Origin of the sequence: Streptomyces sp. SID13726 (assembly GCF_010548375.1) — a bacterium.
GTDB lineage: Bacteria > Actinomycetota > Actinomycetes > Streptomycetales > Streptomycetaceae > Streptomyces.
On record NZ_JAAGLY010000001.1, the window covers coordinates 456,807 to 687,492 of the forward strand.

Annotated in this window: 177 protein-coding genes and 2 pseudogenes (2 of these 179 only partly in view); 82 read left to right on the plus strand and 97 right to left on the minus strand. The window is 71.6% G+C overall.

What is annotated here, in order from left to right:
- The 3 genes in view from G3I78_RS01890 to G3I78_RS01900 are tightly spaced (at most 10 nt apart) and all read left to right on the plus strand, a layout consistent with a single transcriptional unit that may run on beyond the window.
- On the plus strand, window positions 1-340 hold the 3' end of the coding sequence (locus tag G3I78_RS01890) for a ferredoxin reductase family protein (RefSeq protein WP_164420937.1). The gene continues 1,001 nt to the left of window position 1, outside the view; 340 of the gene's 1,341 nt are visible here — the last part of the coding sequence; the start codon falls outside the window, past its left edge; the stop codon is at window positions 338-340.
- 10 nt (window positions 341-350) lie between these two features.
- Entirely contained in the window at window positions 351-1,073 is a 723-nt protein-coding gene (locus G3I78_RS01895) for an FMN-binding protein (protein WP_164420938.1), read from the plus strand.
- 7 nt (window positions 1,074-1,080) lie between these two features.
- On the plus strand, window positions 1,081-1,812 hold the full coding sequence (locus G3I78_RS01900) for an FAD:protein FMN transferase (protein ID WP_164420939.1): 732 nt from the start codon (window positions 1,081-1,083) through the stop codon (window positions 1,810-1,812).
- Between the two features lie 67 nt (window positions 1,813-1,879).
- Here G3I78_RS01900 and G3I78_RS01905 read toward each other — a convergent pair whose 3' ends face one another.
- Together G3I78_RS01905 and G3I78_RS01910 are read right to left on the minus strand one after the other, a co-directional pair.
- Window positions 1,880-3,949, minus strand: coding sequence for a glycosyltransferase family 39 protein (locus G3I78_RS01905; RefSeq protein WP_164420940.1), 2,070 nt, complete (start codon window positions 3,947-3,949; stop codon window positions 1,880-1,882).
- A complete protein-coding gene (locus tag G3I78_RS01910) occupies window positions 3,946-4,806 on the minus strand; it encodes a dolichyl-phosphate beta-glucosyltransferase (protein WP_164420941.1) in 861 nt (286 codons plus the stop codon). The genes G3I78_RS01905 and G3I78_RS01910 overlap by 4 nt, the downstream gene beginning before the upstream one ends.
- 190 nt (window positions 4,807-4,996) lie before the next feature.
- On the opposite strand from G3I78_RS01910, the gene G3I78_RS01915 reads away from it, so the two are divergent.
- The 3 genes from G3I78_RS01915 to G3I78_RS01925 are packed head-to-tail and all read left to right on the plus strand — an operon-like array spanning window position 4,997 to window position 7,541.
- Window positions 4,997-6,172 (plus strand): ABC transporter ATP-binding protein, encoded by a 1,176-nt coding sequence (locus G3I78_RS01915; RefSeq protein WP_164420942.1) that lies wholly within the window; start codon window positions 4,997-4,999, stop codon window positions 6,170-6,172.
- Window positions 6,169-6,876 carry an ABC transporter permease subunit gene (locus tag G3I78_RS01920; RefSeq protein ID WP_164420943.1) on the plus strand — a complete coding sequence of 236 codons (708 nt, stop codon included), beginning with the start codon at window positions 6,169-6,171 and terminating at the stop codon, window positions 6,874-6,876. The genes G3I78_RS01915 and G3I78_RS01920 overlap by 4 nt, the downstream gene beginning before the upstream one ends.
- Window positions 6,873-7,541 (plus strand): ABC transporter permease, encoded by a 669-nt coding sequence (locus tag G3I78_RS01925; RefSeq protein ID WP_164420944.1) that lies wholly within the window; start codon window positions 6,873-6,875, stop codon window positions 7,539-7,541. Before G3I78_RS01920 ends, G3I78_RS01925 begins: the two co-directional genes overlap by 4 nt.
- Window positions 7,542-7,608: 67 nt before the next feature.
- Here the strand turns inward: G3I78_RS01925 and G3I78_RS01930 are convergent, their stop codons facing one another.
- The 4 genes from G3I78_RS01930 to G3I78_RS01945 are packed head-to-tail and all read right to left on the minus strand — an operon-like array spanning window position 7,609 to window position 11,692.
- Window positions 7,609-8,211, minus strand: coding sequence for an ATP/GTP-binding protein (locus G3I78_RS01930; RefSeq protein ID WP_164420945.1), 603 nt, complete (start codon window positions 8,209-8,211; stop codon window positions 7,609-7,611).
- A complete protein-coding gene (locus G3I78_RS01935; RefSeq protein WP_164420946.1) occupies window positions 8,198-8,614 on the minus strand; it encodes a DUF742 domain-containing protein in 417 nt (138 codons plus the stop codon). Before G3I78_RS01935 ends, G3I78_RS01930 begins: the two co-directional genes overlap by 14 nt.
- Before the next feature lie 19 nt (window positions 8,615-8,633).
- Window positions 8,634-9,110, minus strand: coding sequence for a roadblock/LC7 domain-containing protein (locus G3I78_RS01940; RefSeq protein ID WP_164420947.1), 477 nt, complete (start codon window positions 9,108-9,110; stop codon window positions 8,634-8,636).
- Entirely contained in the window at window positions 9,107-11,692 is a 2,586-nt protein-coding gene (locus tag G3I78_RS01945; protein ID WP_164420948.1) for an ATP-binding protein, read from the minus strand. Before G3I78_RS01945 ends, G3I78_RS01940 begins: the two co-directional genes overlap by 4 nt.
- A 356-nt stretch (window positions 11,693-12,048) precedes the next feature.
- On the opposite strand from G3I78_RS01945, the gene G3I78_RS01950 reads away from it, so the two are divergent.
- The gene (locus G3I78_RS01950) at window positions 12,049-13,011 is read left to right on the plus strand and encodes an ABC transporter substrate-binding protein (RefSeq protein ID WP_164420949.1); all 963 of its coding nucleotides are present in this window, start codon (window positions 12,049-12,051) and stop codon (window positions 13,009-13,011) included.
- A gap of 245 nt (window positions 13,012-13,256) precedes the next feature.
- Window positions 13,257-13,764 (plus strand): annotated as a pseudogene (locus tag G3I78_RS01955) (MlrC C-terminal domain-containing protein); the annotation flags it as partial.
- Window positions 13,765-13,775: 11 nt separating this feature from the next.
- Here G3I78_RS01955 and G3I78_RS01960 read toward each other — a convergent pair.
- The 8 genes from G3I78_RS01960 to G3I78_RS01995 all read right to left on the minus strand — a co-directional run bounded on the left by G3I78_RS01960 (window position 13,776) and on the right by G3I78_RS01995 (window position 21,779).
- Window positions 13,776-14,372 (minus strand): ATP/GTP-binding protein, encoded by a 597-nt coding sequence (locus tag G3I78_RS01960; protein ID WP_164420950.1) that lies wholly within the window; start codon window positions 14,370-14,372, stop codon window positions 13,776-13,778.
- Window positions 14,359-14,718, minus strand: coding sequence for a DUF742 domain-containing protein (locus tag G3I78_RS01965; RefSeq protein ID WP_164420951.1), 360 nt, complete (start codon window positions 14,716-14,718; stop codon window positions 14,359-14,361). The genes G3I78_RS01960 and G3I78_RS01965 overlap by 14 nt, the downstream gene beginning before the upstream one ends.
- Before the next feature lies 1 nt (window position 14,719).
- Window positions 14,720-15,142, minus strand: a complete 423-nt coding sequence (locus G3I78_RS01970) for a roadblock/LC7 domain-containing protein (protein WP_007385469.1) — start codon at window positions 15,140-15,142, stop codon at window positions 14,720-14,722.
- 11 nt (window positions 15,143-15,153) lie between these two features.
- A complete protein-coding gene (locus G3I78_RS01975) occupies window positions 15,154-17,913 on the minus strand; it encodes a nitrate- and nitrite sensing domain-containing protein (RefSeq protein ID WP_164420952.1) in 2,760 nt (919 codons plus the stop codon).
- 44 nt (window positions 17,914-17,957) lie between these two features.
- The gene (locus G3I78_RS01980) at window positions 17,958-18,974 is read right to left on the minus strand and encodes a substrate-binding domain-containing protein (RefSeq protein WP_164420953.1); all 1,017 of its coding nucleotides are present in this window, start codon (window positions 18,972-18,974) and stop codon (window positions 17,958-17,960) included.
- Window positions 18,975-19,216: 242 nt separating this feature from the next.
- A complete protein-coding gene (locus G3I78_RS01985) occupies window positions 19,217-20,014 on the minus strand; it encodes an SAM-dependent methyltransferase (RefSeq protein ID WP_164420954.1) in 798 nt (265 codons plus the stop codon).
- Window positions 20,015-20,496: 482 nt separating this feature from the next.
- Window positions 20,497-21,024 (minus strand): DUF6114 domain-containing protein, encoded by a 528-nt coding sequence (locus G3I78_RS01990; RefSeq protein ID WP_164421342.1) that lies wholly within the window; start codon window positions 21,022-21,024, stop codon window positions 20,497-20,499.
- A gap of 89 nt (window positions 21,025-21,113) precedes the next feature.
- On the minus strand, window positions 21,114-21,779 hold the full coding sequence (locus G3I78_RS01995) for a DUF6230 family protein (RefSeq protein ID WP_164420955.1): 666 nt from the start codon (window positions 21,777-21,779) through the stop codon (window positions 21,114-21,116).
- Window positions 21,780-22,440: 661 nt separating this feature from the next.
- Between G3I78_RS01995 and G3I78_RS02000 the strand changes: the two genes are divergently transcribed.
- Window positions 22,441-23,112: a Tat pathway signal sequence domain protein gene (locus G3I78_RS02000; protein WP_164420956.1), complete on the plus strand. Its 672-nt coding sequence runs from the start codon at window positions 22,441-22,443 to the stop codon at window positions 23,110-23,112.
- 18 nt (window positions 23,113-23,130) lie between these two features.
- Here the strand turns inward: G3I78_RS02000 and G3I78_RS02005 are convergent, their stop codons facing one another.
- Window positions 23,131-24,069 (minus strand): lytic polysaccharide monooxygenase, encoded by a 939-nt coding sequence (locus tag G3I78_RS02005; RefSeq protein WP_203614072.1) that lies wholly within the window; start codon window positions 24,067-24,069, stop codon window positions 23,131-23,133.
- 431 nt (window positions 24,070-24,500) lie between these two features.
- On the opposite strand from G3I78_RS02005, the gene G3I78_RS02010 reads away from it, so the two are divergent.
- Complete coding sequence (locus G3I78_RS02010; RefSeq protein WP_164420958.1) at window positions 24,501-26,285, plus strand: S8 family serine peptidase; 1,785 nt, start codon at window positions 24,501-24,503, stop codon at window positions 26,283-26,285.
- An 86-nt stretch (window positions 26,286-26,371) separates the two neighbouring features.
- Here the strand turns inward: G3I78_RS02010 and G3I78_RS02015 are convergent, their stop codons facing one another.
- Window positions 26,372-27,034, minus strand: coding sequence for a ScbR family autoregulator-binding transcription factor (locus G3I78_RS02015; protein WP_164420959.1), 663 nt, complete (start codon window positions 27,032-27,034; stop codon window positions 26,372-26,374).
- Window positions 27,035-27,180: 146 nt separating this feature from the next.
- Between G3I78_RS02015 and G3I78_RS02020 the strand changes: the two genes are divergently transcribed.
- The 4 genes from G3I78_RS02020 to G3I78_RS02035 all read left to right on the plus strand — a co-directional run bounded on the left by G3I78_RS02020 (window position 27,181) and on the right by G3I78_RS02035 (window position 30,900).
- Complete coding sequence (locus G3I78_RS02020) at window positions 27,181-28,098, plus strand: ScbA/BarX family gamma-butyrolactone biosynthesis protein (RefSeq protein ID WP_164420960.1); 918 nt, start codon at window positions 27,181-27,183, stop codon at window positions 28,096-28,098.
- A gap of 69 nt (window positions 28,099-28,167) precedes the next feature.
- Window positions 28,168-28,821, plus strand: coding sequence for a ScbR family autoregulator-binding transcription factor (locus G3I78_RS02025; RefSeq protein WP_164420961.1), 654 nt, complete (start codon window positions 28,168-28,170; stop codon window positions 28,819-28,821).
- A gap of 83 nt (window positions 28,822-28,904) precedes the next feature.
- Entirely contained in the window at window positions 28,905-30,074 is a 1,170-nt protein-coding gene (locus G3I78_RS02030; RefSeq protein WP_164420962.1) for a damage-control phosphatase ARMT1 family protein, read from the plus strand.
- A gap of 73 nt (window positions 30,075-30,147) precedes the next feature.
- Complete coding sequence (locus G3I78_RS02035) at window positions 30,148-30,900, plus strand: class I SAM-dependent methyltransferase (RefSeq protein WP_164420963.1); 753 nt, start codon at window positions 30,148-30,150, stop codon at window positions 30,898-30,900.
- Here the strand turns inward: G3I78_RS02035 and fxsT are convergent.
- Together fxsT and G3I78_RS02045 are read right to left on the minus strand one after the other, a co-directional pair.
- Window positions 30,858-34,124 (minus strand): FxSxx-COOH system tetratricopeptide repeat protein, encoded by a 3,267-nt coding sequence (fxsT, locus tag G3I78_RS02040; protein WP_164420964.1) that lies wholly within the window; start codon window positions 34,122-34,124, stop codon window positions 30,858-30,860. The genes G3I78_RS02035 and fxsT overlap by 43 nt on opposite strands.
- Before the next feature lie 65 nt (window positions 34,125-34,189).
- Complete coding sequence (locus G3I78_RS02045) at window positions 34,190-35,446, minus strand: cytochrome P450 (protein WP_164420965.1); 1,257 nt, start codon at window positions 35,444-35,446, stop codon at window positions 34,190-34,192.
- A 154-nt stretch (window positions 35,447-35,600) separates the two neighbouring features.
- Here G3I78_RS02045 and G3I78_RS02050 point away from each other — a divergent pair, with 154 nt between their 5' ends.
- From G3I78_RS02050 to G3I78_RS02070, 5 genes are all read left to right on the plus strand, one after another.
- A complete protein-coding gene (locus G3I78_RS02050; RefSeq protein WP_164420966.1) occupies window positions 35,601-36,467 on the plus strand; it encodes a TIGR03619 family F420-dependent LLM class oxidoreductase in 867 nt (288 codons plus the stop codon).
- 56 nt (window positions 36,468-36,523) lie between these two features.
- The gene (locus G3I78_RS02055; RefSeq protein ID WP_164420967.1) at window positions 36,524-37,507 is read left to right on the plus strand and encodes an ABC transporter substrate-binding protein; all 984 of its coding nucleotides are present in this window, start codon (window positions 36,524-36,526) and stop codon (window positions 37,505-37,507) included.
- Window positions 37,508-37,574: 67 nt separating this feature from the next.
- A complete protein-coding gene (locus G3I78_RS02060; protein WP_343243629.1) occupies window positions 37,575-38,378 on the plus strand; it encodes an ABC transporter permease subunit in 804 nt (267 codons plus the stop codon).
- Window positions 38,379-38,572: 194 nt separating this feature from the next.
- A complete protein-coding gene (locus G3I78_RS02065) occupies window positions 38,573-39,733 on the plus strand; it encodes an ABC transporter permease subunit (RefSeq protein ID WP_343243630.1) in 1,161 nt (386 codons plus the stop codon).
- A gap of 79 nt (window positions 39,734-39,812) precedes the next feature.
- The gene (locus G3I78_RS02070; protein ID WP_164421345.1) at window positions 39,813-40,619 is read left to right on the plus strand and encodes an ABC transporter ATP-binding protein; all 807 of its coding nucleotides are present in this window, start codon (window positions 39,813-39,815) and stop codon (window positions 40,617-40,619) included.
- On the opposite strand, the gene G3I78_RS02075 is transcribed toward G3I78_RS02070, so the two are convergent.
- Window positions 40,607-41,863: an endonuclease/exonuclease/phosphatase family protein gene (locus G3I78_RS02075; protein ID WP_164420968.1), complete on the minus strand. Its 1,257-nt coding sequence runs from the start codon at window positions 41,861-41,863 to the stop codon at window positions 40,607-40,609. The two genes, G3I78_RS02070 and G3I78_RS02075, sit on opposite strands and share 13 nt — an antisense overlap.
- A 172-nt stretch (window positions 41,864-42,035) precedes the next feature.
- Here G3I78_RS02075 and cyc2 point away from each other — a divergent pair, with 172 nt between their 5' ends.
- On the plus strand, window positions 42,036-44,195 hold the full coding sequence (gene cyc2, locus G3I78_RS02080) for a germacradienol/geosmin synthase Cyc2 (protein ID WP_164420969.1): 2,160 nt from the start codon (window positions 42,036-42,038) through the stop codon (window positions 44,193-44,195).
- Between the two features lie 144 nt (window positions 44,196-44,339).
- Here the strand turns inward: cyc2 and G3I78_RS02085 are convergent, their stop codons facing one another.
- On the minus strand, window positions 44,340-45,539 hold the full coding sequence (locus tag G3I78_RS02085) for a hypothetical protein (RefSeq protein WP_239157575.1): 1,200 nt from the start codon (window positions 45,537-45,539) through the stop codon (window positions 44,340-44,342).
- Window positions 45,540-45,705: 166 nt separating this feature from the next.
- On the opposite strand from G3I78_RS02085, the gene phsA reads away from it, so the two are divergent.
- The 6 genes from phsA to G3I78_RS02115 all read left to right on the plus strand — a co-directional run bounded on the left by phsA (window position 45,706) and on the right by G3I78_RS02115 (window position 52,225).
- Window positions 45,706-47,565: an O-aminophenol oxidase PhsA gene (phsA, locus tag G3I78_RS02090; RefSeq protein WP_164420970.1), complete on the plus strand. Its 1,860-nt coding sequence runs from the start codon at window positions 45,706-45,708 to the stop codon at window positions 47,563-47,565.
- Between the two features lie 373 nt (window positions 47,566-47,938).
- Window positions 47,939-48,547 carry a PDZ domain-containing protein gene (locus G3I78_RS02095; protein WP_164420971.1) on the plus strand — a complete coding sequence of 203 codons (609 nt, stop codon included), beginning with the start codon at window positions 47,939-47,941 and terminating at the stop codon, window positions 48,545-48,547.
- Window positions 48,548-48,673: 126 nt separating this feature from the next.
- Entirely contained in the window at window positions 48,674-49,297 is a 624-nt protein-coding gene (locus tag G3I78_RS02100) for a LysE family translocator (RefSeq protein ID WP_164420972.1), read from the plus strand.
- Between the two features lie 125 nt (window positions 49,298-49,422).
- The gene (locus G3I78_RS02105; protein WP_164420973.1) at window positions 49,423-50,547 is read left to right on the plus strand and encodes an aminopeptidase P family protein; all 1,125 of its coding nucleotides are present in this window, start codon (window positions 49,423-49,425) and stop codon (window positions 50,545-50,547) included.
- Between the two features lie 49 nt (window positions 50,548-50,596).
- Entirely contained in the window at window positions 50,597-51,616 is a 1,020-nt protein-coding gene (locus tag G3I78_RS02110) for an aminoglycoside phosphotransferase family protein (protein WP_164420974.1), read from the plus strand.
- Between the two features lie 81 nt (window positions 51,617-51,697).
- On the plus strand, window positions 51,698-52,225 hold the full coding sequence (locus G3I78_RS02115; RefSeq protein ID WP_164420975.1) for a hypothetical protein: 528 nt from the start codon (window positions 51,698-51,700) through the stop codon (window positions 52,223-52,225).
- 61 nt (window positions 52,226-52,286) lie between these two features.
- Here the strand turns inward: G3I78_RS02115 and treZ are convergent, their stop codons facing one another.
- Entirely contained in the window at window positions 52,287-54,032 is a 1,746-nt protein-coding gene (treZ, locus tag G3I78_RS02120; RefSeq protein WP_164420976.1) for a malto-oligosyltrehalose trehalohydrolase, read from the minus strand.
- A 173-nt stretch (window positions 54,033-54,205) separates the two neighbouring features.
- Here treZ and G3I78_RS02125 point away from each other — a divergent pair, with 173 nt between their 5' ends.
- The 3 genes from G3I78_RS02125 (at window position 54,206) to G3I78_RS02135 (ending at window position 56,685) form a co-directional block, all read left to right on the plus strand.
- On the plus strand, window positions 54,206-54,757 hold the full coding sequence (locus G3I78_RS02125; protein WP_164420977.1) for an FHA domain-containing protein: 552 nt from the start codon (window positions 54,206-54,208) through the stop codon (window positions 54,755-54,757).
- Window positions 54,758-54,895: 138 nt separating this feature from the next.
- Window positions 54,896-56,260, plus strand: coding sequence for a M14 family zinc carboxypeptidase (locus G3I78_RS02130; protein ID WP_164420978.1), 1,365 nt, complete (start codon window positions 54,896-54,898; stop codon window positions 56,258-56,260).
- Entirely contained in the window at window positions 56,257-56,685 is a 429-nt protein-coding gene (locus tag G3I78_RS02135; RefSeq protein ID WP_164420979.1) for a subtilase-type protease inhibitor, read from the plus strand. Before G3I78_RS02130 ends, G3I78_RS02135 begins: the two co-directional genes overlap by 4 nt.
- A 99-nt stretch (window positions 56,686-56,784) precedes the next feature.
- Here the strand turns inward: G3I78_RS02135 and G3I78_RS02140 are convergent, their stop codons facing one another.
- The 3 genes from G3I78_RS02140 to glgX all read right to left on the minus strand — a co-directional run bounded on the left by G3I78_RS02140 (window position 56,785) and on the right by glgX (window position 63,003).
- On the minus strand, window positions 56,785-58,044 hold the full coding sequence (locus tag G3I78_RS02140; RefSeq protein ID WP_164420980.1) for a M14 family zinc carboxypeptidase: 1,260 nt from the start codon (window positions 58,042-58,044) through the stop codon (window positions 56,785-56,787).
- A 411-nt stretch (window positions 58,045-58,455) separates the two neighbouring features.
- A complete protein-coding gene (treY, locus tag G3I78_RS02145; RefSeq protein WP_164420981.1) occupies window positions 58,456-60,819 on the minus strand; it encodes a malto-oligosyltrehalose synthase in 2,364 nt (787 codons plus the stop codon).
- A 57-nt stretch (window positions 60,820-60,876) separates the two neighbouring features.
- Window positions 60,877-63,003, minus strand: coding sequence for a glycogen debranching protein GlgX (gene glgX / locus G3I78_RS02150; RefSeq protein WP_164420982.1), 2,127 nt, complete (start codon window positions 63,001-63,003; stop codon window positions 60,877-60,879).
- A gap of 196 nt (window positions 63,004-63,199) precedes the next feature.
- On the opposite strand from glgX, the gene G3I78_RS02155 reads away from it, so the two are divergent.
- The 4 genes from G3I78_RS02155 (at window position 63,200) to G3I78_RS02170 (ending at window position 67,589) form a co-directional block, all read left to right on the plus strand.
- Window positions 63,200-64,021 carry a Tat pathway signal sequence domain protein gene (locus G3I78_RS02155; RefSeq protein WP_164420983.1) on the plus strand — a complete coding sequence of 274 codons (822 nt, stop codon included), beginning with the start codon at window positions 63,200-63,202 and terminating at the stop codon, window positions 64,019-64,021.
- 57 nt (window positions 64,022-64,078) lie between these two features.
- Complete coding sequence (locus G3I78_RS02160) at window positions 64,079-65,395, plus strand: copper amine oxidase (protein ID WP_164420984.1); 1,317 nt, start codon at window positions 64,079-64,081, stop codon at window positions 65,393-65,395.
- A gap of 85 nt (window positions 65,396-65,480) precedes the next feature.
- Window positions 65,481-66,755, plus strand: a complete 1,275-nt coding sequence (locus G3I78_RS02165) for an SAV2148 family HEPN domain-containing protein (RefSeq protein ID WP_164421346.1) — start codon at window positions 65,481-65,483, stop codon at window positions 66,753-66,755.
- A gap of 111 nt (window positions 66,756-66,866) precedes the next feature.
- The gene (locus G3I78_RS02170) at window positions 66,867-67,589 is read left to right on the plus strand and encodes a 3'-5' exonuclease (protein ID WP_164420985.1); all 723 of its coding nucleotides are present in this window, start codon (window positions 66,867-66,869) and stop codon (window positions 67,587-67,589) included.
- 24 nt (window positions 67,590-67,613) lie between these two features.
- Here the strand turns inward: G3I78_RS02170 and G3I78_RS02175 are convergent, their stop codons facing one another.
- Entirely contained in the window at window positions 67,614-68,684 is a 1,071-nt protein-coding gene (locus tag G3I78_RS02175) for a DMT family transporter (protein ID WP_343243631.1), read from the minus strand.
- Window positions 68,685-68,764: 80 nt separating this feature from the next.
- Here G3I78_RS02175 and G3I78_RS02180 point away from each other — a divergent pair, with 80 nt between their 5' ends.
- Window positions 68,765-69,676, plus strand: a complete 912-nt coding sequence (locus G3I78_RS02180; protein ID WP_164420986.1) for a LysR family transcriptional regulator — start codon at window positions 68,765-68,767, stop codon at window positions 69,674-69,676.
- Window positions 69,677-69,726: 50 nt separating this feature from the next.
- On the opposite strand, the gene G3I78_RS02185 is transcribed toward G3I78_RS02180, so the two are convergent.
- On the minus strand, window positions 69,727-70,581 hold the full coding sequence (locus G3I78_RS02185) for an aminoglycoside phosphotransferase family protein (protein WP_164420987.1): 855 nt from the start codon (window positions 70,579-70,581) through the stop codon (window positions 69,727-69,729).
- Window positions 70,582-70,827: 246 nt separating this feature from the next.
- Here G3I78_RS02185 and G3I78_RS02190 point away from each other — a divergent pair, with 246 nt between their 5' ends.
- From G3I78_RS02190 to mgt, 5 genes and pseudogenes are all read left to right on the plus strand, one after another.
- Complete coding sequence (locus G3I78_RS02190; RefSeq protein WP_164420988.1) at window positions 70,828-71,763, plus strand: sugar ABC transporter permease; 936 nt, start codon at window positions 70,828-70,830, stop codon at window positions 71,761-71,763.
- Window positions 71,760-72,593, plus strand: coding sequence for a carbohydrate ABC transporter permease (locus tag G3I78_RS02195; protein WP_164420989.1), 834 nt, complete (start codon window positions 71,760-71,762; stop codon window positions 72,591-72,593). The genes G3I78_RS02190 and G3I78_RS02195 overlap by 4 nt, the downstream gene beginning before the upstream one ends.
- The gene (locus G3I78_RS02200) at window positions 72,593-73,864 is read left to right on the plus strand and encodes a sugar ABC transporter substrate-binding protein (RefSeq protein ID WP_164420990.1); all 1,272 of its coding nucleotides are present in this window, start codon (window positions 72,593-72,595) and stop codon (window positions 73,862-73,864) included. The genes G3I78_RS02195 and G3I78_RS02200 overlap by 1 nt, the downstream gene beginning before the upstream one ends.
- 328 nt (window positions 73,865-74,192) lie before the next feature.
- Window positions 74,193-74,972 carry an ErmE/ErmH/ErmO/ErmR family 23S rRNA (adenine(2058)-N(6))-methyltransferase gene (gene erm / locus G3I78_RS02205; protein WP_164420991.1) on the plus strand — a complete coding sequence of 260 codons (780 nt, stop codon included), beginning with the start codon at window positions 74,193-74,195 and terminating at the stop codon, window positions 74,970-74,972.
- 28 nt (window positions 74,973-75,000) lie between these two features.
- Window positions 75,001-76,261 (plus strand): annotated as a pseudogene (gene mgt / locus G3I78_RS02210) (macrolide-inactivating glycosyltransferase).
- Window positions 76,262-76,323: 62 nt separating this feature from the next.
- Here the strand turns inward: mgt and G3I78_RS02215 are convergent.
- Entirely contained in the window at window positions 76,324-78,591 is a 2,268-nt protein-coding gene (locus G3I78_RS02215) for an MMPL family transporter (protein WP_164420993.1), read from the minus strand.
- A 247-nt stretch (window positions 78,592-78,838) separates the two neighbouring features.
- Between G3I78_RS02215 and G3I78_RS02220 the strand changes: the two genes are divergently transcribed.
- Together G3I78_RS02220 and G3I78_RS02225 are read left to right on the plus strand one after the other, a co-directional pair.
- Complete coding sequence (locus G3I78_RS02220) at window positions 78,839-79,387, plus strand: DUF1697 domain-containing protein (protein WP_164420994.1); 549 nt, start codon at window positions 78,839-78,841, stop codon at window positions 79,385-79,387.
- Window positions 79,388-79,504: 117 nt separating this feature from the next.
- Window positions 79,505-80,536: a 2-dehydropantoate 2-reductase N-terminal domain-containing protein gene (locus G3I78_RS02225; RefSeq protein WP_164420995.1), complete on the plus strand. Its 1,032-nt coding sequence runs from the start codon at window positions 79,505-79,507 to the stop codon at window positions 80,534-80,536.
- Between the two features lie 29 nt (window positions 80,537-80,565).
- On the opposite strand, the gene G3I78_RS02230 is transcribed toward G3I78_RS02225, so the two are convergent.
- From G3I78_RS02230 to G3I78_RS02330, 20 genes are all read right to left on the minus strand, one after another.
- Window positions 80,566-81,300: a sirohydrochlorin chelatase gene (locus G3I78_RS02230; RefSeq protein WP_164420996.1), complete on the minus strand. Its 735-nt coding sequence runs from the start codon at window positions 81,298-81,300 to the stop codon at window positions 80,566-80,568.
- 5 nt (window positions 81,301-81,305) lie between these two features.
- Window positions 81,306-82,184, minus strand: coding sequence for an ABC transporter permease (locus tag G3I78_RS02235; RefSeq protein ID WP_164420997.1), 879 nt, complete (start codon window positions 82,182-82,184; stop codon window positions 81,306-81,308).
- Window positions 82,171-82,950 carry an ABC transporter ATP-binding protein gene (locus G3I78_RS02240; protein WP_164420998.1) on the minus strand — a complete coding sequence of 260 codons (780 nt, stop codon included), beginning with the start codon at window positions 82,948-82,950 and terminating at the stop codon, window positions 82,171-82,173. The genes G3I78_RS02235 and G3I78_RS02240 overlap by 14 nt, the downstream gene beginning before the upstream one ends.
- A 34-nt stretch (window positions 82,951-82,984) precedes the next feature.
- Window positions 82,985-84,091 carry an aliphatic sulfonate ABC transporter substrate-binding protein gene (locus G3I78_RS02245; RefSeq protein WP_164420999.1) on the minus strand — a complete coding sequence of 369 codons (1,107 nt, stop codon included), beginning with the start codon at window positions 84,089-84,091 and terminating at the stop codon, window positions 82,985-82,987.
- Window positions 84,092-84,313: 222 nt separating this feature from the next.
- Window positions 84,314-85,648, minus strand: a complete 1,335-nt coding sequence (locus tag G3I78_RS02255; protein ID WP_164421000.1) for a GTP-binding protein — start codon at window positions 85,646-85,648, stop codon at window positions 84,314-84,316.
- A gap of 2 nt (window positions 85,649-85,650) precedes the next feature.
- The gene (gene cysD / locus G3I78_RS02260; RefSeq protein WP_164421001.1) at window positions 85,651-86,589 is read right to left on the minus strand and encodes a sulfate adenylyltransferase subunit CysD; all 939 of its coding nucleotides are present in this window, start codon (window positions 86,587-86,589) and stop codon (window positions 85,651-85,653) included.
- Window positions 86,586-87,164, minus strand: coding sequence for an adenylyl-sulfate kinase (gene cysC, locus G3I78_RS02265; protein WP_164421002.1), 579 nt, complete (start codon window positions 87,162-87,164; stop codon window positions 86,586-86,588). The genes cysD and cysC overlap by 4 nt, the downstream gene beginning before the upstream one ends.
- A complete protein-coding gene (locus G3I78_RS02270) occupies window positions 87,164-87,871 on the minus strand; it encodes a phosphoadenylyl-sulfate reductase (RefSeq protein WP_164421003.1) in 708 nt (235 codons plus the stop codon). The genes cysC and G3I78_RS02270 overlap by 1 nt, the downstream gene beginning before the upstream one ends.
- Window positions 87,868-88,047, minus strand: a complete 180-nt coding sequence (locus G3I78_RS02275) for a hypothetical protein (RefSeq protein WP_164421004.1) — start codon at window positions 88,045-88,047, stop codon at window positions 87,868-87,870. The genes G3I78_RS02270 and G3I78_RS02275 overlap by 4 nt, the downstream gene beginning before the upstream one ends.
- Window positions 88,044-89,741: a nitrite/sulfite reductase gene (locus G3I78_RS02280; protein WP_164421005.1), complete on the minus strand. Its 1,698-nt coding sequence runs from the start codon at window positions 89,739-89,741 to the stop codon at window positions 88,044-88,046. Before G3I78_RS02280 ends, G3I78_RS02275 begins: the two co-directional genes overlap by 4 nt.
- Window positions 89,742-90,077: 336 nt before the next feature.
- Window positions 90,078-90,650, minus strand: a complete 573-nt coding sequence (locus tag G3I78_RS02285; RefSeq protein WP_164421006.1) for a GNAT family N-acetyltransferase — start codon at window positions 90,648-90,650, stop codon at window positions 90,078-90,080.
- Between the two features lie 115 nt (window positions 90,651-90,765).
- Window positions 90,766-92,061 (minus strand): hypothetical protein, encoded by a 1,296-nt coding sequence (locus G3I78_RS02290; protein WP_164421007.1) that lies wholly within the window; start codon window positions 92,059-92,061, stop codon window positions 90,766-90,768.
- A gap of 149 nt (window positions 92,062-92,210) precedes the next feature.
- Window positions 92,211-93,500: a helix-turn-helix domain-containing protein gene (locus G3I78_RS02295; RefSeq protein WP_164421008.1), complete on the minus strand. Its 1,290-nt coding sequence runs from the start codon at window positions 93,498-93,500 to the stop codon at window positions 92,211-92,213.
- Between the two features lie 251 nt (window positions 93,501-93,751).
- Window positions 93,752-95,386 (minus strand): acyl-CoA dehydrogenase family protein, encoded by a 1,635-nt coding sequence (locus G3I78_RS02300; protein ID WP_164421009.1) that lies wholly within the window; start codon window positions 95,384-95,386, stop codon window positions 93,752-93,754.
- 184 nt (window positions 95,387-95,570) lie between these two features.
- The gene (sbnA, locus tag G3I78_RS02305) at window positions 95,571-96,566 is read right to left on the minus strand and encodes a 2,3-diaminopropionate biosynthesis protein SbnA (protein ID WP_239157576.1); all 996 of its coding nucleotides are present in this window, start codon (window positions 96,564-96,566) and stop codon (window positions 95,571-95,573) included.
- Between the two features lie 32 nt (window positions 96,567-96,598).
- On the minus strand, window positions 96,599-97,630 hold the full coding sequence (gene sbnB / locus G3I78_RS02310) for a 2,3-diaminopropionate biosynthesis protein SbnB (RefSeq protein ID WP_164421010.1): 1,032 nt from the start codon (window positions 97,628-97,630) through the stop codon (window positions 96,599-96,601).
- Window positions 97,627-98,613 (minus strand): TauD/TfdA family dioxygenase, encoded by a 987-nt coding sequence (locus G3I78_RS02315; protein WP_164421011.1) that lies wholly within the window; start codon window positions 98,611-98,613, stop codon window positions 97,627-97,629. The genes sbnB and G3I78_RS02315 overlap by 4 nt, the downstream gene beginning before the upstream one ends.
- A gap of 12 nt (window positions 98,614-98,625) precedes the next feature.
- Complete coding sequence (locus G3I78_RS02320; RefSeq protein ID WP_164421012.1) at window positions 98,626-100,710, minus strand: non-ribosomal peptide synthetase; 2,085 nt, start codon at window positions 100,708-100,710, stop codon at window positions 98,626-98,628.
- Window positions 100,711-100,739: 29 nt separating this feature from the next.
- A complete protein-coding gene (locus G3I78_RS02325; RefSeq protein WP_164421013.1) occupies window positions 100,740-103,217 on the minus strand; it encodes a Pls/PosA family non-ribosomal peptide synthetase in 2,478 nt (825 codons plus the stop codon).
- A gap of 35 nt (window positions 103,218-103,252) precedes the next feature.
- Complete coding sequence (locus tag G3I78_RS02330) at window positions 103,253-104,464, minus strand: heparan-alpha-glucosaminide N-acetyltransferase domain-containing protein (RefSeq protein ID WP_164421014.1); 1,212 nt, start codon at window positions 104,462-104,464, stop codon at window positions 103,253-103,255.
- A 586-nt stretch (window positions 104,465-105,050) separates the two neighbouring features.
- On the opposite strand from G3I78_RS02330, the gene G3I78_RS02335 reads away from it, so the two are divergent.
- Window positions 105,051-106,205 (plus strand): YihY/virulence factor BrkB family protein, encoded by a 1,155-nt coding sequence (locus G3I78_RS02335; RefSeq protein WP_164421015.1) that lies wholly within the window; start codon window positions 105,051-105,053, stop codon window positions 106,203-106,205.
- A 50-nt stretch (window positions 106,206-106,255) separates the two neighbouring features.
- On the opposite strand, the gene G3I78_RS02340 is transcribed toward G3I78_RS02335, so the two are convergent.
- Window positions 106,256-107,092, minus strand: coding sequence for an NmrA family NAD(P)-binding protein (locus tag G3I78_RS02340; RefSeq protein ID WP_164421016.1), 837 nt, complete (start codon window positions 107,090-107,092; stop codon window positions 106,256-106,258).
- Window positions 107,093-107,173: 81 nt separating this feature from the next.
- On the opposite strand from G3I78_RS02340, the gene G3I78_RS02345 reads away from it, so the two are divergent.
- Both G3I78_RS02345 and G3I78_RS02350 read left to right on the plus strand, forming a co-directional pair.
- Window positions 107,174-108,115, plus strand: coding sequence for an AraC family transcriptional regulator (locus tag G3I78_RS02345; RefSeq protein WP_164421017.1), 942 nt, complete (start codon window positions 107,174-107,176; stop codon window positions 108,113-108,115).
- Between the two features lie 47 nt (window positions 108,116-108,162).
- A complete protein-coding gene (locus G3I78_RS02350; RefSeq protein ID WP_164421018.1) occupies window positions 108,163-108,828 on the plus strand; it encodes a helix-turn-helix domain-containing protein in 666 nt (221 codons plus the stop codon).
- Here the strand turns inward: G3I78_RS02350 and G3I78_RS02355 are convergent.
- Both G3I78_RS02355 and G3I78_RS02360 read right to left on the minus strand, forming a co-directional pair.
- On the minus strand, window positions 108,811-109,212 hold the full coding sequence (locus G3I78_RS02355) for a VOC family protein (RefSeq protein ID WP_203614074.1): 402 nt from the start codon (window positions 109,210-109,212) through the stop codon (window positions 108,811-108,813). The two genes, G3I78_RS02350 and G3I78_RS02355, sit on opposite strands and share 18 nt — an antisense overlap.
- Window positions 109,213-109,505: 293 nt before the next feature.
- The gene (locus tag G3I78_RS02360) at window positions 109,506-110,522 is read right to left on the minus strand and encodes a DUF5954 family protein (RefSeq protein WP_164421020.1); all 1,017 of its coding nucleotides are present in this window, start codon (window positions 110,520-110,522) and stop codon (window positions 109,506-109,508) included.
- A 174-nt stretch (window positions 110,523-110,696) separates the two neighbouring features.
- On the opposite strand from G3I78_RS02360, the gene G3I78_RS02365 reads away from it, so the two are divergent.
- Window positions 110,697-111,347, plus strand: coding sequence for a ThuA domain-containing protein (locus tag G3I78_RS02365; RefSeq protein ID WP_164421021.1), 651 nt, complete (start codon window positions 110,697-110,699; stop codon window positions 111,345-111,347).
- Between the two features lie 29 nt (window positions 111,348-111,376).
- Here G3I78_RS02365 and G3I78_RS02370 read toward each other — a convergent pair whose 3' ends face one another.
- From G3I78_RS02370 to G3I78_RS02400, 7 genes are all read right to left on the minus strand, one after another.
- A complete protein-coding gene (locus G3I78_RS02370) occupies window positions 111,377-112,420 on the minus strand; it encodes a substrate-binding domain-containing protein (RefSeq protein WP_164421022.1) in 1,044 nt (347 codons plus the stop codon).
- Between the two features lie 177 nt (window positions 112,421-112,597).
- Complete coding sequence (locus G3I78_RS02375) at window positions 112,598-114,232, minus strand: family 43 glycosylhydrolase (protein ID WP_164421023.1); 1,635 nt, start codon at window positions 114,230-114,232, stop codon at window positions 112,598-112,600.
- Window positions 114,229-115,134, minus strand: coding sequence for a carbohydrate ABC transporter permease (locus tag G3I78_RS02380; protein ID WP_164421024.1), 906 nt, complete (start codon window positions 115,132-115,134; stop codon window positions 114,229-114,231). Before G3I78_RS02380 ends, G3I78_RS02375 begins: the two co-directional genes overlap by 4 nt.
- Complete coding sequence (locus tag G3I78_RS02385; RefSeq protein ID WP_164421025.1) at window positions 115,134-116,018, minus strand: sugar ABC transporter permease; 885 nt, start codon at window positions 116,016-116,018, stop codon at window positions 115,134-115,136. Before G3I78_RS02385 ends, G3I78_RS02380 begins: the two co-directional genes overlap by 1 nt.
- Window positions 116,019-116,056: 38 nt before the next feature.
- Window positions 116,057-117,388, minus strand: a complete 1,332-nt coding sequence (locus G3I78_RS02390) for an extracellular solute-binding protein (protein ID WP_164421026.1) — start codon at window positions 117,386-117,388, stop codon at window positions 116,057-116,059.
- Between the two features lie 387 nt (window positions 117,389-117,775).
- Window positions 117,776-118,864: a LacI family DNA-binding transcriptional regulator gene (locus G3I78_RS02395; protein ID WP_164421027.1), complete on the minus strand. Its 1,089-nt coding sequence runs from the start codon at window positions 118,862-118,864 to the stop codon at window positions 117,776-117,778.
- Between the two features lie 279 nt (window positions 118,865-119,143).
- Window positions 119,144-120,157, minus strand: a complete 1,014-nt coding sequence (locus G3I78_RS02400) for a hydroxyacid dehydrogenase (RefSeq protein WP_203614075.1) — start codon at window positions 120,155-120,157, stop codon at window positions 119,144-119,146.
- 281 nt (window positions 120,158-120,438) lie between these two features.
- On the opposite strand from G3I78_RS02400, the gene G3I78_RS02405 reads away from it, so the two are divergent.
- From G3I78_RS02405 to G3I78_RS02435, 7 genes are all read left to right on the plus strand, one after another.
- Window positions 120,439-121,788: an extracellular solute-binding protein gene (locus G3I78_RS02405; protein WP_164421028.1), complete on the plus strand. Its 1,350-nt coding sequence runs from the start codon at window positions 120,439-120,441 to the stop codon at window positions 121,786-121,788.
- Entirely contained in the window at window positions 121,785-122,777 is a 993-nt protein-coding gene (locus G3I78_RS02410; RefSeq protein ID WP_164421029.1) for a sugar ABC transporter permease, read from the plus strand. Before G3I78_RS02405 ends, G3I78_RS02410 begins: the two co-directional genes overlap by 4 nt.
- Window positions 122,778-122,827: 50 nt before the next feature.
- A complete protein-coding gene (locus tag G3I78_RS02415; RefSeq protein ID WP_164421348.1) occupies window positions 122,828-123,676 on the plus strand; it encodes a carbohydrate ABC transporter permease in 849 nt (282 codons plus the stop codon).
- 142 nt (window positions 123,677-123,818) lie between these two features.
- Entirely contained in the window at window positions 123,819-125,345 is a 1,527-nt protein-coding gene (locus G3I78_RS02420; protein WP_164421030.1) for a glycosyl hydrolase family 28 protein, read from the plus strand.
- A complete protein-coding gene (locus tag G3I78_RS02425) occupies window positions 125,342-128,692 on the plus strand; it encodes an alginate lyase family protein (protein WP_164421031.1) in 3,351 nt (1,116 codons plus the stop codon). The genes G3I78_RS02420 and G3I78_RS02425 overlap by 4 nt, the downstream gene beginning before the upstream one ends.
- A gap of 29 nt (window positions 128,693-128,721) precedes the next feature.
- Complete coding sequence (locus G3I78_RS02430; protein ID WP_164421032.1) at window positions 128,722-129,978, plus strand: alginate lyase family protein; 1,257 nt, start codon at window positions 128,722-128,724, stop codon at window positions 129,976-129,978.
- Between the two features lie 93 nt (window positions 129,979-130,071).
- A complete protein-coding gene (locus G3I78_RS02435) occupies window positions 130,072-131,646 on the plus strand; it encodes a carboxylesterase family protein (RefSeq protein ID WP_164421033.1) in 1,575 nt (524 codons plus the stop codon).
- Window positions 131,647-131,680: 34 nt separating this feature from the next.
- Here the strand turns inward: G3I78_RS02435 and G3I78_RS02440 are convergent, their stop codons facing one another.
- On the minus strand, window positions 131,681-132,736 hold the full coding sequence (locus G3I78_RS02440) for a LacI family DNA-binding transcriptional regulator (protein ID WP_164421034.1): 1,056 nt from the start codon (window positions 132,734-132,736) through the stop codon (window positions 131,681-131,683).
- A gap of 93 nt (window positions 132,737-132,829) precedes the next feature.
- On the minus strand, window positions 132,830-133,792 hold the full coding sequence (locus G3I78_RS02445) for a WYL domain-containing protein (protein WP_164421035.1): 963 nt from the start codon (window positions 133,790-133,792) through the stop codon (window positions 132,830-132,832).
- Between the two features lie 98 nt (window positions 133,793-133,890).
- Here G3I78_RS02445 and G3I78_RS02450 point away from each other — a divergent pair, with 98 nt between their 5' ends.
- A complete protein-coding gene (locus G3I78_RS02450; RefSeq protein ID WP_164421036.1) occupies window positions 133,891-134,580 on the plus strand; it encodes an alpha/beta hydrolase in 690 nt (229 codons plus the stop codon).
- Between the two features lie 69 nt (window positions 134,581-134,649).
- Here G3I78_RS02450 and mmuM read toward each other — a convergent pair whose 3' ends face one another.
- A complete protein-coding gene (gene mmuM / locus G3I78_RS02455; protein ID WP_164421037.1) occupies window positions 134,650-135,591 on the minus strand; it encodes a homocysteine S-methyltransferase in 942 nt (313 codons plus the stop codon).
- A 195-nt stretch (window positions 135,592-135,786) separates the two neighbouring features.
- Here mmuM and G3I78_RS02460 point away from each other — a divergent pair, with 195 nt between their 5' ends.
- Complete coding sequence (locus G3I78_RS02460) at window positions 135,787-136,065, plus strand: hypothetical protein (RefSeq protein WP_164421038.1); 279 nt, start codon at window positions 135,787-135,789, stop codon at window positions 136,063-136,065.
- 33 nt (window positions 136,066-136,098) lie between these two features.
- Here G3I78_RS02460 and G3I78_RS02465 read toward each other — a convergent pair whose 3' ends face one another.
- Window positions 136,099-138,180 (minus strand): autotransporter, encoded by a 2,082-nt coding sequence (locus tag G3I78_RS02465; protein ID WP_164421349.1) that lies wholly within the window; start codon window positions 138,178-138,180, stop codon window positions 136,099-136,101.
- 194 nt (window positions 138,181-138,374) lie between these two features.
- Here G3I78_RS02465 and G3I78_RS02470 point away from each other — a divergent pair, with 194 nt between their 5' ends.
- The gene (locus G3I78_RS02470; protein ID WP_164421039.1) at window positions 138,375-139,463 is read left to right on the plus strand and encodes a glycoside hydrolase family 43 protein; all 1,089 of its coding nucleotides are present in this window, start codon (window positions 138,375-138,377) and stop codon (window positions 139,461-139,463) included.
- Window positions 139,460-140,872: an RICIN domain-containing protein gene (locus G3I78_RS02475; RefSeq protein WP_164421040.1), complete on the plus strand. Its 1,413-nt coding sequence runs from the start codon at window positions 139,460-139,462 to the stop codon at window positions 140,870-140,872. Before G3I78_RS02470 ends, G3I78_RS02475 begins: the two co-directional genes overlap by 4 nt.
- Before the next feature lie 15 nt (window positions 140,873-140,887).
- Here the strand turns inward: G3I78_RS02475 and G3I78_RS02480 are convergent, their stop codons facing one another.
- Window positions 140,888-142,567: a rhamnogalacturonan lyase B N-terminal domain-containing protein gene (locus G3I78_RS02480; RefSeq protein ID WP_164421041.1), complete on the minus strand. Its 1,680-nt coding sequence runs from the start codon at window positions 142,565-142,567 to the stop codon at window positions 140,888-140,890.
- Between the two features lie 193 nt (window positions 142,568-142,760).
- On the opposite strand from G3I78_RS02480, the gene G3I78_RS02485 reads away from it, so the two are divergent.
- The 3 genes from G3I78_RS02485 to G3I78_RS02495 all read left to right on the plus strand — a co-directional run bounded on the left by G3I78_RS02485 (window position 142,761) and on the right by G3I78_RS02495 (window position 145,846).
- Window positions 142,761-143,804: a rhamnogalacturonan acetylesterase gene (locus G3I78_RS02485; RefSeq protein WP_164421042.1), complete on the plus strand. Its 1,044-nt coding sequence runs from the start codon at window positions 142,761-142,763 to the stop codon at window positions 143,802-143,804.
- Between the two features lie 71 nt (window positions 143,805-143,875).
- Complete coding sequence (locus tag G3I78_RS02490) at window positions 143,876-145,567, plus strand: DUF2264 domain-containing protein (RefSeq protein WP_164421043.1); 1,692 nt, start codon at window positions 143,876-143,878, stop codon at window positions 145,565-145,567.
- Window positions 145,568-145,582: 15 nt separating this feature from the next.
- Window positions 145,583-145,846, plus strand: a complete 264-nt coding sequence (locus tag G3I78_RS02495; RefSeq protein ID WP_164420613.1) for a hypothetical protein — start codon at window positions 145,583-145,585, stop codon at window positions 145,844-145,846.
- Window positions 145,847-145,863: 17 nt separating this feature from the next.
- Here G3I78_RS02495 and G3I78_RS02500 read toward each other — a convergent pair whose 3' ends face one another.
- Window positions 145,864-147,189 (minus strand): hypothetical protein, encoded by a 1,326-nt coding sequence (locus G3I78_RS02500; RefSeq protein ID WP_343243643.1) that lies wholly within the window; start codon window positions 147,187-147,189, stop codon window positions 145,864-145,866.
- Window positions 147,190-147,383: 194 nt separating this feature from the next.
- On the opposite strand from G3I78_RS02500, the gene G3I78_RS02505 reads away from it, so the two are divergent.
- Complete coding sequence (locus tag G3I78_RS02505) at window positions 147,384-147,755, plus strand: VOC family protein (RefSeq protein ID WP_164421044.1); 372 nt, start codon at window positions 147,384-147,386, stop codon at window positions 147,753-147,755.
- A gap of 15 nt (window positions 147,756-147,770) precedes the next feature.
- Here the strand turns inward: G3I78_RS02505 and G3I78_RS02510 are convergent, their stop codons facing one another.
- The 3 genes from G3I78_RS02510 to G3I78_RS02520 all read right to left on the minus strand — a co-directional run bounded on the left by G3I78_RS02510 (window position 147,771) and on the right by G3I78_RS02520 (window position 150,209).
- The gene (locus G3I78_RS02510) at window positions 147,771-148,550 is read right to left on the minus strand and encodes an alpha/beta fold hydrolase (RefSeq protein ID WP_164421045.1); all 780 of its coding nucleotides are present in this window, start codon (window positions 148,548-148,550) and stop codon (window positions 147,771-147,773) included.
- Window positions 148,547-149,140 (minus strand): TetR/AcrR family transcriptional regulator, encoded by a 594-nt coding sequence (locus G3I78_RS02515; RefSeq protein ID WP_164421046.1) that lies wholly within the window; start codon window positions 149,138-149,140, stop codon window positions 148,547-148,549. The genes G3I78_RS02510 and G3I78_RS02515 overlap by 4 nt, the downstream gene beginning before the upstream one ends.
- 103 nt (window positions 149,141-149,243) lie before the next feature.
- Window positions 149,244-150,209: an alpha/beta hydrolase gene (locus G3I78_RS02520; RefSeq protein WP_164421047.1), complete on the minus strand. Its 966-nt coding sequence runs from the start codon at window positions 150,207-150,209 to the stop codon at window positions 149,244-149,246.
- A 172-nt stretch (window positions 150,210-150,381) separates the two neighbouring features.
- Here G3I78_RS02520 and G3I78_RS02525 point away from each other — a divergent pair, with 172 nt between their 5' ends.
- Window positions 150,382-150,837 (plus strand): MarR family transcriptional regulator, encoded by a 456-nt coding sequence (locus G3I78_RS02525; RefSeq protein ID WP_343243632.1) that lies wholly within the window; start codon window positions 150,382-150,384, stop codon window positions 150,835-150,837.
- Window positions 150,838-150,941: 104 nt separating this feature from the next.
- Entirely contained in the window at window positions 150,942-152,192 is a 1,251-nt protein-coding gene (locus G3I78_RS02530) for an MFS transporter (protein ID WP_164421048.1), read from the plus strand.
- A gap of 525 nt (window positions 152,193-152,717) precedes the next feature.
- Here the strand turns inward: G3I78_RS02530 and G3I78_RS02535 are convergent.
- The 9 genes from G3I78_RS02535 to G3I78_RS02575 form a co-directional block, all read right to left on the minus strand.
- The gene (locus G3I78_RS02535; protein WP_164421049.1) at window positions 152,718-153,518 is read right to left on the minus strand and encodes an ABC-2 family transporter protein; all 801 of its coding nucleotides are present in this window, start codon (window positions 153,516-153,518) and stop codon (window positions 152,718-152,720) included.
- Between the two features lie 5 nt (window positions 153,519-153,523).
- On the minus strand, window positions 153,524-154,327 hold the full coding sequence (locus tag G3I78_RS02540; RefSeq protein ID WP_164421050.1) for an ABC-2 family transporter protein: 804 nt from the start codon (window positions 154,325-154,327) through the stop codon (window positions 153,524-153,526).
- Window position 154,328: 1 nt separating this feature from the next.
- A complete protein-coding gene (locus G3I78_RS02545) occupies window positions 154,329-155,324 on the minus strand; it encodes an ATP-binding cassette domain-containing protein (RefSeq protein WP_164421051.1) in 996 nt (331 codons plus the stop codon).
- Window positions 155,325-155,465: 141 nt separating this feature from the next.
- Window positions 155,466-158,327 (minus strand): glycoside hydrolase family 2 TIM barrel-domain containing protein, encoded by a 2,862-nt coding sequence (locus G3I78_RS02550; RefSeq protein ID WP_164421052.1) that lies wholly within the window; start codon window positions 158,325-158,327, stop codon window positions 155,466-155,468.
- A 27-nt stretch (window positions 158,328-158,354) separates the two neighbouring features.
- The gene (locus tag G3I78_RS02555) at window positions 158,355-159,224 is read right to left on the minus strand and encodes a carbohydrate ABC transporter permease (protein ID WP_164421053.1); all 870 of its coding nucleotides are present in this window, start codon (window positions 159,222-159,224) and stop codon (window positions 158,355-158,357) included.
- Complete coding sequence (locus G3I78_RS02560; protein WP_164421054.1) at window positions 159,221-160,189, minus strand: sugar ABC transporter permease; 969 nt, start codon at window positions 160,187-160,189, stop codon at window positions 159,221-159,223. Before G3I78_RS02560 ends, G3I78_RS02555 begins: the two co-directional genes overlap by 4 nt.
- Window positions 160,190-160,209: 20 nt before the next feature.
- On the minus strand, window positions 160,210-161,475 hold the full coding sequence (locus tag G3I78_RS02565; protein WP_164421055.1) for a sugar ABC transporter substrate-binding protein: 1,266 nt from the start codon (window positions 161,473-161,475) through the stop codon (window positions 160,210-160,212).
- A gap of 456 nt (window positions 161,476-161,931) precedes the next feature.
- Window positions 161,932-163,179: an ROK family transcriptional regulator gene (locus G3I78_RS02570; RefSeq protein WP_164421056.1), complete on the minus strand. Its 1,248-nt coding sequence runs from the start codon at window positions 163,177-163,179 to the stop codon at window positions 161,932-161,934.
- Window positions 163,180-163,295: 116 nt separating this feature from the next.
- Window positions 163,296-164,549 carry an FAD-binding protein gene (locus G3I78_RS02575; RefSeq protein WP_164421057.1) on the minus strand — a complete coding sequence of 418 codons (1,254 nt, stop codon included), beginning with the start codon at window positions 164,547-164,549 and terminating at the stop codon, window positions 163,296-163,298.
- 109 nt (window positions 164,550-164,658) lie between these two features.
- On the opposite strand from G3I78_RS02575, the gene G3I78_RS02580 reads away from it, so the two are divergent.
- The 3 genes from G3I78_RS02580 to G3I78_RS02590 all read left to right on the plus strand — a co-directional run bounded on the left by G3I78_RS02580 (window position 164,659) and on the right by G3I78_RS02590 (window position 167,823).
- Window positions 164,659-165,666 (plus strand): hydroxyacid dehydrogenase, encoded by a 1,008-nt coding sequence (locus G3I78_RS02580; protein ID WP_164421058.1) that lies wholly within the window; start codon window positions 164,659-164,661, stop codon window positions 165,664-165,666.
- Between the two features lie 100 nt (window positions 165,667-165,766).
- Window positions 165,767-166,441, plus strand: a complete 675-nt coding sequence (locus tag G3I78_RS02585) for a pyridoxamine 5'-phosphate oxidase family protein (protein ID WP_164421059.1) — start codon at window positions 165,767-165,769, stop codon at window positions 166,439-166,441.
- Between the two features lie 59 nt (window positions 166,442-166,500).
- Window positions 166,501-167,823, plus strand: coding sequence for a radical SAM protein (locus G3I78_RS02590; protein WP_164421060.1), 1,323 nt, complete (start codon window positions 166,501-166,503; stop codon window positions 167,821-167,823).
- A gap of 142 nt (window positions 167,824-167,965) precedes the next feature.
- Here the strand turns inward: G3I78_RS02590 and G3I78_RS02595 are convergent, their stop codons facing one another.
- On the minus strand, window positions 167,966-168,493 hold the full coding sequence (locus G3I78_RS02595; protein ID WP_164421061.1) for a hypothetical protein: 528 nt from the start codon (window positions 168,491-168,493) through the stop codon (window positions 167,966-167,968).
- Between the two features lie 297 nt (window positions 168,494-168,790).
- On the opposite strand from G3I78_RS02595, the gene G3I78_RS02600 reads away from it, so the two are divergent.
- A complete protein-coding gene (locus G3I78_RS02600; protein WP_164421062.1) occupies window positions 168,791-170,281 on the plus strand; it encodes a cellulose-binding domain-containing protein in 1,491 nt (496 codons plus the stop codon).
- Window positions 170,282-170,375: 94 nt separating this feature from the next.
- Here the strand turns inward: G3I78_RS02600 and G3I78_RS02605 are convergent, their stop codons facing one another.
- The 7 genes from G3I78_RS02605 to G3I78_RS02635 form a co-directional block, all read right to left on the minus strand.
- A complete protein-coding gene (locus tag G3I78_RS02605) occupies window positions 170,376-171,089 on the minus strand; it encodes a GntR family transcriptional regulator (RefSeq protein WP_164421063.1) in 714 nt (237 codons plus the stop codon).
- A 75-nt stretch (window positions 171,090-171,164) separates the two neighbouring features.
- Window positions 171,165-172,166, minus strand: coding sequence for a proline racemase family protein (locus tag G3I78_RS02610; protein ID WP_164421064.1), 1,002 nt, complete (start codon window positions 172,164-172,166; stop codon window positions 171,165-171,167).
- Between the two features lie 72 nt (window positions 172,167-172,238).
- Window positions 172,239-173,135 (minus strand): dihydrodipicolinate synthase family protein, encoded by an 897-nt coding sequence (locus tag G3I78_RS02615; protein WP_164421065.1) that lies wholly within the window; start codon window positions 173,133-173,135, stop codon window positions 172,239-172,241.
- 30 nt (window positions 173,136-173,165) lie between these two features.
- Window positions 173,166-174,644: an NAD(P)/FAD-dependent oxidoreductase gene (locus G3I78_RS02620; RefSeq protein ID WP_164421066.1), complete on the minus strand. Its 1,479-nt coding sequence runs from the start codon at window positions 174,642-174,644 to the stop codon at window positions 173,166-173,168.
- Window positions 174,637-174,936: a (2Fe-2S)-binding protein gene (locus G3I78_RS02625; RefSeq protein ID WP_164421067.1), complete on the minus strand. Its 300-nt coding sequence runs from the start codon at window positions 174,934-174,936 to the stop codon at window positions 174,637-174,639. The genes G3I78_RS02620 and G3I78_RS02625 overlap by 8 nt, the downstream gene beginning before the upstream one ends.
- A complete protein-coding gene (locus G3I78_RS02630; protein WP_164421068.1) occupies window positions 174,933-176,102 on the minus strand; it encodes an FAD-binding oxidoreductase in 1,170 nt (389 codons plus the stop codon). Before G3I78_RS02630 ends, G3I78_RS02625 begins: the two co-directional genes overlap by 4 nt.
- Window positions 176,103-176,243: 141 nt before the next feature.
- Window positions 176,244-177,056 carry a hypothetical protein gene (locus tag G3I78_RS02635; RefSeq protein ID WP_164421069.1) on the minus strand — a complete coding sequence of 271 codons (813 nt, stop codon included), beginning with the start codon at window positions 177,054-177,056 and terminating at the stop codon, window positions 176,244-176,246.
- Window positions 177,057-177,297: 241 nt separating this feature from the next.
- On the opposite strand from G3I78_RS02635, the gene G3I78_RS02640 reads away from it, so the two are divergent.
- Together G3I78_RS02640 and G3I78_RS02645 are read left to right on the plus strand one after the other, a co-directional pair.
- Window positions 177,298-178,836, plus strand: a complete 1,539-nt coding sequence (locus G3I78_RS02640; protein ID WP_164421070.1) for an amidohydrolase family protein — start codon at window positions 177,298-177,300, stop codon at window positions 178,834-178,836.
- 35 nt (window positions 178,837-178,871) lie between these two features.
- Window positions 178,872-179,558, plus strand: a complete 687-nt coding sequence (locus G3I78_RS02645) for an isochorismatase family protein (protein ID WP_239157578.1) — start codon at window positions 178,872-178,874, stop codon at window positions 179,556-179,558.
- An 86-nt stretch (window positions 179,559-179,644) separates the two neighbouring features.
- On the opposite strand, the gene G3I78_RS02650 is transcribed toward G3I78_RS02645, so the two are convergent.
- On the minus strand, window positions 179,645-180,967 hold the full coding sequence (locus G3I78_RS02650; protein ID WP_164421071.1) for a lysine N(6)-hydroxylase/L-ornithine N(5)-oxygenase family protein: 1,323 nt from the start codon (window positions 180,965-180,967) through the stop codon (window positions 179,645-179,647).
- A gap of 84 nt (window positions 180,968-181,051) precedes the next feature.
- On the opposite strand from G3I78_RS02650, the gene G3I78_RS02655 reads away from it, so the two are divergent.
- A complete protein-coding gene (locus G3I78_RS02655) occupies window positions 181,052-182,005 on the plus strand; it encodes a methionyl-tRNA formyltransferase (protein ID WP_164421072.1) in 954 nt (317 codons plus the stop codon).
- A gap of 57 nt (window positions 182,006-182,062) precedes the next feature.
- On the opposite strand, the gene G3I78_RS02660 is transcribed toward G3I78_RS02655, so the two are convergent.
- Genes G3I78_RS02660 through G3I78_RS02670 form a run of 3 tightly spaced genes read right to left on the minus strand, consistent with a single transcriptional unit; the run spans window position 182,063 to window position 185,071 of the window.
- Entirely contained in the window at window positions 182,063-182,965 is a 903-nt protein-coding gene (locus G3I78_RS02660; RefSeq protein ID WP_203614076.1) for an ABC transporter ATP-binding protein, read from the minus strand.
- 4 nt (window positions 182,966-182,969) lie between these two features.
- The gene (locus G3I78_RS02665; protein WP_164421073.1) at window positions 182,970-184,043 is read right to left on the minus strand and encodes an iron chelate uptake ABC transporter family permease subunit; all 1,074 of its coding nucleotides are present in this window, start codon (window positions 184,041-184,043) and stop codon (window positions 182,970-182,972) included.
- Window positions 184,044-184,045: 2 nt separating this feature from the next.
- Window positions 184,046-185,071: an iron ABC transporter permease gene (locus tag G3I78_RS02670; protein WP_343243633.1), complete on the minus strand. Its 1,026-nt coding sequence runs from the start codon at window positions 185,069-185,071 to the stop codon at window positions 184,046-184,048.
- A 309-nt stretch (window positions 185,072-185,380) separates the two neighbouring features.
- Here G3I78_RS02670 and G3I78_RS02675 point away from each other — a divergent pair, with 309 nt between their 5' ends.
- Both G3I78_RS02675 and G3I78_RS02680 read left to right on the plus strand, forming a co-directional pair.
- Window positions 185,381-207,262, plus strand: coding sequence for a non-ribosomal peptide synthase/polyketide synthase (locus G3I78_RS02675; RefSeq protein ID WP_343243644.1), 21,882 nt, complete (start codon window positions 185,381-185,383; stop codon window positions 207,260-207,262).
- A 38-nt stretch (window positions 207,263-207,300) separates the two neighbouring features.
- Entirely contained in the window at window positions 207,301-207,504 is a 204-nt protein-coding gene (locus G3I78_RS02680; RefSeq protein WP_164421075.1) for an MbtH family protein, read from the plus strand.
- Window positions 207,505-207,560: 56 nt separating this feature from the next.
- Here G3I78_RS02680 and G3I78_RS02685 read toward each other — a convergent pair whose 3' ends face one another.
- The 3 genes from G3I78_RS02685 to G3I78_RS02695 all read right to left on the minus strand — a co-directional run bounded on the left by G3I78_RS02685 (window position 207,561) and on the right by G3I78_RS02695 (window position 212,387).
- Window positions 207,561-208,631 (minus strand): iron-siderophore ABC transporter substrate-binding protein, encoded by a 1,071-nt coding sequence (locus G3I78_RS02685; RefSeq protein WP_164421076.1) that lies wholly within the window; start codon window positions 208,629-208,631, stop codon window positions 207,561-207,563.
- Window positions 208,632-208,740: 109 nt separating this feature from the next.
- Window positions 208,741-210,648 carry an ABC transporter ATP-binding protein gene (locus G3I78_RS02690; RefSeq protein WP_164421077.1) on the minus strand — a complete coding sequence of 636 codons (1,908 nt, stop codon included), beginning with the start codon at window positions 210,646-210,648 and terminating at the stop codon, window positions 208,741-208,743.
- The gene (locus G3I78_RS02695; protein WP_164421355.1) at window positions 210,645-212,387 is read right to left on the minus strand and encodes an ABC transporter ATP-binding protein; all 1,743 of its coding nucleotides are present in this window, start codon (window positions 212,385-212,387) and stop codon (window positions 210,645-210,647) included. Before G3I78_RS02695 ends, G3I78_RS02690 begins: the two co-directional genes overlap by 4 nt.
- Window positions 212,388-212,709: 322 nt before the next feature.
- On the opposite strand from G3I78_RS02695, the gene rsgA reads away from it, so the two are divergent.
- Window positions 212,710-213,801 (plus strand): ribosome small subunit-dependent GTPase A, encoded by a 1,092-nt coding sequence (rsgA, locus tag G3I78_RS02700; protein WP_164421078.1) that lies wholly within the window; start codon window positions 212,710-212,712, stop codon window positions 213,799-213,801.
- 130 nt (window positions 213,802-213,931) lie between these two features.
- On the plus strand, window positions 213,932-214,483 hold the full coding sequence (locus tag G3I78_RS02705) for a GtrA family protein (protein WP_239157579.1): 552 nt from the start codon (window positions 213,932-213,934) through the stop codon (window positions 214,481-214,483).
- Between the two features lie 9 nt (window positions 214,484-214,492).
- On the opposite strand, the gene G3I78_RS02710 is transcribed toward G3I78_RS02705, so the two are convergent.
- Window positions 214,493-215,458 carry a hypothetical protein gene (locus G3I78_RS02710; protein ID WP_164421079.1) on the minus strand — a complete coding sequence of 322 codons (966 nt, stop codon included), beginning with the start codon at window positions 215,456-215,458 and terminating at the stop codon, window positions 214,493-214,495.
- A 24-nt stretch (window positions 215,459-215,482) separates the two neighbouring features.
- Window positions 215,483-216,238, minus strand: a complete 756-nt coding sequence (locus G3I78_RS02715) for a hypothetical protein (protein ID WP_164421080.1) — start codon at window positions 216,236-216,238, stop codon at window positions 215,483-215,485.
- A gap of 176 nt (window positions 216,239-216,414) precedes the next feature.
- On the opposite strand from G3I78_RS02715, the gene G3I78_RS02720 reads away from it, so the two are divergent.
- Together G3I78_RS02720 and G3I78_RS02725 are read left to right on the plus strand one after the other, a co-directional pair.
- A complete protein-coding gene (locus G3I78_RS02720; RefSeq protein WP_164421081.1) occupies window positions 216,415-217,800 on the plus strand; it encodes a DNA-3-methyladenine glycosylase 2 family protein in 1,386 nt (461 codons plus the stop codon).
- Window positions 217,800-218,282 carry a methylated-DNA--[protein]-cysteine S-methyltransferase gene (locus G3I78_RS02725; RefSeq protein ID WP_164421082.1) on the plus strand — a complete coding sequence of 161 codons (483 nt, stop codon included), beginning with the start codon at window positions 217,800-217,802 and terminating at the stop codon, window positions 218,280-218,282. Before G3I78_RS02720 ends, G3I78_RS02725 begins: the two co-directional genes overlap by 1 nt.
- Here the strand turns inward: G3I78_RS02725 and G3I78_RS02730 are convergent.
- Both G3I78_RS02730 and G3I78_RS02735 read right to left on the minus strand, forming a co-directional pair.
- Complete coding sequence (locus G3I78_RS02730) at window positions 218,279-218,650, minus strand: PPOX class F420-dependent oxidoreductase (protein ID WP_164421083.1); 372 nt, start codon at window positions 218,648-218,650, stop codon at window positions 218,279-218,281. The genes G3I78_RS02725 and G3I78_RS02730 overlap by 4 nt on opposite strands.
- 77 nt (window positions 218,651-218,727) lie before the next feature.
- Window positions 218,728-219,210, minus strand: coding sequence for a DUF456 domain-containing protein (locus G3I78_RS02735; RefSeq protein WP_164421084.1), 483 nt, complete (start codon window positions 219,208-219,210; stop codon window positions 218,728-218,730).
- A gap of 294 nt (window positions 219,211-219,504) precedes the next feature.
- Between G3I78_RS02735 and G3I78_RS51030 the strand changes: the two genes are divergently transcribed.
- The 3 genes from G3I78_RS51030 to G3I78_RS02750 are packed head-to-tail and all read left to right on the plus strand — an operon-like array spanning window position 219,505 to window position 223,491.
- Window positions 219,505-221,289 (plus strand): protein phosphatase 2C domain-containing protein, encoded by a 1,785-nt coding sequence (locus G3I78_RS51030; protein WP_203614078.1) that lies wholly within the window; start codon window positions 219,505-219,507, stop codon window positions 221,287-221,289.
- Window positions 221,290-221,343: 54 nt separating this feature from the next.
- Window positions 221,344-223,086, plus strand: coding sequence for a pyruvate dehydrogenase (locus tag G3I78_RS02745; protein ID WP_164421085.1), 1,743 nt, complete (start codon window positions 221,344-221,346; stop codon window positions 223,084-223,086).
- Between the two features lie 27 nt (window positions 223,087-223,113).
- Window positions 223,114-223,491 carry a VOC family protein gene (locus G3I78_RS02750; RefSeq protein WP_164421086.1) on the plus strand — a complete coding sequence of 126 codons (378 nt, stop codon included), beginning with the start codon at window positions 223,114-223,116 and terminating at the stop codon, window positions 223,489-223,491.
- On the opposite strand, the gene G3I78_RS02755 is transcribed toward G3I78_RS02750, so the two are convergent.
- A complete protein-coding gene (locus G3I78_RS02755) occupies window positions 223,479-224,921 on the minus strand; it encodes a helix-turn-helix transcriptional regulator (protein ID WP_164421087.1) in 1,443 nt (480 codons plus the stop codon). The two genes, G3I78_RS02750 and G3I78_RS02755, sit on opposite strands and share 13 nt — an antisense overlap.
- Window positions 224,922-225,132: 211 nt before the next feature.
- On the opposite strand from G3I78_RS02755, the gene G3I78_RS02760 reads away from it, so the two are divergent.
- From G3I78_RS02760 to G3I78_RS02770, 3 genes are all read left to right on the plus strand, one after another.
- Window positions 225,133-225,744, plus strand: a complete 612-nt coding sequence (locus G3I78_RS02760) for a hypothetical protein (RefSeq protein WP_164421088.1) — start codon at window positions 225,133-225,135, stop codon at window positions 225,742-225,744.
- A 102-nt stretch (window positions 225,745-225,846) separates the two neighbouring features.
- The gene (locus G3I78_RS02765) at window positions 225,847-226,311 is read left to right on the plus strand and encodes a hypothetical protein (protein ID WP_164421089.1); all 465 of its coding nucleotides are present in this window, start codon (window positions 225,847-225,849) and stop codon (window positions 226,309-226,311) included.
- A gap of 817 nt (window positions 226,312-227,128) precedes the next feature.
- Entirely contained in the window at window positions 227,129-227,551 is a 423-nt protein-coding gene (locus G3I78_RS02770) for an ATP-binding protein (protein ID WP_164421090.1), read from the plus strand.
- Window positions 227,552-227,632: 81 nt separating this feature from the next.
- Here G3I78_RS02770 and G3I78_RS02775 read toward each other — a convergent pair whose 3' ends face one another.
- Window positions 227,633-228,673, minus strand: a complete 1,041-nt coding sequence (locus tag G3I78_RS02775) for a DUF2637 domain-containing protein (RefSeq protein ID WP_164421091.1) — start codon at window positions 228,671-228,673, stop codon at window positions 227,633-227,635.
- A gap of 316 nt (window positions 228,674-228,989) precedes the next feature.
- A complete protein-coding gene (locus tag G3I78_RS02780) occupies window positions 228,990-229,871 on the minus strand; it encodes a (2Fe-2S)-binding protein (RefSeq protein WP_164421092.1) in 882 nt (293 codons plus the stop codon).
- Between the two features lie 113 nt (window positions 229,872-229,984).
- Here G3I78_RS02780 and G3I78_RS02785 point away from each other — a divergent pair, with 113 nt between their 5' ends.
- A protein-coding gene (locus G3I78_RS02785; RefSeq protein ID WP_164421093.1) for a GntR family transcriptional regulator crosses the window boundary here: on the plus strand, window positions 229,985-230,686 show its 5' portion. It continues 162 nt past the right edge of the window; 702 of the gene's 864 nt are visible here — the first part of the coding sequence; it begins with the start codon at window positions 229,985-229,987; its stop codon lies off the right edge, out of view.

Sequence of the window (230,686 nt, forward strand, 5' to 3'; positions counted from 1 at the left end):
CGGCGGTGTCGGCGTCACCCCGATCCGGGCGCTCCTGGAGGAGATCGAGGGGCACACCGTCGTCATCTACCGGGTCGGCTCCGACCGGGACGCCGTCCTCTACGACGAGCTGCGCGACCTCGCGATCACCAAGGGCGCCGAGCTCCACCTGGTCACCGGACCGCCGGTGCCCGACAAGCTGGCGGCGGGCGAGCTGGCCCGGCTGGTGCCGGACATCGCCGAGCGGGACGTCTTCCTGTGCGGACCGCCCCCGATGATGAACGCCGTGCTGGGCAGCCTGCGCGAGCTGGACGTGCCCAAGGCGCAGACCCACTTCGAGCGCTTCAGCCTGGCTGGATGAGGAAGACACCGTGAAACGAGCCATACCTGTCGTCGTCCTGAGCATCGCGGGCCTGGTGCCCGTGTGGCTGTACCAGCCCTCGGCCGGCTCCTCCACCGTCCAGACGACCACCCCGGCGTCTACGTCGACGTCCTCCTCTTCCTCGTCCTCCGGGTCCTCCGGCTCGAACGTCGTCACGAGTTCGACGATCGACACGGAGAAGGGCCCGGTCCAGCTCCAGGTGACCTTCGACGGCACGAAGATCACCGCCGTGAAGATGCTCCAGCAGCCGAACCACCCGCAGACGACGGCCGCCGTGCCGAAGCTGATCGCGGAGACGCTTGAGGCGCAGAGCGCGGACATCGACACGGTGTCCGGCGCGACCATCACCAGCGAGGCCTACAAGAAGTCCCTCCAGGCCACGATCGACGAGAACGCGAAGGCGGCGGCGGCATCGCCTTCGGCATCGGCGTCGGCGTCGGCCACCGAGGAGTCGTCCAAGACCGTCGACGGCACCGCGATCGACACCGAGAAGGGCACCGTCCAGGTCCAGGTGACCTTCGAGGGCGACAAGATCAGCGCCGTCCAGATGCTCCAGCAGCCGAACCACCCGCAGACGACCGCGGCCGTGCCGAAGCTGATCGCGGAGACGCTTGAGGCGCAGAGCGCGGACATCGACACCGTGTCCGGCGCGACGATCACCAGCGAGGCCTACAAGGAGTCCCTCCAGGCCGCGATCGACGCGAAGGGCTGACCCCCGGATGCACCGCGTCGAACACGTCATGAGCTTCCCGGTCTCGCTCCGGGTCGACGACGAGCACGTCCCCGAGTCCGCGGCGGACGCGGTCTTCGCGTGGCTGCGCGAGGCCGACGCCCGGTTCAGCCCGTTCAAGGAGGACAGCGAGGTCTCGCGGTACGACCGCGGCGAGCTGTCCGCCGAGGAGCTGAGCGCGGACCTGCGCGAGATCCTCGCCCTGTGCGAGCACTACCGGCAGGCCACCGGCGGCGCCTTCGACGTACGGCCGCCCGGGCGCCGTCTCGACCCCTGCGCGGTGGTCAAGGGCTGGTCGGTGCAGCGCGCGGCGGAACTGCTCGCCTCGGCGGGCGCGACGCGGTTCGTCCTCAACGCCGGCGGTGACGTGGTCACCGCCGGCGGCCCCTGGCGGGTGGGCGTACGCCACCCCGAGCACGCCGACAAGCTGTGCACGGTGCTCTCCCTCACCGACGGCGCGGTGGCGACCTCCGCCCGCTACGAACGCGGCGACCACATCCTCGACGCCCGCACCGGCCGCCCGGCTACCGGCCTGCTGAGCCTGACGGTCGTGGCCCCCACCCTCACCGAGGCCGACTCGGTCGCCACCGCGGCCTTCGCGCTCGGCCCCGAGGGCGTCGACTGGGCCGCCTCCCTGGACGGCTGCGAGGTCTTCGCGGTGGACGCCGAGCGGCGGGTGCTGCGTACGCCGGGCTTTCCCGCGGCTCCCGCGGCCGCCTGACCGGACGACGACGAGGGCGGGCCGCCGGTGTGTTCACCGGCGGCCCGCCCTCTGTGCCGCGTGGGTGTCAGCTGACGTCGGAGGCGTCCAGGCGGTAGAGACCGCTGTAGGCGCTCACCGCGGTGCCGTTCTTCTTGACCCAGGTGGAGATCTCGGAGTTCGTGCTCTGGCCGCCGTCGCTGCTGACGACGATGTAGTGCAGCTTGCCGGACTTCACGAGGGCCTTCAGCTTGGCGAGGGTCATGGCGTTGTCGGAGCCGGACCAGCCGCCCATGGAGATCACCGGCTGACCGGACTCCAGGATGATCGAGGAGGCGGTCTGGTCGGTGGCGACCGCGACGAGCCAGGTGGCGCCGTCCTGGTTCTTCTTCAGGTACGTGATCATCGCGGAGGAGACCTGGGAGCCGCCGCCCATGCCTCCGGCGGTACGCCCGGACCTCGACTCACCGGTGCTTCCCGTACCCGACGGGGGCTCACCCGTCGACTGCGTACCGGAGTCGGTGGAACCGCTCGTGGAGCCCTTCGTCCCGCTGGTGCTGCTGGTGCCGCCCGGCCCACCGCTGCCGCTCGGACGCTGGCCCCCGCCGCCGCCCATGCCCCCGCCCATCCCACCGGTGCTCGGACCGGCCGTCGGGTTGGTGCCGTTCGTGCTGGAGGTCGCCGCCGAGGCCGAGTACGCGGCCGGACCGGCGAGCAGGGCGACGACCGCGGCGAGTGCCGCGATGCCCGTGAGCCGCTGCCGCTTGGTGAACCGGCCGAGCAGCAGCCCGGTCACCGCGACGGCACCGGCGACCCCGGCCACCACCTCGGCGACCGTGTACACCGTGCCCGAGCCGGAGACCCGCTGGAGCAGGACGACCGCCCACACCGTGCTCACGGCGATCGCGGCCGGCAGCACCCAGGCCCACTTCGCCGCCGCGCCTTCCTTGAAGGCCTGGTACAGCTGCACCCCGCCGATACCGGCCAGGGCCGCGATGCCCGGGGCCATGGCGGTGACGTAGTACGGGTGGAACGTGCCCTCGGCGAGTGCGAAGGTCAGGTAGTGCAGGACGAACCAGCCGCCCCACAGCAGCAGCGCCGCCCGCTTGGCGTCCGTGCGGGGAGCCCGGCCGCGCAGCACCAGGCCGCCGATCAGCGCGACGAGCGCGAAGGGGATCAGCCAGGAGATCTGGCCGCCCATGATGCTGTTGAACATCCGGTACAGGCCCGCCTCGCCGCCGAAGCTCGCGCCGTTGCCCTGCGAGCCCACCGAGGAACTCGCCCCGAAGATCCGGCCGAAGCCGTTGTAGCCGATGACGAGGTCCCACACCGTGTTGTCGGTGGAGCCGCCGATGTAGGGGCGGGAGGAGGCCGGGATCAGGTCGACGACCACCATCCACCAGGCGCTGGAGACGACCAGCGCGACGGTGGCGACCGCGAGGTTGCGGATCCGCCGGCCCAGCCCGGTCCGCGCGGCCCAGAGGTAGACCAGGAAGAACGCGGGCAGGACGACGTACGCCTGCATCATCTTCGTGTTGAACGCGAAGCCGATCGCGACCCCCGACCACACCAGCGGCATCAGCCGCCCGGTGCGCACGGCCTTCATCAGCGTGGCCGCGCCGAGCAGCATCAGGAAGACCAGGACCGGGTCGGGGTTGGTGTCCCGGGTGATGGCGACCGTGATCGGCGTCAGCGTGAGCGCCAGCGCGGCGATGGTGCCCGCCACCGCGCCGAAGTCCCGCTTCACCATGCGGTACAGCAGGGCCACCGAACCGGTGCCGACCGCGACCATCGGCAGCAGCAACTGCCAGGTGCCGTAGCCGAATACGCGCGCCGACAGGCCCATCACCCAGAGCGCGAAGGGCGGTTTGTCGACGGTGATGAAGCTGCCGGAGTCCAGCGCGCCGAAGAAGAACGCCTTCCAGCTCTTGGTGCCGGAGTACACGGCCGCGTCGTAGAAGGTGTTGCCGGTGACGGAGGACAGATTCCAGGCGTACAGGGCGACGGCCAGCACCAGGATCGCCCAGAGCGCGGGACGGGCCCAGCGGGGGTCGTCGGAGGAACCGGTCAGCAGCCTCCTGGCCCGGGAGACCGGCGGGGCCGAGGCCCGGTGCCGGCCCTCCTGGACCGGTGCGGGAGGCGGGGCGAGGGTCGTCATGACGCGTACTCCAGGTGCTTGAGGGAGGCGTTCGCCCCGGTGGCGGGGACTGCGGGGGACGTGCGGGCGGCCGGCACCCGTGAGGTGCGGATCCGCCGGGGTACGGCGACCCGGGTACGGCCGGTCACGGTGGCGCGGAGCATCCGGCGCATGCCCCTCAGGTCGTCGAGGGCGGTGCGGACGATGTCGACCCGGCTGTCGGGGTCGTCGACCCAGTCGACCGGCACCTCGTGGATGCGCAGCCCGTTGCGCTGGGCCAGGACGAGCAGTTCGGTGTCGAAGAACCAGGCGGTGTCCTCGATGTGCGGGGCCAGCGCCCGGAACACCTCGGTGCGCACGGCCTTGAAGCCGCACTGCGCGTCCGAGAAGCGGGCCGCGAGCCCGAGTTTCAGCAGCCGGTTGTAGGAGCGCGAGACGAACTCCCGCTTGGGGCCCCGGACCACGTCGGCCTGCCGGTGCAGCCGGCTGCCGATCGCGAGGTCGCTGTGGCCGGAAAGCAGCGGTGCGACCAGGGGCAGGAAGCCCTCAAGACCGGTGGACAGATCGACGTCCATATAGGCGACGACATCCGCCGTGGAGGCGCTCCACACCTCCTTGAGCGCGCGGCCCCGGCCCTTGGCCGGCAGGTGCACCGCGTGCACATGGGGCAGCCGGAGCGTCAGCTCCGTCGCCTCGTGCCAGGTGGCGTCGGTGCTCGCGTTGTCCGCGACCGTGATGCGGAACGGGAACGGGAAGGACTCTTCGAAGTATGCGTGGAGACGGCCGACACTGCCGGCGAGGACGTGCGCCTCGTTGTACACCGGCACCACGATCTCGACCGACCGGCGCCGGACGCCTCCCGCGTTCGTTTCGTTCATGGCAGCGACGATCCGGGCCCTGTCTGGGGGATCCCTGAGCGGCTTCTGAGGGAGGAGTGAGAATCAGCGGACTCACAGGAAGCGCACAGTGGAGCCCTGTCGGAATGCCAGGAAGCGGCCGGTGAAGAGCCGTAATACAAGCGGTCTAGACTCTGCCGGACAGCCCCACACCCGAAGGGTATTCGGCGCTTTGATACGGATAGATTCAGTCACCAAGCGGTACCCGGACGGCACGGTGGCGGTGGACCGGCTCTCGCTGGAGATACCCGACCGCTCGATCACCGTCCTCGTCGGGCCCTCGGGCTGCGGCAAGACGACGACCCTGCGCATGATCAACCGGATGGTCGAGCCCAGCGAGGGCACCATCCTCATCGACGGCAAGGACAGCAGGCAGCAGTCGGTCAACACCCTGCGCCGGTCCATGGGTTACGTCATCCAGAACGCCGGGCTCTTCCAGCACCGCACGATCGTCGACAACATCGCGACCGTGCCCCGGATGCTGGGCTGGGGCAAGGACAAGGCCCGTGCCCGGGCACGGGAGTTGATGGACCGGGTCGGGCTCGACGGCTCGCTCGCCAAGCGGTACCCCTATCAGCTCTCCGGCGGCCAGCAGCAGCGCGTCGGGGTCGCGCGGGCGCTCGCCGCCGACCCGCCGGTGCTGCTGATGGACGAGCCCTTCTCGGCCGTAGACCCGGTCGTGCGCAAGGGGCTTCAAGACGAACTCCTGCGCATCCAGGAGGAGTTGGGCAAGACCATCGTCTTCGTCACGCATGACATCGACGAGGCCGTCAAGCTCGGCACCATGGTCGCCGTGATGCGCACCGGCGGCAAGCTCGCCCAGTACGCCCCGCCCGCCGAGCTGCTGTCCGACCCCGCCGACGCGTTCGTCGAGGACTTCCTCGGCACCGACCGGGGCATCCGGCGGCTCTCCTTCTTCTCCTCCGCCGGACTCAGGCTGCTCACCGCACCGGTGGTCGCGGTCGACGCCACCGCCGAGCAGATCGCGGGCCGGGCCACCGCCGACGCCCCCTACCTCCTGGTGACCGACGTGGCGGGCCGGCCCCTCGGGTGGAGCGAACCGGGGCACCTGACCGCCGGAAGCGTCGACACCGGACAACTCCTGCCGTACGGAAGGCCGTTCACCGCCGGTACCGACTCGCTGCGGGCCGCGCTCGACTGCGCGGTACTCTCGCCCACCGGGTGGGCCGTCGGGGTCGACGCCGACGGGCGGGTGGCCGGGGTGGTCTCCCAGCAGGCCATCGGCGAGGCGATCCGCGGGGCCCACGCGGAGGGCCGCACGGACTCGACGGCAAAGGAGTCGACAGCCACGGACTCCCCGGCCACCGACTCCAAGGCCGCCGGATGAACGGCTTCTTCGACATCCCCAGCGACCTCCAGCACAGCTGGCTGGGCCTGGTCGGCCTGCACCTGAGGGAGGCCCTGCTGCCGGTCCTCGCCGGGCTGGTGATCGCCCTGCCGCTGTCCCAGCTGTGCGTGCGCTTCCGGTGGCTGTACCCGCCGGTGCTGTGGGTGACGACCGTGCTGTACGCCATCCCGTCGCTGGCCTTCTTCGTGGTCCTCATCGACTACACCGGCCAGACCGAACTCACGGTGATGATCCCGCTCACCGTCTACACCCTGGTCATCCTGGTCCCGGCGATCGTCGACGGCGTCCGCTCGGTGCCGCAGGAGACCCTCGCGGCGGCCACCGCGATGGGCTTCGGGGCCGTACGCCGTTACGTCCAGGTCCAGTTGCCGATCGCCGTGCCCGCCATCATCGCGGGGCTCCGGGTCGCCACCGTGTCCAGCATCAGCCTGGTCAGCGTCGGCGCCCTCATCGGCAACCAGGGCGCGCTGGGCAACCTGCTCAACGACGCCACCGTCTACAACCGGCCCGAACTCGCCTGGAACGCCGTGCTCACCATGGCCGTCCTGGCGCTCCTCGTCGACGGTCTGCTGGTCGCCCTGCGGCTGCTGCTGACGCCCTGGATGCCGCGCCGGGCGCAGTCGAAACCGAAGGCGGGCCGGCCCGACCCGGCCGCCCTCGCCCTGGAGGACACGGCCCGGTGAACATCCTCAACTTCATCAACAACTTCTTCAGCGACAGCGCCCACTGGCAGGGCTACGACGGCATCCCCACGCGCGTCGGCGAGCACATCCAGTACACCCTGGAGGCGCTCGCCCTGGCCGCCGTGATCGGGCTGCCGGTCGGCCTGGTCACCGGGCACTACGGGCGCGGCGGCAACGCGCTCTCCCTGATCGCGACCGCGGGGCGGGCGCTGCCCACCTTCGGTCTGCTGGTGCTGATGACCCTGTCCCTCGGGTTCGGGCTCGTGAACGTGATGATCCCGCTGGTCGTCCTCGCCGTGCCGCCGATCCTCGTCACCACCTACGAGGCGATGCGCTCGGTCGACCCGTCCCCGGTGGACGCCGCGCGGGGCATGGGGATGCACGAGGCGGAGATCCTGCTCAGGGTCGAACTCCCGGTGGCCCTGCCGCTGATCCTCGGCGGGCTGCGCTCGGCGGCCATCCAGATCGTCTCCACCGCGACCATCGCGGCGTACGTCTCGCTCGGCGGACTCGGCCGGTACATCGTCGACGGCCTCTACCAGCGCAACTACGAGAAGGTCGTCGGCGGCGCCACCCTGGTCGCCCTGATGGCGCTCGCGACGCTCGCGGTGTTCTGGGGGATCACCCGGCTCACCGTGTCGCGCGGGGTGCTCAGGAGCAACTAGCCGAAGGGCCGGGGGAGTTCCCCCGGCCCTTCGGTCCCGCCTCTGATTCTCGGCTCGCGGTCCGCCGTCAGCCCTGGGTGCGGGCCAGCGCCTGTTCCAGCACCACCAGCAGCGCGTCGCGCACCGAACCCCGCTCCCGCGCGTCGAAGACGAGCACCGGCACGCGTTCGTTGACGTCGAGCGCCCAGCGGACCTCGTCCATGGTGTGCTCGACCTTGCCGTCGAAGGCGTTCACGGCCACCGCGAACGGGATCTGCTTGTGCTCGAAGTAGTCGACCGCGGCGTAGCAGTCGTCGAGGCGCCGGGTGTCGACGATGACCAGGCCGCCGAGCGCGCCCTCGACGATGTCGTCCCACATGAACCCGAACCGCTCCTGCCCGGGCGTGCCGAACAGGTAGAGCTTCAGGGTCGGATCGACGGTGATGCAGCCGAAGTCCATCGCGACCGTGGTCGTGGTCTTGCGCGGGGTGTGGCTGAGGTCGTCCACACCGGCGGCGACCTCGGTGATGGCGGCCTCGGTGGTCAGCGGCTCGATCTCGGAGATCGAGCCGACCGCGGTGGTCTTGCCCACCCCGAAACCGCCCGCGATCACCATCTTGACCGGCAGCGGCGGTCGTACGGCGGCGGACTGCGCGGCCGAGGGCCGGGTGGCCGGTTCAGTCGGTGTCACGGAGTACCCCTCGGGAGTCGGGGATGGCGCGCAGGCCGTCGATCAGCCTGCGCAGGACGGAGGCGTCGTGGGTGACGCCGGAGTCGGGCACGTGCACCGTCAGCTGCCCCGCCGTGCGCAGGTCCTCGGCGAGGATGCGCACCACGTTCAGATGCAGCCGCAGCCGGGCCGCGAGCTCCGCGATGGACTGCGGGATCCGGCAGGCGGCGACGATGTCGTGCTGTTCGAAGGCGAGCCGGTCGAGCACCGCGAGCCCGGCGGCGGTGGCCACCACCTGGGTCTCGACGGGCATCGTCCGGCCCGAGGGGTCGGGCGCCACCCGGCCGGCGGTGACCAGGAACGGCCGTACGGCGGGCACGGGACCACCCGGATCGGCGCCCGGGGGCGTACTGCCGTCGGCCATGACTGCGCTTCCTCCTCGGTCAGCGCTTCGACGTGGCGCCGACGCTGTTCTTCAGTTCGAGCACGAGCTGCGGGCTGAGCGCGGTCCCTGCCCGGTTCGCGAACAGCGTCATCTCGTAGGCGATGTTGCCCAGCTTGGCCTCCTTGTCGGTGACGACACCGAGGACGGCGCCGCTGCCGATCGCGGAGACCAGCACATGGCCGCCCTCCAGGTCGATGATGACCTTGTTGAGGCCGCCCAGGCCGTAGTTGCCGGAGGCGCCGGCGGCCAGGCTGGTGATGCCGGAGACGATCGCGGCGAGGCGTTCGGAGTCCGCGTGCTCGCGCAGCTCCGACACCGCGATGAGCAGTCCGTCGGAGGACACCGCGATGGCGTCGACGACGCCCGCGGTCTCCGTCGCGAAACGGTTCAGCAGCCATGTGAAGTCGGCTGCGGCGGCCTGGAGATCGGCCGGCGTGGCGCCTCCCGCCGGAGTGTCACCTGTGGACGTGCTCACTGCTCCGCTCCTTCCGGGGAGTGGTTCTGGTCGTGCGGGGGGTTGGATGCGGTCTGGTGGGTTTCCACGGCGTCCCTGAGGGCCGGTCGGGTGTGGCTGCCGGTGTCGCTGTCCCGGTGGGCGCGCTCCACGGCCGCCTCGAACTCGTCGAGGGCGTCCCGCACGGCCTCCGCGTCCGCGGGGCGCGACGGGGCCGCCTTCTGCACGGCGTCGGGGCCGAGGGTGGTGCGCAGCGTGGCACCCCGGACGCGGCGCCGCAGCGGACGGGGGCCGTCGCCGTCGTCCCCGGCGCCGGAGGCCTCACCGGCGCGGGCCTTCGGGATGAACGGCGTGGTGGCGGACGGGACTTCGGGCTCCGGGGCGTCCGCGTCGCGCTGCGGGACCCGGCGCGGGAGCGGGGCGGGATCGGCGCCCGCGGTCCCCGGGACGCCGGGCTCGGCGGCGTCGGTGTGCCGGGCCGGTTCGTCTACGGCTGCCTCCTGGCCGGACTCGGGCTGTACGGCCGTAACCCTCGGGGTGGGGGCCGGAGCCGGGGTGCGGGGTGTCTCCGGGGCCGCGAGGGTACGGGGCTGGGCGGCCGCGACCGTCACCGGGCTCATCGTCAGGAGCAGGGAGGTGGGGATGGTGACCTCGGCCGTCACGCCGCCGCCGGGGGTGCGGGAGAGGACCACGGCCACGTCCCAGCGGCGGGCCAGGGTGCCGACCACGAACAGGCCGAGGACCTTGGTCGGTACGACGTCGAGGCGCTCGCGGCGGATGAGGCGGGCGTTCTCCTCCTCCAGGCGCTCCGGGCTCATGCCGAGGCCGTGGTCGGAGATGACCACCAGGGCGCCCTCGTGGCTGTCCTTGACCGTGACCTCGACGGGGCTGCCGGCGGGCGAGAACGACACGGCGTTCTCGACGAGTTCGGCCACCATCAGCGTGAGGTCGCCGATGATGTCGGGCTCGACCATGACCTCGGTGCCGGCGTGCAGCGCGACCCGCTGGAAGCCCTCGATCTGGCCGAGCGCGGCCCGCACGACGTTGGTGAGGGCCAGCGGACCGGAGTCGAGGACGGTCTCGCGGATGCCGGCGAGCAGCATCAGGCTGTCGGCGTTGCGGCGCAGGCGGACCGCGATGTGGTCGATGGAGTAGAGGCGTTCGAGGAGCGCCGGGTCGGTCTCGCCGCGCTCCACCGCGTCGATGAGCGCGAGCTGGCGGGTGGTGAGGTTGCTGACCCGGCGGCCGACGTTGCCGAACATCTCGGCGACGTTGCGGCGGCTGAGCACCTGGCGTTCGAGGAGCGCGACCGCGGTGGTCTGCACCTGGTTGAACACGTCGGCCAGGTCGCCGATCTCGTCCTTCGCGGTGACCGGCATCGCCTGAAGTCGCGGCGGACCGGCGTCCTCGGTGTCGTCGTCGGCCACCCGGGCGAGCTCACGGCCCGCCACCTCGGCGACCTCCCGGGCGGCACCGGTCAGGGCCTGCACCGGGCGCACCACCGAGCGTCGTACGGCGACCGAGAAGGCGAGCCAGAGCAGGAAGCCGAGGGCGGCGCCGTTGAGCAGCCAGACGGCGTTCCACTTGGCGTCCTCGGAGGCGGTGTCGGCCCGGTCGGCGATCTGGTCGATGAGCGAGGTGGTGGTCTTCAGCCGGGTCTGCGCCTGGGTGCGGTAGTCCGGGTAGGAGTTGAGCGCCGCCTCGAACGCCGTCTTGATCTCGGCGTTCGTGTCCGCCTGGAGCGAGCTGGGGTCGATCTGGAGCTCGGCGTACTGCCGGGCGATCGTCGCCTGAGCGCTGTTGTGCTCGATGTCGCCGAGCTCCTCGGCCTGCGCCGGGGTGGCGAACCGGCCGAAGCGCTCGACCTGGTGGGTGTACTCGTCGTAGGAGCCGATCGCGCCGATCAGCTCGATGAGCGCGTTCGAGTCGCCGGTCGTCGCGGAGAACACACCGGTCTCGAAGGAGCCGTGCGCGGCGTCGGCGCGCAGCAGCGAGTCGAGGAGGTTGCCGGTGAAGGTGGCGGCGAGGGCCGGGTTGCGGTCCAGGCCGAGGCCGTCGATCAGGCCCTTGGCGGCGTCGCCGTAGGCCGGGTCGATGTTGTCGGCCGGCAGATAGGCCTTCTCGATGGTGTTGCGCAGGTCCTCCAGGCCGTTGACCTCGCGGAGGGCCTGGGCCTCCTCGGCCGGCAGCCGGCCGCCGAAGGTCGCGCGCACCTTCTCGACCTGGTCGTCGACGGCGAGCTGGGCCTCGCGGTAGGCGGTCTGCGAGGGGGTGCCGCCGTCCCAGCTGGACTGGTGGCGCACCGAGAGCAGCACGGCCTGCTGGTGCTCGGCCTCCAACTGCCCCACGAGCCGGGCGACCTGGGCGCTGTCCCGCACCAGCTGGGCGGCCTGCGAGGCGTCCCGGGACTGGCCGACCTGGTCGGCGAAGAGGTAGGCCAGCAGCACGGCGACCACCGCGAGCGGTACGCCCACCAGGATGTTGAGCTTGCGCCGGAAGGGCCAGCGCTCGGCGAAGTCCCGGATGCCCCGTATGCCGCGTTTGCTGCCCGCAGTCGGCGACGATGCCGACGGGGTGGACGCGCCCACCTCGTTCGTGGACACCAGCCCTCCTTCGTGGGTGTCTCGGCCGGCGCGCGAGGACGCGCATGACCGATTCTGATCGCTACGGGACGGTGCATTGGACACCTGAGTGGCTCCTGCACGCCTGTGTGACCGGCGCCAACTTCGGCGAGACTACAGCCTCTTCGGACAGCGCTTCCCGCCGCCCTCAGTCAAGAATCCGTTACAACCTGTCGGCGCCCGGCGCGCCGGTTTCGCGCTTCCTTCACAACAGACCACGGATTGAAGCCAATTGTGACCAGGCCGGTCTTGACTGCGCCAGAACAGGCTGGATTGGATCAGTGCAAGGGCTTCCCCCCTTGAACACCTCTGAATCCCCTGAGTCCGGAACGGGAATCGTGACTTCTACCGCCGCACACCGCAGGTCCATCAGGAACAACCCCGGCGTGGCCGCCGTCGCGCTCGCCGCCGCCACGGTCCTGCTTGCGGGATGCGGGTCCTCCGACGACACCTCCGACCCGCTGTCCGAGGACACGGCGGCCGCGAGCGGCGACACCGTCGTCGTCGGCTCCAACAACTTCGCCGAGAGCACCCTGATCGCCGACATCTACGGCGAGGCGCTGAAGGCCAAGGGCATCAAGGTCACCTACAAGCCCAACATAGGCAGCCGCGAGACCACCTACGGTCTGCTGAAGAACGGCTCCATCACGGTGCTGCCCGAGTACAACGGCTCGCTGCTGGCCTACCTCGACAAGGACGCGCCGCAGGAGTCGACCGAGGCGGTGAACACCGCGGTCAAGACCAAGCTCGACGCCAAGCTCACGCTCCTCGACTCGGCGCCCGCGGAGGACAAGGACTCGGTCACGATCAACGCGGACACCGCGAAGAAGTACAGCCTGACCGCCGAGTCCACCCTCGCGGACCTCAAGGACATCGCGCCCGAGATGGTCATCGGCGGCTCGCCCGAGTTCCAGACCCGGCAGCAGGGTCTGCTCGGCCTGGAGTCGGAGTACGGCCTGAAGTTCAAGTCCTTCAAGGCGCTCGACGCGGGCGGCGCGCTGACGCAGGCGGCGCTCACGAAGAACACCGTGCAGGCCGCGGACATCTTCACGACCGACCCCACCATCACCAAGGAGAAGTTCGTCGTCCTCAAGGACCCGAAGAACCTCTTCGGCTTCGCCAATGTGACCCCGCTGGTCTACAAGTCGGGCCTCTCCTCGGAGGGCGTCGCCGCCCTCAACGCGGTCTCCGCCAAGCTCGACACGGCGGCCCTCCTCGACATGGACTCCAAGGTCCAGCTGGAGAACAAGGACCCGCTGGACGTGGCGAAGGCCTGGCTGAAGGCGAACGGGCTCGGCTGAACCTGACCGACGACCGGCGCGGGTGCGTCCGCGCCGGTCATCCGGTCGGTCACCGCGGGGCCGTCCTCAGTTCCCGGGTCACGGCGGTCTCGTAGACCGTGCGGGCGGGTGGGCCGGCTGTTGCGGCGATCTCCCGGGCTGTGGCCGTGCGGCCGGTCGGTTCGGCGTACCGGCCCGGTCGATGTGGCCATGGGCCTGGTGACGCTGCCCGCGCGGATGCCGGGCTGGAACCGTCTCCCAGTACGGCACCGGATGTCATGCGGGGGCTCCAACAGGTGCTGGCCCGAACGGAGTTCAAGGGCCTGGGCGGTCCCGTGGTCGTCCTACGCCTCACTGCCGGGCCCGGCCGCCGTGGACACGGCCGTGCGGGCCGGTGCGGACGCCGTGGTCGACGACCGGCACGCCGGGACCGAGGTGGTGCTGCGGGTCGGGACCGTGCACGTGATCCTGACGCGGCCGAGGAAGCCGTATCACTGTGAACACGACGTCACCGACCTGGAGTTGGAGCCGCGCGCGGCGGACGTCGTGATCGTGAGGACCGGTTGTCTGGAGCCCGGGCTGTTCGCGATGGCCGCCGACTGGAAGACGGCGCTCACCCCGGGCGGCGTCGACCAGGACCTGCCACGGCTCGGTCATCACCGTATCCGCAGGCCGATGTTCCCCTTCGACGACGCTTCCGGCGGGGAGACACCGGACCTCAGGGCCCGGCTGATCCCTTCCTCGGACAGGGAGTTGACCGGACCCGACGAGTGAGCACCGGCGTCCTAGTCCTCGACCGCCGCGGCGATCAGCAGGTCCAGGAGGGCGATCAGCACGTCCCGGGACGACTCGCGCCTGCGGGCGTCGCACAGGACCACCGGCACGCCCTCAGGGAGGGCCAGGGACTCCCTGATCTCCTCGGGCGGGTAGGGGTGTTGGCCGTCGAAGCCGTTCACCGCGACCACGAAGGGGATGCGCCGGCGTTCGAAGAAGTCCACGGCGGCGAAGCTGGCCTCCGGGCGGCGGACGTCGATGAGGACGGCGGTGCCGAGGGCGCCGACGGCGAGGTCGTTCCACATGAACCAGAAACGCTGCTGGCCCGGGGTGCCGAACAGATAGAGCACCAGCTCGTCGCTGATCGTGATCCGGCCGAAGTCCATGGCCACCGTGGTGGCGCGCTTCTGCTCGATCCCCGCGAGGTCGTCGATGCCCAGGCCCGCCATCGAGAGCGGTTCCTCGGTGCGCAGCGGGGCGATCTCGCTGACCGATCCGACCATGGTGGTCTTGCCGACGCCGAAGCCCCCGGCGATCAGGATCTTCACGGTGTCGGGCGGGGCGGGAGTCTCAGCAGTCTCGGTGACGAGCGTTTCAGAGCCGGCCAAGGCCTTCCCTCACTTTCTGCAACAGGTCCAGGTCCGGGGAGCGGGGCGAGACGGGGCGCGGGGGATGCGCGGTGATCAGCCCGGCCTCCAGGAGGTCGCACAGCATGATCACGACCACGCTGACCGGCAGGTCGAGCAGGGCGGCCAGCTCCGCCACGGCGACCGGGCGGGCGCACCGGCGCAGGATGCGGGTCTGTTCGGGCTGTGGCCTCGGGGCCCGGTCCGGGGGCGGGTCCACCGCGGTCACCGTGGTGATGAGGGTGAAGTCGGCACGGCTGGGCCGGGTCCGTCCGCCGGTCAGGGCGAACGGTCGTACCAGGCGGCCCGCCGCGTCGCTGTCGGTCACCTCATCCGCCGGTGGGGCCGATGCCGGCCCGTGGCGCCGCGCTGAGGTGCTCGCCGATCTTCTTCACCAGCATGTTCATCTGGTACGCCACCACGCCGACGTCGGCGTTCGGTCCCGTGAGGACGACGAGGTGGGCGCCGGGTCCGGCCGAGGTGAGGACCAGGAAGCTGTTGGCCATCTCGATGAGCGCCTGGCGCACCGGGCCGCCGCGGAAGTCCATGCTGACGCCCTTGCTCAGGCTCATCAGCCCGGACGCGGTCGCCGCCAGCCGCTCGGCGTCGTCGCGCAGGAACCCGGTGGACTTGCTGACGACCAGCCCGTCCTCGGAGAGCACGACAGCCTGCGTCACGTCGGCGACCCGCTCCACGAGTCCGGTGAGCAGCTGGTCCAGCTGGGTGTGCGTGGCGGGGGTGGGGCGTGTCATGGCGGTGTCCTTCATGAGCGGTCGGGGTGGGGAGTCCGGGCGGCGACAGCGCGGGACCGGGGGGTTCCGGGGGTCCCGTCGGTGCCGGGGGAGGCGGTGCCGGCGGCGTCCGGGTCGGGCCGGCCGTCCTCGTCGGCGGGTGCCGTTCCTCCTGGGGGGCTGAGGGGGTTCTCCGGCGCTTGGGGCAGACCGTCCTTGTCGGTGAGGGGCGCTGCCGCGGTGCTCTTCGGTTCTTCGAGCCCGTCGGACTCCTCGCCCGGGCACTCCCGTACGTCGACGAGGTCCTCCTCGTCCCGGGCCCGGAGGGTGCCGCGCTGGAAGCCGGCCAGCGAGGAGGCCGCGTGGTCCGCCGTGAACTCGTCGACGTCCTCCGCCTCACCGACCGCCGAAGCCTCCTCACGCAGCTCCACGGCCAGACTGGTCTGCGGCACGCGCCGGGGGAGGGGGGTGAGTCCGCCGGGGCGGGGGGTGGTGGTGCTTTGGCGTTGTGGGAGGGGGCGAGGGCGGGGGGTGGCGGGTGTGGTCGGTGGGGAGGCCTGATCTGCGGGATCTGCGGGATCTGCGGGATCTGCGGGATCTGCGGGATCTGCGGGATCTGCGGGATCTGCGGGATCTGCCGGGTCTGGCGTGCTGGGCGCGTCGGCTGCGGAGGCGTCGGCCGCTGCCGGGTCGCCCTTCGCCACGGGCTCCGCCGGGCCCGTCGTACCTGTCGATCCGCGTGCTCCGGCTCTGAGTCCCGTGCCTGCCGGAACGCGTGCGCCGTCCTTGCGTGATTCTGGGGCCGAGGGAGCCTCACCCCCGTCCGCACCCGCCGCCGTGTCCTCCGGCGTCTCCTCCGGCCCGTCCTCCTCCCGTACGACGACCTCGTGCGGTATCAGCACGATCGCCGTGGTCCCCCCGAACGGCGAGGACCGCAGCGTCACCTGGATGCCGTGGCGGTTGGCGAGGCGGGCGATGACGAACATGCCGAGGCGGAGGTCGTCGGCGAGGGCGACCACGTCGAACTTCGGCGCCTGTGCCAAGTGGGCGTTGAAGGAGGCGTACTCGTCCTCCGACATGCCGAGGCCCCGGTCCTCGACCTCGACGGCGAGCCCCTTGGCGACCAGCGCGGCCCGCACGCCGACGGGGCTCGGCGCGGGCGAGTACAGCGTGGCGTTCTCGATCAGCTCGGCCAGGAGGTGGATCACGTCCGCGACCGCGGGCGGGGCCAGGCAGACCTCCTCCTCGGTGTGCACCTCGACCCGCTGGTACTCGGCGACCTCGCCCACCGCGCTGCGCAGGATGTCGGCCAGCGCCACCGGCTCGGTCCAGCTGCGCCGCGGCTGCCCGCCGCTGATGATGACCAGGTTCTCCTCGTACCGCCGCAACTGGCTCGCCGTGGAGTCGAGTTCGTAGAGCCCGGCGAGGACGTCCGGGTCCTGGTGCTCGCGCTCCAGGGTGTCGAGACGGCTCAGCTGGAGGTTCACCAGGTTCTGGCTCTGGCGCGCGATCCCGAGGATCACCTTCTCGAAGCCCCGCCGGGTGTCGGCGAGTTCGACGGCGGTCACCACAGCGGTGCGCTGTGCCGTGTTGAACGCCTTGGCCACCTGGCCGAGTTCGTCCGAGCCGTAGTCCAACTCCGGTGCGGCCCGGTCCACATCGACCTTCTCGCCCCGCTCAAGGCGGTCCACCACATCGGGCAGCCGCTCCTGCGCGAGGCTCAGCGTGGCCTCCCGCAGACCGCGCAGCCGCCGGGACAGCGAGCGGGTGATCCGCCAGGACATGACCAGGCACAGCAGCAGCGCGATCAGCCCGCCGGCGCTGAGGGACGCGGCCGTCACCAGCTGCTCGTGCGCCTTGTCCGCGCTGCGGGTCAGCAGGGCCGCGGTCTGCTGCCGGATGAGGGCGCTGTAGCGCACGGACACCTTGTCCATGGCCGCCGCCCACTGCTTGCGCAGGTCCGGCAGCGCGGCCTGCCCGGTGCCGGCGGCGGGCTGCGCGGCGAGCACCTGGTCCTCGACGGACAGCAGGGTCTGCCAGTCCCGGCTCGCCAGGATGCTCTCGGTCTCGGCCTTCGCGGTGCCGCTGAGCGCGGGCACGATCTGGTCCTCGACGAGCCAGCGCCGGGTGTTCACCAGCTGCACGAACTCGGTCCAGGCCTTCTCGTCGAGATGACCGGACGGCCAGGCCAGGGTGAGCCGTACGTCCTCCTGGGACGTCAGCTCCGCCGCGTGCTCCAGGGCGACCAGCGGCCCGGCCTGCGAGGTGAGGTCGCCGTCGTCGACCTGGGAGAGCTGCTGGAAGGCATGGATCTGGTCGTCGATGACCGCCGTGTACTGGTCCAGCGCCTGCTCGGCGGTGATGTCGGTGGGGTTGTCCACCTGGTCGCGGTAGTACTCCAGGCTGCCCACCGAACCGAGCACCGAGTACAGCTGGTCGGCGATGCGCGAGGGCGCCCGCTGGATCTCGTCGGAGCGGCCGACGAGCTTGGCGACCGCCTTGTCCGTCGCCGCGCGCTTCTCGTCCAGCGCGGCCCGGGAGCCGGGCACCTTGGCCAACCAGGCCGCGGACACGGCGCGTTCGCCCTGGAGCGCGAGCGTGGCCTCGGTGCCCATCGCACCGGTGGACCTGCTCAGCTCGGTCTGCGAGCGCAGCCTGAGCCCCTCCGAGAACATCTGCGTGGTCGTCACGCCCCACATCGCGGCGAGGGTGACACTGGGCACCAGCGCCAGCAGGATGAGGGAGAGACGTATGGAGCCGAGGCGGCGCCGGGCACCTTTCCGGTCGGGCATGGTCGTCCTTGGGCGGTCAGGGGGAGTGGTTCTCCTGGGAAGGGTCAACGGGTCCCGGCTGCGGCGAACTTCGCGACCGTCGCGACGTTCGTCCGGGTGACGAACGCGGGCCCGGTCAGCACCGGGGCCACACCGCCCCCGCTGATGTTGCCGTTGGTCCGGTACAGCCACAGCGCGTCCACCGCGAGGTAGCCCTGGAGGTACGGCTGCTGGTCCACCGCGAACTGTACGTCGCCGTCGCGGATCGCCTTGACCAGGTCGTTGCTGAGATCGAACGTGGCGACCTGGGCCTTGCTGCCGGACGCTCGCACCGACTCGACGGCGTCCAGCGCGAACTGCGCGCCGTTGGTGACGACTTCGTCGATGCTCGGGTTCTGGCGCAGCTGGGCCGTGAGCGCGGTGTCCACGGCCTCGGGATCGGTGCCCTCCACGTAGAGGTTCTCGGTCCTGCCGCCGAACGTCTTCTTCACGCCGGCACAGCGTGCCTCCAGGGCGACGTTGCCCCGCTCGTGGATGACGCACAGCGCGTGCTTGGCCTTGAGTTCGTTCAGCTTGTTCCCGACGGCCGTGCCGGCGACGCTCTCGTCCTGGCCGAAGTACTCCAGGACGCCCTGCGACTTCCAGGCGTCGATACCGGAGTTGAGGCCCACGACGGGGATGCCCGCCGCGCGGGCCGCGGCCACCGGAGCCTTCATCGCGGCCGGCTTGGCCAGCGTGACCGCGATGCCGTCGACTCGGTCGCCGATGGCGTCCCGCACCAACTGGGCCTGCTTGGTGGGGTCCGGGTCGTTCGCGTACGTCAGCTCGACACCGTCCTTGGCGGCGGCGGCCTCGGCGCCCTTCTGCACGAGCTCCCAGAAGGCGTCGTCCTTGCCCGAGTGGGTGATCAGGGCGATCTTCAGCCGGGCGGCGCCCGCGCCCTTCGCCGCGCCCGTACCCGAGTCGAGACGGGAGTCGCCGCCGGAACCGGAGCAGCCGACGAGCAGCAGAAGGGGGACGGAGAGGAGGGCGGCCAAGCGCACGGATCTGGAGGAAGCCCGAGGTGGGGGAGGAGTGGTCATGGTGTGCGGCACCTCGCTGTGCGGCCGAGCAGGCGGATCGCGAAAGGGCGGCCGAGACACGGGAGCGCCGGCCGGTTGTACTTTCACTGGCCAGGAGCCAACCGCGTGTGACCGCCGGTAGTCAAGTGATCAGCCCCTTGTAGCGACTTCTCGGTTCCGCATCGTAATGATCTTCACGTCTGCGGGCACATCGAGGGGGCGGTAGCGGGGTTGCGCCGGCGACGGGTGCACCTCGGCTCCCGTCACGGCTTGCGTGCCACCACGCCGTACATCGCGACGTCCTCGTCCCGGACCACTTCCGTACCGGTGCCGTCCGGACGCCACTTGTGCACCTGGACGACGCCCGGCTCCACCAGCTCCAGGCCGGTGAAGAACTCCTCGGCCTCGGCGCGGGTCCGCAGCCGCATCGGCATCCCGCGCGCCGCGTACTCCCGGGCCACCCGGCCGACCTCGTCCGGGGCGAACTCGGCGGTGCCGATGGACATCGCGAGGTGGCTCCCGGACGGCAGCGGGTCGAGGAGCCGGCGCACGATGCCGACGGCGTCGTCCTCGTCCGTCATGAAGTGCACGATCGCGATCACCAGCAGCGCCACCGGCCGCGTCGGATCGAGCGTCGCGCGCAGCTCGGGCGCCTCCAGGATGGCCGCCGGCTCCCGCATGTCGGCCTCGACGTACGAAGTCCGGCCCTCGGGCGTGCTGTTGAGCAGCCCCCGGGACAGGCGCAGGACGAGCGGGTCGTTGTCGACGTACACCACCCGCGAGTCCGGGGACACCGACTGGGCGATCTCGTGGATGTTGGGGGAGGTCGGGATGCCGGAGCCGATGTCGAGGAACTGCCGTGTCCCCGCCTCCTCGGCGAGATGGCGTACGGCCCGGTTCATGAAGTCGCGGTTGGCCCGCATGTGCACCGGCAGCGCGGGCCACTCACGGACCATGGCGTCGCCCGCCTCGCGGTCCGCCGGGTAGTGGTCCGTCCCGCCGATGATGTAGTCGTAGATCCGCGCGGAGTGCGCGCTCCCGGTGTCGATGTCTCGCTCCATGCATCTCCCATCCCACCTTCAACTCCCGCCCAATCCAAGGTGGTTGGCGGATGTGTCCTGGATGTGCCCCGGCTCTCGGGGACGATGCCGAGCCCAACTTCAAGGACGTCGAGGGGGGCGTGGTGTGGGTGATGGGGGGCTCGCCTGGGAGTCCGGCGTGGTGCTCAGCGAGGTGAGCACGGGCTCGTACAGCCCCGAACTGCGCCCGCTCACCGACGCGTTGGGCCTCCTGTCGTACGGCAACGGGGTCCGCTACGACAGAGGCCCGGGCCGGTGTCCGACGGCAACCGCAGATGTGCGTGCCAGACCCCGCGACGCCGGACTGATCCGGACGACACCCCCTGGGCGCCCGGCAAGGGCGCCTGTGTCGTCACACGTGACGGCGACACCGCGGGCGGGGAACGCGTCGGACCGCGCAGGCTGCCCGGCGGGTGAGCCGGGGTCTGCGCGGTCCGGGGGCCGGGAGGCACATGCGGTCCGTGTTACTGAGCGGCCTGAGGCGTACCGGTGGCCATCCCGGCCTGTGCCGTACCGGCGTCGGAACCGGGCTGTCCCGGGTCGCCCGCCGGTCCGTCCTGTGCGGCCCGCTGTGCCGACCTGCGCCGGTCCCGGCGGCTGACCCGCGGGTCCTGGTCGGGCAGCCAGCCGAAGGTGAGGATGCTGCCGACGACGCCGAGCAGGAGGCCCACCATGAAGCCGCCCAGGTTCGAGGTGAGCCAGGTGCCCATCGAGCACAGGACGCCGACGATCGAGTAGAACAGGCGCTGCCCCGGGCTGAAGAGGATCAGCAGGCCCGCCAGGATCATCAGGGTCGGCAGGAGGTAGCCCGCCACGCCCTGCATCCCGACATGCATGACGACCTTCAGCGAGGCCTTCATGGTGACCAGGATCCACGCCCCGCCCAGGGTGAGCCACAGCCCGCCCCAGAAAGGCCGTTCGTACACCCAGCGGGTGAACCTGTCCTGGCTGAGCGGAGCCTGCTGGGCGTCCACCGGCTGCCCGGCACCCATCGGCTGCTGTCCGCCCACCGCCTGCTGTCCGCCGGCCGGCTCCTGTCCGCCCGTCGGCTCCTGTCCCGCCACGGGCTCCTGGCTCTCCATCAGCAACCCGTGCTGCTGAAGCTGAGCTTGAGGCCGGGAAGCTTGAACACGCCTGCCGTGGTGGCGTAGTTCGTCTGCCGCAGGTTGGCGATGTACACCGTGTCGGCCTGCTGGCTGAAGACGCCGAGAGGGCCCTTCACACCCGCCTTGGTGAGGGTGCTGGCGTCGTTGCCGATCTCGATGTTGTCGAAGGAGGCGTCACCGGACAGCTCGGTCGAGTCGGTGGTCAGGTCGGTCGCCTCGACCTTCTTGTCGCCCTGGCCCGCCTTGATGAGCAGGTTGGTGCCGCCCAGGTCGACGCTCTGGCACAGCTTGGTGAGGGTCGCGCTCTTGATGGCGGAGGTCACGACCAGCACCTGGCCGCCGGTGTCACCGGCGTTCGGGCTGTTGTCCGCCATGTTGTCGAGGCCGCCGAACTGCTCGAACCCGGTGCCCTTGAGCTCCGTCGCGGTGACGGTGAAGGGCATGCCGGAGATGGCGAACTGCACCCCCAGCGCACCCTCGGCGGTGAGGATCGCGAGACCCGCGGTGATCGCCACGGCCGGAACGGCCATGATCGCGGCCCGGCGGCCCCGGACCCGTCCGCGTCTCGCGGAGCCGTCTGGGGCTTGTGGGTTGGAACCGCTTTCGGGGGTCTCAGAGGTGGTGCCGGCGGACGAGGCCATGTGCTGCTCCCATAGGCATAGTCAACGCAAGTGGGGCTCACGTGCGGTTGTGCGGCTAGATGACATGGTGTCCTGGCGCGGACAGCGGCTGCGGCGCACGTCTCCTCACAACTCCCGGCGTCTGCAAGGGCTTACCCGTACTCCGCAGTAACGCAACGGAAGTTACCGGCGGTTACGACCATGGGTCAAGCAAGTTGTGAGTAAAGGGTGTCGATTATGCGCTACCTGTGATCAACAACGTCCCTCACTCGGGGAAATTCCCTGTTTCCTAGATCAACTCCCTTGTGATGTCTTGACGTTGACGGATGATCAGGTCTACAACTCTCCCTGGCTTCCCCCGGATCCGTGGCGCCGGATCTAAGCCGAGGGGCGGCGCTGCCCGAGTTCCCGGACCATCTGTCCATCACGGGCTCTTCACCGCCCGCATCACCACCCTCCACGGCACCCGTGCGGCCGCTTCCCCCCTGGGCCGCAGCGGGCTCGCCACCTCCCGCCCGGCCCGGCCGGAGCCCTCCCCCCATTGGGTCTCCGGCCGGTCACCGGCCGGCTGCCGTTGCCGGTCCGTCACGTACGGAGAAGGCGTGACGGACCGGTGGCGGCGGACGCCGACGTGCGTCCTCCGCACCCTCACACCCTCACCTCACGAAAGAGGCAACCCCGCATGCGTATGCGCTCTCTGCTCTCCCTCACCGCCGCTGCCGCCGCCTTCGCGCTGCCCGTGGCCGTGGCCGCGTCGGCCCCCGCCGCGGCGGCCGACGTCGCGGTCCTCACCACCGGTGGTCTCGGCGGCACCGCCGTCGCCGACGGCGCGACCATCACCGCGCCCCTGGCCAGCGGCACCACCGCGACCCTCTACTCCAGCGCGACCGGCACCACCGGCATCACCTGTGCCACCTCGCAGTTCACCGCCACGGTCGGCACCGGCGGCAACCCGACCGCCCCCGGCACGGCCACCGAGACGCTCACCGGTCACACCTTCAGCGACTGCACCTCGAACAACATCGGTGTGCTCGGCGTCACCAGCGTCACGGTCAACAACCTGTCGTACACCACCACCGTGGCGTCCGACGGCACCGTCGCCGTGACCCCGGGAAGCGCCGGCGCCATCCAGACCACCGTCGTGCTGCGCACCCTGCTGGGCAGCGTCACCTGCGTCTACCAGGCCACGGCCGGCAATCTCAGCGGCACCGCCTCCAACACCGACAACAGCATCGCCTTCACCAACCAGCAGTTCACCCGGACCTCCGGCTCCTCGCTCTGCCCGAGCAGCGGCTTCTGGACCGCCAAGTACGGCCAGGTGACCACCGGCGGCGAAGCCGTCTACGTCAACTGATCGTCGTAGCGCGGTAGTTCAGCGTCGGCGCAGACGAAGCGCCAGGGCGGCGCCCCCGGTGAGCAACAGCACCGCGGCGGCGCCGCCCGCAAGCATGGGCGCGGACGGGCCGGAGCCGGCATCGGAGTCGGCGGCCACCGGCGTGGAGTCCGGGGCCACACCGCCCGCCGAACGCGCCACCGAAGGAGTCGGCGTGGGAGTCGCGGCCGGAGCGGACGGCGCCGGACTCTTCGCGGGCTCCTTCTCCGCCGTGTTCTCCGCCGCCTTCGACGGGGTCGGCGAGGCGGCCGTACCCGCCCCGGTCCCGCCCTTCCCGGCCGCCGCCGGGAACACCACGTCCGAGCACGAGTAGTACGTGTCCGCCGTGCTGCTGTTCTGCCAGATCGTGTACAGCACCTGCCGTCCCGTACGGTCCTTCGGCAGCGTCAACCTGATCCGGTACGCACCGTCCGTCAGCGCCGGGTCCTTCACCTCCGCGAACGGCCGCTCCGGCAGGTCGGACCACTTCAGCGGCTTCGACGGGTCGTAGCCCGGCTCGGTGAGGTACATCCGGAACGTGCCGGTGTGCGGGATCGTCGAGACGTACTTCATGGTCAGCGTCGCACCGGGGTTCAGTCGGGTGGCCGGCCAGTCCGTGCGGGCCAGGTCCAGGCCCCGGTAGGCGGGCAGTCCGCCGCTGCACAGCTTCCCGTCGGGGATCGTCTGCCGGTCCCGGCCGTTCACGTTGGCGACCCGGAGGTTGTCCCAGGCCGTGAAGGGCGAGCCGTTCGCCGCGACGGCCGCCCGGCACGCGGTCGTGCTCGACGAGCCGCCGTCGGGGGAGCAGGCGTAGACCCGGCTGACCGGATCTGTCGGAGCCCCGTGGGCCTCGGCGGGCGTCGCCGCGAACACGGTCAGCAGCAACGGCGTCGCGACGGCGACCGTGGCACTCGTACGGCGGGCGGTTGTCCTGGGCATCCGGACCATCCGGAACGCCTCCTCGGGCGACGCGGGAAAGACGGGCTTCCGTGCAGTACGGGACAGGGGGCCCGGGCGTTCACCGGAACACCGGACCGTTCGCCCTCGCGCAGGGGGACCGTTCGCCCTCGCGCAGACGGACCGTTCGCCTTCGCGCAGACGCGGGCAAAGCGGCTATCCCCGGTCAACCGGCCATCACCGAGGGTGGGTTTCCGGCCTGGTCAAGGGTTTCCCCTGTATCCGCATGACCTTCTCTTTGCCTATCGTTCGACCACAGCTGACCCACAGGCCACCCCGAACGGGTCACGCACGCACCCCACGTCTGTCCGGCCGGCCGCCGCGCTCCTGGCTTCACCCCCCGCCGCTTCATCGACGAAGCGATTCGACCGCCGCTCCGCGCTGCCTGGAGCACGGCCACGAAAGGCAAGCCCTTGCGTACGTCTCCCTCCCTCCGGCGGAAGCTGATATCCGCCGCCGCGGTCTCCGCGGCCCTCCTCTCCGTCGGCACGGCCTCCGTCGCCGTCGCCCAGGACACCCCCGCACGGGAAGCCGCCGTCCCGGCCGCGCTCACCGACGCCGCCCCCGGCGTCCAGGCCGAGCGCCTCATCGTCGGCTACAAGTCCGGTGCGGCGGAGGCTACTTCGAACCAGGCCGCCGAGGCCGACGCCGCCGCCAAGGACGCCGACTTCCAGCGCCGTCTCGGTACCGGTGCCGCCCTCGTCGACCTCGGCGCCGACCTCAGCAAGGCCGAAGTCGCCGACGCCGTCGCCGAGTTCAAGGCCGACCCGCAGGTCGCCTACGTCGTACCGGACCGCCTGAACAAGCCGCAGGCCGACCCGAACGACACCGAGTACGCCAAGCAGTGGGACCTGTTCGAGTCCACCGCCGGCATGAACGTGCCCGGCGCCTGGCCGACTTCGACCGGCACCGGCGTGACCGTCGCCGTCATCGACACCGGCTACGTCGCCCACAGCGACCTGGCCGCGAACATCGTCGGCGGCTACGACTTCATCTCCGACACCGCGGTCTCCGTCGACGGCAACGGCCGCGACAGCAACCCGGCCGACCCGGGCGACTACTACGCGGCCAACGAGTGCGGCGCGGGCATCCCGGCCTCCGGCTCCTCCTGGCACGGCACGCACGTCGCCGGCACCATCGCCGCGGTCACGAACAACAACAAGGGCGTCGCGGGCATCGCGTACGGTGCGAAGATCTCCCCGGTGCGCGTGCTGGGCAAGTGCGGCGGCTACGACTCCGACATCATCGACGCCATCACCTGGGCGTCCGGCGGCAGCGTCTCCGGCGTGCCCGCCAACACCAATGTCGCCAAGGTCATCAACATGAGCCTCGGCGGCGACGGCGCCTGCACCTCGGCCACCCAGACCGCCATCAACAACGCCGTCGGCCGCGGTACGACGGTTGTGGTGGCCGCCGGCAACGACAACGAGAACGTCTCCGGGCACTCCCCGGGCAACTGCAACAACATCATCTCGGTCGCCGCCACCAACCGCTCCGGCGCCAAGGCCTCCTACTCCAACTACGGCTCCCTGGTGGACATCTCGGCCCCCGGCGGCCAGACCAGCACCGGCACCGCCAACGGCATCCTCTCCACCCTCAACTCCGGTGCCTCGACGCCCGCTTCGGAGTCGTACGCCTACTACCAGGGCACCAGCATGGCCACCCCGCACATCGCGGGCCTGGTCGCGCTGGTGAAGTCGGCCAACTCCTCGCTGACCCCGGCGCAGATCGAGACCGCCATCAAGAACAACGCCCGTCCGCTGCCCGGCGCCTGCTCCGGCGGCTGCGGCGCGGGTCTCGCGGACGCCGCGAAGACGGTGGCGGCCGTGAGCGGCGGCGGTACGACGACGGGGACGACCTTCTCCAGCACCACCGCCGTCTCCATCCCGGACAACGGCTCTGCGATCGAGTCGTCCATCGTGGTCAGCGGCCGTACCGGCAACGCCCCTTCGGGCCTCCAGGTCGGTGTCGACATCACCCACACCTACCGCGGTGACCTCGCGATCAGCCTCGTCGCCCCGGACGGGTCGGTGTACAGCCTGAAGCCGGCCAGCTCCTCGGACTCCGCGGACAACGTCAACACCACCTACACGGTGAACGCCTCCTCCGAGACCGCCAACGGCACCTGGAAGCTGCGCGTCCAGGACACCGCCGCCTCGGACACGGGCCGGCTCAACGGCTGGAAGCTCACCTTCTAGGCGGACTTCGAAGCCCGGCCTCCGAGCCGGACTTCCCCTGAGCGGATGGGCCGGCCGGTGCGGATGGGGCACCGGCCGGCCCGTCGTCATGCCCGGGCGCCCACGAGTTCGGCGCTCCGCATGGACTCCAGCACCCGGAGCCCGCGGTCGGGCCGGCTGTCCAGCCCGATCAACAGCCCCGGCACCGCGATGCTGGGCAGCATATGGGTCCACATGACGGAGATCCGCCGCCCGATGTCCTTCCGCCCGGTCATCGCCCGTGACATCAACTGCACTCCGGAGAAGGCCCCCACGAGCAGTTCCGCCGACTCCCGCGGATTGGCCATGGGCAGCAACTCGCCCTGCGCACTGGCCTCCTCGAACATCGCCTCCAGGCGCTCCACCCACTGCCGGAACGGTTCCGCGTAATCGACGCCCGGCGCCGCGCACTGGTCGATCGTCAGCCGCACACTGCCCTGCAACAGGGGGTTGTCCAGCAGGCGCTGTCCGAAGACGAAGGAGATGTCGAGGATCTCCTGGAGCTTGCACGGATGCGGCGGTACGTCCCCGAGCGAGAGCTGCTCGTCCAGCACCGCCTGCGCCAGCGACTCCTTGGACGGGAAGTGGAAGTACAGCGCACCCTTGGTGACGTCGGCGCGCTCCAGCACCATCGCGATGGTGCTCGCGGCATACCCGTGCTCGTCGAACACGGCACCCGCGGCCTCCAGAATCGCCCTCCGTGTCCTGACCGCACGCTCCTGCGTGGCCATAAGAACCCCCTCCCATGCGCCGGACCGGGTCTCGTCCGGCATCGATCAGGTCTCATTGAAAACAGACCGGAATCCCTCGTACTCTATCGCTCACCGGCACGGGCACCTCGCCGTCCGTCAGGGCTTCGGAGGAACGAGGGGGAAGCATGCCAGAGTCACGGCAGTCCACGGAGTCTCCGGCCGGACCCCGGCCCCTGACGGCGACCGTCCCCCGTGAACTGGTCCATCGCGCCGCCGTCGCGGAGACCTTCATCACGGGCTGGACCGGCACGGCCACCGACCGGTGCACCGTCGCCGCCCAGTGGCCCCGAGCCCATCAGTTACACGTGTCCCCCGACCGGTCGGCGTATGAACCGCTGCTGGTTGCAGAAACGGTCCGCCAAGGTGCGGCCGTCCTCTGCCACACCATCCACGGAGCCCGTCTCGACCAGCACTTCGTCCTGCACGAACTGAGCGTGGACGTACGGCCCGAGCACCTGGCGGTCGGCGCCGTGCCGGCCGCGCCGGTGCTCGACATGGTCGCGAGCGACGTCCGGCGCCGCGCGGGGCGCCCGGTCGGGCTCCGCTACGACGCCGTCGTACGCCTCGGCGGCGAGTGCGTGGGGACCGGCGGTCTCGCCGTGACCTGGATGAACGAGCCCGTCTACCGCAGGCTGCGCGGCGGCCGTACCGCGGCCGGTGTCTCCGCCCAGCCCCTGCCGCCCGCGCTGCCGCCCGCGGCCGTGGGCCGCGACCAGGCCGTCGACGTGGTCCTGTCGCCCGCCGGTCGCCCCGACCGCTGGCGGCTGCGGATCGATACCGCGCATCCCTTTTTCTTCGACCACCCGCTGGAGCACGTCCCCGGCATGCTGCTCCTGGAGGCCGCCCGCCAGGCGGTACGGGTGCACGGGGGCGCCGAGGGACGGGAGCCGGTGTCCTTCCGGGCGGTGTTCCACCAGTTCACCGAACTCGATTTACCCGTCTGGGTGGAGGTGAGCGACGCGGGCGGCACCGACGTACAAGTGACCGCGTCACAGGGGGATTCGGTGGTCTTCGAATGCCGTGTGAGGGCCGCCGTAGCGTGAGATATCGTGTACAGCCAGTAAGAAACAAACGGCATACCCCGTTCTTTCCGTACCAGGAGTGTGCAGTCGATGCCGAGGCAGTTACGCGCTGAACAGACCCGCGCGACGATCATCACCGCCGCCGCTGATCTGTTCGACCGTCGTGGCTATGAGTCGACCAGTCTCAGCGACATCGTCGAGCACGCCCAAGTCACCAAGGGTGCGCTGTACTTCCACTTCGCGGCCAAGGACGATCTCGCCCACGCGATCATGGAGATCCAGTCCCGTACCTCGCGACAGGTGACCGGGGAGGTGGACGCCCGGGGCTACACGTCCCTGGAGGCGCTGGTCCGGATCACCTTCGGGATAGCGCGGCTGTCCGTCGAGGGACCGGTGCTCAGGGCCGGGCTCCGGCTCGCCACGGGCGGGGTCGAGGTGCGGCCGCCCCTGCGTCATCCGTTCACCGAATGGCTGGAGTTGGCCACCGGGAAGCTGCTCGGCGCGGTCAAGGAGTCCGACCTGCACCCGGAGACCGACGTGGACGCCATCGCCCACTCGCTGGTCTGCTTCTTCGTGGGGACGAGGGTCGTGGGGCGGCATCTGGAGCCGGTCGGGCGGCAGCCGCGGCGGCTCGCGGAGATGTGGCACGTGATGATCCGGGGGACGGTCCCGGTGCCTCGGCGGGCGCGGTACCTGGCCCTGGTCGGGCAGTTGGAGCAGGAGTCCCGGGGCGGCGGTGGCTGAGGGCCGGTCCGGCTCGCGCCGCCCCGGCCGGTCGCGCCCCCGGTGATGCGGCTCCGCGCCCCCGCGGTGGCTACAGTCGGTCCATGTCCTTGAGCGCGGATGTCTTCCTCGGCAACGAGACCGGGTCCTTTCCTCACAGTGTGCTTGCCGAGCGGCATCCCGCGATCATCAAGCAGGTGCGGGAGGCGTTCCCGTACGGCCCCGAGCAACATCGCGCCCTGGACGCGCTGTTGGAGAGCTGTACCCACGGTGTGATCGAGCCGGTTCCGGGCCGGGACTGGGACGACCGGTACCTCGGGGAGTCCTGGTTCGACGTGCCGTGGCTCTGGTCCGAGAGCTACTTCTACCGGCGGCTGCTCGATGCCGTGGGGTACTTCGAGGCCGGGCCCTGGCAAGGGATCGACCCGTTCCGGCCCTCCAAGCTCGCCGAGTTGGAGTCGCGGGAGACCGACGCGGAGCTGGCCGCGCTGGACGGGCTCGCCGCGCGGTCCGTCGAGGAGCAGGGGGCCGCGCTGCTGCACGGGTCGTTGTGGGGAAACCGTGCCGATCTCGGGTTCCGGCTCTCCGACGGGGAGGCCGAGGCGCGGGACGCGGTGCCCGATCTGGTGGCCGACGACAGCGAGCGGTTCTGGTCTCTGGCCGACGGCGCCGGCACCCTCACCCTGATCGCCGACAACGCCGGGCGGGAGCTCATCCCCGACCTCCTGCTCCTCGCCCACCTCCTCGAACACGGCCGGATCGAGCGGGCCGTACTCCATGTGAAGCCGTACCCCTACTACGTCTCCGACGCCACGACCGCCGACGTCGTCGACGCGCTGCGGCGGCTCGTGCGGGCGCCGGGGCAGGCCGCCGCGTACGGGCGGCGGCTGTGGGCGGCCATGGGAGACGGGCGGCTGAGCGTACGCGCGCACCCCTTCTCGTGCGCCCCGCTGCCGTACGCGGACATGCCCGACGACCTCCGGGCGGAGCTGGCCGGGGCGGAGTCGCCGGGGGCGGGGCTGGGGAGTGCGGGGTTCACCGTCCTGAAGGGCGATCTCAACTACCGGCGTCTGGTGGGCGACCGGCGGTGGCCGGCGACCACGCCCTTCGCCGAGGTGACCGCCCACTTCCCCGGTCCAGTCGCCGCGCTGCGCACGCTGAAGTCCGAGGTCGTCACCGGTCTCGACGCCCGCACCGAGGCCGCGCTGGTCGCCGCGGAGGGGCAGCGCTGGCGGACCGGCGGGACCCACGCGCTCATCCAGGTCCGGTCCTGAGGGGCGTTATGCTGCCGACTTGTACCGGTGGGCTGCCATACGTCCCGCCGACGGGCAGCGAAAGAGGACGTCATTGACCCCGCGGTACCTGAGCAATCCAGGGGAGCCCGTCTACGACGTGGACGCACGGCGCTACGTCGACGTCACGGACGCCCGTGACGAAGCCGATCTGCACGACGTGTTCACGGACATCTACCGCACCAACCGCTGGGGCTCCGACGAGACCCGCTCAGGACCCGGCTCCGAGCTCCAGCGCATGAAGCGGGTGATCACCCAACTCGGCAGGCTCATCAAGGACTTGGACGTCCGCTCGGTGCTCGACGCCCCCTGCGGCGACTTCAACTGGATGCAGCACGTCGACCTGCACGGCGCCTCCTACCTCGGCGGTGACGTCGTCGCCGAGCTGGTCGAGGCCAACCGCGCCAACCACCCCGGCCCCGACCGGGAGTTCCAGCTCCTCGACTTCACCGCGCAGCCGGTGCCGCGGGTCGATCTCATCGTGTGCCGGGACGCCCTCGTGCACTTCTCCTACCAGCACGTCGTGGAGGCGCTGACCCGCTTCCGGGAGAGCGGCTCGCGCTATCTGCTCACCACGACCTTCTCCCGGACCCCCGCCAACACCGACATCCTCACCGGCTGGTGGCGCCCCGTCGACCTGTGCAAGGAGCCCTTCGGACTGCCCGAACCGCTCCAGGTCATCGGGGACGAGGAGTCCGACGACTTCTACGACGACAAGGCGCTCGCCCTCTGGGACCTCCGGCAGATCCCGGCCCGCTTCCCGGGTTACGAGCCCGCGGTCGCCGAGTCCGGATCGCTCGGCGCCTGATCCTCGGAACGCAGCCGGGCCAGGGCCCGCTCGGCGGCCAGGGTGCGGGGGTGCCGTAGCCCCAGCACCTCCTCGCAGGCTTCCCGGACCTCGGTGAACTCCACTTCCGCGGCGGCGAGTTCACCCTTGAGGCAGAGCAGCCCGGCGAGGTTGTACCGGACCGCCAGGGTCCCGGGATGCCGTGGACCCAGCGTCTCCACGCAGTCCGCCAGCACCGTCCGGTACTCCGCCTCCGCCCGCTCGACCCGCCCGCGCAGATGCAGTACGTGGGCGGCGCCGTGCCGCACGGACAGCGTCAGCAGGTGCTGCTCGCCGAGCACGGTCCGCCGGGCCTCGTACACCTCCCTGAACTCCCGTTCCGCCGCCTCCAGTTGACCTCGGTCCTTCAGCAGGTCGGCGAGGTTGTGCCGGACCGCGAGGGTGCCGGGATGCCGGGGGCCGAGAGTGTCGACGCAGTCCGCCAGGACCGTGCGGTACTCGGTCTCGGCCCGGTCGGTACGGCCCCGCAGATGCAGTACGTGGGCGGCGCCGTGCCGTACCGACAGGGTCAGCAGGTGCTGCTCGCCCAGCACCTCGCGCCGGGCCGCGTACACCGCCCTGAACTCCGTTTCCGCCGCCTCCAGTTGACCCCGCTCCATCAGCAGGTCGGCCAGGTTGTGGCGGACCACCAGGGTGTGCGGATGCATGTCGCCGAGCAGCCTGCGGCGGACCTCGAAGACCTCCCGGAACTCGGTCTCCGCGTCACCGGGCCAGCCCCGGTCGCGCAGTACGGTCGCCAGGCCGTGCCGGGCGGCCACGGTCTCGGGATGGTCCTCGCCGTAGGCGTCGGCACGCAGCCCGAGGACCGTACGGAACTCGTCCTCGGCCTCGGCGAGGAGGCCGCGGTCGCGCAGGACGTCGGCCAGGTCGTGGCGCACGGCGAGGGTGTTCGGGTGGCGCTCGCCGAGCACGTCCACGCACACCTGGAGGGTCTCCCGCAGCTCCTGCTCCGTCTGCCGGAACATGCCGCGTTCGTGCAGCACCTGGGCCATCTCGTGCCGGGTGACCAGGGTGTCGGGGTGGCTCGCGCCGAGGGTCTCCCGGTAGGCGTCCAGGAGCAGGCGGTACTCCTCCTCGGCCTCCGCGAGCAGTCCTCGGTAACGGGCCATCCAGGCCACGCCCTTGCGGGCCGCGAGGGTCTGGGGGTGGCGCTCGCCGAGCAGGGTGCGGCGCGTGGCGTGCACCGCGCGGTACTCGGTCTCCGCCTCGACCGGGCGGCCCCGGTCGCACAGCAGGTTCGCGAGCGCGTACCGGGCGTCGGCGGTCTCGCCGGCCGCGTCACCGAACAGCGCCCGGGTGTCCTCCAGCAGAGTGCGCAGAAGCGACTCGGCCGCCTGCAGGCGCCCTCGCTGCTGGAGCAGGTGCGCCGCGGCCGACCGCACTTCGAGCGCGTCCGGATCGCGCGGCCCGCAGGCCAGCACCACCGGCTCGCACGCCTCCAGCACCTCCTCGGCCCGGTCCAGCCAGCCGCGCCGGATCAGATGCCGGGCCCCGGCCGCCGCCGCGCGCAGCGCCTTGGAGACCAGGTCGTCGTCCGCCTCGTACGGGTCGCCGATCAGGGCCAGCGGGGCGTCGCAGTGCGGGAGCAGCAGCCGCCAGCGCGGCCAGTCGCGCGGGTCGTCCTCGCGGAGTTCGGCGGTGGCGGCGACGACCAGGTCGGCGACGACGGCCGCGTACTCCCTCATGTGCTCGGCGAGGTCCCGCTGGAGGCGCCCCGCGTCCCGGACGAGCGGGTGTATCAGCAGGGTGCGGGCGTGGTCGTCGCCGCCGCGCGGGGTGTGCAGCTCGACCAGGCCGAAGTCGGCGAGCGAGGTGAGCGCGGTGAACAGCTCCTGGGGCGTGACACCGGGCAGCAGCGCGGAGGCCGCCAGCCGGTCGGGGCGTAACAGGCCGACCAGCGGCACCGGCGCCTCGCCCAGACAGCACAGCAGCCGCATCAGCGGACGGGCCTGGGTGATGCCCCGCCGCTCCAGGAGGTCGAGGGACAGCTCCCAGGTGCCGGTCACCGGGACGGAGTAGTTGTTGCCCTGCCGCCCGGGCGGGCGCTCGTCGAGGAGTTCGGTGAAGCGCTCGTCGAGGGCCACGCGGTAGTCGGCGTACGTCCGCACGGTCGTCGTGCCCGGCCAGGCGGGGAACGCCGAGGCCGCCGCGAGATGCGACCCGGCGATGCGCAGCGCCAGCGGCAGCCCGCCGAGCCGCCGGGTCAGCAGCCGGGCGTCCTCGCGCGAACCGGCCCGCTCCCCGGCGAGGTCCCACAGCACCTCGGTGGCGTCGTCCTCCTCCAGGGCGTCGACCGAGTGCAGGGTCGCCCACGGTCCCCAGGTCGTCGGGCTGCTGTCCCGGCTGGTGATCAGCACCAGGCCGGGCAGTTCCGCGGCGGGCCGGATCCAGCCCGTGCCCTCCGCCAACCGGCCGTAGGGCGCGAGGTGTTCGGGCTCGTCGGCGTTGTCCACCACCAGCAGCCAGGGGCTCGCGGTGTCGCACAGCCGCCGCCACAGCAGGTCGGTCGCGCTCGAACGCCCCGACCAGGCACGGTCGATGAGGTCCGCGGGAGCGCCGAGCGCCGCCACCACCTCGCGCATCCCGGCGCTCAGCGCGGCGGGGTTCTTCGCCGTCACCCACCACACGTCGACGTTCAGCGCGGCGGCGTACGCGGCGATCTCCAGGGCGACGGTCGTCTTCCCGCTGCCGCCCATGCCGTGCAGCACCCGCACACCCGAAGTCGGCTTGCCCACCAGCTGTTTGAGCGCGTCCAGCAGGGGTTCACGGCCGCGTACCCGGCGGTCCAGGCGGCCCAGGGGCGGCGCGACGGTCAGCGCTCCGGGGGCACGGGCGGCCTCCAGCGGGGCCGGCGGCTGCTGCACCTGGATGAGGACGGGCCGCGCGAAACCGGAGAACTCCTGGATGAACTCGCTGAGCAGCCCGGACAGCGCGGGGTCCCGGGCCAGCAGTCCGCGCAGGGTGGTGTCCCACTCGTCCCGCTGCTCCCGCAGGATGATCTCCTGCCGGCCCGGCGGTGCCGCGTCGAGCGCCGCCCGCGCCCGGTCCAGGCGCTCCACGTCCTCCCGCCGCAGGATCCGCGCGATCCGGTGCCGGGCCGCCTGCCAGGCATCGGTGGTCATCAGCCCCACCATCGTGCCCGCGGCGGCGGCAGCGGTCTGGGTGAACAACTCTGCCCCGAACATCGAGGACCCCCTGTCGGCACACACCTCGACGGCTACGTCCGAACCCCTCTCCCGACTTCAGGTTCTCATGTCACGCGGACCGGAAGTGACTTGATCCCGTTGATGAAGTTCGACACGAGTCGTCCGGGCGGCCCGGCGAGCCGCGGCGCGGGCAGTGCACGCAGCGCCTCCCGGTACAGGATCCGCAGCTGGAGCCGGGCGAAGTGCGCGCCCAGGCAGACGTGCGGCCCGTCCCCGAAGGAGACGTGCGGATTCGGTGCACGGGTCAGGTCCAGCGTGTCGGCCTCCTCGAACGCCCGCTCGTCGCGGTTGGCGGAGGCGTGCAGGACGACCACCTTGTCGCCCGCGCGAATCCGCCGCCCGGCCAGTTCGGTGTCGTGGACGGCCGTACGGCGGAAGGTCAGGACGGGCGGATGCCAGCGCAGCAACTCGTCGACGGCCGTGGCGAGTCGGCCCGGATCGGCCCGCAGGCTCTGATACGCCCCCGGGTGCTCGGCCAGCGCCAGCAGTCCGCCGGGTGCCGCGCCGCGCACGGTGTCGTTGCCCGCGACGGTGAGCAGGAAGAAGAACATCTCCAGTTCGCCGTCGGCGAGTTCGGTGTCGTGGGCGAGGGTCGTCAGCACGTCGTCGCCGGGGTGCTCCCTCTTGTGCGCGGCCAACTGCCGGGCGTACGCGAACATGTCGGCCAGCATCGCCGGGGAGCGCGGGTTGAGCGGCTTCCCCGACCGGTCCAGGACCCGGGGTCCCGCCTCGTCCGGGTCCTGGTAGCCGATGACCCGCTGGGTCCAGTGCAGCAGCAGTCCCCGGTCGCTGTCCGGCACGCCCAGCAGGTCGGAGAGGTTGAGCAGGGCGTAGTCGTCGGTGACGGCGGGGACGAGGTCGACGGTGCCGTCGGCGCCGCGAGCGGTCTTGAGGGCCGCCGCGAACAGGGTTCCGGCCCTCTCCTCGGCCACTGCGGCGAACCGCTCCACGCGCCCCCGGGTGAAGGCCCGGCTCACCAGTCGCCTCAACCGCCCGTGATCAGGCGGGTCCTGATTGAGCATCATGCGCCGGATGAAGGGCAAGTCCGCCGGATCGGGGTCCCGGATCTGGGTCGCGCCGAGACACGAGGAGTACGTCGCCGAGTCCTTGAGCACCCGCACCACGTCCGCGTGCCGGCTCACCGCCCAGAACCCCGGCCCCGCCGGCCACCCCAGCACCTCGGGCTCCTCCTGCCAGGCCACCGGATGGTGGTCGCGCAGGACGCGATAGGCGCCGTGGGGCACCGCGTCGCCGTACTGGCGCGGATCGAAGACGTCGGGCACGGGCGGGACCTGTCGCATCCGACCACCGTGACGTGCGGGAAGGGGCTCGGCAAGGGAAGAGGGACGGCTGTCGCCTTGTTGGCGCAGATGCCGTACCCCCTGTCATCTCCCCCCTGTCATCTCCCCTCTGTCATCTCACGCCTGTCATCTCACGCCGAGGGAGGCGCATCGCATGCGTCTGGGAGTCGCACCGCACCGACTGTGGCCCGCTCACGAGGACGAACAGGACAGCGTTCTCGAAGTCGCCCGCACCGCGGAGGAGTTGGGCTTCGACCACATCATCGCGAGCAGTCATCTGCTGGCCGGACGGACGGGCGTGACCCCGGACCCGCTGGTCCTGCTCTCGGCGGTGGCCGGGGCGACCACCCGGATCGGGCTGCTGACCAGCGTCCTGATCCTGCCCCTGTACCACCCGGTCGTCGTCGCCCACCAGACCGCCACCCTCGACCGGATCTCCGGCGGCCGGTTCACCCTCGGTGTCGGCACCGGCTGGGACGCCACGGAGTTCGACGCCGTCGGCGTGCCGTTCGCGGGGCGGGGCCGCCGGGCCGACGAACAGCTGGACACCGTACGGCAGTTGTGGCGGGACGAGGCCGAGGTGCGGCTCGGGGTGCGGCCGCGCACGCCCGGGGGACCGCCGGTGTGGATCGGGGGCGGCAGTGACGCGGCCCTGCGCCGGGCGCTGCGGTACGGCGACGCGTGGCACGGCTTCGGCCTCGACGCGGCCGAACTTGCCGGGGTGCGGGGCCGGTTGGCTGAACTCGGCGAGGAGACGGGGCGGGATCCGGCCACACCGCTGGAGCTGACGGCGGGCCTGCTGCTCGTGCCCCCGGGCTTCGAGGCCGCCGTACACACGCCCGGGCAGCGGCCGTTGGGCGGCGCCGAGCCGACCGCCGAGCGGGTGCGCGCGGAGCTTCGCGGGCTGGCGGACGCGGGGCTGGCCGCCGGTTCGCTGTGGCTGCCGGTCGCCGCCGAGGCGCTGCCGGACGCGCTGGGGTGGGTCGCGGAGGAGGTTCTCTCGTATTTCTCCGAGGAGTGACGATTCGGCCGACCATGGTGTAGTGATCATGTCAATCGATAGGTCATCATGCCCGGATGGCGTTAGGACTGGCGTTACGACCTTGGCGTTCGGGAAGCGGAAAGGCGGCGGCCGGCGCGGTCGCCCTGGTACTGGTGCTCGGGGCCTGCGGCGGTGACGGGGACTCCACGTCCTCCGGCGGCGGGCGGACGACGGTCAGGGTGGCCGCGCTGCCCTTGAGCGACTGCGCCATGCTCTACATCGCGCAGAGCCGCGGGCTGTTCGAGAAGGAGGGCCTCGACGTCCGCATCCAGCAGATCCAGCAGAGCCTCCAGGCGCTGCCCGCCCTGTCCAAGGGACAGATCGACATGGTCGCGAGCGCGAACTACGTCACCTACTTCCAGGCCCAGGACCAGGGCACCCTCGACATCCGGATCGTCGCCGAGGCGATCAGGGCGGCCCCGCGCATGATGGACGTCCTGGTGCCGAAGGACTCGGACATCAAGACGCTCGCCGACCTCGCGGGCAAGAAACTCGCCGTCAACGTCCTCAACAACGTCCAGTCGCTCACCTTCAACGAGATCCTCGCGAAACACGGCGTCGGCGCACCCGTCTACCGGCAGATCCCGTTCCCGCAGATGGGGGCCGCGCTGGACAAGGGGCAGGTCGACGCCGTGCACGCGGTCGAGCCCTACGACAGCTCCATCCAGGACGAGTCGGGCGCCAGGGTCCTGGTGGACGCGGCGTCCGCGCCGGTGGAGTCCATCCCGCTCAGCGGCTACATCACCACCGAGCGGTTCGCCGGGAAGAACGCGGACGCGCTCGCACGGTTCCAACGCGCCCTGAAAGCCGCCGTGAAGCTCGCCGACGCCGATCCGTCCCTGGTGCGCGAGGTGCTGCCGACGTACACCAAGGTCACCAAGGAGCAGGCGGCGAAGATCGATCTGCCGGTCTTTCCGGAGACCATGGACGGCACGCAGATCGCCCGGCTCACCGAACTCATGCAGAAACAGAAGATGTTGAAGAAACCGATCGATCCGACCACCCTGCTGGTGAAGTGAGGAGCTCGCCGGTGGCGGGCTCGAAGAGGCCGTGCCCGAAGGGGCCGTGCCCGAAGGGGCCGTGCCCGTGCGCCGGCTGAGGGAGCGTCAGGAGCTGTGGCTCGGACTGCTCGGGGTGCTGCTCGCCTTCGGGGTGTGCGAGGCGGTGAGCCGGGCCGGTCTGGTGCGCCGCAGCTATCTGCCGCCCGCCTCCGAAGTCCTCGGCCGCGCGGTCGAGTTGGCGGGCGACTCCGTCTTCCTCGACGGGATCGGGGCCACCCTGCGCGCCTGGGCGCTCGGACTCGCCCTCGCCTGCGCGATCGCCGTACCGCTCGGGCTGCTGCTGGGCAGTGTCCCGCTCGTCGACGCCGCCACCCGGGCGATCGTGGAGCTGCTGCGGCCGCTGCCGTCCGTCGCCCTGATCCCCCTGGTCTCCCTGCTGCTCGGCTCCGGCACCGAAACCGAGGTCGCGCTCATCACGTACGCCTGTGTCTGGCCCATCCTCTTCAACACCGTCTACGGCCTCGGCGAGACCGACCCCCTTGCCAAGGACACCCTGCGCGCCTTCGGCTTCGGCCGCCTCGCGGTACTGCTCCGCGCCGAACTCCCCGCCACGGCCCCCTTCATCGCCGCCGGCATCCGCATCTCCGCCGCGGTCGCCCTCATCCTCGCCGTCGCCACGGAGATCCTCTCCGGCTTCGGCAAGGGCCTCGGCATCTACATCGCCCAGGCGGGCCTCGCCACGGACGGCACGAGGGATGTACTGGCCGGGGTGGTCTGGGCCGGGGCGCTGGGGCTGGTCATCAACGGGGTGCTGGTGTGGGCCGAGCGGCGGCTGTTCCCGTGGACGCCGGAGCATCGGGGGGTCGCGGGGCGCGGGGTGGGGTTGTGAGGGGGGTGGCGGGCGGCGGAGGTGGAGGCGGTGACCGTTGGGAGGGGGTGCCGGGGGTGGGGGGTTCGGTGGGGGGTGAGGGGGAGGGTGGGGTGCCGGGGGTGGGGGGTTGGGCGGGGGGTGAGGGTGGTGGTCGGGTGCGGGGGGCGGCTGATGCGGCGGGTGGTGAGGGCGGTAGCAAGGTGCGAGGGGCCGTGGATCCAGCGGAGGGCGAGGGCGAGGGCGGCAGTCGGGTGCAGAGGTCGGGTGATGTGGCGGGCGGCGAGAGTGGTGGTCGGATGCGGGGCTCGGTCGATCGGCCGGACGGCGAGGGCGGGAGTCGGCCGCGGCGCTCCGCCGATCCAGCGGACGGCGAGGGCGGCAGCCGGGTGCAGGGGTCGGGTGATGTGGCGGGCGGCGAGAGTGGTGGTCGGATGCGGGGCTCGGTCGATCGGCTGGACGGCGAGGGCGGTAGCCGGATGCCGGACTTCGCCGATCCAGCGGACGGCACCGCCTCGCCGCGTCACGACTCCCGGCTCCGCCCAGCCCTGTCGGCGTCGCCCCAGCCGCCCACGCCGCCCACCCCCCGCTCCCGCGGGGCCACTCACCCCGCCCTCCTGCGCTGGCTCGTGCTCGTGCTCGCCGTGGGTGTCTGGGAGTTGGGTACTCGGGCCCAAGGGAGTGTCTACTTCCCGCCGCCGAGTCGCATCGCGCGGCACGTCCGGGACCTGTGGTTCGACGGGCCCGCCCGGCATCTCTTCCTCGGTCCGGCCGCCGTGGACGACATCCTGCCCAGCCTCGGCCGGATGGCGGCCGGGTTCGCGATCGCCGTGTTCGGCGGGATCGTCCTCGGCGTCGCCGTCGGCCGCTCGCGCCGGGCCCACGCGCTGTGCAACCCCGTCCTCCAGTTCGCCCGGGCCGTTCCGCCCCCGGCGCTGGTCCCCGTCTTCGTCGTGGTGTTCGCGTTCGGCACCCCGATGCAGATCGCGTCGATCGCGTTCAGCGCCGTCTGGCCGGTACTGATCAACACCGCGGCCGGGGTCCGCAACACCGACCCGCTGCGCCTGGACGTCGCCGCGGTGCTGCGCCTGAACACCGCCGAACGCCTGTGGTTCCTCGTCCTGCCCTCCGCACTGCCCCGGATCTTCGCCGGACTGCGCCTGAGCCTTTCGCTCTCCCTCATCCTCATGGTCTTCTCGGAACTGCTGCCGGGCACCGCCAACGGCATCGGCTTCACGCTCACCGAGGCCCAGACCCGCTCCGACCTGCTCACCGTATGGGCGGCGCTGGTCCTGCTCGGCGTCCTCGGCTATCTGCTCAACACCGGTCTGCTGACGGTCGAGAAACGGCTGATCGGCAAGGGAAGGGCCGTATGAGTCACGCCAGCCGCACCCAGGAAGCCCCATGAGCCACGCGACACGCCCCCGGACCGAGGGCGGACAGGGAACCGACCGTATGCTCCAGCTCTCCGCGGTCGGCCAGCACTACGGCGACCACCGCGTCCTGCACGACATCACCCTCACCGTCCCCGCCGGCCAACTCCTGTGCGTGGTCGGCCCGTCCGGCTGCGGCAAGTCCACCCTGCTGCGCACCATCGCCGGCCTGCTCCCCGCGCGCGAGGGCACGATCACCATCGACGGCACCCCCGTCACCGGCGTCCCCGACAGCCTCGCCGTCGTCTTCCAGGACTACGGCCGCTCCCTCTTCCCCTGGCTCACGGTCCGCGACAACGTCGCCCTGCCGCTGCGCCGCCGCGGCCTCGGACGGGCCGAGCGGCGCGCCGAGGCCGACCGCATCCTCGACCGCGTCGGCCTCTCCGGCGCCGCCCGCCGTCACCCCTGGCAGCTCTCCGGCGGCATGCAGCAGCGCGTCGCCATCGCCCGCGCCCTCGTCCGCCGCCCCACCCTCCTCCTCATGGACGAACCCTTCGGCTCCCTCGACGCCCAGACCCGCGAGGACCTGGAGGACCTGCTCCTGGAGGTCCACCGCACCGACGGCACGACCATCGTGTTCGTCACCCACGACATCGACGAGAGCGTCTACGTCGGAGACCGCGTCGTCGTCCTCTCCCCGGGCCCCGGCTCGGGGATCGTCCTCGACCTCCCGGTGGAACTCCCCGGGCGACGGGACCAGATCGCCACCCGGGGACTGCCGGAGTTCGTCGCACTGCGGGCCGAGGTGGGACTCGCCGTGCGCGGCAAGGGAGTTCAGGAGAGCGGCCAGGAACTCGAGCCCGGCGCCGAGGACACTCAGCAGACCTGAACGTCCTGCCACACCATCCGGTGGTCCGAGGTCGGCACCGTCGTGCCGTTGCCCACCAGCCGGTACAGCGGGTCGTCGGACGTCGGCCAGAAGATGCCGTTCGCCCCCGGTATCAGCCCCTTGGACGGCAGCACGTGGTCCACCCGGAGATTGCCCGGCGTGGTGTCGTTGAAGTCCGCGGTGTCGTACGCCGGATTCCCGACGTGCGAGACGTTCGCACCGCCCTGCGACCGCGCCGCCTCCACCCCGCCCGCGCTCGACGGAGGCCGCTTCGGCAGCCGGATCGCCGGGTGGTCGAGCAGTTGCCGTACGGCGTGGTCGTAGCTGTCGCCGTCGTACGGATCGGCGTTGAGGTCGCCCGCGATCACGAACCGCGCGCCGGGCCGCAGTCCGCCCCGGACGCCCTTGTCGTCGTACAGGTAGGCGCTGCGTCGGCGCCCGCCGATGTAGTCGGCCCACAGGCGGATCTCGTCGTGGTTGCGCCGGCCGTTGCGGTCCTCGGTGCCGTCGAAGCTCGGCGGGGTCGGGTGCGAGACCAGGAAGTGCACGGTCTCGTGGCCGATGCGCACCGGTACGTCCCAGTGGCTCTTGGAGGACAGCCGGAGGATCGCCCGCGCCTCGGCGCTGTAGTAGCCCGGGGGCATCGCGTTGCCCGGCATGTCCTTCCACAGGAAGTGCTGGAAGGTGCGCACCGCGCGGGTGTCGATCGGGAACTTCGAGAGCACGACCAGGCCGTACTGGCCGGGGAAGAAGCCGTAGCCGTAGGCGTCCTGGCCGTATGCGTCCGAACCGGGCGTCGTGACCGCGCCGTTCTTCCCGTCCAGGTCGACCCCGGTCGCCACGCCCGTGTTCACCGGGCCGGTGAAGTGGTACGGGAAGCGGATCGCCCGGGCACCGCGCTGGCCGACCGCGAGGTAGTTGTCGAGGAACAGCCGGACCGCTATGCCGCCCGCCACGTAGTCGAACTCGTTGATCAGCAGCACGTCCGGGTCCACGCGCTGGACGGTCTCGGCGACATTGCGCGCCTGCGCGTTGTCCCGCGTCGACAGGTCGGTGACCAGGGCGCCCTCGGTGGCGCGGTTCAGAGAGGCGTTGAAGGTGGCGAACCGGACCGTGTGGCGGTGGCCCGACGCCGACGCGGGGGCCGCGGCGACACCGGTGAGCGCCGCGCCCGCCAGCGCGGCGAGCGTGGTGCGGCGGGAGAGGGCTGCGGGGCGGTCGGTCGAAGGCTGGGGCTGGTTCATCAGGGCTCCGGTGAGGGAGGGGACACGTCGTGAACTCGAGAAGTCTGCGCGCGTAGAGGTGAACGTCACAAGTCCCCCTCGAAGTGCCCGGATTCACCCTCGATTCACGCGATGGTGTGATCATGTCCCGGCGTGCGGATGGCCCCGAAGGGGCCTGGGTAGGGCCCGGCTCATGACGCAGCAGCCCTTCGAACTCCCGCACTTCTACATGCCGTATCCCGCCCGGCTGAACCCGCACGTCGACGAGGCCCGCGCCCATTCGACCGCGTGGGCGCGCCAGATGGGCATGCTGGAGGGGTCCGGGATCTGGGAGCAGTCCGACCTCGACGCGCACGACTACGGACTGCTCTGCGCCTACACACACCCCGAGTGCGACGGCCCCGCCCTCTCGCTCATCACCGACTGGTACGTGTGGGTCTTCTTCTTCGACGACCACTTCCTGGAGATCTTCAAGCGCACCCAGGACCGCGCCGGCGGCAAGGCCTATCTCGACCGGCTGCCCCTCTTCATGCCGATGGACCTGTCGACGCCCATGCCCGAGCCGGAGAACCCGGTCGAGGCGGGCCTCGCCGACCTGTGGACCCGGACCGTGCCGGTGATGTCCGCCGACTGGCGCCGCCGCTTCGCCGTCGCCACCGAGCATCTGCTCAACGAGTCGATGTGGGAGCTTTCCAACATCAACGAGGGGCGGATCGCCAACCCCGTCGAGTACATCGAGATGCGCCGCAAGGTGGGCGGCGCCCCCTGGTCGGCCGGGCTCGTGGAGTACGCGACGGCCGAGGTGCCCGCGTCCGTCGCCGGCACCCGGCCGCTGAGGGTCCTGATGGAGACCTTCTCCGACGCCGTGCACCTGCGCAACGACCTCTTCTCCTACCAGCGCGAGGTCGAGGACGAGGGCGAGCTCAGCAACGGCGTGCTCGTCCTGGAGACCTTCTTCGGCTGCACCACCCAGGAGGCCGCCGACACCGTCAACGACGTCCTCACCTCCCGCCTCCACCAGTTCGAGCACACCGCCCTGACCGAGGTCCCCGCCGTCGCCCTGGAGAAAGGTCTCTCCTCGGCCGAGGTGGCCGCGGTCGCCAAGTACACCCAGGGCCTTCAGGACTGGCAGTCCGGCGGCCACGAGTGGCACATGCGCTCCAGCCGGTACATGAACGCCCGCGCGCGGACCACCTCCCCGTGGGAGACCCTGACCGGCCGCGGCACCTCGGCCGCCGACGTCGGCGCCCTGCTCGTCGCGGCCGGCGCCGAGCGGCTGCGCGCCTACACGCATGTGCCATTCCAGAAGGTCGGCCCCTCCGTGCTCCCCGACTTCCACATGCCCTTCCGGAACCAGCTCAGCCCGCATCTCGCCGAGGCCCGGCCCCGCCTCACCGAGTGGATGCACCGCATGGGCATGCTCCAGGAGGGAGTGTGGGACGAGGACCGGCTCGCCGCGGCCGACCTCCCGCTGTGCGCCGCGGGGATCGACCCCGACGCGACCCCCGAGGCCCTCGACCTCAGCTCGCACTGGCTCGCCTGGGGGACCTACGCCGACGACTACTACCCCCTCGTCTACGGCGCCCGCCGCGCCCTCGCCGCCGCCCGGCTCACCACCCAGCGGCTGTCGGACTGCATGCCCCTCGACGGCGAGCAGGCACTCGTCCCCGCCAACGGCATGGAGCGCGGCCTGATCGACCTGTGGGCGCGCACCACCGCGGAGATGACCCCCGAGCAGCGGGGCACCCTCAAGGACTCCGTGAACGTGATGACCGAGAGCTGGGTGTGGGAACTGGGCAACCAGCTCCACCACCGTGTCCCGGACCCCGTCGACTACCTGGAGATGCGCCGCGCCACCTTCGGCTCCGACCTCACCATGAGCCTGTGCCGGATGGGCCACGGCCCCGCCGTCCCGCCCGAGGTCTACCGCAGCGGGCCCGTACGCGCCCTGGAGAACGCCGCCGTCGACTACGCCTGTCTGACCAACGACGTCTTCTCCTACCAGAAGGAGATCGAGTACGAGGGCGAGATCCACAACGCGATCCTCGTCGTGCAGAACTTCTTCGGCGTCGACTACCCCACCGCCCTCCGCGTCGTCCACGACCTCATGACCCAGCGCATGGAACAGTTCGAACACGTCGCCGCCCACGAACTGCCCGTCGTGTACGACGACTTCGACCTCTCCGAGGAGGCCCGCGAGATCATGCGGGGCTATGTGACCGACCTCCAGAACTGGATGTCCGGCATCCTGCACTGGCATCGCACGGTCGACCGCTACAAGGCGGAGCACCTGGCGGGCCGGACGCACGGCTTCCTGCCGGACCGGGCGCCGGTGCTGCCGCTGGTGGGCTGACCGACCTGGGTGGCCGGCGGGCCGAGCGAGTGATGAGGTCGGGCCTGCGGGCTGAGCGGGTGGTGAGGTCGGGCCTGCGGCAGAGCGGGTGGTGAGATCGCCGGGGCTCGCTCAGCCCCGGCTCCCCGGCACACGCCCCCGTGTTCAGCGCCGAGCACCCTCCTGGAGCGCCGCATGCAGACGCCGTGCCCGCTCCGCCTGAACCGGCTCCCCGAGGTCCTCGAACTCGTCAGCCAGGTCGGTGAGTTCGGAGGTGTCCAGCAGCGCCGGGTCGTCGTCCCGGCGCAGCAGGCTCTGGTCGAGTTCGATCGCGTCGAAGCGGCGTATCAGCGCGGCCAGGGCCAGTGCGGTCAGCCCCTGGTCCAGGGCCAGGTCGGTCCAGGTGTACAACGGCTCGTCGGCGGGGTCCGAGCCGAAGAGCACGCTGTCCGTCTCCTGGGCCCAGCCGCGCAGCTCGGCCGGGTCCGAGCCCGGTCCCGGTATCTCGCTCAGCCCGCACGCCGTGTCGAAGTCCGTCTCCCGCACCTCGTGCAGCAGCGGCAGGTCCTCGGTCCGGCCGTGCAGCCCCACCAGCACGGCGGCCAGCCGGAGTTCGTCCGTCATCGACGACCGCGTCTCGTACCGCAGCAACCGCCGCAGCGGCTCCAGGTCCGCCTCCGCCCGGTCGAACTGCGCGGCCCGCAGCGCGAGTCGACGTCGTACGGCATCCTCGGCCACCGCGTCCCACACCACGCTGTCACCCGCCCGCAGCCCCGCGAGGTCGGCGCGGCCCGTCGCGAGGACCTGCTCCCACAGCGGCGGCGGGGGAGGACCGATCAGCTCGTAGGCACGGCCCTCCTCCGCGTTGAGGAGCAGGAAGTCGGGCTCGGTGCGCAGAAGCGCGGCGTGGAGCATCCCCACCAGCTCGACGGGGGAGCGCTCCGGGAAGCCGAGGGCGGCGCGGAGCTCGGCCCGGTCCGCGTCGAGGTCGAAGTCCTCGCGCATCTCGTCCTCCACCTCGGCCACGTGCGCGAGGATCTCCTCCTCGCCGTCGTCCGGGGACAGCAGCATGCAGTCGCGCCACCCCGGCAGGCCGATCAGCACCTCCAGCGCCGCGTCGACGCCGGCCCCTATGATCCCGGCCCCGCCCTCGGAGTCGGCGTACAGCACGGAGCCGTCCGCGCACCGGAAATACGTACCACCGGTGTCGTCGCCCGCCACGGCCTCCAGCGGGCCGCCCGAGGCGAGGCGGACCGGCTCGGCATGGCCGTGCTCGACGCGGGCGAGGGAGAAGCCGAAGGGGAAGTCGGCGAGTTCGGCGAGGCGGGAGTCCTGGCGGAGCAGCCCCAAGGCGTGATCGGTCATGTCACAGAACGTAACAGTGCCCACCGACAACGGGACTTCGCGGTTCCGAATGCCGTTTCTCAACCTTCTCGTACGGAATGGGGCATTCAGGGAACTTCGGTGAGGTGCCAGGAGTCTGACGAGGCAAGGGGAACAGACCACAAGAACACACGGGGGTGTTCGGACCTTGACCGAGATCATCGACAGGATCACCGAGAGCGACCAGAACCGCCAGGACTTAGCGGCACCGGGGGAGCTCACGCCGTTCGTCGCACCGCTGCCCGTCCCGCCCGTCCTGCGTCCCGACTCCGGCGACGTACTGCGCGAGACGGAGATCGCCCTGCGCCCGACCTGGGTGCGCCTGCACCCGCAGCTCCCGCCGACGCTGATGTGGGGCTACGACGGCCAGGTGCCGGGTCCCACCATCGAGGTGCGGCGGGGACAGCGGGTCCGTATCGCCTGGACCAACCGCATCCCGAAGGGCAGCGAGTACCCGGTCACCGCCGTCGAGGTGCTGCCGCCCGCCTCGCCCACCCTGCCCGGCCGCGAGGGCACCGAGCCCAGCAAGGACGTCGCCGCCCTGCCCGCCTGGTCGGTCACCCACCTGCACGGCGCCCAGACGGGCGGCGGCAACGACGGCTGGGCGGACAACGCGGTCGGCTTCGGCGACGCCCAGCTCTCCGAGTACCCGAACGACCACCAGGCGGTCCAGTGGTGGTACCACGACCACGCCATGAACATCACCCGGTGGAACGTGATGGCGGGCCTGTACGGCACCTACCTCGTCCGCGACGACGAGGAGGACGCCCTCCGGCTGCCGTGCGGCGAGCGGGAGATCCCGCTGCTGCTCGCCGACCGCAACCTCGACACCGACGAGGACGGCCGGCTCAACGGCAGGCTGCTGCACAAGACACTCGTCGTCCAGGAGAAGAACCCCGAGACGGGCAAGCCGGTCACCATCCCGTTCGCCGGCCCGTACACCACGGTCAACGGGCGCATCTGGCCGTACGCCGAGGTGGACAGTGGCTGGTACCGCTTCCGGCTGGTCAACGCCTCCAACGCGCGCATCTACGACCTCGTCCTCCTCGACGAGGACGACAACCCGGTGCCGGGGATCGTCCACCAGATCGGCAGCGACGGCGGGCTGCTGCCGCGCCCGGTGCCGATCGACTTCGACGGCGCGCTGCCCACCCTGACCGCTGCTCCGGCGGAGCGCTTCGACCTGCTCGTCGACTTCCGCGCGGTCGCGGGCCGCACGCTCCGGCTGGTCAACAAGGGGCCGAACCAGCCCGCGGGCACGCCCGACCCGGCGGGCGGTGTGCGCTATCCGGCGGTCATGGAGTTCCGGGTCCGGGAAGGCTGCGAGACCGACACCTTCGAGCTGCCCGAAGTGCTCTCCGGCTCCTTCCGCCGGTACTCGCACGACATCCCGCACGGCCACCGCCTGGTCGTGCTCACCCCGCCCGGCACCAAGGGCTCCGGCGGCCACCCGGAGATCTGGGAGATGACCGAGGTCGAGGACGCGAGCGGCATCCAGTTCCCGGCCGACGGGATCATCCAGGTCACCGGAGCCGACGGCGTCACCAAGACATACCGGCGCACGGCACGGACGTTCAACGACGGCCTCGGCTTCACCATCCCCGAGGGCAGCCACGAACAGTGGAGCTTCCTCAACCTCGCGCCGATCCCGCACCCGATGCACATCCACCTGGCCGACTTCCAGGCCCTCGGCCGGGACCCGTACGTGGCGACGGGCTTCGACGCGACGGTCGGCGGCACCCGCACCCCGATCGCCCACGACCCGTCCAGGACGATCCCGCTGGCGCCCAACGAACTCGGCTACAAGGACGTCTACCGGGTCCCCGGAAGCCAGATGCTGCGGATCATGGGCAAGTTCGACGGGGCGTACGGCCGCTTCATGTACCACTGCCACTTCCTGGAGCACGAGGACATGGGCATGATGCGGCCCTTCGTCGTCATGCCCCCGGAGGCCCTGAAGTTCGACCACGGCGCGGGCCACGGCGGCCACGAGGGGCACACGGGCTGACGGCACACGGGCCGACGGCCCCTCCGTAGGCCGCGCTCGACCGCCGAAAGCGTCCCCTGTAGACGCCCTCCTCGGCCGGACGCGTCTCCTGTACGGCGCCCTCCACCGACGGACGCGTCTCCTGTGGCGCCCGCCACCGCGGCGCGCGACGGCAGCCCGAGGACCGGGGCCGTCGCGAGCCGCGGCTCGAGGGCGCCGTAGGGACAGCCGCGATCCCGCCGCGGCCCCGCCGTTCCCGGCTCCCTCGGCGACAGGCTCTCCGCACACTGATTCCCGCCCCTGACCACCGGTCAGTCTCACTCGTTCGTGGCTCGTCGCGCGCCGGTGCGCCGGGTAGAGCATCAGCCGGTGGTGATCCAGCCGGAGGCGATCGATGGAACAGACTGCGTTGCGCCCCAAGCCGATGCCCGGTCAGGAGTCCGGCGGCGGCAAGAGGCCCAGGCCGGCTCGGCGCCCGCATGCCGCCCGCCGCCGTGGCCGCCGGTTCACGACCCTGCTGCTGGGGCTGCTGGCCGCCGCCGTCCTGGTGCTCTCGGGCGTGGGCCTCGGGACGGTCGGCGCCACGGTGATCGGCATGAGCAAGCTGGCCGAACTCCAGCGCCAGGCGGGGGCGGGACAGGGACCCGGGGCGCGGCAGGGCGCCCCGTCCGCCTCGACGCGCCCGAGCCCCGCCCGGCCGTCCGCGAAACCGACGGCCGGCCCCTCGGCGGCGCCTGCCGTCGCGACCCTCGGGCTGGAGGCCGTGGACGCCGAGAAGGCGGGCGCCCTGGTGGTCGGCGTCCATGTCCCGGGCCCGGGCTACACGGCGGGCCTGGTCCGGGGCGACGTGCTCCTCAACTTCGGCCGGACCCGGATCGACACGGCCGACGACCTCGCCCGGGCCGTCGCCCGTGCCCGCCCCGGCCGCGAGGTCGTGCTCACGGTCCGCCACCGCAGCGGCGGCTACCAGCAGCTCACGGCCGTACCCGGCGTCGTCACATGACCGCCGCGCGGTCGCACACCGGCGCCCGGCCACGCGCACCCGGGCGGCGGAAGCCAGACCCGACCTCCTCGGGCAGCCCGCGAAAACCACTGGTCCGGATCCGGCCGCCGGCGTCACCATGACCTCATGCCGACCACGCTCCTCGCCTTCCTGGGGGCCTGCACCCTCATCGCCGCGTCCCCCGGTCCGAGCACCGTGCTGATCATCAAGCAGTCGCTGCACAGCCGCCGCTCGGGCTTCCTGACCGTGCTCGGCAACGAGACCGGGGTGTTCGTCTGGGGCGTGGTCGCCGCGCTCGGACTGACCGCGCTGCTGACCGCCTCCGAGATCGCCTACGACGTGATGCGGATCGTCGGCGCCGTCGTCCTCGTCGGCTTCGGCGTCCAGGCCCTGCGCAACGCGCGCCGAGCCAAGGGCGCCACGCAGGACGACGGCTGGGAGAGCACGGGCCGGACCGGCTGGGCCGCCTACCGCGGCGGACTGCTGCTCAACCTCGCCAACCCCAAGGCGGCCGTCTTCGCCATGTCCTTCCTGCCGCAGTTCGTGCCCGAGGGCGCCCCGCACCTGCCCGCCATGGTCGGGCTCGCCGCGCTCTGGGCGGTCTACGAGATCGGCTACTACGGCCTCTACGTGTGGTTCGTCGGCCGGTTGCGGGAGGTGCTGTCCCGCGCGGGCGTGCGCCGGCGCCTTGAACAGGTGTCCGGAGGCGTGCTGCTCCTCCTCGGTGTCCGCATGGCCCTGGAGAGCTGACGCAGGAGCGGCACCCCGCCAGGTCCGCCCGGTCCGCGCCGAAAGACGTGTCGACCGGCTCGCGCACCCCTCGCCGTACGGGCAGGATGCTGCCCTAAGACCTTCACCCGCCCAGGGAGGCCCGGATGACCGGCACCGCAGCGCCTTTCGCCGCCGACGACTACAGGGCCCGCATGGAGCGCGCGGCGCGGTCGGCCGCCGAGGCCGGGCTCGCGGGACTCCTGGTGGCTCCGGGACCGGATCTGGTCTGGCTCACCGGCTACGCCCCCACCGCGACCACCGAACGGCTCACCCTGCTGGTCCTCGCCCCAGGACAGGACCCCGTGCTCGTCGTCCCCACCCTGGAGGCCCCGGACGCCGCCAGGGCCGCCGGAGCGAGCGCCCTGACCCTGCGCGACTGGACCGACGGCAAGGACCCCTACGCCGCCACCGCCGCCCTCCTGGACACGAGCGGCCGGTTCGGCATCAGTGACAACGCCTGGGCGATGCACCTGCTGGGCCTCCAGAAGGCGCTGCCCGGCACCTCGTACGCCTCCCTCACCGAGGCCCTGCCGATGCTCCGGGCCGTCAAGGACCAGGCGGAGCTGGACCTGCTGACGGCGGCGGGCGCGGCGGCGGACGCGGCGTTCGAGGAGATCCGGAAGGTCCCCTTCGGCGGCCGCCGGGAGTCCGAGGTCGCCGCCGACCTGGCCGCGCTGCTACGACGCTTCGGCCACTCCCAGGTCGACTTCACGATCGTCGCCTCCGGCCCGAACGGCGCCAACCCGCACCACGAGGTCGGCGAGCGGGTCATCGAACACGGCGACATGGTCGTCCTCGACTTCGGCGGCCTCAAGGACGGCTACGGCTCCGACACCTCCCGTACGGTCCACGTCGGCGAGCCCACCGACGAGGAGCGCCGGGTGCACGACCTGGTACGGGCGGCCCAGGAGGCGGGCTTCCGGGCGGTACGGCCCGGCGTGCCGTGCCAGGAGGTCGACCGGGCCGCCCGCGCGGTCATCGGCGACGCCGGGTACGGCGAGTACTTCATCCACCGCACCGGGCACGGCATCGGCGTCACCACGCACGAACCGCCGTACATGATCGAGGGCGAGGAACAGCCCCTCGTGCCCGGCATGTGCTTCTCCGTGGAGCCCGGCGTCTATCTGCCGGGCCGCTTCGGGGTGCGCATCGAGGACATCGTCACGGTCACCGAGGACGGCGGCCGCAGGCTCAACGACACCACCCGCGAGCTGGTCATAGTGGACTGACCCGGCATCAGGAGCCCCTCACACGCCCCCGGACGACAACGGCGCGACCATGACCCAGGCACCGACACCCACCGCGGACACCGTCCGCCGACTGGTCCGTTCCCTGCTCAAGGACGATCTCAACGACGACCGCGCCAGGGGCGGCACCGACGGCGCCTCCAACGGCGCCCTCAAGAGCGGTACCGCAGACGGGGCCGACTCCCCGGCCGGACCCGAGGTCCGGCCGGTCGCCGAGGGCGAGGGGCACTCCACCTGGTGGGTCGGCACCCGCCATGTGCTGCGCCTCGCAGGGGACCGCGAGTCCTCCGTCCGCAGACGCCGCGAACCGCGCTTGCGCGACCTGGTCCGCCCGCACGTCCCGGTCGCGGTGCCGGCCGGCGTGGCACAGGGCGAGTGGGCGCCGGGCCTCGCGTACACGCTGGACACCAAGGTGCCCGGCGGCACGGCGGAGGAGCACGACGTGTCCGCGGTCGGCGAGGCCGATCTGGCCGGGCTGCTGACGGGGCTGCGCGAGGTTCCGGTACGACAGGCCGAGGCGCTCGGCGTGCCGCGTGTGGCCCCACGTTCCCTGGAGGCGCTGCGGCGGGAGGCCGACCGGGCCGTCGAGCGGCTCCGCGCGGCCGACGAGTTCGACCCGGTCCGGCTCCAGCAGCTCACCTCACCGGCGGCGGTCCAGCTCGCCGCGCAGCCCGGCACCGCGGTCCTCGTCCACCGGGCCCTGACCGGCGAGCACCTGGTGGTCAGCGCCGACGGCCGGGTCCGCGGGGTGCTCGACTGGACCGAGGCGATCGTCGGCGACCCGGCCGAGGACATCGCGAGCCTCGCGCTCGCCGTCGGCTCACCCGCCGCCGTCCGCGCCGCGACCCTCGCCGGCTACGGCGCCCGGCCCTGTCTGCGCGGCCTGTGGCTGGCCCGCTGCGACACCGTGATCCGGCTCGCCGCCCACCTCGAAGGCCGCGACCGGACCTCCCTCACGCTGCTGAGGACCCGCCTGGTGCGGGCCTGGGAGGCGATCTTGCTGGAGCGGGTCACGGAGCTGCGGGACGAGACGGACGACACCGGGTTGTAGCCGTCTCCACCTGGTCTTTTCCACCCTCGTTCCACCCGTGGGTTGAGGCGCCCGACCGTGCCGGAACCGGATAGTCGAAGCATGACGATCTCCGACTGGCTCATCGACGTGGCACTCCTCCTGGTGGTCTTCCGACAGCTGCGCGAGGAGAGACTGACGCTCCGCACCGTGCTGCTGCCGCTCGGCCTGATCACCTGGGCCGGGACCACCTACCTGCACCACATCCCCACCGCGGGCCACGACCCGCTGCTGATCGGCCTGTTCGCCGGGATCGGCATCGCCTTCGGGCTGGTGGGCGGACTGATCACCCGTGTCCGGTTCGCGGAGGGTCACATACGGGTGAAGGCGACCCTCGGCGCCGCCGCGCTGTGGGTGGTCAGCATGGGCTTCCGCCTTGGGTTCGCGGTCTGGTCCTCCCACCCGTCCGGCGCCGCGCACGTGGCCCGCTTCTCCGTCGACCACCAGATCACCAGCGAACAGGCCTGGGTGGCCGCGCTGATCCTCATGGCCTTCGGCGAGGTCATCGTCCGGCTGGGCGTGATCGTCCTCCGCGGCCTGCGCATACGCGCCCAGCACCAGGGACCGGCCCCGGTGTCGGCGACAGCGTGAGCTGCCACCGCGGACCGCGGACCCGTGTCGCGGGCCGGGCGGCCCGGCTGGCCGTACGACCTCACGACTGGAGCAGCACCACGCACGACTCCCCGGGCACATGCAGCACCCCGTCCGCACCCGGCGCCCGCACGGGCTCCCACGCCGCCAGCACCCGCGCCTCGCGCGGACCAAGCGGAATGGCAGCCGCCGACTTCGCGAGGTTCACGGCCACCCGGACGTCCCCGCGCCGGAAGGCCAGCCAGCGCTGGTCCTCGTCGTGGGCGACCTTGGTGTCGGCGAGGTCGGGGTCGGTGAGGTCGGGCTGTTCGTGGCGCAGCGCGAGGAGCCGGCGGTACCAGGCCAGCACTCGCGCGTGGGGCTCGCGTCCGAGCTCGGACCAGTCGAGGCAGGAGCGGTCGCGGGTCGCCGGGTCCTGCGGGTCAGGGACGTCCTCCTCGGCCCAGCCGTGCTCGGCGAACTCCCGCCGCCTGCCCCGCCGTACGGCCTCCGCGAGGTCCGGGTCGGTGTGGTCGGTGAAGAACTGCCAGGGCGTGCCCGCCCCCCACTCCTCGCCCATGAACAGCATCGGGGTGAAGGGTGCGGTCAGGGTGAGGGTCGCCGCGCAGGCCAGCAGGCCGGGGGAGAGGGACGCCGACAGCCGGTCGCCGCGGGCGCGGTTGCCGATCTGGTCGTGGGTCTGGGTGTAGCCGAGGAGCCGGTGCGCCGCCGTGCGCGTCTGGTCCAGCGGGCGCCCGTGCGCACGGCCCCGGAAGCTGGAGTAGGTGCCGTCGTGGAAGTAGCCGCCCGTGAGCGTCTTGGCGATCGAGGCGAAGGGAGCCTGGCCGAAGTCGGCGTAGTAGCTCTGGGACTCGCCGGTCAGGGCGGTGTGCAGGGCGTGGTGGAAGTCGTCGTTCCACTGGGCGTGCAGTCCGAGGCCGCCCTCCGCGCGGGGCGTGATGAGCCGCGGGTCGTTCAGGTCCGACTCGGCGACCAGGAACAGCGGGCGGCCCAGCTCGGCGGCGAGGGCGTCGACGGCCGTCGACAGCTCCTCCAGGAAGTGCAGGGCGCGGGTGTCGGCGAGCGCGTGCACCGCGTCCAGGCGGAGCCCGTCGATCCGGTAGTCCCGCAGCCAGGCCAACGCGCTGCCCAGCAGATAGGCGCGCACCTCGTCCGAGCCGGGCGCGTCCAGGTTGACGGCGGAACCCCAGGGGGTGTGATGGGTGTCGGTGAAGTACGGTCCGAACATCGGGAGGTAGTTGCCGGAGGGGCCCAGGTGGTTGTGCACCACGTCCAGGACCACCCCGAGGCCCAGCTCGTGGGCGCGGTCGACGAAACGCTTGAGTGCCTCGGGGCCGCCGTACGGCTCGTGCACCGCCCACAGGGAGACGCCCTCGTAGCCCCAGCCGTGTCGGCCGGGGAAGGGGCACAGGGGCATCAACTCGACGTGGGTGACACCCAGTTCGACGAGGTGGCCGAGGCGGGCGGCGGCCGCGTCCAGGGTGCCCTCGGGGGTGTAGGTGCCCACATGCAGCTCGTACAGGACGGCTCCCGGCAGGGCCCGGCCGGTCCAGGGCGTACGCCACGTGTACCGGGCGTGGTCGACGACCGCGCTGAGTCCGTCCGGGCCGTCCGGCTGGCGGCGCGAGCGCGGGTCGGGCAGCGCGGGACCGTCGTCCACCGCGAAGCCATAGCGCGTGCCGTCGGTGGCCTCGGCCTGTCCCCACCACCAGCCGGGGCGTTCCGGATCGAGCTCCAACGCGCGTGCGGCGCCCTCGCAATGAAGCGTCACACGGCCGGCCTGCGGTGCCCACACCTCGAACTGCACGGACGGTCCCCTTCGTCGGCTCACCGTGATGTAGCCCGTCCATGGTGCGTCAAACGCGATCAATCCGCCGTGGAATCCGCCCCTTTGCGGCGGGTGTCGCCGGGGCGCGCGGGTGGGGCGGCCGTTGTCTCGTTTTCTGGACACCCGGGGTTCACTGCCCGACAATCACCAACGTGACGTCGTCCTTCGAGTTCAACACGTACCCCGCGCGGCTGTCCGACGCGGAGCGCGACAAGGCGCTTCAGGTGCTCCGTGACGGCGTCGCCATGGGCCGGCTGTCCCACGACACCTTCGTGCGCCGGATGGAACTGGCTCTCGTCGCGCGCCGGTCCGACGAACTCGTCGCGCTCACCGCCGACCTGCCCCAGGAGAGCCGGGTCGCGCGGCTGGTGTTCGGGACCGTGGAGGCCGTCTCCGGGTTCACCGTACGGCTGCGCAGGGCGTGGCAGTCCGAGCGGCTGCCCAAGCTGCTGCTGCCGCACCCCGGCAGCGGCCACTCGCTGCGCATCGGGCGGGACCCGGCCAACGGGCTCCGGCTGACCCACGAGACCGTCTCCCGGGTGCACGCCGAACTGAGCCGGCAGGGCGGCATGTGGGTTCTGCGGGACCTCGGTTCGACCAACGGCACCACGGTCAACGGACGGCGGGTCATCGGCGCCGCGGTCGTGCGGGAGGGCGACCAGGTCGGGTTCGGCCGGATGGCGTTCCGGCTGGCCGTCAACTGAGCCCAACCTCACCTGTGGCCTGGGCTTTACGTGCCGTCGCCGCCCACATCCCGTTCCTTCGCGCAGTGTTGACGTACCGCACAAGTCGTGACTGACTGTGCGTACACCATGCACACCAGGTGAACCGACGGCACCACATTGTGGAGGTGTGCCCTGCCGCCCCTCCTCCGCTACCCGACCGTCGACGAGCTGGGCGCGCGGGCCGCCGCGGTCCTCGACCGCCACCCTTCGGACGCCCGGCTCCGCCGAGCGGGCACCTCCCGCGCGGGCAACCCCCTGTGGCTGCTCTCCGTCGGCCACGGCAGCCGCCAGGCCCTCGTCGTCGCGGGACCGCACGCCAACGAACCCGTGGGCGGCGCCACCGTCCTCAGACTCGCCGAGCGGGCCCTGGCCGACCCCCGGCTCACCGAAGAGGCCGACGCCACCTGGAACCTGCTGCTCTGCCTCGACCCCGACGGCCTGCGCCGCAACGAGGGCTGGCTGCGCGGCCCGTACTCCCTCGACCGCTACTTCCGGAACTTCTTCCGGCCGGGCTTCGGCGAACAGCCCGAGTGGCTGCCCGACGGCGCGGAGGCCGCCGCTCTCCCGGAGACCCGCACCCTCCTCGCCCTCCAGGACGAACTGCGGCCCTTCCTCCAGTGCTCCCTGCACGGCGTCGACGTCGGCGGCGGCTTCGTCGAGCTCACCCGCGACCTGCCGGGACTGGCCCGGCGCGTCGCGCACACCGCGGCCCGGCTGCGCATCCCGCGCGAGTTCGGGCCGTACGACACCCTCTACTGGCCGTGCCTGGGCCCCGCCGTGTACCGCATCCCGCCGCCGCGCCGCGGTGATCTGGCCGCCGCCATCACCGAGGCCGCCGTCGAGTCGACCTGGTACCACCCGCACCGGCACGGCACCGTGACCGCCGTCGTCGAGGCGCCCATGTGGGGCGTGGCGGCCGTGGAGGACGGCAGCACGCCCGCCGACGCGGCCGCGGTGCTGCGGACCGTCAGCCACACCCTGCGCCGCGACGCACGGCTCCTGGAGGACGTCCTGGCGCGGATCCGTCCGTACGTCTCGGACACCCCGGACGCGGCCCGGCTGCTCGCCCCGGTCGAGGACTATTTACTGGTCTGCCCCGGACTCGCCGACGCCTGGGACCCCGACGTCGCCGACGGCGCGCGTCCGCTGCCCCCGCTGAGCACCGGTCACCTGGCCGCCCTGCGCATCGCCGGCCGGCGCCTCGCCCTGCGCACCGCGGGCCTCCTGCACCAGCTCGTCGTGCGCGCGGGTCACGACCCGGCCGGCGCGCTGCCCGAGCTGGACCGGCTCGTCGACGGCTGGTGCGCCGACTACCGCGACGGCTGCGGCGCGCGCTGGATTCCCGTCGCACGCCAGGTCGAGTACCAGTCGCGCGTCGTGCTCGCCGCGTTCGAACTCGCCGCACGGTACGCGCCCGCGTGTTCCCGTTCGGGTGAGTCCGGGTGGGGAACCGAGGCCGCCGTGCCGATGCATCGGGAATGACGTTCACGATCACAGCGACAGCGGTACGGCGCGCGGCGCGCGCGGGCCTGCCCCTGGCGGCCGCCCTCCTCCTGGCGGGCGCGGCCCCCGCCACGGCCGGACACTCCGCGGGCGGCAACTACCTCTACCTCACCGTCACCAAGGGCGACTCGCACTCCAGCGACACCCGCGGCACCCTGCTGCTGTGCGACCCGCCCCAGGGACACGGCCGCGCCGCCGAGGCCTGCGCCCAACTCGACGCCGTCGGCGGTGACATCAACGCCCTTCCGGCCGCCACCGACGTCTACTGCCCGATGGTCTACGCACCGGTCGCCGCCCGGGCCCGCGGACAGTGGAACGGCCGCCCGGTCGAGTATCAGGAGACCTTCTCCAACGGCTGTGTGATGGGGGCGCGGACCGGGGCGGTCTTCGCACTGGGGAGCTGACGCGCGTGCGGTGACACGGTGACGCGGTCGCACGCGCGCGTGGAGCGACCTGGGCCGAGTCCGCCGGCCACGAGGACCGAGTCCACCGGCCGCGCGGGCTCAGCCCACCCGCCCGTGCCTCTCGCGCGCGTGCAGCGCCACCGTCACGACCGTGCGGGCCTGGTGCTCGACCTGGTGCTCCAACGGCACCCAGCGGGCCCGGAAACGCTCCGCGAAGGCGTCGCTCCAGGCCTCCACGAGCCCTTCCAGACGCGGTGCCGCGCGGTCGTCGGTCTCCCGCAGGACCCGCAGCAGCATGGCCGCCGCCCGCAGCGGCAGCCGGCGCGAGAACGCGTCCACGCTGCCGATGTACGCCCGGGTGTCGTCGGCGGGCCGGGTGCGGATCCAGTCCGAGGCCAGCCCCGGCACCAGCTCCAGACCCCACCGGGCGGCCCGCAGCAGCGGCCCGTCGGGCCCCTCCAGGCGCGGCAGCGCGTCGGCGAGGACCAGGTCGACCGCCCGCGACTGCCGCAGCAGCCGCCCCGCCAGCCGCCGCATCGCCGCCGCCGGCGCGGGATGCGGCGCCGGGTCGTCCACCAGGTCGCTCGCCCACATCGGCACCTCCACGACCGCCGTCAGACCGCCGTGGCGGTGCGCGTGGTACCAGGTGCTCAGCCGGGCGTCGTCCGGCATGCTCGGATACGCCGCCCCCGCGCCCGGCGCCGGCATGACATGCACCCCGGGCCCGGACGCGGGCCAGCCCGCCGCGTCCGAGGCGCCGGTCTCCACCGGGATGTGCAGTTCCGCCGCGGACTTGGCGAACGGCTCGGCGAGCCCGGGCACGTCCTTCGTCAACTGCACCCAGCTGCCGCCCAGATCGGTGCCGTGCAGGGTCACCTGGAGGTAGGGGCGCAGTTCGTCGATCACGCCGGTCAGGGCGCGGGTCTCGGGCGGCAGCCGGTCGGGCGGCAGCATCGCGGGGGCCCACTCCGGCTGCTCCTCGCCGGCCGGCCGGAAGAAGCCGAGGTGGTAGTCGAACAGGCTGCGCGGCGCCGGGGTGACGTGCAGGCTCGCTCCGTCGGGGTCCGCGCACAGCAGGAAGTGCCAGGAGGTGTCGGTCCTCAACTCCCGCTCGGCGAGTATGCGTTCGGCGACGGCCAGGGCGGCGGGGCCGCCGGCCGGCTCGTTGGAGTGGGCGCCCGCGACGACCAGGACGGCCCTTCGGGAGTTGCCGACCGACAGCAGATGCAGGGGCCTGCCCGCGCGGGAGACACCCACCTGCCTCAGTCGGCAGACGGCGGGCCGGTGTGCGGCCAACGCCCGTGCGGACGAGACGAGTTGGGCCTGAGTGGGGTAGCTCAGCTCCGGCAGGAGACTCACCCCCGACACATCCGACCGGCTTCGCAATCCGCAGTACCCCACGGTCCGGTTGAGGTGTCAAGGACGCCTCGGGGGAGGCTACAGGGGGCGCCCAGATGCATTTACCGGCAGCCGGTAGGGCGGTAGGTGCCAGCGGGGTTGCCCACTCCCGGCGGACGGCAGTAGCGGGCCCGGCGGACCGCCGTCGACGCGCGATTACCGGCCGGATCACGCAGGTCTCCCGGCCACCCGCAGGCCCTCCGACGCCGGTGGCCCGGCCCCGGGCGACGCGTCACCGCACGCCCGTCCCTCACCCCGGGCCCCGGGAGCGCGAGCGGGCGTGAGCCGGTCGCGGGGCCGGGGCGACGGCGTGCGGTGACGGGGTGCGCGCCTTCAGCGGGCGGTCCGTCTCTCCCCACGGCCCCCACGCCGTCAGCCGACCCTCTCCCCAGCCACCCGCTCCAGCAGTGCCACCGGCAACTCGCCGAAGAGCTCCGCCACGCGCGCGTGTCCCGAGAACTCCCGTCCCGGCACGAGGGCGTCGGCCCACACCCCCGGCGGCAGCGCGAGCACCGCGTCCCGCCAGCCGCCCGCCTCCGCCAGCCGCAGCGACAGCCGGGTCACCGCGGTGACCACCTCCCCGGAGCGCGCGAACGCCACACAGTGCGCCGCCGCGGGCCCCTCCGCCGTCAGCGGCACATAGGTCGACGCGTCCCCGAAGACCTCCGGCCGACGCCGGCGCAGCCGCAGCGCAGCGGCCGTCAGATCGCCCTTGTCGCCCGCGTCCTCCGGCGGGAACCGCACCGGCCGCCGGTTGTCCGGGTCCACCAGCGCCAGGTACTCGCCCTCGGTGCCCTGGTACACGTCGGGCACGCCGGGCATCGTCAGCTGCACCAGGGCCGCCCCCAGCACGTTCGCCCGGACGTGCGGCTCCAGCCGGTCCCGCAGGGCCGCCATGTGCACGCCCGGCGCCCCGCACGGCCCCGCCGCCACGAACGCCGACACCGCCTCCTCGTACGCCGGCTCCTGTTCCGTCCAGCTCGTGTACAGCCCCGCCTCGCGCACATGCTTCAGCAGCGCCTCCCGCACCCGCTCGGGAGCGGCGGGGCCGAGCCCGAACACCGTCTGCCAGGCCGCCCACGCCAGTTGCGCGTCCGGCACGCCCTCGCCGGTGCGTGTCACCTCGGCCAGCGTGTCCGCCCACCACTGCGGGCACTCGGTGAGCACGGCCAGCGCGGCCCGTACGTCCGCGCTGCGCTTGGTGTCGTGCGTCGAGGCCACGGTGCCCGTCAGCGGCCAGTCGCGCTGCACGCGCGCGCAGTAGGCGTGGAACTCCTCGGGCGTGAGCGCCGGGCTCCCCGGGTTCCCGCCCACCTCGGTCGCCGACAGCAGCGGCACGTACCGGTAGAACGCCGTGTCCTCAACGGACTTGGCCCGCAGCGCCGACGCCGTCTGCGCGAACCGCGTCCGGAACTCCACGTGCCCGGGACCCTCCCCGGCCCGCCCCAGCACCAGATCCCGTACGACGTCCACGGCGCCCGCCTCCTCCGGGACCACGAAGGCCAGCCTGGCCGCCGCCGCGGCCTCCTCGGTGACCACGGAGGCCGCGTCCGAGGAGCCGTAGGGCCGGTAGACCTCCATCCGCACCAGGAGTTCCTGGAGCGCGGTGCGCAGGGCCCAGGGCGCGCGGTCGCGCAGCGCGGGCTCCGGGGACGCGGCACACACGCGTACCGCCGCCCGGGTCAGCCGCTCGGTCTCGGCCGCCAGCTCATGCGTGATCACCTTGTACGCCGCCCGCCGTACCGTCGCGGCCCAGTCCCCGCCCCGGTCGGTCTGCGGGGCCGCGAACCGCCGGTACTGGCCGAGGAGTTCCCCGAACCCGGCCGGGTCCGTGAACAGCCCGTCGAGGTGCCTGAGGGCGTCGTAGCCGGTCGTCCCGGCCACCGGCCAGGACGCGGGCAGGTGCTCGCCGTCCGCGAGGATCTTCTCCACGACCGTCCAGCGTCCGCCGGTCGCCTCGTGAAGACGCTGGAGGTAGGCGTCGGGGTCGGCGAGGCCGTCCGGGTGGTCGATCCGCAGCCCGTCGACCACGCCCTCGCGCAGCAGCTGGAGGATCTTGGCGTGGGTGGCCTCGAAGACCTCCGGGTCCTCCACGCGCACCCCGATCAGCTCGGAGATGCTGAAGAACCGCCGGTAGTTGAGCTCGGTCCGGGCCAGCCGCCACCACACCGGGCGGTACCACTGGGCGTCCAGCAGCTGGGGCAGCGGCAGCTTCTCGGTGCCCTCGCGGAGCGGGAACACGTGGTCGTGGTAGCGCAGCACCTCGCCGTCCACGCTCAGGTTGCCGAGCTCGGCACCGACCGGGCCACCCAGCACCGGCAGCAGCATCTGGCCGCCCTGCGCCTCCCAGTCGATGTCGAACCATCGCGCGTACGGCGACTTCGGGCCCTCCCTCAGCACCTCCCACAGGGCGTGGTTGTGGCGCGGTGCCATCGCCATGTGGTTCGGCACGATGTCCACCACCAGGCCGAGCCCGTGCTCCCGCGCGGTGCCCGCCAGCTCCCGCAGCCCGTCCTCGCCGCCCAGTTCCCCGCGCACGCGCGCGGGGTCGACGACGTCGTAGCCGTGCGTCGAACCGGGCACCGACTCCAGCACCGGCGACAGGTGCAGATGCGAGATGCCGAGCGACGCCAGGTACGGCACGGCCGCAGCCGCGGCCGCGAACGGGAACTCGGGCTGCAGCTGCAGCCGGTACGTGGCCGTCGGCACCGCCGGGTCGGGTCGCTCAGGTGTCATGCCAAGCTACGTACCCGCCCTGCCGCCTTTCGTGTCATCGCCTGCTCCATGTGCCCCCTACACGGGTCGCTGCAACACCGTCATGCTGCGGTCCACCAGCGTCAGCCGGTCCCCGGCCTTGACCTTCGCCCCGGTGTCCGGCCGCACCCCGTCCGCGCGCGCGGTGTCGACGACGACCTGCCACTGCCGGCCGTGGTTCACCGGCACCACGAACTCCAGCGTCTTCGGCGAGGCGTTGAACATCAGCAGGAACGAGTCGTCGGCGATGCGCTCGCCGCGGGTGCCGGGCTCGGAGATCGCGTTGCCGTTGAGGAACACCGTGAGCGCCGAGGCCTGCGCCCGGTCCCAGTCGCGCTGGGCCATCTCCTTGCCCTCGGGGGTGAACCAGGCGATGTCCGACAGCTCGTCGTGGGTGCCCTCCACCGGCCGCCCGTGGAAGAAGCGGCGGCGCCTGAAGACCGGATGGTTCTTGCGCAGCCACACCATCGCGCGCGTGAAGGCCAGCAGCTCGCTGCCCAGCCCCTCCTCGTCCGCGGACTCCGGCCAGCCCACCCAGGCCAGCTCGCTGTCCTGGCAGTAGGCGTTGTTGTTGCCGCGCTGGGTGCGCGCGACCTCGTCGCCGTGGCTGATCATCGGCACGCCCTGGGACAGCATCAGCGTGGCGACGAAGTTGCGCATCTGGCGGGCGCGCAGGGCCAGCACGTCCTGGTCGTCGGTGTCGCCCTCGACCCCGCAGTTCCAGGACCTGTTGTGGCTCTCGCCGTCGCGGTTGTCCTCGCCGTTGGCCTGGTTGTGCTTGTCGTTGTACGAGACGAGGTCGTGCAGGGTGAACCCGTCGTGGCAGGTCACGAAGTTGATGGAGGCCAGCGGGCGGCGCCCGTCGTCCTGGTAGAGGTCGGAGGAACCGGTCAGCCGGGACGCGAACTCCGCGAGCGCGCGCGGCTCGCCCCGCCACAGGTCCCGTACGGTGTCGCGGTACTTGCCGTTCCACTCGGTCCACAGCGGCGGGAAGTTGCCCACCTGGTAGCCGCCCTCGCCCACGTCCCACGGCTCGGCGATCAACTTCACCTGGGAGACCACCGGGTCCTGCTGGACCAGGTCGAAGAACGACGACAGCCGGTCCACCTCGTGGAACTGCCGGGCCAGGGTGGCCGCGAGGTCGAAGCGGAAGCCGTCCACGTGCATCTCGGTGACCCAGTACCTGAGCGAGTCCATGATCAGCTGGAGGACGTGCGGGGACCGCATCAGCAGGGAGTTGCCGGTGCCCGTGGTGTCCATGTAGTAGCGGGGATCGTCGGTGAGGCGGTAGTACGACGCGTTGTCGAGGCCCTTGAAGGACAGCGTCGGGCCCAGGTGGTTGCCCTCGGCGGTGTGGTTGTAGACGACGTCCAGGATGACCTCGATCCCGGCTTCGTGCAGCGCCCTGACCGCCGACTTGAACTCCAGGACCTGCTGGCCGCGGTCGCCCCAGGAGGCGTACGCGTTGTGCGGGGCGAAGAAACCGATGGTGTTGTAGCCCCAGTAGTTGTTCAGGCCCATGTCGACCAGGCGGTGGTCGTTGACGAACTGGTGGACCGGCATCAGCTCCAGGGTGGTGACGCCGAGCCCCACCAGGTGCTCGATGATCGCGGGGTGCGCGAGGGCGGCGTACGTGCCGCGCAGCTCCTCGGGGAGTCCCGGGTGCCGCATGGTGAGGCCCTTGACGTGCGCCTCGTAGATCACCGTCTCGTGGTAGCCGATCCGGGGCCGCCGGTCGTCGCCCCAGTCGAAGTACGGGTTCACCACGACCGACGTCATGGTGTGCGGCGCAGAGTCGAGGTCGTTGCGTTCGTCGGGGGCGTCGAAGTGGTAGCCGTAGACCTCCTCGCCCCAGCCGACGGCACCGCTGATCGCACGCGCGTACGGGTCGAGCAGCAGCTTCGCCGAGTTGCAGCGCTGACCGCGCTCGGGGGCGTACGGGCCGTGCACGCGGAAGCCGTAGCGCTGTCCGGGCATCACCCCGGGCAGATACGCGTGCCGGACGAACGCGTCGCTCTCGCGCAGTTCCACCGCCGTCTCCGAGCCGTCGTCGTGCAGCAGACACAGCTCTACTCGGTCCGCGGCCTCCGTGAAGACCGCGAAGTTGGTCCCGGCGCCGTCGTACGTGGCACCGAGTGGATACGCCTCTCCAGGCCAGACCTGCATGGAACGACTCTTTCAGCTGTCCCGCGCCGCGTGGGGCGCCTTGGCCTCGAGTGTCCCCGAAAGTGATGGAACCACCTATGACTTACGTCCCTCTTACCGTGCGACCAGTGCACAGGCCGATCACAGGATCGGTCTGTGCCGAATCCATTGGGGCTGACACGTACTCCCGGAGTTGCCCGGGGAGTAGGGGGAAGATGTGCGCGAGATAGTGCACCGCCACCTCGGCAAGGTGGTGGCAGGTGCGGCCATCGCGGTGGCCGGGACCGCCGTGATGATCGGGATCACCCTGCCGGGCACGGCGGGAGCGGACGACTCAGGTGGCGGCAAGGGCGGCGCGGCGCAGTCCGCGGCGCCGGCGGGCCAGGGCGAGGGCCAGAGCGGGGCGGTGGCGCCCGGTGTGGTCGAACAGGCCCCGGCCGAGGGCGAGAAGGGTAAGGGCCGCGACCCGCTCACCGACGACGAGATGAAGCGGGTCGAGCAGCTCGCCGTCAGCCGTCAGATGTTCAACACCACCGAGGACGTGGAGGGCGATCGCGGCCCCGAGCGGCTCACCGTCGACCTCGCCGACCCGAAGGCCGGCGAACTGGACGACCCGAACGCGCCCCGGCGCGCGGACGTGACGTTCTACGACTACCGGGACGACACCCTCGTCACCAAGACCGTCGACATCGCCACCGGCAAGGTCGTCGCGACCGGCACCCAGCACGGCGTTCAGCCGCCGCTGAGCAGCGCCGAGTACGCGGAGGCGGCGACCCTGCTGATCGCCGACCCGCTCGGCGCGGACCTCAAGTCCGACTACAAGGACGCCACCAGCAAGGAACTCACCTCTCCCGACCAGCTGCTGCTCACCGGCGCGGTGTACCGGGCGATCCCGGGCGGCCAGCCCGCGACGCTCGACAAGTGCGGCGAACACCGCTGCGTGCGGCTGTTCCCGAAGGTGAAGAACGGCCCCTGGATCGATGCCAGGTCCTTCGTGATCGATCTGAGCGCCCGCAAGGTCGCCAAGCTCGGTCGCTGAACCGCCCCCTCCGTCCACTTTTCCCACTTGCTCCTTCCGCAAGGGAGTCATTTCTTCATGCGTGTCAACAGAATCAGCCGCGCCCGCACGCACGCCGCGATCGGTGTGTCCGTGGCCGCGCTGGCCGCCGGTGTCACCACCGGTGCGGGACCGGCCGCCGCACAGCCCAAGGCCGCCGCCGCGGCCGCGGAGTGCAGCACCGCCTACAAGATCGAGCAGAAGCTCTCCAGCGGCACCACCTGGCGCATGTGCTGGCGCTACGACAGCAAGGCCGGCCTCACCCTGGAGAACATCTCCTACCAGCCCAAGGGCGAGAGCGCGCCGATCAAGGTCCTCAACAGCGCCCGGCTCGGCCAGATCCACGTCCCCTACGACGACGGCAGCGTCGAGTACGACGACCTGACGGGCTTCGGCTTCGCCCAGGGCCTGATGAACCTGGACCCGGGCGAGTGTCCCGGCGGCACCATCAAGAGCGTCAAGGTCCCGGACTCCTGGGACCCGGACCACCCGAACGTCAACGGCCTGTGCACCACGACCCGTTCGCGCGGCCACGCCTACCGCATGCAGGGCGACAGCGCCAACAAGGTCTACCAGGCCCAGGGCAAGGACCTGCTCGTCTACTCGGTCAACCAGGTCGGCTGGTACGAGTACATGACCGAGTGGCGCTTCCAGGACGACGGCACCATCACCATGAACCTCGGCGCGACCGGCAGCCTCTCCTACGAGGACTACGACGCCGGCGACGGCCGCGGCTGGCCCATCGGCAAGGGCCCGCGCGCCCAGGCCACCAGCCACAGCCACAACGCCTTCTGGCGGCTCGACTTCGCCCTCGACGGCTCCTCCAAGAACACCGTCGAGCAGTACGACTCCACGGTCGCCGCCCCCGCCCAGGGCCAGCAGGCGCCTACCACCAAGACCACCCGCACCAAGGTCACCAAGGAACTCGCCGGCGACGCCAAGAGCTACCGCTGGTGGCGCATGGTCAGCGCGACCGGCAAGAACGCCGACTGGCACCCGCGGTCGTACGAGATCGTCCCCGGGCCGAGCACCAAGTACCCGGGCCGCAGCTTCACCAAGCACGACGTGTACTTCACCGAGTACAACCAGTGCGAGCAGTTCGCCAGCAACAACACCGGCAACTGCGCCGCCGGAGCGGGCAATTCCGTCGACAAGTGGGTCAACGGCCAGACGCTCACCCACCCCGTCGTCTGGATGAACGTGGGCTTCCACCACATCGCCCGGGACGAGGACCAGCAGCCGATGCCGGTCCACTGGCAGGGCTTCTCCATCGCCCCGAGGGACGTCACGGCTATGAATCCGCTCACTCCGGCCGAGCTCGCGGGGCAGAACGGTCACTGGGAGCCCGGTAGTTGAGATTGACCCTGTCCATCCGGCTGCACCGCCGACCGCTCCCGGAGTACCCTTCCTTGATCGTTGGGTGGGGCAGTCCCCCCGGGGGATGCTCGGGGGAGCGGAAGGCGGTGCGCGGGTGGGCTCGGGAGGGCTGGAGTTGCCCCCTGGTGACGAGGGTCACGAGGGGAACTCCGCAGACGTCCCGCCCGGCACGGTGTCCCTGGCACGGCCGATGGACGCGGGGGCGACGATCGGGCCGGAGCTGGACTGGGACGCCGAGGCCTGGCGTGAGGTGCGTACGCGCGCGCAGCGGGCCGGCCGGGCCTACATCTGGCTGAACCTCGTCGAACAGCGGCTGCGCGCCGTCGTGGCCGCTGTTCTGCGCCCCATCTACGAACCGGTCCACGGCCACGACGACTGGGTCGTCGCCGCTGCCGGACCGGCCGGACAGGAGTGGGTCCAGCGCGCGGTCGCCGTCCGCGAAGTCAGCCGCCGCAAGGGCTACTTGCTCGACCCGGCCGATGACAACGTCCTCAGCTTCCTCACGCTCCCGCAGCTGCGCGAGCTGATGGTGCAGCACTGGCCGTGCTTCGAGCCCTACTTCGACGAGCGCCGGGACGTCGAACTCGCGCTGGACGAGCTGGAGGTGACGCGCAACGTCGTCTCCCGCAACCGGGCCCTGTCCGAGGCCGTCCTCGGCCAGGCCGAGCGCGCCTCCGCCAAGCTCCTGGAGATACTCGGCGCCGGAGGTGACGTGCCCTCCGCGCGGCGGCTGCCCGTCGACGCCGTCGAGGACCTGGTGGGCGACCGGTACGCCGACGTGGTCGCCGTGCACCCCGACCGGGTGCGGCTGCTGCGGCAGTTCCCCGCCGAGGACATCTTCGGCGGCGCCCGCCGCCTGGACGCCGTCGGCATCGGCCTCAACCTCCTCGTGCAGAACTTCTCCGGCCGCCGGCTGGTCCGCCTCGCCGAGGCCGGCTGCCGGGTGCGGCTGCTGTTCCTGAACCCGGCCTCCAGCGCGGTCAAGCGGCGCGAGCGGGAACTGGGCATGAAGCGGGGCGAGTTGAGCCGCGCGGTCGAGATGAACATCCTGCACATGCGCCGGGTGCGGTCGCGGCTGCGTGACCCCGGCGCCTTCGAGATCCAGGTCTACGACGACACCCCGCGCTTCTCCGCCTACCTCGTGGACGGCGACGGCACCGACGGCATAGCGGTCGTGCAGTCCTATTTGCGCCGGTCGCGGGGGATGGAGGCACCGGTGCTCGTGCTGCGCAACGGCAACCGGCTGGTGAAGGCAGGCGACGTCGACGACAGCGGCCTCTTCCCGACCTACCGCGAGGAGTTCGAGACGAACTGGGTGGATTCGCGTCCGGTGTCCTGAACTGTCCCGGAGGGGGGCGGCGGTAAGCGGAACGCGGTCCTCTGATTGTCAGTGGCGCATGGGATGGTGGAGACCACTGGGGGAAAGCACCACCAAGAAGGGGGACCGCCCATGGGCTGGCACCGAGAGCTGCTGATCGGCTTCGACCTGGAGACGACCGGCACCGATCCGCGCGAGGCGCGCATCGTCACGGGAGCCGTGATCGAGGTCAGGGACGGGCAGCCGATCGGACACCGGGAGTGGCTGGCGGACCCGGGCGTGGAGATCCCGGCCGACGCCGTCGCGGTGCACGGCATCAGCAATGAGCGCGCCACCGCCGAGGGCCGCCCCGCCGACCAGGTCGCCGACGCGATCGCCGACGTCCTGACGACCTACTGGAAGACGGGCGTGCCGGTCGTCGCGTACAACGCCGCGTTCGACCTGAGTCTGCTCGCCGCCGAACTGCGCCGCCACGACCTGCCGTCGCTGCGGGAGCGCCTGGGCGGCCTCGACCCCGCCCCGGTCATCGACCCGTACACCATCGACCGCTCGGTGGACCGCTACCGCCGCGGCAAGCGCAACCTCGAAGCGGTCTGCACCGAGTACGGCATCGCGCTCGACGCCGCCCACGACGCCTCCGCCGACGCCCTGGCCGCGGCCCGGCTCGCCTGCGCGATAGCCGCCCGCCACCCCAAGGTCGCCGCCTTCGGCCCGGCGGAACTGCACCGCCGCCAGATCGAGTGGTACGCGGAATGGGCGGCGGACTTCCAGGAGTTCCTGCGCCGCAAGGGCGACGAGACAGCGGTGGTCGACGGCACCTGGCCGCTGCGGGAGCCGGCGGACGAGACGGTGTGAGCGAGCGTCACTCCGGCGCCGGGCTCAGCAGCGGGGCACACGCGACCGACGCCACCCGCGGTCCGGTCGCTCGGCGGTACCGGCATCGCTGAACCCGACCGACAGGGCATGCGTCGTGGACGGCGGTGTCGGCGGTGTCGGCGGTGTTGTCGGGGGAGTCCTGGCCGGGCATCGGATGTCCTCCTCGGTGGGCTGAACCGCGGTGCGGGGCAGGGTGGTTGTGCGGTGGGCGCGTTCCACGGCCTGGCCCCAGTACGTGCCGGCGACCATCAGCACCGCCCCCAGCCCGGTCAGCGCCGTGAAGTGCTCGCCGCCCAGACCGACGCCCACCGCGGCGGCCCAGATCGGCTCCGTGCCCAGCAGCAGGCTGGCCCGGCTGGCCGAGGTGCGCTGCACCGCCCAGGTCTGCGCGAGGAAGGCGAACACGCTGCAGAACAGGGCGAGATAGAGCAGCTGCGTCCAGGTGGCCGCGTCGGCACGGGCCAGGGTGGGAAGGTCGCGCGCGGCCGGGACCAGGAACAGGGCCGTGCCGACGAGGGTCTGCACGGAGGTGAGGTGCAGCGGCCGTATCGCCCGGCCCGCGGTGAGCCGGCCGACCAGCGCCACATGGCCCGCCCGCACGACCGCGGCGCCGAGCATCAGCAGGTCACCGAGGCGGGGCGCGTGGAAGCCGTTGCCCGCCATGAGGAGCGCGACCGCCAGGACGCAGACACCGGCGGCGGCGTAGAAGACGGGAGGCAGGCCGCCTCGGTGACCGGTGCGGTCGAGGAGCGGGGTGAGGACGATGGTCAGGCTGATGATGAGCCCCGCGTTGGCGGCGCTGGTGTGGGCGACGCCGTACGTCTCCACGACCAGGACGGCCGCCTGGGTGAGCCCCAGGGGCAGTCCGGCCCGGAGTTCCTCGCGGGTCCACCGGCGCGGTCCTCGCCCGGCGGCGACGACTCCCAGGCAGGCGAGCGCGGACAGGGCGTAGCGGGCGAAGAGCACCAGCAGGACGGGGAGAGCGGCGGTCGCCGTCTGGGCGGAGAGATAACTCGAACCCCAGACGATCGCGACCAGCAGGAGTACCGAGTCGGTACGGCGGGCGTCGGACACCTGCCCACCCTGCACCGACCTGTCTCTGAAGCCCAGAACCAGTTTCTTAAAGGATCTTTTAGCGCTCCTACACTGTAGGGATGGACGAGAGACAGCTGCGGATCCTGCGGGAACTCGGCGAGCTCGGCAGCGTCACCGCCGTCGCCGAGGCGCTGCTGGTGACCCCGTCGGCGATCTCGCAGCAGCTGAGACTGCTCCAGCGCTCGGTCAAGGTGCCGCTGACCGAGCGTGACGGGCGGCGCCTGGTGCTGACGGACGCCGGGCAGGCGCTGGCGGGCGCGGCGGTGGAGGTCGAGACGGCGCTCGCGCGGGCCCGGCACACGGTCAAGGAGTTCGTGGCCCGGCCCGGCGGCGAGGTGTCGGTGGCGGCGTTCCACAGCGCGGGCGCGGCGTTCTTCCCGCTGCTGCTCGGCGCCCTGACCGGCCCTGGCCGCCCGGTGCCGAGACTCTCCGACGAGGACGTCCAGCAGGAGGACTTCCCCCGCCTCACCCGCGAGTACGACATCGTCCTGGCCCACCGCCTGGACCATGCCCCGCCCTGGCCGCCCACGGTCACCGCCACGACCCTGCTGCGCGAACCCCTGGACGTGGCCATGCCCGCCGACCACCCCCTCGCCGCGAAACGCCGGGTGACGCCGGCAGACGTGGCCGATGAGCCGTGGATCACCGTCCACGACGGCTTCCCGGTCCTGGCGGTCGTCGAGGCCGTCGCCGCCGCGGCGGGCCGCCGTCTCCGTCTCGCCCACCGCATCAACGAGTTCGCGGTGGCGGCGGAGGTGGTCGCGGCCGGCGGAGGCCTCGCGCTGATGCCCCGCTGGACGGTACGCCCACACCCCGCCCTGGTCCTCAGACCCCTCACCGGAGTGCACGCGAGCCGCCACATCGACGCCCTGTACCGCCCGGAGAGAACAGCCCGCACAGCGGTCCGCACGGTACTGACGGAACTGGGCCGCGCCGCGAGGAGTATCCGGGGCCGGGAGGAGACCCCGTGATCAGCGGTGTCCGACGCGGCGGTAGTCGGTCAGGCGCCACCCCCGAGCGCTCAGAACGGATACCACCGCACCTTCTCATCCCCGTCCCGCAACGAGGCCACCCTGCGCTCGAACTCGGCCAACGCCTCGGGACGGGACGGCGCGTGCTGTGCCACCCAGGCGCAGCTCGCCGTCTCGCGGGCGCCCCGCAGCACCGCGCACCCCTCCCATTCGCGCACGTCCCAGCCGTACGCCTCGACGAAGGAGTCGTAGCTCTCGGACGGGAGCCCGTAGCGGTCGTGGGACAGGGCCATCACCACCAGATCGTGCTCCCGCAGATCCGACGAGAAGGTCTCCAGGTCGACGAGGACCGGTCCGTGCGGCCCGACATGGACATTGCGGGGGAGCGCGTCGCCGTGGATCGGACCCGGTGTGAGCCGGGGCGTCAACGCGGCCGCCGCCCCCGCGAAACCGTCCCGGCGTCGCCGCAGGAACTCCGCGTCGGCGGCGGAGATCGCGTCCCCCGCGAGCCGCAGCCAGCGCTCCACGCCTCCCAGCAACTCACGGGGCGGCAGGGCGAAGGACGGGGACGGCAGCGCGTGCACCACCCGTAGCAGTTCGGCCAGATCCCGTGGCTCGGCGGGTCGTACGGCATCCGGCAGCCGGTGCCACACCGTGACCGGGTGCCCCGCCACGAGCCGCGCCTTCGGTTCGGCGGCCCGGACCGCGGGGACCCCCGCCTCTTCCAGCCACCCCGCGATGTCCAGTTCGCGGCGTGCCCGGTCCAGCAGCTCGGCGTCGCGGCCCACCTTGACGACCAGGTCACCGGCGGCGAACACGGCGTTCTCCCCGAGGGCGAGCAGCCGCGCCGGCTCCGGCGGCACCCCCGCCGCGGCCAGTACGTCCCGCGCCTGTGCCTCGTCCATCGTCCGGCCTCCCGGTCCTGATATGTCGTCCATACATGTCGTCCATGCCGGTGTGCCGCCACCGCGAACCATGTCTGCGTCGCCACCGCGAACGGCGTCGTGATCCCGCCATCCACCGGCCAGTCTCGCATTCGTACAGGTAGACCCGTGTGCGCGCTGCCTTGACGGCGCATACCCCCTTCACGACCATGACGGAGGCCCACGCCGGGGCCGGACCGTCACGAGCCGTGCGAAGGAGCCGATTACGTGACATTGGTGACCGCGACGAGGCGGTCGGCGCGGGGCGGGCCGCGGGCCCAGGGGGAGCGGCCGCCTTCCGACCGGGGCGCCTGGTTCCTGGTGCTGCCCGCGCTGATCCCGATCCTGGTGCTGAGCGTGGGACCCCTGCTCTACGGGATCCTGCTGGCCTTCACCGACGCGCAGTCCGGCCGCACCCAGGCCACGCGATGGATCGGCGGCCTCAACTTCCAGGACCTGCTGCACGACACGCTGTTCTGGGAGTCGTTCCGGATCGGACTCGTGTGGGCGGTCGGGGTGACCGTCCCGCAGTTCCTGCTGGCGCTCGGCCTCGCCCTGCTCCTCGACCAGGACCTCAAGCTGCGCTGGCTCGCCCGCGCCCTCGCGATCATCCCGTGGGCCATGCCCGAGGTCGTCGTCGGCGTGATGTGGCGGCTCGTCTACAACCCGGACGCCGGCGTCCTCAACGAGACCCTGCGCACCCTAGGCCTCGGCGACGGCCGCGACTGGCTCAGTGGCCTGTCCACCGCCCTGCCCGCCGTGATCGTCGTCGGCGTCTGGGCCGGGATGCCCCAGACGACGGTCACCCTGCTCGCCGGGCTCCAGAACACCCCGCGCGAACTCCACGAGGCGGCCGCGATGGACGGCGCGGGCGCCTGGCGCCGCTTCCGCACGGTCACCTGGCCCGCCCTCAGGCCGGTCGCGCTCTCGATCACCGCGCTCAACTTCATCTGGAACTTCAACTCGTTCGCCCTGGTGTACGTGCTGACCAGCGGCGGTCCCGGCGGCCGCACCCGGCTGCCCATGCTCTTCGCCTACGAAGAGGCCTTCCGCTACGGCCAGTTCGGCTACGCCGCCGCGATGGGCCTGGTGATGGTCGCGGTGATCTCCGTCCTGCTCGCCGTCTTCCTGGTGGGCCGGCTCAGGGGAGGTGACGAGGCATGAGGACCAGCACCACCGGCCGCGTCGGCCAGTACGCCGCCCTCCTCGCCTATCTCGTCTTCCTCGCCTTCCCCTTCCTCTGGCTGCTCTCCACCGCCTTCAAGTCCCCACGGGAGCTGGGCAGTCTGCACCCCACCTGGATTCCCCGGGACCCCACCCTCGACAACTTCCGCCAGGCCTTCGACGAACAGCCCCTGCTGCGCGCCGCCGGCAACTCCCTGCTCGCCGCGCTCGCCGCCGCCGTGATCGCCGTACTGATCGCGACCCCGCTCGCCTACGTCATGGCCCGCCGGCGTACCCGGCTCGCGAGGGCCGCCACCGGCTGGGTGGTGGTCAGCCAGGCCTTCCCGCTGGTGCTGGTGATCATCCCGCTGTTCCTGGTCCTCAAGGAGCTGCGGCTGATCAACTCCCTTGTGGGCCTGGTGATGGTGTACGTCGTGTGGGCGCTGCCGTTCGCGCTGTGGATGCTCGTCGGATACGTCCGTGCCGTGCCCACCGAACTGGAGGAGGCGGCGGCCGTCGACGGGGCCGGACGTCTCAGGACCCTGGTCTCGGTGACGGCGCCCCTGCTCGCGCCGGGGCTCGTGGCGACGGGGCTGTTCGCGTTCATCACCGCGTGGAACGAGTTCTTCTTCGCCCTGGTCCTGCTCAAGACACCGGAGAAGCAGACCCTGCCGGTGGTGCTCACGCACTTCATCGGCGCCGAGGGAGTGGCCGACCTGGGCCCGCTCGCAGCGGCCGCCTTCCTGGCCACCCTTCCCTCATTGATCATCTTCGCGATCATCCAACGCCGGATCACAGGAGGCATGTTGGCCGGGGCGGTGAAGAGCTGATGCGCGCACGATGGATCGCCGTACTCGTCCTGCTCCTCGCGGGGTGCACCGGCACACCCGCCTCCGACGGCGGCCCCGTCACCCTCCGCTTCCAGTCCCTGGCCTGGCAGGAGGAGTCCGTCAAGGCCAACAAGGAACTCGTGAAGGAGTGGAACGCGGCCCATCCCGGCGTCAAGGTCGAGTACGTGCAGGGGAGTTGGGACAGCGTCCACGACCAGCTGCTCACCTCCTTCGAGGGCGGTGAGGCCCCCGACATCATCCACGACGCCTCCGACGACCTCGCCGACTTCGCGTACGGCGGCTACCTCGCCGACCTGAGCGACCTGCTGCCCCAGAGGCTCAAGTCCGACATCCCGCAACGGAGTTGGGACACGGCCACCTTCGGCGACGGCGTCTACGGCGTGCCCTTCCTCCAGGAACCCCGGGTGCTGATCGCCAACGCGGAGTGGCTGAAGAAGTCCGGCGTACGCGTCCCCACGCCCGAACACCCCTGGAGCTGGGCGGAGTTCCGGCACATCACCGACGGGCTCAGCGGTGACGGCAAGTACGGAGTGGCCTGGCCGCTCAAGGAACCCGTCTCCGCCACCCTCAACCTGTCCCTGTCGGCGGGCGGACAGCTCTTCCACCGGGGCGCCGACGGAAAGGTCACCGTCCGGTTCGAGAAGGCCGACGAGACCGTGCCGCGCACCATCCACGACCAGGCGAACACCGACCACAGCGCCTCGCCCACCACGCTCGGCAGCGGCGGCTCCGACACCCTGCCCGGCTTCTTCGGCGGCCGGTACGCGATGGTCCCGCTCGGGTTCTCCTACCGTCAGCAGATCGCGCAGCAGGCGCCGAAGGGCTTCCGGTGGCAGGTGCTGCCCGCCCCGGCCGGTGCCGACGGGCTCACCCAGGGCGTCAGCCCGCAGACCCTGTCCGTCGCCGAGGACTGCCCGCACAAGAAGGAGGCCGCCGAGTTCATCGACTTCCTCCTCCAGCCGAAGAACATGGTCCGGCTCGCGCTGGGGGACTGGATGCTGCCGACCGGAACCGAGGCCCTCGCCGATCCCGCCCTGCACACCGCGAAGGACGGCTGGGCGACCGGCACCGCCCTCGCCGCGCACCTCCGCTCGGCGCCCGCGCAGTCCGTCCGGGGCTACCCGGAGTGGAAGGACAAGGTCGCCACCCCCGCCTTCCAGGAGTACTACAGCGGCGCGATCGGCCTCGGCGAGCTGCGCGAACGGCTGGAGGACGACGGGAACCTGGTGCTGGCCCGGTATCAGCGCTGAAACCCGCTACCAGCGTCGATGACCTACTACCAGCGTCGACAACCCGCAACCAGCGCTGAAAATCTGTTGCCCCGGCCGGCGGGACCGCCCTAGCGTTCCGTCCGTGGCAGCGAACAACGCGATCACTCGCACCGGTCTCGGCCGGGGTCTCACGCCTTCCGCTCGGAAGCGCCGTGGCCCCGGAGCCCTGACCGGTCCGGGGAGCCACGTCCGCCGTCGCTGATCGCCGATCACGCGCGGCCGGGTTGGTCGCGCGCACACTCTCCTGTCTTCCGGTCAGGGCCTTCGTCTGCCCTCTCCCGCTTCCGGAAGACAAGGACCGCAGGCCATGGCCCGCCCCACGCGCGTCTCTCGCGCGCTCTCGCAGAACTTCCTCACCGACCGCAAGGCCGCGACACGGCTCGCCCGACTGGCCGTCCCCGACCGCGCCGAACCTCCCCTCCTCCTCGAAGTCGGCGCGGGCAAAGGCGCGTTGACGCAGCTGCTCGCGCCGCGCTGCCGCAGGCTCCTCGCCTACGAGATCGACGCACGGCTCGTCCCCGCGCTCGACGCCCGCGTGGGCGGCACGCCCCAAGTCCGTGTCGTCGAGGGGGACTTCCTGGCGGCGCGGCCCCCTCGGGAGCCCTTCTCCGTCGCCGGGAACGTGCCTTTCTCACGTACCGCCGCGATCGTCGACTGGTGTCTGCGGGCTCCGGCGCTCACCGACGCGACGCTCCTCACACAGCTGGAGTACGCCCGTAAGCGCACCGGGGACTACGGGAGTTGGACCCTGCTGACGGTTCTGAGCTGGCCCCGGTTCGACTGGCGCCTTGTGGGCCGGGTCGGACGGTACAGCTTCCGGCCCGTGCCGCGGGTCGACGCCGGGATCATCCGGATCGAGCGCCGCCCTGCGCCGCTTCTCCCGTCCGGCGCCGGGTACGGGTGGCGGCATCTGGTCGAGCTCGGGTTCTCGGGCGTCGGGGGCTCGCTGTACGCCTCGCTGTGCCGGGCCCACCCCCGGCGCCGGGTCGATGCGGCCTTCCGCGGTGTCGGTCTCGACCGGGCCGTACTCGTGGGGGAGGTGCCGCCCGAGCGGTGGCTGCGGTTGCACGAGGTGCTGACGGGGTGAGTGCTCCGGCGATGAACACGAGCAGGGCATGAGTCCTCCGGCAATAAAGTTGCACGAGACGTCTCGTCTCGCTTAGCCTTCTCTCCATGACCACTCCCTCGCACATCGCCATGTTCTCCGTCGCCGCCCACGGCCACGTGAACCCCAGCCTGGAAGTGATCCGCGAGCTCGTGGCGCGAGGGCACAGGGTCACGTACGCCATTCCGCCGCTGTTCGCCGAGAAGGTCGCCGAGACCGGGGCCGAGCCCAGGCTCTGGGAGTCGACGCTGCCCGGTCCCGACGACGACCCGGCGGCCTGGGGGAGCGAACTGCTCGACCACGTGGAGATCTTCCTCGCCGACGCGATGCAGGCCCTGCCCCAGCTCGCCGAGGCGTACGACGGCGACGAGCCGGATCTCGTGCTGCACGACATCACCGCCTACCCGGCCCGGGTCCTGGCTCACCGCTGGGGCGTGCCCGCGATCTCGCTGTCCCCGAACCTCGTGGCCTGGGAGGGCTACGAGGAGGAGGTCGCCGAGCCGATGTGGGCCGGGCCGAAGAGCACCGAGCGCGGACAGGCCTACTACGCCCGCTTCGAGGGCTGGCTGAAGGAGAACGGGGTCGAGCTGCACCCGGACCCCTTCGCCGGCCGGCCCGACCGCTCCCTCGTGCTGATCCCGAAGGCGCTCCAGCCCAACGCCGACCGGGTCGACGAGAGCGTGTACACCTTCGTCGGCGCGTGCCAGGGCGACCGCGGCTCCCAGGGGGACTGGCAGCGGCCGGCCGGTGCCGAGAAGGTGGCCCTCGTGTCGCTCGGGTCGTCCTTCACCAAGCGGCCCGACTTCTACCGGGAATGCCTCAGGGCCTTCGGTGACCTGCCCGGCTGGCACCTCGTGCTCCAGATCGGCAGGCATGTGGACCCGGCCGAGCTGGGCGTCGTACCGGACAACGTCGAAGTGCGGTCCTGGGTACCGCAGTTGGCGATCCTCAAGGAGGCCGACCTGTTCGTCACGCATGCCGGGGCGGGCGGCAGCCAGGAGGGGCTCGCGACCGCCACGCCGATGATCGCCGTACCGCAGGCGGTGGACCAGTTCGGCAACGCCGACATGCTGGTGGGTCTCGGTGTCGCCCGGCGGATCGACACGGAGGACGCGACCGCCGAGGCGCTGCGGGAAGCCGCCCTCGCGTTGGTTGGCGACCCCGAAGTGGCCGGGAAACTCAAGGAGGTTCAGGCGGAGATGGCCCAGGAGGGCGGCACCCGCAGGGCGGCCGACCTCATCGAGGCCGAACTGTCCGCGCGCCGGGCATGAGAAGAGGGCCCGTTGGCTCCCCGGTGACCAACGGGCCCTCAGTTCAGGGGGGTTCGAGGCTCTCAGACCCTCACGCGCTCACCCTCGTCGTCCCGTGCCGCAGGCGCCACCACGGCGTCCGCAGCCTCGTCGTGGGTGAGGTCAGGCAGCCGGTGCAGCCACTTCGGCAGGTACCAGTTGCGCTCGCCCAGCAGGGCCATGACCGCCGGGAGCAGCACGCCCCGGATGATCGTCGCGTCGATGAGCACCGCGGCCGCGAGGCCCACACCCATCTGCTTCATGGACTGCATGGACAGCGTCCCGAAGATCGCGAACACGGCGACCATGATGACCGCGGCGCTGGTGACGACACCGGCCGTGGTGACCACCCCGTGCTGGATCGCGTCCTTCGTGCTGCGGCCCCGCAGCCGTGCCTCACGGATCCGCGAGACCACGAAGACGTGGTAGTCCATCGACAGGCCGAACAGGATCACGAAGAGGAACAGCGGCAGCCAGGTGATGATCGCGCCCACACCCTCCGCACCCACCAAGGACGCGCCCCAGCCGTGCTGGAAGACGGCGACGAGGATGCCGTAAGCCGCGCCCACCGAGAGGAGGTTGAGCAGGATCGAGGTGATCGCGACGGTCAGCGAGCGGAACGACAGCAGCATCAGCACGAAGGCGAAGACCACGACGAACGCGAAGACCGGGATCACCGCTCCGGCCAGCTGGTCGTTGAAGTCCTTGGACCCCGCGACCTGTCCGGTGATCGGCGCCTGGACGCCGTCCACCTTGCCGAGGGTGGCGGGACGGACCTCGTCGCGCAGCGTGTCCAGGCTCCGGCCGGCCTTGTCGAGGTCGGAGCCGCCCACGAGCGGGACGTAGACGAAGGCGAGGTTCTGCGCGTCGTGCAGCTTGATCTCGACCGGGCCGCGCGAGGCGCCCGAGGAGATCGCCTTCGCCTTGAAGTCGGCCAACGCCCCGGTGACCTCGGGGGAGTTGATGTCGGCTGCCTTGACGACCACCTCGGCCGGCTCGGTGCCGCCCGGGAAGGCGTCGTTGACACGGTTGTACGTCTGCACGATCGGCAGCGAGTCGCCGAACTCCTGGTCCAGGGTGAGGTTCTGGGTCTTCATGCCGAGCGCGGGCGCCGCGATGGCGAGCAGCGCTCCGGCGGCGACGACGACCGAGACGACCGGTCGGGCGAGCACTGCCTTGAGCACGGCCGTCCAGAAGCGGCTCTCACGGTTCGTGCCGCCCCGCTTGCGCCGCAGCCTGCTCTCCGGGTGCAGCCAGGGGATCTTGCCCTTCTCGACCCGCTCGCCCAGCAGCGACAGCAGTGCGGGCAGCACGGTCACGGAACCGACCATCGCGACCGCGACGACCATCAGCGAGGCCAGGCCCATCGCCTCGAACTCGGCGAGCCCGGTGAACAGCATGCCCGCCATCGCGACGCACACCGTGACGCCCGAGACGATGATCGCGCGGCCACTGGTGGCGGCGGCGATCCGGAGAGCCGTCTGGGAGTCCCGTCCGGCCTGCCGCTCCTCGCGCTCGCGGCGCAGATAGAACAGGCAGTAGTCGACGCCGACGGCCAGACCGACGAGCAGCATCACGGAGTTGGCGGTGTCGCTCATCGGCATCACATGGCTGACGACCCCCATCAGGCCCATCGTCGCCATGATCGCGCTGACCGCCAGCAGCACCGGCAGCAGGGCCGCGACCAGGGCGCCGAACGCGATGAGCAGAATGCCGAGGGCCACCGGCACCGCGGACAGCTCGGCCTTCTCGAAGTCGTCGCCGAACGCGTCGTCGAACGTCTTCATCATGCTCGCGCCGCCGATCTCCTCGATCCGCAGCGACTCGTGCTCCTTCTGCACCCCCTCGACGGCCTTCAGCACCGGCTCGACCCGATCGCCCGCGGTGTCCGACTCGCCGCGCATGTCGAACTGCACGAGCGCGCTGCGGCCGTCCTTCGAGATGGTGTTCGTGTCGTACGGCGAGGTCACGTCCGTGACCTTGCCGGTGCCCTCGACTGCCTTCATGACCGCGGCGACGGCGGCCCTGAAATCGGCGTCGGTGGCCTTGCCGCCCGCTTCCCTCGCCTGGACCAGCACCGTCTCACTGGCGGGCTCGTCGATCCCGGCATCCTCGATGATCTTCGCGGCGGTGTGCGTCTCGTCCTTGAGCTGGTCGCTGTCCTTGACGTCGACCCGGCCCGCCGCCGAGCCGAGCCCCATCGCCAGGACGACGAACAGCACCCAGATCCCGACGGCGGCCCATCGATGCCGCGCGCTCCAGCCGCCGGCCCGGGCGGCCAGCCCGCGCACCCGTGTGTCTCCGTTCCGCATGACGGTCCCCATGCCGGGATGCCCCCTTGGAAGCGGTGGCAGCCCCCTGCCGCCACCTTTCGCTTCGAAGGTATGAGCTGGATAAAGCCTTCTCGTCGTGCTGTCCGGTGAAGTACGGGGCCCGCCGGCTCCTCCCAAGGGACCGCGCGCCCTCCGTACTGGGGAGGACCATGACCCTTACATCTAACGGCCGGTCTGCGGGGCGGTGATCGGGGTCGGCGGGGGCGGGCCGTCCTAGGGTGTGTGCATGACGACCACGTACGCGGCGCTGCTGCGCGGAATCAACGTCGGCGGCAGCCGGAAGGTCCCCATGGCCGACCTGCGCGCCCTGATGGAAGACCTCGGCCTCGACGACGTGCGCAGCTACCTCCAGAGCGGCCAGGCGGTGTTCACCACCGACCGGGGCGACGAGGACTCCCTGGCCGCCGAGCTCGCGGACGCCATCGAGAAACGCTTCACCTTCCCGGTCGACGTACTGGTCCGCGACCACGCCTACCTGAGGGCGATCGCCGAGAACTGCCCCTTCCCGGCCGCCGAACTGGAACCCAAGCAGCTCCACGTCACCTACTTCTCGGCACCGGTGGACGAGGACCGCTACACGGAGATCGACCGCGACACCTACCTCCCGGAGGAGTTCCGCCTCGGCGACCGGGCCCTGTACCTCTACGCCCCGAACGGCCTCGGCCGCTCCAAACTCGCCGAGCACCTGTCGAAGCCGCGGCTGAACAAGGGGCTTATCGCGACGAGCCGGAACTGGAACACGGTGGTCAAGCTGGTGGAGATGACCGGTAGCTGACCGGGACTCCGCCGTCGAGGCTGTCGTAGAGAGGGAGTAGCCGTTCGCGGACCGACCGACCGACCGACCGACCGACCGGCCGGACGGCGCGCGACACCCCTGTGCGAGGCTCCTCCCATGCGCTACATCATCATCGGGGCAGGAGCGGTCGGCGGGGCCGTCGGTGGGCGGCTCGCCGGGGCCGGGCACGAGGTGGTACTGGTCGCGCGGGGCGCGCACCACGCGGCACTTCGGGACGAGGGGCTACGACTGCGGGTGCCGGACGGCGAGTTCACGTACCGGCTGCCGGTCGTGGACGGACCGGCCGGACTCGGCGCGCTCCGCACCGACGACGTGCTGGTGCTCGCCGTGAAGACGCAGGACACGGAGGCCGCGCTGGAGACCTGGGGCCCGGCCCCGGTCGAGGACGGCGGCACGGCGGCCCAGCGGCTGCCGCTGCTGTGCGCGCAGAACGGCGTGGAGGGCCAACGCCTGGCCCTGCGCCGCTTCCGGCATGTGTACGGCGTCTGCGTCTGGCTGCCGGCCACGTTCCTGGAACCCGGCGTGGTGGCCGCCGCGGGCAGCCCCCTCACCGGCATCCTGCACCTGGGCCGACACCCGCACGGCACCGACGAGATCCTGCACCGGATCGCCGCCGACCTGGAGAAGTCGCGGTTCGAGGCACCCGTCACCGCCGACGTGGGCCGCTGGCAGTACGCCAAGCTGCTGTCCAACCTCGCCAACGCCGTCGAGGCGGTCACCGGCCCCGTCGAGAGCGAGGCCGCCCTGGCCTTCGTCGACCGGGTCCGGGCCGAGGGCGCGGCCGTCCTCGACGCCGCCGGGATCGGGTACGCGAGCGTCGAGGAGCAGCGCGCGGTACGCGGCGACAAGGTCACCCTGCTGCCCCTGTCCGGCACGCCACGCGGCGGCGGCTCCTCCTGGCAGTCCCTCACCCGCGGCACCGGCACCATCGAGGCCGACTACCTCAACGGCGAGATCACCCTTCTCGGCCGCGTCCACGGCGTCCCGACCCCGCTCAACGAACTCCTCCAGCGGCTCGCCAACACCTTCGCCCGCGAACGCCGGGAGGCCGGTTCGATGCCGGTGGGGGAGCTGGTGCGGCTGGCCGACGAGGCGGAGACGGCCGTAGCGAAGCCGCCCCGGTCGTAGCCGAACGGCACCCCGCCGCCCGCGGAGCCTCAGGCGCTCGCCGAGAGCAACACCCGGGCCGAGGCCGCCTCGTACCGGCGCAGCACCACCCGGGCCACCTCCGGCGCCGCCCCCAGCACCCCGGCCAGCACATCCGCCTCCGCCGCGCCGCGCGCTATGCGGTCGGGGAGGAAGCCGGGAGCCAGGACGTACGGTGCGACGGCGACGCGGGAGCAGCCCAGTTCGCGCAGCTCCCGTACCGCGTCCTCGGTGCGGGGGAGTGCCGCGGAGGCGAACGCAGGCCGCACGGCGCACCAACCGGTGTGCCGCCACTCCCGCGCGATGTCAGCGATCACTGCGATCGCCTCCGGGTCGGTGGACCCCGCCGAGGCCAGCACGACCCCGGTCGAGGACTTGTCGGCGGGCGTCAACCCCGCCTCGTACAAACGGCGTTCGAGCGCCGACAGCAGCAGCGGCGACGGGCCGAGCACCTCCGCCTGGCGGATCCGCAGCTGCGGCGGCGCGTCCCGCAGCACCGCCGGGATGTCCGCCTTCGCGTGGAACGCCCGCGTCAACAGCAGCGGCAGCGCTACGACGTCACGGACACCCTCCGCCGCCAAGGACTCCAACACCCAGTGCACGGAAGGGATGTTGAACTCCAGGAAGCCCGTCTCCACCCGTACGTCCGGGCGCAGCGAGCGCACCCGGCGTACGAGGGCGTGCACCGTCGCGGCGTGCCGCGGGTCGCGGCTGCCGTGGGCGATGACGAGGAGAACAGGCTTCATGGGACTCAGCTCTTCACCAGCAGACCGCGGCTGCGCAGCACCCACCGCTCCAGCGGGCTGAAGATCAGCAGGTCGATCGCGATGCCGACGAACAGGATGAGCAGGATCGCGAGGAAGACCGTCGCCATGCTGCTGTTGGTACGGCCTACCTCCAGGAGCTGGCCGAGGCCCATGCCCATGTCCGGCGACTGGGCGATGATCTCCGCGGCCATCAGCGAGCGCCAGGAGAACGCCCAGCCCTGCTTCAGACCGGCCACATAGCCGGGCAGCGCCGCCGGCATCACGATGTGCCAGGTGCCGCGCAGGCCCGTCGCGCCCAGGGTGCGGCCCGCACGCAGGAACAGCGGGGGCACCTGGTCGACGCCCGACACCAGACCGTTGGCGATCGAGGGCACGGCGCCGAGCAGGATCACCGTGAACATCACCGAGTTGTCCAGGCCCAGCCAGATCACCGCGGGCGCCACCCAGGCGACCGACGGCAGCGACTGGAGACCGGACAGGATCGGACCGAACGCGGCACGCACGAACTTCACCCGCGCCACCACCAGGCCCAGCGGTGTCCCGATGGCCAGCGCGAGCAGGAAGCCCAGCAGACCGCGCGAGACGCTGCCCCAGATGTAGGAGAACAGGGTCCCCTTGAGCCACTGGTCCTCGACTTCGCCCCAGACATCGGCGGGGGAGGGCAGCTTCGACGGGTTGTCGACGACCGGGTAGAGGAGCGTCCAGGCCACCAGCACCACCGCGACGGCGATGATGGGCGGAAGGATCTTGTTCTTGAAGGTCTGACTGAAGGGCGTACGGCCGGTGGCCGTGGTCTCCAGTGCGTCGAGGCCCGCCTCGACGCTCCCGGAGTCCTGCGCCGGCGTCGTCTCAGTGCTGGCCATGGCGGCGGATCTCCCCACGCAGTTCTTCGGTGATCTCACGGGCCAGTTCGGCCACGGGCGCGTCCTCGATGCGGCGCGGCTGCGGGATGTCGACCGTCCACTCGCGAGCGATCCGGCCCGGGCGGGACGACAGCAGGATCACCCGCTGCGCGAGCCGCACCGCCTCGCGCACGTTGTGGGTGACGAAGAGGACGGACACACCGGTCTCCGTCCAGATCCGGGTCAGCTCGTCGTGCAGCACGTCCCGGGTGATGGCGTCGAGGGCCGAGAACGGCTCGTCCATCAGCAGCAGGTTGCTCTCCTGGGCCAACGACCGGGCCAGTGCCGCACGTTGACGCATACCGCCCGACAGCTCGTGGACGCGCTTGCCGTACGCGCCCTTCAGGCGGACGAGTTCGAGGAGCGCCTCGGTCCGCTCGCGCCGTTCGTTCTTCGGAACTCCCCTGAGCTTCAGGGCGAGTTCGATGTTCTTGCCCGCGGTCAGCCACGGGAAGAGGGCGTGCTCCTGGAACATCAGGGCCGGGCGGCCGTCCGTCGCGATGGACCCGACGGTCGGCTTGTCCAGGCCGGCCACCAGGTTCAGCAGGGTCGACTTGCCGCAACCCGAGGCCCCCAGGAGGGTGACGAACTCGCCGGGCGCGACATCGATGCTGATGTCGTCCAGGACGAGCTGCTGCCCGCCCGGTCCTGCGAAGGACTTCGAGACATGTTCAAGGCGAGCGGCGTACTCCACCGACTCCGCGGCCTTGGCGAAGGTCGTTGCCATGGTCGTCACCTCCTGGGAACTCGTCGGGCGGGGATCAGCTGGTGCCGAGACCGGCGGCGTCGACGGTGCCGGCGCCCTCGGCCTTGAGGACCTTGTTGAGGAGCGTGAGGTCGTAGATGCCCTTCAGGTCCGGCTTCTCCAGGAGACCGGCCTTGACGGCGTGCTCCGCCTCGGTGTTGAGGGTCGCGGCCAGCGGGTCGTCGGTGAACTGGATCGACGACCAGGCCGGGTCCAGGACCTTCGCAGGAAGGGCCTTCCCGGAGTCCGCCTCAAGCTGCTTGTTGGCCGCGGCCTTCGCCAGGTCGGAGTTGGCGTTGATCCACTTGTTGGCCTCGACCGAAGCCTTCAGCACGGCCTCGACGGCCTTCGGGTGGTCCTTGAGGAAGGCCTGCCGCACGATGATGTTCGTGATCACGAACTTCTTGTCAGGCCACAGCGACGCCTCGTCGAGCAGGACCTTGCCGCCCTCCGCTACCAGCTTGGACGCGGTCGGCTCCGGCACCCAGGCACCGTCGATGGCACCGGACGCGTAGGCGTCCGGGGTGATCTTGTTGTCGGTGCGGACCACCGACACATCGCCCTTGCCGGTGTTCGCGTCGACCTTCCAGCCCTGGTCGGCGATCCAGTTGAGGAACGCCACGTCCTGGGTGTTGCCGAGCTGCGGGGTCGCGATCTTCTTGCCCTTGACGTCCTTCAGGGACTTGATCTTCTTGGGGTTCACGACCAGCTTCACGCCACCGGACGCCGAACCGCCGATGATGCGCAGGTTGGTGCCGTTCGCCTTGGTGTAGCCGTTGATCGCCGGGGACGGACCGATCCAGCCGATGTCGATCGAGCCGGAGTTGAGGGCCTCGATCTCCGAGGGGCCGGCGTTGAAGATCTGGTACGCGGCCTTGGTGGCGCCCAGCTCCTTCTGGAACAGACCCTGCTGACGCGCGACGAGCGCGGTCCCGTGGGTCAGGTTGCCGAAGTAGCCGATCTTGACGGAGTCGAGACCGTCGATCTTGGACGAACCGGCGGCGACCTTCTCCTTGGCGTTGTCGGCCGTGGAGTCGGACCCGTAGCCGCACGCGGCCAGCGTAAGAAGGGGAAGCGCGGCTATGACCGCGAAGCTACGGCGAAGAGCGGATGAAGCAGGCACGGGAGGTGTTCCTCTCGGAGGCCCGGCGGTCACGGTCTCTCAGGTCGTGGCCGGGAGGTCGGCAGGTCTGCGTCTACGGCGGTGGGGGGTGAGGGCGCGCAAGCGGTGCGCGTACGTCAGCGCACACATCGCGCCACTCCGCCCTGCCCGCTGCCGAGCGCGCCGCTGCCTACGCGGCCGCCCTCCTTCGCGAACGTGGAGAAGTAGTCGGTGGAGTTCATGTCAGAAGTCCCACCCGTCGTCCTCGGCTTCGTCCTTGACGGGCTCCGGGGACGCGAACGACTCGCCGACCATGCCCGCGGTCAGCGTGGTGCCGTCGTTCGGGTCGATGAGGATGAACGAACCGGTGCGCCGCGAGTCCGAGTAGGAGTCGACGGGCAGTGGCTCGGCGGTACGGATCTTCACCCGGCCGATGTCGTTGGCGACGAGCTGTCCCGGGTGCGGGTGCAGGGACAGGTCGTCGAGCGTGAGCCGGGACGGGATGTCCTTGACGATCGCCTTGACCGTACGGGTGCCGTGCTTGAGCAGCACCCGGTGGCCGACCGTCAGCGCGGCGTCGGCCACATGGCAGACGGTCGCCTCGATGTCCTGCGTGGTCGGCGGCGCGTCCTTGCTGGGTACCAGCAGGTCGCCGCGCGAGATGTCGATGTCGTCCTCCAGGAGGATCGTCACCGACTGGGTCGTCCAGGCCACGTTGACCGGCTCGCCGAGCAGGTCGATCCCGGCGATCTTCGTGGAACGGCCCGACGGCAGCACGGTGATCTGCTCACCGACGTGGAACGAACCGGCGGCGATCTGACCGGCGTAGCCCCGGTAGTCGGGGTGCTCGGCGGTCTGCGGCCGGATCACGTACTGCACGGGAAGGCGCGCGTGGCAGTGGCTCAGGTCGTGGGTGACCGGGACCGTCTCCAGGTGCTCCAGGACGGTCGGGCCGCCGTACCAGTCCATGTTCGCGGACGGCTCCACCACGTTGTCCCCGGCCAGCGCCGAGATCGGGATCGCGGTGACCTCCGGGACGCCCAGCTCGGTCGCGTAGGCCGTGAACTCCTCGGCGATCGCGGCGAAGACGGGCTCGGCGTAGTCGACGAGGTCCATCTTGTTGACGGCGAGCACCACGTGCGGGACGCGCAGGAGAGCCGCGAGGGCGGCATGGCGGCGGGTCTGCTCGACGACTCCGTTGCGGGCGTCGATGAGGATCACCGTCAGCTCGGCCGTGGAGGCACCCGTCACCATGTTGCGGGTGTACTGCACGTGGCCGGGGGTGTCGGCGAGGATGAACCGCCGCTTGGGGGTGGCGAAGTAGCGGTAGGCCACGTCGATGGTGATGCCCTGCTCGCGCTCGGCGCGCAGCCCGTCGGTGAGCAGCGCGAGGTCGGGCGCTTCCTGCCCGCGGCTCAAAGAGGCGCGCTCCACGGCCTCCAGCTGGTCGGTGAGGACCGACTTGGAGTCGTGCAGCAACCGTCCGACGAGCGTTGACTTGCCGTCGTCGACGGAGCCCGCAGTCGCGAACCGCAGCAGGGTCGTCTCCGAGAGCACCTCGGAAGTGGTCGTGCTCATGGTTAGAAGTACCCTTCGCGCTTGCGGTCTTCCATCGCGGCCTCGGACATCTTGTCGTCGGCGCGGGTGGCACCGCGCTCGGTGAGCCGGGAGGCCGCGATCTCCGTGATGACCTGCTCGAGCGTCACCGCGTCCGAGTCGACGGCACCCGTGCAGGACATGTCACCGACGGTCCGGTAGCGGACGAGACGCTTCTCGACGGTCTCGCCGTCCTTCGGGCCGCCCCACTCACCCGCGGTCAGCCACATCCCGCTGCGCGCGAACACCTCACGCTCGTGCGCGAAGTAGATCTCCGGCAGCTCGATGCCCTCGCGGGCGATGTACTGCCAGACGTCCAGCTCGGTCCAGTTGGACAGAGGGAAGACGCGGACGTGCTCGCCGGGGGCGTGGCGGCCGTTGTACAGGTTCCACAGTTCGGGGCGCTGGCGGCGCGGGTCCCACTGCGAGAACTCGTCCCGCAGAGAGAAGACGCGCTCCTTGGCCCGGGCCTTCTCCTCGTCGCGGCGACCGCCGCCGAAGACCGCGTCGAACTTCTCCGCCTGGATCTTCTCGGTGAGCGGCAGTGTCTGGAGCGGGTTGCGGGTGCCGTCGGGACGCTCGCGCAGCACACCGCGGTCGATGTAGTCCTGCACGGAGGCCACATGGAGGCGCAGCCCATGTGCGGCGACCACACGGTCCCGGTATTCAAGGACCTCGGGGAAGTTGTGTCCGGTGTCCACGTGGAGGAGGGAGAACGGCACGGACGCGGGCGCGAACGCCTTGAGCGCCAGGTGCAGCATGACGATGGAGTCCTTGCCGCCGGAGAAGAGGATCACCGGCCGCTCGAACTCACCCGCCACCTCACGGAAGATGTGCACCGCCTCGGACTCAAGGGCGTCCAGGTGGGACAGGGCGTACGGAGCGTCCGTGCCCTCCTCCACCGCAGCGACGGTCGTCGTCATGCCAGTCCCCTCTCGGTGAGCAGCGCGTGGACCGCGGCCGCGGACTCCTGGACGGTCTGGTTCTGCGACTCGATCCGCAGATCGGGCGACTCGGGCTCCTCGTAGGGGTCGTCGACCCCGGTCAGCCCGGACAGCTCGCCCGCGGCCTGCTTGGCGTACAGGCCCTTCACATCGCGTACGGAGCACACCTCGACCGGAGTCGCCACGTGGATCTCCAGGTAGGCGGCGCCGCTCTCCTGGTGACGCTTGCGCACCGCGTCACGGCTGTCGGCGTACGGCGCGATGACCGGGACCAGCGCCTTGACGCCGTTGCGGGCGAGCAGTTCGGCGAGGAAGCCGATGCGCTGCACGTTGGTGTGCCGGTCCTCGCGGCTGAAGCCGAGGCCCGCCGAGATGAACTCGCGGATCTCGTCGCCGTCGAGCACCTCGACGAGGTGGCCCTCCTCGCGCAGCCGGCCTGCCAGCTCGTACGCGATGGTGGTCTTGCCGGCACTCGGCAGACCCGTGAGCCAGACGGTGGCTCCGGTCGTCACGTGCAACTCCTTGGTGTCTGCCCGAAGGGCGTTGGCGGTCATCAGTGCAGCCCGCACTCGGTCTTCGCGCGACCCGCCCAGCGCCCGGCGCGCGCGTCCTCGCCCTCCAGGACCCGGCGGGTGCAGGGCGCGCAGCCGACGGACGCGTAGCCGTCCATCAGCAGGGGGTTGGTAAGAACGCCGTTCTCCTGGACGTAGGCGTCCACGTCGTCCTGGGTCCAGCGGGCGATCGGCGAGATCTTGACCTTCTGGCGCTTCTCGTCCCAGCCGACGACCGGGGTGTTGGCCCGGGTCGGGGACTCGTCGCGGCGCAGCCCGGTCGCCCAGGCCACGTAGCTCTTGAGACCCTGCTCCAGCGGCTGGACCTTGCGGAGCTTGCAGCACAAGTCGGGGTCGCGGTCGTGCAGCTTGGGGCCGTACTCGGCGTCCTGCTCGGCGACCGTCTGACGCGGGGTGAGCGTGATGACGTTGACGTCCATCACGGCCTCGACCGCGTCCCGGGTGCCGATGGTCTCCTCGAAGTGGTAGCCGGTGTCGAGGAAGACGACGTCCACGCCCTTCATCACGCGGGACGCGAGATGGGCGACCACCGCGTCCTCCATCGACGAGGTCACGCAGAAGCGCTTGCCGAAGGTGTCGACGGCCCACTGGAGGATCTCCAGCGCGGAAGCGTCCTCCAGGTCGCGGCCCGCCTGCTCGGCGAGCGCCTTGAGATCGTCGGTCGTGCGCTCTTCCTGAACCGTGGTCATATCCGTTCGCCCCCTGAATCGGTCTGCTGAAGGCCCCGGGCGAGCAGCCCGAGGAACTTCAACTGGAATGCGCGGTTGCACGCCGCGCATTCCCAGGCACCGTGGCCCTGCTCGCTGGGACGCAGGTCCTCGTCGCCGCAGTAGGGGCAGTAGAAGGGGGCCGCCCGCTCGCTCACGACAGGGCCTCCTCGCTGGCACGCGTGGCCCAGGCGGCGAACCGCTCGCCCTCCTCGCGCTCGGCCTGGAACCGCTTCAGGACGCGCTCGACGTAGTCGGGCAGCTCCTCGGAGGTGACCTTCAGGCCACGCACCTTGCGGCCGAACCCGGCCTCCAGACCGAGAGCGCCACCGAGGTGCACCTGGTAGCCCTCGACCTGCTCGCCCTGGTCGTTGAGGACCAGCTGGCCCTTGAGACCGATGTCCGCCACCTGGATACGGGCGCAGGCGTTCGGGCAGCCGTTGAGGTTGATGGTGAGCGGCTCGTCGAAGTCCGGGATCCGGCGCTCCAGTTCGTCGATCAGCTGGGAGCCGCGCGCCTTGGTCTCGACGATGGCGAGCTTGCAGTACTCGATGCCGGTGCAGGCCATGGTGCCGCGCCGGAAGGGCGAGGGCTTGGCCGTGAGGTCCAGCGCCTCCAGGGCCTCGACCAGCGGCTCGACCTGCGCCTCCTCGACATCGAGGACGATCATCTTCTGCTCGACGGTGGTACGCACCCGGCCCGAGCCGTGGGCCTCGGCGACCTCGGCGATCTTCGTGAGGGTGGCACCGTCGACGCGGCCGACGCGCGGGGCGAACCCGACGTAGTAGCGGCCGTCCTTCTGCCGGTGCACACCGACGTGGTCGCGCCAGCGGCCCGAGGGCTCGGCGGGCGCGGGACCGTCGACCATCTTGCGCTTCAGGTAGTCGTCCTCCAGGACCTGGCGGAACTTCTCCGGGCCCCAGTCGGCGACGAGGAACTTCAGACGGGCACGGGTGCGCAGCCGGCGGTAGCCCCAGTCGCGGAAGATGCCGACCACACCGGCCCAGACCTCGGGCACCTCGTCCAGCGGCACCCAGGCGCCGAGCCGGACGCCGAGCTTGGGGTTGGTGGACAGGCCGCCGCCGACCCACAGGTCGAAGCCGGGGCCGTGCTCGGGGTGCTCGACACCGACGAACGCGATGTCGTTGATCTCGTGGACCACGTCCAGGAGCGGGGAGCCGGAGATCGCGGTCTTGAACTTGCGGGGCAGGTTGGAGTACTCGTGGCTGCCGATGTACCGCTCGTGGATCTCGTCGATCGCCCAGGTGCCGTCGATGATCTCGTCCTCGGCGATGCCGGCGACCGGCGAGCCGATCACGACACGCGGGCAGTCGCCGCAGGCCTCGGTGGTGGAGAGGCCGACCGCCTCCAGGCGGTTCCAGATCTCCGGGACGTCCTCGATGCGGATCCAGTGCAGCTGGATGTTCTGCCGGTCGGTGACGTCGGCGCTGCCGCGCGCGAACTCCTCGGAGATCTCGCCGATCACGCGCAGCTGCTGGGTGGTGAGGCGTCCGCCGTCGATCCGCACCCGCAGCATGAAGTACTTGTCGTCCAGCTCCTCCGGCTCCAGGATCGCGGTCTTGCCGCCGTCGATCCCGGGCTTGCGCTGGGTGTACAGCCCCCACCAGCGCATACGCCCGCGCAGGTCGTTGGGGTCGATCGAGTCGAAGCCGCGCTTCGAGTAGATCGTCTCAATGCGTGTCCGCACATTGAGACCGTCGTCGTCCTTCTTGAACTGCTCGTTGCCGTTCAGCGGGGTGTGGTGCCCCGCGGCCCACTGACCCTCACCGCGGTGACGGCTCACCTTGCGGCGGGGCGCTGCGGCAGCAGGGTTCTGCGGGGTGGCGGCCATGGTTCTACGTCCTTCGGGACAGGCGGAAAGCGGCTCTTACCTGCGCGTACGGGCGCATGGGTGTACATGCGCGTCATTGCGCAGGAGGGAGAACGGGAGGATGTGTCGGGTGACGCCGCGGCTCGTCAGCGCACCGGACAGATGGCGCTGGACATGCGGCCGAGGTCGACGTGCCGCCGACTCACCAAGGCAATTCCAGTTCCAGACATGACGGAAGCGTGTCACGGCGTTCTGGACACAGTCCAGCTTTATCCGCCATGTGGACACCCTTGTCTCGACAGGTGAGACAAGGGTGTCGTTGGTCACAAAGATCGCGGGCCCTCTTGTTCCCGCAGGTCAGGCCGGGTACGCCCCAGGCCAGGGGCCCGGCGCGGGCACCTCTGCCTCCTCCTCGACCTTGGTGTCGAAGAGCTGGAAGCCACGGCGCTGGTAGTTCGCCATCGCGTGCTCGCCGTCCTTGCTGCACGTGTGCACCCAGACCCGCTTGGTGTCCGTCAGCCCCGGCCAGCGGTCCGCGAGGTCCCAGGCGCGGGCGGTGCCGTACGACAGGAGGTGGCCGCCGATCCGGCGGCCGCGGAAGGCCGGGATCAGGCCGAAGTACGCGATCTCCACGACACCGTCGTCCTGCGGGGACAGCTCCACGAACCCGGCCGGGGTGCCGCGCTCGTACGCCACCCAGGTCTCCACGCCGGGGCGCTCCAAAAGCTCCCGCCACTGGGCGAACGTCCAGCCGAGCCGGTCGGTCCAGCGGATGTCACCGCCGACCGAGGCGTAGAGGAAGCGGCTGAACTCGGGGGAGGGGACCTCGGCGCGGACGATCCGTACGTCGCCCTGCGGGGCTTCGGCGGGCAGGAGGTCGGTGGGAGCGGTCTGTTCCAGGGACCAGGTGGTCACGGCGATGTTCGGCATGCCGGTCAGGGAATCATCCGGGTGGCAGGTATGTCGATTGCCTGCGGCGCCGTCGTGGCTCGTCGCGCCCCCGCGACGGAGCCGCACATCGATACAGCCCCGGCTCCCGAGCGCCTCAGCCCAGCGTTCGTTCGATCGAACCCAGTGGCACCGCGAACAAGGCCCTGCCCGACTGGGACCACACGTCGCCCGTCTGTTCCCAGTACGACAGGGACTCCGACTCCCCGCTCCAGCAGCTGCGGGACTCGTCCGTGCCGCAGCGGGTGGCCTTGGCGTGGTCCGAGGCGCTCTGGCGCCACAGGGTGCCGTGGTCGCCCTCGGTGTCGGCCGGGCGGCCCAGGTACCACTGGGAGTCGTGCGAGAGGACCGGACCGGAGCCGGATGCCTTGGTGACGTAGGCCTCGGCCACGCGCGCATAGCCGCCGGCGCCGGTGGCGAGGAGACCGGAGCGGGCCGGGGAGCTGCTGAAGTCGTAGCGCCACAGCCGGGTGCCCGAGTCGCCGTCGCCGGAGACCCACTCGCTCGCCACCAGGCTGTCCGGCCTGGTGCTGCGGTCGAGGGAGAGGTAGTCGGGGCGGGTGGTGCCCGCCCGGTCGGTCAGCCGGTACGAGCCGACGGCGGGCAGCACCCACCGGGCGCCGTTCGCCGACCAGCCGCCGCGCACCTTGCCGACCGCGCCGCTGTCGACGGTCGCCCTCTGGACGCGGTTCATGTCGTACACGTACAGCGCGTCGCCGTCCTCGCCGCTCGCGGTGACCAGCAGCTTGTCCTGGTACCAGACCATCCCGGAGACCTGCGAGACCAGGCCGCGGAAGTCGCGTCCGCCGTCGACCGGGACGGCGAGGAGCACCCAGGAGTAGGTGAGGCGGTTCAGGTCGTTGGCGTCGACGAAGGCGACCCGGGCCAGGCCGCCGTCCTCGGCGGCGGTGCCGGTGCGGGACCAGGCGGAGAGGATCACGCGGTTGGCGCCCCACAGGCCGTCGTCGTCGGCGTCCCCTGAGGTGGTGACCGCTCCGGCCCGCCAGGAGCGGGTGTCGGCGGCGTCCCAGCAGTACGCGGCGGTGGCGGTCGGTTCCACGGGCAGGGCCCGGCGCTCGCCCTCCGTGCAGTCGATGGCGTCGCGCAGGTTCCGGTCGGCGGAATCGAGGACGGCCGAGACGCCGACCGGGTGTCCCATCCCGGAGGAGAGCCGGTCGAGGGTCTGCCGCGGGACCTGCTGTTCCTTCAGTCGCAGCGGAGCGGTCTCGGCGGCCGAGGAAAGCGCCTTCAGGGCCCCGGGGTTGGCGGCCACGGTGGCCTGCGAGGCGCTGATCATGGTGGCCGCCGCGGTCAGCGCGAGAGCCGTCCCGGCCAGGAAGGCGCGCAGCGCCTGGCCCCGCTTGCGCCTGCGGTGTCTGCCACGATGCTTCATACGTCCTCCCGAGGCGGGCCAACTGCGCCTGATGATCCGTACGTTGACCGAGGAGCAGGTGGGGTGGCCCGTAGAGGGATGCTACGGCAGTGGAGCGCCGCGGGGGACGAAGACCCCGCAAATATGCGGAAGATGCACCCGGGGACGGCTCAACTCGCCCCCTCGGCGGTACGCGCCCCGAGCACCGCGGGGGCCGTCGAGTGCGGCAGCAGGTCGCCCGGGCTGCCCGGCAGCAGCACCTCGACCTCGGCCTCTTCGCAGAAACGATACGGCCGGTGTTCCAGGAACGCCCCGAGATAACGCCGTACCCGGGACATCTCCGCCCGCACGGTCACCGTACGGCCCGGATCGCCGAACACGTCCTCGGCCAGCCCCGCCGCACTGCGGCCCGCGCGGTGCAGGGCCAGCAGATACAGCAACTCGGCGTGCCGGGGGCTCAGTTCGTGACTCCAGGTGCCCGCACCGCTCGTCACCGTCACCGTCCAGCGGCGCGGCTGCGCGAGGTCCAGCACGATCCGGGTGACGCCCGGCGGCTCCGGCTGGTCGGCGGCGCGGATCAACCAGCCGCCGGCCAGCGGCTCCAGCGAGCACAGACCGAGCGCGGGCAGCCACCGGCGGCCCGGCGAGGGCGACTTGGGCAGCGCGATCCGGTTCGGGTACGGCATCCCGGTCACCGCCGCCGTCCAGCCGTCCCGGTCCACCACCACGGCCCGGCCGCGCAGCCGGGCCAGCACCGGGGCGGCCACCGCCCGCAGTTGCTCCAGCGAGGTCAGATGCAGTTCGCGCAGCCGGGACTCGGCGAGCTTGGCCACCGAGTCGACCCAGGCGAGCGTGGCCGGGTGCATGGTCTCCAGCGGCCCGCTCACGTCGACCACGCCGATCAGCCGGCCGTCCCTGGGATCCTTGATGGGGGCGCCGGTGCAGGTCCACGAGGTCTGCGAGCGCACGAAGTGCTCGGAGGCGAAGACCTGGACGGCCCGGCGCACCACCACCGGGGTGCCGATGCCGTTGGTGCCGACCACGCTCTCCCGCCAGTCGGCGCCGAGTTCGAAGCCGGTGCCGTCCGCCTTGCGCAGCACCGGGGAACTGCCCTCCCGCCACAGCACCCGGCCGTCCTCGTCGGCGACCACCATGATGTGGTGGGCGACGTCCGCGACCGACAGCAGGCCCTCCCGCAGCACCGGCAGGATGTGCCGGAGCGGGGTCTCCTCCCGGCGCCGCCGTACCTCGTCGGGGGGCAGCAGACCTGTCCGGAAGTCGTGGTCGGGGTCGACGCCGCCGCGCAGCATCCGGCCCCAGGACTCCTCGATCACGGGGCGCGGGGCCATGGGCGCGCGCTGGCCGGACAGGGTGGCGTAGCGGACCTCGCTCAGCACCCGGGCCGCGCGTGCGGAGTCCACGGCGGCGAGGTGCGGCACGTCTGTCGGCGAGAGCGGCACAGGTCCTCCCGGTCTCCGGTCCATTGACTGTCCGTCTCATAGTGCCGGTCGGGTCCGGGCGCGGCACACAATCCGTCCACAGTCGTCAGGAAGTTGCAACCCCCTGCAACCCTGGTGGTGTGCTCCGGCTTGTTTGAAACTTGAGCGAACGTCGTCTCGCAGCGACGTTTTTCGGCCTCTGGGCCATGTCGGGGGTGGTGCCGTGTCGGCGCAGCACCACCCCCGCCTCCGACGGTTCGGCAGCTGACGGGTCAGTCCACCGGGCGGGCCCGGTCCACCACCGTCGCCAGATCCAGGGTCGGCGGCAGGGTGCCGAAGGTCGTACCGCCGTCCGTGCCCAGGCGGGAGGCGCAGAAGGCGTCGGCGACCTCCGGCGGGGCGTGCCGGACCAGCAGGGAGCCCTGGAGGACCAGGGCCATGCGCTCGGTCAGACGCCTCGCGCGGGCCTCGATCCCGTCCAGGTCGGCCAGTTCGGTGAAGAGGTCCTTCGTCGCCGCGTCCAGCCGGTGGTCGGCGCCCCGGGACCTGCCGATCTCCATGAGGTAGGCGTCCAGCGAGCGGGGTTCCCGGCGCAGGACGCGCAGGACGTCCAGGGCCTGGATGTTGCCCGCGCCCTCCCAGACGGAGTTCAGCGGCGACTCGCGGACCAGGCGGGGCAGGCCCGACTCCTCCACGTAGCCGTTGCCGCCCAGGCACTCCGCGGCCTCCACGGTGAGCGGGGCGCAGCGCTTGGTGACCCAGTACTTGGCGGTCGGCACCGCGAGCCGGAGGAAGGCGCGCTCCTCCTCGCCGCCGTCGTCGTAGGCGGCCGCGAGACGCAGTCCGAGCGTGGTCGCGGCCTCGGACTCCAGGGCGAGGTCGGCCAGGACGTTGCGCATCAGCGGCTTGTCGGCCAGCCTGCCGCCGAAGGCCTCCCGGTGGTCGCAGTGGTGGATCGCCTGCGCGACGGCCTGGCGCATCAGGCCCGCCGAGCCCAGGACGCAGTCGAGCCTGGTCGCCGCGACCATGTCGATGATCGTGCGGACCCCGCGGCCCTCGTCGCCGACCCGGCGGGCCCAGGTGCGGTCGAACTCGACCTCGGCGGAGGCGTTGGAGCGGTTGCCGAGCTTGTCCTTGAGGCGCTGGAGGAGAAACGTGTTGCGGGTGCCGTCCTCCAGGACACGCGGGACCAGGAAGCAGGTCAGCCCGCCCGGCGCCTGCGCGAGGACCAGGAAGCCGTCCGACATGGGGGCCGAGCAGAACCACTTGTGGCCGGTCAGCTCGTAGGTCTCGCCGTCGGGCAGGGGCCGGGCCGACGTGGTGTTCGCCCGGACGTCGCTGCCGCCCTGCTTCTCCGTCATCCCCATCCCGAACAGCGCCCCGGCCTTGAGCCGGGCGGGCCGCAGCTCACGGTCGTAGACCATGGACGTCAGCCGGGGCTCCCACACGGCGGCCAGGTCAGGGTCGGTGCGCAGGGCCGGGACGGCGGCGTGGGTCATCGACAGCGGACAGCAGTTCCCGGCGTCGACCTGCGTCCACACCAGGAAGGCCGCCGCCCGCCGCACGTGTCCGCCCGGCCGGCCCCAGGCCGCGGTCAGCCCCGCCGAGACGCCCTTGCCGAGCAGCCGGTGCCAGGCCGGATGGAACTCGACCTCGTCGATACGGTGACCATGGCGGTCGTGGGTGCGCGGCCGGGGCGGGTTCTCGTTCGCCAGCACCCCCCACTCCTGCACCTGCGCGGAACCGCAGGCCCGTCCGAGCGCCGACAGCTCCCCGCGCACCTCGTCGAGCAGCTCCGGATCGAGATGCCGCTCGACGGCCGAGCCCAGGACGCGGTCGGCGCCGTAGACGTCGTAGCCGGTCAGAGCCGGGGGCTGGTTGGTCACGGTATGCGTACTCCCTGCCATGCCTGCGAAAGTACCCCGGGCCAGGGGCCGGGTCACCTCACGGACACGGCCACGGAAGGTGGCGATCACCGGCCGCCCTCTCCACGTGGGTCGGCACGCGCCGGGCCCGGTCGCCCGGCCCTCGCACGCCCCGGCGCCCGGCCCACGCGGTGACGTGTGCCGGGCGCCGTTGTGGGAGCCCGCCTCAGGCCAGGCGCGCCATCACCTCCGCCGGTTCGTGCTCGTGCTCGTGCAGCGGGTCCGCCTCGGGGACGCCGTGCGGCCAGCCCGACCGGTACACCGTGTCGAGGTAGCGCTCGCCGAGGTCCGGGGCGATGGCGACCGCGGTGAGGCCGCGGCGGCCGTGGGCGGACAGCCACTGGTGGGCGCCGCTGACGACCGTGCCCGTCGAGCCGCCGAACAGGAAACCCCGTGCGGCCAGCCGGCGGCAGACCTGGAGGGTGTCCGGCTCCTCGACCAGGACCACGTCGTCGATGTACGACTTGTCGAGCAGCTCGGGCGGCACGCTGGTCCCGAGCCCCGGGATCATCCGGAGTCCGGGCGGGCCGCCGAAGGTGACCGAGCCGACGCTGTCCACGGCGACGATCCGCACCGGCCGCCGCCACTGCCAGAACCAGCGGGCACAGCCCATCAGGGTGCCCGTGGTGCCCGCCCCGACGAACAGCACGTCCAGGTCGGGGAAGCGGCGCGCGATCTCGGGCGCCGTGGTGCGGTAGTGCGAGCGCCAGTTGCCCTGATTGCTGTACTGGTTGAGCCACACGTACCGCTCGTCCGAGGCGCACAGCGCCCGCACGTAGTTGAGCCGCGCGCCCAGGTAGCCGTCGTGCAGATCCGGCTCCCTGACCACGTGCACCCGGGTGCCGAGCGCCTCCATCAGGCGGATCGTCGGCAGGTTGCACCGCGAGTCGGTCACGCACAGGAACCGGTAGCCCCGGCTCGCCGCGATCATGCTCAGGGCCACCCCCAGGTTCCCCGACGACGACTCGACCAGGATCGACCCGGGCCGCAAAGTGCCGTCGCGTTCGGCCGCGTCCACCATCTCGCGGGCCGCCTTCAGCTTGATCGACCCGGCGAAGTTGAACCCCTCGCACTTGAGGAACAGCGGAAGTTCCAGCGCCGCCCGCAGGTCGACGTAGAGGTCTGACTCGTTGAACTCCGAAGGATCGGATATGACGGGCATGACGCCCCCCTCCTCATGCGCCACAAACGTGTTCAGCCGTACCGGCGCAGCTCGTTGAAGAACCCGTCGACGACGTGCAGTTCGCCGCGCCGGGTCAGTTCGTCGTGGACGAACCGGCCGACGGCGAGGTCCAGCACCCCCAGCCCGAAGGGGGAGAACACCACCGTCCGGTCCGTCGGGACGGTCACCCGTCCGGTCAGCACGTCGTCGAGCGTGCCGTCGATGAAGTCCCTGCTCCCCGTGAGCTGTTCGGCCAGATGCGGGGAGGTCTCGGCCTTGAGGCAGTGCTCCACGTCGTCGACGAAGTTGGCGGACGCGAGCAGGATCTCCGGGTCGAGATCGCGCAGGGAGACATGCAGGACCAGGGGGTGATGGCCGAACCACGACGGATCGTGGACGTGCGGCTTGCCGGCGACCGTGGCGAAGACCACCAAGTCGCTGGACCGGATGAGGGATTCGGCCGTGTCGTGCACGACGGCCTTGCCCGCAGCGCCGGACCGCTCCAGATAGCCGCGGAACCCGGCGGCGCTCTCGGCGGACAGGTCGTGCACGCCCGTCTCCTCGAACTCCCAGCCGGTGGCGGTGAGATGGGTGTGGATGTAGCGGGCGATCAGCCCGGTGCCGACGAACCCGACCCGGACCGGGCGGACCCGGCCCGCACTGAGCTTCCCGGCCGCCAGCGCCGCCGACGACGCGGTGCGCGTGGCGCTGATGATCGAACTCTCCAGGCACGCGAACGGATAGCCGGTGTCCGGGTCGTTGAGGATCAGCACCGCGGAGGCCCGCGGCAGCCCGGACCTGATGTTCTCCGGGAAGCTGGAGACCCACTTCAGGCCGTCGACCCTGAGCGGTCCGCCCAGCGAGGCGGGCAGCGCGATGATCCGGGACGACGGACGGTCCGGGAACTTCAGGAAGTACGACGGCGGGTTCACCGAGTCGCCCGCGCCGTGCAGCCGGTAGACCGCCTCGACCAGTTCGCCGATCTCCGGTTCCCTGCCGTACAGGGCCTGTTGGACCTGTTCGCCGGTGACCAGGGAGAAGGACGGGATGCCGTCGGTGCTCATACGCCACTCACCTCGCAGTCGGTGCGCAGTACCGGGTCGCCGAGCGCGGCCAGCACCTCGCGCGGCCCCTCGAAGGGTTCACGGCTGTGCGCCGTACGGATGTTGTCGACGAGCAGCAGATCGCCGTCCCGCCAGGGCTCGCGCACGGTGTGGGCCTCGTACACCTCGTTGATGGCCCGCACGACGTCCGCGTCGATCGGATCGCCGTCGCCGAAGCGGGTGTTGAAGGGCAGCCCGTCGGCGCCGTACATGTCCACCAGGTACTCGCGGACCTCGGGCTCCATGGTCCACTCGCTCAGGAACGCGATCTGGTTGAACCAGCAGGGCAGACCGGAGTCCGGGTGCCGCAGCACCGCGCCGCGCCGCTGCCGGGTGCGCAGCGAACCGTCCTCCTGCCAGGCGAACTCGATGGCGTGCCGGCGGCAGTAGCGCTCGACGGCGGCGCGGTCGTCCGTGCCGAAGGCCTCGGCGACCGACGCGCCGATCTCCTCGTTGTACGACCGCGTCAGCAGCCAGCCCTCCCGCTCGAAGCGGGACACGAGGTCGCGGGGCAGGTCCCGCAGCACCGCCGAGGCGTCGGCGAGCGCGGTCGCGCCCCCCGACCCGGGCGCCTCGAGACACGCGAACAGCAGCAGGCCGGGGAACTCCAGGCCGTAGCTGATCTCGTGGTGCATGCACATCTGCTGGTTCGGCGGCCACTTGGTGGACGAGTACACCCCGTCCGCGTAGCGGCGGCGCGGTGCGAAGGGCTCCCGGTCGGGCATCAGAGCGTCGGCCAGCCGCCGGAACACCGCCTCGGCGGTCGTGGGATCGGCGAGGCCCAGGCCCCGCACCAGGACGGAGCCGTGCTCCTGGACGAGGGCACGCAGCGGATCCTGGTGCTCGGCCGCCCAACTCACCGGGTCGCCGCCCGACTTGGCGTCGAGGACCGGCCGACTGCCGGGGGCCGGATCCAGGTGGGGAAGGAGATTCGTGGAGGACATCTCGGGTTCCTTTCAGCTGTGCCCGTCGAGCAGGCCCGCCAGGTCCGCGAGGACCGGGTGGCGCACGACGTCCTTGAGGGTGATCGCGCGGTCCAGGGCGATCGCGAGACGCACGGCGGACAGCGAGGTGCCGCCGCGGTCGAAGAAGTGGTCGAGCCGGCCGATCCGGTCCACCGCGATGCCCAGCACCTCGGCCCACGCCTCCGCCAGCCGCCGCTCGCCCGCCGTCACGGGCTCGCCCGCCCCGGTGTCGAGGTCCTCGGCGAGCGCGGTGAGCGTCCTGCGGTCGGTCTTGCCGTTGGCGGTCAGCGGCAGCCGCTCCCGCCAGTGCACGACCGCGGGCACCATGTACGACGGCAGCGACACGGCCAGCCGCTCCCGCACCGTGTCCGCGCCGACCGGCTCGGGCCCGGTGCAGAACGCGGCGAGCTGGGTGCCCCGTACGACCACGACGGCCCCGTCGCGCACCCCGTCCACCCGCAGCAGCGCGTTCTCGATCTCGCCGATCTCGACCCGGAACCCGCGGATCTTGATCTGGGTGTCCCGGCGGCCGAGGAACTCCAGCTTCCCGTCGGACCGCCAGCGGCCCACGTCACCGCTGCGGTAGAGCCGCTCGCCGGGCCGGTACGGGTCCGCCATGAAGGCGGCCGCCGTGCGCTCGGGGTCGTTGACGTACCCGCGCCCCACGCACACCCCGGAGAACACGATCTCGCCGGGCGCGCCCAGCGGCACCGGGACCAGGTCCTCGTCGACGACGTACACCCGCACATTGCGCACCGGCCGCCCGAGCGGCACCCGGTCGCCGTCCGGCACCCGGTCCATGACCTCGTGGTTGGTGTCGTCCGAAGTCTCGGTCAGGCCATAGGCGTTGGCCAGCCTGATCCCGGGCGCGGTGGCGAACCAGCGCTGCACCAGCTCCCGCTTCACCGCCTCCCCGGTCACCGACACACAGCGCAGGTCGGCCAGTTCACGCGGCCGCTGCCCCAACTCGGCCAGCACCGCCTCCAGATACGACGGCACGACCTGGAGCACGTTCACCCGCTCCTCGACCACCGTGTCCACGAACCGCGGCACGTCCAGGATCGTCTCCTGCCCGATCACCAGGGTCCGCCCGCCGACCAGCGGCGCGGCGAGCAGCTGCCACAGGGAGATGTCGAAGCACTGCGGCGCGGTCTGCGCGACCACGTCGTCCTCGCCGATCCCCAGGTCCTCGATCTTCGCGAGCACATGGTTGACGAACCCGGCGTGCTCGCACATCGCGCCCTTGGGCTCACCGGTGGAGCCCGACGTGAAGTAGATGTAGGCCAGTTGACCCGCGGTGACGGCGATCCCGAGATCGTCGTCCGCGTGTCCCTCGGCGTAGGCCGCGTCCACCAGGACCGTCTCGGCCGTCGTACCGGAGAGCGAGCCGGTGCTGCCCTCCTCGGTCAGGACGAGCAGGCAGCGCGCCCGCTGGAGCGTCCTCGCGACCCGCTCGGCCGGGAAGTGCGGCTCGACCGGCAGATACACCCCGCCCGCCTTGAGCACGCCGAGCACTGCGGCCATCCAGTCCAGGCCGCGCTCCATGACGACGGCGACGACACCCTCGGGCGGCAGACCGCGCACCAGCAGGGCCCGGCCGAGCCGGTTGGCCCGCGCGTTGAGCTCGGCGTACGTCCAGCGTCGCTCGCCCTGTACGGCGGCGACGGCGTCCGGGTGCTTCTCGACCCGCTCCTCGAAGAGCTCGTGCACCCGGCGGTCCGGGAGTTCCCGGTCCGGGCCCGCCAACTCCTCCAGCTGAAAGCGGAGTTCGTCCTCGGACAGCAGGCTCGCCCGGTCCGGGTCGGTGAGCGCGGTGACGTGGTAGCCGGCGATACGGGCGGCGGCCCCGGCGTCCAGGACGTCGGCGCGGTAGTGCAGCCGCAGGGTGCCGTCGGTGACGGTGACCCGCAGGTCGTCGCCGTGCGCGCCCTCGGTCCCGCCCGGCAGTGCGGCGAGGACCCGGGTGTGGGCCGTGAGCAGCGCGGCGGGATCGGTGGGCGTCCCGGCGGGCAGCGGGACCGCGTACTGCGCGGTTCCCGGAACCGGACCGGGCGTCCGGTGCGGAACTGTTTCCATGACTTTCTTTCCCCCTGTTTTTTCTTCGTTCAGGCAGGTCGGGCGTGGCGTAGCGGCACCGCCGGATTCCCGCCCCAGTGCGACCCCGGCGGCATCTCCTCGCCCTTCATCAGGAAGGAGTCGGTGCCGAGCACGGCCCCGTCGCCCATCGAGACGCCGTAGTGGACCAGCACGGCCGCCCCGAGGGTGCAGCCGTCGCCGATGGTGATGTGGTCGGACTTGAAGGTGCCGTCCTCCTGCGAGTGCGGCTGCACCTTGGAGTGCGCGGAGAGCGTGGCGTCGCTGCCGATCGCGGTGAGCGTGCGCTCGGTGATGGAGCAGCCGTCGTCGAAGACCCGGCGGCCCAGGCGTACGCCCAGCAGCTTCCAGACGAGGTTCTTGAACGGCGTGCCGTTGAACACCACGAGGTGATGGTCCGGCACCTTCCACAGCCGCTCGTGCCACCAGAAGTACGGGTCGTAGATGGAGCACAGCCGCGGCCGCAGCGGCCGGAACCGGGTGATCACCCGCTCCACCAGCACCCAGTAGGAGGTGGTCAGCAGCAGGCCGGCCATCAGATAGCCGCCGATCAGCAGACCGCCGAGGGCGCCCCGGTCGCCGTAGACGTCGACGACCGCGAAACCGAGCAGCGTCAGCAGGAACCACTGGAACCAGCGCAGGACCAGGAACAGGGCCATCGAGCGGGCGTTGAACCGGTTCTTCGCGGACAGCCGGCGGCGCAGCTCGTCGCCCTCGCGCAGGTGGTCGAAGCGAGTGTCGCGCTCCACCGTGCGCGGGATCTCGAACGGCGGCGAGCCCAACAGGCCGACGCCTTCGCGGAGTTCACCGTCGAGCGGCACCAGCACCTTGGTCGCGAGCAGGCAGTTGTCGCCGGTGCGGCCGCCGACCGGGTAGGCGATGTGGTTGCCGAGGAAGTTGCGCGGACCGATCGCGACCCGGGAGACGCGGAAGGAGGTGGCGGAGTACTCGGCGTTCAGGATCGACAGCCCGTCGGCGACCATGGTGCCGCTGCCGACGGTGGCCAGGTACGGCGTCTCGTGGGCCACCTCGGTGCCGAAGTTGGAGCCGGTCTGCTCCACCTCCGAGAGGTCGTAACCGATGGATCGCAGGTAGGGGACGATGTACGAGCTGTCCCCGCACAGCCACTTGAAGAACTTGATGTTGGTCATGCGGGCGATCGCGCGCTGCACCGAGTAGTGGAAGCCGTACAGCGGATAGACCCGGTCCGGCCTCAGGGCCAGGTTCAGCAGCCGCGGCAGCACTGTCACCACGACGAGACCGAGGACCAGGAAGCCGGTGAAGAGGGCGACCGACAGGGCCAGCGCCTGGAAGTAGAAGGCCGTGGAGGCCAGTTCCTCGGTGTTCGGGTCAAGGAGCGGGTCCAGCGCCGGTACCAGGTCCAGCACCAGGTAGACCCCGCCGATCCCGAGCGGGACGTACAGCACGAGCGTCTGGAGCAGGGCCGCGAGGGCGTAGCCGAACCGGCGCGGGGTGGTGCAGCGGGCGGCCGGGACGCGGACGTGGTCGACGTCCGTACGGCGGGCAGGGGAGCCGTGCCAGCTCTGGCCCGCGGGTATCGCCGTGTCGTCGTACAGCCCGGAGGAGTGGCCCAGTTGGGCGCCGTCGCCCATCGAGGTGCCGATGTCGAGCACCGTCTTCTCGCCGACGAAGACGTCCCGGCCCAGGGTGATCCGGCCGGTGCGGACCCGTCCCGCCCGGGTCCGGTAGCCGAGGAACAGGGTGTCCTTGCGGATGACGGTGCCGGCGCCGACGGTCAGCAGGTCGGTGCAGACCGGCAGCGAGCGGGACAGGATCGTCACGCCGGGGCCGATGCGGGCGCCGAGGGCCCGCAGGTAGAGGACGTAGAGCGGGTTGCCGGTGAACAGGAGCATCGGGCTGGCGTGCAGCAGCGCCTTGACGGTCCAGAAGCGGACGTAGGCCAGGCTCCAGACCGGGAACTCGGTCTCCTTCCAGCGGCCGACCAGCACCCACTTCGCCACCACCGGCAGGACGCACATGGCGAGGAACAGGGCGCCGCCGAAGACCAGCGAGCGCAGATAGACGGAGAGCGCGCCCTGTCCGCCGGATATCCAGGAGTACCCCTCGGCGGTGGCGATGCCCGCGGCGAGGCAGTAGGCGGCGAAGACGAGGAACTGGAGGACCCCGCACAGGACGTACCGCGCGGTGCTGCCCGGCGGCGGTGGCGGCTCGGCCGGCCGTGCGGGGGCCGGGGCCTCGGCGGCGGACTCGGTGAGCGCCACCGTCAGGCTGCGGATCGTGGGGTGGCCGTAGATGTCCCGCATCGACACCGACGGGAGATCGTCGCGCTTCCTGACCCGGGCGCAGAACTGGGCCATGACCAGGGAGTTCGCGCCCAGGTCGTCGAAGAAGTGGCTGTCGAGGGGGACTTGCTCCGTCTTGACGACCCCGGCCAGCACCTCGGCGAGGACCTGGGCGGTGCCGTCCACCGTGGCTACTGTCGTGATCTCGCCGGGATTTACCGCCACTTGAACTCCTAGATCATCACTTTTGGCCTTATGGGCTATTCGATGTGCTTGCTAAGTCGGACGGGGCTCTCGACCGGTTCCGGGGGCCGGGTCGGTGTTACGGCCTCGCGACACCGTCGGGCCGTTTCCGCGACGACCGTTTCGAGCGGCCCGCGTCCCACGTGCCGCCAGGCGAGGGCGAAGAGGAGCGCACCGGTGCTCATCAGGGCGTAGAGGAGCGCGGGGGAGTTCGTGAGCGCGCCGGTGGCGAGCAGCAGCACATGGGCGGTGTAGAGGGTCAGCGGCATGCTGCCCGCCGCCGCGAGCGGGGTCAGCGCCCTGGCGAACAGGGCACCGCGGGTCAGCAGCAGGGCGCCGCCCAGGATCGCGGCGGCCGAGCCCAGGGTGATGAGCAGGTCGAACGGCGTGGTGGAGTGCGGGGCGCGGGAGACGAGCGCCCACCAGGTCGCGCCGTCCGGGGTGTCCCACAGCGCCTCGCCGCGGGACGCGCCCGGGAACTCCGCGCGCCACAGGTGCCGCAGCCCGCCGAACCGGAACAGCACCAGCGACGACACCAGCCAGACCCCGGCCACCAGCGCCAGTCCGCCGCCGAGGAGCCGGGGCGCGATCTTCCGTGACGTCAGGTCCAGCCGCCCGAGGGCGAGTCCGGCGCACAGGTAGGCGGTCCAGGCGAGCACCGGGTAGTCGCCGTGGACCAGCAGGTCCGACAGCAGTCCGAGCGGGTCGGTGACCACGTCCTGGAGTGTCGGGTCGCCGTCGAAGGCGGGCTCCGGCAGCACGCCCCGCAGCGCGTGGACGGCGAACGGTGCCGCCACCGCAAGAAGGAGGGAGAGGGCCGCGAGGGCCCGTGGGGTGAGGCCCAGCAAGGGAATCGCGAGGACGAACAGCAGGGCGTAGAACGCCAGGATCACGTCCACGTCCAGGCCGGCGGCCCGCGACGCGTAGCCGAGCAGCAGGCCGATCAGTGCGATGACCCCGGCCCGGGCCGCCACCGCGAGGGCCGCGGGCCGCCCGGTCGCGGGCCGGGGACCGCCCGTGGTGAACGCCAGTCCGATCCCGGCGGTCACGGCGAAGGCGGCAGAGGACCGGCCGCCCGCGAACATCCAGGCCGGCGTGGGCGATCCGGCCTCGTCGAAAGCGTCGAACACATGGACGGAGAACATACCGAGCAGGGCGAGTCCCCGTGCCACGTCGACCCCCGGGATTCGCGGCACGGCATGCCTCGGCGCATACGGCGGAACTGGCATGAAAATTCTCCAGGGATGGATACGGCGTAATAGCGCACGCTGTTCACCGCACAACGGAAAATCATGATGAAGAACCCCCGTGGTTCCGGTGTGCCGGAAGAAAGAGAAGAGCCGTGAGGCGAGGAATGCGAGAAGAGGAGGAGCGGTTCGGGATGTGCCTGGAGTGACCACGCGGCGGGGACGGGGCGGCCTGGTCGGGCCTTGGTCAGGGCCCTGAGAATGCAATCCGAATTGTTTCGAGGTGCTCATGAACGGGTCAAGCACGTTTCAGTCAATGGCGGGTTCTTGCTGGTCGACCAGTCATTGGCGGTATGCCCCGTTCGGACCGCTGCGGGGTGTCACCGGGGAACTCACCCGAGGGACGGTGCATATGCCCTCCGGCGTTCCGCTTCGCGCGGCCTCGAAATTCAGCCACCGGGTTCATGACAGAAAAAGGGTTCGATTTTTCTGGGGATTTCCACGGAGTTGCCGGTCGTTTTCCCGGGTATGGCGGAACCGCACGCGCGCGGGCGTTCACCGCACGGGTGTGCCCCGGTACCGGCACCGGGGGATGAGTGCATGCTCTCCCGGCGGATACCTTTAGGTCGTGCAGCCAGCAAGCGAATCCACTCAGCGGCCCTCCGGCCGTCTCCACCGGGCGCGTGCCCTCTACCGGAACGTCTCGAAGCGCAGGACCGCCTGGCTGCTGCTCAAGGACACCGTCAACTCGTGCATCGAGTACCGCATCCTGGGGCTCGCCGCCGAGGCCGCGTTCTTCTCCCTGCTGTCCGTGCCGCCGCTGCTGCTCAGCCTCATCGGCCTGCTCGGCTACGTCGACGACTGGACCGGCACGGACACCATCACCAGCCTGGAGGCCAACCTCCTGGACGCCGCGCGTACGGTCCTGTCCGACAAGGGAGTACGCGAGATCGCGCAGCCGATCCTCGACGACGTGATGAAGGGCGGCCGTCCCGACGTCATCTCCGTCGGCTTCCTCTTCGCCCTGTGGTCCGGCTCGCGCGCGGTGAACGTCTTCATCGACACCATCACCGTCATGTACGGCCTCGACGGCGTCCGCGGCATCGTCAAGACCCGGCTCGTGGCGTTCGCGCTCTTCGTCGCCGCGCTGCTGATCGGCTCCATCGCGCTGCCGCTGATGGTCGCGGGGCCCGACGCGGTCGTACGGATCGTGCCGTGGTCGGCGACCGTCGTACAGGTCCTGTACTGGCCCGTGGTCATGGTGCTGTCCATCGCCTTCCTGACCACGCTCTACCACGTGTCGGTCCCGGTCCGCTCCCCGTGGATCGAGGACGTCCCCGGCGCCCTGGTCGCCCTCGCGATGTGGGTGCTCGGCAGCTTCCTGCTGCGCATCTACCTCCAGAACACCATCGAGGGCGCCACGATCTACGGCTCCCTCGCGGCCGCGGTCGCGGTGCTGCTGTGGATCGGTGTGTCCGCGTTCGCCGTCCTCGTGGGGGCCGCCGTCAACGCCGCGATCGACCGCGTGTGGCCCGCGGCCGCCACGGCGGCGGCACGGGCGGCGAACGACCGGCTCCGGGAGGCGCAGGTGGCGGAGTACGTGGCGCGGGCGGCGGCGGTCCGTGACACACAGCCCGACGACCCCGACGACCCCGACGACCCCGACATGCCCTCGGAGTTCCCGGAGCGCTGGTCGCGGTTCCTGCCGCCGGAGGACGTGACGTCGCGGTTGCGGACGCATGCGAAGACGACGCATCCCCCTCAAAACCCGGAGGGCTCCTGAGGGGGATGCGTCGTCGGCCGCGCGTCCGTGAGTGGGTCCACTCGCCCGACTCAGGACTTCCAGGTCCCCGCTGCCGCCGCCTCCCTCGCGAAGTCCGTGAAGTCCCGCGCCTCGCGGCCCAGGACCTGCTGGACGCCCTCCGACAGATAGGCGTTGCGGCCGTCCAGGAGTTGAGCGAACGCCTCCACCAGGGGGTCCACCTCCTCGGCGGGCACACCGAAGCCGAGCAGGGTGTCGCCGTACTGCCGCGGTGACACCGACCGATACGCCAACTCCCGTCCCGTCGCCCTCGCGATCTCCGCCACCGCCTCGCCGAACGTGAGCAGCCGTGGCCCGGAGACGGTGATCGTCTCGCCGACATAGCGGTCGCCCGAGGCCAGGGCGGTCGCCACCACGTCCCCGATGTCCCGCACGTCCACGAACGGCTCCCGCACCTCACCCGCCGGGAACACCAGCTCCCCACTCAGCCGCAACTCCTCCACCAGCGGCCCCTCACTGAAGTTCTGCGCGAACCACGTGGCCCGTACGACCGTCCAGTCCGCCCCCGACGCGTGCAGCGCCTCCTCCGCGTCCCGCGCCCGGTCCTGCCCCCGCGACGACAGCAGCACCAGCCGCCGTACGCCGGCCCCCACCGCCTCCCGCGCGAGCGCCCCGACCGCCTCGGCGGCCCCCGGGGCGCCGATGTCCGAGGGGTAGACGAGATACGCCGCGTCCGCGCCCCGCAACACCCCCGCCCACGTCGAACGGTCCTGCCAGTCGAACCCCCGCGCCCGCGAGGCGGCCCGTACCGTCAGGCCCGCCGCCTCCGCCGACCGCGCCACCCGGCTGCCCGTACGACCCGAGGCACCGGTCACCATCACCGTCGTGTTCCGCGTGTTCTCCGTCATGCGGTCGAGTCAACTCCCGTGCCCGGCAAGGGACCATCGCTGAACGGCTCATTCCCATGCGTACGCGTCTACGCTGGCCGTATGGACGCTCTGGCAGGCCTGCTGGAAGGACCGCGGGCGCGTGGCGCCTTCATGATCCGTGCGTGTTTCGATCCGCCGTGGGCGGTGCGGATCGAGGACCGCGCCCCGCTCACCGTGATGCTGATGGTCCGCGGCCACGCCTGGATCGTGCCCGACACCGGCGAGCGGATCCGGCTGCGCCCCGGCGACCTCGCCATCGCCCGCGGCCCCGACCCCTACACCTGCGCCGACGACCCCGGTACGGCCCCGCAGGCCCTGATCCTCCCCGGCGCCGAGTGCCGCTACCCCGACGGCCGGGCCCTGAACGGCTCCATGGACCTCGGCGTCCGCACCTGGGGCGACCGGCTCGACGGCGAGACGGTGATGCTCATCGGGACCTACCTCATGGACGGCGAGATCAGCAACCGCCTCCTCGACGCCCTGCCGCCCCTGCTGTCGCTCACCACCGACGTCTGGGAGTGCCCGCTCACGCCCCTGCTCACGGAGGAGATCGTGCGGGACGAGCCGGGCCAGGAGGTCGTCCTGGACCGGCTCCTCGACCTCCTCGTCATCGCCGCGCTGCGCGCCTGGTTCTCCCGGCCCGAGGCGGCGGCCCCGGCCTGGTACGCGGCGCTCGCGGACCCCGTCGTGGGACGGGTGCTGCGCCTGGTGCAGGACGACCCCGCCCACCCCTGGACCGTGGCGTCCCTCGCCGCCAAGGCGGGGGTGTCCCGGGCGGCCCTCGCCCGGCGCTTCACCGAACTGGTGGGGGAGCCGGTGATGACCTATCTGACCGGCTGGCGGCTGGCCCTGGCGGCGGACCGGCAGCGGGGCGGCGACGAGACGATCGGCGCCATCGCCCGGCACGTGGGGTACGGGAGCGCGTTCGCCCTGTCCAGTGCCTTCAAGCGGGGGTACGGGGTCAGTCCGCAGGAGTTCCGGGTGCGGGGCGGTGGAGGCTGAACGTGCGGTACCCCGCACCCCTTCGAGGCACGTCGTAGCCTGGGGTCGTGTACAGGGAGCGGGCGTCTCGGCTCACGGGTGCCGTCGTCTGGAACGGTGACGGTGCGGGACGCGTCCTGCCCGACGGCTGCATGGACCTGCTCTGGAACGACGGACGACTGCTCGTCGCCGGGCCCGACACCCGTGCGTACGTCGCCCCCGGCGCCCCCGGTGTCTGGGCGGGCGTGCGTCTCTACCCGGGTTCCGCACCCGCGCTGCTCGGTGTCCCCGCTCACGAACTGCGCGATCTCCGCGTCGAGTTGGCCGACCTGTGGCCGGCTTCGGAGGTACGACGGCTGCAGGGCCGGGTCGCGGGGGCCGCCGACCCCGTCGTAGCCCTCGAAGAGATCGCGCTGGAGCGGGCGGCCCCGCCCGACCCGGCCCTGCGCGCCCTGGTCGCCGCCCTCGACGCCGGCCGTCCCGTCGCCGTGGCCGCCGATGAACTCGGGCTCGGCGCACGGCAGTTGCACCGGCGCTCGCTCGTCGCGTTCGGGTACGGGCCCAAGACGCTGGCCCGGATCCTGCGGCTGCGGCGGGCTCTCGCACTGGCGCGGGCCGGGGTGCCGTACGGCGAGACCGCGGCTCGGTGCGGGTACGCGGATCAGGCCCATCTGGCCCGGGACGTCAAGGAGTTGGCGGGGCTGCCGCTCGGGCGGCTACTCGGGGCGGGGTAGCGGGGCGTACAGGTCGACGCCGTTGCCGTCGGGGTCGTGCAGGGACGCGTACCGCTGGCCCCAGTCGGCGTTCCACGGCTTGAGCTCGCCGTGGAATCCCTCACCCACCAGCTCCTCGTACACCGCGTCGACCTCGGCCGGGCTGTCGCAGCGCAGGGCGAGCCCGGTGCGGCTGCCGCCGGTCGGGGCCTGCCAGCCGGGGAGGAAGGAACGGACCGTCTCCTCGGTGTCGAGCATCAACCGGATGCCGCCGGGCAGCTCGGCCTCCGCGTGCGGCTGGGTCTCGGCCCCCTCGGGGAACGGGAACCCGAGCCGCCGGTAGAAGGCGACGGAGGCGGCCATGTCGGAGGCCACCATGCCGATGGCGTCGAATCGTGGAGTCATGCGGCCACCGTAGGCGGCGGGGCGGACCGCGGTCTTGAAGGAATCGGACACGGACGGGCACCGGGCCGGAGGGGCGTGCCGGTGGCCCGGCCTCTCAGTGGCTTAGCCACTTGGCGAATCGGCCTCTCAGTGGCTCAGCCTTTCAGTGGCTCAGCCACCTGGTGCTCGGCCTTTCAGTGGTTCGGCCTTTCAATGGCTCAGCCACTTGGTGACTCGGCCTCTCAGTGGCTCAGCCTCCTGACGGCCCCGCCTCTTACCGGCCTCGCCTCTTGCCGGCTCAGCCCCCCCGGTGGTCACTCGCGGACGATCGTGCCGTTCTCGTCCATCGTCGGGTGCATCTTCATGGGGCCGTACTCGTCGACGTCGGACGGGCGCGGGGTCTCCGGTCCTTCGGGGCCGGTGCGCAGGACCCGCTCGACCCGGCAGATCCTGAAGACATGGCCCTCGACCTCGAACTCGTCGGCGCGGCCCAGCGCCCGGTACTCCTCGGCGGCCCGCGCGTACCGGGCCTTCTTGTCGTCGCCGAACTGGTAGAGCATGGCCCAGATCTCGGACATGCCGGAGTAGAGGGTGCGGCGCGCCTCGTGCGGGGTGGCCGCGAGGGTGCTGCGGGGCCGCCAGCCGTCCTCCATGCGCTCGACCACACCGAACCCGGTGGGCAGCAGCACCAGTTCGGGATGGGTGACGACCGCCCGCTCGGAGTCCGCGCGGACGTCGGAGGGGAAGCGGCTGCCGAGGTAGGAGAAGTCCCGCAGGCTCAGCTTCAGCGCGCCCGCGGCCGGACCCTCCACCTGCTCCGCGTCGAGGGCGAACCCCACGTCCCGCGAGGGTTCGCGGTCCGTCCCCCGCTCCCAGGACCGCTCCACCGACTCCCGGTCGGTGGGCCGGGGCGGCTCCAGGCCGTCCTCGCCCATTCGGGCGAACTCGTCGCCGCGCACCACGCGGTAGCGCACCCCGCAGGCCGCCACCTCGTTCACCGGCTCGCGCTCCAACACGGCCACGGCGGCGAGCAGTTCACGCCGTACGGCCGGGTCGTCGGTGTCGTCCTTCGCGGTGAAGAACAGATGCGACTGGAGTCCGTCCCGGGCGATCTGCGGCATCCCGTCCACCACGGGCTTCAGCAGCCGCCAGCCGGGCCCCGCCGCCGGATCCTGCGCGGCCACCCCGAACACCGGGCCGCGCAGGGCGATCCGGGGATACCGCACCGTCGCCTCCACCGCGTCGGCCTCCCGCACCCAGGCGGCGGGGTCGTCCCGGCGGACCAACTCCTCGTGGAGCTCGTTGATTTGTTGCTGCCAGTCGTCGGTCATGTACGCATTGTGGTGCCGGGTGGGGTGTGTATGGGGGCGAACCGATGCAACTGCCCATCCGGTTGGACGACTTCAGGACGATCCGGAGATCCGCCGGCCTCTCCGACTGTCCGCCGGCCGACAGCCGTCGCGCGGGAGTTGGAGGGCGGGCGCCTCATGCCGGAGGCTGTGGCCATGACGCACCGACTCCTCGCCTACACCCGCACCACCGCCTACCGCCACGACTCCATCCCGGCCGCCGTGGCCGCCGTACGCACCCTCGGGGACTTCGAGGTCGACGCGAGCGAGGACCCGGCGGCCCTGGAGGCACCCCTCGACCGGTACGCCGCCGTCGTCTTCCTCTCCACCAGCGGCGAGGTGCTCACCCCGGCAGGCCGCGCCCGGCTCGCCGCGTACGTCGAGTCGGGCGGCGGCTTCGTCGGCGTGCACGCGGCGGCCTGCACCGAGTACGCATGGCCGTACTACGGTGAACTGCTGGGCGCGAGGTTCGACAAGCACCCGGCGTACCAGCCGGGCAAGGCCCTGGTCGAGGACCACGACCACCCGTCGACCCGCCATCTGCCCGCCGCCTGGCAGTTCACCGACGAGTGGTACGACTTCCGCACCAACCCCCGCGCCTCCGTCAGGGTGTTGGCCTCCGCGGACGAGTCCTCGTACGACGGCGGCGGCATGGGCCCCGACCACCCCCTGGTGTGGTGCCGCGACCAGGGCCGGGGTCGCGTCTTCTACACGGCTCTCGGCCACGCCCCCGAGGCGTACGAGGACCAGGACTTCCGCGCCCATCTGCTCGGCGGGATCAACTGGGCGGCGGGGCTGGAGGACTGAGAAGGTCCTGCCGATCCGCTCGACCCGTCTCAGCCGCGCGGTGCCGCCGTGCTGGCCCGTTCCACCAACCGGGTGGACAGTTCGGTCCGGGTGCTCTCCGGGCGGTCGCCCTCCATCATGCGGACCAGGAGGCGCAGGGCCGTCGCCGACATTTCGGAGAGCGGCTGGCGTACGGTCGTGAGGGCCGGGGCCGCCCAGCGGGCCTCGGGGAGGTCGTCGAAGCCGACGACGCTCAGGTCGGCCGGGACCTTCAGACCCCGTTCGGCGAGGGCCTCGTAGACGCCGAGGGTCATGTGGTCGGAGCAGACGAAGACCGCCGTGGGCGGCTCGGGGAGGTCGAGGAGTTCCAGCGTCCGGCGGTGGGCGGCGGTCTCGTCGAAGCCGGCGTGGCGGATGTACTCGGGGCGCTGGCGGATGCCCGCCGCCGCGAGGGCCGAACGGTAGCCCGCCACCCGCGCCCCGCTGCACATCCTGCGCTGGTGACCGGCGACGACCGCGATGCGCTCATGGCCGAGGGCGAGCAGGTGCTCGGTCGCCGTCACCCCGCCCTGCCAGTTCGCCGCACCCACCGAGACCACGCCCGGCGGCGGCTCCAGCACCGGGTCGATCAGGACGTACGGGATGCGGTGCTGGTCCAGCCAGCCGTACTGCGTCGCCGTCAGCTCGGCCAGGTTGAACAGCACGCCGGAGGAGCCGCGCGCGGTGAGCTTGTCCATCCAGCCGCGCTCCGGGCGCCCGGTCCGGTTCCGGTTCAGGCCCGCCGAGACGACCACCTCCAGACCCGCGTCGTGCGCGGCCGCCTCCACGCCGTGCAGCACCGCCCCCGACCAGGAGGTCTCCAGCGAGTGCACGACCAGGTCGACGAGCCCCGACGACTTCGCCGCGTCGAACCGGGGCCGGCGGACATAGCCGAGCCGGTCCAGCGCCTCGGTGACCCGGCGCCGGGTCTCGGGGGCCACGTCCTCCCGCCCGTTGACCACCTTGGACGCGGTCGGCACCGACACGCCCGCCTCCCGGGCCACGACCGCCAGCGTCGGACCGGCCGCCACGCTCGCACTTCCCGTGCGGACCATCGGGGACCACCTCTCCGGCCCGCCCGTGGGCCATGAAAGTTTCGACCAGCGCGGAAACAGTCAGCGCGAAACAGTAAGCGCTTCCTACCCTAGGTTCGCCCGGTGGAGTCGGGAAGAGGTCGGGCTTCGCAGGTCTTCGTGGCCCCGTCGCTTTCGAAACCTCGAACGTGACGACAACTATCCGCAGCTCAGCCGAAACCCGCCGAAGTCGGCCGTGAACGCTGCGTCGACCAGGTCCACGGCGTGGATTCCGGCCATCGCACCTGTGAACCTCAACCTGCTCCCGTAGTCGTCGGAGAGCCGGCTGAAGTCGAGATCCGGGCCGACAGGAGTGCGTGCGCCGACCCCGTCCACGTACCAGAAACGAGCCACCGCCCCCTCCACGGTCACCCCCAGAGTGACCGCGCTTTCCACCTCCACGTCCACCACAGCGACCTGCCGGGTCTCACCCTCGTCCCGCTCGACCAGGCTGAGCACGGTCCGTCCACCGCCCCGCCACTGCTGCCCGTGCTGCCCGTCACCCTCCGGCTCCGCCCAGGTCAGGTCGAGCGCCAGATACGACTCGGTGTGGTACCAGAGCACCAGACCCGCGGCCTGCGTGAACGACCGGGGCCGCGCCTCGACGGACACCTCGGCCTCCGCCCGGTGCTCGGTGATCCGCTGGGCCAGCAGACTGTGCGCCCACCGCGACTCGGGACCGTGCCGCCCCCGCAGCCGGATCCAGCCGGGCCGGACGGCGGTGTCCGCCCAGGAGGGATCGGGTGCGGCCCGAAGCGTGCTCCAGGGCCAGCCCAACGGGGTTTCTGTGGGCGGGAGTTGATGCGAGGACCGCCGCAGCGGTTCAGCCGGCGTGTCCTTTTCATCCGCCGGTCCTGTCGGTCCCGTTGGTACATCCACGTCGACCGCCGGATGCGCACCCCCGTGTCGCAGTCGAGGCCAGCCCTCCGCGTCCCATGTCACCGCCTGGACCGCCGTCTCCCGCCCGAGCGTGCAGCGCGGTCCGTCCGCTGTGTGCAGGGGGCGGGCCGTGAGGTGGCTCAACACCCAGCTGCCGTCGGGCAGTTGGACCAGTTCGCCGTGGCCCGCCTTCTGCAGCTCCAGCGAAGGGTCGTCCCGGGACGTCAGCAGCGGCCGGTCGTCGAGTTCGTACGGGCCGGTGATCTCCCGGCTGCGGGCCATCAGTACACCGTGCTCGAACCCGGTGCCGCCCTCGGCCAGGACCAGGTGGTACCAGCCGTCCTTGCGGACCAACTTCGGCCCCTCGACGAGCCGTTCGTGCTGGAGCAGCAGGTGCGTGTCGCCGACCGGCGCCAGCGTCTCGCGGTCCAGTTCGGTCAGCACGATCCCGGCGAAGCGCCGGCCGCCCGGGCGATGGTCGTTCTGGAGGTTGAGCAGCCACAGCCGGCCCTCGTCGTGGAAGAGCGCGGGGTCGAAGCCGTGGCTCGCGATCCGCCGCGGTGCCGTCCACGCGCCGGACGCCTCCGTGGCCGTACAGACATAGGTGTCCGTGTCGAAGTACGGGGTGCCCACCGAGCGGACGATCGAGTAGACCACCCAGAAGCGCTCGCCGTCCCAGCTCAGCGAGGGGGCCCAGATGCCGCCCGAATCGGGCACACCCGCAAGGGAGTTGCCGGGGACCGCGCCCTCGACGTGACCCGCGTACTCCCAGTGCGCGAGGTCGCGCGAGCGGTGCAGGGGGATCGTCGGGAACCACTCGAAGGAGCTGGTCGCCACGTAGTACCGGTCGCCGACGCGGACCATCGACGGGTCGGGGGCGAAGCCGCGGATCACCGGGTTGTGCAGCAGGGTCACTTGAGGGCTCCCAGGGTGACTCCGGAACGCCAGTAGCGGCGCATCGCGACCATCATGATCGCCATCGGGACGATGGACAGCAGGGCACCGGTCAGCACCAGGCTGGTGAGGTCGACGCCGGACTCCAGGCGCTTTCCGGACCAGTTGTAGAGGCCGATGTTGAGCGTCCAGTTGTTCTCGCCGCGCAGCACGGTCAGCGGCAGGAAGAAGGCGTTCCAGGTGTTCACGAAGGCCAGCAGGAAGACCGTCGCACCGCCGGTGGTCATCATCCGCAGCACGATGCTGAAGAAGATCCTGAGCTCACCGGCCCCGTCGATCCGGGCCGCCTCCAGCAGCTCGAAGGGGATCGTGGCCTCGGTGTACACCTTGGCGAGGTACACGCTGAAGGGGTTGATCAGACAGGGGATCAGCATCGCCCAGGGCGTGTCGACGAGGCCGATCTCGGAGAACAGCAGATACAGCGGCAGCGTGAGCAGCGCGATCGGGATCAGGAAGGAACCGACCACGCACGCGAACACCAGGTTGCGGCCCGGGAATTCGAAGCGGGCGAGACCGTACCCGGTCGCCAGCGCCAGCAGCGTGCCGCCGAGGGAGCCGACACCGGCGTACAGGAACGAGTTCGCCGTCCAGCGCAGGAAGATGCCGTCCTCGTAGGTGAACAGCTGATGCAGGTTGTCCCACAGGTGCCAGCCGGAGAACCACAGCCCGTTGGACTGGTACAGCCCGGTGCGGTCCTTGGTGGCGGCGACGATCAGCCACCACACCGGGAAGAGGCTGTAGACGCTCGCAAGGGACAGCCCCACGAGCAGGAACCGCTGCCCGCCGCGTGAACGGGCCGCCGGATCAGGCTTGTTGAGCCGCCGGACGTGCGTGCTCTTCGTGGGTGCCTCGGTGAGGGTCATCAGTCGGTCTCCTTCGAGGTGAACCGGTAGAACAGGAAGGAGGCGACGCCGAGGATCAGGGCGAGCAGCACCGAGAGGGCCGCCGCGTAGTGGTAGTTGCCGGCGTTGAACGCCTGGTTGTAGATGATCATGATCGGGGTGAAGGAGTCACTGACCGTCTGCGGGGTGACGTTCCTGAACAGCGCGGGCTCGTTGAAGATCTGGAGCATCTGGATGACCGAGAGCATCCCGGTGAGCACCAACGCCCCCCGCACGAACGGGATCTTGATACTGGTCGCGATCCGCCACTCCGTGGCCCCGTCGAGCCGCGCGGCCTCGAACAGCTCGCGCGGCACGCCCTGGAGCGCCGAGTAGATGATGACCATGTTGTAGCCGATGCCGTGCCAGGTCAGCAGGTTGCCGATGGACGGCCAGACCATCGAGGGCGCGAAGAAGTTCCAGGAGAACCCGAAGACGTTGCCGAGCGGGGTCAGCGGACCGACGTCCGGGCTGTACAGGTTGAGCCACACGATCGCGGCGACCACACCCGGGATCATGTACGGCACCAGCAGCAGGATCCGGAACCGCCCGGCCACCTTCGAGGACAGCGCGTCCAGGAGGAGGGCCAGCACCAGACTGACCAGCAGCATGATCGGGATCTGCGCACAGGCGAAGAGCACGACCCGCAGCACGGACCCCATGAACGCCGAGTCGGTCAGCCCCTGTTGGTAGTTGTCGAGCCCGGCGAACTCGTCGGTGGTCCCGCCGAGCCCCAGCCCCGAGGACTGCGACCGGTAGAGCGACTGGTAGACGGCGTACCCGATCGGCAGCAGGTACAGGAAGACGAAGCCGAGCTGGAAGGGCACCGTGAAGGCGGCACCCTTCCAGCGCAGTGAGCGAATCATCAGTAGCAGCCCTTAAGCCTCTAGCTCCAGCCCCAGCCCTAGCCCTTGACGCTGATGCCGCGGGATTTCAGGTCGTTGACCGTCCACTCCTGCATGTGCGCCAGCAGGTCGGTCACCGTCTGCTCCTTGCTGACCACCTTGGCCCAGCCGGCCTGCATCTCGGTGAACATGGCGGTCCAGTCGGGCCCGAAGGTCCAGTCGGTGGTGACGGTCTTCAGGCTGTCCTTCACGATCTGCTGCCCCGCCTGGTAGTTGGAGCCGAGCAGCTTCTCGGAGACCGCCTCCGGCACATACGAGTCGCTGTCGGCCAGCGCGGGCATCACGCCGTTGCCGGTGGTCGGGCTCGCCATCGTCTTCACCGCGCCGGTGTTGGTGGACATCCACAACGCGGCCTCGGCGGCCTGCTTCTGGCTCTTGCAGCCCTTGGTCACCAGCGTCACGCTGCCGGTCAGATTGGTACCGGCCGGAGTCTTGGCGGCCTCACCGGCGAACGTCGGCCAGGGCGAAAGCCCCCAGTCCCCGAAGGACTTGGTGAAGTTCTGCACCATGCCGGCCATCTGCCAGGTCGAGATCTGCCGGGTGGCGGTCCCGCCGTTGTCGTAGTTGCGCTGCACGGCCGCGTAGTCGGCGAAGGACAGCTTGGAGTTGAGATCGTTGTCGATGATCTCCTGAATGACCTTGGCGGCCTTCAGCGTGCCCGCGTCCTGGAAGTCCACCTTCCAGGAGTTGCCGTCGATCGCGTACCAGTGCGCCCCGGCCTGCATGGCCAGCACTTCCAGCGTGCTCGGGTCCTCACCGGCGTAGTTGGTGATCTTGATGCCGTGCTTCTTCAGCACCTTGCCCGCGGCGATGAACTCGTCCCAGGTCGTCGGCGCCTCGATGCCGTACTTCTTGAAGATGTCGGTGCGGTAGATGGTGAAGTTCGGCGACGAACTGGTCGGCACGCCGTACGACTTCCCCTGCACCTGCGCGCTCGCCCACGACCCGGTGTTGAACTTGCCCTTCTCGCCCTCGACGTACTGCGTGATGTCGGCGAGCGCGCCCTGCGCGACCCAGCTGGTCACGTACTCGGCGGTGTTCTGCACCAGACAGGGCGCGTTGCCCGCCTTCACCGCGTTGGTCAGCTGCTTCTGCATGGTCAGCTGGTCGGTGACCTTCGTGTACTTCAGCTGGATGTCCTTGTGCGAGGCGTTGAACGCCTTGACGACCGCGTCCTGGCCGTTGGCCCAGCCCCAGAAGGGGAGGGTGACCGGCCCCGACGACTGCGAGCCGCCGGAGTCGGACCCGCCGCACGCGGTGAGCAGACCTGACAGCGCGAGTCCCGCAACGGCGGCGCGGGCGAACCTTCTCCGGGGGCTGCTGAAGTTCATCTGACCGTGTTCCTTCGGGAAGTAGGGCGTCTCGGAGAGGAGAGAGGGGATCGGCGGCTCGGTGTCGGCCGGAAACGGCGGCCGGGAGTCTCGTCGGCGCGCGGTTGCGGGGGGTCGGCCCAGCGGAAGCTGTAGTAACCGGTTGCTGGGACGGTAGGCCGACGGTCCGCCGGTTAGCAAGAGGTAGTCGGCAATTTGTTACGCCGATTTGTCCGCGGGGTTAGCCCGAAGTGCAGGCCGCAGCCCTGCACGAGAGCTGACGTATCACCAGCTCAGAGGCGTCTGGGCAGGACGGACGAAGGAACGGCCGGAGGCACTGGCCCCACCCCTCCGAACCGCGGAAACCGTTTACGAAACGAAGATCTGAACTCTCGGCCGATCTGCCCGCTAGCGGGGTTGCGTGGGCGGCCGCACGGAGTGCCGTACGACGACATGGGTGCCCAGCACCAGATGGTCCCCGTCGCTCCCGCGCCGCCGCGCCCCGCCGCCCTCACGCCGGTCGGCGACGGCCCGCAGGGCGACCCGTCCCATCTCCTCGTAGGGCACATGGACGGTGGTGAGCTGGGGGGTCAGCTGAGACGCGAGCGGAATGTCGTCGTACCCGACGATCGAGACGTCCTCGGGCACCCGCAGCCCCGCGGCCCGCAGCGCCTGCATGGCACCGGCCGCGACGACGTCGGTCCCGGCGAGGACGGCGGTGAACTCGAGCCCGTCCCGCAGCGAGCCCTCGACGGCCTCGTACCCGTGCTCGTAGTCGTAGGCCCCGTGCCGCACCATCCCCGCCTCGAACGGCACGCCGTACGCCTCGAAGGCTCGTCGGGCCCCCTTCAAGCGCCCCTGGGCGGTGGTGAGTTCGGCGTGCCCGGGCAGCACGAGCACCCTGCGGTGCCCGGCCGACAGCAGATGGCTGGCCATGGCGTAGGCCCCGCCCTCGTTGTCGTAGTCGACGGTGGTGGCCGGCACGTCACCCTCCAGCGGCGGCCGCCCGACCAGCACGAGATGCGACCCGGCGGCGTCCAGGGACCGGGCGAAGCGGCCCATGCGCAGCTGGTACTCGTCGTAGTCGTAGGCACCGCCGAGCAGCACGACCGCCGCCACCCCCTGCTGCCGCATGAGGTTGACGAGGGCGAGCTCCCGCTCGGGATCGTCCCCGGTGGTCCCCACCAGCGACAACCATCCGCGCAGGGTGGCGGCCCCCTCCACCCCCTTGGCCACATGGGCGAAGGCGGCACCGGTGATGTTGTTGATGAGGATGGCCACGGTGGGCGTACCGCCGCCGGCCAGTGACCGGGCATGGGCGTTGGTGACGTAGTCCAGATCGCGCACGACCTTCATCACCTTGCGGCGCAGATCCTCGGACACCGGATAGTTCCCGGACAGCACCCGGGAAACACTGGCCACGGACACCCCGGCCCGAGCGGCCACATCCCGAATGGTGGCCCGCCCGACATCCCCGGCCGCCTTGCGCTGACTCACCCGTGCGGCTCCTCACCGATAGTGCCCCGGCCCCAGGACCCCGGGTTCCGGAAACCGTATCCCATTGTTACTCCGGCACGACTCCCACGTCGTAGCCCCAGACGAACGGCAAGTGCCCACCAACAAGGCCGAGACCCCGGACACCGACTAAGGCGCCCCCGAAGGCGACCGAACCAAGGTGGTACGGGTATGTGAAGTGACCCGGGACCAGGTGATATGCCCAGGTCCCCACAGCCCCCAAGCCTCACTTGTCTCACCGAAGGACAACCCCCAACCCCCTCAAGCCACCCGCCCCATATCCCCCACCCGAACCTCATGAACCAACCCCCGCCCCCCGGCAACCCGCTCCACCTCATCCACCACGATCCGCCCCAGCCGCTCCAGCTCGTTCCCCAACGACCCCGCGATATGAGGCGTGAGGAACACGTTCGGCAGCCGGTACAACGGCGACCCCGCGGGCAGCGGTTCGGGTTCCGTCACGTCGAGGACCGCGTGCAGCCGCCCGGAGACCAGTTCGTCGGTGAGCGCGTCGGGGTCGACGAGCGCGCCCCGGGAGGTGTTGATGAGGACGCCTCCGTCGCGGATGAGTCCGAGCCGGTCGGCGTCGAGCATCCGGTAGGTCTCGGGGATGTCGGGCGCGTGCAGCGAGACGATGTCGCTGTGCCTCAACAGGTCTTCCAGTGAGAGGAGTTCGGCGCCGAGCGCGGTCGCCTCGGCGGTGCTGACGTACGGGTCGTGCAGCAGCACGGTGAAGTCGAAGGGCCGTAGCAGCTCCAGCAGCCGGCGCCCCACCCGGGAGGCTCCGATGACCCCGATCCGCCGGCCCACGTTGCCGGTGGCCGCGGTTTCCGCCGGGCCCGGGTACGCGTGGCTGACGCGGAAGCGTTCCCGGTGGTCGAAGGCGTCCTTCCCGGACAGCAGGATCATAGCGAGGGTGTACTCCGCGACCGGCAGGGCGTTGCCGGTGACGGCGCTGGAGACGGCGATCCCGCGGTCCCAGAGGGCGTCGCCGACCAGGGCGCGGACGGAGCCCGCGGCGTGCAGGACGGTGTGCAGCCGGGGTGCCGCGGTGAGGGCGTCGGTGTCGAGGCGGGGGCAGCCCCAGCCGGTGATCAGCAGTTCGGCCTCGGCCAGGGCGCCGGCCGCGGTGGGGTCGGCGAAGTCCTGGACGACGAGGCCCGGGTCGAGGTCGGCCGTCTTGCTCAGCCGGGTCATCAGGGGTGGGGGGAAGAGCAGGGGGAGGTGTACGGGATCCATCGCGAACACGGCCCTGGGTGGCTGAGGGCTGGGCATGTCACTCCTGACACACTGGGTGGAAACAGTTTCTGAAAACGTCTTCTACGGCAGATCTACCGTAGGTCTGGCGTCGAGGGGTGGTCAATCGGTGAACCGGCTGTTCTGACAACCGGTTTCCGTCCTGCGCCGATGACGGCGAGGTTACACAGTCTTTTCGAAAAGTCGTCGAGCCTCTTGACGCCGTTTCCAGCCAGGGCGGAAGCTCTGCCCCAACGCGGCAACCGGTTGTCAAACGGTCGCCGCGTTCCCTGAACGGACAGAGCAGGAGGTGGTGCGTAGTGCGCCCACATGCCGGTGCCGCGCTGAGCCGCCGCCGTTTTCTCTCCCTCTCCGTCGGCGGTGCCGCGGCGGGGGCGGCGACGCTGAGCGGCTGCGCGATGCGGGTGTCGGGCGCCGTCAGCGGCTCCGGCGAGACCGTCACGGTGATGGCCAAGGCCGACGATCTCTCCGTGGACCTGATCAAGCAGGCCCAGAAGGAGATCGGCGTCAAGATCAACACGGTGCTGTACAGCACCAGCAAGCTGATCGCGATGATGACCAACGGCAACCCGCCCGACCTGGTGCGCGGTGTCGGCGCCACGGACGCCCCGTACTACGCGGCTCGCGGGGTGATGGAGGACCTGGACCCGTACTTCGCGAGGAGCAGCGTCCTCAGGGCCGACGACCTGGACCCGGTCAACGACCTGTGGCGCTACGACGGCCACGTCCAGGGCAAGGGCCCGCGCTACGGCATGGCGAAGGACTTCTCGCAGGATTCCATGTTCTGGTACAACACCGGCCTGTTCGACGAGGCGGGCGTGGACTATCCGCCGGAGCTGGACCCGGTCACCTACGAGGAGTGGCTGGACACGGCCGGGAAGCTGACCCGGCGCAGCAACGGCCAGACGACCGTCTTCGGCGGCAGCTACAACGGTGTGCTCACCCCCAATCTGCTGGCGAGCCTCACCGTGGCCGCCGGCGGGAACCTCTTCACCGACGACTACGCGCGGGTCGACTTCACCGCCCCCGAGGCCCGCAAGGCGCTCGGCTGGTACGTCGACTACTGCCGGACCAAGGTCGGGCCGAGCATCATCCAGCCCGACCCCAACACCTGGGACGGGCCCACCTTCCAGGCGAACCGGCTGGCCATGTCCAACTCGGGCTACTGGCTGGGCGGTCTGATCAACGCCGACAAGAAGCTGGCGCCGCTGTCCCGGCTGGCTCCCGCGCCCGTCTTCGAGGGCGGCGCCCGCATCAGCCCCTGCCAGGCCGGCACCGGCTTCTGGATCCCGAGCAAGTCGCACCACAAGGACGCCGCCTGGCGGGTCTTCGAGTGGTTCTTCGGCGAGGCCCCGGCCAAGGCGCGTGCCTCCGGCGGCTGGGGCATCCCGACCCTGAAGTCGCTGCGTCCCCTGATGCCCGCTCAGGAGGAGTACCAGAAGCGGGTGTTGCGGGTGCAGGAGGCCGAGCTGAAGCACTACTCGGTGATCGCCTTCACGCCGTACGCCACCGCGGACTCGCTCCTCGCGCTCTTCAACCAGATCGCCCCGGCCGCCATGAACGGCGACATGTCCGTCGACACCCTCGCGCGGCGTCTGAACTCGGCCATGAACGAGCAGCTCAAGCGCGGTAAGGAGCAGGTGGGATGACGGTCGGTCAGATGCCCCCGGTCGCGGACCGGCGCGGTTCCGCCCCTTCGGCGGACCGGGCGCGATCCCGGCCGCACGCCTCCATCGCCACCCGCAGGCACCGGGCGTTCTACATGTTCGCCTCGCCCTGGATCATCGGCTTCGCGCTGCTGACGGTGGCGCCGATGGCGTACGCGCTGTGGCTGAGCTTCACCACCTTCGACGGTATCTCGCCCCACTGGCACTACGTCGGGTTCGGCAACTACCGGGAGCTGTTCTCCGACGCGCAGACCTGGCAGTCGCTGGGCCGCACGGGTCTGTTCGCGATCATCTCGGTACCGTTGTCGATCGTCGCCGGGCTCGGGCTCGCCGTCCTGGTCAACCGGCCGCTCAAGGCACGCGGGATGTTCCGCACCCTGCTCTATCTGCCGGCGGTGGTGCCTCCGGTGGGCGCGGGCATCGCGTTCAAACAGCTCTTCGACCAGAACTCCGGTGCCGCGAACGGGGTGTTGAACGTCTTCGGCATCGATGCCCTCGGCTGGCTCGCCGACCCCTACGCCCGCTACGTACTGATCATGACGGTGTTGTGGACGGCCGGAAACATCATGATCATCTCGCTGGCGGGGCTCCAGGACATCCCCCGCGAACTCCTCGAAGCGGCCCGGATCGACGGGGCGAGCGCCTGGCGCAGCTTCCGCAGCATCACGGTGCCGCTGCTGTCGCCGGTGCTGCTCTTCCAGACGGTGACCGGGGTCATCGCCTCGGTGCAGACCATCATGCCGCTGCTGCTGGCCCCTGACCCGACCCCGGCCGGCATCACCGCGCTCCCGCAGTCCAACTACCTCTACATGATGCACGTGTTCGCGGAGTACTTCGCGTTCGGCCGTTACGGCTACGCCTCCGCACTGCTGTGGGTGCTCTTCGTCCTGATCCTCGTCGCGACCGGACTGATCTTCAAGGCCACGTCCGGAGTGGTGTTCTACAACGTCGAACCGGAGGCGAAGAAGTGACCGTCACCAGCACTGCCACCGCCGGCCCGGCGACGACGAGCCCCGCCCCGGTGGAGCCGACTCCCCAGCCGACGCCCCGGATACGCGTCAACCGGCTCGTCCTCTACACGGTCCTCGTCGCGATCACCGGACTGTTCCTCGGCCCCTTCGGCTGGCTCGTCATCTCCGGCCTCAAGACCCCGGCCGAGCTGGCGGCCTCGCCGGTGCACTGGCTGCCGGAACACGTCCAGTGGCACAACTTCGCCGACGCCTTCCATCTCATCGACTTCCTCGGCTACGCCCGCAACTCCCTGATCATCGCGCTGATCTACGCCACCCTTGTGACCCTCAGCTCCGCCTGGGTCGGCTTCGGCTTCGCCCGCCTCGAAGCCCCGGGAAAGAAGACCCTGTTCGGCATCCTGCTCGGCTCGATGATGCTCCCGCAGATGATCACCCTGCTGCCGACCTACCTGATCTTCGCCAAGCTCGGCATGGTCGACACCTACTGGCCGTGGGTGCTGTGGGGCCTGTCCTCCGCCCCCTATCTGGTCTTCCTCTTCCGGCAGTTCTTCGCGGGGCTGCCTCGCGAGCTGGAGGAGGCGGCGATCGTCGACGGCTGCGGATACTCCGCGATCTTCTGGCGGATCTTCCTCCCGCAGTCCTGGCCGGTCCTCTCCGCGAGCTTCGTGATCGCCTTCACCTGGAGCTGGGGCGACTACATCGCCCCGCAGCTCCTGCTCTCCACGGATCGCACCACGCTCGCGGTCGCCGTCATGTCCACCTACGTCACCTCGGCCGGCACCCCGGTCACCAACCTCCAGGCCGCCGCCTCGGTGATGTACGTCGTCCCGATCCTGCTGATCTTCCTGGTCGCCCAGCGCGGCTTCGTCGCCGGCATGTCGACGACCGGTCTCAAATAGCCGATCTTTCCCGCCCGTCCGGCCGGTCTCAAGTGGCCGCCGTTTCCCATCTGTTCGCCAGGTCTCAAGCAGCCGACGTTTCCCGTCCGTTCGCAAGGTCTCAAGTGGCCGACCCCTCCCGTCCGTTCGCAAGGAGTCCCGCATGAACTCGCCCCTGTCCCGCCGTACGGCCCTCCAGGCGGCCGGTGCCACCGCGCTCGCCGCCGGTCTGACCAACCTGACGGCCACGGCAGCACGGGCCGACACCGCCGCCGCTGCCGCCCCGAAGCTGGTGACCTACCCCCGCCCCGCCGAGATGCCGACCAACACCAGCTTCCGGGTGCGGGTCCGTACCGCGCCTGACGGCGAGTGGCAGACCCTGGACATCTGGCGGCCCCAGCTGGGCGAGATCAATCCCATCACCGGCTCCAGCAAGATCTACAACTCCTCGCTGGCCTACTTCGACTTCCGGGGCTCCGTCGAGGTCGAGGTCACCTACCTCAAGGGCGGCACCACCAAGGTCAGGGTGAGACCGGACTCGTACGGCATCACGCCCGAAGTCGGCGGCGACACCCTGGTGTTCACGCTCGACCGGCCGCGCAACGTCGTCGTCCAGATCAACGACGACATCTTCGACTGCCTCCACCTGTTCGCCCGCGCGATCGGCAAGAAGCCCGCGCAGGACGACCCGAACGTCCTCTACTACGGCCCCGGTGTCCACACCACCGCCGACGGCACGCTGCTCGTCCCCTCCGGCAAGACCGTCTACCTCGACGGTGGCGCCGTCCTCAAGGCGACCGTGATCTTCCGGAACGTGGAGCACGCCGGCATCGACGGCCGCGGTGTGCTCGCCGGGACCGCGGGCGGCGGCGCCCTGGTGGAGAACTCGCGGAACATCTCCATCGGCGCGGTCACCGTGCTCAACCCCAACGGCTACGCGGTCCAGTTGGGCGAGGCCACCGGCGTCACCATCAAGGGCCTCGGCTCCTTCAGCTCCAAGGGCTGGGGCGACGGCATCGACGTCTTCTGCTCCAGCAACGTCGTCATCGACGGAGTGTTCATGCGCAACTCCGACGACTGCATCGCCATCTACACCCACCGCTGGGACTACTACGGCGACACCAGCAACGTCACCGTCCGCAACTCCACGCTCTGGGCGGACGTCGCCCACCCCATCAACGTGGGCACGCACGGCAACACCGACAACCCGGAGGTCCTGAAGAACCTCCGCTTCAAGAACATCGACATCCTCGACCACCGCGAACCGCAGATGAACTACCAGGGCTGCATCGCCCTCAACCCCGGCGACTCCAACCTGATCAAGAACGTCCGCATCGAGGACATCAGGATCGAGGACTTCCGCTGGGGCCAGGTCATCTACATGAAGGTCATGTACAACACGAAGTACAACACCTCGGTCGGCCGCGGCATCCAGAACGTCTACGTCAAGAACCTCAGCTACACGGGCACCCACGCCGAGCCCTCGCTGTTCCTCGGCTACGACGCCGACCACGCCATCAAGGACGTCACCTTCGAGAACCTGGTGATCAACGGACTCGTGGTCGCCGACTCGATGAAGAAGCCGAGCTGGTACTACACCACGGACACGATCCAGTGGTTCTCCAACGAGCACGTCATCAACCTCAAGTTCCTCACCACCGCCGAGGCCGAGGCGGCCGCCGCGTCATGAGCACCAGCCCCACGAGATCCGAACTCGCCCCGAACCGCCGGGGTTTCCTCGGCGGCACGGCGGCCCTGCTCCTGGTGGCGGGTGCGAGCGGTCTGCTCGCACCCGGCCCGGCCCGGGCCGCCGACCGCGAGAGCACCAGGGCCTTCACCCACCCCGGCCTCCTGCACAGCGCCGCCGACCTGGCCCGTATGAAGGCCGCGGTCGCAGCGAAGCAATCCCCGGTGTACGACGGCTACTTGGCGTTCGCGGCCCACGCGCGCTCGAAGTCGACGTACGCGATCCAGAACACCGGGCAGATCACCTCCTGGGGCCGCGGTCCCACCAACTTCATGAACCAGGCCGTCGCCGACTCGGCCGCCGCCTACCAGAACGCCCTGATGTGGGCCGTCACCGGTGAACGCGCCAACGCCGACAAGGCCCGCGACCTCCTCAACGCCTGGTCCGCTTCCCTGACCACGGTGACGGGCGCCGACGGTCCGCTCGGCGCGGGCCTCCAGGCCTTCAAGTTCGTCAACGCGGCCGAACTGCTCCGCCACACCGGCTACGACGGCTGGACGGCCGCCGACATCGCCCGCTGCGAGCGGTCCTTCCTGGACGTCTGGTATCCCGCGGTCTCCGGCTACATGCTCTACGCCAACGGCAACTGGGATCTGACGGCCCTTCAGACCATCCTGGCCATAGGGGTGTTCTGCGAGGAGCCCACCCTCTTCGAGGACGCCCTGCGCTTCGCTGCGGCCGGCGCGGGCAACGGCTCGATCGCCCACCGGATCGTCACCGACGCCGGCCAGGGCCAGGAGGCCGGCCGCGACCAGGGCCACGAGCAGCTCGCGGTCGGGCTGACCGGGGACATCGCGCAGGTCGCCTGGAACCAGGGCGTCGACCTGTGGGGCCACGACAGCAACCGCGTCCTGGCCAACTTCGAGTACGCGGCCCGCTACAACCTCGGGGGCGACGTCCCCTTCACGCCCGACCTCGACCGCACCGGCAAGTACATCAAGACGACCGTCTCCGCGACCGGCCGCGGCACCCTGCCCCCGATCTACGAGATGGCCTACGCCCACTACGCCGGGGTGCGCGCCCTCGACACCCCGTACACCGAGGCCGCGGTCTTCCGCGGCACCGGCGGGGCCCGCCTGATCGAGGGCAGCAACGACGACCTGCCCAGCTGGGGCACCTTCGCCTACGCGGGCGCCACGGCACCCGGGGCCACCGCGCCGACCGCACCGGGCGGGGTCACGGCGGTCGGCACCGAGCGCGCCGTCCGGGTGAGCTGGCTCCCCTCGGCCTGGGCCACCGGTTACACCGTCCTGCGCGCCACGCGGCCCGAGGGACCGTACGAGAAGATCGCCACCGGCGTCGGCGAGCCGACGTACACGGACCGCCGGGTGCGCGCGGGACGGACGTACCACTACACTGTCACCGCCGCCAACTCCCTGGGCCGCAGCGGAGATTCGGCCCCGGCGAGCGCCACCGCCGGTCTGCCCGAGCCCTGGTCGACCCGGGACATCGGGGACGTGCGGATTCCCGGCTCGGCGGTGTTCGACGGGGAGCGGTTCGTGCTGGAGGCCTCCGGCACCGCCGACACCCACCGGCTGGCGCATCTGCCGCTGCGCGGCGACGGCAGTGTCACCGCACGGATCGTATGGCCGCTGAGCTCGCAGTACTCCAAAATCGGGGTGAGCCTGCGGGACTCCCTCGACCCGGACGCGGCGCACGCCGCCATGGTGATCCAGGGGCTGCCGCTGCACACCTGGAGCGGCGTCTGGACCGTCCGGCCGACCGCGGGGGCCCCGGTCTCCGCGACCGGCAGCACACCCGTCCCGCCCACCCAGCAGGCGGCGATCACCACGAGCGCCGCCTTCCCGATCTCCGGCCTCGGCGCCCTGCCCGCATCGGCGACCCCGCTCCAGGCCCCGTACGTCGAGGCCGCGGGCGACGGCTACCGGCTGCGCATGCCCTACTGGGTCCGCGTCACCCGCAGGGGCCGCCGCTGCACCGGGGCGATCTCCCCCGACGGCATCCGCTGGACCGAAGTCGGCTCCACCGAGGTCGCGTTGGGCCGCACCGCCTACGCGGGCCTGCTGCTCACCTCCTGCCTCGGCGTCGACGCCGAGTACGCCGAGACCGGCACCGGGGCCTTCGACAACGTCACCGTCACCTCCGCCCATGGCGGCGAGGTGTGGTCGGTGCCCGAACCCGCCCGCACGGCAGGCGACTTGAGGGCGAGCGCCGGTCCGGACGCCGTCGAGCTGGCCTGGACCGACCCCGACCTCTCCGCCCGCTACAAGGTGCTGCGCGCCAAGGACACCCGCGGCCCCTACGCCACCCTCGCCACCGGCGTGGGCCCGGTCGGGTCCGGCACCCGCATCCGGTACCGCGACGCCACCGGCACCCCCGGGACGACGTACCACTACGCCGTCGCGAAGACGAACGCGGCCGGACGGGGCCCGCTCTCGGAGCCGGCCACCGCCACGATGCCCACGCCGTCCACCCCCCAACTCACCTCGGCGGCGCAGGCGTTCACGAACAAGGGAGAGGACTTCCGGCACCTCCTGCGCGCCACCCACGAACCCGTCCGCTTCACCGCCACCGGCCTCCCCGACGGCCTGCGCGTCGACAAGCGCACCGGCCTGATCCACGGAACGCCCCGCGAGAGCGGCGAGTTCACCGTCACCACCACCGCGGGCAACGCGGCGGGGGAGACCTCGGGAACCCTCGCCCTCACCGTCGGATCGCCCCCGCCCGCCCCCTGGACCCACGGCGACCTCGGTGACGTGGTCCTCGACGACCGCGCCTACGGCACCCTGGGCGTGGCCGCGATCCTCACCCCCGGCAGCACCGCCCACCGGGACGGGACCTTCACGGTGCGGGGCGCGGGCGTCGACCTGAGCGTCAACAACCAGGGCATGACAGGGCAGTTCCTCCGGCGACCCGTCACCGGCGACCACACCCTCACCGCCCGCCTCGCCTCCCGCACCGGGGCCACCGCCGACCGCGTCGGGCTGCTGATGGCGAAGTCGCTGTCACCGTTCGACCAGGCGGCCGGAGCGATCGTCACCGGCGGCAACAGCGCCCAGCTGATGCTGCGCAGGACGGTCGCCGGAGCCTCCGCCTTCACCGGCAACGGCACCGTCCAACTCCCCGCACTGCTGCGGCTGAAGCGCACCGGGACCGTCTTCACCGCCTCCGTCTCCACCGACGACGGCGTCACCTGGACCGACCTCGCCTCCGGTGAGATCCCCGGCTTCGGCGACGCCCCCTACCACGTGGGTCTGGTGGCCTGCTCCCGCAGCCCCCTCGCCCTCGTCACCTCGACCTTCGACGAGGTGAGCATCACCGAGAACTGATTCCCCCCACGGAATGGAGATGCACCGAAATGAGCCGCACATCCCCCCACCAGCACCTCCAGCGGCCCGAGTTGAGCCGCCGCGGTCTCCTGAGGACCGCCGGCGGACTCGGTGCCGCGTTCGCCCTGGGAAGCGGCGCCTTCGCCGCCGGCACGGCGGACGCGGCACCCTCGACCTGGACCCACCCCGGCATGCTGCACAACGCGGGTGACATCAACCGGGCCAAGGTCCGGGTCGCCGCCGGGACCGACCCCTGGCTCTCCGGCTGGAACAAGCTGGTCGCCAACTCCCACTCCGCGTCCACCTGGACCAACCGCGCCACCGCCACCATCGTCCGCGGCGGCGGCACCGGTGAGAACTACGGGCTGCTCTACAACGACATCGCCGCCGCCTACCAGAACGCCCTGCGCTGGAAGGTCGGCGGCACCGAGGCCAACGCCGTCTGCGCGGCCAACATCCTCAACGCCTGGTCCAGGACACTGACTTCGGTCACCGGCAACGCGGACCGCTTCCTCGCGGCCGGCATCTACGGCTGGGAGTTCGCCAACGCCTGCGAACTCATGCGGGACTACGACGCCTTCGACCTGGCCGCCGCCCAGGAGATGCTGGCGAGCGTCTTCTACCCCCTCAACAACAGCTTCCTGACCAACCACAACGACGCCTGCATCACCAACTACTGGGCCAACTGGGACCTGTGCAACATGGCCTCGGTGCTCGCCATCGGCATCCTCAACGAGGACTCCGCCAAGTACGACCAGGCCGTCACCTACTTCAAGTCCGGCGCGGGCAACGGCTCCATCGCCCACGCGGTGCCCTACCTCTACACCGACTCCGCCGGCTACGCGCTCGGCCAGTGGCAGGAGTCCGGCCGCGACCAGGGCCACACCGTCATGGGCATGGGCCAGATGGGCGCCATCTGCGAGATGGCCTGGAACCAGGGCGACGACCTCTACTCCTACGACAGCCGCCGCTTCATGAAGGCCGCCCAGTACGTCGCCAAGTACAACCTCGGCCAGGACGTCCCCTTCACCACCTACAACTGGGGCACGGGCCAGAACTGCGCCGCCTCCTCCCAGACCGTGGTCTCCGCCGACTCCCGGGGCCAGGTCCGCCCGGTCTGGGCGATGCTCCACTTCCACTACAACCGGCGCCTGGGCCTCGACGACAAGTACATCTCGCAGATGTACTACGACCTCGTCGCCCCCGAGGGAGGCGGCGGCGACTACGGCACCACCAGCGGCGGCTTCGACCAGCTGGGCTTCGGCACCCTGATGTACGCCAAGTAGCCGTCGAATCGCGCTCTGCACCGGAATACCGCGCCGATCTGTGGTGCTCTGTTGTTCACGGTGCAGTAGCGCGGTGAGAAGGCTGGTGGTCGTATGACAGCAGTCCGGACGGACCCCGTGGTCGGCACGCCGTACGGGAGTGTGCGGGGTCGGTACGAGAAAGGCATCGCGGTGTTCCGGGGCATCCCGTACGCCGCCCCGCCCCGCGGCCCCCGCCGCTTCCGGCCACCCGAGCCGCCCGAGCCCTGGGACGGCGTGCGCGACGCGGTCGCCTTCGGGCCGACGGCGCCGAAACCACCGTACTCCGAAGCCTTCGCCCAGTACCTGTCCGACCCGGTCGTCCCCGGCGACGACTGCCTCAATCTCAACGTCTGGACACCGGACCCGGGCGCCCGGCTCCCGGTCCTGGTGTGGCTGCACGGCGGCGCCCTGACCCGGGGCTCCTCGGCGGTGCCCGTGTACGACGGACACGCCTTCGCGCGCGACGGCGTCGTGTTCGTCTCCGTCAACTACCGCCTGGGCGTGGAGGGTTACGGCCTCTTCCCGGACGCCCCGGCCAACCCGGGACTGCGCGACCAGCTCGCCGCCCTGCACTGGGTCCATGCGTCGATCGGGGCGTTCGGCGGCGACCCGGACCGGATCACGCTCGCCGGGCAGTCGGCCGGCGCGATCAGCATCGGCGCGCTGCTCGCCGCCCCGCAGGCCCAGGGGCTGTTCCGGCGCGCGGTCCTGCAGAGCGGGCCGCCCGAGGCGAGCGACCGCGACAAGGTACGGCGCATGGTGCGCAGGATGGCCACCCGGCTGAAGGTCCCGGCCACCGCGGCGGCCTTCGCCGAGGTCGACCCCGAGCTGCTGCTGCGCGCCCAGGCCGAGGTGGGCCGGCTGAGCAGCCCGGTCCTCGGCGGCCCGGCCTTCGGGATCGTGGTCGACGGCGATGTCGTGCCCCGCGACCCGCTGGAGGCCCTGATCGACGGGGACGCGGCGAAGGACGTCGACCTCATGCTGGGCTGGACCAGCGACGAGTACCGTCTCTGGCTCGTCCCCGGCGGCCTCCTGGAGCGCGTCGACCGGCTCGGTCCTGTCGCCCTCGCCGGGGCGATGGCCCGCTGCCACTGCGGCTCCGAGGTGGTCCGCGGCTACCGCGCGCTGCACCCCGAGGCCGGCACCGCCGAGATCGTCGGCCAGATGGTCACCGACCACCTGCTGCGCATCCCGCTGCACCGCCTGGCCGAGGCCCGACCGGGCACGTCATACGTCTACGAGTTCGCCTGGCCCTCCAACCTCCCGGACCTCGGCGCCTGCCACGCCCTCGAACTGGGCTTCGTCTTCGACACCGGAGAGACCCCCGAGTCGGCCAAGCTCGCCGGCGAGGGCGCCCCGACCGAACTCGCGGAGGCCATGCACGGGGCGTGGGTGCGCTTCGCCGTCGACGGCGACCCCGGCTGGCGCCCCTGGGACGCCGGGCATCCGGTGCAGATCTTCGGCAAGGGCGACCCGTACGTCGTGTCCGGCCCTCGGGACGGCGATTTCGCGGTGTGGACGGCCGACACGACGACCCCGGAGACGGCCCCCGTCTCCGAACCGGCCGAGGGCTGGCCGGCGCGGACGGCGGAACTGCGCTCGGTCGTACGACGGCTGCGGCGCACGGGGCTGGCCCGGCGGCACTGACGGCGGAACCGTCGGCCGGGCCGGGCCGTCCGTCTCAGCCGCCGGTCGGCCTGACCGAGTCCCGGACCACCACATGGGTGCCCAGCAGGAGGTGCTCGGCGGGGTCCTCCGCCGTACGGCCCAGCGCGGTGCGTACGGCGAGGCGGCCCAGTTCCTCGTAGGGGACGTGGACGGTCGTCAGGGCCGGGTGGAGGTCGCGGGCGAACGGGATGTCGTCGTACCCGGCCAGCGAGACGTCCCCGGGCACGTCCAGGCCGGCCTCGTGGAGCGCGGTCAGGGCGCCCGCCGCGACCATGTCCGTCGCGGCGACCACGGCCGTGAAGTCCAGGCCGTCCTTGAGGGCCCGGCGCATCAGCCGGTGCCCGGAGTCGCGGGTGAAGTCGCCGTTCAGGAGCAGCGCGGGGTCGGGCTCCAGGCCACGGCCGCGATGGGCGGCGAGATAGCCGCGCTCACGGCCCTGCGCGGTGGTGTGGTCGGCCCTGCCGCCGAGGAACAGGACACGCCGGTGCCCCTGCGACAGGACGTGGGCGACCAGCGCGTACGCGCCGCCCTCGTTGTCGTACTCGATGACCGTGACGGGCGCCCCGGGCCCGAGCGGCGGCCGGCCGCACAGCACCAGCCGGGAGCCCGCCGAGGCCAGCGAGTCGGCCATCCGGCGGGTGCGCTCGCGGTACTCGACGGTGTCGGCGGCGCCGCCCACCAGGATCACGGCGGCGGCGCGCTGGGCCCGCATCATCTCCACGAACTCCAGTTCGTGCTCGACGTCGCCCTCCGTGCTGCACACCAGACACAGATGCCCGAGCCGGGTCGCCTCGCGCTCCACACCGTGTGCCATCAGGGCGAACGAGGGCCCGGTGATGTCCTCCAGCACGAACGCCAGCGTGGGTGTGCCGACGCCCGCGATGGCCTTGGCCCGCGCGTCGGCGACGTAGTCCATCTCCCGTACGGCCCGCATCACGCGCGTGCGGGTCGCCGCGCTCACCGAATACACCCCGCCGAGCACCCGGGACACGGTCGAGGCGGACACCCCGGCCCGCGCCGCCACGTCCCGGATCGTGCTCCGGCCGGCGTCCTCGCTCTTTCTCGTCATGCGCACCCCCGGGAACTGCGGCAACACGGATGGAAACCGGTTCCTGAACGGAGGCTAGCAGGGGGAGCGGCGCACGGTTAAGGGGTCGGACGGTCAGGTCCGGTCGGCCACGGCGGCGGTGAAGCGCTCGCTGAGGGACACGACCGCGGCACGCAGCTCGTCCCCGCCCTCGACGCGGAAGGCGAACGGCAGCCGGGCCAGCCATTCCTGCGCGTACATCGCGGGGTTGCGGGTGCTGCCGACCAGCACGCAGCCCTCGCCCGAGGGTTCGAGCCGTCCCATGGGCGGCCGGATCCAGGGGGCGACCTCGGCCGGGGGCAGGTCGAAGACCACGCGGGTGTCGAACGCCCAGCCGAGGCCCAGGTGTTCCTCCAGCACCGCCACGGGGTCGAGTCCTTCGGGCGGTTCGAACCCGTGCCCGGTCCGCCGGACGGCACGGACCCGGTCGACCCGGTAGGTGCGGATCGCGTCCGAGCGGTGGGAGTGGCACAGCAGGTACCAGCGGCCGTGGCGGACGACCAGGGACCAGGGGTCCACCTCCGCCTCCCACTCGTCACCGGTCTCACCTCGACAGGTGACCGACACGCGCTCCCTGTCCGCGACGGCACCGACCAGTTCACCGGTGACGGACGGGTCCGGGCGGACCGCGTACGGGTCCGGCGCGGCCGAGGCGTACTCCCGCAGCAGGGCCGCGTGCCGGCCGACGCTCTCCGGCAGCGCCTTGACGACCTTGTCCAGGGCGGTGCCGATCAGGTCGTCGCCGCCGGCCGCGCTCGGCCGGCCGCTGAGCACGGCCGTCACCAGGCCGAGGGCCTCGGCCTGCGTGAAGTGCACCGGGGGCAGCCGGGTCCCGCGCCCCAACCGGTATCCGCCGTGCGGCCCCCGGGCCGACGCCACGGGGATGCCGGCCTCCCGGAGGATCCCGACGTACCGGCGCGCGGCCCGCTCCGTGACACCCAGCCGGGCGGCGAGTTCGTCCGCCGTCGTACCGGGGCGCGTCTGGATGATCTCCAGGGTGCGCAGGGCTCGCGCGGTGGGGCTGAGGTCGTTCGGCACGGGAGGCAGGTTAGTCCGGTCATCGGCGGAACCGGCAGTGGATTGTCCGGATCTCCTCCTACGGTGGCTTCCCTGACGCGGACGAAGGGGAACTGATCATGGACATCCTGCTCATCGGCGGCCTGTGGCTGAACGGAACCGTGTGGGGCCCGGTCGCCTACGAACTGGAGGCGCTCGGCCACCGCCCGGTGCCGCTCACCCTCCCGGGCCAGGGGGACGGCGCCGAGTCCGCCACGCTCGACGACCAGGTCGCGGCGGTGCTCGCCGCCGTGGACGCGGCGCCCGGCAGGGTCATGGTGGCGGGGCACTCCGCTGCCTGCGCACTGGCCTGGCTGGCCGCCGACCGACGGCCGGAACGGGTGGCCAAGGTCGCCCTCATCGGCGGCTGCCCGACCTCCCACGGTCAGCCGTACGCCGACTTCTTCGAGGTCAGGGACGGGGGCATGCCCTTCCCGGGCTGGGACCCGTTCGAGGGCCCGGACACCGCCGATCTCGACGACACGGCCAGGCGTGAGCTGGCGGCCGCCGCGATTCCCGTGCCGGAAGGCGTGGCCAAGGGCGTGGTTCGGCTGACGGACGACCGGCGGTTCGACGTCCCCGTCGTGGTCGTCTGCCCGGAGTTCACGCCCGCGCAGGCCCGCGAGTGGATCGCCGCGGGTGACGTACCGGAACTGGCCCGCGCCAAGCGCGTCGACTTCGTCGACATCGACTCGGGCCACTGGCCGATGGTCACGGAGCCGGTTGCGCTGGCCCGCATTCTGGCGGAGGCGGCGGCTGATACGGACTGAGGGGAGCGAGGACGGGGAGACGGGGGGCCTACACCGATCCCCACCGTCTCCCCGGCCCACCCCACCCCGCTAGCGCAGCGCCCCCGCGATCCCCGAGATCGCCTCCGGCCCCACCCGGCAGCACCCCCCGATCAGCCGTGCCCCGCCCGCCTCCCAGCCACGGACCTCCTCCGCGGCGAAGGACGAACTGCCCTCCCACGCGCGGGTGCCGGCGTTCCAGGTCTCCCCGCTGTTCGGGTAGACCACGACCGGCTTGCCGGTGACCCGTGCGGCGACCTCGATCGCACCGTCCACGTCCTCGGGGGCGCAGCAATTGACGCCGACCGCGACGATCTCGTCCGCCTCGGCGGCGAGCGCGAAGGCATCCTCCAGCGGCTGGCCGGCGCGGGTGCGGTCACCGGCGACGGAGTAGGACAGCCAGGCGGGCACACCGAGCCCGCGGACCGCCCGTAGCAGCGCCTTTGCCTCGTCGCTGTCCGGGACGGTCTCCAGCGCCAGGACGTCGGGGCCCGCCCCGGCCAGCACCTCGACGCGCGGCCGGTGGAAGGCCTCAAGTTCGGCCACGCTCAGCCCGTAGCGCCCCCGGTACTCGGACCCGTCCGCGAGCATCGCGCCGTACGGCCCGACGGAGGCGGCCACGTACAGCGGTCGCCGCACGCCCTTCGCGCCCGCCTGCCGTGCCGCGTCCCGCGCCAACCCGACGCTCAGGGCGAGCAGTTCGGCCGCCCTGCCGCGCTCGATCCCGCGCTTGGCGAACCCCTCGAACGTGGCCTGGTAGCTGGACGTGATCGCCACGTCCGCGCCCGCCTCGTAGTACGCCAGATGCGCCTCCGAGATCGCCTCGGGCCGCTCCGCGAGCAGCCGCGCCGACCACAGCTCGTCACTCAGGTCGTGCCCGGCGGACTCCAGCTGATTGGACATCCCCCCGTCGAGCACGACCGGCCCGGCAGCCAGGGCCTCGGCGAAGGAGCGGGAAGGGACGTCGGGAACTTCCGGGATGTCGCGGGTCATACCCCGACGCTAACCGAAGGACCCCACCCCGACCGCCCCTGTCCGCTCCGCGAACACCGGGCGGGCCCGCCGTGCGGGACCACTCTCGCGAGCCGTAGGTGGTCCGTGAGCCTGGACACCATGCCGTGTGCCGGTGACCCTTCTCCTGTGACAGTGCGTTCGCAGTTGACCCAGGAAAGGGATGAGGAGGCAGTCGTGCGAGTACGTCGTGTCATGTCCTGTCTGGTCGCGGTCGGGTTGTCGCTGGGGGTTCTCACCACCGGGGCGTCGGCGTCCTCGGGGCCGTCCGCCACGGAGAACGGTGCTGCGCCCGTCGTCCGGCCCTTGCTCTGGTTCATGAGCACCTACTACTCGGACGGCCGGAAATGTGACGAGCAGCGCCGGGTCAAATACGCACAGGGCTACCCCACCAACCCGACGACCGGCTGCTACCGGAACCCGAGCGGGTACTGGTTCGAGTGGTGGGTCTCCTAGCACTCCAGGTATGGCGGGCACCCCGGCAGCCACTCAGCGCGCCGCGTGCCGCCCGCTCCGCTTCCCCCGTCTCCTGACCGTCGGCGGGACCACCAGCCCGCCCAGCAGGCCGAGGGCCAGTACGTACGGCCACCAGCCCAGGCCCTCCGCCGCCGCGCCCGTCGTGTGGGGTGCCGCGGCCTCCGTGTCCGGTGCGGTCGTGGTGGAGCGGGTGCTCGGGGAGGGGGAGGGCGTGGCCGTCGTCAGGGTCACGTCGTTGCCGTCGCCGCCGCGGTAGGTGATCCGGTACGTCGTGTCCGCGAGCTTGAGCCGGGCGCCCTCCTTGAGGTCCCTGAAGGCTCCCGTCGTGCTGGAGCGGCCCGTGTTGTCGAGCACCGTGATGGTGGGGGCCGGGGTCGAGCCGGTCGCCGAGAGGTCCAGGTCGCCGGCGAGGCGTACCGGGCCCGTCGCCTTCAACGGGCGGTTGCCCAAGACCAGTTCGCCCTTCGCGCTCTGGGTGTACGCGCCGGAGACGGTGAGACCGCCCGCGACCACGCCGTCGTTGGTGACCGAGCCCCGCACCGTGCCCTTGCCGGACAGCGCGGACACCACGCGCAGGCCCGCCGCGCCCACGTCCAGCCGCGAGCCGGCCGAGGTGAGCAGAATTCCGCTGCTGTGGGCGAGAGTTGCCCCGCCGCGCAGGGCCAGCGTGCCCTTCCTGACCGTCGTCGTCCCCGTGTACGTCACCGCGCCACCGGTCAGTGTCGTCGTGGCCGCGCCCGCCTGGGTGAGGGAGCCGCTGCCGCTGATCCTGGGCAGCGTCAGGGACTTGCTCGTGTTGGCGAGGACCAGCGAGCCGTTGTTCACGACCTTGTAGAGGCCGCCCTTGGTGTAGAGCCCGCCGTCGCCACCGGACCTGCCGCTGCCGAGGCGGAGCACCGCGCCCTTCTCGACGGTCGTGGAGCCGTCGTAGTACTGGACCGCCGCGAAGGTGACGTCGTTGCCCTTCGTCCCCTTGATGACGATGTCACCCGCGCCGGGCGCGGACAGGGTGTCGTGGAAGCGGCCCCCGCCGATCGGGGCGCCGAGCGTCACCGGGCCGTCGTAGTCGAAGGCGAGCTGTGAACGGGAGCGCGCCGCGAGGAGGTTGATGTAGACCGTCTCCGCCGTGCCCGGCATGAAGATCCTGCTGGTCGTCCCGTCGCCCCACTGGACGTTCGCGCCCTTGATGTTGGTGCCGCGCTTGTTGACGTTCCTGGTGGCGGGCGTCCAGTTGAGGGCGGGGTCGCTGAGCGAGGGGTTCGTGTCGCCGCCCTGGTCCGACCAGCTGTACTGACCGGTGAGGATCACCTTGCCGCCCGGCCGGGACTGGACGTTGATGTCGCTGCCGTACTCGCGCTGGTAGAAGTCCATCCGCTGGGTGACGGTCTGGCCCAGCGGGGTGTCCACGGTCCAGGTGCCCTGGTTCAGCACCTTGCGGACGTTCGGCAGCGCGGTCGCGAACTCGGGCCGCCCGGCGTTCGCCTGGGTGCCGTTGTCGATCACGCCGGAGAACGAGCCGGAGGTCAGGTCCCAGGTGCCCCAGAGGAACCGCGGCTGCGAGATCAGGCCGGAACCGCTGACCGTGCCCAGGTTGTAGGCGCTCTTCAGGGACAGCCGCAGGGTGCCGTCGACCCGGATGTTGTCCTGGTTCAGGCGAAACGCCGGGGTGCCGTAGGGGAAGTGGCCGATCAGACCCGTGGTGCCGCCGTTCCCGTACTGGAGCGTCGCCCCGCGCTCGACGGTGACCGCGGGCGGATCGGCGGCGGTCGTGGTGACGTAGGGATGGCTGCCGCCCAGGATCCGCACCCGCTGCCGGGACTTCGGCAGCGTGAAGTCGCTGTCCCGCGTGAGGACCAGCGTCCCGGTGCCGCGCACGGTGAGCGTGCCCTCGCCGCGGAACACCCCGTCGTACGTCGTCGTCCCCGCGGGCACGGTGACGACCGTGTCGCCGGTCAGGGTGACGTCCCGGTCCGCGAGCACGTCGGCGGTGACGTCCCGGGGACCGGCGGCCAGTGCCGGGGGAGCCGTGGCCATGAGGGCGACCGCCGCCAGGGCGCCGGCGGCCGCTGCTGTCTTGTGGATATGGCTGCGCACGTGATCGGAGACGGGCGGCACGGGGACCGATAACAGAAACCTTTCGGCATCGTGAAAGAAAGCGCATTCTCTTCTCACGTCGGACCCGTTGACCTCCTGGTTCCCCACCCTTACCTTTTCGGCGTTCGCCATTCCACTTCCCGTTCGCCATGCCGAACGTCGCACCACCCCCCACCCCCGAGAGGCAGTCACGTATGAGCCGCGATGACGACCTGCCCGGAGACCCGAGCCGTCGGCTGATGCTGAAGGGCGCCGTGGCCGCCGGCGCCCTGGCGGCCACCCCCACGGTCGCCGAAGCCGCCCCCGATCACCGCGGGAAGGCCGCCCCGTTCGAGAACCCGCTCGTCCGCAACCGCGCGGACCCCTGCATCCACCGTCACTCCGACGGCTTCTACTACTTCACGGCCACCGCCCCCGAGTACGACCGCATCGTCCTGCGACGCTCCCGCACCCTGAACGGCCTCGCGACCGCCGACGAGTCCGTCATCTGGACCAAGCACCCGACCGGTGTCATGGGCGCCCACATCTGGGCGCCGGAGATCCACCGGGTCGGCGGCAAGTGGTACATCTACTTCGCCTCCGCGCCCGCCGAGAGCGTCTGGGACATCCGCATCTGGGTCCTGGAGAACGCCAACCCCAACCCGTTCAAGGGCACTTGGCAGGAGAAGGGCCAGATCAAGACCGCCTGGGAGACCTTCTCCCTGGACGCCACCACCTTCACCCACCGCGGCACCCGCTACCTCGCCTGGGCGCAGCACGAGCCCGGCCTCGAAAACAACACCGGCATCTTCCTGTCGAGGATGGCGAACCCCTGGACCCTGACAGGGCCTCAGATCAGGCTCTCCACCCCGGAGTTCGACTGGGAGTGCATCGGCTACAAGGTCAACGAGGGCCCCTCGGTCATCGCCCGCAACGGCCGCCTGTTCATGTCGTACTCCGCCAGCGCCACCGACTGGCACTACTGCATGGGCCTGCTCACCGTCGACGCGGACGCCGACCTCATGAACCCGGCGAACTGGTCCAAGTCTCCGACGCCGGTCTTCACCAGCAACGACACCACCCGGCAGTACGGCCCCGGCCACAACTGCTTCACCGTCGCCGAGGACGGCCGCAGTGACGTTCTCGTCTACCACGCCCGCCAGTACAAGGAGATCGTCGGCGATCCCCTGAACGACCCCAACCGCCACACCCGCGTGCAGAAGCTCCGCTGGCACGCGGACGGCACCCCGGACTTCGGCATACCGGTGGCGGACACCGCCACGGACACGGAGGTTGCGTCATGAGACGTGCTTACGCGGTACTGCTCGCTCTCTGTCTGGCCCTGGCCGGCGCCCTGGTGACCGCGGGACCGGCCCAGGCCGCCGCCCTGACGATCCCCAACGGCGTGCAGTTCACGGACACTTCGGGAAACGCCCTGCACGCCCACGGCGGCGGGGTCATCAAGGTCGGCTCCTATTACTACTGGTTCGGCGAGGACCGCAACTCCGACAACACCTTCCGGTACGTGGACGCCTACCGCTCCACCGACCTGAAGAACTGGGAGTTCAGGAACCACGTCCTGACCCAGTCCAGCGCCTCCGAGCTGGGCACCGCCTACATCGAGCGGCCCAAGGTCGTCTACAACGCCTCCACCGGCAAGTTCGTGATGTGGATGCACAAGGAGAACGGCACCGACTACAGCGAGGCCCGCGCGGCCGTCGCCGTCTCCGACACCGTCGACGGGAACTACACCTACCAGGGCAGCTTCCGGCCGCTCGGCCAGTACATGTCCCGTGACATCACGACGTTCGTCGACACCGACGGCACCGCCTACATGGTCTCGGCGGCCAACGAGAACTACGACCTCCAGATCTACCGGCTCACCTCCGACTACACCGCCATCGCCGCCCTCGTCGCCAACCCCTGGCCCGGCGGCCACCGCGAGGCACCGGCCCTCTTCAAGCGCAACGGCGTCTACTTCATGCTGACTTCGGGCGCCACCGGCTGGAGCGCCAACCAGCAGCAGTACGCCACCGCCAGCTCCCTGGCCGGCCCGTGGACGTCGATGGCCAACGTCGGCGACTCCACGACCTACAACTCCCAGACCGCCTACGTCCTTCCGGTGCAGGGCACTTCGGGCACCTCGTACCTCTACATGGGCGACCGCTGGGGCAACTCCTTCGGCGGCACCGTCAACGACTCCCGTTACGTGTGGCTGCCGTTGACCTTCCCGAGCTCCACCACGATGTCCATGTCCTGGTACCCCGAGGTCACCGTCGACGCGGCGGCCGGGACGATCGGCGGCACGAGCGCCACGTACAACACGCTGATCGCCCGCCACAGCGGCAAGTGCGCGGACGTGGCCAACCAGTCGCTGTGGCAGGGGATCGCGATCAGCCAGTACACCTGCAACGGCGGCACCAACCAGAAGTGGTGGTTCAAGGACCTCGGCACCGGCTACTACCAGCTGGTCGGCCGCGGCAGCTCGCTGTGTCTCCAGGAGAACTCCACCAACGTGACCCAGGAGAACTGCTCGTCGAGCGCCACCACCCAGCAGTGGTCGGTGGTCACCTCGGGCTCCTACGTCAACATCAAGGCCCGGGCCACCGGGGAGTGCCTGGACGTGAACGGCGCGTCCACCGCCAACTCCGCCGCGATCATCACGTACACGTGCAACGGAGCGACCAACCAGCAGTGGACGCGCGGAACCTGACGGTCCCTCAAAGGCTCACGCGAGCAGGTCGATCGCGTCGATCGAGGTGCCCGCGCTGAGATAGGCCGTCGACCCCGAACCGCTCACCACGTTGATCTTCAGCACGTTGTACTGGCTGGTGTCCGTGAGCCAGGCACTGGCCGGCACGCTGTAGGTGAACGTGTGGTTGTTGCCCCGGTAGGACCCGTTGGTCAGCGACCGGGTGCTCGGCTGCGTGGGCGGGGAGGGGATCGCCGAGGTCCAGTCGTTGACGACGACCTGCGGCCGTCCGTTGGCGTAGGCCGTCGTCACACCGATCCGCAGGGTGTGCGCGGCGGCGGCCTGCGCCGCGGTGAGCTTGAAGTACACCAGCAGCCCGCTGTTGACGTCCTTCCAGAGGTAGCAGGGGAACGCCGAGGTCTCCGAGCCGCTGCCGATCACGACGTTGCCGGTCCAGGCCGCGGCACGGACGTCGGACGGATGGGCGTACGTCATGAGGTCGGCGTTCTTGAAGCCGCTCGGGGTGCCCGTCCAGTCGTTGATCCGCCAGATCGCGCCCGCGTTGCCCGGGTCGTTCGAGGACGGGATCGCGATCGAGTTCAGGGTGGTCGTGCCGCCCGCGGTGACCGTCACGGAGGTGGTGTACACGGCGAGTTCGCTCTTGAAGACGGTCAGCGTGTACGTCCCCGGCAGGACGCCCGCGAGGGAGAAGAAACCGTCCGAGGAGCGGGCCGAACCCCAGTACTGGGCCGCCGAGTTGGCGAGGCCGACGGTGTACGGGTACGCCGTGTTGCGGCCCGTGATGCCGACGCCCGCGACCCGGCCCCGGCCGCCGGAGGCGACGTAGCCCGAGATGCCGAGCGCGTCCGCCCAGGAGGTGGTGAGGGTGCCCGGGAACAGCGAGGAGGAGGGCGCGCCGCCGTCCGTGAGGGCGATGACGTACGGGCCCTGGAGGCCGAAGCGCTCGTCCTCGGTCTGGTTCTGGGCGTAGTGCAGGATCTCGTACAGGCCGCCGCCGTCCGCGCTCTGGTGGCGCAGCAGGGAGCGGTAGAAGGGGCCGCCGGACGCCTTCTCGTGGTTGGAGCGGACGATCCACAGGCCGACGCCGTTCGCGCTCCAGCCGATGTAGTTGTAGTCGCTGACCCGCAGCTTGGAGTAGTGCTTCGAGCGGGTCTGGCCGTCGGACTTGGCGAAGACGTCCGAGGCCTCGATGGTGGTCGGCGCGTAAGTGTAGGAATCCGGCTCGTCGTTGAGGAACAGGCCCGCCTTGACGCGCAGGATGAAGCGGGTGGAGGCGACCGAGGTGTCGGCCCGGTTGGTCCACAGGTAGACGTTGTTCTCGCCGCTGCGAGCCGCGTAGTAGTGCCGGAGCGTGCCGTAGGCGACCGAGATCAGGATCGTCGTCCCGGACTGCTTGATGGTGACGGTCGAGGTGCCGAGGCCGGACTCGATGTGCGAGTTCTTGCCGCCGTAGCCCTGGTACTCGGTGCCCTTGTAGACCAGCGAGGTCAGGTCGCCGTTGGTCTTGCTGACCTTGAAGACCAGGCTGGCGCCGGTGTCGACGACGTAGTTCGAGCCGTCGTCGGTGTAGCCGAAACTCGCGGCGGCGGCGGACTGCGCCAGCGGCCCGGCGAGCGCCGCGGTGCCCGCGGCGGCCGCGGTACCGAGAACGAAGGTGCGGCGTCCGACCGGTCTGTGCACGGCGGATTCGGACATGGGGGTGCCTCCTTCGAGACGTGTGGGGGTGGTGCGGGTGCTTTGGAGAGTGACAGTTGAATCGATTTCGCGAAAGGGCTTTCGCTTGCTGGAGGTTGGCAATCTTGTGAAATCGGTTCGGGGTCTAGAAAGCGCTTGCCGGAACGGGTACGGTCCAGCCGCCAGGCCTTGTCGTGTGTCGGAGGAGCCTCGAATGAGACGTTTCAACCTCGCCCTGCTGGCGGCGGTCGCACTCAGCACCGGACTGATCGCGGTCCCGGCGCAAGCGCACGGCCGCAGCGCACCCCTCGGCATCGAGAACTGCACCAGCACCGCCTGCCACTTCGACGTCCCGCCGGGCACCTACGACGTGCAGCTGCTCCTCGGCGGCGACAGCGCGTCGAGCACGTCCGTCACCGGCGAGACCCGGCGCTCGCTCCTCCCGGAGACCGCCGTCGCGGCCGGTGAGCGCACCGCGCGCAGCTTCACCGTGAACGTCCGCACCCCGGAGGGCGAGCCGACCGGCCCCGACGGCACCCCCGGCCTGGACCTGGCGCTGGGCGGCTCCGCCCCCGCCCTGGCCGGCATCCGCGTCACCCCCGCCCGGCACGCCCGCCAGATCTTCCTCGTCGGCGACTCCACGGTCTGCGACCAGCCCGGCGACCCCTACTCCGGCTGGGGCCAGCAACTGCCCCAGTACCTGCGCGAGGGCGTCTCCGTGGCCAACTACGCCGACTCCGGCGAGAGCACGGTGACCTATCTGTCCGAGCCGCGCCTGTGGGCCACGGTCCAGCCCCTCATCCGCCCCGGCGACCTCGTCCTCGTCCAGCTCGCCCACAACGACAAGACCACGGACGAGGCGACGTACCGGGCGAACCTGGAGACACTGGTCGCGGGTGTACGGCAGAAAGGCGGGAACCCTGTCCTCGTGACGCCCATCGTGCGACGCTGGTTCAACTCCGACGGCACGCTGAACAACAACACCGCGCTGCTGGTCAACGGTCTCGGGGTGGACCACCCCGCGGTCATCCGCGCGGTGGCCGCCGAGCAGCACGTCCCGCTGATCGACCTGACGGCGAAGACGAAGTCGCTGGTGGAGTCCTTGGGTGTGGAGGGCTCGAAGGCGATCTACCTCTACAACGAGAAAAGGGACAACACCCACACGTCCGTGCACGGCGCCACCGTGTACGCGGGCCTGGTCCGCGACGAACTCGTCGCCCGGCATCTGGTGCCGAAGGGCCTTGTGAGGGTGGGATAGACGCCTGGGGCGTCCCGACCGGAACCGGGGCGCCCCAGGTTTTTGTACGGTACGACCCGGAAAGAGAGCCGATGCACCTGCCACCGGACGACCACACCCTCAGCCCGCGCACCGGGTACACCCGCGCCCACTGGGAGGCCGCCGCCGACTCCCTGCTCGCCGCCGTGGAGCCGTACGCCACCGAGGACCGCGCCCTCTACCACTTCCCCGGCGACCACGGGAGCTGGTCCGGCCGCCTCTCCGACGGCCTGGAGGGCTACGCCCGTACGCTCCTGCTCGCCGCCTTCCGCCAGGACGAGACCGCGCTCCAGCGCTACGCCGAAGGCCTCGCCGCCGGAGTCTCCGGTGCCTGGCCGCGCATCGAGGACCGCAGCCAGCCGCTGGTGGAGGCCGCGTCGATCGCCTTCGCGCTGCGGATCACCAGGCCTCTGCTCTGGGACCGTCTGGACGACGCCGTACGGCAGCGCGCCGCGGCCTGGCTCTCCGACGCCCTGACCGCCGAGGCCTGGCCCTGCAACTGGGAGCTGTTCCCCGTCACGGTCGCCGGCTTCCTGGCCTCGGTGGGACACGAACCCGAGGCGTCCCGCAAGGCCATCGGGCGCGGCCTGGAGCGGATCGAGCAGTGGTACGTCGGCGAGGGCTGGTACACCGACGGCGACGGCCGCAAGTTCGACTACTACAACGGCTGGGCCATGCACCTCTACCCGGTGCTGCACGCCTGGCTGGCCCAGGACGACCGCCTCCTCGACCTGTACGGCGGCCGCCTCGCCCGCCATCTCGACGACTACGCCCGCCTGTTCGGCGCCGACGGCGCCCCCCTGCACCAGGGCCGCTCCCTCACCTACCGCTTCGCGACGACGGTCCCGCTGTGGCTGGGCGCACTGACCGGCCGCACCCCGCTGTCCCCGGGCGAGACCCGCCGACTGGCCTCCGGCGCCCTCAAGTACTTCCTGGACCGGGGCGCGGTGGACTCCCACGGCCTCCTCACCCTCGGCTGGCACGGCCCCAACCCGGCCGTCCTGCAAGGCTATTCGGGCCCGGCCTCCCCGTACTGGGCGAGCAAGGGCTTCCTCGGCCTGCTCCTCCCGGCCGACCACGAGGTCTGGACGGCGGTGGAGGAACCGGGCCCGGCGGAGCGCGCCGACGCCGTGACACCGGTGGCGCCCCCCAACTGGCTTCTCCAGTCCACCCGTTCCGACGGCCTGGTCCGCCTCCACAACCACGGCAGCGAGGACGTGCGCTACGACCCGTACTACACGCGGCTCGCGTACTCGACGGTGACGGAGCCCTCGTCGTCGTACGACAACAGCCTGATCGTGGGCGGGGATCCGAGCCGTACGGAGATCGAGCCGCTCGGCGTCGGCGAGGGCTGGGCGGCCTCACGGCACACGGCGGGCACGGGCGCGCGGGTCTCCGCCGTCGTGCTCGCGCGCGAGGCCGTGGAGGTGCGGGTCTTCCTCGTGTCGGGCGCCGCGCCCGGGACGACGGTGCGGGTCACCGGATGGGCCCCGGGGGAAGGCGTCAGGTCCGAACTCCTGCCCGCCGTGGGCCTCGACGACGAGCTGACCGGCGTGACGGGAGACGGGGACACCCTGTTCGTCGCGCTGGCCCGCCTCACCGGTGAGCCGGATGCCGAGCCTCTGGGGGAGACGGTGACCGTGCGGACCGCAGGCGCGGGGGAGTTGACGGTGGCGTGGAGCGGCGGGCCCGAGGTGCGGGTGCGGCTGGACGGAGCCGGGGTGGACATCGCCGCCGGGGGCTGAGCCGTCTCGGGCAGTATGGGGATCAGGGGCGGGAGAGACGAACTGGTTGAACTGCTGGGCCGGGCGGGGCTTGAAGTCGTGGGGGAGGGGCGGGTCGAGGAGGACCGGGGCGTCCGGCTCTTCCTCGCCGAGTCCTGCGGCGACGGTCCCGCTGCGGCTCGGCGCACTGACCGGCTGCTGCGCCAGGGTGCCGGATCGGCGGAGACCGCCGCCCGGAACCCGGCACTGCCCGTCGAGGTCATGCGGCGCATGGTCGAGTGGTTGAGCGTCAGGACCTGACGCTCAGGGTTTGAGCCTCAGGGCTTGAGGCGGGCGATCCGCAGGCTCGTCGACGTCGGGGACGCGCCGTTCAGCGGGCCGGCGTACGTCGGTGTCACCGGCGCATATGCCCACACCAGCGTCCCGTCCTTCTGGACCGCGATGTCGCCGCTGATCCGCGCCGACACCACCTTGTCCGCGCTCTGGAACTTGCCGTTCCAGTCGATGAGACGGAAGTGGGTGCCCGTGAAGGTGCCGGTGCAGGTGCCGCTCGCGCACTTGGCGTTCTTCAGGGACTCCCAGGAGACGAGGAGGCGGTCCTTGCCGTACGGCGCCACGTGCACGTTGACGTGTTCGGTGGTCCTGGCCGCGGTGAGGTATAGCGCCTTGCCGGGACCGGAGTTGCGGTTCTTGAGGAAGGCCACGGCGACCTGGTGGGCGCCGGTGCTCGGCTTGACCGTCCAGCCGCGACCGCTCGAGTCGGCCGGGTTCTTCTTCGCGGACGCGGCACCCCGGGAGGCGAAGGCGGTCGCGTAACGGCCGGTGGCGGACCTCACCAGATCACCGGTGCGGCCCGGGAACGTACCGCCGCAGTACCCCGCCCAGCACTGCTCGCGCTGCACCACGGGAGCCACGTCCGGAGCGCCGATGCCCGTCGACACGAACAGCCCCGAACGCCAGTCGTCGAAGCAGAGGGAGGTGAAGTCGCCGGTGGTCTCGGCGTGCAGGGCGATGCCTTCGTTGTGACTGCACCCCCAGCCCCAACCCCCGCTCAGCTTCGCGCCCTTGGCGCTGACGTACGTCAACTTGTCCCCGAAGTGACCGTCCGCGAAGCCGCCCGCGCCGTGCACGACGAAGTAGGCGCCGTACTTCGAGCCGTTCCAGGTGAGTTGGCCGTCGAGCGTGGGGGAGGTGTCGTGGGAGGCGGTGCCGGTGAGCTTGGTCCGGAACGTCTGCTTGCCGTTCGTGTACCGCACGATCGCGGCCGCCGTCTCCTTCCACTTGTTGGTGTCGGCGACCCGGGTGAGCAGCGCGAAGCCGTCGTTGTGCGCGACCAGCCCGCCGACCTCCTTCGTCCCCTTGACGACGGTGTCCGCCTCCGAGCGCTTCCCGGTGGCGGTCAGCGGGGTGACGTGGACGCCGTCCGAGGCGGGCCACGCCATGCGCAGGGTGCCGTTCGGGGCGACCGCGGTCGCGGTCCGGGTCCACTCCCGGGTGTTGTTGTAACCGGCGGACAGATAGGGGAACTTGGCGGACAGCGTCACCGCCGTGGTGGTCGGGGCGAGCGCCGGAGCGGTGGCCGCGCCGGCCGTGGCGTACCAGGCGCCGACCAGCGCGGCGGTCGCGGCGAGCCCGGCGATCATGGGCCTACGTGCCGCACGGACCCGGCGGTGACGGGTGCGGGGCGTGTCGCGCGGGCTGTCGCCCGGCAGGGCACCCGGTGTGGCGCCGTCGAGCGGCGTGCGTCTTGCGGAAGTCATACCCCCAGGTCGCCGCGGCGGGCACGAAGGTTGCCGCGGACCTTGCCATGATCAAACGCCGCCCGGAGAATCCCCGCATGACCTCCACCATCCGCCACACCACCGTCGACTGCGCCGACGCCTACGCCCTCGCCGACTTCTGGTCCAAGGTGCTGGGCCAACCGCTGCACGAGGAGGACCGGCCCGGCGACGAGGAGACCCTGATCGAGGCCGCGGGCCTGCTCTTCGTCACCGTCCCGGAGGCCAAGGCCGGCAAGAACCGCCTGCACTTCGACCTCCAGCCCCAGGACGTCACCCGTGACGAGGAGGTCGCCCGCCTGCTCACCCTGGGCGCCACGCTCCTCGACGACCAGCGCACCGGCGACGGCAAGGGCTGGGTCGTCCTCACCGACCCGGAGGGCAACGAGTTCTGCGTGGAGCGCAGCGCGGCGGAACGGGCGGCCGGCTGAACCCGCCCGCCCCCGTCAGGACCCGAGCAGCGTCTTCGTGAGCCGCTCCGCGAACTCCACCGGCCGCTGCACGATCCCGATGTGCCCGCCCGGGAACTCGGCGAAGCCGGCCTTCAGGTCCTCGGCGAGGAACTCGGCCGTGCGGTAAAGGAGTTGGCCACGGGAATCGGTGCCGGCGGCGAGGGTGAGGCGGGGCCGTGAGGGTCCCGCCTCGGGGACGTAGGAGGTGAAGGGCCGCAGGACGTGCGCGAGGAAGAGCGCCATGGGACTGCTCAACTCCTCTTCTCCGGACAGGGGTTGACCGGCGGGCAGCTCGCCGGGCGCCCGCTCCTCCAGTACGGCGGTCATGAGGGCGCCGGCCGCCGCCGGACCCTTGGCCCGGTAGACGTCGTACACCTCCCGGAACGCGGCCTGTTGCCGCTCCCCGTCCGGCAACACGCCCACGCACGGCGGCTCGTGGGCGACGACGTGCCGCAGGCGTCCGGGGTGCCGGGCGAGCAGGTCGAGGGCGACGATGCCGCCGGAGCTGGTGCCGAGGACGTACGCCGACTCGCCCTCCCGGAGCGTCGCGTCGAGCACCCGCCGCGCGCCGTCGCTCCAGTCCCGCACCCGCTGGTCCCCGACGGGTTCGCCGAGGCGGCCGTGGGCGAGGCCGAGATGGTCGTACGTGACGACGGTGAAGTGCCCGGCCAGCGCCTCCGTGGCCGGACCGAGGCCCATGGGGTGGCCCGCGCCGCCGGGGAGCAGCAGCAGTAGGGGGCCGTGGCCGGTGATGTCGTGGTGCGGGTCGGTCATGGTGCGTCTCCTCCTGGGGCGGGCTGGGGCCAGTTCGTGAGCGCCACGTGCAGGGCGTCGACCGCCCGGTCCCACGACTTCTGTACGTCGCGGGCGGCGCCGAAGCCGCCCGCCGACTCCAGGGCGCAGTAGCCGTGGAAGGCGGCGCGCAGCAGGCGTACGGCGTCGGTGAGGTCGGGTTCGGCGAGGCCGTAGGCGCGGAGCATGCCGTAGGTGATCTCGGCGGTGCGGTGGAAGGCGGGGGTGTTCGCGATCAGCGCCTGGTCGACGCGGACCTGGGTGGCCGCGTAGCGCCCGGGATGCGCGAGGGCGTACTCCCGGTAGGCCCCCGCGAACGCGGCCAGCGCGTCCTTCCCGGCCCTCCCCGCCACGGCCACCGCGATCCGGTCGATCATCTCGCCACCGGCGAGCAGCGTGACCCTCGTGCGCAGGTCCTGGAGGTTCCTGACGTGCGAGTAGAGGCTCGCGTCCTTCACGCCGAAGCGCTTGGCGAGGGCGGCGAGGGTGACGTTCTCGAAGCCGATCTCGTCGGCGAGGTCGGCCGCCGCTTCGGTGAGGCGGTCGGGGGTGAGGCCTGCGCGGGGGACCATGTGTGCTCCGTAAGCCTAGGACTCCTAGGTAATGTACTGGACCGCACAGGAAAAGGCCCCGGATTTTTGGGTCCGGGGCCTTCGGGAAGCGGGTAGACGCAGGTCAGACGGTTCCGAGTGCCGTCCGCAGGGTGCTGATCGCCTGGGCGATGGCCGCCTCCGCAGCGTGCGTCTCCCGGAGCGCGTCGAGCATCACGAAGTCGTGGATGATGCCCTGGTAGCGGACCGCGGTGACCGGGACGCCGGCCTCGCGGAGCTTGTTCGCGTACGCCTCGCCCTCGTCGCGCAGGACGTCTGCCTCGGCGGTGACGACCAGGGCCGGGGGCAGGTCGCGGAGCTGGTCGACGGAGGCGCGCAGGGGGCTCGCGGTGATCTCGGCGCGCTGCTTCTCGTCGGTCGTGTACTGGTCCCAGAACCACTGCATGGCGTCCCGGCGCAGGAAGTAGCCCTCGCTGAACCGGTGGTACGAGCCGGTGTCGAAGCTCGCGTCGGTCACCGGGTAGAAGAGGACCTGCTGGACGAGCGGGACGTCCCCGCGCTCCTTGGCCATCAGGGTCAGCGCGGCGGTCATGTTGCCGCCGACGGAGTCACCGGCCACGGCGATACGGCCGGCGTCCAGGCCCTTGGCGGCGCCCTGCTCCACGACCCACTTCGCCACCGCGTAGTTCTGCTCGACGGCGACCGGGTAGCGGGCCTCGGGGGAGAGGTCGTACTCGGGGAAGACGACCGCGGCGCCGGTGCCGACGGCGAGTTCGCGGACCAGGCGGTCGTGGGTGTGGGCATTGCCGAAGACCCAGCCCGCGCCGTGGATGTAGATCACCACCGGGAGGGTGCCGGTGGCGCCGGCCGGACGGACGATCCGCGCCCGGACAGTGCCCGTCGGGCCGCCCTCGACGGTCACCCACTCCTCGTCGACCGCCGGCTTCGCGATCTCGCCCGACTGCACCTCGTCGACCGTCTTGCGGCCCTCGACGGGTCCGAGATCGAAGAGGTACGGCGGGTTCGCGGTGGCCTCGGCGAAGGCCTGGGCGGCGGGTTCGAGAACGGGGCGGGGGGTGCTGTCGCTCATGACGATCTCCTCGGATCGGATACCGCGGGTGTGGACGGCCTGCGGGTTCGGCCGGTGGCGGCATGCCGACAACAGTAGCGGGCGATTTAGTCGTGCACAACTAATTCGTGCTCGATAGAATCGGGGAGACTCGGACGGATACGGTGGAGGCACCAGGGAGAGGAGTCGTTCCGTGAGTACATCCGCAGGTGAGCGGGGCGAGGCGTCCCTGCTCCTGGACGACCAGCTGTGCTTCGCGCTCTACGCGGCGTCGCGAGCGGTCACCGCGCGCTATCGCCCCCTCCTCGACGAGCTGGGCCTGACCTACCCCCAGTACCTGGTCCTGCTGGTCCTCTGGGAACGGGACTCGATCTCCGTACGCGACCTGGGTACGGCCCTCCAGCTGGAGTCCAGCACCCTGTCCCCGCTCCTCAAGCGCCTGGAGACGGCCGGCCTGCTCAGCCGGGAACGCCGCCCGGAGGACGAGCGCTCGGTCGCCATCCGCCTCACGGACGCGGGGGCGAGCCTTCGGGAACGCGCACGCGCAGTCCCGCCGGCGATCGCGGACGCGATGGGGCTCACGCCCGAACAGGACGCTCTGGCCAAGCAGTTGCTGCGGTTGATCGCCGACAACGTGGGTGCGGCCTGACGCCGGTCGCCATGCGCGGGGTCGGACCGCGATCCGCCTGACCGTAAATCGGTTGGGCGTCTCCCTCGGTGCTCCTAAGGTTGCCGGGGCACCGAGGGAGGCGCATGGCGTACGAGGCTCAGCGGGACGGCAGGACGGGCAAGTCCCCTTCGTCCGGGGACCCTTCGCCCCCGCTGTGGCGGCAGCGGGACTTCGCCGTCTTCTGGGCCGCCCAGACTCTCTCCTTCCTCGGTGACTCCTTCGCGCTGATCGCCCTGCCGCTGCTGGTGCTGGAAGCGACCGGGTCCCTCGCGCGGATGGGGCTGCTGACGGCGGTGGGCGGGGCGGCAGCGGTTGTCGCCGCCGTGTTCGCGGGCGTGGTGGTGGACCGGGTCGACCGGCGTAGGCTGCTCATCGGGTGTGACCTCGTGCGCATGGTGCTGTACGGGGTGATCCCGGTGGTGTGGCTGTTCGGGCCGCGGGTGTGGCTGCTCTACGCGGTGCTGCCGGTGTGCGAGGCCGTCGGGATGCTGTTCGCCGTCGGGTACGTGACCGTCGTACGGAGCCTGGTCGGGACGGCGCAACTCACCGAGGCCAACGGCCGGTTGAACGCGACCGCCGCCGCGGCCGGGGTGCTCGGGCCGGTCTGCGCGGGAGTCGTGGCGGCCTGGACCGGGCCCGCCACCGCGATCGGAGTGGACGCGGCGAGCTTCGGGGTGTCGGCGCTGTGCACGCTCTTCGTACGGTTCCGGACCCGCGCCGCCGAAGCCCCCGAACGGACCAACCTGTGGCGGGACTTGCGCACCGGAGCGGCCTTCCTGCGCCGGCACCCGGTGCTGCGCTCCCTCACCGCGCTGCTGTTCGTGTTCAGCTTCCTCACCCTCGGCCTCAACGACCTGGTCATCTACCACCTCAAGCACGACCTCGGCCACGACGACGGCACGGTCGGCACCGTCATGGCCGTCGGCGCGCTCGGCACCATCACCGGGGCGCTGCTGGTGGCCCGGGTCCGCCGGTGGTTCGGCTTCGGCGCGGTCTGGACCGGCTCGGTCGCGATGTGCGGGCTGGCCTTCGCCGGGATCGGCTGGGCCCAGGGCGTCCCCGCCGTCGCGATCCTGTGCGCCCTCTTCCTCGCCGGCGGCGGCATGGCGGGCACCTGCTCCATGTCCCTGCGCCAGGAGGTCACCCCCGAACCCCTCCTCGGCCGAGTCACCTCAGCCTTCTGGACCCTCCACTACGCCGCGGCCCCCCTCGGCGCCGCCACCCTCACCTGGGCCGCCGAACACCAGGGCACAGCCCCGGTGGGCCTGGCAGCGGGCGCCTGCTGCGTCCTCATCGCCTGCGCGGCCCTCCTGACACCGATCCGCCGGGCCTGACACCGCCCGGCTCCCGTAGCCCTATCTCACCCGCTGTGCGAGACGGACCCGGCCGGCCCTCTCGACGCGACCGGAATCGGCCTGTTCCCGTTCAACGGCGAACTTCTCCCAGTCCTCCGGCCGCACCACCAGCAGAGTGTCACTGCCGGGCACGACGACCACCCCTCCGAAGGGCAGATCCCCCGCGAACCACACCCCGTCCTCGGCACCCTCCGGCCAACGATGCCGCTCCAGGGCGTCAGCAGCCCGCAGGAGCGGCGACCTGCACCGTGAAAACCGTGCCGTACACCTTTCTTGGTCATGCCCGCACGGAACTCGAGCGGATATTCCGCCAGCACCCTCGCGCACCTGCGCAACGAGAGAAAAGCGAACGGAAACCTGTAGGCCATCAGCACAAACCCCAAGACCCCCGCCACGGTCAGCACGCCCAGAACCGGCGAGTCCCAGATGCCCGTCCTGGCCAGCACCACCGGTGTCGCGCACAGCGCCCCGAAGACGACCAGGCGTAGAAGAAGGCTCCTGATCTCACCCATTGACCCCCGAATAATGCCGAAGACTCCACTTCCACAACCCCCGCGCCCCCACATACGCCACCACCCCCAACACCGGCGAAACCGCCGCCAGCCAATAAGGAACCCCCGTGTCGTGGCCGTGGCCCGTCAGGACCGCTGCTGGGAAGTAGGCGACGAAGGCGAGGGGGAGGCCGAAGGTGAGGAGGCTGCCTACTGCCTTGGGGAGGACGTTCAGGGGGTAGCTGCCGAAGGTGCCGAGGAGTTCTTCCAGCCAGCGGCTCCAGTAGTCCGCGGCCGGGAAGCGGAGGGCCGCGCAGGTGATCGCTGTGAAGAGGGCCGCCTCCAGGAACATGCCGCCGATGATCGCCGCGATGAGGTAGGAGACGCGGCCCGGTGTCCAGTCGAGCTGGCTGCGGCTCAGGGCGCCGACCATCAGGCCGACCGCGACCGTGAGGTCGCCGATCGCGTTGGTGGGGAAGAACTCCAGCTGGAGCTGGCGGTACACCGGCATCGGGCGGGTCAGGTAGATGTCGATCCTGCCCTCCTGGATCTGGCGGCCCGCGCCGTGGACGCGGCCCAGCAGCAGGACGAACAGGCCGTGCGCCAGCATCCGGGTCGCCGGGATCAGCAGGACCTCGGAGCTGTCCCAGCCGCCCATCCCGGTGAACCGGGTCAGCAGGACCGTGGCGAACACGATCACCGACACCTGCCAGATCGCCCCGATCGCGATCATCAGCAGGAACTCGGTCCGGTACTCCAGCTGCGCACGGAAGTTGAGACGCGTGACACGCCACGCGATCCGGACGGCGTTCATCGGCCTCAGCCTCCCTGGGAGATGACACGGCGGGCGGCACGCCGCCACAGGAAACGGGTGAACAGGGCGAGCGCCACGACCCAGAAGGCTTGCAGCGCCAGTTGCGCGGCCGCGTCCGACAGCGGAATGCGGCCGATGTAGATCGACAGCGGCACGCTCAACGTGGCCTGGAACGGCAGGAATCCGCTCAGCGTGATGAACCAGTCAGGGAAGAACCACAGCGGCGCGTACACACCCGACAGCAGGTTCTGCGCGAAGATCAGGATCAGCATCGCCGCGTTGTTGCGGACCGTCCAGAAGCACAGCTGGTCCAGCGTCAGCAGCACGAAGTACAGGACGCACTGGCCCAGCAGCAGACTCAGCGCGAACACCCCCGCCACGGCCGCCGACTTGGGCGGGTCCACCACCCCGGCCGCCAGGCAGACCAGATAGCCGCCGAGCGCCCACGCGAACCCGTACACCTGCTCCCCGAGCGCGCGCAGCGCGTGGTAGCGCTGTGGCGGCAGCGGGCGCAGGTACCAGTAGACGATCGTGCCGAAGTGCATGTGCTGGAGCACCGTGTCCCGGCCCGCGTACTGGTCCAACTCCCGCAGCCGGGAAGCGAGTACGGCCAGCACGGCGTACGTGACCGCCTGCCCCTCGGCGAGGCCCGCGGTGGTGCCGGTGTGTGCGTACAGCCCGTGCCACAGGGAGGCCACCAGCACCACCTGGACGACCAGGCGGAGCAGTACGGCGGTCATCCGGGGTGGCGCGTGCAGCTCGCCGAGCGGGGTGACGCGCGCGGCGCGCCAGGCGTGCAGGACGGCCATGTCAGACCGCCTCGGCGTGCACGTAGGCCGCCCGCATCACGTCTTCGAGGTCGGCCTCGTCGATGGCGACGCCCGTCACCTCGTACCGCTCGATGACCGCCTTCAGCGCCTGGTGCACGGTGGGGGAGTCGGGTCCGTCGGGCCCGAAGACCACCTGCGGTCCGTCCTTCTTCAGTACGGCGATCCCGGGCAGCGGCGAGATCTCCGTGTGCGCGTCGGCCAGTGTCGCCCGGACCTGCCAGGTCGAGCCGAACTTGCGGCGGATCTCGTCCAGGCTGCCGTCCAGGACGAGCCTGCCGTGGTTGATGAGGACGACCCGCTCGGCGAGCCGCTCCACCTCGGTCATGTCGTGGGTGGTCAGCAGGACCGTACGGCCGCGCTCCTCGACCTGGTGGCGCAGGAACTCCCGCACCTGCTCCTTGACCACCACGTCCATGCCGATGGTGGGCTCGTCGAGGAAGACGACCGGCGGGTCGTGCAGCAGCGCGGCGGCGAGATCGCAGCGCACCCGCTGGCCGAGCGAGAGGTGGCGGACCCGGGTGTCCCAGAACGTGGACAGCTCCAGGATGGTGTCGAACTCCGCCAGCCGGGCCGCGTGTTCGGCCTTCGGCACCTCGTAGATGTCCCTGAGGATCGAGAACGACTCGCGCACCGGCAGGTCCCACCACAGCTGGGTGCGCTGGCCGAAGACCGCGCCGATGTTACGGGCGTTGCGCTCGCGTTCCCGGTACGGCACCACGCCCGCCACCCGGGCCTCGCCGGAGGTGGGCGTGAGGATGCCGGTGAGCATCTTGATGGTGGTGGACTTGCCGGCGCCGTTCGGGCCGAGCAGGGCGAGGAGTTCGCCCGGCGCCACGTCGAAGGTGATGTCCGCGACGGCGTGCTTGGCGACCCGCTCCGGATTGACCAGGGAGCGCAGGGTGCCCGCGAGCCCGGGCCGACGGACGGTGGTGTGGAAGGTGCGGGACAGGCCGCGTACCTCGATGCTTCCGGTCACGCTGTGAACTCCCTTGCGGTGAACAAGAGTTACGGCCGGTCGGCTTGTGCAGGGCCGACCGGCCGCGGGTACACCATGACCGTCCCAGAATGTCGATCAATCAGGCAATGGATTAATCGCCTCCGGGGTTGGACTAATCGATCACCGGGGGAGCACCGAGAAGACGAACGAGAACTCCGCCGGCTCGGCCGACAGGTGGTACTGCGGGAGCGGGCCGGGACCGCAGGACTGCGAGCCGACGCCGTGGTGGCCGTGGTCGAGGTTCACCCACACCGTGTCCCCGGCCTCGAGATCCGTCAGATGCGCCGCCGCGTCCAGCTGCTCGGTCGTCCACCGCCGGGCGGCGAAGGAGAACTCCGGGTCGCCCTCGATCCGCAGACCGCCCAGCTCCACCCAGCGGACGTCGGCGCGGGCGCCGTTCTCCTGCGGGCGCAGATACGGCGTCTGCAACTCGTCCACGGTCGCTTCCCAGCGCCCCACCATGGACGCCCGCCGGGTGTCCGGGTAGGCCTCGCCGGGACCGCCGCCGAACCACCGCACCTGGTCCGCCTCGGGCAGGCCGAGCCGGACGCCGAGCCGCGGCAGCGGCTGCGTCCACTTGCCCTCGGGGCTCACGGACACCGTCAGGCGCAGCCGCGAGCCGTCCGAGGTCCAGCGGTAGACGGTCGCCAGGCCGACCTCGCGGGCGGCGGGCGCCACCCGGGTCCGGACGGTCAGCGCGTCCTCGCCCAGCTCCACCGAGTCCAGCCGGTGATGCATCCGGTGCAGACCGAGGGTCCGCCACAGCTTGCTGTAGCAGGTCCCGCCGTTCCACTCGCCCTCGTCGTTGTCGGTCGTCGCCCGCCACACGTCCAGCCGCGGACTCTCGACGGCGACCCCGCCGACGGTCCTGAGCGCACCGGTCCGCGCGTCGAAGGACGCCGGGCCGAGGGTGATCAGCTTCTCGCCGGGCACGGGCCGCTCGGTGGGCGCCACGGAGGGCCGTACACCCGAAGAGGCCGGGAGCTGTCCCCACGCGACGACGTGGTCCTTCGGCGCCCAGGCCGTGTCGGACGCCAGCAGCGCCCGTACGGTCCACTGCGCCTCCGCGCCCTCATGGGCCGGCGGCTCCGGCAGCTTCAGCTCCGCCGACTCGCCGGGCGCCAGCGGCGGCACCGCCAGCGTGCCCGCCTCGATCGTCTCGCCGTCCACCTGGTACGCCCACTCGAACGCGAGCTCGGACAGGTCCGCGAAGTCGTACTTGTTGGTCACGCGTACGGTGCCGTCGGCGCCGTCGATGCGGACGGGCTCGATGACCTTCTTGTACTCGATCAGGCCGGGGGAGGGCGTGCGGTCCGGGAAGATCAGGCCGTCGCAGACGAAGTTGCCGTCGTGCAGCTCCTCGCCGAAGTCGCCGCCGTAGGCGTAGCCCAGCTCGGCGTGCTGGACGCCGTGGTCGATCCACTCCCAGATGAAGCCGCCCTGGAGACGGTCGTACTTCTCGAAGATGTCCTGGTAGTCGCCGATGCCGCCGGGGCCGTTGCCCATGGCGTGGCCGTACTCGCACTGGATGAAGGGCAGCTCGCGGCGGGCCAGCGGACCCCCGTCGAGGCCCTTGCCGATCTGCTCGACCTCGTCGTGGAAGGCGTACATCCGCGAGTAGACGTCGGTGTCCCGGCAGTTCCAGTCGCCCTCGTAGTGCACGAGCCGCTCGGGGTCGCGGCCGTGGATCCACTCGGCCATGGCGGTGAGGCCGCGGCCGGTGCCGGCCTCGTTGCCCAGCGACCAGAAGACGATCGAGGGGTGGTTCTTGTCCCGCTCGACCATGCGGGCCGCGCGGTCCAGGAGGGCCGGGGTCCAGCGCTCGTCGTCGACGGGGTTGTCCCGCCAGTCCTGCTCGGTGAAGCCGTGGGTCTCCAGGTCGCACTCGTCGATGACCCACAGGCCGTACTCGTCGCACAGGTCGAGGAAGGCCGGGTGCGGCGGGTAGTGCGAGGTGCGGACCGCGTTGAGGTTGTGCCGCTTCATCAGCAGCACGTCCTCGCGCATGGTCGCGAGGTCGAGCGTGCGGCCCTTCTCCGGGTGCCACTCGTGCCGGTTGACGCCCTTGAACAGGATCGCCTTGCCGTTGACCTTGATCAGGCCGTCCTCGAGCGCGATCGTACGGAAACCGACGCGCAGCGGGATCCGCTCGCCCTCGGTGACCAGCTCGCCGTCGTAGAGCCGGGGGCTCTCGGCGCTCCAGGGAGCCACCAGGGCCGTCACGGACTCGCCGGTCGCGACATCGATGTCGAGCGCGGGCACGAGCACCCGCCCGTCGACGTCGGAGTCGACGCGCAGGGTGCCCTCGCCGGAGAGGTGGTCGTAGGAGGCGTGCACGAAGAAGTCCAGCGCGCTGCCCGCGGGGCGGTGCAGCAGCGTCACCTCACGGAAGATGCCCGGCAGCCACCACTGGTCCTGGTCCTCCAGGTAGGAGCCGGCCGACCACTGGTGCACCCGGACCGCGAGGACGTTGCCCTTGGGCTTCAGCAGCTGCCCTACGGCGAACTCGTGCGCGAGCCGGGAGCCCTTGAACTCGCCGAGGTCCGTGCCGTTGAGCCAGACGCGGGCGCAGGACTCGACGCCGTCGAAGCGGACGACGGCGCCGCCGTCCGCGGGCCAGTCCTCGGGGAGGTCGAAGACCCGCAGGTGGTCGCCGGTCGGGTTCTCCGTCGGCACGTGCGGCGGGTCCACCGGGAACGGGTAGAGGTGGTTGGTGTAGATGGGCAGCCCGAAGGCGCCGTTGCCCTGGAGGACCCAGTGCCCGGGGACCGCGACCTCGGCCCAGCCGGCGGCGTCGAATCCCTCCTCGGCGAAGGAGTCGTCCTCGGCGTCGGCGGTCGCCGACAGCCGGAAGCGCCAGGTGCCGTCGAGGGACAGGGCCTTCGCGTCCGAGGACGCGTACCAGGCGCGGGGCGGGAGGGCCCCGCTGCCGGGTGAGACGTCCTCGACGTAGTCGAACGCGCTGGTGGTGCGGAAAGACATCGGTCTCCAGGTCCTGAGAGAGAGGTGTCAGCCCTTGATGCCGGTCTGCGCGATTCCCTGGACCAGCCAGCGCTGGAGGAAGAGGAACACGAACACCAGGGGCAGGATGGAAATGGCGGTGGCCATGAAGATCAGGTGGAAGTTGACGGTCTGGTTGGTCATGAACGAGGACAGTGCGACCTGGACGGTCCAGGAGCTGGGGTCCTGGCCGATGACCAACGGCCACAGGAAGGCGTTCCACCCGCTGATGAACGTGATCGTGGCCATCGCCGCGAAGAAGTTCAACGAGTTGGGTACCACGATTCGCCAGTATGCGCCCCAGTATCCGAGTCCGTCCACGCGGGCCGCCTCCTCCAGCTCCTTCGGGAACCCGAGGAAGTACTGCCGGAACAGGAAGCAGGTGAAGCCGCTGAACAGGCCCGGGATGATCAGACCGCGGTAGGTGTCGATCCAGCCCAGGGACGAGACCAGCACGAAGCTGGGCACGAAGGTCACGGCCGTCGGGACCATCAGGGTGGCCAGGACCAGGTAGAAGACCTTGTTGGCGTGCTTGTACGGGATACGGGCGAGGCCGTAGCCGGCGAGCGAGCAGATGAGCAGGATGCCGACGGTCATGGAGACGGCGATCACCGTCGAGTTCCACATGGACTTGGCGAAGTCGACCGTCGGGTCGTTGAACAGCTCGCTGATGTTGCCCCACTGGAAGGAGGGCAGCAGCTTCCAGGTCTCGCCCGTGATCTCCGGGTCCGTGGACAGGGCATTGCGGACGATCAGGTAGAAGGGGAGCAGGAAGAGCAGGGCGGCGATGCTGACGGCGACGTAGAGGCCCGTGCTGCCGAGGACGCTTCCGCGCTTCTTGCGCTGGTCCTTGCCCACCTGAGGTGCGGTGGTGGTCACTTGGATTCCTCCCCCCTTCCGAAGCCCATGAACTTGCCCTGGAGGAGCGTGACGGCGCAGATCAGCACCGTGAGGATGACGGCGCCCGCGCTGCCGGCGCCGTAGTCCTGGTTCTCGCCGAGGGCGGTCTTGTACAGGACCATCAGCGGGGTCTGGCCCCAGGTCGCCTTGGTCGAGATGATGTTGAAGAACTCGTCGAACGCCTGGTAGGCGGCGATGAGCAGCAGCAGGATCACCGCGGTCGAGGTGGCGCGCAGCTGGGGCAGGGTGATGTAGCGGAAGGTCTGCCAGCCGGGCTTGGCGCCGTCGATCGCGGCCGCCTCGTACAGCTCGCCCGGGATGTTCTGGAGCGCGGCCAGGAACAGGATCATGTAGAAGCCGGCCTGGAGCCACAGGCGTACGGTCACGATGACCAGCCAGTACCAGGGCGGGTTCGGGTCGGACAGATAGGCGATGTTCTCGACGCCGAACCAGCCGAGCACCGTGTTCATCAGGCCGAAGCGGACGCCGGTGAAGATGGACATCTTCCAGATCAGCGCGGCGGCGACGTACGACACGGCGGTGGGCAGGAAGAACACCGAGCGGAAGAACGCCCGCATGAAGCGCAGCCGGTGTACCAGCAGTGCCAGGCCCAGGGACATGGCCCAGGTGAGCGGCACGATGAGCGCGGCGAACACCGTGAACGTCACCAGCGAACCGGTGAAGTTGGAGTTCTCCAGCATGCTCTTGTAGTTGTCGAAGCCGACGAACTTGCTCGGCGTGACGGTGAAGCGCGCGTCGAAGAAGCTGAGCCAGACGCTCCAGAAGATCGGCACGAAGACGAAGATCACCAGGCCGACGAGGAACGGTCCGGTGAAGAGCCAGAAGTTGAAGGTCGGGTTGCCCCGCAGGCCCCGCCGCGGCCGGGCCGGAGAGGCCTTGGCCGGGGCGGGCTGGGCGACCCCGCGCGTGGTGGTGGTCGACATGGCGTGTTTTCTCCGTCGGCCTAACCGAAGAGCTTCTTGAGCTCGGCGTTGACCTTCGTCTCCGCGGTGCTCAGCGCGGCACCGGGGTCGCCGTTCTTACGGACGCTGTTGGCGAACGCGTCGGTCAGCGCGGTGATCATCGCCTGCGTCCAGCCGATGTTGTCGAAGTGCCCGAACTCGTTGAAGAGCTTGACGCCCTCGGCCGGCAGGCCCGTCTTGAGCTTGGTGGCGGACTGGGCGATGGAGGTGCGCGGCGGGATGTGGAAGCCGTACGAGGTGGCCCAGTCCTCCTGGTACTGCTTCTGGTCGATCCACAGCCACTTCACGTACTCCTTGGCCGCGTCGACGTTCTTGCCCTTGGCGTTGACGAACATCGACCAGCCGCCGTTGTAGACCGACTGCTTGCCGTTGTCGCCGACCTTGGGGAAGGGGAAGACGCCGAGGTCGTCGCCGAGCGCCTGCTGCATGGCGGGCATCGCCCACATGCCGCAGAACTGGATGGCGCACAGGCCCTGGTTGATCGCGGACGGGTCCCAGTAGTCGGCCGGGGCGTCGAGCAGCAGGTTGCCGCTGGTGAACAGCTGGCGCAGCTGCTTCATACCGGCGACGACCGCGTCCGTGTGGAAGGCGGGCTTGTTGTCGGCGGTGAGGGTGTCGGCGCCGGCCGACCAGATCAGCGGGTTGATCGCCGGGGTGAGGTCATTGCCGAGGAAGACGCCCTTGACCTTGCTGGTGGTGAGCTTCTCAGCGGCCTCGAGCAGCTCGTCGAGGGTGGTGGGGACGTCGACCTTGGCCTTCTCCAGCATCGACTTGCGGTAGAAGAAGAACTGCGGGTCGTCGATCATGCGGACGCCGTATATCTTCCCGTCCACCGTGTGCGACTTGATGTCGGCCGGGTTGAAGTCGTCCTTGACCGGGTCGATGATGTCGGTCAGGTCCGCCACCTGGCCGCTCTTGACCATCTGGATCTGCGGGTGGAACTCGAAGACGTCGGGCGCCTGCTTGGTGAGCAGGGCCGCGAAGAGCTTCGCCTCGAAGTTGCTGCCCGTGATCCAGTTGGTGGTGACGTTGGCCTTGGAGTACGCCTTCGCGTACTTCTTGATGGCCTGCTCCGTGCCCGCCTCACCGTAGGCGTGGAAGTACTGGACCAGGTCGGTGCCCGAACCGGAGCCGCCCCCACGTCCGTTGTTGCTGCCGCACGCGGCCAGTCCGCCGGCGGCGGCCAGGCCCATCGCGGCCCGCAGAACGTTTCGACGGTCCCAGTTGTTGCTGCTCATTGCCGACATGCTGACGTCCTTGTCTCGAATACGGCTGCGGCTCTGTGCCATGGCTCTGCGGCTCAGCGCCAGGTGGCTCAAATCGACTTGCGGTGCGGGGACGTTAACCTTCGGCTAAGGCTTCGGCAAGGGGTTGGACGAAGTCTGCTCGAAGCGTTGTGCAACGTTCGGGATACCGGACGTGCCGGGGTCGCGGGCCGCCGCACCAGCGGCCGCAACCCCCTTGTGGATACTGCGTGTTACTGCCTGGACCGGACCCGGTCGGAGGGCGCCCGGGACCGCCGTGGCGGCCGGGGCCGTTCCGTGCCGGCCCGGGCGGCGTGCGGGGACACCTCGGCCGCCGTGGCGGACATCAGGGGTCCGGCGACAGCGAACGCGGCTGTCGACGGGGCCGATCTCCTGCGGTTCGGGTGAGTCACGTGCGTCCCTTCCGGCGTCATGGAGGTGCTGCGGTGTCCGGGGCTCCTAGCGGGGGTTGTGCGTCGCGCTCCGTGCGGGGGTGGCCCGCTTGGCCGCAGACCTCTGTCCGACCGACTCCAGGGCCCCTTCGAGCGCGAACGTCGCCGCGCCCAGACAGGCCGGGTCCGTGGGGATCGGGGAGAGGACGATCTCGGTGGCGGCCATCGGCCGGGGCAGCGCGTGCCGGGCGACGGCCTCGCGCACCTCCGCGACCAGGGGCTCGCCGAGGGCTGCCGCGACCCAGCTGCTGAGCACGACCACCTCGGGGTTGAACAGGTTGACCAGGTGCGCGATGGAGGCGCCGAGATAACGGGCGGTGTGCCGGACGACCTCGATCGCCACCGGGTCCTCGGTGACCATGCCCCGGGCCAGCGCGGCGATGGTGGCCGTCTGGTCGCCCGGGTGCAGCAGCTCGCTCTCGGGGCTCAGCTCCCGCAGGTTCAGCATGATCCCGGGCGCTCCCACGTACGTCTCCACGCAGCCGTGGTTGCCGCACCGGCACAGGCGTCCGTCCAGCACGATCGTGTTGTGGCCCCACTCGCCCGCGCTGTTGGAGACCCCGCGGTGCAGTCCGCCGCCCAGGATCAGCCCGGCGCCGACACCGGTGCCGAGGTTGACCACCACGGCGTTCACGCGCCCGCGTGCGGCCCCGAACCAGAGCTCGGCGACCGCGCCGGCGCGCAGCGGGTTGTCCAGGTAGAGCGGGTAGGCGATGCACTCGGAGAGCAGGTCGAGCAGCGGCACGTCGTGCCAGTCCCAGTTGGGCGCGTACTCCGAGATGCCGGTCGCGCGGTCCACCTGCCCCGGCACGCTCACGCCGACGCCCAGCACCCGGGCGCCCTCGATCCCGGCCTGCGTCACCACCGAGCCGACGGCCGCGGCGACATGGCCGACCACCTGCTCGGGGAGGCTCTCGCCGGGGCGGACGTCCTCCTCGGCGCGGGCCAGCACGTTCAGTGCGAGGTCGAACAGCTCGACGTGGACGTACGTCTCCGCGATGTCCACGCCGATCAGCGCGCCCCCGGAGGCGTTGACGGCGACGAGCCCCCGGGGGCGCCCGCCCGCCGACTCCTCGAACCCGACCTCCGTGATCATCCGGAGGTCGAGCAGCTCGCCCACGAGCGTGGCGACGGTGGCCAGGCTCAGCCCGGTGGCCGCCGCCAGCTCCTGCCGGGAGGTGGGCGACTCGGCGATGATCTGGCGCAGCACTTCGTAGCGGTTCGCCGTGCGGATGTCGCGTGATGTGCGCTTCACCAGGGCCGACCCCCATCCCTTCAGCTCAGGCCGGGACGACAGTGGCACCGGCGCGGCGCAAGGCTATGGGCTGCGGGGGACTTTGTACAAGGGGTTAGGAAAGGGGCTTTATAAAGTCAGTCGGCGAGTACGGCCCGGACGAAGTCGTTGGCGAATTTTGCCTCGGGGTCCAGCTCACGCGCCAGCTTCCGGAAGTCACCGAGCCGCGGATAGCGCTCGCGCAGCACCTCCGCGGGCGTGGTGAAGACCTTCCCCCAGTGCGGCCGGGCGTCGAAGGCGTCCAGCGCCTTCTCCAGCCGCCGCACCACCGGAAGGACGGCCGCGGTGTCCTCGATCCACGTGAAGTGCAGCGCCACGGTGTCCCGGTCGTGAGCGGGGCTCAGCCACTGCTCGTCGCCCGTCATGGTCCGCACCTCGCAGATCTGGAGCACCCCCTCGACGGCCTCCCGGATGCCGTCCACCGCGTGCAGCGCCTCGACGGCGTACGCGCGCGGCAGCAGGTACTCCGACTGGAGCTCCGCCCCGCTGCTCGGCGTGAACTCGGCCCGGAAGTGCGGGAGTCGGTCGTGCCAGGGCCCCGGAACCCCGAACTGCTCGGTGCAGTTGACCGCCGGCATCCCCGGCACCGGGTGCATCTTCTCGGTGGCGGGCGCGGCCCACGGGAAGTCGGCGAGCGGCTGGTCCGTGCGCCGCTTGACCCACACCTGCCGGAAGCCCGGCGCCCGCCAGTCGGTGAAGAGGCTGACGCTGTACGCCGCCGACATGACCGTCTCGAAGGATGCCAAGTCCATTCCTGTGAGCGGGAGTTCGGTGAAGACGTACTGCTCCACGTCGAAGGCCGGGACCAGGTCCAGGGTGAGCGCGGTGACGACCCCCAGGGCTCCCAGCGAGGTGACCGCGCCGCCGAAGCGCGGGTCGCCCCGGCCGATGGTCAGCGTGGAGCCGTCCGCCGTGATCAGCTCCACCTCGCGCACGGCCGACGCCAGCGGGCCGTTGCCGACGCCCGAGCCGTGGGTGCCGGTCGCGACCGACCCGGCCACCGAGATGTGCGGCAGGGAGGCCATGTTGGGCAGCGCGAGGCCGCGGGCGTGCACCGCGCGGGCGAGTTCGGCGTACCGGACGCCGCCGGAGACCCGTACCGTACGGGCCTCGGTGTCCACGTCGAGCACCGGCGGCAGGTCGGCGATCGACAGCAGGACGCCCTCCGGGCCCGGCTCGGCGATCTCGTTGAAGGAGTGCCCGCTGCCCAGCACCCGCACCCGGGAGCTGCTCGCGACCAGCGCGGCGGTCCGGTCGAGCGAGTGCGGGCGGTGCAGCTCCTTGGCGGAGTAGGTGATGTTCCCCGCCCAGTTGGTGATCGTCTCCGACATGTCCGTCGTTCCTCCCAGGAGTGCGTATACGTTGACCCTCTCATTTGCCGGGGCCTACCGTAGAGAGCGGTTTCTACAACCTTTCCGGACGGTCTGGAGGACCATCACCTTGACCGAGCGACCCCAGGCGCTGTTCGCCATGACCGCCGAGAACGTGCCGCTCGTCTTCCCCTCCGAGGTGCTGGCGCGGCTGCGGGAGCTGGTGGACATCGACCCCGCGCTCGCCGCCGAGGACCTCGCCGACCCGGCGCTCGCGGACGTCCTGGCCCGCACCGAGATCCTCGTGACCGGCTGGGGCTGCCCCCGCCTGGACGCGGCCGTCCTCGACCGGGCCCCGAAACTCCGGGCCGTCCTGCACTCGGCCGGCTCGGTCAAGGGCTTCGCCACGCCCGAGATCTGGCGGCGCGGCATCGCCGTCTCGTCGGCCGCCGAGGCCAACGCACTGCCCGTCGCCGAGTACACGCTCGCCATGATCCTCCTCGCCGGCAAGGACGTCTTCGTGCGCCGGGAGCGGATGCGGAGCGAGCGGGCCTTTCCCGGCTGGGGGATCGTGCCGGGCATCGGCAACCACGGACGGCGGGTCGGGGTGATCGGGGCGTCCCGGATCGGGCGCAAGGTGATCGAACTGCTGCGGCCGTTCGACCTCGCGGTGAGCCTGACCGACCCGTACGTCGACGAGGCGGGGGCCGCCGCCCTCGGCGTGCCCCTGGTGGAGCTGGACGACCTCCTGCGCACCTCCGAGATCGTGACGGTGCACGCCCCGGAGACCCCCGAGACCCGGCATCTGATCGGCCGCCGCGAGCTCGCCCTGATGCCGGACGGGGCGGTGCTGGTCAACACCGCGCGCGGAGGACTCGTCGACACCGACGCCCTCGTGGACGAGCTACGCACCGGCCGGCTCACCGCGGTCCTCGACGTCACCGACCCGGAGCCGCTGCCCGCCGACTCGCCGCTCCACGACCTCCCGGGCGCCTTCGTCACCCCGCACCTCGCGGGGTCGCAGGGCAACGAGCTGGCGCGGCTGGGGCTGGCCGTCGTGGTGGAGGCGGAGCGGGTGGTGGCCGGGGGAGCGGTGGCGCATCCGGTGGCGTTCGAGGCGTTGGAGCGCGGGGCCTGAGGGGTGGGTGGGCTTTCCGGGGGTGACCGGTGGGCGGGCTTTCCGGGGGGCGACCGGTGGGTCTCTCCGGGTCGGAAGCCGGTGGGTAGCCTCCCTGGGCATGACGTCCGAACCGCTCCCCGCCGCCCTTCCCGAGACCGAGCTCACCCGGCACCGGCGGCTGCGTGACCAGGGCAGCCTGGACCGCGCCGACCTGGAGGCGATCCTCGACGCCGGATTCGTCTGCCATCTCGGGGTCGTGATCGAGGGGCGGCCGGTGGTCGTGCCGACGGTGTACGGGCGGGACGAACGGCTGCTCTATCTGCACGGCTCGGTGGCCAGCCGCAGTCTGGCGGGCGGTACGCGCGTGTGCGTCACCGTCACCCACGTCGACGGCCTTGTGCTCGCCCGGTCCGTCTTCGAGCACGGCGTCAACTACCGCAGCGCCATGATCCACGGCACCGCCCGCAAGGTGACCGACCCCGAGGAGAAGCTGGCGGGCCTGCGTCTGCTCACCGAACACGCGACGCCCGGGCAGTGGTCGTACGCCCGGCAACCGAGCCGGAAGGAACTCGCGGCCACCACGCTGCTCGCCCTCGGCCTCGACGAGGCGTCCGTCAAGATCCGCACCGGCGCGCCCGACGACGGGGACGGACCCGACGCCGAGCTGGGGCTGTGGGCGGGTGTGCTTCCGCTCACCTCGGTGTGGGGCGCGCCCGTTCCCGACCCGATGCTGCCCTCGGAAACTCCCATACCGCCGCATATCGCACGTCGTGAGGGGACCCGGCACGGGTGATGTCGGAGCGAGGGCATAACGTGAGGAGTCGTACGTCCGAACCGGGAGGAGACAACGGGATGGGCAGCCGTACCGCGCTGGTCGAGGATCTGATGGAGCGGTTCCCGCACGTTCCGAGGGAAGCCGTCTTCAAGGAGGACCTGCTGCGAGGTGGCGTGGCCTTCGACCCGTCCGCCCTCAGCGACAACGAGTCGGGTGAGGTGAAGCCGAAGTCGTACTTCATCTTCTCCTTCGACCACGGCACCCTGCCGGAGCTGGGCGAGGCCGCGCTGCGCCGGCCGCCGGAGGAGATCATCCTCACCGGCGGGCCCTACGACCTGCGCAGGACCGTCGTGTCGGTGCGGGTCAACCCCACCTCGCCGTACCGGGTCGCCGCCGACGACGAGGGCGTGCTCGGGCTCTACCTCGACGGCAAGCGGATCTCCGACGTGGGTGTGCCGCCGATGCCGGAGTACTACCGGCACAAGCTCTCCAACGGGAAGTCCGTCATGGAGGTCGCCCCGACCATCCAGTGGGGCTACCTGATCTATCTGACCGTCTTCCGGGTGTGCCAGTACTTCGGCGCCAAGGAGGAGTGCCAGTACTGCGACATCAACCACAACTGGCGCCAGCACAAGGCGGCCGGGCGGCCGTACACCGGTGTGAAGGACGTCGACGAGGTCCTGGAGGCGCTGGAGATCATCGACCGGTACGACACGGCGAAGACCTCCACCGCCTACACGCTGACCGGCGGCGCCATCACCTCCCGGCTCCAGGGGCGCGACGAGGCCGACTTCTACGGCATGTACGCCAAGGCCATCGAGGAGCACTTCCCGGACCGCTGGATCGGCAAGGTCGTGGCGCAGGCGCTGCCGAAGGACGACGTGCAGCGGTTCAAGGACTACGGCGTGCAGATCTACCACCCCAACTACGAGGTGTGGGACGAGTACCTCTTCAAGATGTACTGCCCGGGCAAGGAGCGGTACGTCGGCCGGGACGAGTGGCACAAGCGGATCCTGGACTCCGCGGACGTCTTCGGCGCGCGCAATGTGATCCCCAACTTCGTCGCGGGCGTCGAGATGGCGGAGCCCTTCGGGTTCAAGACGGTCGACGAGGCGATCGAGTCGACCACCGAGGGCCTGCGGTTCTTCATGTCGCACGGCATCACGCCCCGCTTCACCACGTGGTGCCCCGAGCCGACGACCCCGCTCGGCAAGGCCAACCCGCAGGGCGCGCCGCTGGAGTACCACATCCGGCTCCTCCAGGCCTACCGCCAGACCATGGAGGACTTCGGCCTCTCCTCGCCTCCCGGCTACGGCCCGCCCGGACCGGGTCGCGCGGTCTTCTCGGTGAGCTCCTTCATGGACAGCCTGCCGGCGGCTCCGGAGCCGGCCGAGGTCTGATCCGCGGAACGGGACTCCGGGGCGCCTCGGTGGCGGTCCGGAGTCGTGCCGGGTGGTGTGCGGGTCGGTCGGCGCCGCGTGCCGCTCGGGTCAGCTGGCGTCGTGTGCCGCGCGGGTCAGTCGATGTCGTGTGCCGCTCGGGTCAGCCGGCGCCGTTGGACGCGAGGAACGCGGTGACCCTGCGGCCCGGCAGCGGGACCCAGACCGGGGTCGGGGCCAGTTCGGCGACCGCCGTGGCGAGCCAGTCGGGGTCGCCGAGGAGGTGAGCCGCCTCCGCCTCGGCGGCCTTCTTGAACAGGTCGCCCAGCAGGAACATGTGCTGGTAGGTGTAGGCGCGTCGGTGGTGGGAGTAGATCACCTTCCAGCCGCCGCGGGGAAAGGGCAGGTGTGCCCCCACCGCACAGGCCTCCGGGCCCGCCTCCGTGTGGTAGCCGCCGAGCGCGTTCACCACGCCCCCGGTGCGGCTGGTCTGCCAGGTGCGGGAGGCGGCCTTCACCGTCAGGGCGATGACGTCCGACCACGCCACCGTGGAGAGCGCCTCGGGCACCCCGCGTTCGTGATGCTCCATGCCCGCGCGCGTCAGCACCACGCACGAGCCCTTCCCGCGCTTCGGGTCCCCGATGACCCAGCGGTCCCCGACGAGTTCCAGCGGTCCCAGAAGCCGCGACATGATCCCCCCGTAGGTCGTGCTTTCTCCGGCCCGAGACCCTATTCTCCGTGACGGCTGACGTGACGGCTGATTCTCATGGGGCCGGATTGATACGTTTCCGGTTCCGATCCGTACAACTGGCCGTGACGCAGTGCGAGGGTGAGCCGCGCGTCAGTGGTCCGAACCCTCGGTAACCGATTTGAATAGCGCGCTTGTCAGTTGTGTGGGAGACGTGAAAGGCTCCTGTCCTGCCGCGAGGTTCCCCCCAACTCCTTTGCCAATATGGCGAGTTGACCTCGCTTTCGATGCAGGAGACCCATGCCCGACCTGCCGACACCCCAGAACGCCGCCGAGGCCGCGCTGTTCTCGGAGTGCTGGGACGCCGTGCTCTCGTACGCCGATCTGTGCACGGCCGGCTCCGCCGCCGCCACCGAACTGGCCACGGAGGCATTCTCCCTCGGGATGCGCGAGGCCCGTGACGCGGAGGCGGCCGTGCGCGGCGCCGGCCGCCGCTCGGTCCGACTGCCCCGGATTCCCCTGCTGCTGACCGCCGTTCGCACCACCGCGGCGGACTGGGAGATACGAGGGCTCGGCCACCGGCTCGACCCCGAACTGCGGCTGTGGCTCAACTCCGACAAGGCGTCCCGCTACACCGGCCCCCCGCTCCAGCGCCCGATCGCCCTCCGCGGTCTCCGCGACCTCCAGGCCGCCGACGCCGAACTGCTGTGGCTGGCCGAGGTGGAGGCGCTGCCGATGCCCGTCGTGGCCCGCAGGCTCGGCCTCGACCCGGCCACTCTCAGCGACGAACTCGCCCAGGTGCGCGGCCTGTTCAGGGACCGCAGCCACCGCAACCACCTCGACTCGCCGATGGACGCGCAGTGCCGCAGCTATGCCCGGCTGCTGGACGCCGTCACCCGCTCCACCAGCGGCGAGACCCCCGACGACCTCTCCCGGCACCTCGCGCGCTGCGTCCAGTGCGCGGAGGCCGCCGCCTGTCTGCGGCTGCACGGCGGCGGGCTGCCCGCGGCCCTCGCCGGCGGTGTGATCGGCTGGGGCGGGCTCGCCTATCTGGAACGCAGGCGCCGGGCGGCCGAGGTGCGTCTGGGCGCCGGGCGCCCGGCCGCCCTGGAGTCCGGTCCGTCCGACCCGGGCGCGCACAAGGCGAAGGTCGTGCGCAACGGACTGCTCGTCGCCGCCGTGCTCGTCTCCCTGCTGGCCCTCGCCGTCTCGATGATGCCGGGCGCCGACATGGAGGACGGTGCCGCCAAGCCCGGCAACACCACCGAGGGGCAGCCGGTGGCCAACCCCACCTCGGCCGCCCCCTCCGCGACCTCGCGACCGCCCTCCGCGGAGAAGCCCCAGCGCAGCGGCGCGTCGGGCGCGGGCGGCACCTCGGCCGTCGCCGACCCCTCCGCCCCGGCGAACTCCGACCCGGAGCCGCAGGGCACCTCCTCCGGCGGTGCCGAGGAACCGGAGCCCAGCGAGAGCGCCGCACCGCAGTGCACCGCCCGCTACGACCTCGTCAACCAGTGGCCCGACGGCTTCCAGGCCGCCGTCACCGTCACCACCACCGAGGCCCTCGCCGACTGGCGGGTCACCTGGTCCTTCAAGGACGGCCAGAAGGTGACGCAGATGTGGGACGCGAACTACACCCAGTCCGGCGGTCGGGTCAGCGCCACCGCCGCCGACTACAACAAGTCGGTCCCCGCGGACGGTTCGCTCACGCTCGGCTTCCTCGCCACCTGGCAGGGCAAGAACGCACCGGCGTACGACTTCTCGCTGAACGGACACAGCTGCACCGACGCGTGAGCCGCCACGGGCTCGGTGCCGGGCGGGCGGGGCGACTACAGTCGACCCTCGGCCCGCCACCGTGCCGGGGCGGAGGCGGGGTGCGGCGCCCGGTCTACTTCGCCGCCCACAGCCCCCGGACATGACCGATGTGACGGGTCATGACCTCGTGCACCGCCCTCGCGTCACGGGCGACCAGCGCGTCGAGGAGTTCGAGGTGCTCCTCCGCGGAGGACAGCAGGCGGCCGGACTTCACCAGTGGGGTGAGGCCGTAGAGGCGGGAGCGCTTGCGGAGGTCGCCGACCACCTCGACCAGATGCGCGTTGCCCGCGAGGGCGAGCAGTCCGAGGTGGAAGCGGGTGTCCGCCTCGACGTACGCGATGAGGTCACCGGCCACGGCGGCCTGGACGATCTCCCGGGCCGCCGGGCGCAGTGCCTCCAGGGAGACCGGGTCGGCGGTCCCGGCCAGCTCCACGATCGTGGGGATCTCGATGAGCGAGCGGATGTGGGTGTACTCGTCGAGCTGCCGGTCGGAGACCGCGGTGACCCGGAACCCCTTGTTGGGCACGGTGTCGACCAGGCCCTCCTTCGCGAGGTCCAGCATGGCCTCGCGCACCGGCGTCGCCGAGACCCCGAAGCGCGCGGCGAGCCCGGGAGCCGAGTACACCTGGCCCGGCAGCAGTTCGCCCGCGATCAGCGCGGCCCGCAGGGCGTCGGCGACCCGCTCCCGGTAGCTGCTCTTCTTGCCGCCGAGGACGGGCAGAGCGGGGGCGGCAGCCGGGGCGGCTGAAGCAGCGGCGCCGGGGGCGCTGGGTCGCTGGGCGGCCATGAAGGGGTCTCCTAGTGGTGCAATGTCACGTGACACCCGGCATTATCCTCGACGCGCGCGGGCACTCGTCGTGGCTCACAGGACGAATCCCGCCGGGAACGGATCGCTCGGGTCGAGCAGGTACTGCGCGGTGCCCGTGATCCAGGCCCGCCCCGTGAAGCTGGGCAGCACGGCCGGGCGGCCCGCGACCTCGGTGGTGCCGAGGAGCCGTCCGGTGAACCGCGTCCCGATGAAGGACTCGTTCACGAACTCGGTGTGCGGCGGGAGTTCGCCGCGTGCGTGCAGCTGGGCCATGCGCGCGCTCGTCCCGGTGCCGCAGGGGGAGCGGTCGAACCAGCCGGGGTGGATGGCCATCGCGTGCCGGGAGTGCCGGGCGGTGGACCCGGGGGCGAGCAGATGGACGTGGTGACAGCCCCGGATCGACGGGTCCTCCGGGTGCACCGGCTCCTCCTCGGCGTTGATCGCCGCCATGAGGGACAGGCCCGCCTTCAGGATGTCGTCCTTGCGGTCCCGGTCGAAGGGCAGTCCGAACTGGTCCAGCGGCAGGATGGCGTAGAAGTTGCCGCCGTACGCCAGGTCGTATGTCACCGTCCGCCCGTCGGCCAGTGCGATCTTGCGGTCGAGACCGACGGAGAACGACGGCACGTTCTGGAGGGTGACGTTCTTCGCCCGGCCGTCCTCCACCGCGACCTCGGCGACGACCAGGCCCGCCGGGGTGTCGAGCCGGATCGTGGTGACCGGCTCGACGACCTCGACCATCCCGGTCTCCACCAGCACGGTCGCCACCCCGATCGTGCCGTGCCCGCACATCGGCAGATAGCCGGAGACCTCGATGTAGACGACACCCCAGTCGCAGTCCGGGCGGGTCGGCGGCTGGAGGATCGCCCCGCTCATCGCCGCGTGCCCGCGCGGCTCGTTCATCAGCAACTGCTTGATGTCGTCCCGGTGTTCACGGAAGTACAGCCGCCGCTCGTTCATGGTCGCGCCGGGGATCGTGCCGAGCCCACCGGTGATCACGCGGGTGGGCATGCCCTCGGTGTGCGAGTCGACGGCGTGCAGGACGAGTTTGCTGCGCATGACGCTCCTGGTGGTCGAGGGGGTGGGCGAGGGGGGTGGGCGAGGCGGGTGCGCGGCCGGTACTCGGGCGGCCTACGCGAGTCCGGCCGCGACCGCCCGCTCCGTGGCGGCCCGCACGACCGCCTCCTGCTTGGCCAGCAGCGGGACGCGCGGAGGGCGGCAACTCCCGCCGTGGCGGCCGACGATGTCCATCGACACCTTGATCGCCTGCACGAACTCGACCTTGGAGTCCCAGCGCAGCAACGGGTGCAACTGCTCGTACAGCTTCTTCGCGGTGGCGAGGTCACCGGCCACGGCCGCCCGGTACAGCTCGACGGAGGACCGGGGGAGCGCGTTCGGGTAGCCGGCCACCCAGCCCTTCGCCCCGGCGAGAGCCAGCTCCAGCAGGACGTCGTCGGCGCCGATCAACAGGTCCAGTTCGGGGGCGAGTTCGGCCAGCTGGTAGGCGCGGCGGACATCGCCGGAGAACTCCTTGACCGCCCGGACGAACCCCTCCGCGTGCAGCTTGGCCAGCAGCTCCGGGACGAGGTCGACCTTGGTGTCGATGGGGTTGTTGTACGCCACGACCGGCAGCCCCGCCTTCGCGACCTCCGCGTAGTGCGCGAGGACCGAACGCTCGTCGGCGCGATAGGCGTTGGGCGGCAGCAGCATCACCGACGCACAGCCCGCGTCACGCGCCTGCTCGGCCCAGCGGCGCGACTCCGCCGAGCCGTACGCGGCGACCCCGGGCATCACCCGCGCACCGCCGATCGCGGCCACGGCCGTCTCGACGACCCGGGCCCGCTCCTCGGGCGTGAGCACCTGGTACTCGCCCAGCGAGCCGTTCGGTACGACACCGTCGCAGCCGTTCTCGACCAGCCACGCGCAGTGCTCGGCGTACTTGTCGTGGTTCACGGACAGGTCGTCGTTCAGCGGGAGCGCGGTGGCGACGAGCACTCCGCGCCAGGGGCGAAGGTCGGTGGTGGTCATACGGTTTCCCTCTCCATAGGGTGTGACATTTCACTGGTCCCCGTTCGTCTCGGCCCGCTGCTTCTCGCTCTTCCCGGGCTGGTCGGCCTCCCCGGGCCTGCCGCCCTCCCCGGACCCGGACCCGGACCCGGACCCGGACCCGGCCAGCACCCCCAGCGGCACCGGCCGTGCGAACGGCCTGCGCCCCGGCGTCTGAGCGCACCCGGCGATCCCCGCGACCCCGGGCCCGCACACCCGGCCCTGGCACCAGCCCATCCCGGCCCGCGTCAGCAGCTTCACGGTCCGCAGATCACCGGCGCCCAGCTCCCGTACGGCCTCCCGCACCGCCCCGGCCGGCACCTCCTCGCAGCGGCACACGACCGTGTCGTCGGTGACCTGCTCGGCCCAGTGCGCGGGCGGGGCGTAGACGGAGTCGACGGCGGCGAAGAACGCCCGCGACCGGGTACGGATCCGTGCGGCGGCCGCCCACTCGGCCGGATCGGGCTCCCGTCCGGTCAGCCGGGCCGCGATCGACCGCCCGGCGATGTGCCCCTCGGCGAGCGAGAGGGCGGCGCCGCCGATGCCGGTGGTCTCGCCCGCCGCCCACACGCCCGGTACGTCGGTGCGCTGTTCGGCGTCGGCGTACACGTCCGTGCCGTCGATTCGGCAGCCCAGCGCGTCGGCGAGGTCGGTGTGCGGCAGCATGCCGTGCCCGACGGCGAGGGTGTCGCAGCCGAGCCGACGCCGGGTGCCCGGACGCACCCGCCCGTCCCCGTCGAGGGCCGCGACCGTGACCGCCTCGATCCGCTCGGTGCCGTGCGCCGCCACGACGGTGTGGTGGAGCAGGGTGCGCACCCGGTGCCGGGCCAACTGCCCCGCGTACCGGGCGCCTTCGGCCACCTTGCCGGGCTGGGCCGCGAGCGCGCGGGACCGTCGTAGGAACGCCTTCGGGTCGGCCGAGTCCACCAGTGCCGCGACCGTCGCGCCCGCCGCCGCGAGGCCGGTGGCGACGGGCAGCAGCAGCGGGCCGGTGCCGGCGACGACGGCGGTGCGGCCGGGCAGCACGAGCCCGCCCTTGAGCATGGCCTGCGCCCCGCCCGCCGCGACGACCCCGGGCAGGGTCCAGCCGGGGAAGGGCAGCACCTTCTCGTAGCCGCCGGTGGCGAGGAGGACGGCGTCGGCGCGCACCTCGGCGGGCTGCTCCTGCTCGGGGCCGAGCAGGGCGTGCACGGTGAAGCCGGTGGGATTGCGCTCGACGAACCAGACATGATGGTCCGTCACATGGCTTACGGTGCCTGCCTGTACGTGGGAGCGCAGTCCGTCCCGCAGCTTCTCCCACGTGCGCCACTGGTGGTGCAGCGCCTGCGGACGCCGGGCCCCCAGCTCCGGTGCGGGCCGGCGGTAGAACTGGCCGCCCGCCTCCGCGGCCGAGTCGATCAGCGTGACGTGGATGCCGCGGGAGGCCGCCGCGAGGGTGGCCGCGAGTCCGGCCGGGCCCGCGCCGATGACCGCCAGGCTCGGTTCACTCATCGTGGCCCGTCCCATCCTGGGTGCGGATCGCGTCGCCCGGGCGCAGCGGGACCAGGCAAGCCCGTTGGTTGGGGCGGTCGTTGACGGTCACCAGGCAGTCGAAGCAGACGCCGATTCCGCAGAAGATCCCGCGCGGCCGGCCCGCGCCACGGGTGGTGCGCCAGGAGGTGACCCCGGCCGTCCAGAGCGCGGCGGCGACGGTCTGGCCCGGCAGCGCCTCGATCGCCCGGCCGTCGAGCGTGACGGTGAACGCGGGGCCCGGTTCGGCGCGGGCCAGCTCCAGCGGGTTCACGGGGCCTCCTCGGTGTCGGACGCGGGGAAACGGTCGGGCCGGAAGGGGGCGAGGTCGAGTTCGGGGGCCCGGCCGGTCAGCACCCGCGCGATCAACTGGCCGGTACCGGTGGAGAGTCCGATCCCCGCGCCCTCGTGCCCGCACGCGTGGAACAGCCCCGGCACCCGCGGGTCGGGCCCGATCGCGGGCAGGTGGTCGGGCATGTACGGCCGGAAGCCGAGGTAGGTCCGCATCGCGTGCACGCGCTTCAGGAACGGGAACAGCCGGGTCGCGCCCGCCGCCAGCGCCCGCAGTGCGGGCAGTGACAACTCCCGTTCGAAGCCCACCCGTTCACGGGTCGCGCCGATCAGGACCGGCCCGGCCGCGGTGCCCTCGACGACCGGCGAGGTCTGGAGGGCCGCCGAGTCGCTGGCCACGTCTGCCACATAGTCGGCGGCGTACACCTTGTGCCGGACCAGACGGGGGAGCGGCTCGGTGACCAGGACGAAGCCGCGCCGGGGGAGCACGGGGAGGTGTACTCCCGCCAGCGCGGCCAGTTCACCGCCCCAGGTCCCGGCGGCGTTGACGACGTGCGGTGCGTGGATCTCGCCGGGGGCCCGGTCGGTCCGCACCCCGAGCACGGCACCGCGGGTGTCGCGCAGCACCTCGGTCACGGTCACGCCGGTGAGCAGACGGGCACCCGAGGCCCGTACGAGATGCGCGGCGGCCAGCGTGGGCATCACCTGGGCGTCCTGGGGATACAGCACCCCGCCCGCGAGACCGGGGGCCAAGTGGGGCTCCAGGTCATGGAGTTGGCTTCCGTCGACCCGTACCGCCCCGACACCGGCGGCGCGTTGTCCGGTCGCGAACTTCTCCAGGGCTTCGAGGCTGTCGGGGGTGGCGGCGACGACCACTCCGCCCTTGAGCTCGTACTCGATCCGCTCGCCGAGCTCCTGCGCCAGCTCGGACCACAATCCGCCGGACAGCAGGGCGAGTTCGAGCTCGGGACCCGGTTCCTTGTCGGAGACCAGGAGGTTGCCCTCGCCGGCGCCGGTGGTGCCGCCCGCCACCGGGCCGCGGTCCACGACGATCACGTCGAGGCCCGCCCGAGCCGCGTACAGGGCGCAGGCGGCGCCGACCATCCCGGCTCCGACGACCACGACATCGCAGGTCAGTCGCATGCTCACGGCAGTAATATGTCACATGGTTCTCTGCTGGGGAACACCCCGACGCCGACCCGGCCTCCCCGCCACCGGCCCGGCCGCCCCCTTCCTGCGCCGACTCGGCCGGGCGCCGTGCCCGACCGCCCGTCGACCGCTCGCTGGGTGTCAGTCGACCTCGTTCGGGTCCGCCGCCGGGGTGCGGCCCGCGCGTACGTCCTTGAGGCGGGCCGTGCCCTGCTCGACCGCGTCCTCGGTGCTGTCGTCGTCGGCGCCCGCGAGGCCGCCGTTGGTGACCGTGATGGCGTCGGTGCCGACCCGCACGGCCGCGACGTCGAGGGTGAGCGTGGTGGGCGCGCCGTCCGCGGTGCCCTTGACGGTGACGCGCAGCCCCTGCCGGGCGTCGCCGGACCTGGGCAGCGAGGTCTCGATCACCTGGACCGTGCGCTGCCCGCCGGCGGAGTCCTCCGCCGTGAACTGGTCGCACTTCACCGGCAGGCTCTTCAGCCAGGCGAACGAGGTGTCCAGGCCGGCCTTGTCGTAGGCGGCGACCTGGTACAGCAGCCGGGACTGCCCCTCCTCGAAGCCGGTCAGGGCGGACGCGCCGGACGGCTTGCCGAGCAGATCGTCGCCGTAGAGCAGGTCGAGCAGTTTCTGGCAGTCGGCCGCGTCGGTCTTCGCGGTGAGGAGGTCGGCGACGTCGACCTTGCCGACCAGCAGGCTCTCGCGCCAGCTTGCCGCGTCCTTCACCTCGGTCCAGTCGTCCTCCAGCTCCGCCTCGGTGACCAGCGCGCTGCGCGCCCCCGCCGCGGTGAGCGCGGCCGGGGACTCCTGGGCGAGGGGCGACGAGGAGATGTCCGTGGTGCCGACGCCGTCCGCCCCGCTGTCGTCCCCGTCCGAACAGGCGGCGGTCAGCAGCAGCGCACCGGCCGCCAGGGCCGAGGCGAGCACACGGGCGGGGCGAGTCGGACGCTGGGTCATCACGATGGCTCCTGATGGTGGGCGGATGGTTCCATGCCACAACCGCTCGTGGCGCACGACCAGCGCACAGGCCTGTTCGGGTGAGTGCCCGACCGCCGGGGAGGGGCCGGTGGACCGGTGCGGCGGATGAGGGGACACGATGCGAACAGGTGAAGTAAGGTAAGGCTTACTTAAATTGGAGCCGGGTGGCGGGCTGTCGTCCGGGTCCGGTGGCGTGGCCGGGCGCAGATCTGGAGACCTCATGTCGGAACTCACCAACGTCCCCGCCGTCCACCACGCGGACCCGGCCCCGGTGTCCGCGTGGACCCTCGACCGGGTACGGCTCGGCGCCGGCGGTCCGCGCGTCCGGGTGCGGGTGGCGGAAGGCCGCGTCACCCACGTCGTCGGGGCCACCGAGCCCGGCGGACGGGCGGCGCCGGTCGCCGACGGTGACCGGGTCCTCGACCTGGAGGGGCGGGTGCTGCTGCCCGGCCTGTGGGACGCCCATGTGCACATGGCGGAGTGGGCGAACGCCCGGCACCGGCTGGACCTGGCCGGAACCGCCTCCGCGCGGGCCGTTGCGGACCTCGTGCGCGGAGGCGCCGGCGCGACACCCGGCGGCCCGGTCCTCTTCGGGTACGGCTACCGCGACGGACTGTGGCCCGACGCCCCGCACAAGAGCCTGCTCGACACCGTCCTGCCCGACCGGCCAGCCGCCCTGGTCAGCGCCGATCTGCACGCCGTGTGGCTGAACTCCGCGGGCCTCGCCCTCGTCGGCCGCGAGGACCATCCGACGGGTCTGTTCCGGGAGCACGAGGCCCACGAAGTGCTCGCCGCCCTCCCCGAGTTGCCCGCCGAGGTTGTCGACGCCCGGGTCGAGGAGGCCTGCCGGGCCGCCGCCGCGCGAGGGGTCACCGGCATCATCGACTTCCAGTTCGGCGACGCGGTCGCGGACTGGGAGCGGCGCTCGGCCGGGTACCGGCCCGCGGTGCGGGTGGCGGCCGCCGTCTACCCGAGCCGGCTCGACGCGGCGCTGGCCCGCGGACTGCGCACGGGGGACGTGATCGCCGCCGAAGGACTGGTGCGGACGGGGCCGTTGAAGCTGTTCACCGACGGCTCGCTCAACACCAGGACCGCCCTGTGCCACGACGCCTACCCCGACCTGGAGGGCGGCGACGGCTCGCACGGCATCGAGGAGACGTCGCCGCGGGAACTGGTCCGGCTGATGCGCCGGGCCGCCGCGCACGGCATCGAGCCCGCCGTGCACGCCATCGGCGACCGCGCCAACACCGTGGCCCTGGACGCCTTCGAGGCCGTACGGTGCCGGGGCCGGATCGAGCACGCGCAGCTGCTGGACGCCGAAGACCTGCCCCGGTTCGCCGAGTTGGGCGTCACGGCGGGGGTGCAGCCCCGGCACGCGACGGACGACCGGGACGTGGCCGACCGGCACTGGGCCGGCCGCACCCACCGCGCCTTCGCCTACGCCGGTCTGCTCGCGGCCGGGGCCCGGCTGGAGTTCGGCTCGGACGCCCCGGTCTCCGGCCTCGACCCGTGGCTCGGCATCGCGGCCGCGGTCAGCCGCACCGACGACGAACGCCCCGCGTGGCACCCGGAGCAGCGGCTCTCCGTACGGGACGCGCTGGTCGCGGCGGCCCGCGGGCGGCGGCTGGTCAGGGTCGGTGACCCCGCCGACCTGGTGGTGGTCGACGTGGACCCGCTGGTCGCCGGTGCCGACACCCTGCGTGCGATGCCCGTGAACGCCACGATGACGGCCGGCCGCTGGACCCACGGGGACCACTGACCGGCCCCGGAACGCACTGAGGAGGATGTCCGGCCTTGTCGCAGACGACGTCCGACGGCCAGGGAGAGGCGAGAAGGGTCTCGTCGCCCGGCACCGTCCCGTACCCGATGCCCGCCGCGCTGCCCCCCGACCGGTCCGGCTGGGCCGTGGACCCGCGCCGGGCCGCCCTCCTGGTCCTCAACGTGCAGAACCACTTCCTGCGCGTGCTGCGGGAACGCTCCGCCCCGGTCGCCGAACTCGTCGACGCGGTCACGCTGTTGGTCGAGTCGGCCCGCGGGTCGGGGATACCCGTGCTGTACACCGTGGCCGTCGACGGACCGCCGTACACGGCACGGGAGACCGCCTTCGGGCACCCGCGGCTGCCCGCCGCCGAGGGCTCGCGGGACGTGGTGGACGCCGTACGGCCCCGGGTCGGCGACAGCGTGCTGGCCGCCAAGCGGCCCAGCGCCTTCGCGGGCACCCGGCTGCGCCCGCGCCTCGCGGAGCTGGGGCGTGACCAGCCGGTCATCGTGGGGGTGTTCGCGCGGACGCAGGTGATGCTGACCGCGGCCGACGCGTGGATGCAGGACCTGGAACCGTTCGTGGTCGCCGACGCCGTGGCCGACACCGTGCCCGGGGACCACCGGATGGCCGTCGACTGGATCGCGGCGACCTGCGGTGCGGTCAGGAACGCGCGGGGCGTGGCGGACGTGTTCGGGAGCGCGGGCACCTGGCAGGCGTGAACCGCCGTACCGCGTGAAGCAGTTGCGACGAACCCCGGTGCCGGGACGGGACCGTACCGTCCTGGCACCGGGGAGACCGGGTGAGGTCAGGCCGCCGTCCGGTCGGCCAGTACGGAGTGGTGGATCTCCTCCGCCCTGATCGCCACGGTCGACAGCAGGGTGCTGGTCAGCCCGTGGGTGTGCTCGGTGCCGCCCTGGAGGTAGATGCCGGCGGTGACCTCGGGGGCCGTCTCGACCCGGTGGTCGCGGTTCACGCGGATCGCGTCACCGTCGTCCCGCAGACAGAGCTTGGCCGCCTCGCCGAGCAGCGAGCCCAGGTCGCGCGGCCGGTATCCGGTGGCGAGGACCAGCACGTCGGCGGAGAGCGTCTGGAGCTCCCCGGTGGGCAGGAACTCGATCGCCACGTCCAGGCCGCCGTCGGCGCGCGGGCCGAGGTCGCGGACGCGGGAGACGTTGAGGAAGCGCAGCCGCTCGCGGCCCGCCACCTTCTCCCGGTACGAGGTGGCGTACAGGGCCTCGATCAGGTCCATGTCGACCACGGAGTAGTTGGTGGAGCGGTGGTAGTCGAGCAGGGACTGCTTGACCTCGGAGGGGGCGGAGAAGTAGACGTCCACCGCCTCCGGGTCGAAGATCCGGTTGGCGAACGGGCTGTCGTCGGCGGGGGTGTAGCCGTACTTCGCGAAGACCGAGCAGACCTCGGCGTCGGGGAAGGTGCGGTGCAGATAGTCCACCGCCTCGGCGGCGCTCTGCCCGGCGCCGAGCACCACCGCCCGCTTCACCGGTGCGCCCGTGGCGGCCAGTTGCGTGGCGCGGGGGATCAACTCGCTGTTGTGCCAGACGCGTTCCGCGAGTTCCAGTCCCGGCGGCACATGCGGTTCGAGGCCCGTCGCCACGCTGATGTTGCGGGCCCTGCGGGTCACGGTGGAGTCGGGGGCCGCGCTGTCGCGGGTGGTGACGTCGAAGTGGCGGACCTGGCCGTCCTCGTCGCGCACCGGGTCGACGGCGATCACCTCGCTGTCGTACGAGACGAGGTGGGAGACCCGCTCGGCCGCCCACTCGAAGTACTCGTGGAACTCCATCCGCAGCGGGAAGAGGGTCTTCTGGTTCAGGAAGTCGATCAGTCTGCCGCGCTCGCGCAGGAAGCACAGGAAGCTGTAGTCGCTGGTCGGGTTGCGCAGGGTGACGAGGTCCTTGAGGAAGGACACCTGCATCGTGGCGTCGTCGATGAGCATGCCCCGGTGCCAGCCGAAGCGCGGCTGGCGCTCCAGGAAGAGGGCGTTCAGACGCCGGTCGGCCGCCAGGCCCGCGTTGTGTTCCTCGACCGCTATGGAAAGAGCGAGATTTGACGGACCGAAACCGATTCCGAGGAGGTCGTGTACGACCTCGGAACCCATGAGCGGTGATTTCACCTTTGCATCGCCTCCCTCAGGCAACCACATGCTAGATAAGGTAAGGCTTACCTTGCAATGGAGTCGTGGAAAGGAAGGACCGCCATGAGGGTCGTCATGCTCGGCTATCAGACCTGGGGGCACCGCACGCTGCAGGCGCTGCTGGACTCGGAACACGAGGTGGTCCTCGTCGTCACCCACCCGAAGAGCGAGCACGCCTACGAGAAGATCTGGGACGACGACGTCGCCGAACTCGCCCAGAAGCACGACGTCCCCGTCCTGCTGCGCAACCGTCCCGACGACGCCGAACTCCTGACCGCCGTGGCGGAGGCGAGGCCCGACATCATCGTCGCCAACAACTGGCGTACCTGGCTGCCCCCGGAACTCTTCGACCTCCCGCCGCACGGCACGCTCAACGTCCATGACTCGCTGCTGCCGGCCTACGCGGGCTTCTCCCCGATCATCTGGGCCCTGATCAACGGCGAGGAGCGCGTCGGTGTCACCGCGCACCGCATGAACGCCGAACTCGACGCCGGGGACGTCCTGATACAGCGTTCGGTGCCCGTCGGGCCCACGGACACGGCCACCGACCTGTTCCACCGGACCGTCGACCTCATCGCGCCCATCGTGCGAGAGTCGCTCGACCTCATCGCCTCCGGCCGGGACGCCGGCCAGTGGGTGCCGCAGGACCGCGCCCGCGCCAGCTTCTTCCACAAGCGCTCGGCGGAGGACAGCCGGATCGACTGGAGTTGGCCCGCGGAGCGCCTGGAGCGGCTCGTACGGGCCCAGTCCGACCCGTACCCGAACGCGTACGCCTTCCACCGCGGACAGCGGCTCAGGATCGTCTCCGCGGCCGTCTCGGAGGGACGCTACGGCGGCACCCCGGGCCGGATCTTCATCCGCGAGGGCGACGGCGTGGTCGTGGTGGCGGGCGCCGACGCGTTCGACGGGCGGTGCCGGGGGCTGCTGGTGCGCAGGGTGCGCACCGACGACGGGACGGAGTACGCGGCGACCGACTACTTCCGCACCATGGGCGGGTACCTGACGTCCCGTCCCTGAGTCCCGCAGGTCCGCGCTACGCCTGGTGCGGACCCTCGGCCGCCGCCACGACGGCACTTACGCCTGGTGCGGTCCCTCCGCCGCCGCCACGACGGCACTCTCCCCGTCGTGGTGGTGGCGGCCCAGCGGGATCACCATCGGCGTACCGCTGACCGGGTCGGAGGTGATCCGGCAGCGCAGGTCGAAGACGTCCTCGACGACCGCCTCCGTGATCACCTCGGCGGGAGCGCCCTCGGCGACGATCCGGCCTGCCTTCATCGCGATGACGTGATCGGCGTACCGGCACGCCTGGTTGAGGTCGTGCAGCACCATCACCACGGTGCGGCCCTCACGCCGGTTGAGGTCGGTGATCAGGTCCAGGACGTCGATCTGGTGGGCGAGGTCGAGGTACGTCGTCGGCTCGTCGAGGAGCAGGATCGGGGTGCCCTGGGCCACGGCCATGGCGATCCACGCCCGCTGCCGCTGCCCGCCGGAGAGTTCGTCCACCGGGCGGTCGGCGAGATCGGTCAGGCTGGTCGCCGCCAGGGCCGCGTGCACCGCCTCCTCGTCCGCCGCGGACCACTGCCGCCACCACGTCTGGTGCGGCGAACGGCCCCTGCCCACCAGGTCGACGACGGTCAGCCCCTCCGGCGCCACCGGTGTCTGCGGCAGGATGCCCAGCTTGCGGGCGAGTTCGCGGGTCGGCACGGAGCGCAGCGCGGTGCCGTCCAGCTCCACCACCCCGCCGCGGGGGGCCAGCAGCCGGGCCAGGGCCCGCAACAGGGTCGACTTTCCACAGGCGTTGGCCCCGACGATGGCCGTGATCCGGCCGGTCGGCACGGTGAGGTCCAGGTCCTCCACCACCGACCGTCCGTCATAGGCGAGATGGAGCTTCTCGGCACGCAACTCCGGGCCCGACGGCGTCACTTCGGAGGAACGGGACGGGGACGCCAGCGGCGCCCGCGAGTCGGTGGACGACATGGGATCAGCCTCCAGAGCCCGCGCGGTTGGCGCGGATGAGCAGCCACAGCAGGACGGGCGCGCCGAGGGCGCCGGTGACGATACCGACCGGCAGTTCCGTCCCGGGGATCGCCTCGCGAGCGAGGAGATCGGAGCCCAGGACGACGAACGCGCCGGCGAAACCGGAGACGAGCGGGGGCGGGGACGAGGTGCCCGCCAGGCGTTGGGCGATCTGCGGACAGGCCAGCGCCACGAAGGCGACCGGGCCCGCGGCGGCGGTCCCGAAGGCGACCAGCCCCACCCCGGCCAGCAGCAGCGCGAGCCGCACCGGCTGGACGGGGGTGCCGAGTCCGGCGGCCACGTCGTCGCCGAGCTGGAGCGTGCGCATCCAGCGGCTCATGCCCAGGGTGACCGGCAGCAGCACGGCGAGCGCCAGCGCGAGGGTGTTCACCTCGTCCCAGGTACGGCCGTTGAGGTTGCCGACCAGCCAGCCGAGGGCCGCCTCCGCCTCGAACCGGTTGCCCCTTGCCACCAGGAAGTCGGTGGCGCTGGTGCAGATCCAGGACACCCCGATGCCGACCAGGATGATGCGGTACCCGGTGGCCCCGCCCTTCCAGGCCAGCGAGTAGACCAGCAGCGCGGTCGCCAGCGCGCCCAGCAGCCCCACCGTCGACAGACCGAGACCGCCGGTCCAGCCGAGCACGACGGCGGCCACCACGGCGGTGCCCGCGCCCGCGGTCAGTCCGATCATGTCGGGGCTGGCCAGCGGGTTGCGGGTCATCGTCTGGAACACCGCCCCCGAGACGCCGAACGCGACGCCGACCAGCAGTCCGGTCAGCGCACGCGGCAGCCGCAGATCCTGTACGACGGTGACCGTGCCGGCGTCGCCCGCCCCGCCCAGCGCCCTGATGACGTCGGTGAAGGGCACCGGGTAGTCGCCGATGGTCAGGCCCCAGCAGAACAGCAGGAAGGCGCCCACCGCCAGGAGCACACCGGTGAGCAGCAGCCGGGGGCGGAGCACCCCGGACACCGGGGGGAAGGACAGCCGGAAGGGCCTGCGGCGCAGCGCGGCGGGCCTCGTGACGGACGGGGCGGACATGCTCATACCTCCGCGAGCTTGCGGCGGCGGACCAGGGCGATGAAGAACGGGCCGCCGAGGAAGGCGACGAGGACACCGGCCTGGATCTCGGTGGGGCGGGCCACCATCCGGCCGAGGATGTCGGCGGACAGCAGCAGCACGGGCGCGAGCGCGGCGGACAGCGGCAGCAGCCAGCGGTGGTCGGGGCCGATCCCGGCGTACTGGGCGAGGACCCGCGCGATGTGCGGGACGACCAGGCCGAGGAAGACGACGGGGCCGATGACGGCGACGGACGCGCCGGTCAGCAGCACGACCGCGGCGACGCCCTGGAGCCGTATCAGACCCAGCCGCCGGCCCAGCGAGGCGGCCACGTCGTCGCCGAGGGCCAGGCTGTTGAGGGCGGGCGCGCTGGACAGGGCGAGGACGGCGCCGACGGCGAGGAACGGCAGGATGCGCAGGAGGTCGCCGGAGTCCTGGTCGGCCAGGGTGCCCGCGGACCAGAACCGGTAGCGGTCCAGCGCGTCCTGGTCGGTCAGTACCACGGCACTGGTCAGGGACGACAGCAGTGAGGTGACGGCCACCCCGGCGAGGGCGAGTTTCACGGGAGTCGCGCCGGAACGGCCGAGCCGCCCCAGGAAGAAGACCAGCACACTCGCCGCGAACGCCCCGCCGAACGCGAACCACACATAGCCGTACGCCGACGTCACCCCGAACACCGCGACCGCCACGACGATCGCGAAGGACGCGCCCCCGCTGACCCCGAGGATGCCGGGGTCGGCCAGCGGGTTGCGGGTCAGGGCCTGCATCAGCGCGCCGGACAGGCCGAGGGCCGCACCGGTGGTCAGGCCGAGCAGGGTGCGGGGGACGCGCACCGACCAGATGACGTTGTCGACGAGACGGCTCGGCGGGTGGCCGAAGACCGAGCGGACCACCTGGTCGAGCGGGACGCTGAGCGCGCCCAGTGCCACCGACAGGAGGGACAGGACGACGAGGAGGCCGACGACGAGTGTCACCAGCACGGTGGTGCGAAGCCTTCTGCCTGAAGCCACTTGCCGGTCTCCGTGTCGCGTCCGGATCACCGGACGATATGTCAGCAGGTTAGGTGAGCATAACCTCACATGCTGTGGCCTGTGCAGCCCGGTCCTGACCAGGAGCGTCGAGATCGGGGCTATCAAGTAAGGCAATGCTTACCTTACTATTCGGTCGCGGCTCCGCCGAGCCGTTCACACCGCGATGGGGAGGCACGGGCAGCTGTGTCGGGCAACACGCTTTCTTCTGCACCTTCTTCGGACCCCTCCGCCGTACCGGCGGAGACGGGGGACTTCTGGCGCGGACGCCTCGGCGCACCGGCGCCCGAGGTGTCGCTGCCCCTGGACCTCACCCACCCACCCCGGTCGGACGGCCCCGCGCCGACCGCCCGGCGCGCGGCGACCCTGGAGACCGGCGCGGACGACGGTACCTGCCTCGCCGCCTTCGTGGCCCTGCTGCACCGCTACGCGGGCGCACCGGCGACCGAGCTGACGGTGGCCCACGGCGGTCTCCCGCTGCGGATCGCGGTCGACGGCCGTATGCCGTTCGCCGAACTGCGTGACCGGATCGCCGACTTGCGCGCCGACGCGGTGGCACACCGGCTGCCGACCGCCGCGCTGCTACGGCTGCTCGCGCCCGAACCCTCCCGCGGCGGAGCCCTGTTGTGCGCCACCGGCTTCGGCGACGCGCCCTGGGACGAGGGCGGCCCGCTGGACCTGGCGCTGTCCGTCACCGACGGGCAGGTGTACGCCGACCACCGCACCGACATCCTCGAACCCGCCACCGTCGACCGGATCCTCGGCCACTACCGCACGCTCCTCGCCGACGCGCTCGCCCGCCCGGACACCCCGGTCGCCGACCTGGAACTCCTCGACGACGACGAACGCCGGCTCATCCTGACCGGGTGGAACGACACCGGGCACGACGTGCCCGCGCTGACCTGGCCGCGGATGTTCGCCGACCAGGTCGCCGCCCGCCCGCACGAAGTGGCCCTCATCCACGAGGACGTCCGGCTCACCTACGCCGAACTCGACGCCCGCGCGGCCCGATTGGCGCACGCCCTGGTGGCCCGGGGCGCGGGCCCCGAGAAGGTCGTCGCGCTCGCCGTACCGCGCTCCGCGGACATGATCGTCGCCGAGGTCGCCGTCCTGAAGGCCGGCGCCGCCTACCTGCCCGTCGACACCGACTACCCGGCCGACCGCGTCGCCTACATGCTCGACGACGCTCGCCCGGTCTGCCTGGTCACCACCGCCGAGATCGCCCCCGACCTGCCGCCGGACACCGACCCGCTGGTCCTGGACGCTCCGGAGACCGTCGCCGAACTCGCCGGGTACCCCGCCCAAGGTCCTTCTTCCGCTGCTGAGTTGACGACCGCGCACGCGGCCTACGTCATCTACACCTCCGGTTCCACCGGCCGTCCCAAGGGCGTGGTGCTCTCGCACGCCGGTGTCGCCAAGCTGGTCGCCACCCAGCGTGAGCGGTTCGGGATCGGCCCGCACAGCCGGGTCCTCCAGTTCGCCTCACCCAGCTTCGACGTGGCGTTCTGGGACCTCTGCCTCGGCCTGCTCTCCGGCGGCCGCCTGGTCGTCGTACCCGCCGACCGCCGGGTGCCCGGCGCACCGCTCGCCGACTACGCGAACGAGCACGGGATCACCTTCATGATCCTGCCGCCCGCCCTGCTCGCGGCCATGCCGGACGATGTCCAACTGCCGCCCGAGGCCACGCTGTTGGCCGGTACCGAGCGCGTCTCGCCCGAACTCGTCGGCCGGTACGCGCGCGGCCGGATGATGTTCAACGCCTACGGTCCCACCGAGGCCACCACCAACTCCACGCTGGGCCTGTGCGATCCGGACACCCCGGCGGGCACCATCGTGCCCATCGGCGTGCCCGACCCGGGCACCCGCGCCTACGTCCTCGACGACCGGCTGCGGCCTGTACCGGCCGGTGTCACGGGCGAGTTGTACCTCGGTGGCGCCGGGCTGGCCCGCGGCTACCTCGGCCGACCCGCGCTGACCGCCGAACGCTTCGTCGCCGACCCCTTCGGCGAGCCCGGTGAGCGTCTCTACCGCACCGGAGACGTCGTGCGCTGGAAGGCCGACGGGCGGCTTGAGTTCCACGGCCGGGTCGACAGCCAGGTCAAGATCCGCGGCTTCCGCATCGAACCCGGCGAGATCGAGTCCGTGCTGCGCGCCCACCCGGCCGTCGACCAGGCCGCCGTCGTCGTCCGCGAGGACCGCCCCGGGGAACGCCGTCTCGCCGCCTACGTGGTGCCCTCGCTCGACGGTGCCTCGGTCCCCGACCCCGAGGCGGGCGTGGCGGACTGGAAGGACCTGCACGAACTGCTGTACTCGGCGGCCGGTTCGGACGGCTTCGAGGAGAACTTCGCCGGCTGGAACAGCATGTACGACGGGCTGCCGATCCCGCTCGCCGACATGCGCGAGTGGCGGCAGGCCACCGTCGACCGCATCCGGGAACTGCGGCCCCGCCGGGTCCTGGAGATCGGCGTCGGCAGCGGGCTGCTGCTGTCCCGGCTCGCCCCCGACTGCGCCGAGTACTGGGGCACCGACCTGTCCGAGGAGGCCGTACGGGCCCTTCAGGCGCAGGTGTCGGCGGTGCCGGAGCTCGACGGCCGGGTGACTTTGCTGGCTCGGCCCGCGCACGACCTGGCCGGGCTGCCGGAGGGGCACTTCGACACCGTCGTCGTCAACTCCGTCGCCCAGTATTTCCCGGGCGGCGACTACCTCACGGGCGTTCTGCGGGCCGCCGCGTCGCTGCTCGCGCCCGGTGGCGCGCTGTTCGTCGGTGACGTGCGCAACCTGCGGCTGCTGCGGACGCTCAGCGCTGCGATCGAGACCGGGCGGGCGCAGGAGGGGGACAAGGAGGCGCTGCGGGCCGCCGTGGAGCGGGACATCGCGTGGGAGGGCGAACTCCTGGTCGATCCCGACTACTTCGCGGGGCTCGACGGCTTCAGCGCGGAGATCCGGGTCAAGCGCGGTACGCATCACAACGAGCTCACCCGGTACCGGTACGACGTCGTCCTGCGGCAGACCTCTTGGCATGACGTGCCCGACGCGGCCGAGTCGCCCTGGTCCGCGATCGGTTCGGTGCGGGAGCTGGGCGACCTGCTCGCCGCCCGGCCGGGCCGGATGCGCGTCACCGGCATCCCCAACTCCCGTCTCGCCGAGGATCTGGCCGCGCTCGACGCCCTCGGCGACAGCAGCAGGCCCGCCACCGCCCCGTACGGCGTGGACCCCGAGGCCCTGCACGAGGCGGCCGCGAGGCATGGCTACGCGGCAGCGCTCACCTGGAACGGGGACGCCGAGGACGGCAGCCTGGACGCCGTGTTCGCGCCTGTCGGCGACTTCGTGTCCGGCGGTGACTTCTCGTCCGTCGGCGACTTCGCGTCCGTTGGTGAAACCGACACGCTCCCCGTCGCCCCGTACCGCGCCGGAGGCCGGCACCCGCTCACCAACCGTCCCGCGCCCTTCCGCAACGTCGGCGCCCTGATGACCGCCCTGCGGGCGCACGCCGGCGAGTACCTGCCCGACTACATGGTCCCGGCGGCCTTCGTCCCGCTGGACCGGCTGCCCGTCACGCCCAGCGGCAAGCTCGACACCGCCGCGCTGCCCGTGCCCGACTTCACGCGGCTCAGCGCCGGACGCGCCCCCGAAACGGCCCGCGAGCGGCTGCTGTGCGACCTGTACGCGCGTGCCCTCGGACTGCCCGCGGTCGGCGTCGACGACGACTTCTTCGCGCTCGGCGGCGACAGCATCGTCGCCGTCCAACTCCTCATCCTGGCCCGCCGCGCCGGACTGGAACTGACCCCGCGCGACGTCTTCCGGCACCGCACGGTCGCCGAACTGGCCACGGTCGCCCGTACCGCAGCGACGGACGACTCGCCCGCCCTCCTCGCCTGGCCGCAGCCGACGCCGGACGAACTCGACGCGCTCCAGGCCCAGGGCGAACACCCCGTCACGGTCGAGGAGGCGCTGCCGCTCGGCCCGCTCCAGGAGGGCTTCTTCTTCCACGCCCTGGTCGACGGCTCCGAACACGACGCGTACGTCGTCCAGCAGGTCGTCGAACTGACCGGACCGGTCGACGGCACCCTCCTGCACACCGCCGCGCTGCGCCTCCTCGACCGGCACGCCCCGCTGCGCGCCTGCTTCCGCCAGACGCCCGACGGCCGCCCCGTCCAGCTCATCGCCTCCGGCGTGGAACTGCCCTGGCGCGAGGTCGACCTGACCGCCCAGGACGACTCCACGGTCCGCAGAGCGCTCGCCGAGGCCATCGCCGCCGACGAGCGGGCCCACCGGTTCGACCTGGCCCGCCCGCCGTTGATGCGCTGCGCGCTGATCCGGCTCGGCGAGGACCGCAGCCGCCTGGTTCTGACGTTCCATCACATCATCGCGGACGGCTGGTCGTTGCCCGTCCTGCACCGCGAACTCCTCGCCCTGTACGGCGAGAACCCGGCCCCGCTGCCCGAGGTCGCCCCCTACCGCGCCTACCTGGGCCGGATCGCCGGCGCCGACCGCGAGGCCGCCCGCACCGCCTGGCGCACCGCGCTGGCCGGGGTGGAGGAGCCCACCCGGCTGGTGGAAGCCCCCGCGACCGCCGGGCCGATCGAACCCGCCCAGATCCGGGTGGAGTTGTCCGAGCGGGTCACCGCCCGGCTCGCCGCCCGCGCGAGGGAGCGCGGAGTCACCCTCGGCACGGTCGTGCAGGGCGCCTGGGGCCTGCTGCTCGGCCGGATGACCGGACGCCAGGACGTGCTGTTCGGCACCACCGTCGCCGGACGCGACGCCGCCGTCGACGGCATCGAGTCGATGATCGGCCTCTTCATCAACACCCTGCCCACCCGCCTGCGTTGGGCGCCCGCCGACACCCTCGGCGAGCTGCTGGACCGGCTCCAGGAAGAGCAGAGCGCGCTCCTGGACCACCAGCACCTCGGACTCGTCGACATCCAGCGGGCCGCCGGGCACGCCGGCACCGGTGAACTCTTCGACACCCTCGTGGTGTTCGAGAACTACCCCGCCAACCCCGAGGGCGCCGACGGGACACCCGGGGTCACCGACCCCACCGGCACCGTCGCCCTCGCCGGGCACGCCTTCCACGACGCCGTCCACTATCCGCTCGCCCTGATCGTCAAGCCCGGCCGCCGTCTCGACCTGCGGCTCAAGCACCACGTACGGCGTCTCGACGCCGAAGCCGTACAGGCGCTCGCCGACCGGCTGACCCTCGTCCTGGAGGCCCTCGCCGACGACCCCGCCGCCCGGGTCGCCGACCTCGGCCTGCTCACCCCGCGCGAGCTGGCCGGGGCGCACCCGGCGGGGGAGACCCGGCCGGTCCCGGCCACCACGCTCGCCGCCGCGTTCGCCGCGCAGGTCGCGCGTACGCCGGGGGCGACGGCGGTCGTCTTCGAGGGCGCCGCCCTCACCTACGCCGAACTCAACGCGCGGGCCAGTGAGTTGGCGGCGCGGCTGCGGGCGCGCGGTGCCGGCCGGGAGGGGTTCGTCGCCGTCGCCGTACCGCGGTCTGCGGAGCTGATGGTGGCCCTGCTGGGCGTCCTGAAGTCGGGGGCCGCGTATCTGCCCCTGGACCTCGACTATCCCGCCGACCGGCTGGCGTACATGCTGGCCGACTCGGGGGCGACCACGGTCGTCACGACGGAGCGGGACGCGGCGAGGCTGCCGGCGGTCGACGGGCTCGACATCCTGACGACGGATGGACTGCCTTCAGGGGCGACGGTCTCGGACGAGGCGCCCCAGGCCCGCCCCGACGACCCCGCCTACCTCATCTACACCTCCGGCTCCACCGGCCGCCCCAAGGGCGTGGTCGTCACCCACCGCGCCATTGTCAACCGGCTCGCCTGGATGCAGGGCGCCTACGGCCTCACCCCCGACGACCGGGTGCTCCAGAAGACCCCGTCCAGCTTCGACGTCAGCGTCTGGGAGTTCTTCTGGGCGCTGTGCGAGGGCGCCGCCGTGGTCCTCGCCGCACCGGACGGCCACCGCGACCCCGCCTACCTGGCCCGGCTGATCAGTGCCGAGCGGGTGACGACGATGCACTTCGTGCCGTCGATGCTGGAGGCGTTCCTGGTGACCGACGAGGTCACCGCCGACCCGGCCTGGGCGGGCAGCCTGCGCCGCGTGTTCAGCAGCGGCGAGGCCCTGTCCGGCGCGGCGGCCCGGCGCTGGAGCGAGCTGACCGGCGTACCGCTGCACAACCTGTACGGCCCCACCGAGGCCGCCGTCGACGTGACGTACCACGCCTACGACGGCGCGCCCGACACCACCGTGCCGATCGGCCGGCCGGTCTGGAACACCGGACTGCGTGTCCTGGACTCCTGCCTGCGCCCGGTCCCCGACGGCGTGCCCGGCGAGCTGTACCTGACCGGCGTCCAGCTGGCCCGCGGCTACCACCGGCGCCCCGCGCTCACCGCCGACCGCTTCGTGGCCGACCCCTACGCCACGACGCCCGGCGCCCGCATGTACCGCACCGGCGACCTGGTGCGCCGCCGCCCCGACGGCACGATCGACTACCTCGGCCGCACCGACCGGCAGGTCAAGCTGCGCGGCAACCGGGTCGAACTCGGCGAGATCGAGGCCGCGTTGACCCGGCACCCGCAGATCGCGCGCGGCGCGGTCGTGGTGCGCGAACAGCGCCTCGTCGCCTACGCCGTCCCCGTGACCGGAGCAGTCCCCGACCCCGCCGAGCTGCGCGCCGCCCTCGCCGAGGCGCTGCCCGCGCCCCTGGTCCCGGAGGCGTACGTCGTCCTCGACGACCTCCCGCTCACTCCCAGCGGCAAGCTCGACCAGGCCGCGCTGCCCGCACCCGAGACCGAGCGCGCCGCCCGCCGGGAGCCCGAAGGACCCGTGGAGACACGGCTCACCGAGATCTTCGCGGCCGTGCTCGGCATCGAGGACCTCGGCCCAGACGACGACTTCTTCCGGCTCGGCGGCGACAGCATCAGCTCCATCGGCGTGGCCGCCCGGGCTCGCGCGGCGGGCCTGGAGCTGAGCCCGCGGGACGTGTTCACCCACCGCACCCCCGCCGCCCTCGCGGCCGCCGCCCCGGCGGTTACCGCCTCCTCCGCCCCGCATCCGGCCGCCGTCTTCGCGCTCACCGAGGCCCAGCACGCCCACGTCCGCGCCCTGGCCGCCCCGGCGACCGTCGCCGACGTGTGGCCGCTCGCCCCGCTCCAGGAGGGTCTGTTCTTCCACTCGGCGTTCTACGAGGGCGCTCTGGACGTCTACACCGTCCACGAGACCTTCGACTTCGCCGACCGGCTCGACACCGACCGGCTGCGCGCCGCCGTCCGCACCCTGCTGGTCCGCAACCCGGGCCTGCGCGCGGGCTTCACCAGCGAGGGCCTCGACCAGCCGGTCCAGTTCATCGTCGAGAACCCGGAAGTACCACTCGAAGAGGTCGACCTCTCCGGCCTCCCCGACGCCGAACAGGACATCCGACTGCGGGAGTTGACCGACGCCGAACGCGACCGCCGCTTCGACCTCTCGGCGCCCCCGCTGTTCCGGCTGCTCCTGGTGCGCCTCGGCGCGGAGCGCGGTGACCGGCTCGTCATCGGCCGCCACCTCATCCTCTGGGACGGCTGGTCGGCCTGGCTCTTCCTCGACGAGCTGTTCGCGCTCTACGAGACCTCCGGCGACGCCACCGCCCTGTCCGCGCCCGGCAGTTACCGCGACTACCTGACCTGGCTGGAACGCCAGGACGACACGGTCGCCACCGCCGCCTGGCGCACCGCGCTGGCCGGCCTGGACGAGCCCACCCTCCTCGCCCCGACCGCCCCCGACGGCCTCGAACCCGTCATCCCCGACCAGCTCGACGCACTCCTGTCCGCCGAACTCGGCGACCGCCTGCGGGAGTTGGGCCGCGAGCACGGTCTGACCCTCAACACCCTTCTCAACGCGGCCTGGGGACTCACCCTCGCCTCCGCGACCGGCCGCGGTGACGTCGTCTTCGGCACCACCGTCGCCGGACGGCCCAGCGAGGTCCCGGACGTCGGCGAGATCATCGGCCTGTTCCTCAACACGGTCCCCACCCGGCTCCGCCTCGACCCCGCCGAGCCCGTCCTCGACCTGCTCCGGCGGATCCAGGGCGAGCGCCTCGACCTCATGCCGTACGAGCACCTCAGCCTCGGTGTGCTCCAGGCCGAGACCGGGCACCGCAAGCTCTTCGACACCCTGTTCGTGCTGCGCAACAACGACACCGAGGAACGGCTGGAGCAGCTGCGCACCAGGCACGGCGCGACCGCCGTCGCCAACGTCGACGCCACCCACTACCCGGCCAACCTCGTCATCACCCCCGGCCACCGGATCGCGGTCACCCTCACCCACCGCCCCGACCTCGTCCCGACGGACCGTGCCCACGCCCTGATCGACCGGTTCACCGTGCTCGTCGACCGGCTCACCCGCGACCTCACCGCGCCCGTCGGCTCCCTCGACCCGCTGCTGCCCGCCGAACACACGGCACTACGGCAGGAGTGGGCCGCCAGCCAGGTCCCCCACATCGAGGAGACCATCGCCGACCTGCTCGCCAAGCAGGCCGCCCGCACCCCGGACGCCCGCGCCCTCGTCTTCGGCGAACGCACCCTGACGTACGCCGAACTCGACGCCGCCGTAAGCCGGATGGCCCGGCTGCTGATCGAACGAGGAGCAGGCCCCGAGCGGGTCGTCGCCCTCGGGCTGCCGCGCTCGCTGGACATGGTCGTGGCCCTGTTCGCGGTCCTGCGCACCGGAGCCGCCTACCTGCCACTGGAGCTGGACCACCCGGCCGACCGGCTCTCCCTGATGCTGGCCGACGCCCGCCCGCTCCTGCTGCTCACCACCACCGCCGTGTCGGCCACCCTGGACGGCGACATGACCCGGGTCCTCCTCGACGACCCCGAGGTCAGGAGTGAGTTGGCGGCCCTTTCCGACGCCCCCGTCGACCGCCGCTTCAGCCTGGAACACCCCGCCTACGTCATCTACACCTCCGGCTCCACCGGCCGCCCCAAGGGCGTCGTCACCCCCTACCGGGGCCTGACGAACATGCAGTTGAACCACCAGAAGGAGATCTTCGAACCGGCCATCGCCGCGGCCGGCGGGCGACGGCTGCGCATCGCGCACACCGTCTCCTTCGCCTTCGACATGTCGTGGGAGGAACTGCTCTGGCTCGTCGAGGGCCACGAAGTGCACGTCTGCGACGAGGAGTTGCGGCGCGACGCCGAAGCGCTGGTCGCCTACTGCGAGCAGCACCGCGTGGACGTCGTCAACGTCACCCCCACCTACGCCCGACTCCTCATCGAGCAGGGCCTGTTGGAGGGCCACGTCCCGCCGCTCGTGCTGCTCGGCGGCGAGGCCGTCCCCGAGACGGTGTGGGCCGCGCTGCGCGACACCGAGGGCACCTACGGCTACAACCTGTACGGGCCGACCGAGTACACCATCAACACCCTCGGCGGCGGCACCCTCGACAGCGCCACCCCCACCGTCGGCAAGCCCATCCGCGGCACCCGCGCCCACATCCTCGACGCCTGGCTGCGCCCCGTCCCCGACGGCGTCCCCGGCGAGCTGTACATCGCCGGCATCGGCCTGGCCCGCGGCTACCTCGACCGGCCCGGCCTCACCGCCGAGCGCTTCGTCGCCGACCCGTTCGCCACCACGTCCGGTGAACGCATGTACCGCACCGGCGACTTGGTCCGCCGCAACCCCGACGGCAACCTCGACTTCCTCGGCCGCACCGACGACCAGGTCAAGATCCGCGGCTACCGCATCGAACCCGGCGAGATCGAGACCGCCCTCAGCCGCCACCCCCTCGTCGCCCAGGCCGCCGTGGTGGTCCGCGACGAACGCCTCGTCGGCTATGTCGTACCGGCCGGGGCCGACTCCGCCGAGCGCAGGGCCGCCGAGGCCGCCCAGGTCGGCGAGTGGCAGGAGATCTACTCCGACGAGTACGAGGAGATCGACACCGCCGTCTTCACCGAGCGCTACGACGGCTGGGACAGCTCCTACGACGGCACGCCCATCCCCTTCGAGGAGATGCACGAGTGGCGCGAGGCCACCCTCGCCCGCATCGAGTCGCTGCACCCGCGCCGGGTCCTGGAGATCGGCATCGGCTCGGGCCTGCTGCTCTCCCGGCTCGCCCCGGCCGCCGAGGCGTACTGGGGCACCGACTTCGCGGCCCCCGTCATCCGCAAGATCGGTGTCGAACTCCTCTCAAGAGACCCGGAGTTGGCGTCCAGGGTCGAGCTGCGCTGCCGCCCCGCCGACGACCTCTCCGGGCTGCCCGTCGGCTACTTCGACACGATCGTCATCAACTCCGTCATCCAGTACTTCCCCAGCATCGAGTACCTGACGGCCGTCATCGACGGCGCCATGAAGCTGCTCGCGCCGGGCGGCGCCCTGTTCGTGGGCGACGTACGCAACCTGCGTCTGGCCCGCACCTTTCACACCGAGATCCAGCGCGCCCGGGGCACCGCCGAGGCCGACCTGGAGGCGACGGTGGAGCGCGGCCTCAGGCTGGAGAAGGAACTCCTCGTCGACCCCGACTACTTCACCACCCTCGGCCACCGGGTCGACCTGCGCACCAAGCGGGCCCGCCACCACAACGAGCTCAGCCGTCACCGCTACGACGTCGTCCTGTACGCCGACGACGCGGACGTGCGGCTGGCGGACGCGCCGGTCGTCGACTGGTCCACCGCCCACGGCATCGGCAGGCTGATGCGGGGCGACTGGTCAGCGGCGGCGGCCCTCGGCGAGTTCCTGGCCGGCGAACGGCAGACGCCCGGGCGTGGCGAACGCCCCGCGGCCCTGCGCGTGACCGGCATCCCCGACGGCCGTATCACCGACGACGGCATCGACCCCGAGGACCTGCACGGACTCGGCGCCACGGCCGGGTACCGGGTGCTGACCACCTGGTGCGCGCAGCCCGGGACGTACGACGCGGTGTTCCTGCCGTCCGACGCCCCCGAACCCCGCCTCACCGGCGGCCTGTTCCGCCCCGGCGGCGGCACCCACCCCTACGCCAACGACCCCACCGCCGCCCGCGAGGCGAGCGCACTCGTACGGCGGCTGCGCGAGGACCTGGGCCGCGAACTGCCCGACTACATGGTCCCCGCCGCCTTCGTCACCGTCGACGGCCTGCCCATGAACGCCAACGGCAAGCTCGACGTCCGCGCCCTGCCCGACGCCGAACCCGCCGTCGCCCTGGGCGGCGGACGCGGCCCGCGCACCCCGCAGGAAGAGGTGCTGTGCCGCCTGTTCGCGGAGGTGCTGGGACTGCCCGAGGTCGGCGCCGAGGACAACTTCTTCGACCTGGGCGGGCATTCCCTGCTCGCCACCCGCCTTGTCAGCCGCGCCCGCACCGAGCTCGGCGCCGAACTCGCCATCCGCGACCTCTTCGAGGCGCCCACCCCGGCGCTGCTCGCGGGCCGCTCCGACAACGGCAGGACTGCTCGTCCGTCACTGACCGCTTCTGTCGAACGACCGCAGCGCATCCCGCTGTCGGCCGCCCAGAGCCGACTGCTGCTGGTCGAGCAGATCACCGGCAGCGGTGTCGCCTACAACTTCCCGCTCGTCTTCCGGCTCCGCGGTGACCTCGACATCCCCGCCCTGCGCGCGGCCCTGGGGGACGTGGCCGGGCGCCACGAGTCCCTCCGGACCGTCTTCCCGAGCGATGACGGACAGCCGTACCAGCGCATTCTCACCCCGGCGGAGGCGCACCCGCCGCTGGACATCACCGACGCCACCGAGGAGTCGCTGCCCGCGCTGATCGAGGCGGCCCAGCGTCGTCCCTTCGACCTCGGCACCGAACTCCCGCTGCGCTGCGAGGTGTTCAGGGTCAGCGCCGACGACCACGTGGTGGCCGTGGTGCTGCACCACATCACCACCGACGAGTGGTCCGACCGGCCGTTCCTCGCCGACCTGAGCACCGCCTACACGGCCCGCCGGGCCGGACACGCCCCGGAGTTGGCGCCGCTGCCCGTCCAGTACGCGGACTACACCCTCTGGCAGTGCGCCCTCCTCGACGCCGACGGGGACGCCCAACTCGCCTACTGGACCGAGGCGCTGCGCGGAATGCCGGACGAGCTGGCGCTGCCCGCCGACCGGCCCCGGCCCACCGTGCCGACCGGCCGTGGCGGCAAGGTGCGCCTGGAGCTGCCCACCGCCACGGGGCAGGCCCTGCGCGACCTCACCAACGCCACCGGCACCAGTGTGTTCATGCTGTTCCAGGCCGCCACCGCCGCGCTGCTGCACCGCCTCGGTGCCGGTGACGACATCCCCCTCGGCGCCCCGATCGCGGGCCGCACCGACGAGGCCCTGGGCGACCTGGTCGGCTTCTTCGTCAACACCCTGGTGCTGCGAGCCGACCTCTCCGGCGACGACCTGACCTTCCGCGAACTCCTGGGCCGCGTACGGGAATCCTCCCTGTCCGCCTTCGAGCACCAGGACCTGCCCTTCGACCGGCTGGTGGAGGCGCTGAACCCGCCCCGGGAGGCCGGCCGCAACCCGCTCTTCCAGGTCATGCTCGGCTACCACCACCGCCCCGACGGCGACCCCGACGTGCTCGGACTGCCCACCGAGTGGTCCGACATGGACACCGGCATGGCCAAGTTCGACCTGCACTTCACCTACGTCGACGAGACCGACCGGATGGTCCTCCTGCTGGAGTACGCCGCCGACCTCTTCGACCACGCCACCGCCGAGCAGTTGGCGGACCGTGCCGTCCGGCTCCTGGAACAGGTCGCCGCCGCACCCGACATGGCCGTGCGGGACCTCGACGTCCTGACCGACGGCGAACGCGCCCTCGTCCTCACCGACTGGAACACCACCGGGCGTCCGGTCCCGGCCACCACCCTGCCGGAGCTGTTCCGCGCCCAGGCCGCCCGCACCCCCGACGCCACCGCCCTCGTCTTCGAGGGGGAGCGGCTGACGTACGCCGAGCTGGACGCGAAGGTGGAGCGCACCGCGCGCGTCCTCGCGGGCCTCGGCGCCGGGCCCGAGCGGACCGTCGCCGTCGCCCTGCCGCGCTCGCTCGACCTGGTCGTCGCGCTGCTCGCCACGCACCGTGCGGGTGCCGCCTATCTGCCGCTCGACCCGGACCACCCGGCGGACCGCCTCGCCCTCATGATCGAGGACACCCGCCCGGTCCACGTGATCCGCGACGCGCTGCCCACCGGCCCTGAGGGCGACCTGCCGTCGTCCTACGACCCCCGCCACCCGGCGTACGTCATCTACACCTCCGGCTCCACCGGCCGCCCCAAGGGCGTGGTCGTCCCGCACCAGGGCATCGTCAACCGGCTGCTGTGGATGCAGGACACCTACCGACTCACCGCTGATGACCGGGTGTTGCAGAAGACCCCCGCTGGATTCGACGTGTCGGTCTGGGAGTTCTTCTGGCCGCTCATCACCGGCGCCGCGCTGGTCGTCGCACGCCCTGACGGGCACCGCGACCCCGCCTACCTGGCCCGGGTCATTCGCCAACAGGCCGTCACCACCGTCCACTTCGTGCCGTCGATGCTCCAGCTCTTCCTGGAGGAGCCGACCGCCGCCGACTGCACAGAACTTGTACGGGTGATGTGCTCCGGCGAGGCGCTGCCCCTCCCGCTCACCCGCCGCTTCCACCAGGTCCTCGACGCCGAACTGCACAACCTGTACGGGCCGACCGAGGCCTCCGTGGACGTCACCGCGCTCCCGATCACCGACGACGCGACGAGCGTGCCCATCGGCCGGCCGGTCTGGAACACCCGCCTGTACGTCCTCGACGCGGCCCTGCGACCGGTGCCGCCGGGCGTTCCCGGCGAGCTGTATCTGGCCGGCACCCAGCTGGCCCGCGGATACCTCGACCGGCCGGGCCTGACCGCCGAACGGTTCGTCGCCAACCCCTTCGGCGCCCCCGGTGAACGCATGTACCGCACCGGAGACTTGGCCCGCTGGACGGCCGACGGCACGGTCGAGTACCTGGGCCGCACCGACGACCAGGTGAAGGTGCGCGGTCTGCGCGTCGAGCCCGGCGAGATCGAGGCCGTGCTCTCCGCCCACCCGGCGGTCGCCCACGCGGTGGTCGTGGCTCGCGGACAGGCACTGGTCGGTTACGTCGTCCCGGCCGCCGACCTGGACTTGGCCGCCCTCCGCGCCCACGCCGCCGCCGTCCTCCCCGCCCACATGGTCCCCGGCGCCCTCGTGTCCCTGGCCGCCCTGCCGCTCACCACGAACGGCAAACTCGACCGCAAGGCCCTGCCCGACCCGGCCTTGTCCGCAGCCCTCGGCGACGGCACCGCACCCCGCACCCCCCGCGAGGAGATCCTGGCCGGTCTCTTCGCCGACGTCCTGGGCCTCGAACGGGTCGGCGTGGACGACGACTTCTTCGCCCTGGGCGGTCACTCGCTGCTCGCGATGCGCCTGGTCGGCCGGGCCCGCACCGCCCTCGGCGCCGACCTCACCGTCCGGACCGTCTTCGAAGCGCCCACCGTGGCCCGCCTCGCCGCCCGCACCACTGCCACCTCGCACCGGGCCCGGCCCGCGCTCACCGACCCGCGCCCCCGCCCGCTGCTCCTCCCGCTGTCCTCCGCACAGCGCCGGATGTGGCTGCTCGCCCAGGTCGACGGCGCGAGCACTGCGTACAACCTGCCCACCGCCTCGCGGCTGACCGGCACCCTCGACCGGGACGCCCTCCAAGCCGCCCTGAACGACGTGGCCGCCCGGCACGCACCGTTGCGGACCGTGTTCCCGGCTGTGGACGGAGTCCCGCACCAGCGGATCCTGGACCCGGCCGGTGTCCAAGTCCCGCTGTCCGACGTCCCGTTCGCGGACCTCGCGGCACAGGCAGGACACGTCTTCGACCTGGAACGCGAACTCCCCTTCCGCGCCGCCCTGTCCGAGACCGCCCCCGACGAGCACGTCCTCCTGCTCCTGCTCCACCACATCGCCACCGACGAGTGGTCGGACCGCCCGCTGCTCGCCGACCTCTCCACCGCGTACACGGCCCGCACGGAGGGCCGGGCCCCCGACTGGGCCCCGCTGCCCGCGAGTTACGCCGACTACACCCTCTGGCAGAAGGACGTACTGGAGGCCAACGGCGACGACCTGCTGGACCACTGGAGCAGGGCCCTCGCCGGACTCCCGGCGGAGCTGAACCTCCCCGTCGACCGTCCCCGCCCCGCCGAGTCCAGCGGTCGCGGCGGCACCGTCGGCTTCACCGTGCCGCCCCGTCTCGAGGGCGCCCTGCGTGCCCTCGCCCGGGAGCACGGCGTCAGCATGTTCATGGTCGCCCAGGCGTCCGTGGCCGCCCTGCTGCACCGCCTCGGCGCCGGTGACGACATCCCGCTCGGCGCCCCGGTGTCGGGGCGCGGCGACGAGGCCCTCGAAGACCTCGTCGGCTTCTTCGTCAACTCCCTCGTCCTGCGCACCGACCTGTCAGGCGACCCCACCTTCGCCGACCTGCTCGCCCGCGTCCGGGACACCGACCTGGCCGCCTACGAGCACCAGGACCTGCCCTTCGAACGGCTCGTGGAGGCCCTGAACCCCGAACGCTCCCTCGCCCGGCACCCGTTGTTCCAGGTGATGGTGGTCCACCTCGCGAGCCAGGGCGACGGACCCGCCCTGCCCGGGATCACCGCGCGCCGCGAGACCCTGGGCCAGGACACCGCCAAGTTCGACCTGAGCTTCGACTTCGTCGAGCAGGGCGAGGGCGGCGGCATCCAGGGCTGGATCGAGTACAGCGCCGACCTGTTCGACCCCGCCACGGCCGAACTCCTCGGCCGGCGGCTGGAGTCACTGCTGGACCAGGTCGCCGAAGACCCCGCCCGGCGCATCGGCACCCTCGACGTCCTGCGCGACGACGAACGCGCCCTCGTCCTCACCGAGTTCAACGACACCGCCCGCACCGTCCCGGCCCTCACGCTGCCCGAACTGTTCCGCGCCCAGGCCGCCCGCACACCCGACGCCACGGCACTCGTCTTCGAGGACCACGAGCTCACCTACGCCGAACTCGACCTGCGGGTCGAACGCCTCGCCCACACCCTCGCCGCGCACGGTGTCCGCGCCGAAGCCACTGTGGCCGTCGCCCTCCCGCGCTCCCTCGCCCTCGTGGTGACCCTGCTCGCCGTCCACCGAGCGGGCGCCGCCTATCTGCCCCTCGACACCGGCTACCCGGCCGAGCGACTCGCGTACACCCTCGCCGACGCCCGCCCGGCCTGCCTGGTCACCGCCGAGGACATCGCCCTCCCGGACACCAACACGCCCCGCCTCACGGTGGCCGCCGACGGCACCCCGGAGCACCCGGCCCACGCACCCCTGCCGCACTTCTACGACCCCCGCCACCCGGCCTACGTCATCTACACCTCCGGCTCCACCGGCCGCCCCAAGGGAGTCACCGTCCCCCACAAGGGCATCGCCAACCGCCTCCAGTGGATGCAGGACACCTACCGACTCGGCGCGGAAGACCGGGTGTTGCAGAAGACCCCGGCCGGGTTCGACGTGTCGGTGTGGGAGTTCTTCTGGCCGCTCATCACCGGGGCGACCCTCGTCGTGGCCCGCCCGGAGGGACACCAGGACCCCGCCTACCTTGCCGAACTGATCGAGCGTCAGCACATCACCACCGCTCACTTCGTGCCGTCGATGCTGCGCGCCTTCCTCGACGAGCCCGCCTCCGCCCGCTGCACCGGACTGCGCCAAGTCATGTGCTCCGGCGAGGCGTTGCCCGCCCCGCTGGCCGCGCGCTTCCACCAGGTCCTGCCGGGCAGCCGTCTGCACAACCTGTACGGCCCCACCGAGGCGTCCGTCGACGTCACCGCCCACGAGGTGCCCGCCGACCCGGCCACGGTGCCGATCGGCCGCCCGGTGTGGAACACCCGCACCTACGTCCTCGACGCGGCCCTGAACCCGGTCCCGCCCGGCGTGGCCGGCGAACTGTACCTGGCGGGCGACCAGTTGGCCCGCGGTTACCTGGGCCGTCCCGCGCTGACCGCCGAACGGTTCGTGGCGGACCCGTTCGCCATGACGCCCGGCGCCCGCATGTACCGCACCGGCGACCTCGCCCGCTGGACCCGCGACGGTGAGCTGGAGTACCTCGGCCGCACCGACGACCAGGTCAAGCTGCGCGGCTTCCGCATCGAACTCGGCGAGATCGAGAGCGCCCTCGCCGCCCACCCGACGGTCGCGCACGCCACCGTCCTGCTGCGCGACGAACGGCTCGTCGCCTACGTCGTCCCGGTCCCGGACGCGACCCCGGACTCCGCGTCGCTGCGGGCCCACGTCGCCCGTTCGCTGCCGGAGCACATGGTCCCGGCCGCCGTCGTCGCCCTCGACGTCCTCCCGCTCACCCCCAACGGCAAGCTCGACCGGCGTGCTCTGCCCGCGCCCGACTTCGCCGCCGAGGTGACCGACACCCGGCCGCGCACCCCGCTGGAGGAGACCCTGTGCGGGCTCGTCGCGGACGTCCTCGGCCTCGAACGCGTCGGTGTGGAGGACGACTTCTTCTCCCTCGGCGGGGACAGCATCGTCGCCATGCAGCTGGTCGCCCGTGCCCGTGCCGCGGGACTCGCGTTCAGTCCGCGTGACGTCTTCCGGCACAAGTCGGCCGCCGGTCTCGCCACCGTGACGGCAGCGCTCGTCGGCGGGCCCGCCCAGGACACCGTCCTGCTCGACCTCACCGACGCCGAGCGCGCCGAACTCGCCGCCCTGCCCACGGGCACCGACGTCCTGCCCGTCTCCCCGCTCCAGGCAGGACTCCTCTTCCACGCGGCCCTGGACTCCGGGGACGAAGGCCCGGACGTGTACACCGTCCAGGTCTCCTACGACCTCGAAGGCCCCCTCGACCCCGAGCGGCTGCGAGAGGCCGCCCAAGCCGTGCTCGACGCGCACGAGAACCTGCGCAGCGGCTTCCGGCACCTGTCCTCAGGGCGGCCCGTCGCCGTCGTACCGCGTACGGCCGTACTGCCCTGGCGTCAGCTCGACCTCACAGCCGAACCCCAGGACTGGACTCGGCTCCTGGAACAGGAACGCCGCCGCTTCGACCCCGAACGCCCGCCGCTGCTCCGGCTGTTGCTGGCCCGCACCGAACCCGACCGGCACCGGCTGGTCCTCTCCCACCAGCACCTCCTGCTCGACGGCTGGTCGCTGCCCCTGCTCACCGCCGAGATCTGGGCGCGCTACGAGGGCCGTACCCCGGCCGCGCCCGCCCCGTACCGGGACCACCTGCGGCTGCTGGCCGGCCAGGACCCCGCCGTCTCGACGGCCGCCTGGGCCGAGGCCCTCTCCGGCCTCCCCGAGCCCACCCGGCTCGTACCCGCCGACCCCGACCGCGCCGCCGCCGTCCCGCACACCCACACCGTGGAGCTGGACCCCGCCCGCACGGCGGAGCTGGAGGCGTTCGCCCGGAGCCGGGGCGTCACCCTCAACACCCTCGTCCAGGCCGCCTGGGGCGTGCTGCTCGGCCGTCTCACCGGCCGCGACGACGTGGTGTTCGGCGCCACCGTCGCCGGACGTTCGCCCGAACTCGCCGGATCCGAGTCGATGATCGGCCTGTTCATCAACACCGTCCCGGTACGGGTGCACATTCGCCCCGACGAGAGCGCGGCAACCCTCCTGGACCGGCTCCAGGACAAGCAGTCCGGTCTCATCGCCCACCAGCACCTGGGCCTCGCCGACATCCAGCGCGCCGCCGGACTCGGCGAACTCTTCGACACGCTCGTGGTGTTCGAGTCGTACCCCGTGGCCGACGCGGACGAGGAGGGCGACGGGCCGCGTGTCACCGTCCTCGACCACGAGGACTCCACCCACTACCCGTTCGCCTGGGCCGTCGAGCCCGCCGAACGGCTGCGCCTGACCGCGGAGTTCCGCCCGGACCTCTTCGAGCCCGCCACCGTACGGCGGATCACGGACGCCCTGGTCCACCTCCTGACCGGCATGGCGGCCGACCCGTCCCGCCCGGTGGGCCGCCTCGACCTGCTCGGGCCCGCCGACCTGCACCAGGTGCTGGAGACCTGGAACGACACCGCGCTCCCGGCAAAGGAGGCCGAACGCCTCGGCACCGTACCGGCGTTGTTCACCGCCCAGGCCGCAGCCAACCCCGACGCGGTCGCCGTTACCGACGGCCGCACCACCTGGACGTTCGCCGAACTCGACGCACACACAGACCGGTTGGCTCGTGTCCTCGCCGGACACGGTGCCGGGCCCGAGCGCCTCGTGGCCCTCGCTCTGCCCCGCACCGCCGACCACATCGCCGCGATCCTCGCCGTGATGAAGGCGGGCGCCGCCTATCTGCCCCTCGACCCCGACCTGCCCGCCTCCCGCCTCACCGGCATGCTCGACGACGCCCGCCCGGTCCTGATCCTGGCCACGGCCGACACCGCCGACGCACTGCCCGCCACGGACGTCCCCGTACTGCGCCTCGACGCCCCGCAGGACGGACTCCCGGAGGCCGAACCCACGGCCCCCGGCCCCGACCACCCCGCCTACGTCATCTACACCTCCGGCTCCACCGGCCGCCCCAAGGGCGTCGTCGTCACCCAGCGCGGCATCACCAACCTCTTCCACAGCCACCGCCACGACCTGCACGACCTCGCGAAGGACCGCACCGGGCGTCGCCATCTGCGGATCGGACACGCCTGGTCGTTCTCCTTCGACGCCTCCTGGCAGCCCCAGTTGTGGCTCCTCGACGGACACGCGCTGCACATCGCCGACGACGAGACCCGCCGGGACCCCGAACTCCTCGCCCAGTTCATCCGGGACCACGGCATCGACTTCATCGAGGTCACCCCGTCCCTGCTCGCCCAGATGGCGGACAGCGGGCTGATCGGCCCCGACGGGGACTGCCCGCTCGCGGTGGTCGGCTTCGGCGGCGAGGCCGTACCCGAGTCGCTCTGGACCCGGCTGGCCGCGCTCCCGGACACCGAGGCGTTCAACCTGTACGGGCCCACCGAGGCCACCGTCGACGCGCTCGTCGGCCGGGTCCGCGACAGCACCCGCCCGGTCGTCGGACGCCCGGTGCACGAGTCCCGCGCCTACGTCCTCGACACCGCCCTGCGCCCGGTCCCGCCGGGTGTCACCGGCGAGCTGTACCTGTCAGGACCCGGCCTCGCGCGCGGCTACCTCGACCGCCCGGAGCTGACCGCCGAACGCTTCGTCGCCGACCCGTACGCTCCCGAGCCCGGCGCCCGTATGTACCGCACCGGAGACCTGGCCCGCTGGACCGAGGACGGGCTCCTGGAGTTCGCCGGACGCACCGACGACCAGGTCAAGATCCGCGGCTACCGCGTCGAACTCGCCGAGATCGAGGCCGCGTTGGACACCCACCCGGCGGTCGCGCAGACCGTCGTCGTGGCCCGCGAGCACCGGCCCGGCGTACGGCAGCTCGTCGCCTACACCGTCGCCGACGGCACCGACGGCACGGAACTGCGCTCCCACGCCGCCGCCGTACTGCCCGACTACATGGTCCCCGCCGCCGTGGTCGTCCTGGACCGGCTGCCGCTGCTGTCCAACGGCAAGCTCGACCGATCCGCCCTGCCCGCACCCGACTTCACCGCGGCGGGCGGTGGCCGGGCCCCGGAGAACGACACCGAACGCACCCTGCGCGACCTGTTCGCCGACGCCCTCGGCCTGCCCGCCGAAGCCGTGGGCACCGACGACGACTTCTTCTCCTTCGGCGGGGACAGCATCATCGCCATGCAACTCGTCGCGCGGGCCAGGGCCGGTGGCCTGCGGATCACGCCCCGCCAGCTCTTCCAGCACCGCACGGTCGCCGCGCTCGCGGCCGTCGCCGTAACGCTGGCCGCCGACGAACGGCACGCCGTCCACGACGACGGCACCGGCACCGTCCCGCTCACCCCGATCATGCGCGGTCTGCTGGACCGGGGCGGCCCCATCGCCGCCTATCACCAGGCCGCCCTCGTCCAGACCCCGGCCGGCCTCACCGAGCCCCAACTGCTCGCCGTACTAAGCGCCGTGGCCGACCGGCACGACATGCTCCGCGCCCGACTCGTCCGCGAGCCCGAAGCATTCCTGCGGGTACCGCCCGCCAAGGACACGGACGTCAGCTCGTGGCTCACCCGGGCCGATGTGCGAGGCGCCGACGAGGTCGCCCTGCGCGCGGCCATCTCCCGTCACGCGGAGACGGCCCGCTCGGGACTCGACCCGGACACCGGCGCCATGGTGAGGGCGGTGTGGTTCGACGCGGGTCCCGACCGGCCCGGACGGCTGCTGATCCTCGTCCATCACCTGGTGATCGACGGTGTCTCCTGGCGCGTCCTGCTGCCCGATCTGGCGACCGCGTGGGCCGCCGTACGGGACGGTCGTACGCCCGAACTCGCCCCGGTGGAGATGTCGTTCGGCCGCTGGTCGCGACTGCTCGGCGCCCGTGCCGGAGACCCGGCGGCCGAGGACGAGCTGTCGTGGTGGACCTCCGCGCTCGCCGAGGGCGCCGGGCTGCCGCTGGCCCGGACCCTCGACCCGGCCAGGGACACCGTGGCCACCACCCGCTACCTCTCCCTGAACCTGCCCGCCACTGTCACCGGCCCGCTGCTGAGCCGTGCCCCGGCCGCGCTCGGCGCGAGCGTCAACGACGTCCTGCTGACCGCCTTCGCGCTCGCGGTCGGCGATTGGCGGACCCGGTGGGCGGACGCCACGGAGGGCGGCGGGCCGGTCCTGGTCGACCTGGAGGGCCACGGCCGTGAGGAGCAACTCGCGGGCGACGCCGACCTGTCCAGGACGGTCGGCTGGTTCACCAGCGTCGTACCGGTACGGCTCGACCCCGGCGCCGCCGTCCCGGCGGACGCCCTGGCGGGCGGCCCCGCGCTGGACACCGTCCTGGCCCGGGTCCGGGACCACCTCACCGCACTGCCCACGGCCGGGATCGGCCACGGTCTGCTGCGCCACCTCAACCCGGCCACCGCGCCCCACCTCGCCGAACTCGGCGAGCCGCACATCGAGTTCAACTACATGGGCCGCTTCGACCGCCCCGAGGCCGCCGACTGGTCCTACGCCCCCGAGGACGACGCCGCCGACCTCGACGCAGACCCCGACATGCCGATGTCGCACGCCCTGACCCTCAACGCCCTCACCGAGGACCGCCCCGAGGGCCCCGAACTCAGCGCCCATTGGGCCTATGCCGCCGAACTCCTCACCGAGGACGCGGTACGGGACCTGGCGGAGACCTGGTTCCGGGCGCTGGAGGCGGTGGTGCGGCGGGCGGGCGCCATCGGGAACAGATCCCACGAGTAGAGATCAACAGAGATCAACGGAAAGGCAAGGCTTCTGAGATGAGCAACCCGTTCGAGAACCCTGACGGCGTCTACACCGTCCTCGTCAACGACGAGGGCCAGTACAGCCTTTGGCCGGAGTTCGTGGACGTCCCGGCGGGCTGGACGGTCGCCCACGGCCCGGCCGGCCGCCAGGAGTGCCTGGACCACATCGAGACCCACTGGACGGACATGCGGCCCAAGAGCCTGGTCGACGGCGCCTGAGCGCACACATGAAAAAGGGGGCGGGTCCGGTACCGGACCCGCCCCCTTCAGTATGTTCAGGAAGCTGGCTGCTCCACCTTGGTCGAGGTCTTGCCGTCCACCGCGGCCGTCAGCTGCGGCACCAGGCGGTCCAGGACGTAGGGGAGGCTCAGCACGGTCGACAGGGAGACCGCGTTGCCGTAGTCGCTGGTCTCCGGGATGAAGACCTCACGGCCCTGCTTCACCACGTTCAGGTCGGCGTAGACCTTGTCGCTGTGCAGCTTGGTCACCGCCGGGCCGGCGTCCGGCAGGATCCACACGTCGACGTCCTGGTCGAGCAGGTCGAAGCGCTCCTTGCTGATGTTGGCGCCGAACTGGTCCCCGATCACCTTGTCGAGGTCCTTCGGCAGCGAGAAGCCCAGGTCGGACAGGATCCGCGAGCGGACATCCTGGCTGCCGTAGACGAACGTGCCCTCGTACGGCGTCGCCATGACCGCCGTCGCCCCGGCGAACTCGGGGTGCTCCTTCTTGGCCGCGGCGAACTTCGCCTCGACACCCGACACCAGCGTCTTGGCCTCGGCAGCCTTGCCGAGCGCCTTGCCGATCTCCTCGGTCTGCTGCTGCCACGGCACCCCGTAGTCGTTGTACGCCTTCGGCTGGGCGACGACCGGCGCGAACTTCGACAGGCTCTCGTACTGGGCCTTGGTGAGCCCCGAGTACACGGCGAGGATCAGATCGGGCTTGAGCGCGGCGATCTTCTCCACCTGGGGGCCGGTGCCGGTGTCCTTGAGGACGGTCGGCGCCGCCGCGCCGCCCAGCTTGTCCTGGGCCCACGGCCCGATCGCGCCCTTGTAGCCGCCCAGCCACTCGGTGGTGCCCACCGGCACCTTGCCCAGCGCGAGCACGGCGTCCTGGTCGGTGAGGCCGACGGTCACGATCCGCTTCGGCTCGGCCTTGATCGTCGTACTGCCGAACTTGTGGTCGATCGTCACGGGGAACGCGCCCGCCGAGGCGGACGAGCCCGTGGCGCCGGACGAGGCCGAACCGGAGTCCGAGTCGGAGGAGCCGCAGGCGACAGCGGCCGCCGCGAGCAGGAGTACGGAGGTGAGCAGGCCGGTCAGCCGTGAAGCTCTGTTGGCGCGGGGCATCGGGTGATCCTTCTGTTCGTCGCGGTGACTTGTCGCGGTGATTCATCACGGTGGATTCGGCACGGTGAACTCGTCACGGTGAAAGGGGAGTTGGGGGGCGGCTGTGGGGTCAGTGGTGGTGGTCGCCGGGGGAGCGGCTGTCGGACCAGGCGAGCCACAGGGCGGCGTACGGCCCTTCGGCGGTGAGCAGTTCCTCGTGCGTGCCGCTCTCCACGACCCGGCCGTCGCTCAGCACGACCACCCGGTCCGCGGCCGCGGCCTGGCTCAGCCGGTGCGCGACGACCAGGGCCGTACGGCCCCGCAGGGCACGCTCGGCGGCCTCGTCCAGCAGCCGCGCGCCCGAACTGCCCGCCTCCGCGGTCGCTTCGTCGAGCACGACGACCGGCGGGTCGGCCAACAGCAGCCGGGCCAGGGCCAGTTGCTGGGCCCGGTCGGGGGTGAGCTGGTGGCCGCCGTCCCCGACGACGGTGTCCAGCCCCTCCGGCAGCGCCTCGGCCCAGCCGAGGGCGTCCACCTCGGCCAGCGCCTCCCGCAGCTCCTCGTCGCTCGCGTCCGGGCGGGCGAGGCGCAGGTCGTCGGCGAGCGGTCCGGCGAACACGTGCACCTCCTGGGTGACGAGCCCCACCGTGCCGGCGGACTCGTCCGGCTCCACGCCCCCGACCTCGACCCGGCCCTCCTGCGGCCGGTGCACGCCCGCCACCAGCTTGGCCAGGGTCGTCTTGCCCGCGCCCGTGGTCCCGACCAGCGCGACCCGCTCCTTGGGCCGCACCTCCAGATCGACGCCGTGCAGCACGGGTCTGCCGGGCACGTACGCGTGCACGACACCGGTCAGGGTCACCGAAGGGTCGCCGGCCGTGGGTGCCAGGTCCTCGTCCACCGCGTCGCGTACGGCGGGGGGCGTCTCGTCGACCACGCCGACCAGCCGGGCGAGGCCCGCCGTCGCCGACTGAGCGTCGTCGAGCAGTACGAGCGCGGTGTTGACCGGGCCGAAGAGACTGAGGAAGTACAGCGCGGCGGCGGTGGCCGTGCCGACCGAGGCGGAACCGGAACGCACCAGCAGGAAGCCCGTCACCAGGACGGCGGCGAGCCCCACGTACTCGGCGATGTGCAGCCGGCTGTAGAAGCGCAGCACCAGCCGCACCCCGCGCATCGTCAACTCCACGGCGGCACGCGAGCGTTCGTCGACCCGGCGGGCGTGCACACCCTGCTGGCGGTACGCCCGTACGGTCCGGGCCCCGCCGATGCTGTCCAGCAACTGCTGCTGCTGGGCGCCGGTCGCGATGCGCTCCTTCGCGTACAGGGGGACGGCGTTGCGCACGTACCAGCGCGCGGTGTGCGCCTGTACGGGCACGGCGAGCAGCGCTGCCAGCAGGAACCGCCAGTCCAGCAGCGCGAGGGCGCCCAGCGTCAGCACGATCGACAGCGCGGAGCGGGCCAGTTCGGGCAGCGCGGTGCGCACCGCCTCGGCGACCCGGGACACGTCACGGGTGACCCGCGAGTTGAGGTCGCCCGAGCCCGCCTTCTCCAGTCGCTCCAGGGGCAGCGACAGGGCGCGCTCCACGAAGAGCTCCCGCAGCCGGGCGAGCGCGGTCTCGCCGAGCCGGGACACCAGGGACATCCCCAGCGCGGTGGTGACACCCTGCACCACGCCCACGGCGGCCAGTGCGACCACGGGCCAGGTGAGCGCGTCGGCGGGGCGCTGCTCGGTGACGACGTCGACGATGCGGCCGAGCAGCGGCTGGGTGAGCAGTCCGACGGCCGTGGCGATCACCATCAGCCCGAACCCGGCGGCGGCCAACCTCCGGTGCGGGCGCAGCAGTTCGCGTACGGCGGCCCGGGTGCGGGCGGGGGTGGCGGTGGGGAGCAGGGCGCGGTCGGAGGCCTCGGCCGGGTGCGGGTCGGCGGGGGCCGTCGGGTCCGGGGGCCGGTGCGTGTCCAGGGCGGGCTCCGTGCTGGGGTCGGTCCGGGAGCCGCTGTCCGGCTCGGGGTTCGGAGTGGTCCGGGCGTCGGTCGTCATGCCAGGACCGCCGTCCGGTAGGCCGCCTCGGTGCGCACCAGTTCCGAATGGGTGCCCTCGGCCCCGACCCGGCCCTCGTCGAGGAGGACCACGCGGTCGGTGACGGCGAGCAGTGCGGGGCTGTTGGTCACCACCACGGTGGTACGCCCCTGGCGGATCTCCCGCAGCCCCTCGGCGATACGGGCCTCGGTCACCGCGTCCACCGCGGTCGTCGGATCGTGCACGACCAGGACGGACGGCGCGGCACGCAACGCCCTTGCCAGCAGCACACGTTGGCGCTGCCCGCCGGACAGGGACCGGCCGCTCTCGCCCACGTCGGTGGCGAGGCCGTACGGCAGGGAGCGGGCGACCTCGTCCGCGCGGGCGGCGGTGAGTGCGTGCTCGGTGCGGGGGTCGGGGGGTGAGATCTCGCGGGGCGTGCTCGCGCCGTGCGTCAGCTCACCGGGCCCGCCGGTCTCCGTCCCGTCCTCCAGGACCACGTTCTCCGCCAGCGAGCCCTCGAACAGGGCCGCGTCGTGGGCGGCCACCAGCACCGCCGCCCGCAGTGCCGCCGGGTCGAGACCGGTCAGCGGTACGCCGTCCAGTTCGACCGAGCCCGCCTCGGGATCGGTCTCCCGGCCCAGGCAGCGCAGCAGGGCGTCGGCCGAGGCCGGGTCCGTCACCGCGATGCCGGTCATGACCCCGGCGCGCAGGTCGAGGTCGACGCCGTCCAGGCCGCCCAGACGTACGCCGCGCAGCCGGAGTTCGCCGCGCACGGGGTGCGGCACCGGGTCGGTCCCGTCCACGACGGCGGGGTGGGCGCTCAGGACCTGGGCGATCCGGGCGGCCGAGGCGCGGCCCTGGGCCAGCTCGGCGTTGACCCAGGCGAAGGTCTCCAGCGGACCGAGCAGGAAGAGCGCGAGGCCCACCGCGGAGACCAACTGCCCCAGGGTGAGGGACCCGTCGAGGGCCAGCCGTCCGCCGACCAGGGCGATCAGCGCGATGAACCCGCCGGTGAGCGCCAGGACGAGGCCGGTCTGCCAGGCCTCCGCCCGCGCCGCGCGCAGGGTGGCGGCCAGGGAGACGCGGCTGGTGCGCCGGTACCGCTCGACGGCGGCCCGCTGCGCGCCCAGCCCCTTCAGCACCCGCAGTCCGGCCACCAGGTCGGCGGCCACGCCCGAGGCATGGGCGGCCCGGTCCTGCTCGGCCTCGCTGCGCCGCTCCAGGGGCTTGCTCAGCAGATGCCCCAGCCAGAGCAGCACGGGAGTCCCCAGCAGCACGATCAGGCCGAGCGGCACCGAGGTCACGAGCAGGGCCACGGCACTCACCGTGACACCGGCGACGGCCCAAATGCCGCTCAGCGCCGCCATGTTGACGGCGCCGACGCGCTTGGCGTCCTCCGTGGCCACGTTGGCGAGCTCACCGGGCAACCGGCCTTCCTCGGCACCTCCACGGGCGTCGAGGACCCGGCGCATGACCGCCAGCCGGAGCTCGTGCGCGGCTTCCTCCGCACCCCGTTCCCCGGCCCGCGCGCCCAGCCGGAAACTCCAGGACAGACAGACGTAGATGACGGCCAGGACCACCAGCCACAGCGTCAGCCGCCCGGCGTCCTGACCGGCCACGGCCTGGTCGATGACCACGCCGATGAGCACGGGCACCAGGGCTTCCCCCAGTTGGTGCACGCTTCCGAGCACCGCACCGACACCGAGGCGCCGTGCCTGCCCCCCGACCGATCGGGTCAGGACATCCCGCCCCGACAGCTCCCCAGTACTCACCAGCACCCTCCGGTAACGGGCCAACTTAGGCAAGGCTACTCTAAGTAAACGAAGTCGAGTCAATGTTCTGGCTCGTTCTCTTCGGAAAAACAAGTGGCACGCGAAGGGTGCGCGTCCCTAAGCTGAGCGAGCTTCGCGCGGCGGCCCCCACGGCTGCCGTGACCGCCGACGAGGACCTGGAGGAGGTGTCGACCGATGGCTGTCTTTGCGATGAGCACTGCCCGCATCCAGATCATCAAGTCCACCTCCGTGGCCGTCGGCTGACCTCAACTCCCTGCGCCGGGGCCACCCTTGTGAAGGGTCTCCCTTGACTTCCCTCTCAGTTTTCTCCGCTCTCGCTCCCTACGGCTGGGACGAGGCATGGGCGGACGAGTTCGCCCCCTACGAGTCCGAAGGGCTCCTGCCCGGACGAGTCGTCCGGGTCGACCGCGGGCAGTGCGACCTCGTCACCGCCGACGGGACGATGCGGGCCGACACCGCGTTCGTCACCCCGAACGACCCGATGCGCGTGCTGTGCACCGGGGACTGGGCCGTCGTCGAGCCCGTCGGCAACCCGCGCTACGTACGGACGTATCTGCCACGCCGTACCGCCTTCGTGCGCTCCACCTCCTCCAAGCGGTCCGAGGGGCAGATCCTCGCGGCCAACGTCGACCACGCGATCGTCGCTGTGTCGCTGGCCGTCGAACTCGACCTCGGTCGTATCGAACGGTTCCTGGCCCTGGCCTGGGAGTCCGGCGCACAGCCCGTGGTCGTGCTCACCAAGGCCGACCTGGTGCCGGACGCGGTGACGCTCTCGCATCTCGTGGAGGACGTGGAGACGACGGCGCCGGGTGTCCCGGTGCTGACCGTCAGCGCCCTCGACGGCGACGGGCTCGACGTGCTGGTCGCGGTCGTCTCCGGCGGTACGTCCGTACTGCTCGGGCAGTCCGGTGCGGGCAAGTCGACGCTCGCGAACGCCCTCGTCGGCGAGGACGTGATGACCGTCCACGCCACGCGTGACGTGGACGGCAAGGGCCGTCACACGACGACCACCCGCAACCTCCTCGCCCTGCCGGGCGGGGGCGTCCTGATCGACACCCCCGGCCTCCGGGGCGTCGGGCTCTGGGACGCCGGGACCGGGGTCGGACAGGTCTTCTCCGAGATCGAGCAGCTGGGCGCGCGGTGCCGTTTCCACGACTGCGCGCACGAGAGCGAACCGGGGTGCGCGGTGCTCGCCGCCATCGACTCCGGTGAGCTGTCCGAGCGGCGGCTGGAGAGCTACCGCAAGCTCCTGCGGGAGAACCAGCGCATCGTGGCCAAGACCGACGCACGGCTCCGCTCCGAGATCCGGCGCGAGTGGAAGAAGCGCGGCGCGGAGGGCAAGGCGGCGATGGAGGCCAAGCGGGGGCGCTGGCACTGACGGACACGGAGGCGCGGTCGGCATCACCGCCGACCGCGCCGACCGCGCCGATATCCCGGCCCCCGACAACGCAATCAGTCAGACCACACCAGACCAGCCGCCCCCCCCGAACACCCAAGGAGTACATCCCATGAAGTCGCCGCTCCCACCCGAGCCCGGGACGGCGACTCCGGCCACCACCCCCGGCCCTCTCGCCTCGTTCCTGCGGTTCGTGCTCTTCGGGGGTGGTGTCGGAGTCGTCGCCGGCCTCGCCGTACCGCTCCTGGCCGCGGCCATGCCCTGGGCGGTCTCGAACGCGCTCGTCACGATCGTCTCCACCCTGCTGTGCACCGAACTCCACGCCCGCTACACGTTCGGCCAGAAGCGCGGTGCCGGATGGCGCGAGCACTGGCAGTCCGCGGGCTCGGCCACCGCCGCCTACCTCGCGACCGGACTCGCCGTGTTTGTGCTGCACCTGGTCCGGTCGTCGCCCGGCGCGCTGACCGAGCAGATCGTCTACCTCGGCGCCTCCGGCCTCGCCGGCACCTGCCGGTTCGCCGTCCTGCGCCTGTACGTCTTCGCCACCCGCCGCGACAGGAGCGCACCGCCCCTGAAGCAGCAGCCCGAGCCGGTGCGGCAGACCGCGCCCGTGCAGCGGCCCGAGCCCGTGCAGCAGTCCGAGCCCGTCCTCCTCGCCGCCTAGCAGCCCTGGTCAGTAAGCGCGCTCCCGCCACTCACCGGTGGCGAGGTCCAGTTCCGCGTACGTCGCCTCGTCGGGGGTGAAGGTGAAGTAGACCCGGCCGCGGCCCCCGGCGACCGACCAGGGCGCCAGGTCGTCGCGCAGGATCCGGACCCCGTCGTCGGTCAGCTCGGCGGCGCCGCTCTTGCCCGCGGCGAGGAAGAGCCGGCCGTCCACCAGTGCCATGTCGGACAGGGGCAGCCCGTGGCGGCCCGCCACGGTGAAGCCCCGCTCGGCCGAACCGCGGAGCACACGCCCGCCTCGCGACTTGCCGCTGATCAGCACATCGCCGTCGGGGAGGAACACCACGGCGGTGAGGATGTCGTCGGTGGCGGGTCCGTCCGGATCGTCGAGCACCCGCCAGCGCGCCCCGTCGAAGTGCAGCAGGGTGCTGCCGTACCCCACGGCGTACACGTCGTCCGCGCCACGGCCGCGGAGCGCGCCGATGGGTTTCCTGAGACCGGGGTCGTGCTGGGTCCAGACCTCGCCGTCCCAGTGGTAGAGGACCCCGCCGAAGGTGGCGACATGCACGTCCCGGTCCGAACTGCCCCAGATCGCCATCGGGTTGGGGCGCAGCCCGTTGGACTCCTGGCGCGGCAGCTCGACGTGCCGCCACCCGAGACCGCCCTCCGGCACCTCGAACTCCAGGTCACCGGTGGCCTCCCGGTCCCGCCAGGACACCGGTGCCGTGGTCCACACCAGGCCGGTGGTGCTCGTCAGCCAGGGATGGCCCAGCGGCGAACACCACAGCTCACGCAGGGTGTCGTTGGTGGCCAGGACGTTCTCGGCGGGACCCGTGCCGTCCACCGGGCGCCGGAACACATACCCGGCGGCGCGGCCGGAGTCCCCCGGCCGGTAGGCGATCAGCAGGAACCAGGTCGTGCCCCGCTCCTCGCGGACGTACAGGATGTCCTCCCGCACGTCGTTCTCGTCCGGCATCGACTCGCCCTCCTCCACGGTCACTTACCGCGTCGGCGGCAGTTCCTCCAGCGCGGCGACCGTGCGTCCGCCGCGGATCGCGGGCAGTCCCCGCACCAGCCGGTCGAGCAGATGCTCGTAGCGCAGGCCCGCCTCGGCGAGGTAGGTGTCGTCGCCGGGGGAGTCGCCGTCGGCGATCAGGACCTCCGGCACCAGCAGCCCGGACAGGCCGGTGTCCGGCGCCGGGTCCTCGACGGTCAGCTCGTAGGCCGCCGGGTCCAGGTACTCGGGCACCACGGCCCGCCCGCGCAGGCTCCCGCCGACCTCGGGCACGAACTCGTCCCACAGGACCGTCAGAGCGGCCCGCAGATCACCGCGGACCTCGACGTACTGGTCGGTGGAGTTGCCGACGAAGGTCTCGGCCACGATGTCCCCCTGCACCAGAAGGGTCGAGGAGCCGGAGAGGACCAGGTTGGCAACCTTCAGATCACCCAGCACGATCAGCGACGGGCTGCCGTAGTCCAGGTTCAGGATGTTACCGTCGACCTGGAGGTCACCGTCGATGACATATCCGGTGACCGCGCCGTCGATCCCCTCGTACTCGGGCCGCCCACCGGCCTTGATCCACGGGTTCTGGTGCCGGTACTGGTGGTCGTCCAGCCAGAGCGAGCCGGGCAGCACGGCGGGTCCCGGGTGCAGGATGTACTCGTCCTCGTCGAGATTGTCGTACGACTCCTGCGGGAATCCCCGCCGCTCGAACAGGGCGACCGTCTCGGCCCAGGTCTGGTAGATCGTGTCCATGCCCGGCACAGTAGGCGCCCGCACCGACACCCCACCCCGCCCGGCAAACCCCCGGCCCGCAATTACGCAACGCGTTACGTACTTCTACTGACCGCCACCGGTCCCGCGCCCGCCTCAAGCCCGTGTCCGATTTCCGCCAGCCGCGGTTTCCCGGCCGGGGGAGACTGGAGGGCGTGATGGACGAAGACACCAGGTACGAAGCCGTACGGAGCCGGGACGCCCGGTTCGACGGGGAGTTCTTCTTCGCCGTCGAGACGACCGGGATCTACTGCCGGCCCAGCTGTCCGGCGGTGACCCCGAAGCGCCGCAACGTCCGCTTCTACGCGACGGCCGCCGCCGCCCAGGGCTCGGGCTTCCGGGCCTGCCGCCGCTGCCGCCCGGACGCGGTGCCCGGCTCCGCGGACTGGAACGTACGGGCGGACGTGGTGGGCCGGGCCATGCGCCTGATCGGCGATGGGATCGTCGACCGCGAGGGCGTCTCCGGACTCGCAGGCCGCCTCGGCTACAGCGCCCGCCAGGTCCAGCGCCAGCTCACCGCCGAACTCGGCGCGGGCCCCGTCGCGCTGGCCCGCGCCCAGCGCTCCCACACCGCGCGCGTCCTGCTCCAGACCACCGATCTGGCGGTCACCGAGATCGCGTTCGCGGCGGGCTTCGCCAGCGTCCGCCAGTTCAACGACACGGTCCGCGAGATCTACGCCTCGACACCGAGCGAACTGCGCGCCGCCGCCCGGAGCGGGGCCCGGCGCCCGGCCACCCCCACGGCGGGCATTCCGCTACGGCTCGCCCACCGCGGCCCCTACCGCTCCGGTGCCGTCTTCGACCTGCTGGAACGCGAGGCCGTACCCGGCGTCGAGGAGGTGAGCGGGACACCCGGGCGGCGCACCTACCGCCGTACGCTGCGCCTCCCGCACGGCACCGGAATCGCCGCCGTCGGCGAACGGCCCGGCACCACGCGGACCACGTCCGGCGCCCACCCCGGCGGCTGGCTCGACGCCCAGCTGCACCTCACCGACCCCCGCGACCTGACCACCGCCGTCGGACGGCTGCGGCGGCTGTTCGACCTCGCCGCCGATCCCTACGCCGTCGACGAGCGGCTCGGCGCCGACGCCCGGCTCGCCCCGCTGGTCGCCGCCCGCCCCGGACTCCGCTCGCCCGGCACCGCCGACGCCGAGGAGTTCGCCGTACGGGCACTGGTGGGCCCCACCGTGTCCGCGACCCTCGTCCAGCGCTACGGCAAGACCCTGGACGCACCTTGCGGCGGCCTCACCCACCTCTTCCCCGAACCGGCCGCGCTGACGGAGGACGACGGCCCCCTGGGCGCGCTCGCCACCGCCCTCGCCGACGGGACCGTACGCCTCGACCCGGGCGCCGACCGGGACCACGCGCAGCACGCGCTGCTCGCCCTGCCCGGCCTGGACACCCGTACCGTCGCCGTCGTCCGGGCCCGCGCCCTCGGCGACCCCGACATCGCCCCACCGGGCACCGAGACCCCCGACACCTGGCGCCCCTGGCGCTCCTACGCCTGGCAACACCTGCTCGCAGCAGGGGAGTTGGAGTACTGATGAGCACCCGCTGGACCCACCTCGACAGCCCCGTCGGCCCCCTTCTGGTGACCGCCGACGCGACCGGAGCACTGACCTCGCTGTCCGTGCCCGGGCAGAAGAACGGCCGTACCGTGCAGGAGGGTTGGCTGCACGACCCGGGCCCGTTCCGGGCCGCGGAGGAACAACTCGCCGCCTACTTCGCCGGAGAACTCAAGGAGTTCCAGCTGGAGTTGGCACCGGTCGGCACCGAGTTCCGGACCCGGGTCTGGGACGCCCTCGACGACGTCGCCTACGGCTCGACCACGACGTACGGCGAGATCGCCGCCCGGATCGGCGCCTCCCGGATCGCCGTCCGGGCCGTCGGCGGCGCGATCGGCGCCAACCCCCTGCTGATCCTCCGCCCCTGCCACCGGGTGATCGGAGCGAACGGCTCCCTCACCGGATACGCGGGCGGCCTGGAACGCAAGACCACCCTGCTCACCCTGGAACGCGCCCTCTAGCCCTCCTCAAGACCCCAGCTGTGGATGCGGCGCGGATGGATGCGGATCAGCTCCTCGCTGAAGTGCGGGCCCAACTCGTGCGGGCCGGTGAGGAGTTCCGCCTCCCCGCGGATGTCGATGCCGCGCACGGTCCACGGCTTCAGGCTGGCTATGTCGTCCACGACCAGCGCGACCTTCGGGTTCTTCTGGAGGTTGCGCCACTTCTTGGTGCGGCCCAGGGCGTAGCCGCCGATCAGGATGGTGCCGTCGTCCTGCGGGAAGAAGCCGACCGGGTTCGCCTGCGGCTGCCCGTGCTGGTCGACGGTGGCCAGCCGCCCCAGCCGCTGCGACTTCAGGTACGCGCGCTCGGCCTCGCTGAATTCGGTCATGGCGGCCAGCCAAGCACGTCGGCGCCGCCCGCACATCGGAACGGCGGCCCAGATCCTTCCGGGACCACAGCCCTACGTCAGCCCCACAGCACCGTCCCCAGCCACGCGCCCATGATGAGCAGACAGGTGAACAGCTCGGCCAGCACACTGGAGCCGCCCGAGCGCATCGCCGTGCGCAGGGCGGCCCGTGCCTCGCCGGGGCGGCCCAGTCGCAGCCGCTCCGACAGGTAGATGCCGCCCATGAACCCGGGGATCGCGCCGAGCACGGGGACCAGGAAGAAGCCGAGGAACGCGCCCACCCCGGCGTACGCCCCCATGCGGGGCGTGGCCCCGCTCTCCCGCAGCCGTCTCGGTGGCAGCGCCCACCGCACCACCTGCGAGAGGAACAGCGCGACGGTGGCTCCCACCAGCACACCCCACGCGACCGGCTGCGGATCCTTCAGCGCCCACCACAGAACCGCGGCCCACACCAGCCACGACCCCGGCACCCCGGGCACCAGTACCCCGCAGAGGCCGAACAGCATGACCGTGCCGACCAGCAGGAGATCCCACGCTCCCATATGTCCAGGGTGCCGGAGGGCGCCAGAAGACGCAGGTCAGCGATGTTCGTACGGAAGTCACAGCTCAACGACAGGAAAACGGGTCACACTCGGGGCCGATCCGCACGACGCCCACGGCGTCCCGGTCCGCAAGCGTCGCCGGGCGGCTCTCCCGTGGGGGGTGGAGCCGTCCGGCGGCCTCATCCGCCACACCTGTTCGAGAACTCACTCGCCACGCCGTTCGACGCGCGCGGTCGCGCCCGATTTTCGGGATGCCCCGTTTTCATACGGCCCGCGCGGTGGACAATTAGGGGCATGAGCCAGCAGGGGGGAAGGCCCACCGGTCACGAGGACGACTGGTGGGGTCAGCTGTACGACACCACGGACGACACGGGCCCCGCACCGGCCCCCGACACCCTGGACGACCGCTTCGCCTCGGCGGCGGGGACGGTACGGGACGGGAGCCAGTCCGGTGCCGCCGAGGACGGCGGGGCCCGGGCCGGTGCCGGAGTCCCCGCACCGCGGTCGGGTGCCCCCGAGGCACCGGAGACCGCGCCGCCCGGGAGTCCGGGCCGGCACCGCGGCTCCGGGGAGCTGCCGCCCGACCCGGCCGACCCGCCCGAGGGCCCCGCGGCCTACCCACCCGGCCCCAAGCCGCCCGGCTTCGTCGCGCGCTCACCCGAGACCCCACCGCCGTCCGGCAGCCGTACGTCCACGGAGACACCGCCCGCCACGAGCGTCCCGGCCTCACGGATGCCCCCTGACGCGCCGAGGCCGCCGGCCGTACCGCCGCCACCGGCCCAGGGTGCCGATCGCCCCGACGCAGGGCTCGGAACCGGTCCCGACGCGGACGCCACCCCTGCGGACACCGGCCGGGCCCCCTCCGCCCGCCGAGCCGCGGACGACTGGTGGGCCGCCGCACCCCCCGAACCCGACATCGCCGCCGCCGCACTCCCCGAGCCCGACATGGCACCCGCCCCCGCCCCCCGCACCGGCCCCGGCTTCACCCAGCCCAACCCCACGGCCGAACCCCCCGCACGCGTCCAGGAATCCGCAGCCCCGGAAGCCGACGCCACCCCCGCCCCACCGGCACTCCGTACGGCCACCCACGTGGACCTCCCCACGCTCCCCCCACCCCCCGTCGGCTTCGTGGGCTCCGGCCCGCCCACCTACGACGCCGAACCCACCGCCCTCCCGCCCGCGGACCCCGACGAACTCGACGACCTCGTGGCCGACACCGTGCTCGACGGGGCCAGGTACGGCGCCTGCACCCTGCGCGCCGTCTCCGTGCGCGGGGACTCGGCCAGGTTCCGGGGCGAGCCGCGCCGGGACTCCCTGCTCACCGCCCGTTTCGGCACCGGCGAGCAGGCGCTGGTCCTCGTCGCGATGGCGACCGGCGCCCGCGCCACCCCCGGTGCCCACCGCGCCGCCGCCGAGGCCTGTCACTGGATCGCGCGGGCCGTGGGACGCAGTCACGCCCGGCTCGCCCAGGACATCACCGCCGCCCGCCGCGGCGACCTCAAGTCCGGACTGCACCGCCTCACCGACCGCAGCCTCGGCAAACTCCGCGCCAGCGCCGCCGAGCAGGGCATCGACCCGGAGGAGTACGCGGCCACCCTGCGCTGTCTGCTCCTGCCCGCCGACCCCGACTGCCGTGTCCGGGTCTTCTTCGGCGTCGGCGCGGGCGGCCTCTTCAGGCTCCGCGACGGCGAGTGGCACGACATCGAACCCCGGATCACCGAGGTCACCGGCGAGCCGGTCGTCGGCTTCGGCTCGCTGCCCACCGAGACCCCCGAGGGCGACCGCCTCACCATGGACCTCGGCATCCCCACACCCCCGAGCCCCTACGAACCCGCCCCGGAGCCGTCCCGCGAACCCTTCCGCTTCCGCGCCTCCGTCGCCCGCCCGGGCGACACCCTCCTGATGTGCACCGGCGGCCTCGCCGAGCCCCTGCGCGGCGAACCCGGACTGTGCGAGTACCTCACCGGCAGGTGGTCGGGACCCACCGCGCCCGGTCTCGCCGCTTTCCTCGCCGACAGTCAGGTCAGGGTCAAGGGGTACGCGGACGACCGTACGGCCGCGGCGGTTTGGGAGGCGTGATCGCGGCCAGTGTGGATTGATGGACCCAAGGAGACCGAAGGGGTGCATGGATCCATGGCCAAACAGAACGTCGCCGAGCAGTTCGTGGACATCCTCGTCAAGGCCGGGGTGAAACGCCTCTACGGCGTCGTCGGCGACAGCCTCAACCCCGTCGTGGACGCCGTCCGCCGCAACGCGGGCATCGACTGGGTGCACGTCCGCCACGAGGAGACCGCCGCCTTCGCCGCGGGCGCGGAGGCCCAGATCACCGGCAAGCTCGCCGCCTGCGCCGGTTCCTGCGGCCCCGGCAACCTGCACCTCATCAACGGCCTCTACGACGCCCACCGCTCCATGGCCCCGGTCCTCGCCCTCGCCTCGCACATCCCCTCCAGCGAGATCGGCCTCGGCTACTTCCAGGAGACCCACCCCGACCAGCTGTTCCGCGAGTGCAGCCACTACAGCGAGCTGATCTCCAGCCCCAAGCAGATGCCGAGGCTGCTCCAGACCGCCATCCAGAACGCCGTCGGCCGCTCCGGCGTCAGCGTCGTCTCCCTCCCTGGCGACATCGCCGACCAGCCCGCCCCCGACCAGGCCGCCGAGACCGCCCTCGTCACCTCCCGGCCCAGCGTCGGCCCCGGCGACACCGAGATCGACAAGCTCGTCGAGATGATCGACAAGGCGCAGAAGATCACCCTCTTCTGCGGCAGCGGCACCGCGGGCGCGCACGCCGAGGTCATGGAGTTCGCGGAGAAGGTCAAGTCACCGGTGGGGCACGCCCTTCGGGGCAAGGAATGGATCCAGTACGACAACCCCTTCGACGTCGGCATGAGCGGACTGCTCGGCTACGGCGCCGCGTACGAGGCCACCCACGAGTGCGACCTGCTGATCCTGCTCGGCACCGACTTCCCGTACAACGCCTTCCTCCCCGACGACGTGCAGATCGCCCAGGTCGACGTACGGCCCGAACACCTCGGCAGGCGTTCCAAGTTGGACCTCGCGGTCTGGGGTGACGTGAAGGAGACGCTGCGCTGCCTCACGCCCCGGGTGAAGGAGAAGACCAACCGGCGCTTCCTCGACAAGATGCTGAAGAAACACGCCGACGCGCTCGAAGGGGTCGTGAAGGCGTACACCCGCAAGGTCGAGAAGCACGTCCCGATCCACCCCGAGTACGTGGCCTCGGTCCTGGACGAACTCGCGGACGACGACGCGGTGTTCACCGTCGACACCGGGATGTGCAACGTGTGGGCCGCGCGGTACATCTCGCCCAACGGCCGCCGGAGGGTGATCGGTTCGTTCTCGCACGGGTCGATGGCCAACGCGCTGCCGATGGCGATCGGCGCGCAGTTCACCGACCGGAAGCGCCAGGTCGTGTCGATGTCGGGCGACGGCGGGTTCTCCATGCTGATGGGGGACTTCCTGACCCTCGTGCAGTACGACCTCCCCGTGAAGGTCGTCCTCTTCAACAACTCCTCGCTCGGCATGGTGGAGTTGGAGATGCTGGTCGCCGGGCTGCCCTCCTACGGCACCACGAACAAGAACCCCGACTTCGCCGCCGTGGCCCAGGCATGCGGGGCGTACGGCGTGCGCGTCGAGAAGCCCAAGGACCTCGCCGGGGCGCTGAAGTCGGCGTTCAAGCACAAGGGCCCGGCCCTCGTGGACATCGTCACCGACCCCAACGCCCTCTCCATCCCGCCGAAGATCAGCGCCGAGATGGTCACCGGCTTCGCCCTTTCCGCCTCGAAGATCGTCCTCGACGGCGGAGTCGGGCGGATGGTGCAGATGGCCCGCTCCAACCTGCGGAACGTGCCCCGGCCCTGAGGAGCCCCGGGGTGCGAGACTGGCTGGATGACAGAGATCGCCTTCACCGAGGTCGCGCCCGTCATCCCGGTCCATGACCTCGACGCGGCCCTGGAGAGATACCGCCGCCTGGGCTTCACCGCGCACCCCTACGACGGCCCGGACCGGTACGGCTTCGTCGAGCGCGGCTCGGTCTCCATGCACCTCACCGAGTCGCCCGATCACGACCCCCTCCGCACCGGAGCCGTCGTCTACCTCTATGTGAGCGACGCCGACGCCGTCCACGCCGAGTGGACGGCGGCCGGCGTCGACGGCCGCTTCGGCGCGCCGGCCGACGCGCCTTACGGACTGCGGGAGTTCACCTTCGTGGACACGGACGGCACGGCTCTGCGGGTGGGGTCCCCGCTCAAGTCCTACCCGTCGTAGTCCACCCAGGCCCGCTGACCGGCACCGTCCGTGCCGTACCAGTAGCGGGGCAGGCCCTTGATGCTCGTCGTGCGGAACGGCTTTCCGCCGTCGTCGACGCGGACCGTGCCGGTGCGGCCCTGGGAGGACCAGTCCAGCTCCAGGTACCAGCTGCAGTCGCAGGTCTGGGTCTGCGCGGTCACCAGCAGGATCTCCGGGTCCTCGGAGGAGACGCGGTACGGCATCTTCACGGCCGGGAGGACGTTCTCGCCGTCGTTGCCGGACTCCGGGTGGGCGATCGGACGGTCCTTGTCGAGGTTCACGGAGAAGTAGCGCGGGGTGAGCGCGCCGCCGCAGCCCTGCTCCATGGCGTACGCGTTGCCCTTGGCCGGGGCCCCGCGCGAGACGACCCGGACGCGGAGGTCCTCCAGGACGACCGCCGTGGAGTTCTTGCCCTGCACCGAGATCTGCACCATCGTCTCCCGGCCGTGGATCGCGCCCAGCGGGCCCGCCCAGTTCGCGGCGTCCTGGGACATCGGGGGCGGCGGGACCTGGGCCGGCGGCTTGTCGATGACGTAGTCGTGGCCGCAACCCGCGTTCCAGATGTGGGAGTTGACGGTCCAGGTGAGCGGGGTGCCGGTGAAGGTGCCCTGCTGCCCCGAGTCGCCGGTGCCCTTCGAGGCGGTGCTGCCGTCCGGCGCCGAGGGGGAGGCGCTCTTGCCGGTGCCCTTGGGTGACGGGGAGCCCGAGGTGGCCGAGAGGCTCGGTGACTCGGACGGCGTGCGGCCCGGCGTGCCCGAAGCCGTCGTACCGGACGACGGGTCCGGAGCCTGCGCCACCTTGTCCGACGCGGACCGCCCCGAGGGCAACGCCGCCAGACTTCCCACCGTCGCGAGCAACGCCACCGCGGCGGCCGCGGCGACGGCGACCCGCCTGCGGCGATACCAGGGACGGTGCGGGGGGAGACCGGGGCCGGAGACCAGGGCGTCGGTGTCGTCATCGTCATTGCCGTCGGCATCGCCGTCACCGTCGGCAGGGGTGTCCCTGTCCCTGTCGTCGGCCGGAGCGGTCTCGGCCGGGCCGCCGGCCCCTGCTTCCGTCACCGCACCCGCACCCGCACCCGCGCCCACACCCGCAGCCGTCCCCGCTGCCCCGGCCGATGCCCCCGCGCCCTCACCCGCCCGAGGCCGCTGCCGTGCCGCCACCGCCGGCAGCCACAGGCGGTGCAGTTCCAGGCGTTCCTCGGCCGACGCCCCGCACAGCGCGGCGAACCGCTCCACCGGGGCGAAGTCGAGCGGTACCGCCTCGCCCGCGCAGTAGCGGTGCAGGGTCGAGGTGTTCATGTTGATGCGGCGGGCCAGCGAGCCGTAGCTGCGGTCGGTGCGCTCCTTGAGCCGCCGCAACAGGGCCGCGAACTCCTGGACCTCGTCCTGCGGTTCCGGTGCTGACAACGATTCCCCCCTGATCCGGTATCCCAGGCACTCCCTATACCTGCACGTCAGACGCCCTGGGATGGTTCCATGCCGACGGATCCCGCGTCCCTGGTTGCGTCCGCCCGGTGTGACCGCTGATGCTCTTGGTGTCGCACCGACCAGGCCGGACCGACCACCCGGAGTCGTTGTGGCATCCCATGACCATGCACAGATCTCACGGGGGACACCCATGCCCAGGCACACCCGAGCCGGCGCGCTCACCGTACTCTCTCTCACCGGCCTCGTGCTCGGCGTCACACTCTCCGTACAGGCGGGCGCCGCGCCGGCCGCGCCGCGGTTCCTCTCGGCCGCCGACCTCCCGCCGCACCCCTCGTCCGCCTGGACGGCGGGCAAGGTGACCGACGGCGTCCCGGACGAGCTGCGGCTCTGCCTGGACGAGGCGCTGCCGGGCTACGACTCCCGGTACCGCGACTTCCGCACCGACCTGGACACCAGCGCCCGCCAGCTGACCATCGAGGTCGGCACCAAGGCCAAGGCCGCCGCGCTCGCCACCCGCCTGGACAAGGAGATCCGTGCCTGCGCGGGCCGCCTCGAACAGTCCGACCCGGAGCTGGAGGCCGAGTACAAGGACTACGGCAAGGTGGCGGTCGAGGAGGGCGCCCGGGTGCACGGCCTGCACACGGAGTACTCGTACGGCGCCACCGACATCCGCCTGCTGTCCGTCGGCCGGGACGACCGGACCGTCACCGTCGTGGAATGGGCCCAGATGGGCGACTTCGCCGACGCCCCGGTGAAGGCCTTCAAGAAGACCACCGCCACCGCGGTGAACAAGCTCCACTGAGACGCGGGGCCGCCCTCTCGCACGGGGGTCGGGCGGGCGGCCCCGCACGGACCACATCACCGCGGCACCAACGTCAGCAGCATCGGAAAACGGGGAACGAACATGAACAGCACCAAGGCCACCCGCCGCACCACCCTGGCCCTGGGCCTCGCCCTGGCCCTCGGTCTCGGCGTCACCGCCCAGGCCTCCGCGGGAGCGCCCCGCAGCGTCAGCGGCAAGCCGTCCGACAACATCACCCGCATCGCCGACTTCTACGGCGCCTACGTCGACGCCGTCACCGACGAGGGCGGCGGCGAGCTCAAGGACGCCCTGCGCGCGCACTACCTCACGCCCGCCTTCCAGAAGGAGCTGAGGGCCTGGGAGGAGAAGGAGCACGCCGACGGCGTCCTGCGCGCCCAGAACGTCCCCCTCGCCTGGAAGGTCACCGACAACGGAACCTCCGACCACACGGAGGCCGTCGTCACCCTCACCTGGAGCGCCGGCCAGACCAGCACGCTCGTCGTCGACATGACCCGCGGCAGCCAGAAGATCTTCCACATCGGCACCAAGGGCAACGAAGGCACCTGACAGCGCATTCCGGCCACATTCCCAGCTGCCCCATCCCTTCGTCCCGTACGGCGAGATGGGCAGCCAGGAGTCGTCGGATCGGCCCACGCCGCGCGGTACCGGTGTCCCGGCGCCGCGTGGGTCACGGGCCCCGCGGCACCGCAGGGTCGGCTGCCGCCACCAGGAACAGATGCACCGCCTCACCTCCGCTCGCCGTACCCCGACCGTCGGGACCGGCGGCGGGGGTGCTCGCGTAGGCGAGGGGTGCCCCGGCCGTCGTAGGGCAGCCGCCGGGACTGTGGACCGAGTCCGGAACCCGTCCCTCCGGGGCTGCACACCGATCCGCCGGGTCGGTGTCCCAGCCTTCCGAGCGGCCGTCCCGATGGGCTGAGTCGCCTCGCTGACCTGGTGTTTCCCTGTCCCACCCTGGCCTTGGGACATGCGCAGGCCGTGCTCGGCGCAGGGCCTGCCGGCACCGGGTTGCCGGGCACATGCCACAGGGCAGGGACCAGCGGCACAGGCGCCGGGTGCCGGGAGGGTCGTACGGACCGCCGGGAGGTGTCGTGCCGCTCGAACGGGGCCGTCCCGTACGGCGATCCGGAGGGGCTTTTCCGGGATGTGTCCGGCCTGTCGGGCGGGTCCGGGGCGTTGTCGTCCGAGTGGCCGAACACCCGGTCGTTGATGATTCGACATGACTGCCGCATGAACTATCGGGCATGGATCCCCGTGAACGTGTTCGAGCAGGAGGGGAACCGACATCGGCACGCGGGCGGGGGTCATGAAGAGGCAGGCACGAGGAGGCGGTCCCACGGCAGTCGGGGCCTTCTCGGCTCAGACAGTGGAGGAGACGGCCGACGGCGCCACGGAGCAGGCGCGGTCGCCTCAGCTCCGGCGCAGACTGGAGCGGGCGGACCTGGGGGCGGTCCCCGAGACACGCAGGGCGCTGCGCGAGTTGTTACGACAGTGGGGGAGGCCCGGACGGTCCGAGATAGCCGAACTGCTCACCAGCGAACTCGTCACCAACGCACTGGTCCACACCGACCACGACGCGGTCGTCACCGCCACGGTCGGGCCGCGGGCGCTGCGGGTGGAGGTGCGGGACTTCGTCGCCCGCAGACCGCGCGTGCGCGTACCGAACGCCGACGACGGTACGCACGGCCGGGGCCTGGTTCTGGTGCAGTCCCTCGCGGACTCCTGGGGCGTGCGGGCGCACGGCGTCGGGAAGTCCGTGTGGTTCGAACTGGACGCCGAGGCGGCCTGAGACGCAACGGAAGGGGGCGTGACCGCGACGGTCACGCCCCCTTCCCGTGGTGCTCGGGCCCCGTGGACCCCGTTCGGTGACTCAGCCGAACTGCTGCTCAAGATCCTTGAGCTTGCGCTCCAGCGAGTCGAGACGCGGTAGAGCCATTGTGTCGTCCTCCGCGGTGAGATCGACGGAGGAATCAGACCCATGGCGGACCGGCTGGAGCGACGGACGCTGTCGCACGGGCAGCGGCTGGGGCTCCGGCGCCGATATGGCAGGCTCCGCGGTGGCACGCTCCAGGGCCGCCGCCTGCTGCGGCTGCTCCAGCTGACGCGCGCCCCGGCCGACGAAGCCACGGTGGCCGCGGCTGATCGCCTTGAGCTGCGCCCGCTCGACACGCTGCTGGTCGCGGCGGCGGATGCGGGCCGCCTCCTTCTGACGCTGGTCCTCGCGGACCTCGTCGACCGCCTCGTCCAGGCTGCGGACGTTCTCCAGCAGCATCAGCGACCAGGCCTTGTACGTCTCACGGGGCGCCCTCAGCCAGCGCACCACGCGGATCTGCGGCAGCGGCCGCGGCACCAGACCTTGCTCCCGCAGGGCGGCCCGGCGGGTCTGCTTCAGCGCGCGGTCGAACAGCACGGCCGCCGAGAGCGACATGCCGGAGAAGAACTGGGGGGCGCCGTCGTGGCCGAAGCCCCGCGGCGCGTGCACCCAGTTGAACCAGGCCGCGGCACCCGCGAACGTCCACACCAGTATCCGGGAGCCGAGCGCCGCGTCACCGTGGCTGGCCTCGCGCACCGCGAGGACGGAGCAGAACATCGCCGCGCCGTCCAGACCGAACGGCACCAGGTACTGCCAGCCGCCCGAGAGGCTCAGGTTCTCCTCACCGAAGCCGACCAGGCCGCGGAAGGAGAGGGCCGCGGCGACCGCCGCGCAGCAGAACAGAAGGACATAGGAGGCGGTGCCGTATATGGCCTCCTTGCGCCTGCGGCGCTCCTCGCTGCGCTCCCACGAGTCGTCTTTCGCGTGCTCCCCGCCGGACCGCTTGCTCCGCGCGAGCACCGCAACCGCCGCCAGCATGCCCAGGAGCAGTACGGCGCCCGGAAGCAACCAGTTCAGCGATATGTCGGTCAGTCTCATCTGGGGTCCCTTGCATTGGGATAGGGCGTAACGCCCGCCATAGTGGCCCACTCCCGCCAGCCCTCAGGGGGTTTCGGGGCAAGAGGCCGCCAAGGAAGTGCAAGGGAGTTGCCCAGGGCAGCGTTTTGCTCGAACTGCCGCTTGAGGGGCGGGAGTTGAGTTCGAATAAGACTACCCGTACGGGTGGTTCCACGGAAAGTTCCTGCGTCGAGTGAGGAAGTTGTGAATTACCTGTAACCGTACGGGCGTCCCAGTCGGCGTTGATCTTACGGGACCCGGCGGCGGGCCCTGTCGCGGGGGTCCCCCTGACAGGGACTCAACTGGCGGCGGCCGCCGTGAGCTTGGCGATCCTGACGCTGTCGCAGGTGCGCGGGCAGGAGGGGCAGGTGTCGTCCGGGTCCAGCGTGTAGTACATGCAGCAGCTGATCCGGTCCCGGGTGGGCAGCGGTTCACCGCTCGGTCCCCGGAGGACCCGGAACGCCGGGGAGCCGACGTACGGCTTCGTCGTGCCCGGCAGCAGGAGGTCCAGCGCGTGCTCGGCGCGGCGCTTCTCGTGCTCGCCGAGGAGTTCGGCGACGTACCAGAGCCCCTCGACCACCTCGTCCGTGATCATGCCCCACAGGGCCCTGCCGCGACGGCGCATGCGCGGGCCGAAGGAGGCGAGCAGCGGCTCCATGTGCTCGGCCACCGCCTCCCGGAGCTCGGCGCGCAGGGCCTCCTCGTCGGGGACCGGGCGGGCGTCGGGGTGCGCCGCCGCGGGGTCGTCCGGGAGGCAGGCGAAGGTGGTCGGGTGCACCGCGAAGTTCATGGGGCCCCGGGTGCGGTCGTACGAGACGTGCGTCACGGGGAGGCGGGGGACCCTGCGGTGCAGGAACCACGGTGCCGTGAAGAGGAGACAGGCCGGCCAGGCGTAGCGGTGCAGTCCGAAGCTGGCGATGACGTCCGGGCGGCCCTGCCTGCCGTTGTCCCGCAGTACCTGCTCGTCGTCCCAGGCGAGGAACGTGTCCATCGCGGTGCCGCCCGCCGCGAGCGCCGCCGCGGTGACCCAGCCGTCGGTCGCCGGGAGCTCTACGGCGCTGTCCAGTTCCGTGACCGTGAGGGCGGGGAGGGCTTTCGTCAGGTCCGCGTAGGCGGGGGCGACGGGGGAACCGGGTGCCGGGGTCGGGGCGGAACGGGGGGCGGGCAGCGGTATGGGCATGCGGGGCCACCGATTCGGTTGGAGGTAAGGCTTACCTTACCCAATCTCCTCGGGATTTGAACTGAGGCGTTCTGCGCCTAAGGTGCTTGACGGGTGAGTAACAACCCGTCGTAATGACCCCAAGTACCGACACGTCCGGAGGAGGACCCGTGAAGCAGGGTGCGCAGGGCTCCGCCGGGGTGGGGGAGGTTCGGGTGCCGGCGCAGGTGCGTTCGGCTGTGGCCGGGGTGTCTGGAGTGTCCGGGGCTTCTGGGGTGCCTGGTGTGTCTCGGGGGCTGGGTGATGTGTCGGGTGGGGTTGGGGTTGGGGTTCGGGGGGAGCACACCCACAGTGAGGTGCCCATTCCTCGGCCCGTCGTGCAGCGGGCCTCCGTGCGGGGGCAGATTCTCGACGCGCTTCGTACGGCTCTGGTGGCTGGGGAGTTGAGGCCCGGTGAGGTGTACTCGGCGCCCGCGCTCGGGGAGCGGTTCGGGGTGTCGGCCACGCCGGTGCGGGAGGCCATGCAGCAGCTCGCGCTGGAGGGGGCGGTGGAGGTCGTTCCCAACCGGGGGTTCCGGGTGGTGGAGCGGGGGGCTCGTGAGTTGGCCGAGCTGTCCGAGGTGCGGGCGTTGATCGAGGTGCCGGTGGTGTTGCGGCTGGCTCGGACGGTGGCGGTGGAGCGGTGGGCGGAGTTGCGACCGCTGGCCGAGGCGACGGTGCGGGCGGCGTCCGCGGGGTGCCGGGCGAGTTACGCGGAGTGCGATCGGGCGTTTCATCGCGGTGTGCTGATGCTGTCGGGGAACGAGCAGTTGGTGCAGGTGGCGGAGGATCTGCAT

Coding starts and splice junctions, on each gene's coding strand:
- G3I78_RS02605 (WP_164421063.1), bottom strand. CDS start 171,089: ATGGCCGCCCAGCGACCCAGCGCCCCCGGCGCCGCTGCTTCAGCCGCC.
- G3I78_RS02710 (WP_164421079.1), bottom strand. CDS start 215,458: ATGCCGGACGAGAACGACGTGCGGGAGGACATCCTGTACGTCCGCGAG.
- G3I78_RS02345 (WP_164421017.1), top strand. CDS start 107,174: ATGGACGCTCTGGCAGGCCTGCTGGAAGGACCGCGGGCGCGTGGCGCC.
- G3I78_RS02515 (WP_164421046.1), bottom strand. CDS start 149,140: ATGGTCCCCCGCGCAGGCCTCACCCCCGACCGCCTCACCGAAGCGGCG.
- G3I78_RS02195 (WP_164420989.1), top strand. CDS start 71,760: ATGAGGACCAGCACCACCGGCCGCGTCGGCCAGTACGCCGCCCTCCTC.
- G3I78_RS02735 (WP_164421084.1), bottom strand. CDS start 219,210: ATGGGAGCGTGGGATCTCCTGCTGGTCGGCACGGTCATGCTGTTCGGC.
- G3I78_RS02530 (WP_164421048.1), top strand. CDS start 150,942: ATGGCGTACGAGGCTCAGCGGGACGGCAGGACGGGCAAGTCCCCTTCG.
- G3I78_RS02615 (WP_164421065.1), bottom strand. CDS start 173,135: ATGACCACCACCGACCTTCGCCCCTGGCGCGGAGTGCTCGTCGCCACC.
- G3I78_RS02160 (WP_164420984.1), top strand. CDS start 64,079: ATGCGTGTCAACAGAATCAGCCGCGCCCGCACGCACGCCGCGATCGGT.
- G3I78_RS02780 (WP_164421092.1), bottom strand. CDS start 229,871: ATGCCCATACCGCTGCCCGCCCCCCGTTCCGCCCCGACCCCGGCACCC.
- G3I78_RS02185 (WP_164420987.1), bottom strand. CDS start 70,581: ATGGACGAGGCACAGGCGCGGGACGTACTGGCCGCGGCGGGGGTGCCG.
- G3I78_RS02660 (WP_203614076.1), bottom strand. CDS start 182,965: ATGTCGTCCACCGACTCGCGGGCGCCGCTGGCGTCCCCGTCCCGTTCC.
- G3I78_RS02540 (WP_164421050.1), bottom strand. CDS start 154,327: ATGGCCGTCCTGCACGCCTGGCGCGCCGCGCGCGTCACCCCGCTCGGC.
- G3I78_RS02705 (WP_239157579.1), top strand. CDS start 213,932: ATGAAGTCGCCGCTCCCACCCGAGCCCGGGACGGCGACTCCGGCCACC.
- G3I78_RS51030 (WP_203614078.1), top strand. CDS start 219,505: ATGAGCCAGCAGGGGGGAAGGCCCACCGGTCACGAGGACGACTGGTGG.
- G3I78_RS02480 (WP_164421041.1), bottom strand. CDS start 142,567: ATGTCCGAATCCGCCGTGCACAGACCGGTCGGACGCCGCACCTTCGTT.
- G3I78_RS02285 (WP_164421006.1), bottom strand. CDS start 90,650: ATGCCGAACATCGCCGTGACCACCTGGTCCCTGGAACAGACCGCTCCC.
- glgX (WP_164420982.1), bottom strand. CDS start 63,003: ATGCAGGTCTGGCCTGGAGAGGCGTATCCACTCGGTGCCACGTACGAC.
- G3I78_RS02610 (WP_164421064.1), bottom strand. CDS start 172,166: ATGCGCAGCAAACTCGTCCTGCACGCCGTCGACTCGCACACCGAGGGC.
- G3I78_RS02240 (WP_164420998.1), bottom strand. CDS start 82,950: ATGGCAACGACCTTCGCCAAGGCCGCGGAGTCGGTGGAGTACGCCGCT.
- G3I78_RS02385 (WP_164421025.1), bottom strand. CDS start 116,018: ATGATTCGCTCACTGCGCTGGAAGGGTGCCGCCTTCACGGTGCCCTTC.
- G3I78_RS02600 (WP_164421062.1), top strand. CDS start 168,791: ATGCCCGACCTGCCGACACCCCAGAACGCCGCCGAGGCCGCGCTGTTC.
- G3I78_RS02110 (WP_164420974.1), top strand. CDS start 50,597: ATGACCCAGGCACCGACACCCACCGCGGACACCGTCCGCCGACTGGTC.
- cysC (WP_164421002.1), bottom strand. CDS start 87,164: ATGACCGCCAACGCCCTTCGGGCAGACACCAAGGAGTTGCACGTGACG.
- mmuM (WP_164421037.1), bottom strand. CDS start 135,591: ATGACCCGCGACATCCCGGAAGTTCCCGACGTCCCTTCCCGCTCCTTC.
- G3I78_RS02235 (WP_164420997.1), bottom strand. CDS start 82,184: ATGGCCAGCACTGAGACGACGCCGGCGCAGGACTCCGGGAGCGTCGAG.
- G3I78_RS02425 (WP_164421031.1), top strand. CDS start 125,342: ATGAGCACCAGCCCCACGAGATCCGAACTCGCCCCGAACCGCCGGGGT.
- G3I78_RS02640 (WP_164421070.1), top strand. CDS start 177,298: ATGTCGGAACTCACCAACGTCCCCGCCGTCCACCACGCGGACCCGGCC.
- G3I78_RS02765 (WP_164421089.1), top strand. CDS start 225,847: ATGAACAGCACCAAGGCCACCCGCCGCACCACCCTGGCCCTGGGCCTC.
- G3I78_RS02730 (WP_164421083.1), bottom strand. CDS start 218,650: ATGACCGAATTCAGCGAGGCCGAGCGCGCGTACCTGAAGTCGCAGCGG.
- G3I78_RS02440 (WP_164421034.1), bottom strand. CDS start 132,736: ATGACGAGAAAGAGCGAGGACGCCGGCCGGAGCACGATCCGGGACGTG.
- G3I78_RS02255 (WP_164421000.1), bottom strand. CDS start 85,648: ATGAGCACGACCACTTCCGAGGTGCTCTCGGAGACGACCCTGCTGCGG.
- G3I78_RS02520 (WP_164421047.1), bottom strand. CDS start 150,209: ATGAGCGACAGCACCCCCCGCCCCGTTCTCGAACCCGCCGCCCAGGCC.
- sbnA (WP_239157576.1), bottom strand. CDS start 96,566: ATGCCCGTCATATCCGATCCTTCGGAGTTCAACGAGTCAGACCTCTAC.
- G3I78_RS02585 (WP_164421059.1), top strand. CDS start 165,767: ATGACGTCCGAACCGCTCCCCGCCGCCCTTCCCGAGACCGAGCTCACC.
- G3I78_RS02685 (WP_164421076.1), bottom strand. CDS start 208,631: ATGCCCCGCGCCAACAGAGCTTCACGGCTGACCGGCCTGCTCACCTCC.
- G3I78_RS02075 (WP_164420968.1), bottom strand. CDS start 41,863: ATGAACCAGCCCCAGCCTTCGACCGACCGCCCCGCAGCCCTCTCCCGC.
- G3I78_RS02635 (WP_164421069.1), bottom strand. CDS start 177,056: ATGACCCAGCGTCCGACTCGCCCCGCCCGTGTGCTCGCCTCGGCCCTG.
- G3I78_RS02225 (WP_164420995.1), top strand. CDS start 79,505: ATGCGCTACATCATCATCGGGGCAGGAGCGGTCGGCGGGGCCGTCGGT.
- G3I78_RS01905 (WP_164420940.1), bottom strand. CDS start 3,949: ATGACGACCCTCGCCCCGCCTCCCGCACCGGTCCAGGAGGGCCGGCAC.
- G3I78_RS02560 (WP_164421054.1), bottom strand. CDS start 160,189: ATGTCGACCACCACCACGCGCGGGGTCGCCCAGCCCGCCCCGGCCAAG.
- G3I78_RS02690 (WP_164421077.1), bottom strand. CDS start 210,648: ATGACGACCGACGCCCGGACCACTCCGAACCCCGAGCCGGACAGCGGC.
- G3I78_RS02505 (WP_164421044.1), top strand. CDS start 147,384: ATGACCTCCACCATCCGCCACACCACCGTCGACTGCGCCGACGCCTAC.
- G3I78_RS01920 (WP_164420943.1), top strand. CDS start 6,169: ATGAACGGCTTCTTCGACATCCCCAGCGACCTCCAGCACAGCTGGCTG.
- G3I78_RS02370 (WP_164421022.1), bottom strand. CDS start 112,420: ATGGTCCGCACGGGAAGTGCGAGCGTGGCGGCCGGTCCGACGCTGGCG.
- G3I78_RS02750 (WP_164421086.1), top strand. CDS start 223,114: ATGACAGAGATCGCCTTCACCGAGGTCGCGCCCGTCATCCCGGTCCAT.
- G3I78_RS02575 (WP_164421057.1), bottom strand. CDS start 164,549: ATGTCGGAGACGATCACCAACTGGGCGGGGAACATCACCTACTCCGCC.
- G3I78_RS02550 (WP_164421052.1), bottom strand. CDS start 158,327: ATGTCTTTCCGCACCACCAGCGCGTTCGACTACGTCGAGGACGTCTCA.
- G3I78_RS02115 (WP_164420975.1), top strand. CDS start 51,698: ATGACGATCTCCGACTGGCTCATCGACGTGGCACTCCTCCTGGTGGTC.
- treY (WP_164420981.1), bottom strand. CDS start 60,819: ATGACACCTGAGCGACCCGACCCGGCGGTGCCGACGGCCACGTACCGG.
- G3I78_RS02330 (WP_164421014.1), bottom strand. CDS start 104,464: ATGCCAGTTCCGCCGTATGCGCCGAGGCATGCCGTGCCGCGAATCCCG.
- G3I78_RS01990 (WP_164421342.1), bottom strand. CDS start 21,024: ATGGGTGCCGGGCAGCCGGTGGACGCCCAGCAGGCTCCGCTCAGCCAG.
- G3I78_RS02290 (WP_164421007.1), bottom strand. CDS start 92,061: ATGAAGCATCGTGGCAGACACCGCAGGCGCAAGCGGGGCCAGGCGCTG.
- G3I78_RS02045 (WP_164420965.1), bottom strand. CDS start 35,446: ATGCGACAGGTCCCGCCCGTGCCCGACGTCTTCGATCCGCGCCAGTAC.
- G3I78_RS02400 (WP_203614075.1), bottom strand. CDS start 120,157: ATGCCCAGCCCTCAGCCACCCAGGGCCGTGTTCGCGATGGATCCCGTA.
- erm (WP_164420991.1), top strand. CDS start 74,193: ATGGCCCGCCCCACGCGCGTCTCTCGCGCGCTCTCGCAGAACTTCCTC.
- G3I78_RS02665 (WP_164421073.1), bottom strand. CDS start 184,043: ATGTCCGCCCCGTCCGTCACGAGGCCCGCCGCGCTGCGCCGCAGGCCC.
- G3I78_RS02435 (WP_164421033.1), top strand. CDS start 130,072: ATGACAGCAGTCCGGACGGACCCCGTGGTCGGCACGCCGTACGGGAGT.
- G3I78_RS02005 (WP_203614072.1), bottom strand. CDS start 24,069: ATGCCCAGGACAACCGCCCGCCGTACGAGTGCCACGGTCGCCGTCGCG.
- G3I78_RS02535 (WP_164421049.1), bottom strand. CDS start 153,518: ATGAACGCCGTCCGGATCGCGTGGCGTGTCACGCGTCTCAACTTCCGT.
- G3I78_RS02015 (WP_164420959.1), bottom strand. CDS start 27,034: ATGGCCACGCAGGAGCGTGCGGTCAGGACACGGAGGGCGATTCTGGAG.
- cysD (WP_164421001.1), bottom strand. CDS start 86,589: ATGACGACGACCGTCGCTGCGGTGGAGGAGGGCACGGACGCTCCGTAC.
- G3I78_RS01935 (WP_164420946.1), bottom strand. CDS start 8,614: ATGGCCGACGGCAGTACGCCCCCGGGCGCCGATCCGGGTGGTCCCGTG.
- G3I78_RS02680 (WP_164421075.1), top strand. CDS start 207,301: ATGAGCAACCCGTTCGAGAACCCTGACGGCGTCTACACCGTCCTCGTC.
- G3I78_RS02595 (WP_164421061.1), bottom strand. CDS start 168,493: ATGTCGCGGCTTCTGGGACCGCTGGAACTCGTCGGGGACCGCTGGGTC.
- G3I78_RS02655 (WP_164421072.1), top strand. CDS start 181,052: ATGAGGGTCGTCATGCTCGGCTATCAGACCTGGGGGCACCGCACGCTG.
- G3I78_RS02490 (WP_164421043.1), top strand. CDS start 143,876: ATGCACCTGCCACCGGACGACCACACCCTCAGCCCGCGCACCGGGTAC.
- cyc2 (WP_164420969.1), top strand. CDS start 42,036: ATGACGCAGCAGCCCTTCGAACTCCCGCACTTCTACATGCCGTATCCC.
- G3I78_RS02100 (WP_164420972.1), top strand. CDS start 48,674: ATGCCGACCACGCTCCTCGCCTTCCTGGGGGCCTGCACCCTCATCGCC.
- G3I78_RS02050 (WP_164420966.1), top strand. CDS start 35,601: ATGCGTCTGGGAGTCGCACCGCACCGACTGTGGCCCGCTCACGAGGAC.
- G3I78_RS02360 (WP_164421020.1), bottom strand. CDS start 110,522: ATGACCGACGACTGGCAGCAACAAATCAACGAGCTCCACGAGGAGTTG.
- G3I78_RS02590 (WP_164421060.1), top strand. CDS start 166,501: ATGGGCAGCCGTACCGCGCTGGTCGAGGATCTGATGGAGCGGTTCCCG.
- G3I78_RS02055 (WP_164420967.1), top strand. CDS start 36,524: ATGGCGTTAGGACTGGCGTTACGACCTTGGCGTTCGGGAAGCGGAAAG.
- G3I78_RS02450 (WP_164421036.1), top strand. CDS start 133,891: ATGGACATCCTGCTCATCGGCGGCCTGTGGCTGAACGGAACCGTGTGG.
- G3I78_RS02230 (WP_164420996.1), bottom strand. CDS start 81,300: ATGAAGCCTGTTCTCCTCGTCATCGCCCACGGCAGCCGCGACCCGCGG.
- G3I78_RS01970 (WP_007385469.1), bottom strand. CDS start 15,142: ATGACACGCCCCACCCCCGCCACGCACACCCAGCTGGACCAGCTGCTC.
- G3I78_RS02315 (WP_164421011.1), bottom strand. CDS start 98,613: ATGTCCTCCACGAATCTCCTTCCCCACCTGGATCCGGCCCCCGGCAGT.
- G3I78_RS02280 (WP_164421005.1), bottom strand. CDS start 89,741: ATGGCCGCCACCCCGCAGAACCCTGCTGCCGCAGCGCCCCGCCGCAAG.
- G3I78_RS02095 (WP_164420971.1), top strand. CDS start 47,939: ATGGAACAGACTGCGTTGCGCCCCAAGCCGATGCCCGGTCAGGAGTCC.
- G3I78_RS02085 (WP_239157575.1), bottom strand. CDS start 45,539: ATGACCGATCACGCCTTGGGGCTGCTCCGCCAGGACTCCCGCCTCGCC.
- G3I78_RS02565 (WP_164421055.1), bottom strand. CDS start 161,475: ATGTCGGCAATGAGCAGCAACAACTGGGACCGTCGAAACGTTCTGCGG.
- G3I78_RS02485 (WP_164421042.1), top strand. CDS start 142,761: ATGAGACGTTTCAACCTCGCCCTGCTGGCGGCGGTCGCACTCAGCACC.
- G3I78_RS02500 (WP_343243643.1), bottom strand. CDS start 147,189: ATGATCGCCGGGCTCGCCGCGACCGCCGCGCTGGTCGGCGCCTGGTAC.
- G3I78_RS02475 (WP_164421040.1), top strand. CDS start 139,460: ATGAGACGTGCTTACGCGGTACTGCTCGCTCTCTGTCTGGCCCTGGCC.
- G3I78_RS02220 (WP_164420994.1), top strand. CDS start 78,839: ATGACGACCACGTACGCGGCGCTGCTGCGCGGAATCAACGTCGGCGGC.
- G3I78_RS02070 (WP_164421345.1), top strand. CDS start 39,813: ATGCTCCAGCTCTCCGCGGTCGGCCAGCACTACGGCGACCACCGCGTC.
- G3I78_RS02760 (WP_164421088.1), top strand. CDS start 225,133: ATGCCCAGGCACACCCGAGCCGGCGCGCTCACCGTACTCTCTCTCACC.
- G3I78_RS02715 (WP_164421080.1), bottom strand. CDS start 216,238: ATGGACACGATCTACCAGACCTGGGCCGAGACGGTCGCCCTGTTCGAG.
- G3I78_RS02180 (WP_164420986.1), top strand. CDS start 68,765: ATGGACGAGAGACAGCTGCGGATCCTGCGGGAACTCGGCGAGCTCGGC.
- fxsT (WP_164420964.1), bottom strand. CDS start 34,124: ATGTTCGGGGCAGAGTTGTTCACCCAGACCGCTGCCGCCGCCGCGGGC.
- G3I78_RS01985 (WP_164420954.1), bottom strand. CDS start 20,014: ATGGAGCGAGACATCGACACCGGGAGCGCGCACTCCGCGCGGATCTAC.
- G3I78_RS02215 (WP_164420993.1), bottom strand. CDS start 78,591: ATGCGGAACGGAGACACACGGGTGCGCGGGCTGGCCGCCCGGGCCGGC.
- G3I78_RS02470 (WP_164421039.1), top strand. CDS start 138,375: ATGAGCCGCGATGACGACCTGCCCGGAGACCCGAGCCGTCGGCTGATG.
- G3I78_RS02430 (WP_164421032.1), top strand. CDS start 128,722: ATGAGCCGCACATCCCCCCACCAGCACCTCCAGCGGCCCGAGTTGAGC.
- G3I78_RS02775 (WP_164421091.1), bottom strand. CDS start 228,673: ATGAGACTGACCGACATATCGCTGAACTGGTTGCTTCCGGGCGCCGTA.
- G3I78_RS01995 (WP_164420955.1), bottom strand. CDS start 21,779: ATGGCCTCGTCCGCCGGCACCACCTCTGAGACCCCCGAAAGCGGTTCC.
- G3I78_RS02000 (WP_164420956.1), top strand. CDS start 22,441: ATGCGTATGCGCTCTCTGCTCTCCCTCACCGCCGCTGCCGCCGCCTTC.
- G3I78_RS02105 (WP_164420973.1), top strand. CDS start 49,423: ATGACCGGCACCGCAGCGCCTTTCGCCGCCGACGACTACAGGGCCCGC.
- G3I78_RS02410 (WP_164421029.1), top strand. CDS start 121,785: ATGACGGTCGGTCAGATGCCCCCGGTCGCGGACCGGCGCGGTTCCGCC.
- G3I78_RS02320 (WP_164421012.1), bottom strand. CDS start 100,710: ATGGAAACAGTTCCGCACCGGACGCCCGGTCCGGTTCCGGGAACCGCG.
- G3I78_RS02270 (WP_164421003.1), bottom strand. CDS start 87,871: ATGACCACGGTTCAGGAAGAGCGCACGACCGACGATCTCAAGGCGCTC.
- G3I78_RS02200 (WP_164420990.1), top strand. CDS start 72,593: ATGCGCGCACGATGGATCGCCGTACTCGTCCTGCTCCTCGCGGGGTGC.
- G3I78_RS02025 (WP_164420961.1), top strand. CDS start 28,168: ATGCCGAGGCAGTTACGCGCTGAACAGACCCGCGCGACGATCATCACC.
- G3I78_RS01900 (WP_164420939.1), top strand. CDS start 1,081: ATGCACCGCGTCGAACACGTCATGAGCTTCCCGGTCTCGCTCCGGGTC.
- G3I78_RS02365 (WP_164421021.1), top strand. CDS start 110,697: ATGACGCACCGACTCCTCGCCTACACCCGCACCACCGCCTACCGCCAC.
- G3I78_RS02745 (WP_164421085.1), top strand. CDS start 221,344: ATGGCCAAACAGAACGTCGCCGAGCAGTTCGTGGACATCCTCGTCAAG.
- sbnB (WP_164421010.1), bottom strand. CDS start 97,630: ATGAGCACCGACGGCATCCCGTCCTTCTCCCTGGTCACCGGCGAACAG.
- G3I78_RS02170 (WP_164420985.1), top strand. CDS start 66,867: ATGGGCTGGCACCGAGAGCTGCTGATCGGCTTCGACCTGGAGACGACC.
- G3I78_RS02135 (WP_164420979.1), top strand. CDS start 56,257: ATGACGTTCACGATCACAGCGACAGCGGTACGGCGCGCGGCGCGCGCG.
- G3I78_RS02720 (WP_164421081.1), top strand. CDS start 216,415: ATGGACGAAGACACCAGGTACGAAGCCGTACGGAGCCGGGACGCCCGG.
- G3I78_RS02340 (WP_164421016.1), bottom strand. CDS start 107,092: ATGACGGAGAACACGCGGAACACGACGGTGATGGTGACCGGTGCCTCG.
- G3I78_RS02495 (WP_164420613.1), top strand. CDS start 145,583: ATGGGGATCAGGGGCGGGAGAGACGAACTGGTTGAACTGCTGGGCCGG.
- G3I78_RS02420 (WP_164421030.1), top strand. CDS start 123,819: ATGAACTCGCCCCTGTCCCGCCGTACGGCCCTCCAGGCGGCCGGTGCC.
- G3I78_RS02510 (WP_164421045.1), bottom strand. CDS start 148,550: ATGACCGACCCGCACCACGACATCACCGGCCACGGCCCCCTACTGCTG.
- G3I78_RS02030 (WP_164420962.1), top strand. CDS start 28,905: ATGTCCTTGAGCGCGGATGTCTTCCTCGGCAACGAGACCGGGTCCTTT.
- G3I78_RS02725 (WP_164421082.1), top strand. CDS start 217,800: ATGAGCACCCGCTGGACCCACCTCGACAGCCCCGTCGGCCCCCTTCTG.
- G3I78_RS01975 (WP_164420952.1), bottom strand. CDS start 17,913: ATGCCCGACCGGAAAGGTGCCCGGCGCCGCCTCGGCTCCATACGTCTC.
- G3I78_RS02165 (WP_164421346.1), top strand. CDS start 65,481: ATGCTCGGGGGAGCGGAAGGCGGTGCGCGGGTGGGCTCGGGAGGGCTG.
- G3I78_RS01980 (WP_164420953.1), bottom strand. CDS start 18,974: ATGACCACTCCTCCCCCACCTCGGGCTTCCTCCAGATCCGTGCGCTTG.
- G3I78_RS02390 (WP_164421026.1), bottom strand. CDS start 117,388: ATGAACTTCAGCAGCCCCCGGAGAAGGTTCGCCCGCGCCGCCGTTGCG.
- G3I78_RS02355 (WP_203614074.1), bottom strand. CDS start 109,212: ATGACTCCACGATTCGACGCCATCGGCATGGTGGCCTCCGACATGGCC.
- G3I78_RS01910 (WP_164420941.1), bottom strand. CDS start 4,806: ATGAACGAAACGAACGCGGGAGGCGTCCGGCGCCGGTCGGTCGAGATC.
- G3I78_RS02300 (WP_164421009.1), bottom strand. CDS start 95,386: ATGGCAGGGAGTACGCATACCGTGACCAACCAGCCCCCGGCTCTGACC.
- G3I78_RS02380 (WP_164421024.1), bottom strand. CDS start 115,134: ATGACCCTCACCGAGGCACCCACGAAGAGCACGCACGTCCGGCGGCTC.
- G3I78_RS02020 (WP_164420960.1), top strand. CDS start 27,181: ATGCCAGAGTCACGGCAGTCCACGGAGTCTCCGGCCGGACCCCGGCCC.
- G3I78_RS02620 (WP_164421066.1), bottom strand. CDS start 174,644: ATGAGTGAACCGAGCCTGGCGGTCATCGGCGCGGGCCCGGCCGGACTC.